Source organism: Robertmurraya sp. FSL W8-0741 (assembly GCF_038004005.1).
GTDB lineage: Bacteria > Bacillota > Bacilli > Bacillales > Cytobacillaceae > Robertmurraya > Robertmurraya siralis.
The window spans coordinates 4166091-4396776 of record NZ_JBBOQG010000001.1; the positions used below are offsets into that span (position 1 = coordinate 4166091).

Genomic DNA, 230686 nt, shown 5'->3' on the forward strand with positions numbered 1-230686 from the left:
GTTCAACCTCAAGTGAAAGATCTCATTCGCCAAAGTTTCGTCCAATTCCGTTGTCAACTTGTACAAGAAGAACTAATCGATCAAGAAGCGATTTTCATTGATGGGACCAAAATCGAAGCGAATGCGAATAAATTTACATTCGTGTGGAAAAAGTCGATTGAAAAATATCACAAAAGCTTAATTGAAAAATCAAATCAACTGTACAATGAGTTACTTGAAAAAGAGATCTTACCTGAAATTGAACGAGAAAGTGATGAGCAATTATCACTTGAAGAACTCGATCAAATGATTGAAAAAGTAGATGAAGTCATTACGGAATATGACCAAAAAATAGAAGCATCATCGAGCGTAGAAGAAAGAAAAGCATTAAGAAGTGAACGAAAATATCCAAAGCAAGTGCGTAAGCAGTTAACTGATTATCTTGTACGGAAACAGAACTATCAACGGGACTTTGAAATCTTGGGTACACGTAATAGTTATTCGAAAACAGACCTTGATGCAACATTCATGCGAATGAAAGATGATTATATGAAGAATGGTCAATTGAAAGCAGGTTATAATGTACAAATCGCAACGGAAGGTCAATACACACTTGCGTATAGTATATTTTCAAATCCGACAGATACACGTACGTTAATTCCATTTCTAGATGAAATCGAGAAAGGTTATTTCGAATTACCGAAGCATATTGTGGCAGATGCAGGTTATGGCAGCGAACAAAACTTTAATGATATCCTTTCAAACAGAAACCGAGAAGCACTAATAACGTATAACATGTATGTGAAGGAACAAAAGAAAAAACATAAACAAAACAAGTTTAATCCAGACAACTGGCAGTATGATGAAGAAAGCGATACATACACATGCCCAAATCACAAACGCCTTTTATTTAAATATCGCTCTGAACGTACGGATAAAACAGGCTTTAAACGGGAATTTAAAGTCTATGAATGTGAAGAATGTTCGGGCTGTCCATTCCGTTCATCATGTACCAAGGCAAAAGAAGGCAACCATCGAAAACTAATGGTGAACGAAAAATGGGAACAGCAAAAAGAATATGTGAGAGCGAAGCTTTCAGAAGAGAAAACAGGTGCCATCTATCGAAAACGCAAAATCGATGTGGAACCAGTTTTTGGATTCTTGAAGGCTAATTTGCGTTTCACTCGATTTTCTGTACGAGGAAAATCGAAGGTAGAAAACGAAATGGGTCTCGCGTTAATGGCCGTGAATTTAAGAAAATTCACGGCCATTAACTAAGGTAATAGAAAAATGAACACACAAAAATAGAGAAAGGTGAATTTGAGTACCCTCAAATTCACCTTTCTCATTATTTGAAGCTAGTTATGTCCCAGCTCCTTTCGTGCATATTTTTACAGCGATCTTTCTCGCATCTATATCTAATGCTCTAATTGTTGAATTTGAAAAAGCTTATAGTAATGACCTTGTGCTTCCATTAATTCTTCATGACGACCGATTTCGACGATTTCTCCATTTTCGATTAAGACGATGCGGTCTGCATGGGTAATCGTTGACAGTCGATGGGCAACGATAAAAGTAGTACGCTCCTTAGCCAACTTCTCTAACGCCTCCTGAATTAAATGCTCGCTTTCTAAATCTAAGGCAGAGGTGGCTTCGTCTAAGACTAATATGGGCGGATTCTTAATAAAGACTCTCGCTATCGCAACCCTTTGTTTTTGTCCACCTGACAGCTTCACTCCACGTTCGCCTACCTTTGTTTCATATCCTTCAGGCAGATTCATAATAAAGTCGTGGGCATTGGCTGCTTTCGCTGCTTCAATCACCTCTTCGTCTGTGGCATCAGGCTTGCCAATTAGTATATTTGATTTCACCGATTCGCTAAAGAGAATATTATCCTGTAACACCATCCCAATTTTATCGCGCAGCGAGCGCACCTCGAACTCACGAATATCGATGCCATCAAGAAGGATACGCCCTTCTGTCACATCGTAAAATCTCGGCAGTAAACTAACCAATGAGGACTTTCCCCCGCCGCTCATACCAACGAGGGCAATCGTCTCTCCTTCTTTCACATCAAGGGAGATATTCTTCAGCACTTTCTCTTCATCTTCGTCATAAGCAAAACTTACATTTTCGAGTTGAATATGGCCTGAGACCTTATTACAGGGAATCGCATTTGGTTTGTCAGCAATATCATATTTTTCATCAATAAATTCAAAGACCCGATCCATGGAAGCGATCGACTGGGTTAATGTCGTTGATGAGTTTACCAGCCTCCGTAATGGGTTGTAAAGACGATCAATATAAGCAATAAAAGCAGCCATTTCTCCAATCGATAAATGACCTTGAATCACTTGATAACCTGAGTAACCGATCACTAATAGCGGGGCAATATCCGTAATCGTATTAACTACTGCGAATGCCTTCGCATTCCATTTTGTATGATCAATCGCTTTACTTAAAAAATTGCTATTTTGTGAATCGAAGCGCTTTTGCTCTTCATCCTCAATAGCAAAGCTTTTAATAACAGGCATTCCCTGTACCCGTTCATGTAAATAGCTTTGAACCTCAGCAAGCGCCTGAGAACGTCTCCTCGTCAGCTTTCGTAGATTCCCGAAAAAATATTTGATTGAAAATGCATAAAAAGGGAATAAAATAAGCGAAACAATTGTTAATGACACATCCATCGTCAGCATGATAACAACTGCGATCACAATCGTAGCAAGGTCCAGCCATAAATTCATCAAGCCGGTGACGACAAATGTTTTCGTTTGCTCGACGTCATTAATAACACGGGAAATGACTTCCCCCGCCTTTGTATTCGAATAATACTTAAAACTCAATTTTTGTATATGGGTGAAAAGCTTATCTCGTATATCGTAAAGGATTTTACTCGCTGTCCACTGGGCAAAGTATTGACGATAATATTCAATAGGCGGTCGCACAACAAGAAAAATAACAATCATAATTCCCATGATTAATAAGAGCTTGCTTACCTTTTCATCTCCGCTGAGTCCATCGTTACCGACGATATCATCAAGAACATACTTAATCAGCAAAGGAATCAGCAATGGTATGGCAAATTTAATAATCCCAATCACAATCGTGCCCATGATTTGGAATCGATATGGCTTTACGAAACGCATGTACCTCCGTATACTATCCAACCTGTTCCCCCCCAGTTGAAAACAGCTATTAGAAAAATATTCAGATCAATTTCAGCTAGATCTGACTTTTCAAACAGACCTTTCCAATCTTCCTTCTCACAACACAAACTTCAATCGTTGGCGTCGCTTCTAACTAAACAATATTATTCACATATAAAAACCTGTTGAATCCATGTCAACAGGCGATCTCATCTTACGTTTCCTTGTTAGCGTCTGTAGGTTAAATATCGCTCATACCAAATGTCAATAAAGTCCGCAGCAAAAGGGCCTTTTCTTTGACGAATCCAGCGCATAAGCTTATCCACATGGGTTTTCAAAATTTGATCAATCACTTCAGGATATTTCATTTCCTTTCGGTGACGCTCATACTCGTCCTCATCAAGCAAATTAAAGGTCATATCGGGAAAAACTTTAATATCTAAATCATAATCTATGTACTTCAAAGCTTCTCCGTCAAAAATAAACGGTGAGCTTAAATTACAATAATAGTAAATCCCATCTTCGCGAATCATGCCAATCACGTTAAACCAAAGCTGTGCATGAAAATAGCAAATTGCTGGCTCCCGTGTTACCCATGTTCTGCCATCCGATTCAGTTACTATAGTCCGATCATTTCCACCAATAACTAAATTTCGCGAGCCTTTTAAAACGGTTGTTTCATCCCACACCCGATGAATATGTCCATTATGCTTATAGCTATGAATTTGTATCGGTTCACCTTCCATAGGTACTTCCATTTTAGTCTCCCTACTTTCATTTTCCGAACACCTTCAGTATATTCGACAATGACTTCCAAGTTAGCTGCCATTGTAACAATTGTTGAATTCGTTAACCTTATTCAAAAATAACAAAGCCTGTCCAGTTTCTCTTTTTATTATTATAACGGTAAAAGGGAGAATTTAAAACAAAGAGTCATTGAAATATTTCAATGACTCCATCCTATACAAAGAATTGATTATTTTTTAAAGCCATTAAACTAAAGCGCGAGCATCCTGATAGGACCGAATTAATTCCTCTGTTTGCTCCTCAAAGATTTTATGAATTTCTTGCAATTCGGCTTTCTTTATCGCTATATCCCTGCGAACACTTTCTAACTTTGCCTGCTCTTGAAGTTCTTTTAGTACTCTTTCGATATCCTGACAACGCTCAATTTCGGACTGAAGAAATAACAGCTTTTCCATCGTTTCCATCTGCTCACTTACTAAACGGTTAAATTTATTCATGTTTAAACACCGTCCCATAGCTGATTTAATTCCACGTTTTAATATATTCGTTCCACCTCGAGGTATTCCTTTGACTAGTTATGTAAGCTAACAGGAAGTTTTGTCGAAAAAACATTGGAGCTTGTAAAACACAACTAGCTATTTTTACTGGGCTTTTTTAGTTTTGTCAAAAGCTCCTTACGCTATTAACTGCACAAAAGAACACCCCTTCTGCGCATGAGAAGGAGTGTTCTTTTTAAGTATATAACTGTTATGATTGACCAAATTGGCCAGAGTTTTGAGATTTTTTAGATTCTGCTTGTTGGTTTTGTTTTCTAACCTCTTGTGCGTTCGTTTCGCTACCAAATTCTGTACCGAATTGCCCTTGAGAACCAGCAGATTGAGCATTTTGCTGGCGCACTTGTTGAATGTTAGTTCCAGCTTGAGATTTGTTTGGCTTTGCCACTGATATCACCTCCACGCCATTAATTTATCCAGACGCGAGGATAAATATCCATTTATTTTCTGGAAATAAATAACTATTCTATACCAATAATGATATGCCGCCGTCCACAATAATCGTTTGTCCCCTTATCATGCTGGCTTGATCACTGACGAGAAACATTACAGTGTTCACAATATCATAAATCTCAACCATTTTCCCTGCAGGAGTTTTCGCTTTCGCTTCAGCAAGAAGCTCCTCGCGATTCGGAAAAGATTTCAACGCTTCCGTATCTACCGCTCCACCTGAAACAGCATTTACCACGATATTCTTCGCCGAAAATTCAACAGCCAAATAACGAGTAAGTGCTTCGACTGCCGCTTTGGACACTCCCACTGTCGTGTAATTTTCTAAATAGCGAATGGCCCCTAAAGAACTGATGCTGACAATTTTGCCTCCACCATTCTTTTCCATTCGTTTCGCCGCTTCTTGGGCACAAAACAAAAGTGCTTTGCTATTAATGTTCATCGTCCAATTCCAATGGGATTCTTCCAATTCCATAATTGGTCTTTGTACACCCGATGCGGCATTGCTGATGAATACATCCAAACGATCAAATACTTGATCGATTTCTTCAAACATCGCTTTTATTTTTTCCACGTCCCCAACATTTGCTTTAACGACTAATACTTTTCTTCCTAATGCTTCAATTTCAGCAGCCGTTTCCAATGCGGCTTTTTTGCTTCTAGCGTAATTGAGCACAATATCGTAGCCTTCCTGCGCTAAACGCAATGCTGTCGCTTTGCCAATTCCTCGACTACTTCCAGTTACTAATGCAACCTTTGCCATAAAAATCGAAATCCTTTCTTATCCCCGTTCTTCCGAGTTTCTTCTTCAATTTTAGTCATTCTTTGTATAGATAGCAATTGAGAATAAAAAACTATTCATATACACAACATGAAGGAGTGTTTCAAATGTACGACGGAAGAGATATGACAGAACTGTCCATGCTGCCTATTTCAAACTGGAATGATAAGGAGCTTGCCTATTTTCACCACTCTTTGCAACAAATGACATCATACTTGAACGCCGAAGGTCAGACCATTCACCAAGAAATCATTGCAGAAATTGAAAATCGCGGTGGACTTCAAAAAATATTTTAATATTACAACCCTTTCCAGCATTTCGAAGCGAATATACCTATTGAGATGCATTCGGACAGAAAATGGAGATCTTAGACTTCACTGCTCCGATTAGAAAACCTATTTGGTCCCAAAGGGCTGCGCACCGACATTCTAAGTCCTAATCATCTAAATTATCTTTGGGGCGTAAACATAGCACCAACAAAAAAGGGCTCAATTGCCCAAGCCACTGGATTCATCCTTCATATGATGTGAAAAAAAACGCCGTTTTTCTCGGCGCTTTTTCATGAATATTTATAGTATTGTTTGATGATTTTTTGGTGCGAGACTGGAAACGGATACGCATCAATACTTTCAAGAGTTGCATATTTTAAATCATCGGCTTCCCTTATCGGAGTAAGGAGCTCACCTTCAAATACTTGAATATCCCACTTTAGATGCGAGAATACATGCTCTATTTGCCCGACATTTTTTCCAAGCTTTACTTCGATTCCAAGCTGCTCCAACAATAAACCTTGAATTTGACTCTTTTCTCGTAAAAATGGCAAAGATATTTCAACATTAGGAAATTCCCACATATTTGCCAATAGACCACTGCTTGGACGTTTATGAATTACGGTATTTCCGTCGCTATCTTTTATTACGACTGCTGCGAGACGAATAAGCCTTTGCTTTTTTGCCTTTGTCTTAATGGGGAGCTCTTTCTCTACTCCCTCATGAAAGGCATGGCAATGGTCACGCATCGGGCATAGTAGACACGAAGGAGTCGTTGGTGTGCAGATGAGAGCGCCGAGTTCCATTAATGCTTGATTAAAGTAAGATGGATTGTCATGAGAAATCAGTTCTTCAATCGCCTTCTCAAAAATCTTCCTCGTAGAAGGTTTGGCAATGTCATCCCAAATCGATAAAATGCGGGATATGACTCTCATCACATTTCCATCAACTGCAGGCTCTGGAATTCCGTAAGCAATCGATAAAATGGCTCCTGCCGTATAAGGACCGACCCCTTTCAGCGTGGAAATTTCATCCTTCGTATTAGGGACGGTCCCGCCATACTTTTCTTTCACTTCTTTCACAGCCGACTGGAGATTTCTGACCCTTGAATAGTATCCCAATCCTTCCCATGCCTTCAATACCTTTTCTTCATCAGCATCTGCTAAGTCCTCCAATGTGGGGAACTGTTCAATAAAACGATTGAAGTAAGGAATGACCGTGTCCACTCTTGTTTGTTGAAGCATGATTTCGGAAACCCAAACCTTATATGGGTCCTGATCCTTCCGCCAAGGTAAAATCCGTTGTTCTTTCGCAAACCACTCGATTAAATCATCCTGGAAGGCAGCTTTTTCAATTAATTTAAGGTTTTTTAAAGAATCTGTCATGAATGTGCCTCCTGGTGTCAAACATATTAATAATAAATATTTGTGAAGTTTATTTGAAACAATTTATAAAAATACCGGAAAAAACTATATTTACAGCGCACATGTTGTTAAAATTATTATATATTAATTAGCCTTTAAGGCAGAGCATTTTGCCTATACTGGATCATTTCACTCTATCCTACAAGGAGGTTCATCCTTTTGGACACTGGTACACACCTAGTTATGGGGCTTGCCCTTGGAGGGCTTGCTACACTTGATCCGGTTGTTGCAGGAAGTGCTGCTACTGCAACGAGCGTTATGGTAGGAACCATCGTCGGATCACAGGCTCCTGATGTTGATACTGTTCTTAAACTTAAAAATAATGCTGTTTACATTCGGAATCACCGTGGAATCACGCACTCTATTCCGGCTGTGTTATTATGGCCAATTGCGATCACGGCGGTTATTTATCCTTTTTTTCCAGAAGCGAACCTTCTGCATTTATGGCTTTGGACATTTCTTGCGGTTTTCCTACACGTTTTTGTCGACATTTTTAATGCTTACGGTACTCAAGCATTGCGACCCTTCTCATCGAAATGGATCGCACTCGGAGTGATCAATACATTCGATCCCTACATTTTTGGATTGCATGTGCTTGGAATCATCATTTGGATGTTAGGTGGCCATCCTGGCTACATCTTCTTAACTTTATATATGATTCTTGTCTTTTATTATTTTGTTCGCTTTTTTACGCAGCGTAAAGTAATGAAGGAGGTTCGGGCTCTCATTCCCGATGCTACCGACATCATCATTTCACCAACAATGAAATTTCATCAATGGCGCATTGCAGTCATGAATAACAATCAATTTTTTGTCGGCCGTGCCCACAACAATGATGTCACCATTATCGATCAATTTAATCGAGTAAAAGTACCATCGTCTCCAGTCATTGCCGCCGCGAAAAAAGATGAAAATTTATCTGCTTTTCTTTCTTTTTCTCCCGTCTACCGTTGGGAAGTTGACGAATATGACAATTACTATGAAGTGAAATTTATCGATTTACGCTATCGCAGCAAGGATCATTATCCCTTTGTCGCCGTTGTTCAGCTTGATCAAGAGCTAAATATTGTTACTTCCTATACAGGCTGGATATTTAGCGAAGAAAAATTAAGAAAAAAACTGGAAATCATTCCGAATTAAACCTGTTAGAGGCAAAAAGAAGAGTATCAAAAAGTGGTACTCTTTTTTTGCTCTACCTCATTTAGAGTGAGACCGCAATTAAATCAAAAGCTGCGGAAAATTGCGTTCAAAATTTGCGCATTTAATCAATAGGCTCTCTGTGAGAAAGCACTCAATTCTCCCGAAAACTTGCACAATTGTAAAAAATCGACATCTGCTCTAAAAAAGCATTTTAGTGCTCTTTCTGATCCTCAAATAAGTGACTATATTTTGGGTTCGTTGCGAAAAACTCGTGAAGCTTCTCACCATAATTTTCAATCCATTGCCGGACAATTTTTTCAGTCATCTCGCTGCCCTTATATTCCCGCCCTGCTTTCGCTCGCGTTGTTTCAAAGTCATCCCATAAAAGCTCCACCCACGTTTGCGCTTGATGAACGGATAATTTTGTATTTTTTTCAAGTAAAAGCTCCACTAATTTTTGCTGGTATTCCTGCATTTCTTTCACCTCGCTGGCAACTTTTTGTTTGTTGAAATCATGATACTTACTCGGCAATGCGCTCATACTATGAATACGTGGTTAGCATTTAGTGCTTTTCACGTATTTTAAGACTCTTTAAGGGGGTAACTGTTTTGCGCAATAAGGCTAAAGGTTTCCCGTATGAAAATCAAAACAAGTTCGAGGGCGAGCCTCGAGCAAAATCAGAATACGCCTCGAAAAGGGCCAACGGCACCACAAATACTCATCCGCAAGAACGGATGAGGGCATCGAATAATCGAGAATCTGACACATCTGAGCTTTTCGAATAGACGCAGTTCCTTGGACCCGTGCATTTCTCTGAAATCATTTTTCTGGGAGGCTTGCTTAAAATGGGAAATTCGAAAAAGTTTTTTGATCAAAATCCATATTCTAGCCCATTTACTTCGCCACATTATCGTTCGAAGCATGCACATTCTCAAGTTAATGGAGAAACTAAGGAAACGCAAGATATTATTATCCTCCACCGTCAAATTCGAAAAAACTCTTAATTTAATTACACACCTTCGTCAATCGAATAACCAGAGCTTTGCCTCTGGTTATTTTAGCTCTCTTAGCATCGATATTGGCAATGCTTCCTTTTCCTTACTCTCTCCAAGGCGGTATCCCCATGCAAATACTCCATTCAAATAGGAGACTTGAAAATATTTCCCTGGATCCCCTTCTATTTCATAAATCTCTTCTTTTTTAAAGTCATTTGGATTCATTAAATATGCCTTAGCCATAATCGCTTTGCGCTCAAGAACCGCAAACTCATTGACCATTCCCATTTGTTCAGCTTTGCGCGCTTGTTCCTTTAGTCTGGCAATTTCTTGTTGAAGTTCATATTCGCTTAGTTCACTATATCTTTTATCTTCCATGTTGTTGCCACTCCCCATTATCGGTTCTTCATTTCTTCTAAAAACTGGGCAATCATGTCGAGCGAAAAGCCTTTGCGATATAAAGCTTGTTTCATTTTTTGCTCATATTCATAGCCATCATACTGGACATACTTCCTGTGAGCTTTTTCTCCTTGGAATCTTAACGCCTTCATTTCCTCATCAACATCTTTCAACTCATCATGCGCCTCTGCTGCTACTGTAATCACCTCAAAAGGATAGCCTTTACGAATTAAATGTTGTTCCGCTTTCTGCTTTGCCATTCTTTCGGACTCACGTGAACCTTTCTTAAGCACCTTTGCCCAAAGCTCTGTTGCCTTTTCCACTTGCCGTTCAAACGGGTACTCCTTTAAGGCTTGTTCCATTAAAGCGGGAGCAACTCCCTTCTCCTTCAGTTCACGGTGAATTGCCTCAATTCCCTTGTCAGTTGTATTCATTTGCGTTCGGACGAAAGCTAAAGCATACTCTTCATCGTTTAAAAACTGATACTCATCCAATTTATGAATGACTTCTTGTATAACAGGCGCTTCAACCTCTTTCTCAGCTAAATATTTTCGAACCTCCTGCTCCGTTCTCATTTTTCTTGATAAAAAATGAATAGCCAAATTGTACGCCTTCCTAATATCATCATGGTAGTGAATTTCCATGAGCGCAAAGTCATCAAGCTCGAGACCTTTTTTTAAATTACATTTTATCAACACATCTTCATCGACGCTAAAAGCATATTCTTCACCTTTTCCATGGTCCAAGAAGATATTATATCGCTCGGTGTTCTTTTTTTGGACGGTGATTTTTGTAATGATAGCCATTCATCTCACCTCCCTATAAATGTACCACATGCCATCCAATTATGTCTTTATGAAAACTATTGCTTTACTTTTAGGCTTTATATGTCATGTTGATTTTTGGCCCATTTTCTCTTAGACCTTTCTTTATAACTGAAAGACGAGTGAAACTTTGGTTTCACACATAATGATTATTTCAGTAATTCTGGTTAACAAAGCCTGCTCTTAAAACAAAAAAAGCAGCGAACCAGTAGCAGGATTTTTAAAACAGCTTCAAAAATAAAGGACTTTTATGAGATAGAAGCTAATTTATTAATAACGAACTAAAAGGAGGACAATTCACATGAGAATTGCCATAGCAGGCGGAAGCGGCTTTGTTGGAAATGCCTTGACGAAACGTCTCATTGAGCAAGGTCATGAAGTATTCATTCTTACCCGCAGTCCAGCAAAGAACGGAGATATCAAGTACATACAATGGTTAACAGAAGGAAGCGATCCCGCTGGACAGTTAAAAGAAATCGATGTGATGATGAATTTAGCCGGTGAATCAATCGGAGCTGGACGCTGGACGTCAACACGTAAACAGCTTATCGTCCAGAGCCGTCTCCAAACAGTGGCAGAAGTACTGCAAATAATGAAACAGCTTCCCACAAAACCAAAAGTATTCCTAAACGCAAGTGCAATTGGCTTTTATGGGACTTCATTACATGATCGTTATACTGAAGCAGACGCGTCAGCGGGTAGCGATTTTCTTGCTTCCACCGTTAAACAATGGGAAGAAAAAGCATTGGAGGCGACCCATCTCAATGTTCGCACGGTTTTATGTCGATTCGGTATAATTTTAGACAAAAAAGAAGGTGCTTTGCCAAGAATGGCTCTTCCGTATAAATTATTCGCAGGTGGAAACCTAGGTACTGGGCAGCAATGGATGTCTTGGATCCATCTTGATGATGTCGTAAATGGAATCATTTTTGCAATCGAGAATGAAAATCTTTCAGGCTCTGTTAATTTCACTGCACCTGTTCCAGTAAAAATGGAGCAATTGGGAAAGTCATTAGCACAAGCGACGAATAGACCTCATTGGTTCCCAACACCAGCGTTTATGTTAAAAGCGCTCCTCGGTGAGATGAGCCTATTAGTTTTAGAAGGACAGCATGTTCTTCCGACTAAATTACAACAAGCAGGCTACCAATTTCAATATAAAGAAATTGCTTCTGCCTTAGCGGACATTTATGAAAATTAACGTATCATCCCCTCCTAATAAGGGAAAAATAGGAAGTGTATTGAATAAGGAGGGATGATTACGTTGTCTGATAAGAAAAGGAAAGATAAGTCAAAAAGCACATTATCCAGTATGCAGGAAGTCATCTATTCCCATGAATTTAAGCTCGCTGACCAAGCAGGCGGTTTTAGCAAAAAGAAGGCAAGACATTAACATATTTTTTAGCTTGAAAGTGAAAATTAAGTATGGAAACATTCGTGTTTTCCGTACTTTTTTCTTGGAAAGGGGTTTTCCTAGTGGGGCGAGCACAAGGACATAAAACAAGAGATAAAAACAAGGCGAAATTGCCGCAAGTACCAAAAAACATGAAATCTGACGGGCTTGATGTTGAATTTGACCGTGATTTAGCCGATCATGATGATTTAGAGGCGATGGCACGCTCAAATGCCGCTGATAAGAGAGCCAAAAAGAATAAATAGCACCATTTTCAGGGGGAGATGCTCCCCACTGAGCTAAATTTGCAAAAGATCGCGAATATCTTCGTCTGTTAATGCCCATGCATTATGATCTGATGACTTAATGAGTTCATCGATAAGATGACGTTTTTTATCCTGAAGTTCATCGATCTTCTCTTCAATCGTCCCTTTGGAAATCAATTTAATGACTTTTACCGTGTTCATCTGCCCAATCCGATGAGCCCGATCTGCTGCCTGCTCCTCCACTGCTGGATTCCACCAAAGATCGTATAAAATAACCGTATCTGCTCCAGTTAAATTTAGTCCTGTCCCACCGGCTTTCAGGGAAATAAGAAAGAAGTTATGCTCTCCTTGATTAAATCGATTGCAAATCTCTATTCGTTCCTCTGCCGGGGTATTCCCATCAAGGTAAAAAAAGGATTCACCCTGTTCAGCTAGTTCTCTGCCTATTAAATCAAGCATTTTCGTAAATTGGGAAAAAATCAAAACTCTCCTGCCAGATAGCTTAGCTTCCGCAACAATATTCATTAATTTGGCAAACTTTGCCGAGTTCCCTTTATAGCCATCAACAAACAGAGCAGGATGACAACAAATTTGCCTTAATCTCGTCAAACCAGCCAAAATTCTAATCCGGTTTTTTCGGATTGTATTCTTGTCCAAATGCTTAAGCGTATCATTTTTAAGCTTTGCCAAATAGGCAGCATACAGTTTCTTTTGTTCGCTAAAAAGCTCAACCGATTCTTGAAGCGCAATTTTCTCTGGTAATTCACCAAGGACATCTTCCTTCATACGGCGGAGGAGAAACGGACGCGTTCTTCTTGCAATTTGCTTTGAAGTTAAATTGGCATATTGCTTCAATCCTCTAAAAAGCTCTGGAAAAACAACGTGGAAAATGGACCAAAGCTCCTCACTAGAATTCTCGACTGGCGTCCCTGTTAATGCAAAACGATGATCGGCATGAAGCTTCTTGACAGCTTTTGCCGTTTGCGTCATTGGGTTTTTAAATGCCTGCGCTTCATCAAAGAAAATGGTATGAAATTTTTCCCGTTCGAGCAAACTAACATCCTTCCGAAGCAATGTATAAGAAATGATCCAGACATCCTTCTCCTGCAAATGTTGATAGAATCTCGCCCTATCTTTTCTATCCCCATCAATGACAGCTACGTCAGTTCCTGGTGTGAATTTCCCTAATTCATTTAGCCAATTATATGTGACAGAAGATGGGCAGACAATTAGGACTGGTAGTGTATGTTTGCGAATATCTTCCATCACCGACTCGATATAGGCGATGCTTTGAACTGTTTTCCCCAACCCCATATCATCTGCCAAAACTCCGCCAAATCCATAGCTAGCGAGGGTTTTCATCCATTGATAGCCGCGCTTTTGATAGTCGCGCAGCACATGTGCCAAATTGGCAGGAACGTTGGTACGACTAGCTTCCGGTTCAGTCATTTCTTTTAAAAATTCACGAAAAGACTCTTCGGGGCTAAAGAGGTCATTTTCCATAATGGCATCAAGAAATGCGATGCCTTTAACCAGTGGCAGCTCAAATGAATCATCTATTTCTTCTTGAATGGGAACCGCCTTTAAAAAACGCTTAATCTCTTCAAACTCTCTCGTCTCTAACGAAAGTAATGAACCGTTGCGCAAACGGTAATATTTCCGTTTTTCTTCTAATGCTTGCAAAAGCTCACGAATGTGCGCCTCCGGAATCCCATCCATTTCAAATTTAAATTCAAGCCAATTTGTTCGTTCCTTTTTGAACTTCACCTTTATTTTTGGTGGGGCATGCCCTTTAATAATTCGATTTCGAACGGCTGTTGTCGCATACACTTCAGTCAGTTTTTGCAGCTTAGGAACTGTATATGTTAAAAACTCATATTCAAGCTCCTCATGATGGAGAAAATAGCCTTCATCCGTTTTTGTCAATTCACTTTCTTCGATTAATGATAAAATCGCTTCTTCCTTTCTTGTATCCCTGACGATCATCACACTCATATTCGAGTTTTCTACCGGATTAATGACCAATTTTCCGTAATGAAATTCAAGCCCTACAAGCAAACGATTTTTCACACGATCTAAAAACAGCTTGGCAATAAGCGGTGTCCGAATCAACCTGTTCTCTAATTCCTTGGCAATCGTTACCGTCCCAAGCTTTTTTAAACCTGGCAATATTTTTTCTAAAAAGAAATGAACCTGTTCTTTTGGAATTGGAATGTGATTCGTGTTGGAAGAAAAGAGCATCTCTTGTAAATTAGCTAATCTTACACAATCATCATAATCCAAGTGAAAAACTAGACCGTCACAAAATATGCACTCATAGGTCGGCAAAAGGATGTGGCGATCTAATCCGGTTACGACTAATTGGTATGCAGCACCCACTGCTGCTTGAAATTCAAAATGTAAATCTAAAGATTTGTTTGAAAGTTGTAGTCGTTGAAATACCGTACTGCCGTATTTAAGCTTTGCTTGCGGAATTTTTGTAAGCAGCGGCAGAACTCTTTTCCACGAAGTGGGTGGCACAATCAAAAGGTTCTTCTTTTCAGAAGCAACATGTTCAAACAAAAGTTCTTCATCGCGATTCACTTGGATTAATTCATGAATCACTTGATCGGCTTCTCTTTGAAAACAGTGCACGCTCGGATCATAGGTAAATGCTAGAGACAGTATGCTTCTTTCTCCACTCGCAACACATTCTAAAAACTCACGAATGTGTAATATCGGGTTGCTTTCCACTTGTAGTTCTATGGCAACCATCATTTGCCCATTTTCCCCAGCGATCGGCATGCAAGTAAAACTCGTTTCCAGAACCTGTCTATCCTCAAAATGAAGCTGCTGACCACTTGAACGCTTCGGGCTATTTTGAAAAATAGACAGCAATCCTTCAGCTAACTCAGAATGCTGTGGAGCAGTCTGCTTATGATAGAGGGCAATTAAGACTGCGGCAGTATGCTGGCACTCTTTTTCAAACGAAGCAAGGGTTGGACAGCTACAACTCGTTTGCATCTTCCCTCGACTATTCACCTTTATCGTTACTCGAAAACCTTCACCTGTGTTGACAATGGCATCACAGGAATCAGTTGTATTTTTTTGCAAAACGACCTTATTTCCAGAATAAAAAGCTTCGCCTCTTTTGAAGGAGATATCTCCACACATTTCTTTGATTTGTTTAAGTGTAAGGTTTGTATTCAAAATGCATGCCCCCTTCCCGTCTCATTCAATACTACTATATTATAGAGGAATCAGTGATAAAACAAGAAAATGAAGCACGCAGGAGCGTTCACCTGTGTTTAAAGACGCAAACGTAAATTATTTCTGGCGAAGCGCCATATAAGCAAGGAAAAAGGAAGTGTGGCCAAATCGAGTGGGCATTCGAACAAGCTAGTGAGGGAACCTGAGCGCGGTGTACGCTTAGAGCATATATTCGGACAAACGGGCGAGGAAACCGAGTCGCTTTGGCCGAATATAGGGCGCATTCGCACTTTCAAGATCAGGGATCCACACGCTTTGGCCGAATAGAGGTCGCATTCGCACTTTCAAGTTCGGGAATCCGGGCTCAATGGACGAATAGAGGACTCATTCGCACTTTCAAGTTCGGGAATCCGCGTGCTTTGGCCGAATAGAGAGTGCATTCGGACTTTCAAGATCGGAAATCCGGGCTCAATGGCCGAATAGAGAACGTATTCGGACTTTCAAGATCGGGTATCCGCGCGCTTTGGCCGAATAGAGGACGCATCCGAACAATCTAGCAAGAAACCGAGAAGCTAAGGCATAATACAACAACTATTCGGCCGAAAATAGAATAAATGACTGTTTCAGCAAACAATCGTTTTTTGATATTTGTTAGATTTTCGCATCTTGTGCTAGCTTCAGAAGTTATTCAAGACATTCTTTTTAATCGATAGTTTCTAATGGTATAAGAGAGCATGCACTTAGGCTGCGAACCAATTGTGCATAAATATTATCCACAGGTTGTTAATAATGTGGATAGAGTTGAATATTACAGATTTCAATTTAAATAAAAAATGTTAGTAAAATGGGCTAATATTGAGCCAAAATCTGTGGATAATGTTAATAACTTTGTGGACGACTGTTATATTAGCATTTCCTCTGTGGATATTTTATAGCGATGTTGCTATGCAGTCCATCTCCTGTAAAATCAAGCACTCACATAAAATGGACCAAATATTGTTTAACAAAGTCGATTTAAAAAAGACAAAAAAACAGTGCTTCATTTTAGAAACACTGTCAGCCTGAAGGGCAACTGCTATCTATCATTTTTGACTCTTCTCACTCTAACTGTTATGTAGATGGTTACATTTCTATGATCGATTGGATATTGATCATATAGGGCTTGAGGCGATACTCAACTGACTTTTTAGCAACCAAATCTGCAATAGCTTTTTCTTGTGAATCCGCAGTGACTAAGCTTCGGCCTTCCAACACAGAACCCTCTTCAACAACGGCAAACCATGTGATTCGATATGACTTCATTCCCACACCCCATATTTAGTATACTTCCTGATGTAAAACTATCATACTACTTATTTCTATTTAAAGAAATCGATTTAAAAAAATTGAATAATTTTTACAATTGATCTGTACAACTTGGAAAATATTTGATTCAATATACAGAGAACCCTTCAAGTTTTAAACATAATATGACTAAGTTTTTTAAAAGGGAATATTATGCATGGAAAAAAATTATGAAACGAAGCATATTTTTTTAGCAATTGCTCTTGTTATTGCTATATTTGCACCGATTTTTTATTTTTTCCTTCCACAGACCATTGCAGACATTGTCCATAATAAGGACGATGTTTTTTTCGTAGCGGTACCAGATGAAAATTTCACCATTTTTGCTATTGGCTATGGATTTATTTGTTTAGCTTCTTCAATACTCTTTTTATTTAATATTCGTAAACTATCCATCGCCATCAGTATTTTGTGTTTAATCCTAGCTTTTTGCATCTTTTATATCGGCTCTCAATACTATCAGACTCTTGCAGCTAGCACCATTTCGTATAGCCCTCTATTCACTTTAAAAAAAGAAACGTATTCTTGGGATGAAGTCACGCAAATCATACACTATCGAAGCGAAAATGGGGATATTTCTGAATATGAATTTGTATTTGCTGATGGCAATCAGATGAAGATAAACGACAATCATTATTTTCAACATGTTTCCTACAAATTTTCAAAAAAGCTGCATGAGAAAGGTTTAACAGTGGAGCTTATTCTCATTAAATAAAAATAAGCCCCTATTGGTTTTCACCACAGGGGCAGCGTTTTTCTATGCTTTCGTCCAGATGTTGCGTATTGGTACACCTGCATCCTTGATTGTTCTAAATAAAGGGCAGCGTAAGTCCACCATTTCTTGCAATTCATTGATCCTCGCTTGCGTTTCACTCGTCTGTAAGATTGCTTTAACCGTTACTTCCTGAAACTTTGGATCGACTTCTAAATCTCCCATCAATCCACTAATATCAATACTTCCTTCTACATCAAATGAAATCTTTTGCAAATCAAAACTCATTTCTTTGGCGATGATTTGTGCCATCACATTTTCGCAAGCAAGTAAAGCTGCTAAAAAAGTTGATAATGGATCAGCAGCAGAGTCATTGCCACCCATTGAAGCCGGTTCATCGACAGCAATTTCATGCTTTCCGGCAGTTGCATCTAATCGCATGCCTGAACCAAATCCATCGACTTTTACTTGTAACATCTGCGTCATTCTTTCTCCTCCTAGACCATTTCTCGCAAAACTCTTGCAGCTTCTGCCATCGTTTTTAATTTTTCGAAGGCAACCTCATCACTATTCATCGGACGTTGGGCAAAAGTCCCGAAGCCACAATCAGGGTTCAAAAAGATTAATTCATCACCTATGATTTCGCGAACTTCCTGAACACGGCGCACCACTTTTTCCACCGTCTCAATTTCATCCGTTCTTGGATTGATCACTCCGAAGCCCAATTCTTTTCCAGCAAATTCCTTTATAATATCTATTTCTCCAGCGCGTGGAGTAGAGTATTCCAGAACAAGCTGATTGACCTTGACATTTGCTAAATAAGGAACTAACGGATCATAGGGTCCTCTAAGAAGGACATCTTCTTCTGTACTCCAATTTCCGCGGCAAACATGAACCCCTATCTTTGTTCCTCGCTCCGTCATCCCTTCAACCACTTGATTCATTAAATCCAATGCAAAGGCGATCTCTTCTTTTGCATCAGCTTTGGCTGTTAGCGCGCCGCACATAAAAGTACGGTTTGCATTTTTCTTCGTAAAAACAACCTCTGTTAAAACCGGTTCATCAAATTGAACAAAATCAGCTCCTGCTTGAATTAAGTCTTCTAGTTCTTCCCGTAGCACTTTAATGATATCTACCGCCAAATCTTCCTTTGTAGGATAGGAATCCTTCGATAATCCTTCGACCCACATTGAGCGTGTTAAAAGATACGGTCCTGGCAAGGTCACCTTTATGGATTTGTCTGTGTGCTTCTTAAGAAATACATAATCATTTAAAGCTAACGGTTTCCTGCGCTTTATTTTTCCTGTAGCAGCTGGATTTGTCATTGAATAGGCAGGCACATCCAATGTTCCGAGAATTTCTTCAAAGCTAGCCTTATCTTCCACATAATCCAAAAGCTCAGCAACTGAAAGCATGCGGACATTATGCAAATGCTCAGCCACAAAGGAAATGTAATTATCTCTCCTTTGTTCACCATCTGATACATAATCAAGTCCCGCTTCTTCCTGCCATTTCACAATTTGCAAAATCGCCTTGTCAGCAATTTCCTGAAATTGCTCCTCTGTTATTCGGCCTACTTTTTTATCACGCATTGCTCTTTGAACTTCTTTCGTTCTTGGCCAGCTCCCAATCATACTTGTTAAAAATTTGCGATTACTCATTTCGAACTCATCCTTCATTGAAGTTACTTATTGATCATTTGCCTAGAAAACGACGGAAAGCTTAATGTCAATTTGAACTGTTTCTATTAACGTTTGGTAAATCGGTGACCTTTTTAATGTATCACGCCAAATTTCTTCGACTTGCTCTTCTTCATGTGGAGATGAAACATAAAAAGTTCCCAAAATTTTGCTGATTTTCGGACTGCCCTCATTCTCGATTTCCATATGATATAAAATATTGTCCAAGCTTCCTTTTAATGTTAGCTCAGCATCGTCAATTTCCACGTTTCTCTTTGAAGCGAGCGCCTTAAAACCAACAACCAAACAGCTTGCTAGCGATGCAAGTAAGTAATCGATTGCGCTAGGAGCGTCCACCTTTGCACTAAAGTCAGCAGGCTGCCCTGCCACAAAGGTGTGATTTCGAGAATGCACCTTTGCCGTTAAATCTCTCCCGCTTTGCGTACGTACACTCCATTGATAACCCTTTGCTGCAGCTAAATCTTGTTTTAAATCGGACTGTGACTGACCTTTACGGATAAAATAACGGGTCGTGCCCTCGCCTGGCTCTGAGCCAAGGAAATCGTGTTCTACCATCCGACACCAGGCAGGCAAATCTTCAGCAACTGTTCTTTCCCTGCTTCTGACCTCCAATATCTCGCCTGAGGTTATTGGGTCGATCGCCTTTTTTATAATGAGGAGAAGGCCTGAACCGCAATCCAAATCCCCTCCATCACAAACTGCATGAGGATCATACACTTACCTCACCCTCTATCTCTTCTTTAGTTGACTATACGATTAATAAGTGATAGATGCTGCTCCCTGACTGAGGAACTCTACTAATTTCGCCCCTCCGACAATGGTTGCCCCTTCAATCAAATCCTCTTCCTCTAATCCGCGTTTTTTATAGCAAGGGCTGCATACCCAAAGCGTTCCACCTGCTTCAACAAATTGATTCATTAACTCTTTTAACGGTGCAAATCCTTCCTCATTAATATCCTCAGCGTATCCCCTGGCAGCCAAATATGCGCCCTCAACATTTAAAAACACAACTGTTTCCTGCCCTGATGCCACAGCAGCATTAGCTACGACAAACCCAACTGTAGCTTTATCACCATCATTATTTGCGTGTGTAATACTTACTAGAAATTTTCCTGACATGTCCATACCTCCATTTTTATCTATGACTCATTTTTTTTGAATGTAATATTGGCTTACTTTTCCTTCATCTTCCCGTTTCAATAGAAGATGATTCTGCAGCCTGCACCAAGCTGGAATATCCTCTCTAGCACCTGGATCATATGAAATAACTTTAATGACTTGCCCATTTCTCATTTTTTTCATCGTTAAAAATAGATTCATAATCAGTTCGCCGCAGCCTGTTGGACCTGCGTCATACGTATGATCCGGCTCTATTCTGGCTGTCACTTAGCTACCTCCTAACATGAAAGCGCATACTAATAATAAAAAAGAGCACACACTTGTCATAATCTCTTAATATTTACAGCCCTCTTTCATTATAAAAAAGTGATAAACTTATATAAATTCAAGTTATCGATAATTCCCATATAAATGAATCGTTTTGATAAATATGTTTGATTGGAGGGTTTTAAAATGGAATTACATCAACTATTCGTCTTCACAAAGGTCGTGGAGCATAAAAGCTTTTCAAAAGCTGCTGAAGCAGTATACTTAAGCCAATCCACCGTCAGCTCTCATATACAATCATTGGAAAAAATGTTAAATGTCAGGCTCTTCGATCGGGTCGGCAGAGATACGATTGTCACTCCATACGGGGAACGTTTGTATCAATGGGCATTAAGATTGCTTGAACTAAAGGATCAGGCTCTTTACGATATTAAGGAAAGTGTCACTGATTTAAGAGGAAAAATCCACATTGGTGTTAGCTCGGTCCCAGGACAATTTTTAGTGCCAAAAATGATTAAAAAATTTCGGAAAGAATATCCGAATGTAACATTTTTAATAAGCGAATTCCCTTCGAAAATCGTTGCGGAAAATGTGACGAGCGGAAAAGTAGATGTGGGGTTTCTCGGTGAAAAATACGAGGATGAACGCCTTCATTATCTTCCTCTCCAAAAGGAAAAGCTGGTCGTCATTTCATCTGATGAATATCATTTGGATGCCCGCTTATCGATTGAAAATATTGTCCAGTATCCATTTATAATGAGAAAGTCTGATTCAGGAACGAAGGCTATTTTAGAAAAATTTTTAAAGAAGAAAAACATTAAAGAAGAGCAGTTGAACATTGTTGCCCATACAGACAGCAGCCAAACATTAATTGAATTCGTGAAGCAAGGAATTGGAATTGCGATTATTTCCGAAATTGCTGCTAAAGAGTACGCTTTAGCGAATAACCTTCATATTCACGAACTAATCGGGTTTGAAGATGAGCGCTATTTCTACCTTGTCTACAATGAGGCGAAAACATTATCTTTCGTTTCCAGACTGTTGATTGAGATGGTCAGTAAAAAGGTTCCCTGCTAAACAGGAGTGATCAAGAAAGACTATCCTCCTGTTCAGTTGCGGACGCTTCTTGAGCGTTAAGGCTATGTAAACCATATTCTCGCTATTTGCAATGGATTAACAACAGACTTTAACCTGCCATCTTCATGATATAGTTTAATAGCTTCCATTTTAGCAAAATCATACGCTGCGTCTTCCAAGTTTTTCATCAATGTAAGCGTCTCTTTTTCGTCCAGTTTAAAAGTCAGAGATTGACCAGCCATTAAAATATCCGCCTTTATCCCTTTTGAGTTGCTCCTTCTCCCTATCATGATCTTCTTCCTTCCATTTAATATTAGAAAAAACTCCCAACTCTATTATAACAGAACAGTTTAAGAGATAAGCTGGGCGACCAATTCCCCATTTTCTGCTTAATAGTACTTAATACCATGTTTTCTTTGCACGCGTAAATGGCTTCTTTTGCTCATCCTATTGCAAAACTAACCTAAAATTATGGAGGTTTCGGCTTATCGACAAAAGGGAGCAAAGTCATGATGTCTTTTATTTCATGAGATAACATTCGTAATTTCCGTTCAAAGGAATTGCTTTGTGTTCACCAAGCCTCCATGTCGGTCTTGTAAAGCGCAATTGGTCCGAAGCTTGAGTTCTCTACTCCAATTGAAGATGTATCGGACGCGAAAAAATCCTTTGGTTCCTGTCAAGTAGAAGCTGTATTGACAGAAAGAAACACCACGTCCTCGAATTTTCCGCTCGAATCAAAAACGCGAAGCAAAGCCAGCATGGTATAACGAAAAAGAGCTTAAAAAAACTGTAAACAAACTAATGGTTTGTCTACAGCTTTAATCTCAAATTTATTTACAACTTAAAATCCCCACTTGCCCTTTTATATATTTTGAACATATTGCTCGCTTGGAACTTTATTTAACATGACATATAAACTCGTATTTTCACCTGTGTCATTGACAAAGGCAAACTCCTCTTCGCCATCAGCGACGATTACATCATTGGCCTTTGCCTTTACATCCTTCCCATCAATTGTAAAGGTGCCTCCGCCGCTAAGAACGAGCAAATAAACATTCGTTCCTGGGTGTTTATGTTTTGGTAAAGATTGATTCGCTGTAAAGTTAAGGACAAATACGGTACTTTCTCCTTCTTTAAACACAATCCGCTTCGTAAAGTTATCTGGGCTATACTCAATATATTCTTGTAGATTAGCTTGTTTCACTGACATGCACACCTTTCTATTCCTTATGAGCTTTGACATCTTCATCATAACTGCTTTTATATTTTTACGGTGTGATCGATATCATCCGTTCGTCAATTCGAGCAACAATAGATAAGATGTAGTTTTGAACAAAATTTTTTCTTTTTTCGGCAGCACGCTGGAAAAGTTTCAACTATAACAAAAAGTAGTATAATGAAAACAGACTTCACACTTTTATCACAATATTTTATAAATTGCACCAATCTGCAAAATAACGATTAGGGGTTGAAAAAATGAAACAAAAGTTAATGGAGAGGCTCATTCGATATGCAAAGGTGGATACTCAATCAAATGAAGATTCAACTACATGCCCTTCAACATCAGGACAGCTTGAGCTTGCCAATATGCTTGTCGAAGAGCTAAAGGCTATTGGCATGAGTGAGGTCACAATGGATCAAAACGGATATGTGATGGCGACACTACCAGCAAACACCGAAAAGAATGTGGCGACAATAGGCTTCTTAGCTCATGTAGATACAGCCACTGATTTTACTGGGGCAGGCGTAAATCCACAAATTGTCGAGAACTATGATGGCAATGAAATTATCCTGAATGAAGAATTGAACGTCATCCTATCACCTCAAGATTACCCAAATCTAAAAAAATACATAGGTCACACTTTAATTACAACAGATGGAACGACCCTTTTAGGAGCGGATAATAAAGCTGGCATCGCCGAAATAATGACAGCACTTGAATACCTATTAGCACATCCTGAGATTGAACATGGAAAAGTGCGGGTTGCCTTTACTCCTGACGAAGAGATTGGCAGAGGACCTCATAAATTTGATGTCAAGGCATTTAACGCAAAATATGCCTATACGATGGATGGCGGACCACTCGGACAGCTTCAATACGAAAGCTTCAGTGCTGCTTATGCGAAGATCACCTTTAAAGGCAACAACATTCATCCAGGAACTGCAAAAGGTAAGATGATCAACTCCGGAAAAATGGCGATGGAATTTAACGGCAAGCTTCCTGCAAATGAAGCTCCGGAGTATACAGAAGGCTACGAAGGCTTCTACCACCTGCTCTCTGTCAATGGTGATGTTGAACAAACAACTCTTTATTACATCATTCGTGATTTCGATCGGGACAATTTTAACCAGCGGAAAGAAACGATCGTAAACATTGTTGAGGAATTGCGGGGAAAATACGGTCAAGATAAAGTCATTCTTGATATGAACGACCAATATTACAATATGCGGGAAAAAATTGAACCGGTCATGGAGATTGTCGATATTGCCCACGAGGCGATGACCAATCTCGGTATTGAACCAGTCATTGAACCTGTTCGCGGCGGAACAGACGGGTCGCAACTTTCTTATATGGGCTTGCCAACTCCTAATATTTTTACAGGTGGAGAAAATTATCACGGGAAGTTTGAGTATATTTCCGTTGATAACATGGAAAAGGCAACAAAAGTCATGATTGAAATTCTCCGATTATTTGAAGAAAAAGCATGATCACCGATTAATAGCGAAGCTTGAAAGCTTCGCTATTAATCCGTTATTGCCCAGCAATGTCATGCTTTTTTAATAATCAGAATTATTAAAAAATGTCTATAACTTTATTACAGGAGTGCTTTTACATGGAAAAGGCTCACGCACTATCATCTAAAGTTCATGCTGCAAAAAATCCCCTTCTCATCGCAGGAATTATTTTTGTTGCCTTTAACTTAAGGCCTACTATATGAGCAATAAAGAATATCTTTCTTGGCTGCAGCTCACTCTAATTCAATAAAGGAAGTGTATTTTCTTCCAGAGGTTGAAACCTTTCAAACGTATTTTCACTTTTCGACGAAACAACTGCCCATCGACATCAACGATGACGGAAAGCGAAATGTATGTTATGTATATAGTTAGAATCGAGGTGCTAATGATGAAGAAAAAAGAGATAGAATATAAAATTCAAGAATTGAAGTATGAATATATTCGCCTGCAAAACGATCTGGAAAAATTGGAGTTTGTGCAAGGAAAGCTTTCCCCACTAGAAAAGCAAATTAGTGAAATTGAAGAAGAATTGAAGGCCCTTCATAAACAGCTAGCAACTCTTTAAAATAGCCATTGGTTTTTTTGATATCCGGTTTGACATGAAACGCGTTTCATCATTTACGCTCTTATTATAAAGGATAAGGAGGCGTAAATGTGATGCTAGGATTAATCATTCTTTGTTTAATTATTTTATCTTCTTCTTATTATTGTTTAAAGGCCTCTGGCCAATCGCTGGATGTTCATCCATTTGAGAATTTTGATGATTATTTTAATCATAAGAAATGATTACTCAAAAACGACAACTTTAAAGGTGAAGTTTATGACAAATATTAAAGACTTAGCTAAAATGGCCAATGTTTCTGTTTCAACTGTCTCTCGGGTATTGAATAACCATCCATACGTAAAAGAAGAAAAAAGACTGGCCGTCTTAGAAGCAATTAAAAAATGCAATTATCAACAAAATATCAATGCAGTTCACTTAAGCAAAGGGAAAACACAGCTCGTCGGCGTCGTTCTTCCTTTTACCGATCTTCCCTATTTTGGACAGTTGTTAAAAGGCATTGCCAATCAGGCCCTTGAACATAACTATAAGCTCATCATATTCCAAACCAATTATATCGAAAGCCGGGAGCTAGAAGCGCTGCAAATGCTTAAACAAAAACAAATTGACTCATTAATTATCTGCTCCAGAACTTGCAACTTAGCGCTTATTCAAGAGTATCTCTCCTATGGTCCGATTGTTCTTTGCGAAAAGGTCGAGGATACTCATCTTGCAGCCACTTTCGTTAACCACTATCAAACATTTATGAAAGCATTGGATTATTTATATGAGAAAGGACATCGACGGATAGGCTATACACTTGGGAGAAAAACAGGAACAAATAGCCACGAACGACAATCTGCATACGCCGATTTCATAAAAAAATATCAGCTCCCTAATAATCCGGACTATATTATTACTGGCTGCTACCACTTAGAAGACGGCTCACAAGTGGTGCAAAGCATCCAAGCAATGTCAGAACCTCCTAGTGCATTGCTTGTAACCTCAGATCAAGTCGCCGCCGGAATCGTTGCATATTGTCAAAACCAGCAAATTGCAATCCCTGACGAACTGGCACTTATTGGCTTTGATAATCAACCAATTGCCAAAATGTTAGGAATTACAACGATTGAAATCCCAATTGAAGAGATAGGAAAAAACCTTTTTCTGCAAGCAATCAATGAAGAGATATCCTCAATTGAAATGGAAGCAAAGCTGATAGAAAGAGGAACAGTGTAGCAAACGTTCCTCTTTCATTTTTAATCGAAAAGCTTTGTTATATGTCGGTGTTGATTTTTGGCTCATTTTCTCTCTGATTCCATGAAGCGACAGAGAAAACTTGTTTTCTCACATCGCTTCATGGAATCAGAAGTTCACACAAAATGAGCCAAAAATCGTTTAATCAACCATATTGTTTAACAAAGCTAATCGAAAAGATAAACATCATCACCTACGGCAATATTTCCTGTTTTTATGACAGAAGCATACACACCAAAATAGTTATTTCTTTCTTTATAAACTGTCTTTAATAAGGATGAATCCAAATTACCGTCATTTGGATCAATATTGATAATCTGACACCGCTCGCAATGTCGTTTCACAATGATTTCAACCTCACCGATTTTTACCCTCTTGCCAAACCATGTCTCTTCAATAAAAGCTTCATTCCCGTCTAAGGAAAACACTAAATTAGGGCGAAACCTTCGATAGTCGACGTGCTTGCCCCATACTTCAGATATCCTTGTCAAAGAGGCTTCTGTTGTAATGAGCAAATGCTCTTCTTCAATTGCTCCAATCGGCACAGATAAAGGAGAATATTGAACCGGAGTTATTTCCCGGTTGGACAGACTCTCTAATTCGTCTTTTAATCCTTCCTCTCCCCATTTGTAAACATGGCCAGTCGGAGACTTTATTGTGAGTGATGGAAAACGCTCGAAACTTTCTTCTCCGGTAAATGAAGCATGATAGTTTGCAAGCTGCGGGATTTGAGTAAGAGTTAAGTATTTTCCCGGCCTCGAATGATCTAAAAAAGCGTGGCTTCGATCTCCATATACTCCATAAGATAGAATCTTTGTTTTTGAAACATTTTCACCACGAAAGGATTTTACAGGATGTCGTACAATTTCCTTTATTTTGCCTACTTTCACTTTCTCTCCTCCTTATGACCCTTTCTTCTATTTTACATATATCGATTGGATTTTGATACCTCCGCCTAGCAAAGGGAAAAACTATTACTACTATTACCACTATTACTTCGTAATTATTATTTCGAAATATAAAAATAATCCCGTTTATTTACAATTATACTAATATAACCCTTAAAGAATAGGAATTTACTCCTAATCCAACAAATTATTTTGACAATACAGAACTATTAAAAGTATTATAGAATAATGTTAAGGAGGATTCAGAATGAGTAATGAAATGAAACAGAAAATTGTGGAGAGCGTTCCTCAAAAGGGGTTTTTTGGTCACCCTAAAGGTTTGTTTACCCTCTTCTTTACAGAATTTTGGGAGAGATTTTCTTACTACGGAATGAGAGCAATCCTTGTTTTTTATATGTATTATGAGGTTTCCAAAGGCGGCCTTGGACTCGATCAGACAACAGCACTGTCAATTATGTCTATCTATGGGTCACTCGTTTATATGTCTGGCATCATCGGCGGTTGGCTAGCAGACCGCATACTGGGGACATCTAAAGCGGTTTTTTACGGCGGAATTTTGATTATGCTCGGTCATATTGCTCTCGCCGTGCCTGGCAACCTAATTTTATTCTTTATTTCTATGGTATTAATTGTACTCGGTACAGGATTATTGAAACCAAATGTCTCTAGCGTTGTCGGTGACATTTACAGCGAACAAGACAATCGTCGGGATTCTGGTTTTAGTATTTTCTATATGGGAATTAACCTTGGTGGATTCCTTTCACCTCTTATCGTCGGTGAAATCGGAATGAAGCATGACTTCCATTTAGGTTTTGCCATCGCAGCGATCGGAATGTTTATTGGACTTCTTCTGTTTGTTTTTACAAAGAAAAAGAATCTTGGGCTTGCTGGTACAATCGTTCCTAATCCAATGACAGCTACGGAAAAGAGAAAGACATTTACGATTGTCGGATTATCGGCAATCATTCTTGCCATCGCTATTGCTGTAGCGATTCCAATGGGGCTGCTTACGTTCGATAGCTTTGTTGCACTGATTGGGATATTAGGGATTGGCTTACCAATTCTATATTTCACAGTGATGTACCGCAGCAAAAAAACATCATCAGTAGAGCGTTCTAGATTATTGGCTTATATTCCGTTATTTATTGCCTCTGTAATGTTTTGGGCCATTCAAGAACAAGGCTCTACCATTTTAGCTAATTATGCGGACAAGCGTACACAACTTGAAATAGCTGGATTTTCGATTTCTCCAGCATGGTTTCAATCTTTAAACCCATTGTTTATCATTACTATAGCTCCTATTTTTGCTTGGATGTGGGTCAAGCTTGGGAAGCGACAGCCAACCATTCCTCAAAAATTTTCATTTGGGTTATTATTTGCGGGTCTATCATTCATCGTCATTCTTATACCTGGTTATTTCGCCGGTACGGATGCACTCGTTAATCCATTATGGCTAGTGCTTAGTTATTTCATTGTTGTTTTAGGAGAATTATGCCTATCACCAGTAGGACTTTCAGCAACGACAAAGCTTGCACCTGCCGCTTTCTCGGCGCAAACGATGAGCCTGTGGTTTTTATCCAACGCAGCAGCACAGGCAATCAACGCACAAGTTGTAAAATTCTATACACCGGAAACGGAAATGGTCTACTTTGGTATAATTGGTGGAGTCTCCATCTTATTAGCCGTCATCCTCTTCTTATTTGCTCCAAAAATCCAAGGATTTATGAAGGGGATAAAATAGGGCACTGTGCTCTTTAGAAACTGGCGAATAATAAATTACTATAGTCTAGCGATTATTCAAAAGAAATTTGAAAGAGCTCATCGTCTTACAAACAAGATGAGCTCCGACTAACATTTAGGAATAGAAATGTGCTATCAATTTTTGATTAACTTAATATAAACTTAAAAATCTTAAATTTGATCGTGTTATGGCCGGATTTAGAGGCTCTCCCTAGATAAGAATCATTCACCATCGTCAATTTTTAATTTTCTTTGCTTAATTATTTTTAGAGTGTCAACAATTCAGATTTGTACAAGGCTAGTAAAGCTTGGCCCTATAAAAAAGAGGACTCCCATTTAAATCCTTTAAATGTAAGTCGTCTTTTTCTAATTTTACTTGCGATTTTATCCCATGTTTTATTTCCCACTCAAATACCTGTACTCTCTCCTTTAAAAAGAGCGATGTCTTTTTTTGTAAATAATAAAAGATGCTAAAACGATGACAAAAAAGGCACCGAGCTGCCATTGTTTAAAATCCCCATCTATTACTATGGCAATAAAACTAATAACACATAAAATTACGGCTATTTTTATATTCATACTCCTACCTCCATCACTAGTTTTAAAAAAGTTGATAGTAATATACGATTTATTCCATTTCTTGGTCCTCATCAAAAATTAGAATATCTACAAGCATGTAAGATTATAATTTTTTGTTTTTGCCCCTCAGATAGATTATTTCCTTTCCTCTAAATTACTACGGAATTATTGGATATTTCAACCAACGAGTTACATAATTCACAAATTATACAATTTTACCATTTGTTTACATTTTAAAGAATATTGATAACTTAGTAATAAGATAATTATTTTCTCTTTTATAACTGGATAAATACTAAAGGTGCATGTTTTAAAAAAACATGTTCTTTGGGAGCAGGCATACGATTACGGGAAGATGTAAAGGAAACAAATGCGCTCATACTCCGTCCTCTGCTTTGGTTATCAACGGTTACAGTGAAAAAACGTACAAAAAAAGACAAGCCCATTGCTTTAGGCTTGTCTTTTTCATGCAGAACATATGATTGAAATCTATTATTTCTTCTCATCTTTTTTTCGATGATTCAGATCGATAACCAGCTCTCCAATCCCCATTGCAATCAATCCATTAAGCAATGCGAATAATGGTATTGCTGTTTCTCCACCATGTTTTGAGAAAATCGACATCACGACTAAAAGGCTGCTAAATAATACAAACACCAACCCTAATATATACAACGCACGCCCGACGAACATTCTCTTCACCTGCTTTACAATTTATACGGAGCATTTGCCTCAACAATATTGTTCAAGCCGAGTTACTTGTGAGCTATACGAAAGCCCTGCATTCTTATTTCGATGCCTTGACTGTCTTAATTTTCGTAATAAAATAATAGTATTTATAAATGACTACTAAAATGAGAATCACTCTTACAGACCATTTGTCGACGGTAAAGAAAGCAATCGCAATCATACTGTCGGCAAATAAATTTAACGTTATTTTTTGCTTAAGAGTCATCGTTTTATTGGTCACAAACTCCTCTAAATGCTTCTTGTATATCGTCGTTCCTTTAAACCACACCGCAAATTTTTCCGATCCTTTTACAAAACAATAGGATGCTAATAGCAGCAAAGGTGTCGTCGGGATAACTGGTAAAATGATCCCTAACAGACCAATTCCTAAACTTACAAACCCTGCACAAATTAATAAAAAATTAGTTACTTTTTTGATACAATCACCTTCAAGACAAGTTTACTGATCTTTATTATAAACGAAAAATCGATCAGGCGTCCCCAATCGATTGTTTCGGTCATTATTTTTGCCCAGTATAAATATGAACGGCATCTCTTAGAAACGCTGCCATACCAGGCTGTTCCTTATCATAGTATGCTGTGAATCTTTCATCTTCAACGTACATTTGAGCAAGCCCTGCATGTGCCTCCTTACTGTACTCTGTCCAGTAATAGGTGAGCCAGCGCTTATGCAGTTCCGCTGCCTTTTGAGCCAGTTCACCAGCAGGATCTCCTGTTGCAAAAGCTTCCGCCAGAGCTTCCCTTACTTCCGCTTCAAGCTTTGTCACAGCCTCATAATCCTCTTGACTCATATTCATCAATTTTGCATTTGATTGATTCACCGTGTCTTCCCCATATTTTTCACGAATTTCTTTCCCGTATTTACGCTCATTCTCATCAATCATTTTCTTCTTAAAGCCTTCAAATTTTTCCTGGTCGCTCATATTCATTCTCCCTTCTGCTGAAGCAATTGTTTTCTCTACATTTGTGATGAGTAAATCCAACTGCTTTCTTTTTTTAAGAAGCTGTTCTCGATGCTCGTTTAATGCTTTTTCAGCATCGAAAGAAGGTGCAGTCATGATTTCCTTAATCGTCTCTAACGCTATGCCCAATTCACGATAAAACAGGATTTGCTGTAATCGATCGACTTCCTTTTGACCGTAGATGCGATATCCTGATGAATTAACTCTTGCCGGTGTCAATATCCCGATTTGATCGTAATAACGCAGTGTTCGAGAACTGACTCCCGCCAATTGAGCCAATTTCTGCACCGTATATTCCACAATCGTTCACCTCCTTCTGTTTACACGATAAACCTTGACGTAACGTAAAGGTCAATAGGTTTTCTTAAAAATTTTTCTTCATCTATAAAAACAGGAATTTCAATCAGGTTTACCGAATAATTAATGAGATAAAAGGAGCTGAGATCATTTGTATATTCCCTCTTATTTTAAAATTGACGACAAAGCGACTATGCTTTCCCTTATAAAAGATTATAGCTTTGCAACACTCTTTTCAATCCATGATGGCATCCCAGTAGCTACTCATTTACCACTCATATTGAACAGGGATAACACCTATTTATATGGACATTTTGCCCGACCTAATCCACAATGGAAGGACATAAAAGCTCAAACAGTATTAGTAATTTTCCATGGTCCCCATTGCTATATTTCACCGTCCTGGTACGAAACGAACCAAGCTGTTCCAACATGGAATTACGTAACGGTTCATATATATGGTGAGGTTGAATGGGTCGAAAATGAACAGGAGTTAAATGAATCTCTTCATGAAATCGTGTCAAAATACGAACCTCCTAATAGCCCGTATAACTTAGAAGAAATAGATGATGCTTTTCTTTCTGGCATGAACAAAGGAATCCAAGGATTTAAAATAAAAATCAATAAAATGGAAGGAAAAGCAAAATTAAGTCAGAATCATCCGGAAGAGAGGCAACGTCTTGTCGCAACTAAACTGGAACAAAGTTTACGGACGGATGAACAAGAGATTGCAAAATTAATGAAAGAAAACTTAAAGAAAGAGTTATATTAAAAGCCGTGACTGCTTTGCCACGGCTTTGATTTATTTGATCCTGATTTTTTCTTCTCCATAAATCCATTCCGGAAAGAAGGAGAGTTCTAACGTTAGCGGATTAGGTTGGCTTTTCAAATGGGGAATTTGTACCCCTATTGCTGCATATCCTTCATCACGATATCCAGACCAAAAGCTTGAGTCAATATCGATTTTCTTTCCTTCTCCATTAACTACTTCATTAAAAAGTCCGTACGGAAATTCTTTCTCCGTATATAAGTTAACCCTGATCTCATTCGTGGATACAGTGAGATCTCTCAATTTATTTCCCTTAGGCTGTTCGATGATTTCTTCCTTTTCCGTATCAATCACAAGCGAACTATCTTCTTTATCAAGTGCTTGAATTTTATTGAAAGCAAGATAAAGTTCTTCCGGCTCCTTAAAATAATTGCTTTGCAAATAGATGAGCCATTCATCTCCCGAAAGTACATTTTTAGTAATTCCATTTTTGATTTTTGACCATGTCTCTCCATTCCCATCGACAAGGCGGAGATCTTCAAACTCCAATAGCTTCTTCGTGTTGTTCGGATCCAGTTTGACATGGACACCAACCCTTAACGGATAAACAGTCGCCTCTACCAAATGAATTTTCTGTCCTTCGATTGTTACTGTTTGATTAATCGCATACGTCTTTTTCGCTTTAATCTCTCCTTTTAAAGTAAAAGGAAGGTTGTACGTATCACCTTTCAATTCTATCTCGAGCTGCAACTCTCTTTCAGCAAATGGATTTTCAAAGAAATATTCAATCGTGCCGTTAAAGGTTTTTTCCCCTTTTTCGGAATAATGAGGTGTACCGAAGGAGTGTGAGCCATACTTCACTTCCTCCCCTTTCATATTTTTCAACACGACATTTTCCATCATGATTTCCGTTTGCTTCTTTTCTGAATTTATCGTATAAAAAAGGACCAATCCATGCTCATCCACAATAGCCCCATCAATGACTACCTCCATCCCATTCTTTTTCTCCGAAACTTCAATCGGCTCGTAATAGTCATGTTCAATCGCCGTCATTATTCCTTTATCATGGCGGATCAACTCGACGATTTTCTCCATTCCAGGAATCTCAGCAATATAGTTCGCAAATGCAGGTGACACACGAATGGATGTGAAAAAAATGAAAAACAAGGCTGCAACCACCGCAGCATTCAACCACCATTTTTTTCGCTTTTTCTTATCAAATTGAGCTTTGCGGAAACCAGCTTCAATGGCTTCATTGAGCTTATCCTCATTCAAGGCTAATTGTTCCAGGTTTTGATTATATTTCATGAGCTTTTCCTCTTCATTCGAAAACATTTAGTTCTCTCCCTCCTCGGAAAATTTCGATCTCATCTCTTGCAGTGCTTTGTGAAGCCATGTCTTAATCGTCCCTTCTGGACAATCCATGGCATAGGCAATCTCCTTTATTTTCAATCCATGTAAATACTTAAGAGTAAGCAGCTCTCGAGACCGTGAATCTAAGCTTTGCAACACATCCTCTATTTCCAATGCTGAATGAGACTCTGACACCCCTTGCGCTTGTATATAATCCTCATTCAAGACTTCTCGCTTTTTTTTCTTCAGTTGATCTTGGCAATAATTGATCATAATTCGCATCAGCCATGTCTTAAAGTAGGCTGGTTCTTTAATTTTTCTAATGCTCTTGTAGGCCCGATACGTTACTTCCTGAATAGCTTCAAGCGCTTCTTCTTCATTTTTTAAAAAAGAAAGGCCGGTTTTATATAAATCTATTTTGTACATTTTCATAAGCTCTATAAAAGCAGCTTCATTTCCAGCAATTGCTTTTATAACAAGCTGTTCATTCGTCGTCAACTCATTCCCCCCTACTCTGTATATATTAGACCGCCAAACCAAAAAAAGGTTTTAACATTTTTTTCGAAAAATATGGCATATAGTTGCATTTCATGTATAATTATTCCGAATCGGATTTAATTCTCATTAATAGATTCAAAGTCAATCGTATCATAGTCTTTACAAATATTTGCAAGAGGGAGGTTGCCATGTTTTGAAAAACGAAACGATTATTCAATTTCAGCATGTAACAAAACAATATGATGACGATCCACCAGTCCTTAATGATGTAAGTTTTGAGATCGAACGCGGGAAGTTTTACACACTGCTTGGTCCGTCAGGTTGTGGAAAAACAACGATTTTGCGTTTAATCGCAGGATTTACAGAAGCTTCAAAGGGCGAGATTTACTTTAATGGAAAAAAGATCAATGATGTCCCTGCCAACAAAAGACAGGTGAATACGGTTTTTCAAGACTATGCTCTTTTCCCTCATCTAAATGTGTACGAAAATGTTGCATTTGGATTACGGATAAAAAAGATGAACCAAATTGACATAGATCAAAAGGTAAAGGAAGCTCTTAGCTTTGTGAACCTCAAGGGCTATGAGAATCGAGAAATTAAGGAAATGTCAGGCGGTCAAAGACAGCGTGTCGCCATTGCTAGAGCGATTGTGAATGAACCAGAGGTCATTCTCTTGGATGAACCACTCTCAGCACTTGATTTAAAGCTCCGCTATGAAATGCAGTATGAACTGCGCGAGCTGCAGCAGCGACTTGGAATCACATTTATTTTTGTCACCCATGATCAAGAAGAAGCACTCGCCATGTCGGATGAAATATTTGTCATTAACGAAGGAAAAATTCAACAAAGTGGCACACCAAAAGATATTTACGATGAGCCGATTAACCGCTTTGTTGCCGACTTCATCGGAGAGTCTAATATTTTGAAAGGACGAATGCTTGACGATTATCTTGTCGAATTTGTCGGCAAACGGTTCGAGTGTGTAGACCAAGGATTGGACAAAAATGAAACAGTGGAAATCGTCATCCGTCCTGAAGATTTAGAAATTACCAGCTTCGATAAAGGAAAGCTGCAAGTGCGTGTTGATTCACAGTTATTCCGTGGCGTTCATTATGAAATTAGCTGCTATGACAAGGACGGCAATGAATGGCTTGTCCATTCTACAAAGGCAGCAAATGTTGGGGATGAAATCGGCCTTTACTTTGACCCTGAGGCCATTCACGTTATGCGCTTGGGAGAAACAGAAGAAGAATTTGATAAACGATTAGAAGCTTATGGCGATGGAGATGATAGCCATGGAGAATAAGCTCACCCGCAATCTATATATGGTCCCTTACGCATTGTGGATTGCCTTGTTTGTTATTGCGCCGATTATTCTTGTCCTTTATTATTCCTTTTTTGATATTGAAGGTAATTTTTCGCTTATAAACTACCAGAATTTTTTCACACCTGTGTATTTGAAGATGACATTAAGTTCCTTTTGGTATGCCTTTTTAATCACCCTATTTTCGTTATTGGTCGCATACCCAACGGCTTACTTACTAACGAAAACAAAGCATAAGCAATTATGGCTTTTATTAATTATTGTACCTTCTTGGATCAATTTACTCTTAAAGGCATACGCGTTTCTTGGAATTTTCGGTACTTACGGTGTGACAAATAACTTTTTAGAAGCAATTGGAATCGGAACACAGCAAATATTATTTACGGACTTTAGCTTTATTTTTGTATCGGTTTATATCTTTATTCCGTTTATGATCTTACCGATCTTTAATGCTTTAAATGAATTAAATCCAACATTAATTGACGCGGCGAACGATTTGGGGGCGTCAAGATGGACAACATTTCGCCGTGTCATTTTCCCTTTAACACTTGATGGCGTAAAAGCAGGCTGTCAGGTTGTCTTCATTCCTGCGTTATCTCTATTTATGCTTACTCGTTTAATCGCTGGAAACCGAGTGATTACATTAGGTACAGCAATTGAGCAGCATTTTCTTGTCACACAGGATTGGGGCATGGGGTCGACGATTGCGGTTTTCTTAATTATTATTATGTTTCTGTTTATGACAATAACAGGTACTAGAAAGCGGGGTATATAAGTTGGAGAGAAACATATCCCCTTTATCGAAAATCTTTTTATTCATCATCTTTTTCATTCTCTATGCACCGATTTTTTTCTTAGTGTTCTACTCTTTTAACAGCGGTGGAACGATGTATAACTTTGAAGGCTTTACATTGGATTGGTATAGGGAGTTATTTCAGGATACAAGGCTTTTAATTATTGTCTTAAACACGCTTGTAATCGCGCTTTTATCCGCATTAATTTCGACGATCATCGGTGTTTTAGGAGCGCTAAGCATTTATCAAGTAAAGAAACGTCGGGCGAAAAATACGATTCTTTCATTAAATAATGTCTTGATTGTCAGCCCGGATGTTATTATCGGAGCCTCCTTCCTTATCCTATTTACAATGGCTGGAATTAAGCTCGGTTTTTATTCCGTTCTGCTTTCCCATATTGCCTTTAGCATTCCCATTGTCGTGTTAATGGTTCTGCCAAAACTAATGGAGATGAGCCCTACATTAATTGACGCCGCGCGGGATCTTGGTGCAAGTAGGTGGAACGTGCTGACTAAGGTCATTTTGCCTTTTATAACGCCAGGGATATTTGCTGGTTTTTTCATGGCATTAACGTATTCACTCGATGATTTCGCCGTCACTTTTTTCGTAACGGGAAATGGATTCTCCACTCTTTCCGTCGAAATTTATTCTTTAGCACGCAGAGGTATTTCATTAAATATTAACGCTCTCTCCACATTATTGTTCTTGTTTACCATTCTCCTTGTCGTGATTTATTACTTTATTACGCAGCGTAACAAGGCTCAGGTTGGAGGGATTCGCAAATGAACAAACTAATCCGCGTTTTTGCAGCTGTCGTGATTGCATCCCTGCTGTTGCTGTTTGCAATCAATCGCTTAAATTCAGCAGTAGGCTTCTCAAGCGACAATACATTAACCATTTATAATTGGGGAGACTATATTGACGATGACTTAATTGACCGTTTCGAAGAAGAAACAGGCATGAAAGTCATTTATGAAACCTTTGATTCAAATGAAGCGATGTTAACAAAGATTCAACAAGGTGGAACAACATATGACATCGCTGTTCCATCAGAATATATGATCGCAAAAATGCTGGAGGAAGACTTGTTACTGCCATTGGATCATTCAAAGCTGCCTAATCTTAAAAATATTGACGAGCGCTTCATCGATCTTCCATTTGATCCAGGCAATAAATTTTCTGTTCCTTATTTTTGGGGAACTGTCGGTATTGTCTTTAATCGGGAAATGCTTGGTGACATGGAGATAACAAGTTGGAATGACTTATGGGACCCTGCATTTGAAAATGAGATTTTATTAATTGATGGCGCCCGAGAAATTATCGGCATGGGCTTAAATAGCTTAGGCTATTCCTTAAATGATACAAATGTCGACCATTTAGAAAAAGCAAAAGCAAAGCTTGATACGCTTACCCCAAATATTAAGGCCATTGTTGGTGACGAAATCAAAATGCTCATCGCTAATGAAGAGGCAGCAATTGGCCTTGTCTGGTCTGGCGATGCTGCAGATATGATGTGGGAAAATGAAAACCTCGATTATGTCGTTCCATCTGAAGGCTCAAATCTTTGGTTTGATAATATGGTTATTCCTAAAACAGCGAAAAACATTGAAGGTGCCCATCAGTTCATTAATTTTATGCTTGATGCAGAGGTTGCTGCCCAAAACACTGAATGGGTAAGCTACTCCACCCCTAATAAAGAGGCTCTTCAATATATGCCAGAGGATATGGTTGAGGATGAACGCTTTTATCCGTCACCAGAGCTAACTGAAAAACTTGAGGTCTATGAAAATCTTGGCAAGAAAAACTTAGCCTTATACAACGATTTATTTCTTCAATTTAAAATGCATAGAAAATAGAGAAAACACATCCTGTTTAAAAATAAATGGGTTCCTAGTAGACTGAGTCAATTTTATTCATTCCACATTATAAAAAATAGGTCTTAAGTGATATAAATCACACTTAAGACCTATTTTCGACAAAATCGTATTAATTTCAAAAAAAATTTCAAAAAATCCCCAAAAAATAGTCAATATATGTCGAAATATATAAAATTATGGGTTATAATAGTTCAATAAATGATTCTATTTCAGCAGGAATATAGGTCGTTGACTTTTTCAAAAATAATCATATAGACCTATATAGACCAAAATGAAATTGATTCGACAATTAAATAAGGTTAATTTGGCAAAGCCATTGAAAAATGGGGACGCAAAGCTATAGGGGCTAAAGTATTCACATACCATGCCAGCCAGTTGCATGAAGAAAGACATAGTTGTTTTTATGATCCCTCATGCGTTGAGGGATTTTTTATGTTGAACATCATTTGCTTCCTTGATTACGGTCCGCTTTGCAAATAACTTAATAATTTCGTTAAAGGGGAATGTATCTTGAAAGTATTGACTCAATCGACACGATACGATTTACTGCGTGCTCAATTTAACTTGGATTCACAATCCGCTATGAATGATGAAATGAGAAACTCACTTAATCGAATTTTTTCGTATGTGTTTAACCACACAAAAATCATGTATCTTGAATTTATCGACGAGAAGGTTTGCTGCAACTACATTAAATTTCATCATGCTAACCAGTTCGAAGAAGTCAGTTACATGGAAACATTAAAAGATATTAAAAACTTTAACAATTTTATTCAAAACATAAAGTCAATAAAAAATGCACCAAATATAAAACCTTCTATTATCAATTATTCCTTCTGGATGAGGTTAGATAAATAATTTCTAAAAAAGCGGCCTAAACGGTCGCTTTTTTAATAAGGAAAGACAAACGGCTAATTACGTTGTAAAAAATGTAATCAGCTGCTTGTCTTCAAAACAAAAAGGATACGTAATTTTGAATTTTCTTACATCAATTTGTCCGTCCTGCCGCTTATCCCGAGGTTGTTTTTCCTCTGAATCCCAGCAAGAATAAACTTCAATTGTTTCTCCCACTTGCAAGTGCTCCTTTAAATAAGCAAATAATTCTCTAAAACATTTTTCATTGCATTGATACTGAATACGGTTTTGAAAATAATCCTCCCCAGTCAACTGAAAAGAACCGTCTAATTCATACATATAACGCTTATTGATGGGTAAATCCTTTGCTAAAGCTGAATCCCGCAGCTCACTAACTGTAATAAAGGCAAAATCGATTTCCGTTTCGTATACCTTAACCCACTCGTTTTCAAGATCGGATAAATCCAAAACATTTCTCAAATCATGTTTATTTTTTGGCTTTGGAATGTCTCTCATCTTTTTTAGAGTATAATTTTCCCCAAAACTCCCTAAAAGGAGCGGTTTATCCGCCCCTAAATAATGGTATAGTGTCATATAATCAGCTCCAACAAATTAGTTCATCACCCATTTATCCTTTAAGAAAAGAATTCGACCAATAATGAAAAAGACAATAATACATGCTACATTACTTCCCACTACTAAAAGGATATGTCCTAAATCAATTACACCAAACATTAGCTCCTTTATTAAACTATATAAGTTTAAAATTGGAATAACAAAATGCTGCATCGTCAATTCATTAACTCCTGTACTAGTTAAAAGCATCATTGGTAAAATACTTAACATCATGATGGGTGAAGCATAGCTTCCCGCCTCTTTAATTGTTTTTCCTACAATACTCGTAATCATTAAGATTGAAGCATTAAACATCGCATATAAAATCGTAATCAAAAAGGCAACTAATATAATTAAATAAATATTTTCATCAAAAGTAAGTGCCTGTTTCAAATTTTCGGTTAAAAAAGTAATTTCTAAGACGACAACTAAAAGGGTAATAAGTCCGGTGACAGCTCCTATCGTTGTAATTGTCAACCATTTGGAGACAAGCAATGTTGAACGACGTACTGGTGTCATCAGCAATGCTTCCATCGTCTTTCTTTCCTTTTCTCCGGCAAAGAGGTCTGCAGCTGCTGGAGAAGCGCCAACTCCGATAGCAACTACTAAAATCATCGGCAATAATAACCCTAAAATTTGAATCATTGAATTTTCTTCAGAAAGTTCCCTTTGTTCCACAGTAAACGGGTGAACAAGGTTCGAATCGACCCCGGATTCCTGTAGCCTTGTATCAATAACAGCTTTCTCGTAAATATTTAAGGCATCTGTTACCAAACTGATAAGATTAGCCGAGTTTTGGCTAAATGAATCACCAACGATCGTTGCCGTCGCAGCTTCTCCAGCTTGTACCTTCGATGCAAAACCTTCCGTTAACAATAATGCGGCTTGTGCTTCACCAGCTTGGACGACAGCTTCCGGATCCGCAGTTTTCATCAGTTCAATATTTTCATAGACAGCAAAAATATTTTCTTCTTCGGCTAAAATTGTTGAACTCACGGCTAGTGTTAATGAATCATCTGCGCCATCCGAGCTCAGTTTTTCATAAAATAGCGTTAAACCGCTCATCATGATAATTGGTAAAAATACAGTTAACAGTAATGTACGACGGTCACGGAAACAGTCCTTTATTTCCTTTAAATAGATATTAAGAAGCATAATGCTCATTCCCCCTTACAAGTTTGCTCATGAAAATATAATTCAAATCAGTGCTTCCTTCTTCCTTATAAAGCTCCTGCAAACCACCATGATAGACAAGCTCGCCTTTATGCATCATCGCAACAGAGTCACAAAGCAATGACACTTCCTCCATAATATGGCTGGAAAAGACGATTGTTTTCCCTTCCTGTTTAAGCTGATGGACTAGCTGGCGAAAAACATTTGAAGATGTAATATCCAAACCTGTCGTCGGCTCATCAAAAAGAATAATCTCAGGATTATGAATCAACGCTCTTGCAATCGCCACCTTTTGCCGCATTCCCTTTGAAAATCCTCCAACCTTACGATTTAAGTAATCTCGCATTCCAAACATTCGCGAAAGTTCATCAATGCGCACCTTCGTTTCATGCTTGCTTAAGCCGTATAATGTCGCAAAATACTCTAAATTTTCTCGAGCTGTCAAGCGATCATATAATCCTGTTTCTCCTCCGAAAAGGACACCAATCCGCTTTTTGATTGCTTCCGGATTTTTGGTCGTGTCATATCCTGCCACTTTGACTGAACCATCAGTTGGTGTAAGCAATGTGGCAATCGTTCTTAGCAGCGTTGTTTTCCCTGCGCCATTCTCTCCGAGAAGCCCAAGTACTTCCCCTTCTTCCACCTTAAACGAAACATGTTTTAGTGCTGTAAAAAAAACTTTTTTATCTTGAAACTGCTTTGTTACTTTTTGAATTTCTATCATCTTTCTTCCACCTCATTTGTGTCATTTCTTGTGTTTATCATACAAACAAAATGAAATGAAATCTTCACTTATGTCGTGAATATTCCATTTCATGTCGTAAATAGGTCATTTTTTCATCTTTTGATGGTAAAATGGAAAGAAAAGTATTCGAAAATTGTCATTTCAAGAAAATTGCAGCGAGGCGAAATAAATGAGAATTGGTCTTGTAGATGATCGTCCAATTGATTTGGATAAATTAAAGGGTATTATAGATGGAATATCAGGAATAGAAATTGTTTTTGCCACTCTTTCTGCTGAAGAGGCCTATGAACAAATTAAAAAAGAAACGATTGACTTATTGATTGCTGATATTGAAATGCCCAGTCTTTCAGGCTATGAGCTAGCAGATATTATCCATTCACACGCGCTTAATATAGCCGTTATTTTTGTAACGGGAAACAGCGGTTATGCTGTTCATGCATTTGAATTAAATGTCCATGACTATATTATGAAGCCTTATTCGAAAGAACGGCTCATCCACTCAGTTGAACGTTTATTAGAAAAGACAAAATCAACAGATATTGCTGGAAGGCTTTATATAAAGAGGAAAAATGACATCCATATCATTCAAAAGAAAGATATCGTTTTTATCGAACGTTCTGGACGTTCAACAACAATTTTTACAAATTCGGGTCCAATTAAAACGTATCAAACTTTAAATGAATTAGAAGGGGAATTACGGGAAAGAGACTTTATCCGTTCACATCGCTCTTTCATCATCAATATTCATTACGTTAAAAACTTTTCCTTATATGCAAAAAACTCCTATATTGTAACTTTCGAAGGAATAGAGGAACAAGCTATGATCACAAAGGAAAAGGTTGACTTTTTACAAGAGAATTATTTTTAGAGGTGAAACAGTTGAAAATCAAGCTTTATTGGGGGATGCTCTTCTTGTTTGGAGTACTTCATCTCTTCATTGTATCGGGAGCACTCATCCCTGCATTCATCATCGCAGCCCTATTTACCTTCATATTACAGAAGAAAATGATCATCCGTATCTTCTCTCTCGACAACACGGTGAATGGCCTTTTACTAATCATCCAAATCGTGCTTCTTTTATTGCAATTTCATGAAGCCTCCAATTGGGTATATATCATCATACTACTTAGCTTTATAATCATCGAATATATTCGTCTTAAGCTGTCGCATATATTCTTTTTCATGAAAAAAGAAATTGCTGGATTTGAAGAATATCGGCACCAATTAAACGAGACCTTTCGCATCGTTAGAAGCGAACGTCATGACTTTCTAAAACATATTTCTGCCCTCCATTATTTGCTGGAGAAAGAGCAAAATAACGAGGCGAGAGTTTATTTAACAAACTTAGTAGATGGATATGAAGAAACAAATCTTTCTATTAAAGGCGAACAGGGCAGCGTCGCAGGGATTCTTCATCAAATGTATCAAAGAGCAAAATCTGCCAATATTGAGGTTGTTTATGACCTTGAAGTTCCGCTATCTTCCCTTCCCCTTGCCGACAAGGAGATTGTCACATTAGTGGGAAATCTTTTAGCAAATAGCATTGAGGCCAGTGAAGAATGGCAAACAGCACGCGGAAAGCAAGCCAATATAACACTGCAGTTTTACAAAAAAAGCGGTCTATTCCTTTTAATTTGCAAAAATAATAGCTTGCCAATTCCTGTCTCCATCCTCGATCAGCTCTATGATTCTTATGGGCATACGACAAAAGGAGATGGCCATGAGGGACTCGGCACAAAGCTCATCCAAAACATTGTTCAAGACCATCAAGGCTTTCTCGATTTTACCCATAAGAATGAAGAATTTCACGTAAAAATTAAAATCCCCGCGATTCGATAAAAAAACAGTGGCTCTCATGTATTTGGCATGGGAGCCACTGTTCTTATTTCAGAAGGCTGTATTTGTCATCTCGGATTGCTCCACTTGGAGTGGTCTATGAGGACATGCTTGGCTTTGTTTTCGCTATGCTTTGTCCTCATGAGCCCTTTATGAGGACACACTTTGCCTTTTTTGGCTGTTCTTTGTCCTCATGAACCCTTTATGGGGACACCATTTGCTTTGGTTGGCTGTTCTTTGTCCTCATGAACCCTTTATGGGGACACCATTTGCTCTTTTTGGGCTTTCTCTGTCCTCATGAGCCCTTTATGTGGACATCATTTGCTTTGTTTAGCTGTTCTCTGTCCCCATGAACTCCTTATGTGGACACCATTTGCCTTTTTTGGCTGTTCTTTGTCCCCATGAACCCTTTATGTGGACACCATTTGCCTTTTTTGGCTGTTCTTTGTCCTCATGAACCCTTTATGGGGACACCATTTGCTTTGGTTGGCTGTTCTTTGTCCTCATGAACCCTTTATGGGGACACCATTTGCCTTTTTTGGCTGTTCTTTGTCCCCATGAGCGCTTTATGTGGACACCATTTGCTCTTTTTGGGCTTTCTTTGTCCTCATGACCCCTTTATGTGGACATCATTTGCTTTGTTTAGCTGTTCTCTGTCCCCATGAACTCCTTATGTGGACACCATTTGCCTTTTTTGGCTGTTCTTTGTCCTCATGAACCCCTTATGAGGACACACTTTCCTTCGTTTTAACTGTTCTTTGTCCTCATGAGCCTTCTATAAGGACACCATTTGCCTTTTTTGACTGTTCTCTGTCCCCATGAACCCCTTATGAGGACACACTTTCCTTCGTTTTGACGATCTCTGTCCAAATGAACCCTTTATTGGGACAAACTTACTCTGTACTGAGCTTTCTTTGTGCCTATGACCCCTCTAAAAAAACATACTGCGCGAGTTTTGTCTCCACCAAGCCATGATAGTAGTGATGCGCTAATAAAAAGAGGAGTTGCACCGCTCTATTGCTTTTTCATGTATTCAATTGTCCGCCTTAGTCCTTCTTGGTAGGACGTGCGCGGAACTTCATCAAACATTTGTTCATATTTAGAGCCGTCAAGCACAACTGGTTCTTCATTTAAGTAAAACATTTCCACTACTTCTCGCATGAATCGATTAAAGAGGCCAAGGAATTTAATCATATTTTTTGAAACTGTGGAAACACCTTTTTCATAGCCAGTTAATTCCCGCAAAATCGCAATGATTTTCTTTCCAGATATCGTTCCGTAGGCTGGAATATTCCAATTTTGACCATAGCTTCTCTCATCGAAAGCTAAATTCACAATTGCTTTGGCGCCGTCAGGGGTAAAAATAAATTCCCTTCTAATATTTTGATCACCGACATAGAGGGCTCTTTTTCCTTTTACAACACTATCAAGTGTATAATGCAACAGCGTATTTTGTGCGTTAGGGCCATAAAAATCGGGAAAGTGAGCAATTAGGGCATCCACTTCTGATTGTTTAATTAAATTTTCCACATTTAAGCGCACTCGTCCTTTTTGCGTATGGGGATTTTTCGGGAAATTTTCATTTACCTTTTCTCCAGCACTGCGCCCATATGCATATATATTATCTACGCAAGCAAGCTTTGCCCCACAATCTTTAGCAGCCAGAATAATATTTTTCATAAATAGCTCCAGCTTTTCTTCCCATTCAGGATATGGAATATTAGCCGATTGGAAAATGACATCCACATCCTTCGCTGCCCTCTTGATATCTTCTACCTCAAAAATGTCGCCTGCAAAAAAATGCAAATTTGGAACGTCACCAAAAAGGGATTCAAGTTTACTTTTTGTTCTCGCAAATGCAGTGACCTCTACTCCCCGTGCTATTAATTCGTTAACAATCGAAAATCCCATTCCACCTGATGCTCCTAAAACAAGTGCCTTTTTCATTCTTCTTCCTCCTTTTATTGACCACTGGTTAAATACAATTAAAAAAAATTAGTGAATGGCTCTTAACAGAAAATTTGCATGAGCCTCGGCCAAGCCCTTCACCTCTTCAAATCCGACAACATGACGGCAATAGTGCGTCACAAAGCCGTGTAATGAAAGAAAAATGAACCATACATCTTGGATTGAAACATTCTTTCCACATAAAGAATAAACACTTTTCGCAAATTTTTCATACGTATGGTTCGGTTCCTCATTAATAAAGTTTCTTACCTCTTCATCTTTGATTAGAAACATTATTTCATAATGGCTTTGATAAGTTAGCCCAAATTTGATAAAGCCAATAAAAATCTCCTTTAATTTCTCACCAGGTTCCATCTCTTTTTTCATGATCTGATCTAATACTGTATTTAACATGGAAAAATGATTTTCTACTAGCGCATAAAAAAGCTCTGCCTTATTTTTAAAATGATAATAAAGCGCTCCATGACTGTACCCTAATTCCTTCGCAATTTGTCGCATTGATACATGCTGGTAGCCTTTTTCAGAAAAGAGATCTCTTGCTGCATCCATTATCATTTCTTTTGTCAATTCTTGTTGTACAGTCCTTCTCGGTGTCATATTGCCCTCCTAACTAATCTTTTAATAATTACAGTTTAAAATATATTTAACCACCGGTCAATTAAAACAAAGAAAAAAGCAGAAATTTTTCAATTTATTCCTGCTTTTCTCCTTTCAATACGATAACCTTGCTTGCACCGCTCGTTAACATCCTCGACTACAAAAAGATGGTTTTCTGGCTTTCTCCACGGTCCGGAATATAACAGAGCTGTCCATCACTTAAAGAATCTAGCTCCATTTCAGTACCTGCAAAAAATGCATTTAAACTAATAAGTATAGCAAGAATAAAGAATTCAACACCTTAGAAAGTCATCTACCAAATTGATTAGCCTATATGAATCAAAGCAGAATGAGCTTTTTCACCTTCTACTTAAATAGCCTCTTCATTAAGCTGATCGAAGGCTTGCGTTCAATCTTTAAACTCCGGCACTCTCTTATTACTGTACCCTGACCTTCAAGGGGTTGTTATGTTACATTGCTTAAAAGATATTTACACTCTAGTTGTTTGCTTCTCGACATCTTCATGATCTTTAGATAAAAACCATCCTGCTGCCGCAATTCCAATTAAAACAGTATAGAAGATCAGCTTCCATAATGTCGAGTGAGCGAACTCATATGGGATGACTGCAATATCTGGATGCGCTAATGTTAATACAACCAGTTTTACCCCAACCCAGCCGACAATGGCAAATGCAGCCAACTCAAGACCTGGTCTTGCATGAAGGAGCTTCACAAATAAATTTGCTGCGTATCTCATAATGATGACTCCGATTAAACCTCCGGCAAAAATAACTAAAAATTTTCCTCCATCCATTCCGCCAATGTGAGGAAGGTTTGTGTTTGGCAGCGTCATTGCCAAAGCAACTGCTGCCAAAATAGAATCAATCGCAAAAGCAATATCCGCAAGCTCTACTTTGAAAACTGTCATCCAAAATCCAGACTGCTTTTTGGGCTCTTTTTCCTCTTTCTCTTCTTCATAATTTTTCTTCACAAACTTTCGTACGATGTGATTGATCGAGATGAATAATAGGTAGAGGGCACCGATAGCCTGAACTTGCCAAACATCAACAAGAAAGGAAATGACAAACAAAGAAACAAAACGAAAAACAAACGCACCCGCCAACCCATAAAATAAAGCCTTTCTTCTTTCATCTTCTGGGAGATGCTTTACCATTATCGCCAGCACAAGTGCATTATCTGCAGCTAACAGGCCTTCTAAAGCAATAAGCAAAAGCAACACCCAACCATATTCTAATAAAATTGAAATATCCATGTTAATTCTCCTCCTAGTTCGTATCATTATCTTTTTATCTTTTCCAAAAATCGCTTAAATCACATTGCCTTCACCTTCCTTATTCTCACTAAATAGAAAAGGCCTTTACCGATATCGGTAAAGGCCTAAAAACAAACAAAAAGACCTTTACCAGTGGTAAAGGTCTTGCTAACTGTCGGTTTTAACGATTATGACAAACCAGTCGCCAACAAAGCCGAGAGACAAATATCTCCGAAATGACGACTTTGTTGTTAAAGCTACTCCCCTTTAGGAGAACGATATTTGATTATATATTTACTATAATCGATCACTAAAACATTCGTCAATCATTATTTCGTTGTTTTAAACAAAATAATACAATTGTCCTCCATAAATAGTGTGATGGTGATGCTATTTTCTATAGGAGGAATTACGATGGAAAACAACCGTGATCGACGAGCGGTCGAAAAGCAATCAAATTGCTGATTTTGTTGGCAGTGTAACCCTTCGAAGGCTTGCTCTATCTATTTGGAAGAACAAAGATATCTTATTCATTCAGCGCATTATTTAGAGCTTCTGTGAAAACGTTAATAATATCAGCCGGATGCTCGATGCCAACGGATATTCTCACTAACTCCATTGTAATTCCTAGAGCTTCGCTTCGTTCAGGTGGCAAAGCTCGATGAGACGTCTTTAATGGATGAGAGACCGTCGTTTCAACTCCCGCTAGAGTTGGGGCAATTTTTATCCATGCTAACGATTTGAAAAAAGTATCCACATCTACCTTTTCCCCCAACTTTATTGTGACAATAGCACCAAAGCCATCGTTGGTTTGTTCAAACGGGTAATAGACCTTTTCAATATTTTGATTATCGAGCAACGCCTTGGCCAATTGTTTTGCATTTTCTGATTGGCATTTCATCCTCAGCGCCAATGTTTTGAGGCCGCGGCTTGTCAACCATGCTTCAAAAGGACTGACATTAGCGCCGAGATTCACAACCTTGGCTCTTGCCTTGGCAATTAAATCCTCTCTTCCTACTAACACTCCTGCAGTCACATCACTATGACCGCCGATGTATTTGGTTGCACTATGAACAACTAAATCGATCCCGATAGTATAAGGATTGCTGTGAAAAGGGGTCGCAAAAGTATTATCTACAAGTGTTTGTAAGTTATGTTTTTTTGCAAGCGTCACCACTTGATGCAAATCTTCTACTCTCAACAATGGATTGGTAATAGACTCTGTATATAAAAGCTTTGTATTTGGTTGAATGGCTCTCTCAACTTCTTGATACTCTGAAAAGGAAACAAATGTTGTTTCGATCCCAAGGTTTTGAAGCTCTTCTTTTAACAAAAAGAAGCTTCCTCCATATAAATCATCTGCAGCAACAATATGTTCCCCACTTTTCACAACAGCAAGAACCCCTGCTAAAATCGCTGATAACCCGGATGATGTGGCAATGCCAGCTGGAGCACCTTCAATTGCAGCCACCGCTGCTCCTAGTTCATCTGGATTTGGATTACCTGTACGTGAATACAAGTAATTTCCTTTCCCTTGATAATAATCTTCAAGCTCCTCCAAATCAGTAAACACAAAGGCAGAAGTTTGATAAATAGGGGTTACTTTACTCTTTATCGGTTTCTTATCCTCTCGATTTGGATGCAATAGGATCGTTTCAAACTTCTTTTCCAAAATATTCACCTTCTCCTTTAAATTCCATAGATTGATCATTAGATCAAACCTTTTGGAATTGCAAGCAAATATTTTTAGATAAGCTCGTGAACATCTTTATTTTGAATCGTCATTTTAAAAATTCGGTCGTATAAAATGGCAGAATAACGGTAGCTCTTAAGGCAATCCAAATCCTATAACTTTCAAGTAAATGAATCACTTGAGCATGATCAAATTCAAACTGGTATCCGATCCCTCCTAATATGAAAGCAGCTGGGAGAATAACTGAGCGGTAATTTTTTACTGTTTATATCACAATCGCATTAAATTTTTTAGTCCAGTGAGCCTTTGGTTTATGATAAACAGCAAACCAATGCCTATCGTGCGCCATTTTTAAAAGAAGAAGCATAGTCGTGCTTGTGACTATGGCACTTTCTCGTCCCTCGAAATGTTTGTCGGTGCGCAACAAAAATAAGGCTGCAGACAAACCTGATCTTCCCGTTTATCTACAGCCGTATCTCTTGATATAAATTAAGTTTGCTTAGTTGCCAACAAGTTTCGATTTTACTTGCGGTTTTGCTGTTTCTTGTTGGGGATCTTCCGATTCTGTTGAACGTTTAATAAAAAATGCTAGGATAAATGCCAATATCGTAATGATCGAAGCTATGAAAAAGGCATCATTAATCCCTTCTAACATCGCTTGCGCTTCAATTTGTAATTTCATTGCCTCTGTCGGCTGTGTCGTTAATGATTTCGCAATTTCTGTTGCATGTGTTTCAGTGCGGGTTGACATAACAGTGACTAACAGAGCCGTACCAATCGCACCTGACACTTGGTTAAGAGTATTGTTCATTGCCGTACCGTGCGGATAGAATCGTTTTGGCAATTGATTTAATCCGTTAGTGGAAACAGGCATCATGACCATCGACATGCCTAACATGCGAATCGCATGTAAAATCATGAGATGAGTATAACCTGTTTCAAACGTAAGTTTACTAAATAAAAAGGTTGTTACGATCATAATGCTCAACCCAATTATTGCTAAAATCTTTCCGCCAAATTTATCAAATAGTCTTCCTGTAACTGGTGACATCAATGCCATTGCTAACGCCCCCGGCAACATTAATAAGCCAGCATCCATTGGCGATATCCCACGCAATGTTTGGACATAAATGGGAAGCAAGAGCATTCCTGAAAACATTGCCATGTTGACAACCATCGTAATTGATGAAGAAAGGGCAAACATCGGGTATTTAAAGACATGGAAGTTCAACATTGGTCGCTCTAATTTTGCTTGGCGAAGAATAAACCACACTAATGTAACGACCCCTACTGTAATCGCGCCATATACGTGGATACTATCCCAGCCTTTATTTCCTGCTGAACTAAATCCATATAAAACTCCACCAAAGCCTAAGCTTGATAAAATTAATGAAAATAGGTCAAGGTGAAGATTTGATTTTTCCTTTTTATCCTTCAATAAGAAAAAGCCAAGAATGAAAATTGCTGCAGCTATTGGCGTAATGAAATGGAAAAGCATTCTCCAATCATAGTGCTCAATAATCCACCCTGATAATGTTGGACCAATTGCAGGTGCAGCCATAAGGATCAATCCAAACATCCCCATTGCTGTTCCCCTTTTTTCAACGGGGAAGCTTACTAGCATCACATTCATCAAGAGCGGCATCATCACCGCTGAACCTGAAGCTTGCAGCATCCGTCCCGCCAGCAAAAGCGGAAATGCATGAGCCATTCCTGCTACTACTGTGCCAATAGTAAATAAACCCATCGCCACTAAAAACAAACGGCGAACACTATATTTTTCAATTAAAAAAGCGGAAGTTGGAATTAATACTCCGTTAACGAGCATAAACCCTGTCGTCAACCATTGTACGGTTGACGGACCCACTTTCAATTCTCCCATAATGGATGGCAATGCGATATTTAATAACGTATTATTTAAAAACGCAATAAATGCACCAACCATTAAGATCGCAATGATGCCATATGGTGGACGACTAGACTTTCCAATCGTGTTATCCATTGTGTTTCCCCCTTAGACGTATAGTACATTATATTATACTCGGATTTCACATAAGACTTATCATATACCAGCCGTTCAAAAAAAGCAATTGAAAAAAACCAGATTTTTTACCACATTGAGGAATTAATCAAAATCATGTACTATCGAATTAGACATTTGGTACAATCTCTCTATTAAAGGTGATGAATATGAAAGACAGAAAACAGCATGTGATTAAAATGGCGCATCAACTATTTATCGATAAAGGCTTTCAAGCAACCTCTATTCAAGACATCCTCGATTATAGCGGCATTGCTAAAGGAACCTTTTATAACTATTTTTCATCTAAAAACGAATTATTAATCGCTCTTTTCACAACCCTTTATAAACAGATGGAAAAAGAACGAAACGATTTGCTAATCGGACAAGATCCTTCAGATATAGAAATTTTTATAAAACAAATGGAGCTGCAGCTCGAAATGAATCGTTCCAATAATTTAACAGCCCTTTTTGAAGAAGTTTACGTTTCTAATGATGAGGAGCTTAAACAATTTATTAAAATTGGCTCCTTTAAAAGCTTACGTTGGTTATTTGAACGATTTGTAGCGATTTTTGGCGAGGATAAAAAGCCATATTTATTAGATTGTGCCAGCATGTTTATGGGCATTTTAAGCCATATGCTGAAAAATTATTCGATTGCTGTAAAATCTCCACGTGCGATCCATCTTGTAGTCCGCTACAGCGTCAACAGGATTGCTAAAATTATTGAAGAGGTCTCCCACTCTGGCGAACAGCTCCTTAAACCAGAACTTCTAGACGCGTGGAGCCCGAACGGAAAAAAGAATAATCAAGCCTTTCAACAAGCTTTGCATCGCATCATCCTTAGCTTAAAAAAGCCATTTACTCAAAATATTGGTTCAAAGAAACAGCTCGAGTTACTTGATTTCATTTATGAAGAATTAATCAATAGACAAGAGCCCCGTCTTTCTCTAATTGAAAGTGTCCTTGATACGCTAAAAAAGGATCCGCAATTAAAAAACACAACGGGTATGCAAAAGCTTGAAAAGTTCATTAATGAATATGTAAAAAATGAGAAATAAAGATTTTTTCATTGATTTCTTGGCAAGACATTGTTATATTTTAAAAATAATTTCATATTGAATCATTTTTAAAATTGATTCACTTTAGCGATGAATGTTATGGGTAACACTATAACAGGAGCAGCTTCTGGAGAGACCCTTGCGGCGCCGAAGGATTCACAATCTCAGGCAAAAGGACAGAAGAGTAACATTTGTTATTCTACGTCTAATGGAGATTGGGAAACCAGTCTCTTTTTTTAATACTATTTTTTGAGGTGATTTAGTTGGAACAAAAAAGAGCCATCGTCAGTGTAATTGGAAAGGATCAGGTAGGAATAATTGCAAAAGTTACGACGATCTTAGCTGAAGAAACAATTAATATTCTCGATATTAGTCAAACTATCTTACAAGATTTTTTTACAATGATGATGATCATTGATGTGACAAAATATGAGGATTTGGAAGCTTTACAACAAAAGCTTGCCGATTTAGGGGAAGCTCTCGGATTAACGATCAATGTCCAGCTCGAAGACATTTTTCAGGCCATGCACCGAGTGTAAGAGAGGAGAACGAACATGAATTTTGCCGTTAATGAAATGATGGAAACAATCAGAATGGTGCAGATGGAAAATCTTGATATCCGCACAGTGACGATGGGTATTAGCTTGCGAGATTGCGCAGATTCTAATTTTGAGCAAATGAATAAAAAGGTTTATGAGAAGATTACCTACTATGCAAAGGATTTAAAAATCACTGCTGAGAAGGTAGAGCGAGAATTCGGAATTCCGATTATCAATAAACGGATTTCGATTACGCCGATTGCGGAAATTCTTGGTCATGCTTCCGTTGAACAAGCTGTCGAACTCGCAAAAACGTTAGATAAAGCAGCGATCGTTCTTGGCGTTGACTTTATTGGTGGCTATTCAGCTCTCATTCATAAGGGCATTTCCGTCGGTGAACAAACGCTGCTGGATGCTCTGCCCGACGCCTTAAGTGGTACTGAAAGAGTATGCGCCTCCGTTTCAGTAGGAACGACACGCGCTGGCATCAATATGAACGCTGTTCGCAAGATGGGAGAAATTATTAAAGAGGCAGCGGAAAAAAGCAAGGAGCAAAATGGTCTTGCCTGTGCAAAACTCGTTGTGTTTTGTAATCCTGTTGAGGATAATCCTTTTATGGCTGGCGCCTTTCACGGTGCAGGTGAAGGAGATGTTGTCTTGAACGTGGGAGTGAGTGGTCCAGGTGTTGTATTAAGTGCATTGAAACGATACCCTCATGCAGACCTTGGTGAAGTAAGTGACATCATTAAGAAAACTGCATTCAAAATAACTCGTGCAGGTGAACTTATTGGTCGTGTCGTTGCCGAAAGGCTTGGCGTTCCATTTGGAATCATGGATCTCTCCCTCGCCCCAACCAATGCGATGAATGATAGTGTCGCGGAAATTCTGGAGGAAATTGGCTTGGAACGAGTTGGCACGCACGGAACCATCGCAGCTCTTGCATTAATGAATGATGCCGTTAAAAAAGGTGGCGCGATGGCCAGTTCCTATGTTGGTGGCTTAAGTGGCGCATTTATCCCTGTTAGTGAGGATAACGGAATGATTCGTGGGATTCTGGATGATGCCCTATCGTTATCAAAGCTCGAAGCGATGACTTGCGTCTGCTCCGTTGGCCTCGATATGATTGCATTAACAGGGGATGCTACTCCGGCTACATTAGCAGGGATTATTGCCGATGAAGCTGCAATTGGAATGATAAATAAAAAGACAACGGCTGTTCGAATCATCCCCGTTCCCGGCATGAAAGAAGGGGATATGGTCGAATTTGGCGGATTATTAGGACGAGCCCCTGTCATGGGAGTAAACCCTTATAGTTCTGAAAAGATGATCAATCGTGGCGGACGCATTCCTGCTCCGTTACAGTCGTTAATTAATTAGTCAATGAGGCGGATTTTATCCGCCTCATTTTTAACGAGTTTATGCGTTTCACCAATATCGACTTTTTGCTCATCTTATTTTGCATAAAAACTAATGTACATCTCTATCAACATATTTTCCATAGTCCGGAAGAGCAATTTGCTCAAATTCTTGCACCAATTTCGTTAGACTTTTAGTTAAAAGTTCTCCGGACATCGGTAGTCCATGCCCTGTCACCGCAACAGTTGGATTTAATCCATGCAACCGTGTCACTGATTCCTTTGCTGCTTTCCAGTCATTCGTAAAATATCGTGGTGGTCCGCTAATTTCTTGTTCTTGCGTCATGACTTTATATAAATATTCCTGTTTCACCGTCACAAAGGCGTCTCCAACAATTAATGCCCGATCCGAGTCTCGAAAAAGTGAGACGTGACCAGGCGTATGTCCAGGTGTGTGTATCCATTTAAATCCTGGCATAAATGGTACTGTACCATCATTTGGTAGCTTTTGGACATGCTTCCCTAAATTTACTGGTTCATTTGGAAAGAATTTCGACATCTTCGCTACCATTCCACCTTCCACTGTTGGATCCGGTTCAGGGTAACTCTTTTCTCCCGATAAAAATGGCAGTTCTAGTTCATGTCCATAGACGGGAACATTCCAATGTTCAATTAGTTCAATAATACTTCCAACATGATCAAAATGCCCATGAGTTAATAGTATTGCTTTTGGGCGACTCCCAATTCCGAAGCGCTTCTCAATTACTGCAATGATCTCCTCCGACGCTCCGGGCATTCCTGCATCTACTAAAACAAATGCGTCAGCAGTGCCGACTAGAATGATGTTTACAATTTGAATCGTATGTGAATACAAATCGGGTAATACTTCTATTCCAATTCCGCTTCCTATCGAAGTGGCGGGAATAAATGTGTAGTCACTACCGTAATTCATTTCTTTGTCCACTAAAATACCTCCTAGTATGTCTCAGCTAGCATTATTTTCCCCCTTCAATAAAAAAATGATGCCCAGAGAATTCTGAGCATCATTTTTTTATTCTTATAAATCTTCAATTGAATCTGCTTCAACATAAGTAGGTACGACAAGACCAATTGCTGCACCTTCAAGGTTTGGACCTAAGTCTACCAGCTTATCTCCGTACTCTTCCATGTACGATGCATGTGTTCCTGGTAACCATGCTGCTACCATTCCATCTGCATCTCCTTCAGCAACTGCCGCAAACATTGGACCTGCATCTAGTTGTAGAAGATCGACATCATAGCCGATGCTTTCTAATACTTTCCCCACAACATTTGTACTTGCAATTTCAGAATCCCAAGCGACATAAGCAAGCTTGATTTTTTCGCCGTCAACTTCTTCTGCACCATTTGTCCATTCAGCCACTTTATCTGAATTTTCTTCTACCCATGCAGCAGCCGCTTCAGCGGGATCAGCACCTTCTTGAATTTCAACCATGACATTTGCCATATCATCTGGAGTCCAGAAAAATTGGTCTAAAACAGTGTAAGCACTTGGCTGTTCTTCTTGCAATCCTTCACGTACTAACGTTTGAATTACTTCAGCTTCACCATACACACCTTTCGGATCCTCTAAATATTTCAAATCAAACTTCGCGAATTTCCAGTGCGGCGTCCATCCAGTGACAATAATTGGTTCTTTCTTGTCATAAGCTTTTTGAAGCTCTGAAGCCATAGCAGCTGAAGAAGATTCAACAAGAGACCAGTCCGCTAAATTTTCATATTCTTCTAGCGCAGTCTCTGTCGCTTGCATGATTCCTGCACCAGGCTCAATTCCAATAATTTTATAATCTACTTGCTCGCCGATTCCTTCATTACCGCCGTCAGCCGATTCTCCATCTCCACTTTTGCTACCTTCATCATTTCCACCACAAGCCGCAAGCAGCATTGTGAACAAAAGCGCCAATGCTAATAAAAACTTCTTTTTAAACATCAATATGTCTCCCCCTATTTTTGTTTTTTCATTCCTATATTTTGAGAAATCCGGTCTAATACAATCGCTAAAATGACGATCGCCAGACCAGCTTCAAAACCAATTCCTACCTTGATTTGAGTAACAGCTCGATACACATCGGCACCTAAACCTGGTGCTCCAACTAGGGACGCAATGACAACCATTGAAAGTGACAGCATCACACTTTGGTTGACTCCTGCCATAATGGTTGGTGTCGCTAAAGGAAGCTGTACTTTAAATAATTTTTGTTTCGTAGTTGAACCAAATGCATTTGCTGCCTCAATTAAATCCTCTGGCACTTGACGAATCCCTAAGTTCGTTAAGCGGATCGTCGGAGGCATCGCAAAAATAACCGACGCAATAATTCCTGGAACCATCCCAATGCCAAAGAAAAGAATGGCTGGAATTAAATATACAAACGCAGGCATCGTCTGCATGAAATCTAGTATTGGTGTAATAATATTTCGGGCTGTATCATTTTGGGAAATCCAAATGCCGATTGGAACCCCAATTATAATGGAAATAACGACTGAGGTTAGCACAAGCGCTAAAGTGTCGATGGTCCCATCCCAGTATCCCAAGTTATAGATTAATAAAAGTCCAACTGCTGTAAATACAGCATTTGTCCACTTGCTGACCCATAACATAAGTGCTGTAAATAGGATAATAAGAATAGCAGCAGGAACAGATGATAATATCCAAACAATAAATTCAACAAAGCCGCCGATTCCATCTCTTATTAAATCAAATAGGGGCTCTAATTGTACTTGTAAAAAATCAACAAATGTATCGACCCAATCGCCGAGTGGTATTTTTGGTAAGGTCACTTATTTCACCTCATTTCCGTTTAATTGAATATCGTCTCCTGCAAGTGCAGCCAAAATAGCACCGCGAACGATGATTCCTTTTAAACGCTCTTCTTCATCAATTACCGCAACGGGCAATGAGGCGGTAGCCACCTGTTCAAACATATCGGAAATCAATGTATCAGGTGTGACTGTTTGTAAATCGCGAATCATAATATCTTCGATTTTTTGATTTTTTTTCAATGCATCGGCTGCATCTTGAGCTGTAATCGCTCCGACAAGCTTTTGCTTTTTATCAACAATATAGAGACTAGAGATTCCCGCATCCTTCATAATTTGTAAAGCGACTCTTAATCCTCGATCGGCAAGGATTTTTTCTGGACGTTTCATGACGTGCGCTGCTGTTAATACTTTGGATAAGTCAACATCCTCAACAAATCGCTCTACATAATCGTTTGCTGGATTCATAAGGATTTCTTCGGGCGTTCCCACTTGAACAATGGAGCCATCTTTCATTAATGCGATTCTATCTCCGATGCGCAATGCTTCGTCTAAATCATGGGTAATAAAAATAATGGTCTTTTCCATTTTTTCTTGCAGTTCAAGCAACTCATTTTGCATATCTTTTCGAATTAACGGATCGAGAGCACTAAATGCCTCATCCATAAGCAAAACATCAGGATCATTCGCAAGAGCACGGGCCAAACCTACCCGCTGCTGCATTCCTCCACTAAGCTCACTAGGGTAACTGTTTTCATAGCCTTCGAGACCTACGAGCTTTAATGCTTCCAACGCCTTTTCCCTTTGCTGTTTTCGATCTGATCCTTTAACTTCCAAACCGTACTCTGTATTACTTAAAACCGTACGATGTGGAAATAGGGCAAACCTCTGAAAGACCATACTTATTTTTGAACGTCGTACTTCTCTTAATTCATTCGGCTTCATCTTGACAATATCTTGTCCATCTATAAGCACTTGACCATCGGTAGGATCAATTAATCGATTGAACATTCGGACTAATGTTGATTTCCCACTTCCCGACAGGCCCATTATCACAAATATCTCTCCGCTCCTCACTTCGAAGCTCGCCTTATTGACCCCCACAGTCATTCCGGTTTTTTCAAGTATTTGCTTTTTACTAAGACCTTCATTTAGCATTTTTACTCCTTGCTGAGGAGATTTACCGAAGACCTTCGTCACATTCCGGACTTCTATTTTTGCATCACTCATTATTTCACCTCTATTAACTTTCTAAGGCAACAGCACGACATTTTTTGAAATTTTATCCATGGTTATTAATTATACTCTTCTATAACTTTATGAACAAACTCGAAAAACAGCTTTATTCTGTTAAAAACGTATGTTCAGAAATAACTGTACAAAATTAAGTGGAGTATCCTTATAAATCATCCATATTCCTCCCAGATACTCCCGGATGCTAGAAGTTCATAGAGAAAAAGCCCGCCACATCAAGCATTTGGATGCATGGGCTTTTAATATTAGGCTTTGTTAAACAATCTTGTTGATAAAACGATTTTAACTCATTTCGTGTGCCCCCTTTCACCTATGCTGAAAGGTCCTCTAATGCCATGAAAAAAATCAACATACCAAAGCCTTATATTAAAATACTTCAAGCTGCTGTTCTTTATTAAATAGGCTAGGATAGATTAAAAAACCTAAAATGATCGCTGTTAAAGTCGCTGCCGACATAATTAAGAAGACAATTAATAATTGAAATTTGACTGCCTGTATGGGGTCAGCGCCGGCAATAATTTGACCGGTCATCATTCCTGGGAGCTGGACAAGACCGATCGTTTTTTGTCCTTCAATTGTCGGGATTAAGCTTGCACGAATCGATTGCTTCAAAATTGGGAAAATCGATTGCTTAACGCTGCCTCCCAACGATAGAACTAAATCGATTTCCTCTCTTCTCATTTCTATTTCTGCTTTTAGCCGATTTAGAAAAAGATTCGCTATAATCATTGAATTGCCAATGATCATGCCACTGATGGAAATAATATATTGCGGTTCTGCAGGAACAATTTTTAATCCTAATAAAAAGCCTTGCGTGATAATCTCCACAACCGCGATCGTCAAGAAGATCTTCCAAAATGCATATGGGATTTCCCTCCCACGTTTAGCCGCATTTTTGGCGGCGACTAGAATCATGATTAAAAGCATTAGAATGATGACAAAAGGATGATCAAAACCGAAGACAAATTTTAAAATATAGCCGACGATAAATAATTGAATGGTTGCACGAACGCAAGTAATGATAATATCTTTTCCTAGGCCTAGTTTAAAAGCATTAGATAAAAAAAGAGCGAGAATAACAAAGACAAAACTAAAAATAATTGCTGTTAAATTCATAAGCTACTCCTCAATAAATTTAAAAAGTCCTTTGTACGCTCATCCTGTGGCTCAGAAAAAAATTGTTTTGTTGGTGCACCTTCAACAAGTTGACCATCTTTAATCAACCATGTTTCATCTCCGACTCTTTCTGCCTGAGACAAATCATGCGTGACCCAAAGAATCGTAACAGAACGCTCTTTGTTTATCCGTTGAATCAGCTCCTCTATACCTTGAGAAGCTTTAGTATCAAGAGCGGAAGTTACTTCATCTAATAGTAGAACAGAGGAGTTGTTCACCAATGTTCGGGCAAGCGATAAACGTTGCCTCTGCCCTCCTGAAAGCTCCTTTGCCTCTCTCGATAGCAGTTCCGCTGATAAACCAACATACTCCAAATAGGTTTCCGGATTTTCTAACGTCTCTCCACGAAGCTTCAATGGCAAGGATAAGTTTTCAAGAACGGTTCCTTTTGTCATAGGCGCCGACTGAAAAGCAATCCCCACATAACGCCGAAGTTCCTGAACATTCCATTTTCTAACTTCCTGCTTATTCACATAAATCTCGCCATCATCCGGAGTTTGTAATAAATTACATAGGGACAGTATCGTACTTTTCCCTGATCCTGATGGCCCAACTATCGTAAGCAGAGTGCCTTTTTCAATCTTGGCACTGATCCCATTTAATACCGGAACCTTTTTGGAGCCATCAGCAAATGCTTTTCTTATATTATGTAGCTCGATTTCCGTGTTTTTCATACCCACTTCTCTCTCTTTACTATTGTTGGCTTTGAATAAAACGATTTTGGGCTCCTTTCGTGTGAAACCTTGGTTTCACATGTCTTTCAGTTATGCTGAAAGGTTAAGAAAATGAGTCATTGTCACAAAGCCATTTTTTTAGGTGGCTCTAACATTCATTTTACCATTTCACCTCCAAAACATAGCATATTTCTTCTATAAATATATCAGGAGATTGAATGACATTCCCATTTCCGTTTTAAGTTCAATTGCCTAAAACATGCTCAAGCGATAATTTTCTGATAAAAGCTCAAGCAGCTTGATTCCAGCAATACTATTTCCAGTTTCATCAAGAGCCGGTCCGAATATGCCAATCCCGTATTTTCCAGGCACAGCCCCCATAATGCCACCAGCCACACCGCTTTTTGCTGGTATTCCGATCTTTATGGCAAATTCCCCTGAAGCATTATACATTCCACAAGTAACCATAAACGTTTTACAAATTCGCGCAACTGCAGAGGGCATTAACTGTTTTCCAGTGTCTGGATCTTTCCCATCCATCGCAAAAACAAGACCAATCCTCGCCAAGTCAAGGCAATTCATTTCAATTGCGCATTGTTTCGTATACAAATCAATTAATGGTTCAACCTCTTCTTGAATAACTCCATGCTCTTTCAAAAAATAACATAAAGCACGATTTAAATGGGCGGTTTCATATTCAGACTTTGCTACTTCCTTGCAATAATTCACTTCTGAATCGGCGGATAAAGTTTGAATAAATGATATTAGACGATTCAATCTCTCATCGACAGAATTTCCTTCAATCATGTGGGTTACAACCAATGCTCCTGCATTAATCATCGGATTAAGCGGCTTAGCAACAGCCATCGTTTCCAGCTTTGCAATCGAATTAAAGGGATCTCCCGTCGGCTCCATCCCCACCCTTTCAAAAACATCTTCTTTTCCCTGTTCCATTAATACTAGGGCAAGACTAATAACCTTTGAAATGCTTTGTAGCGTAAACTTCTTCTCTATATCTCCTGCTGAAACACATTCTCCATTAGGAGAATGGATCGCAATTGATAAATCATGTGGATTTGCAAAACCGAGGGCAGGTATATAATCCGCCACTTTTCCAGCCTTTGTCCATTTCCGTGCTTCTTCTACCATCAGTTGCAATTGTTCATCAGACCTACATATCATTGACATCACCAATTTTAGTATGAGCCCATTAGCATAGCTGTATGTGGGATAATTTGACTAAAATTGTGTTTTTATGAGAAAATCAACTAAACTGAATTTTCTAAAATTAAACCATTTTCAAATACTTTATAATGTCTTTCTCATTTTCATATGTAGAAGACAATCATACTTTAAAAAGGAGGTTCTCATGGCTTGGGATTTCATTAAGAGCTTACTCGTTTTTCTAATCATTATATTTGCGTTTGTGCTTCTCTTATTGCTGCCAAGAGAGATGGATATCACGCATCATGGAGGACTCGTATTCACTGCAGATTTTCCATTCACATTCGATTTGTATAAGGAGAAGATTGCTGCTTTCGTTGAGCATTTTCGTATGGAAAAAGGCTTCGGAAATAACAGTATGGGCGTACCGATTTTGGAAGAAGTTCAAAAACTATTACTGCGCGATTTTACAATTATCGTACCCGCATTGCTTTTAAGTATGGGGGCTGGTACTTTACTAGGAATCGTACAATTTTATTTTCGCGATAAAATTATCGGGAAAGTCCAGGCTTTTTTTTCATGGATCTTTTCTTCCATTCCTGATTTTTTTCTTTTTATTGCCCTCCAATATTTATTGATTAAGTTATTTTACATAGGTGTTCCAAAATTCAGTTTGTATGGCAATGATCATTGGTATAACTTTCTTATTCCGATGATTGCCATTACCGTATTTCCAATGGTCCATATGGTGAAATTCACATCTGCTGCACTGGAAAATGAAATGGGCCAAGACTATTTGCGAACAGCTCGTTCCAAGGGCTTAACAACATTAAACATCCTCAAACATATGATTTGGAATTGCCTTTATTCGATTTTAAATCAAACTCAATTTGTCATGCTTTACCTGTTAACTAGTTTGCCAATCATGCAAAAGTTGGCCAGCTTCCAAGGAGCGGGCTACCATCTCTTGACTAGTATTCAAGAATTTGATGAACCTCGAGCCCTAGCCTTTATGCTGCCATACCTTTTGATGATGTTTGCAACAATTGTCCTATCCAAGCTATTGAAATATAAACTTTTACCACAAAAAGCGGGAGCGTTACAATGACTGTTCTGAATTTTTGCAAAAAAAATCTGGTATTAACCATCGGAAGCATTATGCTATGTTTTCTCCTTTTTATGACCTTTTTCGGAGAATATTTACCATTTATTGATGGTGAACTGCAGGAAATTGATTATCTTTGGGACGAAAACAAAATTCCGGTCGCACCCCCTTATGAACCTTCAGTACAATTTCCATTGGGGACAGACCGTGACGGACGAGACATGCTGAGCTTAATTGTCATGGGCGCGAAAGAAACGCTGTTAATTATTCTCTCAATCACTTTGATTCGTTATCTATTAGCCATTCCCCTTGCCTATTTTGCTCATAGACAATGGCTTGGTGCGAATGCTTTGCTGAACGGGCTCAACGGCTTTCTCTCATATGTTCCGACCATTATTGTTGTCATTTTGCTCGTTACCATACCGCCACTTATTATGTCAGCATTTCGGCCATATTTCGTTGTGCTTATTATTGCAGCCATGGAGATTGGCAGGGTCGCAGACATGATCAAGTTGGAATTTCATCAAATTTCTAAAAAGGAATTCGTAACAAGTGGAAATTCTCTAGGTGTATCCCCTTTTAGGCTTTTTAAAAAATATTATCTGCCTTTTATTTATAGTAAATTATTGATTAGCATAGTGGGAGATTTAGGAAAAGTTATGTTCTTGCTTGGTCAATTAGGCTTCTTAGGGGTTTTTGTCGCACAAGTGTTTGTACAAGTAGATGCCGGGGTGTTTACTTTTGAGAATACATCGAATTCTTGGCCTACGTTCTTATCCAATGCATTTAAAGACATACGCGGCCCTGTGTGGATCGTTTTTTACCCTGCTCTAGCTATGACCTATGTTATTTTCACCTTTAATATGTTGGGACATGGTCTGCAAAAAATCTTACGTTAATATCATGTCTCCTTTTTTCACAGCTGTGCTAAAACATCTCATTTAACACTGCCCCGATGAAACGTAGGGAAAACAAGCTTTCTCCTAGCATTTCATCGGGGCTGTTCCACCTTACTACACAGCTTTAAAGACATGAATTTCACGAAATGCGAAAAAATCATAGAACATGGCCTTTTCAAAGATCTTTTGATAGTGTAAACAAAAATGACTGAATACACTTGACAAGGCGCAGCGAGTTGAAGTTACTATTTTGCTAGAATTTCTATACGGATGTAGTATTCTTTGCTAAGATGGAGAGACTATTATAGAGAGAATTAAGCGAAAAGAGGCAGGAAGTATGAAATATACTGGAGAAAGAGTCATCCCAGAATTAATGAAGCAAATGAATGGTCTTTTGTTGGAGCATTTAGCAAGATACCATTTTTCGATTCATTATGCCAAGGGGCGCATTTTAGATTTCGCTTGTGGAAGCGGGTTTGGCAGCAACATCATGGCTGTGGCAGCAAAAAAGGCCATTGCAGAAGTAATCGCCGTCGATATTGACCCAGAAGCTATTGCCTATGCAAAGGGAAAATATTATCACCCGCTGATTTCCTTTCAAGTGGAAAATTGCGTAGATCCCTCTCTCCCAGAAAGATTTGGACAATTCGATTTGATCGTAAGCTTTGAAACTCTTGAACATGTGGATAACGAAGAAATATTCATGCGTAATATCTATCAAATGCTGAAACCTGGTGGGACAGCAGTTATTTCGACCCCTTTTGGCCAAGGACGGGGAATGCCGACAAGCGAACCCTTCCATGTCCATCAATTAACAGAAGGGGAATTTCAAAACCTCTTTACTTTATACGAAGAAGTGCAATTTTATTATCAAAAAGGCGTGCTAATTGAACCAGCACCTGGCCGGGAAGGCCGCCACTATCCAATCGGAATTGCCGTATGTAAAAAAGGCACAAAAGCATAGGACAGCTTGTTCATCGCCGTACAAGCTTAAAAGGTCTTTAAGAAAGGAAACTTGAATGACAATAGCAATTTCTTGGTTGACCTATTGTAAGGAGGACTGGCTGCTTGCGCTCGACAAAGATAATAGACACATTAAACGCAAATGAAATCCTACTTTTGCAACCCAATAAAAAAACTAGTCAATAAATCTCTGACTAGTTTCCATACAATTCTTTATAAGCAATAACCTTTAAGGCTAAAATCTCTTCTTCTGATAATTTGCTCTCCACTTCTTGAAAAATCTCTTCCTTGGAAGCAGATCCGTCCTGCACTTTAACACGAATCTCATTGAGGCTCGATAAACCGACCTTATTAACAAGAACTCTCGTTGCCTCCTCCTTCGTTGTGAAAGGCAGTTCCTTGGCATCAGCAGTACTTGCTTCTTCAATAAAAGATTTCAGCTCCGGATCGCCCTCAATCACTTCTTTTATGTTGTCTATCTCTCCACTGTTCTCCAGCTCTGTAGTCACAACATCCATTAATTTTTCCGAAGCCATATTTGTACCTACATAGTAGACAGCGAAACCGGCTATTCCAAGTAACACGAGCGGGATCAACAAATACTTTATTAATTTCACTTACCAACACCCTTTCATAACCCCATCATACAACGAAATGACTCTATTTGTAAAAACTTATGATCAGTTGTTAAAACAAATTCCGAACTTTCGTACTATTTTATACTATAGAAATAGTTTTAATTTACTAGTAAAATAGTATAAGATAAAGTTACTATCTTTCAAATTTGGCAAACAATGTTAATATTCAGCTCATTTCATTTATTCTTTTAGCTGTTTACAAGAGAACATTGGAAACAACAGCATTTACATACCTTTAAAACTGAAAAAACATAGGGGGCACTTGAATGAAAAAGCAAATAATGAAAAAAGCAAAACTAAAAATGCCAAAGGTAAAGAAACCAAAGCTAAAACTGCCAGAAATGAAACAACTCAATTTGAAACTATCCGTTTCCAAGAAGATGTATATCGGATTTGCATCCGTCCTATTAATTATGGGAATTTTAGGCTTCGTCGCGATCAATTCAACGAATAACATCAGCAAAAGAAGCTCTGAAATTACCAATGTGTGGCTGCCGAGTGTTGAAGCTATCAATACCATTAACTACTTAACGGAACACCTTGCTTCCCTCGAATATAAATATGTTATTGAACCCGATGAAAAGAAGCTTACATTACTAATAGAAAAAATGGATGAAACCTTTGCAGAAATTGATCATGTTTTTGCAAATTACGAAGCTACCATTAACTCTGAAGAAGAGCGCCAACTTTTCGAGACTTTACTAGATAAATGGGCAAGATATCACGCCGTTCATGTAAAATTTATTGAACTAGGTACCGAAATGAATATTGTTCAAGGAACCGGTAACGTAAATGGCATTCGACTTCTATCAACGATCGGTGAAGCGGATAACATGTTCTCAAGCATCCAGTTTACCCTTGAAGAACTTGTTGCCTATAACCATGATAACGCTCTGGCTGCTAGCGATGTAGCAAATCAAGAAACGAGTCGCAGTATGTTTATAATTATTGCTTTCTTAATCGGTGGAGTAATCGTCGGCTTGTCTATTGCTTATCTTACTTCGCGAATGATTTCAAAACCATTGAAGTTTGTTACAGACAATGTGAAAGAGGTCGCAAAAGGAAACTTAACAATGGACCCGATAAAAATTAAAAACAAAGATGAAATTGGCGATCTTGCAGAGGCATTTAATGAAATGGGTACTAGTCTGGCAAATCTAATTCGTCAAGTAACCGTAACATCAGAAACTGTTGCTGCGTCCTCTGAGCAGCTATTGGCAAGCTCTGAACAAACCTCAAAAGCAACCGAACTAATCACGATTTCGATTCAGGAAGTTGCTGCTGGCTCTGAACATCAAGTTCAAAGTGCTGTCAATGGAAATCAATCGATGCAAGAAATTTCTAAAGGCATGGAGCAAGTTGCAGGGGCGATCCAAATTGTCTCCGATTTAAGCCTTTCAACCAATGAAAAAGCTGAAGCTGGAAATGTAGTCGTTTCTGAAACAGTCACACAAATGAATACTGTTCAAGAACAAGTCACAAAAATCGCAGACAATATTCAGGTTCTTGGCACTCGCTCCAAAGAAATTGGTCAAATTGTCGATTTAATCTCACAAGTATCCGAGCAAACCAATCTCCTTGCGTTAAATGCTGCTATTGAAGCAGCAAGAGCAGGAGAGCACGGAAAGGGATTTGCTGTTGTTGCAGATGAAGTCCGCAAATTAGCTGTGGAATCCAATAAAGCGACGGACAATATTCGCGCTCTTATTGGTCAAATTCAAAAAGAAATCAAAGAAGTCACCGTCTCCATGGATGAAGGCAAAAAATCGGTAAAATCAGGGATCGAAAAAGTCAATGAAACGGGCGTATCTTTCCACGAAATTACTGATATGATCTCAAGCATTAGCACTCAAGCTCAAGAGGTATCTGCCATTGTCGAGGAAGTCAATGCAAGTACTGAAGAAATGGTGCAAAAAATGTCAGAAATTACAACTGTTTCTCAGCAGGCTGCTGAAAACTCTCAACAAGTTGCAGCCTCTGCCGAAGAGCAAAACGCTTCTATGGAAGAAATTTCAGCATCTGCCCATACATTAAGCAGCATGGCACAAGAACTTCAGGAAAACGTCTCAAAATTTAAAGTATAGCAAACAATTATTTTAAAACCGATGACTCCCGAAAATTTTATTCAAAAAGCAAGTGGCGCAAGATTGAACTGCGCCACTTGCTTTTTTGATTTCGATTGGAAATTGGTTGGTTTATGCGGACACTCCTTTGCTTCGTTCTGAAGACCTTTATCCGCATGAACCCTTTATGAGATGAACATGATTCTCCGGTTTTTTATCGATTTTGTTCTCATAGACCCCACATGCGGACACTCTTCCCTGTTTTTTACTCTTTCTTGTCCTCATGAGGGCACACTTTGCTCAACTTCTGTTCAAAGTTGCACTCATTTGCTAAAAGTCTAAATGCTGTTTAAAAAAATAAATCCTTCAAAGAATCAAAAAATCGAGTCTTTAAAGGAGCGGGGTTTTCCTTTTGCAGCAACCAAAAAAAGCATAAAGATTATTCTTTATACTTTTTTATAACAATGCATCTGCATCGGTTATTTCTAACGATACATGTTCTTTTGCTGATAGATCAATTTCGTAAGGTTGAACCGTTTGATTTTCCTGATCTTTAATAATGCGAACAACCGGTCTACCTACTGCCTTAAAATTGTATTTTGCAACAATCCCTGTTCTGCCATCATTTAATAATACAGTTAAGCCTGGTGGGTAAATGGCGATGCTTTCTTTAAATAAATCGACCTGCCTTGGTTCAAATTGTGTTCCCTTTCCGTTATAAAGAATTTCCATTGCTTTATGAGGGAGCATTGCTGGATGATATGTTCGATGACTTGTGACAGCGTCAAAAACATCGGCAACGCTTATTATTTTGGCATACTTATGAATTTCGTTGTTTTTCAATCCCTGTGGATAGCCTTTTCCATCAATTCTTTCATGATGCTGGAGGGCGCAATGGGCAACTGGCAATGGAATTTCATGAATTTTCCTCAATTGGTTAAAGCCCAGTTCGCAATGAGATTGGATTAACTCAAATTCCATTTCTGTAAGTTTGCCTGGTTTATTAAGAATCTCTTTCGGGATAAATAGTTTGCCAAGATCATGTAACATGGCGCCGAGACCGATGTCTTCAATTTTTTTGATTGGTAAGCCATTCTCTATCGCCAACTGACAAGCATAAATCGAAACATTCAAAGAATGATTATAGACATGATCTTCATGAACCTTTGCAGTAGCTAATAAATTCAGTGCAGCCTTATTTTCATTTAAACATGATAAAATATCCTTAAACACTTTCTGTATACTGCGTACCACTCGTCCTGTCTTCATAATTCCATGAATATTCGGACGCTTATGTATATTAACCAATTCATCTAGTCCTTCTGTTATTGCGCTTGCCGCCTCTGCCCGAATCTCATTAGGAATCGTTTCAGTAATCTCAATTCCTTCAGATGCCTCGTCCTCGATATATACAGTAAAAACATTTAATTCCTTCAACCTTCTTATTAAATTATTGGTTAAATAAGTTCCTCGCGCCAAAAGAATCGTCCCATTTTCACGAAATATTGATTTAGCTAACAGCGCTCCGGTTTCACAATGATCCAACTTCACTAAACGCATTCTACTTTCTCTCCGCTTCTTATTACTAAGTTCTAATACCTGTATATAGTTAAATGATACTATAAAATGTTATTTTTCTGTAAAATAAATACAAAATATATAATAGGTATTAAGACTCATATTGAAGGTAAAGTACATGCAGGTGCGCTGAAACTGCTTCAAATTAATTAAGATAATATAAAAACCAGCACCGATTTATTTCCGTGAAAGTTCCAATCGATAAAAATGTCCCTTACTTGTTTGTGGAAAATTTCTTCAAAATCACCGTGACGATGGAAATAGCTTTTTTCCAATTGCTCCTTTGTATATCTCAACTCCTGTTCAAATCCTCTTTCAATCAATGCTTTTTCAATCTGAATGAGGATACCGGCCCTTTCTACGCAGTAGATAGAAGGAGTAATCGGGCATGTGTAAATTTCATCGGGAACTTTTTGAACTAACTCGCTAATTCGTGCAATCTCCTTTTCCAACTTTGGAATATCGACATCGTTTACAATATGGCCTTCCTCTTCTTTTTCTAATGTAAAAATAAAAATTCCAGTATTATTGGGAAAATTCCAGTCATGATAATACTCGATCACTTCTACATCAAGAGATACTGCAGAACTCCTTTAATTTCTTCTATCAGAGAATTCATGATTAACCTTCTAGCCCTGTCTACATCTTTGGCATGTCCCTGTTTTAAAAGCACTTCTTCCATCGGTGCCACAAATCCCCGTACGTAGGCAGTCACATATTTTTTACAAACACTTGTCTGACATGACTGCGGCCCTCTTCCAAAATTCTTTCTTAACAGCTTGCTAATGTAACTGCTAATATAATCCAGCTTTTTTTGCTCAACCACTCATAATCAATCCTTTTTACGAGATAAAATAGCGATATTAGCTTCCCCATCATTTCCCATTTAATGCAAAAAACATGCTGATTATGAGGAGAGCCCATAACCAACATGCTTTTATCAAATTGCCTTTTTTGAAAAAATTAGAAACAGTACGTATCGATTTCTTTCATAATCGCACATCACAAATACATCATCAACAGAATAGTTTAGTATGCTTTCCAACTGCTTTTTATGTTTAAGATATCCTTGCTTAATATGCGTCAAGTGTTGCTGCAAAAAATGTGAGTTTCCATTTTTAAACAACAGTGTTTCAAGGTGAGTCTGAATGCCACTAATTTCGATTCCGCACATATTATGCGTATTCATAAACATCCGAATTTCTTCAGGCTTTTTATGTAATTGTAGCCCAATCTCTTCCACTACTTTTAGAAATCTATTAGATTGAGAATCTAAAATTACTTTCTCTTCATCCACATGTAGATGTTCTAAAAATACAAGTCCAGTATTTGAGCTATAGTTCCAATCATGAAAGAAATATTTAAAATCAATTTCTAAAACTTTGGATGCTTTCGCAATAAACTCTTGAATGACAGAATCAAATACCGCAGAACGAAAATGGTTAGCCAGCTCCCATTCTTCATTTTCTATCAGCACTTCCTCTGCGGGTGTAATGAAATTTCGAACAAAAATATAGAGTCTCCCTTTATTTAATACAGTTAAGCAGGATTCTGGACCTTTCCCAAATCTCTTTTTTAGCATCTTACTGAAGTTGCTACTCAATTTCAGTAAGTCTGGTTGTGTTGAATTTAACATTTCATAACCCCTTCAAGACAAAATAATCAAAACCACCAGTGTGAACTGGTGGTTTGCTCTGCGGCTGAAAGCCTCTCTTACCGGCCTTGGCCTTAAAGGCCAACTGAAAGGGTTTCCCTTCTGCACCACATTCACTCACTAATTCTAAAGAATTTCTTTATTTCTTCCGATTTTTCTCTCCTGTGAATGGATCAAATTCTTCGAACAACGTTAATTGATCAGCCACGTAATCCTCTTTTAGCTGATTTCTTATATATTCTTGTATTTGCTTCTTATTTCTTCCCACTGTATCAACATAGAAACCTCGACACCAGAATTTTCGATTTCCATAGCGATATTTCAGATTCGCATGTCGATCAAATATCATCAGGCTACTTTTTCCTTTTAAATACCCCATAAACTGAGATACACTTAATTTCGGTGGAATACTCACCAACATATGAATATGATCTGGACAAGCATTTGCTTCATGTATGATGACGCCTTTCCTTTCACATAAGTCTCTTATGATCTGTCCAATACTCTTTCTGTATTTTCCATAGATCATTTGCCTTCTGTATTTTGGTGCAAATACTATGTGATACTTACAATTCCATGTTGTGTGTGCTAAACTATTCATGTCCTTCATCAGGGCATACCTCCTTCATGAGTGAGATAAAGTGGTCGGGAAACCAACTTTATCCTACCATGAAGTGAGGTTTTTTTGTTACCACGCTTTAAGCTCTCTGGAACCCCCGGCATAGCCAGGGGTTTTCTAAACCATTAAAAAAAGGCCTAACTTCTCCAAAAAGAAGTTAGGCCATGGTTAAGACAACAAATTGTTTCTTCCATTTACCGAACAATACGTTATTATTTTATAAATTTAACAATAAATTATAAACATTCTAATGACAGCTAGACATTAGACACTAATATTCTACCATCTTTTATGCAACTGAGCAAATAGTTGTACTATTTAATGATAGCAGGGAAAAGTCACTTCGATTCGCGTGCCTTCGCTGCTGCTAAAAATATGGAGATTGCCCTTATGCTCTTTAATAATTTGCCTGCTGACAATCATTCCTAGACCTGTTCCATTTTCCTTCGTGGTAAAAAACGGTTCTCCAATTCGAGCATGTACTTCTGGAGGAATTCCTCCCCCCTCATCTACAATTCTAATACATACCTTTTCGCCACATTGAATGCCTTCAATTAATAATTTTCCGCCGTGTGGCATTGCTTCGATTGCATTTTTTATATAATTAACAAATACTTGCTTTAATTGATTTTCATCACCTGAAATATGGATATTTGAAAATAGAAGATTCTGTTCAACCTCTATGCTGTTCAACAATGCTTGCGATTCCATCAACGTTAAAACCTTTTTTATGACCGAATCAATACATAAACGTTCATATTTTAAATCCGAAGGTTTTGCCAGAACCATCAATTCCCTTAAAATTACTTCAATTCTCTCGATTTCTGATTCGATAATTGAAAAATAGGAACTTGGCTTCTCTTGTTCAACTCTGATTAATTTTAAAAATCCCTTTATTGCTGTAATTGGATTTCTAATTTCATGGGCAATTCCTGCTGCTAGCTGTCCGGCAACAGCTTGTTTCTCCGAAATTTTCGTTAATTTTTTATATTCACTTATATCTTTAATAATTAAGTGAAATGCCCGTTCTCCGTTAAAAATTGTGGGCAGAACTTTTATTTCCACATCTAATAATTGTCTATCCATTGTCAGCATTCTCTGCTCAAATAGATCCGGTATACCCCCATCTTCTATTAGAACAAGTTTTTTATAGAAATTTTCTATTGAATCTGGATCTAAAAGCAAGTGGAAGCTCTCACCGACTAATTGTTTCTTATATCTTGCACCTATCATTGAAAGAGCAACATTGCTTACATCAACTATCGTTCTTCCTTTTACAATAACAATAGATTCCGGAGAATGCTCCATAATCGTACTATAATTCTTATTTTGTTGGACGACTAAATCTTGCGCCTCTCTAAAAACAACATATGTACCAATGACAGTTTTATTTTGCAAAATAGGAAAACAGGTAACATCAATATCAATAAACTCTTTGTTCCGTTTCATTATTTGCACATAAAAACTGGTTAACTTTTCTCGATCATCTCTGAGAAAATACGTCTGCGTTAAATTTAACTCCGTATAGGAGCAGACATCTTTCAGTTCCAATTGCAGCATTTCTTGTTTTGAATATCCTAAAAAGGTTTGACAAGCATTATTCGTATAAACAATTTCACCTGACATATTAATGATAAAGTATGGATCCGAATCCTCTGAGAAAATGGAGAAATCACTGTCGGTATTCATACTGATAAATTGAGCCAATGAATCTTTATACATTTGTGAAATTCCATTCCTCATTAAATCCATCCTTTCAATTATCCAACTCTAAAAATATCTCGACGATCGTATAGCAGAATAAATAAAAAAAACCAAAATAAAGGTAGCAGGTAACTACCTCTTATTTTGGCTTAATTCCTTGCATTCATATTCTAAGGAAACATTACCTCTATCATCAAAATCGCACATTGCCACATAAATAGATTAGAGCATTAACCCTATATCCAATACTATCATATACTTTATTTTTTGAATTTACAATCATCTCTTGAAATTATTAAGGCAGTTCTATTAGAAAATAGCAGTTCAATACCGTCTTTTATCAAAACACCACTTTCCTTGGATGAAAGGTTATCATTTGCGAAATCTTATAAAAGACACTTTAATCAAAATTTAAGGAAGTGACGAAGGATGCGGATCATTGTATTAATTCCATTCTTAATTTTTTATGCATTAACTGGAATTACTCAAGCGACACCGGGGGAACAGCAGAAAAAAGAATTGGCCATTGTGATTGATGATTTTGGCAATAATATGGAAGGCTCAAAAGAAATGCTTGAACTCCCCGTCCCATTGACAGTTGCAATTATGCCCTTTTTATCAACAACAGAAAAAGATGCAAAGCTCGCACATGAAAAAGGGCATGAAGTGATCATTCACTTGCCAATGGAACCGAAGAAAGGAAAGAAAAGCTGGCTTGGTCCTGGTGCCATTACAACAGATTTGAGTGATGAAGAAATCAGGAAAAGAGTCGAAGAAGCAATTAAGGATGTTCCTTTTGCAGTTGGTATGAACCACCATATGGGATCAAAAGCAACTGAAGATGAAAGAGTCATGCGGATCATTCTTGAGGTATGCAAAGAAAACAATCTTTACTACCTTGATAGCAAAACAGCAGAAAAAAGCGTTATCCCGAAAATCGCCGAAGAATTATCTGTGCCTTATCTTGAAAACGATATGTTCTTTGATCATATCTATTCAGAAAGACATATATATCGTCAAGCTTCAAAATTAGTCGAGAGGCTTGATCATCGTGCACAATTAATTGCAATCGGACATGTTGGCGTTACCGGAGAACGGGTCGTAAGCGCGCTTAAAACGTATTTACCAGAATACGAAAGACAAGCGGAAATCGTCCCTTTATCAGCATTGCTTCCGCCCACTATTCCTTCACTATGAGCGACAAAAAAATTTTTTGGGGGCACAATCTTCGAATTGTTCTATTCGTGCTCATTGCAGTACATTCTTTCAAGCCAAGAGCAACAGCTCTGTTACCTTATGTTTGTTAAAACTAGACGACTTATTGAAAGCGTTAAAAAGAGTATTAAAATTTAATACTCTTTTTAACATTGGGCACATATTAAAAATTCACGAAAAAGGACGTTTATAATAATCCAACCATTTTGAGACCGTGGAGAATTCCGTCTTCCTCCACTGATTTTGTAACATACTTAGCAACCGCCTTGACTTCTTCTTCACCATTCCCCATCGCCACACCATGATGGATCATCGAAAGCATTTCGATATCGTTTAAGCCATCGCCAAAGGCATATTGTCGCTCCTTCGGAATGCCGAGCTTCTCCACGATTTTCTCGATCCCTCTCCATTTGGAACCACCTTTTGGAACAACATCGCAAGAAACGGGGTGCCAGCGAATAAAATCAAAATCTTGAAATACCTCTTCATATTGTTTTTCTTCGCCTTCTGGACAGAATAAAAGGGTTTGGAAAATATCCCGCTCCTCGTAATAGTGAGGATCATGGGCAGGGAAATGGTCAATCTTTAACGATTTTATGCTTTCCTTAATATAAGAATGTTCTGGTACATTGGCCCTCATATCTTCATGATCCATATAGACAACCGGATGGTCATTTACAAGTGCTGTTTCTGTTAATTTTAACAGTGCAGGTATAGAAAGTGGGTTCGTATCCAATACTTCCCCATTCAACACCACATATTGTCCGTTATAGCTTACATACGTATTGATGTCCAATTCCTTTCGCAATTCTTCGTACATGAACGGCGCTCGTCCTGTCGCAATTGCCACTTCGTGTCCTTGCTCCTTCAGGGTAAACACCGCCTCTTTTGTCGATGCCGGCAGTTTCTTATCGTGGTTTAAAAGTGTTCCATCAATATCAAAAAAAATAACGCTTCTTTCCATCATTTTCAATACCAACTTTCTTTGCTGTACTTTCTGTTTATACCCCATTTCCATTATGTTATCCCATTACGTTACAGCTTTGCAATGATAAAAGGTTCGCTCTAGGCGAAAAAGACAAGCAAAACAGTTAAATTTCAATAATGATCGGCAGTACCATCGGTCTTCTTTTTGTTCTGGCGTATAGGAAATCGCTTATTGTTTTTTTAATCGTTTGCTTCACAGTACTCCATTGATTTTTTCCCGATTTCTTTAAATCCTTTAACGTTTTTTCTATCAGTCGCTTCATTTCATTTAATAATTCCTCAGAATCCCTTACATAGACGAAGCCCCTCGTAATCGTATCTGGTCCAGAAAGAAGCTTCTTATCCCCTTTGCTCATCGTTAAAACAATAACGAGCATGCCATCTTCGGATAATTGCTTCCGATCTCTTAAAACAATATCTCCTACATCTCCAACCCCCACTCCGTCTACGTATGTATCTCCAGCATGTATTCTTCTTGTTTGACGAGCGAGTGAATGCTCGATATCGACTACTTCTCCATTTTTTAAAATAAAGGTAGCGCCTTGAGCAACGCCAACTGATTCCGCTAATAATCGGTGTTGATGAAGCATACGATATTCTCCATGAATTGGAATAAAATATTTCGGTTTCATTAACGTAAGCATTAGTTTCAAATCCTCTTGATATCCATGGCCGGATACGTGCATTCCCTTGCCAGAGCCATAAATAACATGTGCCCCTAAAGCAAACAAATTATCCACGATTTTTGATACAGCTTTCTCGTTCCCGGGGATCGGCCCTGCTGCTAAAATAACCGTATCTCCAGCTAATACCTCGACTCCTCTGAAGTTTCCCGTTGATAAGCGCGACAACGCTGCTAATGGCTCCCCTTGGCTGCCTGTGCATAATATAGCTACCTGTTCTGGCGGAAATTCATTTATTTCATTTGGCTCGATGAGCATTCCTTCCGGCACATGCAAGTACCCTCTTTCAATCGCTACCTCAACAACATTGATCATACTCCTCCCAAGTAAAACAAGCTTTCGATTCGTTCGCCTTGCAGCATCAACCACTTGCTGAACACGATTAATATTAGAGGCAAAAGTTGAAAGAATCACCTTTTGCTCCGCCTTAATAAACGCCTCCATCACCTGCTCCCCGACCATTTTCTCTGACGGCGTACCGCCTGATCGTTCAGCATTTGTACTCTCTGAAAGCAACAGCAAGACTCCTTCCGCACCGATCCTTGCCATCTTGTGAATATCTGAATATTGCTCATTAACCGGAGTTAAATCAAATTTAAAATCACCGGTATGAACAATATTACCTTGAGAGGTACGGAATAGAACACCTAAGCAATCGGGAATACTGTGGTTTACTTTAAAAAATTCAACAATGAACTCACCAATGGTTAACTTTGCATCAGAGTCGATCTCGATTAGCTTTGTTTCCCTTAAAAGTTTGTGTTCCTCCAATTTTAATTCAATTAATCCAAGTGTAAAACGGGTTGCGAATACAGGAATATTAATCTTTTTTAAAAGATAGGGAATTCCGCCAATATGATCCTCATGACCGTGCGTCACAATCAGCGCCTTGACGTTATCTTTATTTTCCTCTAAAAAAGCAACATCTGGAATAATCAAATCAATGCCCAATAAACTTTCATCAGGAAATTTATTTCCACAGTCGATCACAATAATGTCATCTGAATATTGTATACAGTACATATTTTTCCCTACTTCATTTAATCCGCCTAAGGCAAAAATTGATAATGTTTCATCCCTGCTGCTCATAAAAAATCCCACCTTTTTAAACGTATAGGGATAGTATTTGAGAATTGTATAGCTTTATATTCTCTGAATTGATCCATTCAGTCATTTTAAAAGATCGATTTTTCCTAAAAAGTGTGGGGAAACAACCGGAAAGAAAATTGTTCTTGCGATGAACATTCTAGAAAGCCTGTCTTTAAACTCATCGCCGTACAAACGTTAAAGAGCCTGTACTTTCGATAAAGACAACCTCTAAATTGAAAAAATCCAACTCCCAATGTTAGTTAAGCTTGCGCAAGGCTAGATTCACTTATGAAATCCAAAACAAAAAGGAACCTGCTTTTAGTGAGGTTCCTCCACTACATTCATTTAGCGATCTATTTCATCCTTCTTCTTATACGCCTACCTTTAAAAGCTTATTGTCCAAAAATTCTTTTGCGCGTGGAATGTCATCCTCATCTAAATGCTCAATAATAATAGGAATATTTGGATGCTTTTTTGCCAACAATTTCAAGTATAAATCGTAGTTTAAAACGCCTAGCCCCACAGCCGGAAGCTCAACATCCCCTGCTCCACGGAAAGTATGGGATTCAACCGCATCGATGGCCGCATGCTTCTCGCTCTTGTCTTCGGCCAATTTAATATCCTTGGCATGTGCGATTTTAATTTTGTCTTCTAACGCATTAAAGATCCGATATAATTCATGATCCACATCATTTATATTTTCTCCGTTAAAGAAATTGGTTGGATCCATTAATAGTCCTAATCCTGGATGATCGACATCTCTGAACAGCCTGAGTACTTGATCGACGCTGCCGATTATATTATTAACGTAGTTTTCAACTAAAAACACCGCGTTATGTTCATGAGCAAACTCTGCTAGATCTCTTATAACGGCAGTGATCTCACGCACGGCCTCTTCCGTACTATTTTTCTCATGATAGACCCAGTCGCTTTCCGTATTGTAAGTGCCTGTTTCACTTATAACGTAAGGTGTACCCAAATCACGGGCAAATTTTAATAACGTTTTAACATAAGCAATATTTTTTTCTCTCTTTTCTAAATCCGGACTGACGAGATTCGTGTAAGCGGAAATAGCAACTATTTGGATATTCGCCTTGCGAAATGCGTCACGAATTTTATGTGCTTTTTCAACTGTAAGCTTTTCAGGTAATGTATAAGGGTCTTCTAAGTCCATATCTTTAAAACTCAAATCCAATTGCACAGAAGTAAAGCCTGCTTCCTTAATCCTCTTTATACTTTCCTCCAATGTATAAGGATAGTATCCATTAAAAATTCCGACTGAAATCATTTTCGTAGACCTCCTTTAAAGTTTCAGAAAATAACACGGTCCTCTCCTCTTCGATGGAAAGATAACAAGCTTCGATCGCTGCCATCGTATGCAAGTTGTCACGGCCGCTTATTTCAGGTTCAGTATCATTCTCCACCGCCCGCAGCAGCTGCGTCATCGTTCCTAAAAAAGCATCCGGAAACCATACTTCATCCCATGTAGGTTCAATCCATTGGTTAGGATGTTTACGAGTCGTAAATTTAATCGTGCTCGGCTCTCTTGCCGGTGAAGCCGGCCATCCAATCGTCCCCCAAGCCATTCCATCCATTCCTTCGACGCGCCATTTTATATACATGTCTTTTTCCGTACCTTCTCCTTGCCAAGCCCAGACATCATCCAAGCTGGTTGCCATCATTTCATTAGCATATTGGAAGGTATACTGGCTTATTCCATCAATATGGGCAAATGTTGTTCTCGGATCGCGTCTTGTGACAGCGGTTACTTTTTCAGGGTCTCCAAAAAGATAGCGAAACACATCAACATGGTGGATTCCCATATTCAAAATCTCAATTCGGTCATACTTTTTCAAAAATTCCTGCCAATGTGGAATCGCTCTCATTTCTATTGTTGCTAATACAATATCACCAAAGTATTGATGATCGAGTAATGTTTTCAACGCTCTCATCGATTGGTCGTAACGCATATTGCTGTTAACACCCAATTTAACCCCTGCCTCTTCACAAAGTCTCACAATTTCAACTGCTTCTTGTAAATTCATAGCAAGCGGTTTTTGACAGAGAATCCCTTTAATATGCTTTTGCTTTACAGCTTCACGAATAATTTCTAACTGAACGTCTGGAGGAACCGCAATATCTAAAATCTCAATATTGTCGTCTGCGATTAACTCTCTCCAAGAATCAAAGACGTGGGGAATGTCGAAATCTTTTGCAGCCATTCTTGCTCCAACCCCATTAAGGGAAGTGATCCCATATGGTTTAAAACCGGCATTTTTGTAAGCAACTAAATGACAATCTCTGACTATCGCTCCTGCTCCAATTGAACCAATGCGGAAATCCTTTCTTTTCGGCAAAACGGCGTGTATATTCAAATCTAAATCAAAGGTTGACATCATAAATCTCCCTTCTTATAAATTCGGAACCTCATTTTCCTTTATTCTCCGTCTTCTCTCCACATATGCTGGCAAAATCTTAATATCTTCCTCTGTAAACCATGCAAAAGGATCTGTGCTTGCAACCAACGCAAAATTTGCCCACGCATTTAATGAGCCTGAACGTATCACCACCTTTGCTTTAGGAGCGATATTTTCGACCAACTCCTCATGCGTTGTTCCCTTAAAAATTGCTCCTGAGCCCGTATAAATATCTTGAATGCTCTTATAAAGCTGCGGATGATGCGTTTTTACCTCACCCGCAAATGCCACCTCATCGACGAAAATTTCCTTTCTAAGCATTTTTAGAATATCTAAAACATCCACTTGCCCAGCGTAATAGCCAAGATCAATACGGTTCGCATCTTTCGGAATCGGAAAGCCTGCATCTGTCACCAAGATGATATCTGTATGCCCACATTCTGCAAGCGCTTTCGAAAGTTTTGGATGTAGAATACGGCTAGGTCTCATCATGAATCCTCCTTTTGCTAATAAACTCTTCAACTTCTGGTCTAGTGTGATAGGATGGTACTGTTTCCCATTTTGTACAACACAAGGCAGCGACAGCATTGGCAAACTGAACAGCATCTCTTAATTCCTGTCCTTCCCCAAGTGCCACTGCAAGAGAAGCGTTAAAACTATCACCTGCCCCATTGCTATCGACAACTTCAATTGGGCAAGCATTTATGGCGGTGCATTTTGTTGACGTATGAATTTCAACACCCGCTCCACCAAGGGTCATAATGACTGTTCCACAGCCTGTTTGTAACAGTTGGAGTGCGACTTCCCGGTGTGACAGTTCCACTTCTGGCAGCTCTCCAATTGTGACCCGGGCCTCAGTTTCATTTGGTGTAATGAAGTCAACAAAACTTAAGTCATAGGATAGTAAATTAATAGCTGGTGCCGGATTAAGGATCGTTGTTTTCCCTAGCTCTTTTGCCTTTTTCAATGCATAAAGAGCCGTTTCAGTCGGAATTTCTAATTGAGCGAGGACAACATCAGCCTCTTCAATCAACTTTAAATGTCGCTCAATATCCCTTTTAGAGAATAATTGATTGGCTCCCATATCCACGACGATGACATTTCTAGCGTTCGTATCTTTAATGATAAATCCTACACCGGTCGGCTTCTCAGTCGTTTTCCTTATCCCCTCAAGCGTTACACCCTCTGATTCCATTAGATCCAGAAACTCAAGACCAAACGAGTCGTTGCCTACCACTCCGATATAAGACACTTCAGCACCTAATCTTGCAGCTTGTACAGCCATATCAGAGCCTTTCCCGCCAAAGGTTTCTCGATAATGATCACCTAGAAGAGTTTCACCGACGAGAGGGATGCGATCCGTCGTCATAACAAGGGCTTTTGCATAGCTTCCAATAATACATATCTTCATTCTATCACCTTCTTTCCGTTAAAGCTGAGTTTGCCATGTTAAGAGACTAGTAACTTAATAGGCATTCAGATCGCCTGCCAGCCCCTCACAAATCTCAGGTCCAGAGCTTGTTCCCACGAGTTCTGCTCCAGCGTCAAACATTGCTTTCATTTTCTCAAGTGTGTTTACTTTTCCAGAAACTTTAACTCGGCATGGTTCCTGAATATTTTCCTTTAAAATTTTGACATCCTCTACTGTTGCTGCGCATCCGCCAATTCCCCAGCCGCTTGATTGTTTAACCCAGTCAATCCCAGCTTCATAAGCAAGCTTTGTAGCTTTTATTTTCTGTTCCTCATTTAAAAAACCAAATTCGAGCATGGCTTTAACTACAACGCCTGAAGCATGAGACACTTCAACAATTTGCCGCATTTCTTCAAAATACTCCTGTTCTAGTCCACCGATTAATAATCCCGGATTTGGAGGAAAATCAAATTCATCTGGTCCAATTTTAATAAGCTCTCGTAATGCTGCAAGCTTCATTTCTAATGTATCGTTCGCCTGTGGAAAATTTAATGTCGTTGCCACCTTGATTCCTGTCCCTTGCAGAAAATCCTTTGCTAAGGATACATAGCAAGGAGCAACCATCGCTGCATTAAAACCATACTGTACACATGTCTCTAAATGCTTAATCATTCCTTCTCGCGTTAAGTTCGGATTTACATTCGTGTATTGTATTGCTTTTGCAACCTGCCTTTTGTCACTAAAGTCAATCATGCAATCCCTCCTATGTATAATGTTACATGAAACGTTTCATATAATCATCTTATCATGATGATTTTCCTATTTCAATCCTATTTATAAAAAATAACTGCAGTCAAATATATTATTTGACTACAGCTATTGCGATTACTTATTCTCTTCCATTAAACGATTAATGGTTTGTTCAATGTTTATTAACGCTTGCTCCTCTGATATTTGCCCACGAACTGAAGCGTTAATTTCTTTAGAGATGACATGACTGTATATATAGTTTCGACCCTTATTGTTTATTTTTACATTTGGCAGTATCCTTTTTCTGCTTTTCCGATAACTATCCAAAACCTTATTCTTCCACGGATAAGAATCCTCTAAATCATTGCTCTCATAATAGCTTTTTCTCAAGGTCGATCCACCTAAAAGTGCCAGTGGAATAACAGCGTGATCACTGCTCACCCATGTAAGAAACTTAATGACCTCTTCTATATTGGTACTGTTTTTATTGATTCCCAAGCTCCAGCCTCCCAATACTGGAGTCCCTCCCGGAATATAGCCAACTCCAAGGTTGCCGGCCACCTTCGATTTCGTGTAATCATTTAGTTCATTAGCATAAGAATCATATAAAATCGTCATGGCACTATGACCCTTCTTAAAGTCTTCCACTGCCTCATCCCATGAATACAATTGTTGCGGTGAAGAATATTTGCTGCTATTGACGAAATTCATCAATGCTGTAAGTGATGTACGATTATTGATGAGCACTTTACCATTATCGTCGAATACATCACTTCCGTATGACCATAGTCGATTAAGATAAGAGATGGTCGTATATATATTTTCACCGGATACGCTTGTAATACCATATGTCGTTGGTGATTTGCTATTGTATGCCCTTGTGAAGAACTCTGCAATAATATTGAATTGTGACCATGTCTGTGGAACGGTTAACTCATTTCCATATGTTCTAGCAAACTGCCTTTTTAATGACTCATTTTCAAACAAGTCCTTTTGATAAAATAAAAGCTGTGTTCCAGACATGATCGGAACTGCGTGATATTTCCCATCAACCACACCACACTGCTGTTCAAGTCCAGGAATAAAACCTTGGAAATCAATATTAGACTGATCGAGTGGAGCCAACACATTATGACGCACAAGCTCATCGATCCATGTAATATCCAGCATCACCCCGTCATATAAACTGCTGGAGCTGTCAGAGATACTATGTACACAATGCTCCAACTCGTCGTACTTATATAAATCAAATTCTATATTCGTTCCTGTTTGCTGTGCATATACTTCTGCAAGCATTGTTAAACTAATAGAAGTGGGACTTTCGTATAAAGCAAACTTAAGGTTTGCCGTTGAGCAATTCCGTTCCACACCGTGCAAGACCGTTCGCGTTTCTTTATATTCAGCATGAATTCTTTCTACAACAGCTTCATGTGTTTTAGGATTTTCAATCGCATCGAGCGTTTTTTCAATCACACGTTCAGCAATTTTTTTTTGAGAGAAAGAGATTTGGACCGGAAATGCCGCCTCATCCTCTATCCAGTTGCCTTCCTTCAATACCGCAACCTCAATATCTTCTATTTTCAAAAGCTTAATCGCTTTTTCTACTCCTTCAGCAATGAGATAATTACCTGAAATGACTGCATCAATTTCAGGATGTAGGAAGAAAAGCTCATAGGCAGCTTTAAATCCGCGTTCTTTACTGTAATCCGAGATTTTTAGCAGCCCTTTTACACCGTAGCGCTTATTGTATATTTCGATCACTTCTTCATTTTGATAAAAAGATTCATCAATGATCAGTGCGACATTTGTCCTCCCCTTCCGCTCATAATAATCTAAAATCTGTTCAAAAGCGCGGGAATAGTCCAAAATAATCGCATCACCCGTTATGGTACTTGCTTCGCTGTATGACACCATCACGATGGGTGTACCTTCTTTTTCCGTTATTACTTCCTTCTTCCTTTTTAATGAAGAAAATAAAATGATACCATCGACCCTTTTTTCAAGGCATTTTTCAATTGCCTTTTTCTCAAGCAGCTTGTTATTTTGTGAAAAAAACAAAAGAATGCTATATCCTTTTTCACTTAACTTAGATTGGATATGAGAGAGCAGTGAGGCATTTTCTGGATTCGTAGAATTCGGCAATACGAAGCCAATCAAACCACTCTTTTCACTTTTAAGACTCCTAGCATTTGCATCAGGACGATAACCCAATTCTTTCATGGCATGTTCAACTCGATCTATAAGCTCAATATTATTTGTTTTACCGTTCAAAACATTCGAAACGGTCCCAATTGAAACTCCTGCCATTTTTGCCACTTCTTTAATTGTAGTCAACGTAATTCCACCTCGTTAAACGTTTCATCTATGATAAATAGTAGCATATCATAAAAATGCAAATTCTGTAATTAACAGTCTTATTTGGAAAACTTCTCTCCCTTTCCCTGTTAAAGCTTCTGCAAAAATACAACCTTCAAATAATCGCCTTCTTTAAATTCTTTTATTGTCTTAAAATCGGCAGGTAGTCTGAACTCTTCAAGAACTTGATACTTGGAATCAGCTTGCTTGAATGCCTTTTCGATGAAACCTTTAAATTTGTCCATGCCAAATGTACTGCAATTAGTAGAAGCTACTATCACGCCTCCCTGTTCAGTGACATCAATTGCTTTTGCTAATAGATCTGGATAATCTTTTCCTGCACTGAATGTATTTTTTTTCGAACGAGCATAGCTTGGCGGATCGAGGATTACTAAATCAAATGAAAGGTTTTTTCGACCAGCATATTTGAAATAATTGAACACATCCTCGACAATGATATCCTCTGCTTCAAAGTCGATGCCGTTCACACTAAATTGCTCAATCGTTTTGCTTTTGCTGCGATTCGCAACATCAACGCTCGTTGTTTTCATGGCGCCGCCTAATGAAGCCGCAACTGAAAAGGCACCCGTATACGAAAACGTATTTAATACCGTCTTCCCTTTCGCATAATTATCGCGTATCGTTTTCCTTACCTCGCGCTGATCTAAGAAGATTCCTACCATTGCACTCTCATTTAAATAAATGGCAAAGTTGATGCCATTTTCTTTTACAAGAAGCGGTACGGGCGCACTTTCTCCGATAAGAAAATCATCATCTTCCATATAAGTCCCTTGCAGATCGAATCGTTTCTTTTCATATATTCCTTTATAATCAACAATGCTGTTCAGGGCCTCAATGAACAAATCCTTAAAATGATAAATCCCTTCGCTGTACCACTGAATAAGAAGATAACCATCGAAGTATTCAATCGCAACACCTCCAATTCCATCCCCTTCACCGTTAAACAAACGGAATGCCGTTGTTCCAGGATCACTAAAGAAAGACTGTCGCAGTTCAAATGCTCTTTTTAATTTCTTCTCAAAAAAGCGCACATCAATTTGTTCTTCCTGCCTCCGACTTAAAATCCAACCGATGCCCTTATTTTGCTTCCCATAATAACCTTTTGCTAGAAATAGATCGCTATCATCGGTTAGTTCAAGAATCGTCCCTTCCGCACCTAATTGTTGTAAATTTTCAACAGCTTCCTTTTTGAGAAGCGGAAACCCTGCTTTTATACTTTTCACATACGCTGATTTTACTTTTACTTTTACTGTTTGCTTCATAAAAACCGCCCTGTTCATTTGATTTTGCCTCTATAAGCAATGGTTTTTTTAAACAATTTTTGGCCCATCTCTTGTGAAACCAAGGTTTCACAAGCCTTTCAGTATGCTGAAAGAGAGAAAATGAGAATCAACACCGACATATAATAAAGCCTAATCAAAACCACCAGTGTGAACTGGTGGTTTGCTCTTCGGCTGAAAGCCTCTCTTACCGGCCTTGGCCTTAAAGGCCAACTGAAAGGGTTTCCCTTCTGCACCACATTCACTCACTAATTCTAAAGAATTTCTTTATTTCTTCCGATTTTTCTCTCCTGTGAATGGATCAAATTCTTCGAACAACGTTAATTGATCAGCCACGTAATCCTCTTTTAGCTGATTTCTTATATATTCTTGTATTTGCTTCTTATTTCTTCCCACTGTATCAACATAGAAACCTCGACACCAGAATTTTCGATTTCCATAGCGATATTTCAGATTCGCATGTCGATCAAATATCATCAGGCTACTTTTTCCTTTTAAATACCCCATAAACTGAGATACACTTAATTTCGGTGGAATACTCACCAACATATGAATATGATCTGGACAAGCATTTGCTTCATGTATGATGACGCCTTTCCTTTCACATAAGTCTCTTATGATCTGTCCAATACTCTTTCTGTATTTTCCATAGATCATTTGCCTTCTGTATTTTGGTGCAAATACTATGTGATACTTACAATTCCATGTTGTGTGTGCTAAACTATTCATGTCCTTCATCAGGGCATACCTCCTTCATGAGTGAGATAAAGTGGTCGGGAAACCAACTTTATCCTACCATGAAGTGAGGTTTTTTTGTTACCACGCTTTAAGCTCTCTGGAACCCCCGGCATAGCCAGGGGTTTTCTAAACCATTAAAAAAAGAAGCCTCATCCATTTATAGAATGGGCTTCTTCCAGCTTTTCTAATACCTCTTATTATACCTTTGTTTTCAAGCTCATACCATTTTTCATTGACCAATTGTCGATTTGAGCTTTTCGTTGCTGAAGAAACTTTTTTTATCGTTATACTTCGGTCACCCATAGCTCTAACCTCAGCTTATGCCAAAGGCTTTGTTTTCAGTTCAGGTTTTAATATCCCTGCATTCATGGTTATACTGTAGCATAAAATTTTGTCACACGCATTCTTCTCGTAATTATATTTCAAGTAGCCAATGCAAAAGTAATTTCTATTCTGAAATAAAATTTCAGTATTATATATTAAGTATTGAAATTTTATTTCTAAGGAGTTATACTGAATCTGGATAACCTATCATACAACAAGTCATAAGCATGGAGGCATAGTATGCAGCACAATTTGAAAACGCTAACAACAGAATCTCGCAATGAACGTTCAATGGCGATTGACACTGCACAACCACTTGATATTCTCAAACTTATGAATGAGGAAGATCAAAAAATTGCCGAGGCAGTTGCACAAGAGCTTCCTCATATTGAAATGGCAGTGAAATACACATTGGAATCATTCAAACAAGGAGGGAGACTCATTTATATCGGTGCTGGAACAAGCGGGAGATTAGGGGTTCTTGATGCGGTGGAGTGTCCTCCGACTTTCAGCACCGATCCCAATATGGTTCAAGGGATTATTGCAGGCGGTGAACAAGCATTTATTAAAGCTGTTGAAGGCGCCGAGGACAAACCGGAAGCGGGTGAAGCCGACTTAAAGAAAATCAATCTTTCACCTCAGGATACGGTTATTGGGATTGCTGCAAGCGGACGTACCCCTTACGTTATTGGTGCTCTTCAATATGCGAAGAGTATTCAAGCAAAAACAGTCGCTCTCTCTTGCAACCGCAATGCTCTCATTAGCAAAGAGGCCGACCAAGCGATCGAAGTCGTAGTTGGACCTGAAGTATTAACCGGTTCGACAAGATTAAAGGCAGCAACTGCACATAAAATGGTTCTGAATATGATTTCGACAAGCTCGATGATATTGCTTGGGAAAGCCTATGAAAATTTAATGGTTGATGTTCATGTAAGCAATGAAAAATTAAAGGAACGCGCCCTGAACATTATCATCAAAATTACTGGTGTTACCTATGAAAAGGCAGTGAAAGCACTCGAGGCAGCAGATCTTCAAGTGAAAACAGCGATTGTCATGATACAGAACGATGTCACAAAGGACAAAGCGCTCCAAATGTTGGATGAAGCCGATGGATATGTTCGCAAAGCGATCAAAAAGGAATAAATGAATTTTAAAAGGTGGTAATCAACGGTGATTTCAGGTGGATTAAAAATTATAGAAAATATGCTTATGCAGCTTCCAGAATCGGAAAGAAAAATTGCCCAGTATATCTTGGATGCTCCACATGAAGTTGTAAACTGCACAGTGAGTGAGTTAGCAGCCGTTACATCGTCGAGCGGCGCCGCTGTTATTCGCCTTTGCAAGTCATTAGGTTTCAAAGGTTTTCAGGATTTAAAGGTTCGAGTCATTAGCGATTTAGGAAAGCCGGTTGAACAGGGATATACAGATATAAAAAAGGATGAGACGAAAGAGAATATCGTTCAAAAAACATTAAGTAACAGCATTCAAAGCTTACGTGATTCTGCTGAGGTTATCCAGTATGAGGAACTTGAAATGGCAGTTCAAACTCTATTAGCAGCCAAAAATATTCATTTATTCGGAATTGGTGCTTCACAAATAATCGCAACGGATGTTCAGCAAAAGCTCTTGCGCATTAATAAGCATGCCACCGCCTTCTCAGATACACATCTGGTTGCTACTTTAATTGCAAATGCTGAAAAGGATGATGTCTTATTTGGAATCTCTTTCTCTGGAGAAACACCTGAAGTCATTAATGTGATGGCGTTAGCAAAGGAAAAAGGCATGAAAACGATCAGTTTAACAAAATATGGACATTCTTCTGTAGCAGAATTAGCCGATATGAAGCTGTTTACTTCCCATTCTACAGAAGCTCCATTTCGAAGTGCTGCCACTTCCTCCCGATTGGCACAACTATTTATGATCGATGTCTTGTTTTTATGCATGGCAACAGAAACATATGAGGAAACCGTTGATTATATTGAAAAAACAAGAAGCGCCATCAAATTTTTAAAAGAGCAATCAACTGGAAAGTGAGCACCAAGTTATTTTTAGAGAAAAAGCTCGTCAAGTGATTTCACTATTACCACTTGAGAAAAGAGCTTTATTACAATGATAGGGGGAGCAAAAATGGCTGAAAATAAAATTTTAGCTGAAAAAATATTAAAGCAATTAGGCGGCGCCAAGAATATTGAGTCTTATACACACTGCATGACTCGGCTTCGGGTGACCCCAGTAGACGAATCTCTCGTCAATAAAGAAGAGATCAAGAAAATTGATGGTGTCATCGGATTTGTCGAAGAAGAAACGTTGCAAATCATTCTTGGACCGGGAAAAGTCAATAAAGTAACGGAGGAGTTTGGTAAATTAATAGAGCAATCAGGAGAAATCAATTTAAAAGAACGGGCAGCTTCAGTGAAATCAGAATTAAAAACGAAAAACGCTACTCCTTTTAAATTATTTTTAAGAAAAATTGCCAGCATCTTTATTCCATTAATTCCTGCTTTAGTAGCCTCAGGGTTAATTACAGGGATTTCAAAAGCGGTTATTCAAGCTGGATGGCTCTCAGCGGAATCACAGCTTGCCATGATTTTAACTGTTATTGGCGGCGGGCTATTTACGTATCTCGGTATTTTAGTGGGGATTAACGCAGCGAAGGAATTTGGAGGTTCACCAGCTCTCGGTGGTCTGGCAGGGATCCTTATTATCAATCCTGCCTCCGCTTCGATCGTTCTATTTGGAGAAGAGCTCGTTCCAGGACGGGGTGGACTTATCGGTGTCTTACTTGCTGCCATCTTTATCGCCATTGTAGAAAAAAGAGTTCGCAAATTTGTCCCACAGTCACTGGATATTATAGTTACACCTACTATCGCATTATTGGTTACTGGAATTGTCACATATTTAGTTTTTATGCCAGTAGGTGGCTTCATATCAGACGTGATTACAAAAGGATTATTAGCTGTGTTAGATATGGGTGGAATTATAGCCGGGTTTGTTCTTGGGTCGACCTTCCTTCCGCTCGTTGTAACAGGACTGCATCAAGGCTTAACGCCAGTGCACTTAGAATTAATTAATACGATTGGCGACGATCCATTGCTACCAATTTTGGCAATGGGCGGTGCAGGTCAAGTTGGGGCGGCTTTTGCCATTTACTTTAAAACAAAGAAACCACGCTTAAAAAGAGCGATTGGCGGGGGACTTCCATCTGGTATTTTAGGAATTGGTGAACCACTTATCTTTGGGGTAACGTTACCTCTTGGAAGACCATTTATCACTGCTTGTTTAGGTGCTGGTATTGGTGGAGCGTTCCAGGCATACTTTAATATCGCTACAATTGCAGTCGGAGTGTCTGGTTTACCGCTCTCATTCCTTGTTCACACCCATCAAATTGTTCTTTATTTAGTAGGTGTACTCATCGCTTATGCTGCTGGTTTCATCTTTACTTACCTATTTGGGTTTAAGGATGAAATGGCAGGTGAATACGATTGATTGGAATCTCCTTTTATTTAAATGATCGAGCTGCCGAAGAACGAATTATATTAGCTGGAAAGACAGGTGTGAAGCGGGCATTTACCTCGCTTCACCTCCCCGAGGAGAAGGGTGAATTAGCTGAGCGCGCCAAAAAGCTGTTACATTTAGCGAGTGAGAACGGAATTGAGGTTTTTGCTGATGTATCCTATAACACCCCGTCTCATCTGGGCATTAATGACCTTTTTCAGCTTAAGGATTTAGGTGTAACAGGACTTCGCTTAGATGATTTTTTTGACAATGAGCTGATTTTAGCCCTTTCTGCTGAATTTAAAATTGCCATTAATGCGAGTATTTTATTTGAAGATGATATTCTCACTCTCACCTCTAAAGGGTTAAAAACAGATAGTCTTATTGGCTGGCACAATTTTTATCCTCGGAAAGAGACCGGGTTAAGCATGGAGTTCTTTCGCCAGCAAAATGCATTGTTTAAACGTTACAATATACCAATAAGTGCCTATATCCCAGGATCTGGCGAGAAAAGAGGGCCGTTGTTCGATGGCTTGCCAACTTTAGAAGAGCATCGCACGCAAGAGCCTCTCCTATCTGCACTCCAGCTTTTTCACGAAGGAGTGGAAGATGTCTATATCGGTGACCCCGACCCAGGTGAACAATTGCTAGCAAAATTACTGTTATTTTCTGAGGAAAAAACAATCATCGTTCGTACAGAAGCCGATTTTCTGCATCAAGGCACCTATAAATTACGCCCTGATCTTTCCAGAGATGTGCTGCGCTTTATGGACACACGCTCAAAAACAGCAATCGCCCCTGCCAGGACGGAGATTCGCCCCGTAGGAACGATTACAATGGACAATCATCTCTACGGCCGCTATCAAGGTGAAATTCAAATTGCATTACGCGATTTGCCTGCTGATCAAAGGGTGAATGTCCTCGGTAAGGTGTTGAACGATGATCTTCCATTGCTAGCCTACCTTCCTCCGGGAGCATCTGTCCAACTTGTTTAATCTAGTTGGGGACGCTTTGCTTTTGGGCTGAAGACCGATATCCTTTCATCATCAATATTTTTACACACAAATATTTGAGGGTATCACCTTATTATGCGGTGATACCCTCTTTAAAATTATTCTCCAGTATATACCAACAATGCAACACATTCTACATGAACCGTGTGCGGGAATAAATCGACTGGCTGTACTTTCTCCAATCTATATCCGAACGGCTCGAGCTCTTTAATATCTGTAGCAAATGTATCAGGGTTACAGGATACATAAACAATGCGCTCGGGTTTAGAACGTCCGATTCTTCTCATCACTTTTCCACCGGCTCCTGAACGGGGCGGGTCTAATAATAATAATTCAGGCTTACCGAAATTCGCTAATACCTCGTCAATGCCTTTACGAGCATCTTTTGCTAGAAAATACGTGTTCGTTAATCCATTATCCAAGGCATTTCGTTGCGCCGATTCAATCGAGCTTTCAACAATCTCAATACCGGCAAGCTTTTCCACTCTACTTGCAAACGGAAGTGAAAATGTTCCAACCCCACAGAATAAATCAATCATTTTTTCGGTTTGCTTCGGTTCACCCATCGCAACTGCCAGTTCAACCAACTTTTGTGCTTGTGTCGGGTTCGTTTGGAAAAATGTATCGAACCATAGACGGAAGCGGTATCCGTCCATTTCATCATAAATAAAGTCTCTCCCTGCAAGGATATGGCTTTTTTCAGATTGGGTACGGTCCGCCCAATCGGTATTCTCAAGCCACATTAAACTTTTCACTTGGGGAAACTTTGCTGTAATTCGTTTAACCAAATCGCTCGTTGCTCCATCAAGTTGTCCAGTTGGAGCCTCAGTTGCAAATAAAGCAAGCATCATTTCACCTGTTACGAATGACTGTCTCACCATAAGATGGCGTAATAAGCCTTCGTGCAGGTCTTTATTATATCCTCTTAACTTCTGATCTTTTGCCCATTTGGCAACCTCCATCGCAGCCTCAACCATTTCTTTCCCTGCGATAAGACATGTTTCCAAAGAAATAATTTTTCGGAAATTTCCTTGTTCATGCAACCCTAACTCACCTTCAGGCGAAAACGTAAACTCCATTTTATTGCGATAATGCCAAGGCTCATCCATTCCAATCGTATCTGCGACAAGCTCTGGATTAAAACCTTGCGCTTCGATCGCCTCTTTCACATGGGAAGTCTTTTGCTGCAATTGTCCACGATATTGCCAATGCTGCCAAACACATCCTCCACATCGTTCAAAATGAGGACAAGGTGGAGCAATGCGCTCTGAGTGCGTCTCTAAAATTTCTTCAGCAATCGCCCTTCTTCTTCGACGTTCTGGCTTGTCAACAATAACACGAACTTTTTCTCCAGGGAGTACTTGCGGAATCGTTAGCCTTAACTTTTTCTGATTTCCGTGCTCATTCTCACGCCAAACACTAGCTCGTCCCGCGCCTTTATCGTCCAAACTTTTTATCTCAACAATCATTTCTTCATTCGTAACGGTCATAATTAATTCCTCTCCATTAAATCTTTTACTCCAATTAGTATAAAGGACTAATGGACTTTTGGGAATGATACATCCTTAGTAGATATTACAAGCCTTGACATAAAACACCTAATCTTTCGTTTCCGCTAAGAAAAATTGTTTAAAGTTCGTTTTCATCTCGGGATTTTTGCCTCAGTATCTGTATCCTATATCTTAAACAAAAAATTAACTTTGTTATACCGATTTGTTGATAAAAAAGATTTTCGGCACATTTCGTGTAAAAGTTTGGTTTTGCACAATATAACTGATTACTTATGAACAGTTCATTTCTCAGACTCCCACTCATTTTATTGAGTATTTTGCGAACGCAAAACTGCACCTCCAGATGTTGGTGCTCCCTAACATTTAAAGGTGCAGTATTTTATCCATTATTAATTCAACGCATTTGAAACGAACTCAAACATAAAGCTGCTCATCTTTGGACCGCCATTTCTCACCGGATTACCATTTCGATCAGAAAAACCGCTGCTATGTACACCAATGACTTGATTGCTTGTATTTAACATAGCAGAGCCCGACTGTCCTGGTGCTGTATCAATTGTATAATAAGCAACTTGACTATCCTCACTTGCAACATTTCCACGCATCCCATATTGATTTATGGCTCCATCTCTTCTGATCAAATCACCTGGATAACCATAGATCCCGATGTTCTGATTGAGGATATTGGTTACCTGTCTAATTCCTGCAAATCCAGCACGCTCTCCTGCATGGCGGCCATTAGATGGACTCAGTACAAGAACTGCATAATCTTGAGATATTGCTCCAGTATTAATCCAATGGGAAGTAACATAATAATCGATCGCATTATATGCTCCAAATAAAGCTGTGCTACCACTTACACCCGGATAAACTGTAGCACTCACTATTCCTCTTTGCGTAGTAGGATTCACAACACAATGCCCATTTGTTAAAACTCTATCGATACCAATTAATGTCCCTGTACAAGATCCGCGGCTACCATCTGCCCACTCCAAGGAAATATAAGTAATGGCACTATATGGGAATACTGTTGTATTTTCTACTCTAGTTCTTCCATCTGGACCGATGACAACAAATGGTGCGACTTCATTTGTGGTCACATCTTTTACTAAAGATTGTGTAGTCTCTAAAAAGCCTTTATTTAGCAAATCACCAACAAAAATAGGATTAAGCTCTCCTGTGCCTTGAAAACTTTTTGTTTCATTGATAAACGTTAAGTTCTTATTGCTGTAATCCTCATATTTTGTTACCTCTCCCTTTGAATTAACTCTATCCAAGGGATGTGAAGATTCCTTTGCATCAAAATGAAAGTCTCCTAGTGTATTGTCCGCCAAAGCATTGATTGGAACGAATAAAAAAGTAAACAAAAAAATTGTTAGAAAAATACTCTTTTTCAAAATATTACCTCCTCTCAAAATATGATTATATTATAACGAATTTTCAGAAAACAAACAATTACAAAATTAGTAAAGAAGTGCAAATTTATTTGTTTTTATCAATTTTCCTTATTTGCATTAATTTAATTTGTGCCGGGTACGATTCAAGGACTTCTTCATACCAAATAGCGACCTGATCACCACTTTTAATTCCTGTCCCTAAAAGTTTCATGCCATCATCTAGTAATATCGCTATTTCCTCAAACTTTTTTGAAAACATCGTAACATCTTCATCAGAAAAATTTTCCAAGTCAGAAGCTGTAATATTTTCTCCTTTAACGAAATATTTCGTACCATTGTGAAAAACAACATAGCCTACATCAGTTGGCTCTTGCCCTTTTATGGAAAAACGACTGCTAATTTCGCTAAAAACCCATATGCCAAAAAGCAAGAACAACAAGCCCCCAAATACAACCTTCTTTGATGTCAAAATTTTTTTCACAATCCACACCACCTGGAAAGTCATATTTTATTATATTACTATCTTCGCTACAATCATTGTGATCTCCTGTGTTATTTTATAGTTCCTTTGGTGTGAAGTTTATGTAGGGTTCGACAGTCATTTCCATTTCGTCTTTAGGTAGACCGTCACGATTTCAATCCATATCTCTATGATTAGTACCCAACTGTACAGTATTTCAATCCACGCACCTATATAAGGTGCGACATAAAGACTTTGGACAACACTTAACGCCGGTTGCATTTCAATCCACGCACCTATATAAGGTGCGACGCCGCTAGACCTCCAAGCGCTGCGAACTGTAACAATTTCAATCCACGCACCTATATAAGGTGCGACATTTCAGATATTGCTGACCATTTCGTTGTTACTATTTCAATCCACGCACCTATATAAGGTGCGACCCCGTTCGATACAGGATAGACTTCGGATTTATGGCATTTCAATCCACGCACCTATATAAGGTGCGACTTTGATGATAACTGGTGCAGGTTGTCGATTTTTTATTTCAATCCACGCACCTATATAAGGTGCGACCTATCTTGTTCATGAGTCCAGCTATCTTAATGACATTTCAATCCACGCACCTATATAAGGTGCGACGAAGCAAAAATTAGATGAAGGGTGGGTTTATGGATTTCAATCCACGCACCTATATAAGGTGCGACGATGCCTGTTGTTTAGTGAGTTCAGTTACATCAATTTCAATCCACGCACCTATATAAGGTGCGACTAAATGGAACTTCATCAAAAATGGACTGATGGAATTTCAATCCACGCACCTATATAAGGTGCGACGGTTGTCTTGCGTAAAGTCAAAGATACATTAAAAATTTCAATCCACGCACCTATATAAGGTGCGACAGCAGAAAACACGCTTTATTGCTCGAGCAGTTTATTTCAATCCACGCACCTATATAAGGTGCGACTGTTTCCCAGCTGACTTTTTCGTCATAGCTATAATATTTCAATCCACGCACCTATATAAGGTGCGACCGAGATTCATTGATGGATCAACGTTATCAAAATATTTCAATCCACGCACCTATATAAGGTGCGACTCCACGTAGAAAAACTCCAATTAAAGTTGGGGTATTTCAATCCACGCACCTATATAAGGTGCGACAGCGATTTTTAAACGAAAAAAGTAAAATTACACTTTTTTCCGTTGTAAAAATGCTATTTTTCTTGATTTTCAAGAAACATTTGTAAAAATAATACAAAACAAGAGGATTACACCCTTATTTTAAGGTGCGAATCCCCTAGGGAAATCATGTGCGCTTCACATTCGCACTAAAGAATTAGTGGACCTTCCAAATCTACTGATTCTTTAATTCCAATGTGTTCCACTTTGTTCTTATAATTGTTGCCTAGTTGGTAGAATCTTAAGCTGTCCTCATTTTCATTAATGATACCAGATAACTCCAGCTTTAGTGAAGTATATTGTGCAGCATCTACGACACATTCAAAGACTGAATTTTGGACTCTTTGACCATAGTTTTGACATACTTTCGATACTTTTCTCAACCTTCTTTGACCAGCACTCGTTAAAGTACTAACATCATAAGTAATTAAAATAAGCAACAGTCACACCTACTTCCATAAAAATGGCGGATATTCATCAAGATCTCCTCGTAAGTATCTTGCTAACAGCAACGCCTGTGCATGCGGAACGAGTCCCCATTGGATTTTCTCACCTAAATATGGATGGGTTATTTTTTCTTGTTTTTTATTTTGCCAAGCGGATAAAAAAGTCTTTCTAGCCTCATCTGTCATAAGGACCGAGCCATTTTCTTTCTTTATAAAAGCTTCTTTATTAACTACCTTTTTATTAATTAATGACAATACAAATCTGTCAGCATAGATCCCTCTTAACTCCTCCATCAGATCGAGTGCTAGTGAAACTCTTCCAGGACGATCACGGTGTAAAAAGCCAACATAGGCATCAAGCCCAACACCCTCTAAAGCAGATGCCGTATCATGGGCCAACAAAGTATATGCAAAAGAAAGCATGGCATTGACATTATCTAATGGGGGTCTTCGCGAACGCGAATGAAAATAGAAATCTTCTTTCTGTTGTAAAATCATTTGATCGAAAATGCGATTATAACTAATGGCTGCTTGTCCTTCTAAACCCCGTAGCCTTTCTAAATCATCACAAGTCCTGACATCCTGTATGACAACAGATAATTGTTTTGAGATATCTTTGAATGCCGCAACATCAATTCTTAAGGGATAATCTCTTGTCATTCTTTCGATCATCCACTTGTGATTAAAAATCTTGCCAATTATAAAATTGCGAGCGATCCTAGCTGATATCTCTTCGTCTTCTGAGAAACGATACTGCTTCTTTCTTAAAATCACATTGCCTCTGCTTTGACCGATAACTCTTGCCAAGAAACGCCCACTTTGTGTCAAAAAGAGAAGAGAAATATTTCGTTCCGCGCAATATCCCATTAAGGCAGGACTAGCTCCTGTATATCCAAATGTAACGATAGATTCTAAATTATGCGACGGGAATCTTTTTAGTGCTTGTTGGTCTTTTAAAATAACGACATTATCTCCATCTAATGATAAATACACATCCGGTTGTGTAATAAATAAAGTGTTTAGTAATTTCTTCATTCAGCTATCTTCCCTTCAATATAGCTTTTAACCGATCTCTTACTCATCATATTTGGTAAACATAGATGCTGAAGGGAACAGCTTTTGCAGAAAGTTCCAGTTTTCACCTTAGGAGTATAGCTCCTCCGAAAATAGTCGTACATTTCGGAAACGATACTTTCAACTTTTACCCTATTTTCCTTCGTTATTGGAACTTCCACTCGATGCTTCATCTCATTGTAAAACAGATACCCTGTTCCAACCTCACAAAGTAGCATTTCCTCTAAACAAAGAGCTTGGGCGGTAAGTTGTAAAATATCGGAATCGTCATTTTTGGGTTTTCCCCTTTTATATTCAACAGGAAAGGGAAGAAACTTCCCTTCTGTTCCGGCAAGTTCGACACCATCGGAAGAGCGTATAAACTCGACGACATCACAAACACCTGTAATCCTTAATTGTCTCGATTTTACTGGCATAGCACGTACAATAAGCTTGTCTCCACGTTTTTCTCGAATAAATGGTTGATCAGCCTTTTTATGAAGATGTTGACCTTCAATTGTTCTAACATTTTCTTCCCATTGTTGCTCTATATGAATTAGGGCCCATTGACGTCTGCAAAAAAGAAAATGCTGAATGCCTGATAACATTAAATAGTCATCTTCATCATTAAAGCCCATTGATTACCTCTACTTTGAGCCCTTCTAATTCATTTACGGTAATGTTAAAATCATCAGTTGATTTCGGATCATCTACTTCAGGTTTAATTTCCAACAAGCGATGCACTTTTGCAGATGAATACTGACCGAGCTTTGAATTATGCTCCCACCAACACACCTTGACTACTTCCATACTTCCCTCTGGTCGCGCTGATGAAGAATCATTTTCAAATAAGGTAACAAGCGCCTGCTTCAGCTTTTCTGCATCTTCATTGGTAAAGCCCGTTTTTTCTGCTAATTGTGTATTGATGCTGCCATAAAATCGATACAAACCAAAATCAACTCGATGTTTCATTCCCATAGTATCAGACCCCTTATCTTTACCAGGTTCAGAATTAACACTTTTCGTAATCTGCATGCTTGTAATGTCAATTGGATTCACACTTGTTGCTGTATGAATCGAAACCGGTCCTCTTACGCCAACTGACACTCCCTTGCCAGAGCCACCCTTAAATGCGAACACTTGTCCAAAACTTCTAACGTCAAACCATGCTTTACATGCAGCATCCGCATACAATTCATTAGAATTTTCCTTTGATTTTAAAGCTTTTTCTAGCTCTGGATTTGCATCTGCCCTTTCTCTTAAGCTGTTAAACTGATCAGCTTTTTTATCATTAGATTGAACAAAAATGGATTCTCCCATGTCCATGAGGCGATTGCGAATTTTCCTCTTCAATGCCACATCTGAAATTTCCCCGTAACCATCATAGTTTTGGCGTGGTCGATTCCCATTTAATGGATCTCCATTCGGATTTGCTTTCGTAACAGATAAAACAACAGCAAAATCAATTTTATGATCTAAAGTAGTCATTCTTTATTCCCCTCTCCAGTCGTTTTCTCCTTTTTCTGATACAAGTCATGGCGTTGACTATAAAAGCCAAGTAAATATTTTCCTGACAACGGTTTATTATTGAAGTCTTTCGGCTTTATTTGTGATCCTACTTCATCAATTAATTTGTTATAGTACCAAACCTTTTCGCCTAAACGGGCTTGATACGGCTGTAAAGCTCCTTGAATCGTTCTCCAAGTTCTCTCTGGGTGCTGGGCAAACGAATTCATATATCTTCTTGCATTTGTTGCACGCTGGTCGCTCGAGTCCAAAGCATTTCTTTCAAGTACATCGGCAATAGCCAACAACCGTCCAAATAAATAATCCCGATCCTGATTTTCTTTATCTAAAGACACGCCATATCCCTCCTCTTTATTGATTAGAGCACATGCAATGCTAAGCGTTTTCTCCCACTCCCACCGCTCCATTGAAACCGGATTTGAGGCGCGATGCAATGCACTGTTCACAATATCTTTCGGAATTCTTTTTTCATCAATAATGCATGGAAGCATTCTCTCCATCAACCCTTTGACAACTTTCTCATTCACCCTCGGCCCGTAGGCTGCAAAGGCGATATCTTTTGTTGCTGGAGCGCCATAAAATTTTACAAATTCCTGACTTTCATTTTTACGATACCGATGCTCCCATGTGCAGGTTGTATGCCAATTTTTGAGTCTATTAAAATATAACTCCTTATCCAAACTGCGATAATATAAGACAGCAAGTCTCCCTGTTGTTGCCGAATCTAGAACTAATATATTGATATTTGCCCCTGTGGATAGATTATTTTTATAGCCATCCATAGCTTTTGCAAACTCACTTGCAAATACTTCATGTGTATAGGACTTCATTTCCTTACTGATTGTAGCAGTCTCATCCATTGCAAAAATAGAATAAGTATCATCAACAACATCTGGAACTGTTAGCATCGAATCATTTCCCCATACTAAAAAGACACGTTGATCGATAATTTTTGCTTGCTTATTAATTAACCATTTCAGTGCATTATGTGCTTTTTGCGATACCTCATAACTAATATTAGCTACTTCATTTGCTTTGCTGAATCTTCCTCTAAAAGTAAAACCACTCGTATCGTTGGCTGATATTAATTTAGCTTTATCCCCGGCATTTCTTATTTTATTGGCATGCCGCTCAGTACTTGGTAACAATTGCCCTGTAACATAACAAAAATCATCATTTCCTAATAATCCTTCATAAAACTTTATGAAAGACTCGTACATCTTTGGATCTTTCCAAACCTTTGGTAAAATTCTCTTTGAAGAGTGGACAGTAAATCTTATAAATGCGCTTTCTTGACCTCCAGCAACAGTTGAAAAGATTGGTGGCCTCTCACCTAAAAATGCTTCAGCTTTTTTGTCCCACTTATCAATTAATTTGCCGTCAGCACCTACATGTATTATTTTCGCATTAACGAGATCGGCAACTAACCTGCGCTTAGTTAAATAGCTATATATAGTTTTTAGACTAGGAAGAGCATATGGTGACTCTGCCCACTCTCGTAGTTGAGCTATATAATAAGAAAAAGGTTCTTCATTTTTTATTTTTCCACCGTACGTTACAAAATCTCCCGCTACATAACTAAGTTTGTCGTGAAGTGGGTAGGGGGCTATTTTCGAACCGGCACGGCTAGAAGACTCTTCTGTACATGGAATTAACGTACTTCCTTCGCTTTTATCTATTATAGAAGCGCTATGAAATTCGCCATCTTCAGTAATCGAAACTTCTATATGTGCAGTTTGAGTTGTATGGGAGATCGGCAAAAGTGTATATTCCTGACCGTTATTTTTCTTAGAAATCTTCCCAACTTCATCAAGATTGGAATTATATGTTTCATATAAATTCAGGAGCCAGCTCAATTCATTCACCTCCCATCTTCGAGCTTTTTTAATAATTCATCTGCCGATTCAACATTTGAATGACTAAAAGCTTTTGCTTCCATCTCTGACAATGTACGAATGTTCGTGCACTCGTCAGGTCGAATAAACTTAATAACACCATTCTTCATAATGGGTTCCCATAAACGGACTTCCATCGTGTTTCTCCCCGTTTCATCAGGGTAGTTGATTCCATGTACCATCGTTCCAAAATGAATTTCACCATAGTCATCATAAAAACCTTCGCCTGAGCCAAATTCGACTGGTTCTACATATCCTTGGCATTCGCGTGCACCTAAAAAGATATCTCTGCGCCCACCTGCCCGCAAGGAACGCTTAAGGATGTTATGATGCTTATGTTCGTTTCGATCAAAGGCCATGTCAGGTCGATGAAGATTGAAAATGAAATGGGCTCTTACTTGATAACGTACATCCTTCAAATATGTATAATTCGCTAATGTATTACCTCCCCCATAATCAATTGGACGAATTCCTTTAGACTCCATTTTAATTGGATTCATTACACGGATTTCATCGACAATCATCATAAGAGTGGGCTTCCAATAAATACTTTCAACAATTCCTTTCAGCGCTTGATAAGTAGGTACATTGTACGTCATCTTTTCACCACCCATTTTGGTTAATGGGTCAGTAAACAGGGCATATGGACCATATAATTCAAATTCAATTGAATTACGCATTTATTCACCTCCTAATTTTTGTAATTCACCAATACTATAAGACTACCCTTTTTCAAATGAATGATCAATAAAATCACTGAATTTTCATATAAAATACATAAATCCATTACACTTTATATTTATAAAATCTCTAAAATAAGAAATTCAAAGGGAATTTGCTTACTATAAACTCCCTTCAACAAATAAATTTCTTTTCGATGTAGGATGATTATTCAACGCGGATTGAAATGTGTAACATTGTATAGGCTATCCACAAAGCAGTAAAAACCCAAAAATGCCGTAATGCAACATTTTTGGGTTTTTGCTTTTAATTCTTATTCCCGAAAACGGACTTTTTTAATTGCTCCTTCAAAAGATCGCATCAGTTAAACTACTCTCATTGCTTGTATCCAAGCCAAACTCTGTACTATATGCGCCTTCCTTTAAAGCGAGAATTTTTCCATCCATATAGGAAACAAGACCACTATTCTTTATTAATAACTCTTTCTCATAGTTAAATAGATTGACTGTGTATTGTTGCACCTTTTTTAACATGGTTCTTAGGTCTTCTAAGGAATAGTTTCCATTAAGTTCAGCTATAATTTCCTTGCCTTTTCCATATGGCACAATTACCGACGTAGTCATACTATCAATAACTTGAAAATGCTCAGCTGCTGTACCATACGAATTCAAGATAAATAGCGGGATATCCTTTTTCTGACCATTTTTATGAATATAGGCTTGTCGGTAACTATTCATATGCCTTGGCTCCATAAGGAGTGTCGTCATTTCCTTACCAACCTGTGGTACAAAATAATTCAGATCGTCCGCTAGCTCTGTATAATACTCTTGAAAATAACGGTCCATTGCCTTCTTAGAGAGGATATGACCTCCGTGGCTGCTATCATCACGCTTTAAATCGATAAAGATTTGTTTAGCAACTTGTTTTCCTTTTGCAATTTCCTTTAGTCTACTTAAGTTCTCTTCTTCATGATCAATAATATAAACAGAGCGAATCCCCATTTCTCCATGCCTGTTACAGCGCCCAGCTGCTTGAGCAATGGAATCAAGTCCTGCCAATGAACGAATAACACATTCGAAACTAACATCAACCCCGGCTTCAATTAACTGTGTACTCACGCATATAACTTTATTTCCTACTTCAAGCTGTTCCCTTACTTCTCCCAAAATACTGTTCCGATGGGCTGCACACATCGATGTACTAAGGTGATAAACCGTAATATCTATGCTTTCTTTCAATTTTTCATATAAATCTTTAACAACAGACTTTGTATTTAGAATAACTAAAAGACTTTGCACTTCATCTATTTTTTCAATAATAAAATCAGTTAGACGCTCATTTGAAAATGTCTGTTCCGTAGCCATATCCACAATGTCAACCCGTTTGAAAGCATCTATAACATGATCGATTCTGTCAATCATTTCTGCATCTGTGTTCACTTCAAGCTTATGCTCCACAAAATCTAAAGCAGGTTGTGTTGCTGTGCATAAGACAATACTGGATTGACCATATTCCTTTAAAAAGTTAAGAGCATCATTAAAGAGAGAAACACAAGGTATTGGAACTTTTTGAACCTCATCAAAAATAATCACGGATTCAGTTAAATTATGAAGTCTACGAATATTTCTACTTCCTTTTGCGTAAAAAACGTTCAGAAATTGGACCATCGTTGTAAAAATAATCGGCGAATCCCAATTATCCTTGGCAAGCTTAAGTTTCTGTTTGCTATTCATAAAACCGTCTTGGTTTTCATCATTATCATGATCATCATCAATGACATTAGAATGGTGCTCGAGGATATTTTCATCCTCCTGCAAAATTTTTCTAACTTCTTCAGCGTTTTGCTCAATAATAGTTGTGTAGGGAACGACATAGATGATGTGCTTTTTATGATACTTTTGAGCGTGTTTCAAAGCGTAGCGTAAACTGGCAAGCGTTTTTCCTCCACCAGTCGGAATGGATAATGTATAAATACCGGATGGTTTCTCAGCAAAACGATCACATTGTTCCGACATTTCGCTTCTTAAGAGGTTGATGGGAGAATTGGCATTTTCATGCTGTTGGAAGGACTCAATTTTTGACATTAACCTATCGTAATATGTTTGAAAAAGAAGATCGTGGTTCTCTTGCGGGTCAAAAGGTTTGTTCTCTTCAAACAATCTCGTGTTAGTTCGATCTGCATCAATAAGGGCGCTAAAAATCATTTTTGTCAAAAACATATATTTGTATTCACTTGACTTTGAAGGTTCTTTTTTCATAAAAGCTTTTAGTTCCTCTGCAGCCTGTTCAACATAATCAATAAAATCAGGTTCACTCATCACATAGGTAAAAAAGCTTTCCTTTGAAGTTTCAAACTCTGCCAATTTCTTTTCACTTACTCTTAATAAATAGTCAGATTCAAGACTAGGATTTAAGAAGTCTTTTAAATAAGAATGATGTGAAATAATTGCATTCCCAACAATCTCGGCAAGCTTTCCAGTAAACTCTTTTATATTTTTTTCATGGAACATTACATATAATAGTTTGCCACCGGCTGTTGAATGATCTACACTCCCCCGTTTTGGCGGTGCTTCAGGATTATTTACTGCTTCTAGAATATAAGTCCGAAACTCATTTGTGAACTTTCCAAAATCATGGAGCATTCCTGCCAAACCAGCGATATGCTTGACGCCTATTTTTTCTCCATAGGATTCTGCCAATTCCTTTACTTCTAACAAGTGTTTTTCCACAGTTTGAATTTCTCTATCACTTACACGAATATGAGCAATATACTGCATGGTACACCTCCATATTTTTACAACCATCACCTCTTCATTATAGCGAAATTTTCACACTATTCTCTAATAATTCCAAGAAAATTATGACTTTTATAATGTAATGTTGGATGGTTTTTAATTTCTTTGATGAGATTTTAATTTGTCACATAACACTTATTTCTCCGATACATCTTTATGTGAAAACTTTGCTCCACATACTCCAAATAGGGTAGTGACAGAGTGAGAGCCGTTCCCCTTCGCAATCGCTCCGAACATCAAACGGGAATTTCAATCCTCGCACTCATGTAGAGTGCGACTTAAAATGATTTACCTACGTCTTGCTACATAACGATTTCAATCCACGCACCTATATAAGGTGCGACCAGGAGCCAACATAGGTTTCCCTGCGGACTTTTATTTCAATCCACACACTCATGTAGAGTGCGACAGGAAACCGGCGAAGTTATTCGCGTGGGGCTAATTTCAATCCACACACTCATGTAGAGTGCGACGCTACTGCAAGCGCACGGCATGCTTACGGATAAAGTTATTTCAATCCACACACTCATGTAGAGTGCGACCGTCCACTGGATCGATGTGTTCTTTTACGGCTTATTTCAATCCACACACTCATGTAGAGTGCGACTTTTTATATCTTTTTTTATTAATTGATAAAAAATTTCAATCCACACACTCATGTAGAGTGCGACCCTACCATTTTCGTTATCTTGAGACATTACGAAAATTTCAATCCACACACTCATGTAGAGTGCGACAGGCATACAGAGGAAATAACGAGAGCGCAAATTGAATTTCAATCCACACACTCATGTAGAGTGCGACCTGGTACCTCTTCACCTTCCCATTCTTTCGCTAATTTCAATCCACACACTCATGTAGAGTGCGACACCTTGCGGTATTAAAAGGGAATCATGATCAATGGATTTCAATCCACACACTCATGTAGAGTGCGACTTCTGGTGTTTGTGTAGTCGTAAACCATCTAATAATTTCAATCCACACACTCATGTAGAGTGCGACATACGCCGTATTGCCTTCCGTCACTACTAACCTTCATTTCAATCCACACACTCATGTAGAGTGCGACATCGAAGGTATTGCGCGCAGACATTATCCGTGGCATTTCAATCCACACACTCATGTAGAGTGCGACCTTCGTCGGTTGCTTTGACGAGTTGCTCTTTTGATTTCAATCCACACACTCATGTAGAGTGCGACGAGAAAATAAAAACAGATGAAATGTGGATTGAGATTTCAATCCACACACTCATGTAGAGTGCGACATATTCTCAAGACAATAAGCTAGGAATAAACCTAAATTTCAATCCACACACTCATGTAGAGTGCGACAGTAGCTGCAGAAGTTACGCTACCAACATTGGAAACAAATTTCAATCCACACACTCATGTAGAGTGCGACAGCGATTTTTAAACGAAAAAAGTAAAATTACACTTTTTCCCGTCTTAAAAGTGCTATTTTTGTTATTTTCTAATAAATATTTGTAAAAAAATACAAGAAGGAGAAGATTTCAACCTTATTTTAAGGTGCGAATCCCCTAGGAAAATCATGTGTGCTTCACATTCGCACTAATTATTTATTGCAATTATAAAATTGCTTTGCACATGAGATTCTCTTTTGGACACTTATTGATATTGTATTTGCTTAACACACTCATCCAAATCTCTATTCACTAATTATAGCAAATCTTTCACATTTTTTAGGAAACAAAAATATAAAGTACGATGATAGCGCTTCTTAGATATCTTCTTAAAGCTGTTCCGAACTATGCACTCATGTAGAGCGTTACAAACAATGGAAAATGTAATCGCCGACCATAGCGAATTTCAATCCATGCACCTATGTAAGTGCGACATGAATTCGAAATTCAAAATCCATTTGACCGAGGTATTTCAATCCACGCACCTATACAAGGTGCGACATATGGAATGGAGAAAGATGGCGATGCTATTCCAATTTCAATCCACGCACCTATACAAGGTGCGACTGGAATGTGGCCATAATTAGTTCCTCCTTTTATATTTCAATCCACGCACCTATACAAGGTGCGACATTATGCTAGATATCAAAAAGCAGAAAAACCAGGATTTCAATCCACGCACCTATACAAGGTGCGACTCAATGTCTGATGCAGGAAAAGGCTTTTGAAGTTATTTCAATCCACGCACCTATACAAGGTGCGACATTGAACATTATCAAGCTCGAGTAGTTTGGTCTATTTCAATCCACGCACCTATACAAGGTGCGACAAATATGCCGATTTAGAACATTCTATTAAACTATCATTTCAATCCACGCACCTATACAAGGTGCGACAGCCATTATCTTTTTGCTCCCTTCTCTGTAAGTATTTCAATCCACGCACCTATACAAGGTGCGACCAAAAGGAGATGGGATTTATGATAAGAGATCGTGGATTTCAATCCACGCACCTATACAAGGTGCGACCTATAGATTTTCATTCAATTTTGAAACACACGAAATTTCAATCCACGCACCTATACAAGGTGCGACTCTCATTACGAGGCGGTTTTTGCTTTGTCTAGTAATTATTTCAATCCACGCACCTATACAAGGTGCGACACCACAGGCACCTATGATGTAGGAGGGGCGATATATTTCAATCCACGCACCTATACAAGGTGCGACACACAGGGTTATCTCATTACCCAGTGGCATGGATATTTCAATCCACGCACCTATACAAGGTGCGACAGCGATTTTTAAACAAAAAAAGTAAAATTACACTTTTTTATGTTGTGAAAATGCTATTTTTGTTGTTTTCCAACAAATATTTGTAAAAAAATACAAGAAGGAGAAGATTTCAGCCCTATTTTAAGGTGCGAATCCCCTAGGGAAATCATGTGCGCTTCACATTCGCACTAAAAATTTTAACATAAATTTCAAGAGTTTAAATCTAAAACACTTCTCTTATTTCAGCAAAAATGCCTACATTATTTTTTAATAAGAGCAAACATATATGTACTGTTTTTACTTTCGAGCCTTCCTCTGATCTTAGTCTTAATTTCAACCCAAAAACTCATATAGAGTGTGTCTCAACTACATAGCATCGCTTCAATAGTGATCCAGAGCTTTATATTTACTTCATTTAAGAAAGAACGCCTCCCACATGCCTACATAGCAACAGTTAAAAAGAATAAAAGCCTAAATTTATTTATAGTCCACTATAATATCCTTGCTATCTATCAAGATAAATCTTTACGACGTAAACAGAGAGAACCGTTCAGTGACTTTTTGTTTACTTGGGTTAGCACCATTATTCTTATTTCATTATCCAAATACTACATCAATTTGACCACAACCAAAGGTAACATTTCTCCCTATATGAAGGTTTTGCGCAGCATATAGCCATGGAGAAAAATGATACATTTCCCCTTCAAAAGTCATCGCTCCAAGCATCCCACTTAAATCCATTTTCATATTTCTCCTATTTGAATATCGACTCACCTCACTCCAATATAAGCCCGAGGAAATTGTATGTACCTCACTTGATAACTCACACACAGAAGCTGCTGCATCAGCATGTAAATGTCCACCATACCTTTCTGTTAGCGCAGCAAGCCTTCTTGTAATGTTGCGGATTATCGTTGGAAAGTCAAGTTCTCTTAGTTGTTCTCCAGCTCGGCGAATGCGAAGTGGTGTAAGCAAATGAACAGAGCATTTTGAAATCTCTTTTTGTTCCCGTGTAGAAGATAATTTTGAAACAGTAAGCTTCGTGTTAATTTTGCCAGATTGATAGATCGGTTCCAATTTGTCAGCCTGAAAAATATCTACAAGTTTAAACTTCTTTCTTCCAGCTCCAATTTCAAAGTATGGGCTACTTACCAACGTGTCAATAACACTTTTCGTATAGTTGCATGCATTGCCCAACAAAATGAATTTAAAACAGAGTAAATCGCCTTCCTCATAGATCTCTTGATATCTAGGAGGTTCTAAAATATATGGATTAACAATATCCAGTTTTCCGCATCCATATTTGCGATTTTCAAAAATATATTGATAAACATCTTTATTCATTGATAATATCCATCCAATGACACCGTGAAGTGTTGAACCGAGATAACGCGGCAATCTAGCAGATTCACAGCATTTCAAGCGAATGAGCAACGGCATATAGGATAGTGAAAACAAATCTGAGCTAGACATCAATTTTCTCCAATGTTATTTGAACTAGGCCATGTGGTAAACTCTTTGTCATATCAATGAAAATTGCACCATTATAGTCATCACTGTCTGATATTACAGAGAGTGCTAGCCCTTTAAAGCCCCCAAGTAGTAATATGAATTTGTTATTGTCAGTTTGTGTTTTATTTAGAATATCCTGTATATTGTCCTTCAATTTACATAAAATATGTTGATCCTTTTCTTTTCTTACCTGCTCAGCAACCTGGCAAATTTTTCGAACTAGCTGGTGAAGTTTGGTTTTTGTAGCTTGTTCTGCTTTTCTAAAGTAATTATCTACTTCTAACTCATCACAAAATAATTCTCCAAGGTATTTCGAATCTGCTCTAAGCATCTCAATAGCGACATTAGGAAAAAACTCATCAATATAGGATTTATTTTTTTTTGAATCATACTGTAATTTCTGCAATGGAAATAGTTGAATATCTTTACTATTAATTTTAATATCGTCTACCATTATTCTTTGCTTATTTGATTCCAGGGATAGAGCTCCCTTAATAGATGAGCCTGGAATATAATATTGTGCCTCTGTAGGTGCATAACACGAATAGGTTCCATATTGGTAGAAGGGATATATGATCCTGACGCCTTCTTTTTTTAAATTCTCAGAAGCTTGTTGTTCTATATCTTCCATTGTAAAATCGCGTCCCGTTTGAGTAAAAGCGTGTTGTTCTCTTGGTGACAGTGCAAGTGTTGATAATGTCTCTATCCAATATTTATATTTACGAAGTGGATACACCGGCATGCTGTTTCCTCCTATCGAATTCTAATGGCAATAGAAAAGAGTTTCCAAACACAATATCTCGATCATTAAATGGCGATTGAAGCGAGCGCCCCGCTTTTTTTCTACCTTCCGGCAAAAATACAATACTACCTGCATCAATGAAACTGATAAATTTCCTTAGTTTTTCCTTCTCACATCCTCCTACAAAATCATAAGGACGGCGCTCAGAAGTAAACAATTTCAATGAAGAACATTTGAAATCAATCACTTGAGGTAAAAGCATTCCAAGGTTTAAGTATGCACTGGCCTGCTCCTGCAAATCTATTAATTCAGGTTTTATATGTTCCACTACGAATGTATTAAAACCTTGTGATGCTCTAGTACCTAAAAAGAAACGTCTTTTCCTTTCTTTTGCTCGGCGTAGAGCTTCCAGTAATTCTACACTCTCAGGGCACTTATCAGCACAAATATAAAATGAAAATTTAGTAATGTTCGCGATTTTTCCTTTAGACGTTTCTTCAACTACATTAACTTCAGGGACAGAATAGACATTGGGATCAAGACCTGGCATGTCGTATCTAATACTGTCAATAGCCGCATGGATCTGTTGAGAAGACTGTATTGTTACAAAAGGATAAAGATTTGATGCAATCATAGGATTGGAAATTATTTTGTTAATCTCCCCCCACTTCATAAAAGATCGCTTTTTTATCGCTTGATACCTCATTTTGTTTTTTCCTCTATCAGTCTGATTAAGGTGTTGTTTACCCAGTTGATCGATCAAATAAGTTTGCGGCGTTGGATAATAATCAAGAGGAAGCATATTAGATAAAGAGAAAAACAATTTTCCGTCTCTTATCTTTGAAACTAACGAAGCGGCTCTCTCAGATGAATACTGCTCCACATATAGATAAATTAAAGCGCCAAATATCTTCTGAGAATCGGGAAGCTGAGTAAGTCTTCCTGTTAATGACATCTCTACTTTATACATTACAGTTTCACTCAAATCCATTTCCCTCCTGACTCACTTCTACCTGTACTCTTCCGTAACCACGACTTCCTGAATTGCCTAAACGATATACTCCTGTATTAAACTGGTCGATAGTTTTCTTTATAAATTTTGCAACAATATCCGTCGGAAGTTGTAATTGATTGACCATGTAAAAATGAATCTCTCCTGAAAACTCCACACCTGGACGTACCGTTTTATAGATTCGAGGATTAGCAACTAAATTATCTTTCTTTTTAGCAACGACTTCTATCGAATTTTTTGAGTCGATAGAGAAGGGATCAACGTTTGTTTCTAATAATCGAAAATCATTAAATATTAATTTCGGTGTGTGATTAAAGCCTTCAATTCCAAATAAATATTCTGCTGATGACTTATGAATCGCTTCTTCATAACGCTTCTCCACTCTATCAAATTCATCCTTCTCCTTCATTTCTTTAATCAATGGCAAATTCTCTTGCTTCTTTGCAAGCAAATACGCTTTATAAGCTTGAGTTATTAATTCTGCTTCTTCAAAGCTTTGATACATCTCTCGCACAATTCTTCTCAAACTTCCTTTGAAAGATGATGCAGGAATATAGGGATTACCTTCATGATCCGTAACAGTAAACAAATCAATGCCACCAATCTCGAACGTTTTCGGGGAACCACCTATAAACAAATTAGAAAATGTTGTCACTTTTAAATAGAGCGTATTCACTGTCATCTTCTTGCCCCTTTCGATCTATTTTGTTTTTTATTTGAGCTATTATTCTTGCTGTTTTTGTATGGATTCTTATATTTATTTTTTATTGGATGAAGTTATAACTTTGTATCTAATGGATAATTCTTTCAAGCGATAAAAGATAATCAGGGTGTCTATATAGTCATCTGTCCATAAATTAGTGTGGTGAGCGTCATAGAGAAATTTTTCTATATCAAAGAATAAAACCGGTGGCGCCTTTTTTTCTACCTTCTTTTGATTCTCCAAAGTTTTTATTTCACCCTTGGACCGAGCATTAAGGGAATGAATCATATTCGCAGCTATCTCAATTTTATTTTCATAAGTATTTTTGAAGCGGTAAAACATCGATCTTGAGATTTGCAATGTTCTATAAATTTGAACTGAAGATCTTTTGGGTGCTTCATAACAAGTAAACACAGCAAAATTTTTACGAAATTCTCCAATATCTTCTTTTAACGATTTATCCTTCAAGGATAAAAACATGCTTTCATTATAGATGTATCTCATTGTTTTATTAAACAATGTACTTCTAATCTTCTTTTTATCAATTCGAGGACTTGAAATATCATCATTCGTAATTCGAGAAAATAGAAGTAGTAACCGCACATATCTTATCAATTCTTTGCGTTGTTTAAGTTCAAAAGATAATTTTTTTTCAGGTCCTTTATTCTTATTTTTTTTGAACTCTGCGTTTTTTCCGTTACTGCATGACTCCTTTTCAACTAATAGTTTCTTTAATAGAGTATAAATCATTAATAATTCGTAATCTCTCAGTTTTTCATTATTACCTTCTAAGTGCTCTGGCAATAAATGATAGAGGACCGTATTGCTGAATTTTATATCATTACTGTCAATTATTAATTCAATTTTTCTTAACAGTCCGTATAGAAAATGGTGAGTGGCGAAGCCTGCTTTCATTGCTCCTTTCAAAATTGCTACATCATCTCTAAAATAATCCCATTGCGATTTACATTTATCATAATCCCTAAAGACATTATCATTAATACTTATCTTCACATAATTTGCAATATCTTTCTTGATGTTGCTAGAATAATTCTTAGCCTTTTCCACTTGACTCTGTACCCGTTCATAATAATACCTAATCGGCTCACGGTTGAATGTAAAATCAATCCCAATACTCATGGAAAGTTGTTGTATATTAGTGCTATATAATTTATTAAGTTTGTTTATCTCGCTATTTAATTTCCGCAAAATCTCTTTACATAATTTCACACCAGTCATTAAATGTGCTGCACTTATCGCAAAGAAAATATCATCTCCAGCCATGTATAACGGATAAAGTTTAAATCCTTGTTCCACTTCTTTATAAGCCTGTATTTTTTTATGTAAATAATCAAGGCTAATGTAATTGTTCAACAAATGACTGATCTCTTTGTATATCCTGTATTCATCAATTTGCTCAAATAAAGATCCCATTCCATCCAAATCAGCCTTAATAACGGCTATGCGAAAGTGATTTTCGTTACTCGATTCTTCTTGAGAAAACAGGGAATTAATATCAAAAGCAAAATCAGAGTACTTTTTAATTGAGACATTTGATGATGCAAGTTTATTTTTCTTTGAAACATCACAAAACTGGAACAGTAAGTCTTGATTACGCTCTATAATATAATTCAGGCATTCTTTCTGTCTAAGACGCTCCTTACTTTCTTTAATTGCCTTGAGCTTATCCGAGTTTGTTGAGAGCTCTTTCTCAAAAGTATCGAATTTGACTAAGAGCTGGCCATTGTAATTCTCATAATATTTTATAAACAATCGGTCCAACTTCTCGGTAATCAACTCTTTTTCTAACGAAGTAGTGAAGATACACATACCTGAGCATACCAACAATTGGTTATTAATATGACCACTAAATTCTCCACCATCCCCCTTAATTCCAATGTCTTGAAAAAACTGTTCAGATATTAAATGTGAAGAATTAACAATTTCCCGAAGGGTTCCACTGTTGGCCTGATTTTCCTGAATATACGCTTGCAGCACATAATATAAAAATGTCTGTACTTTATCAATCGATACAGCAACAACATTTTGTCCCATCATGTATCCTTCCTCTCAGAATTAAATAGTTCGGCATACGCACGGTGTGGGAAAAGCAATGGATTGTTAATCAGCATTAACAATTGGTTTAATTGGAAATTGAATGTGAGGAGCGATACTAGCGCTCCATCTTCATCTTTCACCTCGTAATCTTTCAGCTTGATCTTCTTCAACAGCTTTTCGTTTCTGATTTCTGAGTAAGGCTTGGTATTATGAAAATTAAGCTTTCTAAACCAGGACTGCAGATTTCCTCCTGTATTATCTTCAATCTCAATATGTCCAGTTTTTCCATCTACAGCTACTAAAACAAAATCAAATTTTTTCTTAATCTCTTTATCTAACTCTGGCTTTAACGCACATAAAATGCGAATAGGACATGTCGATTTCTGTGTTGGAACGGAGCCAACTGCAATTCGGTCAGCTATTCTTACGATTGAATTCTCTGCGGTTTTTAGTTTTATTAATTTATTATACCAATTGGTTATCCCCTTTTTGTCCAAGCTTTTGCTCTTACACTCTACCACCACTGCGACCGCCTCGATCGGGATAAACTTCAATTGCCCATAACGGAAAATATAAGGAGTGTAGGTCTCATCAAGTATTGCTAAATCAACCTCATTGGAAACATTTCCTTCCGAATCAATAATAAAAACAGAATGTTCAATGACAAATTTCTTCGGAATAATCATGTCAAACAATTGCTTCCATGAATCCTCACGGGCGGAACCAATGCTAGTTCCATGCAGGTCTTGCTTCATATAAAGCTGATTTACAATGGATTGCTCCACCTGCCTGTAATTCGTTGTAATGTTTTCCACTAATTTCTGTTTACGCATTTCTTCCTTCATTCTTTATCCCCTCCAACAAAAGAACTATAAAAACCTAGGTATTTTGATATACTTCTGCATCGAGATGTCCAACTCCTTCCAAATTAGTTTATATTTTTCTATATTTCCAAAATACCGTTAAAAGCAAAAAACTCCATAGCAAAAGCTTTTGGAGTTACTTGTTCAATTGTTTTTCTAATTATAGGTCCCTTAAGAGAGTTATAACTCTCTTAAATAAGTCGCGTTATTTACTCACTGGTCCAATAGCCAAGAATTAGTTAAACCATCTAGTATAAGAAAAATTCCTATTTATATACTCCTCTAAGTGTGGCAGTATATTTTGACTCGTAAGCGTAAAAGACAGAAGATTTTAATTCATGCACCAAGACAGAGCGAAATTTGTTTCAAGCTTGAATTCAGAACACGCAAACCTCAATTTCAATCCACAAACTCATATAGAGTGCGACATCATAAAGGGGATAAAAGTTGGATAGGCTACACTTAGTTGGACATAATTTTTAAGGTCAATTAGACTACAGATAATATATTTGAGGAGAATCTATATGGTCAAAAGAGAGCGTCGAACATTTACTGAAGAGTTCAAACAACAGATCGTACAACTGTACCAAAATGGAAAACCGAGAAAAGATATTATTCGTGAATATGACCTTACTCCCTCTTCTTTAGATAAGTGGGTGAATCAGAGTCAATCATTGGGCTCTTTCAAGGAAAAAGACAATTTAACAGATGAACAAAAGGAACTGATCGAACTCCGAAAGCGAAATAAGCAGCTAGAAATGGGAAATGACATTTTAAAGCAAGCCGCGCTGATACTAGGACGAAAGTAAATGTGTTTAAGAATAATCAACATAAATACTCGATATCAGCCATGTGTAAAGTACTACAAATCCCTAGAAGTACCTATTATTATGAAGCAAAAGAAAGGGCAAGTGAGGATGATATTACATCCGACGTGATTGATGTATTTAAGGCAAGTCGCCAAAATTACGGGACACGTAAAATCAAGGTAGAACTGAAAAAACATGGCCTCACGCATTATGAAAGAGCAAGGCTTGGTTTCGACTTACACCCTAGCTCAATTTAAGCCACATACAAAATCATGTAATGAATCAGAACAGCAGAATAAACTAAACCGTGCGTTCGACCAGGAGGAAGAAATGACGGTGGTTGTAAGTGATTTAACGTACGTGAGAGTCAATAAAAAATGGCAGTACGTATGTGTATTTGTTGATCTCTTTAATTGTGAAATCGTAGGCTTCAGTACACGCCCAAACAAAGATGCCTTACTGGTTTATCGTGCATTCGCCTCCATTAAGGTTGATCTACATAAAATAAAGCTTTTCCATACGGATCGTGAAAATGAGTTTAAAAACAAGCTGATTGACGATGCTTTAGAGACGTTTCATATTCAACGATCTTTAAGCATGAAGGGCTGCCCCGTATGACAATGCGGTGGCTGAAACAACGTTTAAAATCATCAAAACAGAGTTTGTGAAAGATAAACATTTTGATAGTTTAGAAGAATTAACAAGGGAATTACATGACTATGTTCACTGGTTCAATCACATACGAATTCATGGGACACTTGGTTATGTAAGTCCGATTGATTACAAACTTGAACATCTTAAAAAAGTTGTCTAGTTTAGTGTTGACATACCAACTTTATGAGTTTCCAATGTCATTAGCTGATCTTAACTATTTCAATCCACGCACTCATATAGAGTGCGACCACCCGAAGCTAAAGACAATACTTTAGATCCTGATATATTTCAATCCACGCACTCACATAGAGTGCGACAGAAAGGGCACAATAGAGCATCGAGGACGTTTTATTTCAATCCACGCACTCACATAGAGTGCGACGGTATGACAATGTATTGCGGTAGGCAAGGTGCCGATTTCAATCCACGCACTCACATAGAGTGCGACTCAACTAAATCACCACGTCCAGCAGAAGGCTCAAATTTCAATCCACGCACTCACATAGAGTGCGACATCGGCCGCTGTCGCCAAGCGACGCTTAATTTTCATTTCAATCCACGCACTCACATAGAGTGCGACTGCAATGTTTCAGTTTATGGGTTCCCTTATTTTAGATTTCAATCCACGCACTCACATAGAGTGCGACTACTTCTACTAAATACATTAACTAATTCACCAGTAATTTCAATCCACGCACTCACATAGAGTGCGACGGGCGCGAGTGTTGCCGAGGGTGTTGGCGGAGGTATTTCAATCCACGCACTCACATAGAGTGCGACGAGGATTTCGTCGAGTATCGGCAGCGTCGAAAACATTTCAATCCACGCACTCACATAGAGTGCGACTTATTGAGGAAGTCGACGAACTCCTACTAGCAAATTTCAATCCACGCACTCACATAGAGTGCGACATGACTTCTTTTCCATCCAACGCATCGATATGGATTTCAATCCACGCACTCACATAGAGTGCGACTTAATAACAAGGATGATGCCATTGCCGCCCGTAAATTTCAATCCACGCACTCACATAGAGTGCGACAATTGCGGACGAATCAATCGGAGGCATTCAACGCATTTCAATCCACGCACTCACATAGAGTGCGACAAACACTACGGCATGACCACCGAATGAACCAAACGATTTCAATCCACGCACTCACATAGAGTGCGACGCTCAAGAAGCTGAATTGCTTCGAGTTTCCTTTATTTCAATCCACGCACTCACATAGAGTGCGACGTGGTTTCAGATTCGGTATGGAAATGGCCGGTCATATTTCAATCCACGCACTCACATAGAGTGCGACTTCTTTGTGTGTTCCAGGAGATGGGCAACCATTTCAATTTCAATCCACGCACTCACATAGAGTGCGACGACACGTACTCCGAAAAGCAGATCAGGAAGCAGCATTTCAATCCACGCACTCACATAGAGTGCGACGGGAGATACCCTTATTATTTTTGTCTATTGTATCATTTCAATCCACGCACTCACATAGAGTGCGACACCACCGAGTGCCGTACACTCTTATTCGGTGGATATTTCAATCCACGCACTCACATAGAGTGCGACGATGAGGATCTTCAACAATACATCAGTCCAGCTTGATTTCAATCCACGCACTCACATAGAGTGCGACTAGAACGAGTACCAGTTGAGTACATTCCACAAAAAATTTCAATCCACGCACTCACATAGAGTGCGACAGCGATTTTTAAACGAAAAAAGTAAATTTACACTTTCTTAGCTAAGAAAAATGCTATTTTTCTTGTTTTCCAAAGAAATTTTTATAAAAAATAATTCAAAACAAGAAGGATTACACCCTTATTCGAGGTGCGAATCCCCCAGGGAAATCATGTGCGCTTCACATTCGCACTAAAAAAATAATGTGGTGAGAGAGCTTCCCAACTTTATTTTGTGAAATTATCAATATTATATTTTCAGAGAATTTCTTTATTAACAAATGTGAGAACAAAAACTGCACAGCATTGAATTTTACACTTTTCCATGCTGTACTGACTGCTCCTCTGAATTGCAGCAATGAGATTATGCAACCCTTCTCTTATTATAGCAAAAATCTTACATTTCAACTTAAATATTCCAAACTCAAGAATACGATTAGCAAACTTGCACCAATACCTTTTTGTCGCACAGATTCTCTCTTTTACTAGATTTTCCTTAACTTTTCAAGTATGTCTTGTGCTTTGTATCCCACTTCGAAATCATATAGCTCTGCCTTTTGTCCATCAACAGCCTTAATGATTTCATCGATTAACTGATTGGGTGCTGCATCTTCTATTAAAATAGTTTCCAGCTCTTCTCCTAGTTTACCAGCCTTAAGCTGGCCCCAGTTTTCGAGTGATAGTGTTCCTTCTGAACCGAATGCTGTAAAACCAATATATTCCTTTCCGGCAATTTCACTTATGCCTTCAATTAAAACTGGAGTTCCATCTTCAAGCTTTGCAGTTGCGATAATCCCCGTTTCACATTTGAGTGGATCAATGGGTAATTCTAATTGGGTATGGATATTTTTCAAATCACCAAAAACCTTCAATGTTTGCTGGATGAAATGAACTCCAACCTCAAGTACGAAGCCGCCCTGTTCACGATTTCCAACCCAGTTATTTTTTTGCCACGGACGCGGCCATTCCGGGAAATGCATGGCAAGCTGTAATCGTCTCAGCTTGCCAATGTAATTTTCACGAATTAACTCGGCAAATTTTGTTGCGGCCGCTCCATAATTAAGCGGGAAATTCATTGCATGAATAATATTTGCTTCTGTTGCCACTTTCAACATTTCCCCGGCCTCTTCCACTGAGTTTGCTAAAGGCTTCTCACATAAAATATGTTTTTGGGCCCGCAATGCTTCCATTACGATTGGAAAATGAAATTTCGGTGGGACTGCGACATAAACAAGTTCAACCTTCGGATCCGCGATTAATTGCTGATACATTGTATAAGCCTGTGCTCCCCTAATAGATCCAGCTGTCTCTCTTGCTAACGGTTCGAGCTGATCACAGACCGCCACAACTTCTATATGAGGATGCTGCAAAAATTGTTTCATTAAACGCTGCCCAATTGCTCCTAGACCAATAATACCAATATGTAACAAATAAAAAATCCCCTTTCCCTGTGTTATATCTATCGTACATGAGGAAAAGACAACTGTCATTTAATTTATAACATGATATACTACAGCATGATTTGGCCGTTTTAACATCCTTTTTACATCAATAACATACTTTATCAATGACCAACGCTACTAATCGTGTTTTCATGATAAAATAGTTTTATATCATTGTTCGTATTAAATGCAGCAATTCAGTTGTGTTAAATCTATAGGGGGTGAATTTATGAGTTTATACTATCAAGAGCATGGTGATAAGAATGCACCATTAATCGTGTTTTTGCACGGTGGCGGTGTTAGTAGTTGGATGTGGGACAAGCAAGTTCAATATTTCAAACACAAACACTGTGTTACTATCGACTTGCCTGAACAGGGGAAGAGCAGGCAATCTGAACTTTTCTCGATTAAATCTAGTGCACTAAAAATAATTGAACTGATCGAAAATATTGGAAAAGGGAAGGAAATTACCGTAATTGGCTTCTCTTTAGGGGCACAGGTCGCCCTGCAAATTTTGAGCTTAAAACCGCAGTTAGTTGATTATGCAATGATTAATAGCGCCTTAGTCATTCCTAGTCCACTTTTAAAAAAATGGATTAAACCTACCATTAAATTAACATCGCCATTAATCAAAAATCAATCCTTTTCCAAACTGCAAGCTAAAACACTTTATATTGATCAAGAATACTTTGACACATACTATAAAGAAAGCTCAGCCATGCCCACAGAAACATTAATTAGAATACTGGAAGAAAATATGTCCTTTGATCTCCCGAAAAATTTCCATGAAGCAAAGGCAAATATATTAGTAACAGTTGGTTGCAGAGAAAAAGCCGTCATGATAAAATCTGCTAAAAAAATCGTCACCCATAACCCAAATTGTAAAGGCGTAATCCTCCCGAATATAGGTCATGGAGTATCGTTTGTAAAACCAGATTACTTTAATCAACTCATTGAATCGTGGCTCACAAAGGACTCTTTACCACAAGACGTGCAAACTCTTTAAGCGACTACATATCAAACTTCCAATCAAGCGATTTATTAATAGAAGAAAATATTGGAAATTCTTAGGGACAGGGGGGCATGAACTCGCTTCCTTGTCTATCCTGTTTACTTTCCCACATTGATTTCTCCTACTTTATTCTCCTTTTTCCCTACATGCTCGTAACGAAACAAGGCTAATACGAATTTCCAGCTTCTTATCTCTCCATTTTTATCAGTCACGGATAGGATATATTCACAGCTAACTAATAGGTACAAACCATTCACCCTTGTCTACTCTCAATGCTCATTTCCTTTTGCCCTCAGGAAAGCTTCTCTTCTTTTCATCTGATATACTAGACTTGAAAGGAATGATTTAACAAATGAAATACATACTGACAAGCCTCTTCTTTATTGCATTATTAATATTAGCTGGCTGCACTGATAAAGAAGAAAACAGAGGAGAGCCTGTAGTATCAACAGAAGAAGAAGTAACAGAAAGTCTAGCAGAAGCGCCAGAAGCTGAGGATGAAGAGGAAAGCCTTTATTCAGAGGAAGAGCACGGTGAGCCGTTAAAAAATAGCAATCTCAACGACAAAGAAACATTATTGCCATACTCTAGTGAACAAATTGAATACGCTCGAGTATGGCGGCAATTCGGACCAAATCAAGAGATCGATGAATTAATTGTTCACTTGATCCCAGCCGGTACGCCGCTTGATCCAAATGATGACGCCAGTGTTAAATACCCTGAAGACGTCATCCAATTAACAGGTACACGCTTAGTGGACGGGAGTGTTACTTACAGCGGCAATGGAAATGGAACGATAAATATTTACAACGTTCCATTGCGTTGGTATGGTGGCATGGCTCCTTCCGACGAGCTGGAAAAGGAAAAAGTTTACGATGAAATGAAAAATATCATTACAAACCCTAAACTGGAATCAATTGAAGTAGATAGCGGAGAAGAAATTATTAAACTAATTGAGCTCCAAAAAGGTCATTAATTGATTAAAATTGACGTTACCTACACTTTTTAAAGTGCAGGCAACGTCAAAAGTAACATAGTAGGAATTGGGTTTTGTTTCACTAAGGGTCGACAGCGTTTGGCAGGAAGAGGGAAAAGTGCAGGCAGTTCCACCTGTACTTTTTTATCCTCCCAAATACGTTGTATCAAGGACCGATTCCACAACTGGTTCATGGTCGGACAAGCGGTAAGCCTTCGCATTTCGTCTTGAACTTACAATAGCTTCTAGCTTGTGATCAATGAAATGAAGGGCGACCCCATCGTCAGCAGCTATTCCAGCTTGGATTTGTTTCGAGGCTACAAGTTTCTGATATGCAGGTCTCCGATCGGCTTCTCCGTCATAATGTGGACAGTTGCTTCCTTCTAAAAATCGTAAACACTTAATTGGCTCGAGCCCATCTCCGTAAGAATCGGTAACTCCTTCTTCAAACCAGCAGATTGAACCGGCACTGACACCCGCCAGTATAACTCCTTCTTCCCAAGCTTTTTTAAAAATGCGATCAAGTCCCCACTCCTTCCACAAAGCTAAAAGATTTTTCGTATTCCCTCCACCTACATAAATAATGTCTTTATCAAGCACATAACTTTCCAGATCTCGTGTAGGCGGTCTAAATAAAGATAGATGGGAAGGCTGGCAAGATTGCTTTTTAAAGAAATCATAATATCTCTCAATATAGTTTTCAGAATCACCGCTCGCAGTAGGAACAAAACAAATTTTTGGATTCGTTTTTCCCGATTGTTTTAAAATATATAAATCTAGCAAAGGATTATCAGGCTCCATCGAAAAGCCTCCGCCACCAAGAGCAATAATTTGTCCCATCAAAGCTTCTCCTTTCTTTAATCAAAGAATTCCATATGTAACTTTTCTTGCTTATAATAATCAAGACGATCGTGGAGTGTTCCTGTATGAAACTCGAATTTATGGCCATCTGGATCGGTAAAGTAAATCGATTTTTTATCCTTTACATCTCTCGGTCTTCCTGGCAATATATGAACCTTTAATGCTTGCAGCTTCTCGCAAATCTGTTCAAATTCTTCCTCTTCAATGGAAAAAGCAATATGTGTATAAGAATGATGAATTTCATTTCGAGGAATATCCTTTTCCATATTTAACGCCAGCCAGATGCCATTTAAATCAAAATATGCCGTATTTCTTCCCTTTACTAACAATTTTGCCTCAAATACTTGTTGATAGAATTCAATTGATTTTTCCAAATCTGAGACGGAAAATAATAAATGGTTTAAACCTTTGATCATCTCTTTCACCACCATTTTTTTCACTATTCGTGCTTCGTTCCGTAATCCTTGAGTCTATTTAAGCTCGCCTGGCCCCATACTCGCCCAATTTGTTCAGCCGTTCTCGTTAAATTCTCCCGTGCAACTTCTCGTTCGAGAGCCTTTTCTAAAGTAACAGGACCACCGACAATCGTAAAATATGCCGTAATTCCAGAATCATATAGGGAACGCTGCCCATCTGTTATATCTCCTGCAAGAGCAATTACAGGAATACCCCGTTCTTTGGCAAGAGTGGCGATTCCGGCTGGCGCTTTCCCCATCGAGGTTTGTCCATCGAGTTTCCCCTCTCCTGTAATCACCAAATCTACATTCGTCAACTTGCGCTCTAACTTGTTTATATCAAGAATTAGTTGAACCCCCGATTGTAAGCGACTATTTAAAAACCCCGCGAAAGCTGCACCTAATCCTCCTGCCGCTCCTGCCCCTGCAATATTTTGAAGATCCACTCCCATTTGTTCAAAGACAACATTGGCAAAATGGCGTAGCCCACTATCAAGTTCCTGAATCATTTCAGGAGTGGCACCTTTTTGCGGTCCATAAATATAGGCGGCCCCATTTGCACCATATAAAGGGTTATTCACATCACATGCCACACGAAAAACCGCCTTCTTCACTTGATCAGAAACAAGCCTTGAATTGATCTTGGCAATCTCCTCCAACTGACCTCCGCCAAAACCAACCTCCTCTCCTTCCCGATTTAAAAATTGATACCCCAAAGCCTGAAGCATACCTATTCCCGCATCATTGGTCGAACTCCCGCCCAGGCCGATAATAAAATGGTGACAGCCTTTATCCAACGCATCTAAAATTAACTCGCCAACACCATAGGTCGTCGTTATATGCGGATTCAGTTGTTCCTTTAGAAGTAAAGGCAGCCCGCAGGCCTCTGCCACCTCAATGACCGCTGTTTCTTGTTCACCTAAAATCCCATACTTAGCTGCTATCCGATCTCCTAACGGTCCTGTCACAATGGTTTCGACAATGCGTCCATTAGTTGCATAGACAAGCGCTTCTACCGTTCCTTCTCCACCATCAGCTACAGGTACTGACTGAATCTTAAATTTTGGATCTGCTTGCGACAACCCTGTTTTGACCGCTTCGTTTGCCTCTAGTGAAGAAAGACTTCCCTTTAAAGAATCCATCGCAATTAATATGTTCATTTAACTCCCTCCAGTCATCTCAATGTCCTCATCCTGAATGTCATCACTATCGGAACGCACCTCTTTTACAGCAAAAACATTAGTCAAGCTGCCCTTTTATCCGCTCTACCACTTCTTGATAAAACGAAGCCTGATGTGGGACGAATTGTTCTTTACCGACTCGTTGTTCAATCATGACTCGATTTCCTTCATGGTCGAATTTAAACCCTGTTATGGTAGTTGAACTAGTTTTATCGAACCATAATTCGCTAAATTCAGTAAATTCCACCAGCACTACTCCAGCTACTTCTTCCTCTTGAAGATGAAAATCATCGAAACCATGATTGCTTTTATATAAAAACACATGGGCAAATTCTTGATCGGTTAAATCAGCAGTGGTAACAGAATACTCCATTATTCCTAATGAAATTAACTTTTCAAATTGAACTTCAATTCCTATTTCCTCTTTGATTTCCCTTACCCCATCTTGAACATTCTCATTCGCCAATAAATGCCCTGCAGCCGTTATATCCAAAAGATCGGGATAGTCTTTTTTGCGCTCGCTGCGAAACTGTAAATATAAATAATTCTTCCCTTCGATCTTTTTCACAAACCAACAATGGAAAGTTTCATGCCAATAGCCATATTTATGTACGTCATCACGAGAAGCGACACCGATTTCATTTCGATTCTTATCAAAAATTTTAAAGTATTCCTGGTCCATCTTTATGCCTCCGATTTCATTAGGGCTGCTTTCATACTGTTAAAAATAGCTTTTTACAGCATACATAACATTATAATTGCTTTTTCTAAAAAAATAGTTCAGAATTTTCTATTATAATTTGTTAGGAGGAATGAAATGACTCATTTAACTGCATATACAAGTGAATACTTAGCCTGCCTCAATCTGCAGCTTGAAAAGCCCAGCTATGATTATTTATCACGAATTTGTCATGCCCATCTAAACACTTTTCCATTCGAAAACATTAGTAAACTACTCTATTATCATAATAAAAACATTGAAATCCCTTCACTCGATTCATTTGTTCAAAATTATAGAACGAACCATTTTGGCGGAACTTGCTACACCTTAAATGCCAATTTAAGAAAGTTACTGAGTAATCTTGGCTTTGACTGTTATCCTATCATGCTGGGAAAGGAGCATATGGGAATTATCGTCATGATTGATCACGAACGTTTTTATGTGGACTGCGGTGCAGCTGCACCTTTTTTTAAGCCCGTTCCCTTTGAAAGAGATTTCAAAAATATTTCTTCCTTTGGCGATGATGAAGTTCATTTGCGCCCAGTTGATATTGAAAAGCACGAATATACATATACACGCTTCACTAATGGCACGCAAAGCGGAAAGGTTTGGCATTTCCATTCAAGAATTAAGGCAGAGTTAAATGATTTTACACCAGCATTACAAAAATCCTTTGAAGAAAATGCACCTTTTATGACCATTTTACGATGTCAGCGATATCAAACTGACAAACAAAGAAGCGTCTCTTTAGTAAATAATAAATTTGGAATTCGTAATGCTGATGGAAATACGACTACTACAACGTTAGCATCCGTGGAAGAAATTCAAGATGTGATTGCAAATGAATTTCTCCTTCATAACATGCCTGTAGGAGAAGCCATTGATGTTTTAAACACTTTAAATGTCAATATTTTTGCTAAGGAGTAAGTAAAAAAGGGATCAAGCCATGCATGATTGATCCCTCTTTATTCTTCTGAAAGAATGAATTCTCTTAATTTATTCGTCATTTTGGGAGTTGTTTCGTAAACTTCTGTTTCATCAGTTATATATTTCATGAAGCTAGATTCATTTCTCTCTCCCAGCCACAAATGAATGGCATGGGTAGGATATCCATCTTCGTATTCAACCATAAGATCATAATCCGGTAATGAACTTCCAGCTCCTTCTGATTTTTTGATTGCGGTTGTGATCGCTGTTTCAAATAAGTCTACTGTCTTTTTGTCTTGAAAAGACAAGATGATCTCTTGATTCATATCGCCAAAGCCTTCTGAATGTGCAATATGAACCGCCGAAATTTTTTCATCTAAAAGAACCATCGTTTCTTCCAATTCAGACTGACAAGCAACAAGACTCAGCATGGCACACAAAACGACCCCTGTTAACACTAGTTTTTTCATGCTACCTCCCTTTCTTAGATGCGAAACCTTGCTTATGTATTATTTTCTGCCCGCTACCCAGTTCAATCCCCAAGCATAAGCGATGTCCATTTGCTGATGACTTTTAAAATATTCAACTAAACGTTCCACTTTAAAAGTTGTATCATTGACATTCTCAATCATCGCAATTGCACACATAATCTTCCCGTTACGGTGCTCATCAAGCTTTACTTCAATATCGGGACCAGCAGGATATTTTAATGTGATAACTCCATCAGCTTGAGACCAATTCGCTACACCTTCGTAAATAAACGAATACACTAAAATCCGCTTAATTTCAGCGACTTTATCGCCATTGATTCGAAGGTTTTCGCCACCTGTTACGGCTCCTGTTCGATCGTCACCATCCAGTTGTATATACGGCATTTGATTGAGATTGCCAAAAGCATTGCCAAGCGCCTGAATACAGCCCTTTTCCCCATTTGACAACTCATATAAACAGCCTAGATCAAGATCAATCTTTTTCGATGCTGCAAAGAGATTTTGAAAAAAACCCGTTGATTTACGTTGGCCTTGATGGCCCCAATTTAAATTTACTAATATTTCTCCCAGCTGCCGATTCGATTTTGTTAAATTAATAGCTTCTCCCTTTTTCTTTAACTCAATCTTGTTTAAATTTACCATATGCCCTCTTCTTTCCTCTTATTGTTAATTAGTATCTTATCATATTCAGTTTTTTTCTGAAATTTATTTCTCACAAATAACAGCACTGTTGTTATAAAAGCTTCCATCCACTCATCAGTATTTCAGTAAATGGCATTGCCGTGTGCCGGTGTTGATCTTTTGCTCATTTTCTCTCTGACCTTTGGAGATAACTTTGGTTTTACACGAAATGTGCCAAAATCATTTTACCAACCATTCTGTTTATCAAAACCTAAAAAAATACTTTATGAAACACAGTTTTTTATCTATTACTGTGTCTCATAAAGTATATATACACTGCTCTTCCATTTAATTTTTAGTTTTTATATCCGATGTTAGTATTTGCAGGAAAATTCTATTTTGCTATACCCTCTGATGTTAATACTTGTTCCAAAGACGCTAAGGCATCCGATGCGTCCGATCCTTTTGCACTAATTTTGATGACAGCATCCCTTGGAATCCCTAAAGACATCACGCCCATTATTGATTTTAAGTTAACCGTTTTGCCATTGTACTCCAGATTAATATCAGCTTGAAAATTGCTTACCGTCTGGACAATCATAGTCGCAGGACGAGCATGAATTCCTACCGATTCTATCACAGTGAACGTTTTTTCCATATCACAATCTCCTAAGTTTTTTAATAGAAAGTTCCGCAGGTGAAAGCATAGCTTCTAATATCAACCTAAATCTTCACCATTGCTTGCAACCACTCTTTGATACCAATAAAAACTGTCCTTCTTCTTTCTTTCGAGCGTTCCATTTCCATAGTCATCTTTATCAACATAGATGAAACCATAACGCTTAGACATTTCAGATGAGGAGCAGCTGACAATATCGATCGGTCCCCATGGATAATAACCAATTACTTCTACACCATCTTTAATCGCTTCTTTCATTTGTTCGATATGACGTCTAAGAAAGTCAATTCGATACGGATCATGAATTTCGCCATTTTCATCGATTTTATCATAGGCACCAATACCGTTTTCTGTAATCATAATCGGTTTCTGGTACCGATCATAATATAGATTTAATGCTGTTCTTAACCCGATTGGGTCAATCGACCAGCCCCAATCGCTTGCTTGTAATTCCGGGTTTAAGTATGCGGAGTTAAGTTTTTTGGCACTTTCAGCATCTGAGATCCTTGTGTAATAATAGGAGAAACTAAAGAAATCTGCCGTATTTTTAAAATCTTCTTCGTCATTTTCTCCAAATTGAATATTAATATTGTTCTCTTCAAAGAAGCGGAATGCATAGTTTGGATATTTTCCACGCATAAGAATATCAGAGAAATAATACTCCATTTGGTTGCGTTTCACCGTTGCCAGTACATCTTCCGGCTTACATGTTGCCGGGTGAGAAATAGCATCAAAAAGCATCATTCCAATTTGCATGTCAGAGTTAATCTCTTTGGCAATTTTTGTTGCTCTTGCACAAGCGACAAGCTCATTGTGTGCACCTTGGTACTTTGCTTCTAGCAAATTTTCTACACGATCTGCTGGGATACCAAGATGATTAAAAGATTCAAATGTAATTAAATTAATTTGATTGACTAAAATCCAATACTTCACTTTATCTTTATAACGGTTAAATAGAACTTCACAGTAGCGGACAAAAAAATCAATTGTTTTCCGGTTGTACCATCCGTTGTATTCGGTTGCTAAATGTAACGGCATTTCGTAGTGGGAAACGGTAATGAGCGGCTCCATTCCATTTTTTCTAATCTCATCAATGAGATCATCATAGAATTTCAATCCTTCCTCATTCGGCTCTAATTCATCTCCTTTCGGAAAGATGCGGGCCCAATTAATTGATGTACGGAACGTGTTCATTCCCGTTTCTGCCAGCAGTTTCAAATCCTCTTTATAACGGTGATAGAAATCAATCGATGTCCGTTTTGGATAATGCCCTTCTTTATCATGGATCGCAAAATGAATGTCTTCCATTGTTAATTCTGTATTTGCTTTTTTCTTAATGTCTACTCTATCATTAAATTTATTTATATCTGCTACACAAAGTCCTTTTCCGCCTTCCAAATAGGCACCTTCTGCTTGATTGGCTGCAATCGCTCCTCCCCACAAAAAATCATCTGGGAATTTATCAGGATTTTTTCTCAATTTCAATTCCTCCTTAGTTTGTATGGACGTTGCTACAATAAATTCGTGATCATTTCCTGCCAAAAATGATCACGAATTATCCGTACATAACTTGGAAGTAATCAAAGAATTTCTCCATTTGATTCAATCACTTTTTTATACCAATAAAAGCTGTCTTTTTTTATGCGTTGTCTTGAGCCATTCCCGTCATTGTCGATATCTACGTAGATAAAACCATAACGTTTTTCCATTTCTGCAGAAGAACAACTAACGATATCAATTGGTCCCCACGCACAATAAGCAAATATTTCGACACCGTCTTTTATGGCTTCTTTCATTTGTTCAATATGTGCTGATAAATATGAAATACGGTAATCATCATGAACAGTTCCATCCTCCAGCTTGTCATACATGCCAAAGCCATTTTCCGCAATCATGATCGGAACTTGATATCGATCATAGTATTGACATAAAGCATTGTATAAACCTTTCGGATCGACAGCCCATCCCCATGGATTTGCTTGAAGATGAGGATTCTTGCTAAGATCCAACGGATTCATTCCATTTCTTTTTGCGGAAACCATAGAAGAATAATAATAAGAGATAGCGAGAAAATCCATTGTATTCTCTTTTAAAATACGAGCATCATCGTCCTGCTCTCCTAAATTAATATGATTCTCGTTAAAGAATCGTCTCATATATCTAGGATATTCACCTCTAAATTGTACATCAGTAAAGTAATACTGGAGACGATTTCTCTTCATGGCCAAAACAACATCATCTGGGTGGCAACTTTCCGGGTATGCCGTACAGTCGGCTAGCATGGTCCCCATATGGAACTCTGAACTCAATTTTCGTGCCTTTTCAACGATAAGGGCCGAAGCTACCATTTGATTATGGATGGCTTGATATCTTGCTTCCTCAAGATTTTCTACCTGATCTTGACATATTGCAACGGAATTAAAAGATTCATGGTAAACCAAGTTTATTTGATTAATCACAATCCAATACTTTACTTTGCCTTTGAAGCGATTAAGCAATACTTCACCATAGCGAACAAAGAAATCAATAACTTTTCGGTTATGCCATCCTCCATACTCCAGTGTAATATTTAAAGGTGTTTCATAATGAAGCATTGTAATAATTGGTTCCATACCCAAACTTCTAATCTCGTCAATTAATCTATCATAGAACGCAAGTCCTTCCTCATTTGGCTCGAGATCATCTCCATTAGGAAAAATACGGGACCAATCAATAGATGTGCGAAATGTTTTAAAACCCATCTCAGCAAGAAGCTTTAAATCCTCTTTATAGGTGTGGTAAAAATCAATCCCATGTCTTTTCGGATAATAACCAATCTTATCTTCTATTGCTTCTTTTACTTGAGCAAGAGTCATATCAGAATCATGGCTTACTTTTGTAATATCCTGATTAGAACGATATAAATGAACATCTGCAAGACTTAACCCTTTACCGCCAACACGGAAAGCTCCCTCGCATTGATTAGCCGCAACTGCCCCTCCCCAAAGAAAATCTTTTGGGAAGGTATTTATATTCTGTTTCATAACTTTGCCTTCTTTCCATCAATTTTTTCATCTAATCTCCTAAAAATCCGCACTAACCGTTTTGCCAATTCATATTCGCTCTTTACTGTCATCAATGTATCCTGTGCATGAGCAAACAATAACGAAAAAATAGGTTCTTCTCCTTGTGCTTCTTTTTGCACCGTTTCTGTTTGCAATTTGTGAGATTGAACAATATTTTTATTCGCATTTTCTAACAGCTTCTCTGCATGGTCGTATTCATCTTCTTCACAACATGCCAATGCTTTCATAACATCATTTCGGGCATCACCTGCATGTAAAATCATTTGCATTGAAATCAAATTTAGTTCCTCTAATTCTGTTTCCTTGTCTTTCATAAAAAAGCTCCTTTTATTCACAAATATAGTTTTATTCTGCAGATGCATTCAATTCCTTTTTCTTCTCTTGATTGTCATATGCTTTAAAAAATGGGAAATATATTATAAACGCCACAACAAAAATCAATAAAGCCAATATGACAGCTCTCCAATCTTGAGTAGCTAAGTAGGACGCAATTGGATATGGTATATACCAAAGCATAAATGTTTTAGTGGGAATAGCGACCAAACCTATTTTCATTACAAAATATACTATAGAAGGAATTACAATTGATGCTATCCACATTGGAATCATCAAAAATGGGTTGAAAACAACGGGTCCACCAAACATAAGCGGCTCATTAATATTGAAAATTGATGGTACTATCGTTGCTTTACCTATGGCTTTTAATCTGTAGGATTTACTTGCAAAGAGCATCATTACAGCTAGGGCAAGTGTGGTTCCAACACCACCCATACTTGTAAAAGCATAGGCCGTTTCTTGCAAAGCAATATTGGTCGGTTCAAGACCGGCTGCAACTCGTTCAGCATTTTCTGCAAGGCCCGACAGATAAACAGGATAAATGACTGGCATCATTACCCAACCACTTATTCCAAATGTATAAAGGAATACAGGGATAAACACGGATAAAACATAACCTGGATAACTTTGAACAATTTGTGCCAGAGGACTAAATATCTTTAATACAACCTCAAAGAAATCTAAGTTTAGCGGAACTGCAATCGTCCAACCTGCTAGCATCAATAAAGTAATAGGAATTAACGAATCAAACCAGACAATAACAAATTCAGGAATTACACTATCTTCAGAAAAAAAGGATTTCTTTGAAGCTAAGTTCATAACGGCCGCAACTGATAGGCCTATAACAAGTGATAGGAACATTCCTGTAGCCCCAAATCGGCTAAAAATAAACGTAATATTGCCATCTTCTGTTACAATTGGGGACAAAAGCATTAGGTATAATGCAAGTCCAGTTGCTCCAGCTATAATTTTTTTATTGTTATGTCCCTTCTTCTCCATCACGAAGTAAGGAATTAAAAAAGAGACCAATAGACCAAGCAAACCAAATGAAAAGCTATTTATCAATGAAAAGTCCGGCATATTTGGAATGATATTATTCAATAAAGAAACAACCGTTACCAATGAACCCACTAAAATTAGTGGTAAAATGATCATTACTGAGTCCTGAATCGATGAAACCCATGGATTTTTGGTAATCTTATTGACAACTGGTGTAAAAGAGTTGGTCATGAAATCCATTATTTTTTTCATTTTCCATCACCCTATTCTAATAAACTAGCAATAAGGTCGCATGCTTTATTGCCGTCTAACGTACCATAGATATTTTGTGGAATGACAGATATCTTAATAGAGTAGTCACTCGTTTTTTCTTTTAACTCATCTTCCATATATTTCAGATGAGGGCCAATTAATAAAACGTCTATTTCATTTAGATACTCTGATAATTGCGACTCACTTCTGGCCTGTACAGACATTTCCATCCCTCTTTTCTTTCCTGCTTTACGAATGGCGTTTGCCATAAATCCACTAGAAGCTCCTGCCCCACAGATTAGTAATACTCTAGTCATTTTAATTCCCCCTGTTATATGTTTTCGCTTTCATCCTTAGTATGTCATGTGTCTTTTTTTAAAACCAACAATAAAAAGTCCTATAGATAGGAACTTTAATTAAGATGTTTTCGCGCTATTCTGATAAAAGGACATTCATTTATTTGCTGTTTCTCATTAAAGTAAAGACTTTTAATGAGAACTCAATAATAGGACCTGTTAAAAGAATACAAAGAATCGTTCCTAATCCTACTAACCCACCCAAGGCAATCCCTGTAGCGACCAAAATCCCATCTATCACCATTCTTGTGAACTTTATCGTGACGTTATATCTCTTAGAAAAAAAGAACATAAGCCCTTCCAACGGACCCACTCCTGTTTTAGTAAACAAAAAAAGACCCGTTCCCATTCCAAACATTACGATTCCTATGATAGCCATACAAAAGTCGGGCATATTATGAAGGAATAGGACCGCCTTTAAATCTGCAGAGAGGAACAGATTAATAAAGAAGCCACAACCAATACTAAAAATCAAACTTCCAAAGCCAAAAAAATCACGGCTAATGAAATAATTAATCACTAAAAATGTTAAACTAAAGATCTGACTGCCTGTTCCAAATTGAATCGGGATAAAATTTAACACTCCCAATAAAAATGTACTAATTGGATCTGCCCCCATTTCAGCTAGCAAAACCATAGTAATTCCAAATGCTGTTACGGCCGTACTTATGACTACAAGTGTGTAGTCGATCAGAAAATGTTTCATTTAATAACTCTCCCGTCTAAATCTAACTATAAGAAGTATTCCATCTATTGAATAATGGAGCAAACTAAAAAAAGTTCCTACAAATAGGAACTTTTTTTACTCGAATATGCTTTATCCTTTTTCTATAATGATAATGAGAATTTCTATTATTTTATATAAGGAGCCCTATTATGAAAAATGATCGTAGAGAGGCTTTCATTCAATATTTAGCATCCAAAAATGATTGGTGTACTGCTACAAGTTTGGCCAATTATTTTAAAGTATCTACAAGAACCATTAGAAAATATGTCAATGAAATTAACCAGGATCAGCTTGTGATCACCTCCTCCCCACAAGGTTATCAATTAGTCACTAAAGGCGAGGTTAGTAACAACAATGATTACATTTCTCCTGTAAACCGTGTCAAAGTAATATTAAAGGAATTAATTCTACATTCGGAAGGATTAAACATTTTTGACTTAAGTGATAAACTCTTTCTCAGTGTTTCATCAATTGAAAATGACATTGTTCAGGCTAATAAAATGATCAAATCATACCATTTAAAAATTCGCCGCAAGAAAGATACACTTATTTTAGTAGGTGGAGAAAGAGAAAAGCGAAGATTAATGAGTTTCATTATTTTACAAGAAACATCCAAAGAATTTTTAAGTTTAAAGGCTGTTCATGATTCTTTTCCACATTATGATGTTTTTACATTAAAAGATGAAATCGTTTCCATTCTTGAAAAATTTAACCTGTACGTAAACGACTATATTATGAATAATATCCTTCTTCACCTCGTCATTACGGTCGATCGAATTAAAAATAACAACTCCGTCCTTCAATCGACTGATATCAATAAATTGAAAAGCAATCTTGAAACGGAAGCTGCGAATAAAATTGCAGATATGTTAGAAGTGAAATACGACATTCAGTTTAATGAATCGGAGCGGTACAATTTTATCTTGCTTCTATCTAGTAAAACAACATTACTGAATTACCAATCCCTAACTTCTGACTCCTTAATTCACTATGTTGATGAACAGTATGTGAACTTATCAAAAAAACTACTTCAACAAGTGCATGAACGTTATTTTATTGAAATTAATGATGATGAATTCTTTGTAAAATTCACACTTCATATCCGCAACTTACTATTTCGAGCCAAGTATGAACAAATGGTTAAAAATCCATTAACATATGAACTAAAAGATTCATATCCACTCATTTATGAATTAGCAGTCTTTATATCAAATCAAATTCAATTTATGGAGAATATTCATATAAAAGAAGACGAGATTTCTTATATTGCTTTCCATATTGGCTCGTATTTTGAGAGAAGAAAAAAACTGGAGAAGAAAATTTTATGCGCAGTAATCAGTCCAAATTATTATGATATGCGCCTTCAACTCGTTCAAAAGCTTGAAAAAAGATTTCATGATTCTATAGAGATTATAAAAGTTTTATCTGATGCAAGTGAAATATCTTCACTTAAAGATATAGATTTAATTATCAGCACATTGCCATTAAAGGGCGAACAAACTCCATCTGTGTTTGTTCATCCCTACTTGATTGAGAAGGACTATGAATACATTCAACTCCAGGTTAATAAATTAAATGAGCAAAAAAAGAATCAAAAGGTTAAACAATATCTTGATTTATACTTTGATGAAGATTTGTTTATGAAAAATGTTTATCTTGAAAGCGATGAAGCTTATATTTCATTTATGTCAAAGCTTCTATATGAGAAAGGCTACGTAACAAAAGATTATGGACAATCTGTTCTGGAAAGAGAGCGCATGTCATCAACGGCGTTTAACAATAATGTTGCGGTCCCCCATTCCATGCATATGGATGCAATAAAAACTGGGATTTGCATGATTATTCTGGATCGACCGGTAAATTGGGGAAAAGAAAAAGTGCAAATCATCGTCATGATTTCGATTAATAAACAACAACGAGAATTATTCAGCCCTTTTTTCGAGGGAGTAATCAACATTTTGTCCGAATGGAAAAACGTCCACGAATTGATTAAAGCAAAAGATTATGATGATTTTATGGAAAGTATGATGAGACTTTTAAATTAATGTTTATGGCTTTGTTAAACAAAATGGTTGATTAAATAATTTTGGGCATATTCCGTGTGAAGCCAAAGTTTCACCACGAAATGTACTAAAATCAACACCGACATTTAACAGAGCCCAGCTTTTAAAAAAACATTTGACTTTCAAAGAAATATACGATAGATTAATAACCAAGTTAAAAAACCGAATAGAAACACTTCTTATCAAGAGAGGTTGAGGGACTGGCCCGATGACACCTCGGCAGCGGAATCTTATTGATTCTATGCCAAATCCAGCAAGCACCAGTGCTTGAAAGATGAGAAGAGGACGGACTTGTTTCGTAAACCTACCTCTTCTGTACTTTCAGAAGAGGTTTTTTCTTTGTATCTCATTTATTTTTCATTAAACAAAGCAACCTAAAAACGAGCATAATTATACACACTTACCATAGCATTCGTTTTTTAATTGCCTCATTATGAAAAACTAAATATCAAATTTCTTATCAAGAGAGGTTGAGGGACTGGCCCGATGACGCCTCGGCAGCGGAATCTTATCGATTCTATGCTAAATCCAGCAAGCAATGCTTGAAAGATAAGAAGAGCATCCAAGTTAATTTCCACATGGATATGTCCTCTTCTTTCTTCAAGAAGAGGGCTTTTTATTTTTACAAAAAGCGTGTGAATCCAAAGTTGCACATGCAATGAGCCAAAATCGATTTTTTAACAAAGTCATACGAAAAGGAGAGGGACATCATGATAGAATTTCAGAATTTGAGAAAAGTTTATAAAAGTAGTGGTCAACAGGTCACAGCATTAGACGGAATTAATTTAACCATCAGTAAAGGAGAGATATTTGGCGTCATCGGATTCAGTGGCGCAGGTAAAAGTTCGTTAATTCGCTGTGTGAACTTATTGGAACGCCCGACTTCAGGCAAGGTTATAATCGATGGACATGAACTCACCTCGCTGCCGGTAAAAAAAATTCGCGAGGTTAAGAAAAATATCGGAATGGTATTCCAGCACTTTAATCTCCTTAATTCAAAAACAGTCTTTGCCAATGTGGCGATGCCATTAACGCTTGCAAAAGTTGACAAAGCTCAAATCAAAAAACGAGTTCATGAATTACTTGAGTTTGTCGGATTGGCGGATAAAGCGGATTATCATCCAGATCAACTTTCAGGGGGACAAAAACAGCGGGTCGGAATTGCCCGTGCTCTAGCAACACAGCCCTCCATTCTTTTATGTGATGAGGCCACTTCTGCATTAGATCCGCAGACGACAAGCTCAATCCTACAACTTTTGAAAAAGATTAATCAAGAGTACAAGATTACCATTTTAATCATTACACACGAAATGTCAGTGATTCGTGAGATTTGTGACAAAGTCGCCGTTATCGAAGGTGGAAAAATTATTGAAGAAGGAAGTGTATTCGATGTCTTTTCTGCACCTAAAACGGCAACAGCACGTAATTTTGTCAGCACGGTGATGAATGACCAGCTTCCAGAGTCCATCAACAACTTAATTCAAAAACAAGCTGGTTCACAAAGGATTTTCCGCATTAACTTTGTCGGAACATCGGCCGGACAGCCTCTTCTTTCTGAAATTGCCAAGAAGTTCGATGTTCATCTCAACGTCCTTTTTGGAAATATTACCGAACTGCAAGGAGTCCCGTTCGGGAACCTCATAGTTGAATTCCAGGGAGAGGATAAAGAGGTTTTACGAGCATTGACATATATCAACGAGAAGAAAATCAGCATTAAGGAAGTGAGTGCATATGCTAGTTAATTCAGAACAGATTATCGAAGCATTAATTGAAACGATTCAAATGGTCGCCTTCTCCCTCTTGTTTTCAGTACTCCTCGGACTACCGCTTGGAATATTATTGGTTGTTACAAGAAAGGGGCACTTAATTGAAAATCTCGCCGTTTTTAATGTATTAAACGGAGTAATTAATATTTTCCGCTCTGTTCCCTTCATTATTTTATTAGTAGCGATGATTCCTGTAACGAGGTTCATCGTCGGGACATCGATTGGAACAACAGCAGCTATCGTCCCCCTCGTATTTTATGCAGGGCCTTATATTGCCAGATTAGTAGAAAATTCATTATTGGAAGTTGAACCGGGTGTAATTGAAGCAGCTGAAGCAATGGGTGCAACACCTTGGCAGATCATTACCAAATTTCTTTTACCGGAAGCATTAAGCTCCCTTGTTCTTGCTCTTACAATTGCCACAATCGGGCTCGTTGGTGCATCAGCGATGGCAGGTGCCGTCGGAGGTGGAGGGATCGGAGATTTAGCCATTACATATGGTTATCAACGTTTTGACACTATTACCATGTTCATTACAGTTGCAATATTAGTTGTCATCGTTCAAGGTCTACAATCATTCGGCAATTTTGCCGCAAAAAAAATTAGAAGAAGATAACTCAGGAGGAAAACAACATGAAAAAATTTTTATTATCGATCATATTGCTTACATTGGCAGTATTTGCAGTGGGATGTTCATCTGACAGCACGCAGGGAAAAGAAACTACTAAAGTAAAATTAGGAATTAGCGGGACAGATACGAGAATTTGGGACTTCATTTCTAAAAAAGCGGAGAAAGAAGGAATTGAAATCGAGCTTGTAAAATTCTCTGATTATGTCGCCCCAAATACCGCTCTTGCTGAAGGGGAATTAGATGTTAACGCGTTTCAAACCGTTGCCTATTTTGACGTTTTCATTGAAGAGCATGATCTTGACTTAGTCCCGATTGCAACAACTGTTTTAGCTCCAATGGGTATTTATTCTGAAAAGTACAAAGATGTTAACGACATTCCAGATGGTGCAAAAATCGCCATTCCCAATGATGCTTCCAACCAAGGACGCGCCTTACTTTTACTACAAGAAGCCGGGTTAATTGGGTTACCTGAAGATTTTGATCCAAACGGAAATCTCAATCAAGTGACAGACAATCCAAAAAATCTTGAACTCATTGAAGTCGTTCCAGCTCAGACTCCGAGAGCATTGCCTGATGTTGCAGCTTCATTAATCAACAACGGCATTGCGAAAGATGCAGGATTAGCTCCGCTTAAGGATGCCATATATTATGAAAGTGAAACGGCCACTCCTTATATTAATATCATTGCGGTAAAAGCTGAGGATAAGGATGATAAGACACTCAACCGAATTGCCGAGCTTTACCAAGAGGAGGACACAGCAAAATTTATTGAAAAAGAATATGATGGTAATTTAATTCCAACTTTTGTTCCATTAAGTAATATCGGCTGGTAAACATTTAATTTAGGGAGGAAATGTAAAATGACTACATTTATTGAAACGATTGATATTTTAAAAAAGGGAATTACTGAAAACATTGAGAACAATCGTGATTTATATATTGAGACTAGTCATAAAATTCATGAGAAACCGGAAATCGGGAATGAGGAGTTTTACGCCTCATCCCTTTTAACAGAAATTCTCGAGAAAGAAGGTTTTGAAATTGAGAAGGCAGTTGCCGGTCACGAAACTTCTTTTGTTGCTCGAAAAAAGTCGCTAAAGCCTGGTCCAGCTATCGCCTTCCTTGCAGAGTATGACGCCCTTCCTGGTATCGGTCATGCTTGCGGACATAATATTATTGGAACAACAAGTGTTGCAGCCGCCATCGCTTTAAGCAAAGTACTGGATGCAACTGGTGGTGAAGCAGTTGTTTTCGGAACTCCGGCAGAAGAGGGCGGTCCAAATGGCAGTGCGAAAGGTAGTTTCGTTAAGCACGGATTAGTTGAAGGAATTGATGCCGCCCTAATGGTACACCCAAACAGCGAGACGCGGTTAACCAGTTCGTCGTTAGCAGTCGATCCCCTTGATTTTGAGTTTATCGGTAAGCCCGCCCATGCCGCTGCTACACCACATGAAGGAATCAATGCACTTGATGCTGTCATCCAGCTCTTTAATGGTATCAACGCCTTAAGGCAACAATTGACTGATGATGTACGGATCCATGGTATTATCACTCATGGAGGAGATGCACCAAACATTATTCCTGAATATGCAAAGGCAAGATTTTTCATTCGCGCCGCAACGAGAGCCGGATTAAATGAAGTGACCCGGAAAGTAAAAGCAATTGCAGATGGAGCCGCCCTTGCTACAGGAGCAAAACTAAATATTATCGCCTTTCAAAATGAAGTTGATAATCTCCTTCTCAATCGAAAATACGATGCCGTTTTTAAAGAAATTGTAGAAGATCTGGGAGAAACAGTATTCGAAGAGAGAGAAGGAATCGGCTCAACCGATGCTGGAAATATTAGCCAGGTCATCCCAACGATCCATCCTTATATCAAAATCGGCGCTAGCGATCTCATCCCTCACACTGTTCCATTTAAGGAAGCAGCCGCTTCCCCAAGGGGCGACGAAGCATTGATTATTGGTGCGAAAGCATTAGCTTTAACGGCATTAAAGCTGATAACAGAACCAGAAACACTGGCTGAAATAAAGAAAGAATTTGAGGAGAGAAAAGCTAGCGAAGCACAAGCATAATTAGTCTTTTTCGAAGCTGTCCGAAATGGTCATAGGAATTCGGACAGCCTCGTGTTAAGTTCTGTTGGTTTTGTCCGAATCGACAGGGGATTCGGACTTCTTTGTGCTCGTTTCTCATGTTCCTGTCCGAATAGACACGGTAATCGGACTTCCCGCTTTCATTACTCGGGATTTTTGTCCGATTCGTTTCCTTTTTCGGACGCCCTTGTATTAATTTCCCATGGCTTTGTCCGAATTCAGAGACAAGTTTAATAACAGCTTGAATGATTATTGTTGTATGCGGACAGTCCATGCCATTAAACTTGCCCCAGCGTCCATAAATGTGCAAAAAATAGTTACAGCTTCAATTGAAAAGAATCCGCTCTAGATGTTCATGAAATAAAATGGTTTGCTTCTTCAGACGTTCCATATTGTTCAACTAATTTATATAACTACTGAAGAATCTGTTCATTTATATATCGCCTTTCTCATATCCCATACATCACTTTCTTTTAATTCTACTTGTAGTTAATTCTTTTAATTCATGATAATATTCAAAGTTACCATCAAGTAGAAGTTCCTTCCCTAAAGCTTGTTGTATTTCTTTTAATTGCAGGGACTTATATGCTTCATATCTGTATGTCTCCCACTTTGTTACTACCTGGATATTGAAAATCTTTTTCTTCGCCTTTTTTGCTAAGTTTATTTCTGCGTAATATCTTTCTTCTTAAAGGCACTTAACAGTGATAACCTCTATCTATTATGGTTATGTCTTCACTCGTTTCGAAATTTTTACTATTATTTACTATTTATAGAGGGTTGAGGCCAGATAGTACAAAACTTCTTAGTAACCCCCTGAATTTCCCCATCTCTAATTAGATAAAAGGATAGTTTTGTCAGAATATCTAACAATAATTTTCAGAATTTTTTAAATTTAGTATTGAATCACATAAGGAAATAGGTATAATAATTACATAATATGTTATACAACATAACAATTACTAGTTTCAAAAACATCATATGTTACTTTATATAACATAAGAAAATTTAAAACCAAAAATAAAGGGGGAAGAACATGAAAAAAAAGTCATCATTATTACTTTTTAGCTTTTTATTGGTGCTTGTATTAGCCTTGGTTGGCTGTACGAAAGATGAGGAAGCCGGAACTGGGACAGAAGAAGAAGGTGGTACCACAACTAATTCAACAGGTGGTTCAGCAAGCACTTCCAGTTCAATCTTAGAAACGGTTGCAAGCAGAGGGAAAATCATTGCGGGCATTAACGATGCATTACCCGGATTTGGCTATGTAGATTCTGACGGAAAAAACACTGGATTTGATATTGAATTTGCGAAGGCCATTGCGGCAGGTGTTCTTGGTGATGCCGAAGCAGTTGAATATCGCCCTTTGTCTGCACAAGAGCGTTTTACTGCTGTACAAACAGGGGAAGTCGATGTTCTTATACGAAACACTACATGGACAACAAACCGTGATTCAGAAGTAGGTTTGAATTTTGCACCAGTTACTTTCTATGATGGTCAAGGAATTATGGTACCTGCCGATAGCGGTATTGATAGCTTAGAAGATTTAGAAGGAGCTCGGATTGGGGTTGAAACCGGTACGACAACTGAATTGAATTTAGCTGACCAAATGCGTGCAAAAGGGATCAACTTCGAAGCAGTTGTATTTGATAGTGCCGATGCTGTAGTTGCTGCCTATGAATCGGGAAGCATTGATGCATGGACAACGGATAAATCAGGATTAGTTTCTCGCCAATCAATTATGCAAGATCCTTCGGCACACAAAATTCTTACAGAAACTATTTCCAAAGAACCTTTAGCACCTGCTGTCAAAGGTGGCGATGATAAATGGTTTGATGCAGTTACGTGGATCGTCTTCGCTACTATACAAGCAGAGGAGTTCGGGATTACATCGGCAAATGTTGATGATTTCCTAGATGATGAAAATCCGGACATCAAGCGTTTGCTTGGAGCGGAGGGAAATCTTGGTGAACAATTAGGGTTACCAGCCGATTTTGGCTATCAAGTGATTAAGCAAGTTGGAAACTATGGGGAAATTTATGACCGTCATCTTGGTCCAGATACAGTATTCAAGCTGGAGCGCGGTTTAAATGACCTTTATACAAATGGCGGATTATTGTACTCCGCTCCATTCCGTTAAGATCAGAAAAGTTTGAAAAGGTCTGCTTTTGGGAGACTTCTCTAAGGGCAGACCCTTTTTTATAAGTAAAGATATCTCTAGAAATTTTTAATAAAAGAGGTGACTGTCCATGAAGAAAACTATTACAACACCTTTTTGGCGCGATAAAAGAATTGTCCCTATCCTCTTGCAAGTGCTGTTTGCCGCACTTGTACTGGCCGGTGGATATTACTTTATTGCAAATGCCATTAATGGTTTGCAACAAATAGGAATAAACTTAGGCTTTAATTTCTTAAAAAACACATCAGGATTCACCATTTCTGAATCGATGATTGATTTTCAACCGACGGATACATACGGCAGAGCGATTATTGTGGGGATTTTAAATACATTACGAATTGCCTTTATTGGAATCATTCTTACGAGCATTATTGGGTTATTTGTTGGGATTGCTAAACTCTCTAATAATTGGCTTGTCAGTAAGCTAGCAACTGTATATATTGAGATTTTTCGAAACACTCCTCTCCTCGTGCAGATTTTCATTTGGTTTTTTGCAGTCCTTCTCCCACTTCCCAGAATTGAAGAAGCATTAAAGCTCGGACCTGTTTTTTTCTCCAATCGAGGCATTGCTATACCTTGGTTTGAAGCCCATTCAAACACCATTCTTTGGGGAATTGGTATGATCGTAGGTCTCATGGTTGCTGTTATCTTCTTCAAAGCGTTAATGAAAAAGCAATTAGAAAGCGGCAAAAGAAAATACCCGTTTATTTCAGCAATCGTTTCCTTTATCGTGATTATTTTGATCACATTGATTTTCACAAAGACTGGCCCTGTTACAATTCATACTCCATCTGTATCTGGAAGAGGCTTTGTTGGGGGACAGACGCTATCACCCGGTTATTCGGCGATTTTAATCAGTCTTGTCATTTACACATCCACCTTTATTGCCGAAGTGATCCGTGCAGGAATTCAAGGGGTTCCTAAAGGTCAGATAGAAGCGGCAAAGGCATTGGGATTGAAAAGCTCTACTACTATGCGCTTAGTTATCTTCCCACAGGCCATTCGTATCATTATTCCGCCTTTAACGAGCCAATATTTGAATTTAGTAAAGAACTCAAGTTTGGCGGTGGCAGTAGGATTTCAGGATATCGTTAGCGTCGGTGGGACGGTTATGAACCAAACTGGTAGAGCAGTAGAAGTGATTTCGATCATGATTGCCGTGTATTTAACCTTTAGTTTAATCACCTCAATTCTGATGAATATCTTTAACCAAAAAGTTCAATTGGTGGAAAGGTAGGTGAAGAAATGTGGAAGAAATGAAGCTAGAAGCAAATAAAGAACTGAATATATTAAAGCGTTCGAGCAGCCAAATAGGATCTTTGCAATGGCTCAAAAAAAATCTATTTAGCAGTTGGTCTAACGTACTGTTAACGATTATCTCAGCAGTCGTTACCGGATATATCCTCTTCAATACTTTTCAGTTTATCTTCACTGCAGACTGGTCCGTTATTGCTGTTAATTTCCGCCTACTTATGATTGGGCAATTTCCTGTTGCTGAAATATGGAGAGTTTGGACGATACTAGGAGTTCTAACCGTATTGCTCGGCTTATCATGGGGGTTGTGGAAGGGTTCAATGGCCCATGTTGCTGTTTCGATCGGTGCGATCATGCTTATTATGGTAGCAATGCCCTTTATCCAAATGAGTACAAGGTTAATACTAGGAGGAAATATAGTTCTCCTACTTCTCACCTTCTTTATCGGCACAAAGCTTCCTAAGCTGAAAATACCAGTCATTGCCGTTTGGCTCCTTTATATTCCACTAACCATTTTCATTTTAAATGGATTTGGAGTATTAGCCCCTGTCTCCTCAAATATTTGGGGCGGGTTTCTATTAACCCTTTTAATCGCAAGCGTGGCCATTGTCATCTCCTTTCCGATCGGTCTCTTGTTGGCCCTTGGAAGAAGAAGCTCATTGCCAGTTATCAAGTATTTTTGTGTGATTTACATCGAATTTATCCGTGGAATTCCACTTATTACTGTTTTATTTATTGGACAGTTGATGATCCCGTTGTTTTTAGGAAGTGGCGTAGAAATAAGCAATGTATTACGGGCAATGATCGGGATGACTCTCTTCAGTGCAGCTTATTTAGCTGAAAATATTCGCGGGGGGCTTCAGTCTCTTCCACGAGGACAATACGAAGCAGCACAGGCTCTAGGATTAAATAAAACATATATGATGACCTTTGTCATTTTGCCTCAAGCAATAAGAGCCGTTATTCCAGCTTGTGTCGGTCAATTCATTTCCATCTTTAAGGATACTTCCTTAGTAGCGATTGTGAGTTTAACCGATTTATTAGGAATGGGCCAAAAGCTTGTTGCCAATCCTGAATTTCTCGGCAAGCAAATGGAAGTTTTCGTCTTTGTAGGATTTGTATATTTTATTTTTTGTTATTTGATGTCACATGTGAGCCGCCGTTTAGAAGTATCTCTAGGGGCAGGACACCGATAAAGGGAGTGAAAAAATGGAGAGTGTTTTTGCAGTTGAAAAGTTAACCACTCCTCTTGAGGAGCGGGAAGATATCGTTACCGTAAAAGGCCTGAATAAATGGTTTGGAGATTTACATGTTTTGAAAAATGTTAATCTTTCTGTGAAACAAGGTGAAGTTGTTGTTGTATTAGGACCTTCAGGTTCAGGAAAATCGACCTTTATAAGAACTCTTAATGCACTTGAAGAATTCCAAGATGGCAAAATCATTGTTGATGGTATCAACTTAACGAATGATTTACGAAATATCGAAGAGATTCGTAAGGAAACCGGGATGGTCTTTCAATCATTTAATCTATTTCCACATATGACCATTTTGAAAAACATCTCATTAGCCCCTATTTGGGTACGCAAATGGAAAAAGCAAAAAGCGGAGCAAATTGCTTTAGAATTATTAGAGCGGGTTGGTATTCCGGAACAAGCCAATAAATATCCTGGGCAATTATCCGGAGGTCAGCAACAACGGGTAGCAATCGCCAGAGCTTTAGCCATGCGACCAAAAATTATGTTATTTGACGAACCGACTTCCGCTCTCGATCCTGAAATGGTCAAAGAGGTGCTCGATGTTATGAAAAGACTGGCTGAATCAGGAATGACAATGCTAGTCGTAACACATGAAATGGGATTTGCTCGCCAAGTTGCCGATCGGATTGTCCTATTTGATCATGGCGAAATTATCGAATCTGGATCACCTGAACAAATCTTCGATAATCCTCAGCACGAACGAACAAAATTATTTTTGGCGCAGATTTTATAACTTAGATTATTAGTTGCAAAACACCTTCATCATTGCGGTAAAATAAGACATATGCAAATAATGAGGTGTTAAATGATATGAATATTTTCATCATCAGCCGTTTTCGCAGCGACAGCAGCATGGATAAATACTCAAACGATAATAAGGAATTTAACTGAAATAAAAGCAAAGTTAGGAATCAAAAAAATATTCATTTTTTCTCAAGGTTGAAAACGATTTTCCCTTATACCAGTCAATGAATGGACAAGAAACAAATGCTAATTTATCGTACCTTCATCATTCGAAAGGCTTGAAGATTTCTTAAAGGTGTGTATAATAAAAGACAATTGAACATTAAACACCAAACAAAAAGCAGATAAGCATTTTAAAAAAAGAGCTGCTCATTTTATGCGTATTGGTTTGAACGGAATAACCAGCACTAAGGTCATTCGAACAAAACAATCCGTATTACAACACCATATTTAAAATGTTTTCTAGGGTTCCGCAAGTTTATTTGGTCTGGTCCGAGAGAAAACTCACAGCAATAGCTGTGTCACGGAGGGATAAAAGCCCGGGAGATACTGTATTTGACAGCATTCTCTCAGGGCTTTTTTTGTTTGGCGTCACTTTTAAGAGGAGGTATTCAAATTGAATCGAAACTGGATTTCACTAATTATCGCTGCCATTTTAGAGGTATTCTGGGTGATTGGTTTAGCGCATGCTTATAGTTTTTGGACTTGGACCGGAACGATTGTTGCACTTATTATTAGTAATTACCTCATGATTTCAGCAGGTCGAACGCTGCCTGTTGGAACCGTCTATTCGGTATTTGTCGGGCTTGGAGCAGCAGGGACCGTTATATCCGAAATCTTATTTTTCAATGAACCCTTTAGATGGGCCAAAGTCGCCCTAATCGTACTATTATTAATCGGAGTGATTGGCTTAAAAGTAGTTACGGAAGAAAAAACGGAGAAAGGAGCTGAAGATTAATGGCATGGCTCTCATTAATTATTGCCGGATTTTTAGAAGCATTTGGCGTGGCTATGATTAATCAATGGCACACAAAAAGAAAGTGGACATCGTTAATACTTTTAGCGCTTGGTTTCGGTTCCAGCCTTCTTCTATTAAGTTACTCCATGCGTACGATCCCAATGGGGACGGCTTATGCGATTTGGACAGGGATGGGTGTTGTCGGCGGTACGATCATTGGGATGATTTTTTACGGAGAATCCAAAGACTGGAAACGAATCTTTTTTATCGGAGTCGTGATTAGTGCTGCAATTGGTTTAAAACTGGTTTCATAGTATAGAATAGCAAATATTGTCGTAACGCTCATGCCGCCCGCAAACGCTCCCTTTCTCGTTACTTTGCGGTACTCATGGTTACTCCACTCCTCAAACGACACACGTTTGCAATCAAAATTCATCTACATTTTAAGCGTCTCGAAGATATCCGAGACGCTAATTCCTAGACTAAAAAATCTGGCCAATTCTCCAGAAAATCAACTAACCAGATTATTCCCATGAATATAAGCCATACGAAGAGCGGAAATACTAAACTTTGCAGGGCATTGATCCATCTGTAGCTATCTCTCTTTTTCATTAAAAATCTGTCAACCACAAAATACACGATAGAAGCTGACAAGCTGATCCACAGCAATATGACACCAAAGAGCAAATGAAATAAAACAGATATATAATTTTCCATTCTTTTTAATTTGCCCCTAGTAATTAAATTCGCTAGCAGATCACTAATAATAGATGTAATTGTTCCGTAGATAAAAATAACGGGAAAACTGTACATTAAGTATATTGGAGTAACCATTACAAATGCCCACAAGTAAGCTTTTATCGAATTGATCTCATCTCCAAATGGAGATGGTGTAACGAGCCCAAACAATATGGCAAATAAAGAACCTGCTATAGATGCCGTTATTATTTTTCTTGGTAATACATTCGTTGTGATTTCTTTTATGCTCAAGGTTCTCCCACCCATCCTTTTTCTCTCAATAAAATCCTCTTCCCTCATTTCCTTTAGGACAAAAATGATGGGCACTTCGCACACTCTCTTTTTAGCACCATACTCTGCTCATGTTCATTCCTTGCAGGTTGAGATTACTAACCATTTTATTGAAGCTTCTTTACGATTTCAAAATCTTAATCTTGATACACGCTTTTTCATTAGCTGCAATTGGACATTGCTTCATTTTAACAAACATCGCAACTTCTTTAATGATTTACTTCGCTAAAAATGGTTGCACTCACTTTTATGCGATACTTCCCCCATGCATAGAAAAGAGATAAAAATCAGCATCATCTGATAAAGTCCAACCATCGAAAAAAGAGCTGGCATGAAAAACATCCAAAAAGCAGTCACCGCATTGCACAATTAGTAATGGGCACTGCTCCAATAATTGAACATCTTCTATCGTTTTACCTGCCAATAATTCCTTCATAGACTTCCACTCTCTTTGATTAGCGTTCACATCAGTTTCTCCTAAAAGGATTGCATCAGCGTTACGAATACGCCATGGACATTCAATCGTCAATGCTCCTTTTTCAAATAAGATGGTAAAATGAACGCCTGTTTCAACATCAGTAATTTTTTGCCCAATAAATTGTTGAAAAGTGACGCTACTTATCTTTGTATGCCATAATTTTCGTGCACAATGAATGATCATTTCGTAAAGCCGTTCTACCGACATACCTTGCACATTGCCTCCATACTCAAAATCCGCAATCGCATCACTTACTTCCTGCCAATTCCTCTGTTCTTCAAATAAGTCGTTTGCCACAGCACAATCATATAACTCTTTTACGATAAGAATCGCATTTTGATTCGGTAGCAATAATTTAGAATGAAGGGATTTCATATAATAGCTTATACATTCTTCCTTCGTTGGTACGCCCCATTGAATCGCTCTCATCGCAGCATCAAACAGCTGCTCAATTTCAAATGGATTTAATGCTTGCTCTATACTCATACTGGCTAACTTTTTAATCTCGCGTACATCTAGGCATAGAGAATCCACAGCCCATTCAATATAATCAGTGGGTTTTACTGTATTCATATATTTCTTGTAATATAGTTCTAAATACTCTATTTAAAACCCTCCTTTGCACTGTGATTATACCATTTTTCTGATTGAAATTCCTCTGGGATATTGTCATCATACGGATTATCAAAACCCAATTTTTCAAGTTTATCAAACCATAAATCTCGTTTTGATAGCGGGAGCCTTTCTCCACACCATGGACAAAATGAAATGAGCATACTAGAGGAACCTCCATCGTGAATAATCAATCCATATTCATCAAATTTTGCGTTATAGTCGATTAATCGATCTGGACAGTCAAACGGATCTTCATGTTGCTCACATACTAATATTTATTTGTACCATCATCGTTTTACAGCAAAGCTTTTTTGTCATCCTACTCTCCTATTCTCGAAAAATAAGGACCAAGATAACCGCTATCATGAGTTCTGACATACGTCCAAGTAAAGTCCTTATCCACTATATATACATCTTCTTCCTCATTAAAATCAGCTGCGGTTACTTTTGTAGCATTTTCAAGAATATAGGCATCATCGTAATGCTGAAAAAACAGATAGCAAAATTTCTTGTTTTCACTTTCAAAAGCCTTATCTGCTTCATCAAATTGTAAATATTTTCTTTTATCATAACTAAATACATGCCATAAAAAACCACTAGCCCAATGGCTCGAATATAAGTAAATATCTTCCTTCTCCTGCACAGTCAAATGATGAACAAATTCGTCTTCCCATTTCTTGCGGAGATAGGTTCCCCATTTCGGAATTTCCGTTACCTTCACTCTTTTCTTTTTAAAAGCTTGAATCAGCCCTACTCTATTCTCCAACTAAGCACATCCTTTTAAAAAAAAATCATTTATAAGGTGAGATACATTCCTCAACATTTAGACCTGATTGCTGCGTTTTTGCGATCGCCTTCTGACAATCTCTATCCGTCCCGATATACATATAATAGTCATAACCAAAATGTACAAAAAATCGATTCTTTATTTCTACTTTGCACCAACATACATTACGCAGAGTATGTTGAGCTAATTGCAGCAATTCATCGATCTTGATTGCTTTTCCTATCCAAATATTAGAGAGATACTTGCGGGCATTTTGACTTTCTACTCCGTCCGACCACTGCTCCAAAGCTGTTATATATATCTGATTTACTCCTGTTTCATCCCAAAATGTCTTGATGGCCTCTAAATACTTTTCCTCCGTAATGATATATTCTTCATACTCTAGCTTTGTCCCTACTTCTGAAAAACAAGTCCACTCATCCGAATCTTTTGTTATTCTCCAGCAATTCAATCTTCAATCTCCCCTACAGATCATCTAAAAAAGTAACATTGCCGCTTCCTGCATGAACTCCATAATGGCAATCCAATTTTCCGCATAATCGATATTTCTTCCGTTCAAAATCATAGACATAGATTGGCGTTAATTCAAAATGGTCTTTAAGCTTTGCAAAAGCTTCTTCCTTCGTTATTGCTACTGTTTCCGCAACCTCAAATTCATGAAAAACATCCAACATCATGTTATTGTCAATTAAATTTATCGCCTTTTCTTTTTCAGCATCAATGATAACCATTAATTTTCTCTGAAATACACGGTTTGTTTGTTCATTAGCTCGAATGATCGCATGAATAAAACTTTTCTCCCGATGTAATGTTTTCAAGTTCCACTTCCCGGACTGCTCAGGATATTCTTGAGCTAATACCTCTTTTACGATCCTTAAACATTTTTCTTGTTCATCCTTCGTAATCGGAAACGAATCTGGAGCCGGCTCAGAAGAAAAAGCTTGCTCTGCTGTGATATCTTCACTCCAATCAAACACTTCCCTTTCAAATGGCTGAAGAGATATAGGCTCTTCCCAACTGATCATTTCATCTATTTTGAGATATCCTCTTGAATCAACAAAAACTTCAAAAGGGATCGTTTCTGCACCATCATTTGTCACAAATATTTCTTCAAGCGCATAAACAGGAAAGATTTTTTTCTGTTCAAAAGAAGGGAATTCGATTAGTTTTACCTGGTCTTTTTTCAATGCCTCGATAGAATCAAGAGTAAGGGAAAATATATCCTCCTCCACCATTTCCTTAGCAGGAAATTGACCATGAACGGAAAAAGAAATCAATCTTCCTTCCTCATCAACCCGAGCATCAATGAAGCCGGAAGGTGACACCGCCACTCCCTTATAACACTCCTTGAAGCGATACTCTCCATCCTCTTGTCGATGAAGCTGAAATTGCTCCCCGTAGACGAGCCCCGTTTCCTCTTCAATCCACGTTATCATTTCCTCAAGTTTACGAGTTTTAAACTCAACTCCATTTTTGGCATACGTTTTTCCCATGACAAAAATGATACTTTCAATTTTTTCTGTATGTACATTGATTTCAATGGCCGCCGTTCCAGGCGGGTTTGAATCTTCATCTTCTCGTTCTGTTTCATCACTTGGAAACCACTCCATCGAAAAGGTATATTCTGTTTCATTGAAAATATTGACCCGTCTTGAAAACCGGGAATCTGCTAGTTTATAATCCTCGAGGCCAAATTTTTTCTTTGCTAAGTCAATCCATTGCTTGATCTTTGATTTCATTGATCATATCTCCTTGTATTGTTCTTCTTGACGATGTCCCTCCACCCATTCAGTATATTTTTCATATAAAGGGCGAATTGTTTCAAAGTCTTTGGCAATAACTTCACAGCCTCGATCATCGTAAATAAAGAAAATAATATCTTTACTGGCATTAATAAAAAATACATTTGGTGAATACACGCTATCTCGATGTCTTAGATTTGGTTTTAAAGGAGGAAAATCTTGATTACAGATCGCTTCAAGCAGCAATGGATAACGAATATCCCGCTTACGGCATAGCAGCGAAAATTGGGAAGTGCGATAATCCTTTGCCTCTTCTTCCTCAAAGACATACGGACAAATTTTTTGCTGCAATCGAAATTTAATATCCTTGTTTTTTATGTAATGCGCGTAAACCTTCAGCTTATGTCTGCTTATCCTCTGTTTTTTATGGTGATAGTAATTGGTAACTAAAAAAATTTCATCATCATCTGAGAAAAGCTCATTGAAATAGAGAATGGCCTTCTCGTAAGTCTCCTTAAAATACTGAGGATTTAACTTATCTATTCCATCTTTAAATGGAGAGAGCTCCATGGCAAGATTGAAATGAATGCTGGACTTCCATTGCCAGTAGAGGCTTGGTTTTATAACTAGTCCTGGAAAAGCTTCGTTTATATATTGATTTAACTCCATGATCATTTTCTCCGTTCCTCAAGTTTTCAAGGCCGCTTCTTTATCAAGAAGTTTCCGAATATAGTCGGGCGCTTGTCGAAGGAACAAACGTAATACCATAAATATGCCCTATCTCTCTTCTCACTTTTTCCGTTAACGCTTCTCCTGCTCTATTAAATTGTTTTTCTAATTGAATACCATCTTCTTTTAATTTATCTGTATTCCAATCAATCCACTCTCCATAGGTCATGTTCCATGAAGACAATGCCGCTACTAAATTATTGGAAAGCGGTAAATCTGCAATATCAATATTGTAACCGCAATTCGCACACCAAAGTGGATCTGCGCCCACATCCCCTTCTATTTTTAGACTTGCAGGAATACTATGTTCACAACCGCACAACACTTCGGTTCCCCCTCCACATATTTTGGTCTTAATGCTCATTATACAATATTTCCCTGAATTTTGGGCAGGATGAACAGAGAGGGCGTCCCAAAATTGATTGGGACACCCTTTTTCTGGAAAAAATCGTTTTTTTCCGGAATTACCTTCAGTTTTTCCGGAATTAATCCTATTTTCTCCGGAAATCACCTCAATTTTTCCGGAATTAAACAATTCTCTGTTCTATTGCACTCCTGCAGTTTCTTCATTACACTGCTTTTCGTTGGAAATAAATATACCCTCCAAGGAAAAATAGCACAAAGCTTCCTCCAACAACCGTTATTAATTGCTCCCATGGAATAAAAAATAGATCGTCCGTGTTGCCGCCAGCGTACATCATCGAGAATGGCTGCGCCCATGGATAAAAAGGACCAAAGCGCTCAGAATTTATCGCTAAAATAGCTGGTAGTGTAAAAATTACGTTCACGGTCAACGGTGCAGCAAAGCTCTTAAAAAGAATAGACATCCACAATTGAAGTGCAACAAGTGGAAACGTCGCAACCCAGCCACCTATAATGCTTCTCCAAATAATCTCAATGGGAAAAGGATCTGTATAGCCTTTTATCATTCCCACCCCATAGATAGAAACGAGGTAAAGCAATTGAATGACAAACACAAGCAGCATCAGCAATACATACTTTGCCAAAAATATTTTTCCTCTCGCAACTGGCATTGCTAATAACTGCTTCCAGCCCCCTGCTTGGTGCTCATATCTACAAATTGTACTTGCTAAAACACCTGTTATTAAAGGTAAAAATAGGAGGGCATAGGTTAAATTCATCGAAAGCACCAAAATATACCATTGATTGATTTCCCCCTCAAAAGTTAAATTTATGAGCAACCCAATCAGAAGTCCCACAAAGGGACCAACAAAAAGAATGAAGGTGATTTTTGATTTTCTTAGTTTATACCACTCTGACTGAAGAACTGAGAGCATCTACTTAACATCCCTTCTAATAAAATCAAACATGCCAATGATATACAACAAACACCCTACTCCGATCCCTAAAAAGACATTAATCACAGGTTCATTCCAATCATTCATCAACGATGGCCATTTCCATATCATCCAATCAGGAAGAATATGGGCTGAATAAGTGAAAATCACACCAAGTACTCCAGCAGTAATCGGAATACTTTGATTATGACTGACCGTTGCAATCCATAGCTGTAAAGCCAGTACAGGCAATGCAGCTAGATAGGGATAAAAGCTGTATTTGATAATCTCTAAATAGGGAATATCATGGCCTAAGTTTAAAACCGTTCCGTATAGGATCGTAAAGATGGTTAAAAGCACTGTAGAAAGCAATAACAAACCGGCTAGCACTGTAAATTTTGACAAATAGACGCTCCACTTGGAGACTGGAAGAGCTACAAGCTGCTTCCAAGCATTTGTCTCATTTTCAATACTTGTCATAAATGACGTTAAAATCACGATTCCTAAAACTAGTGCAAGTGGTGTAAACGAGGATACATTCAATAGAAAATACCCCCAGTCATCATCACTTTGCCTGAGCAAATATTCTTTTCTTACTCCATAATTGACCATCTGTAAGGCAATAACACCGAACGGACCTAAAAATGTTAAAAACCAAAATCCTTTTCTTTTAATTTTTAAAAATTCGGCTTCAACTAATTTTCCGATCATATGGCCTGCTCCTCTGCTGTCATTTGCAGGAAGATATCTTCGAGAGAACGCTTCTCTTCTTCAACTCGATAAATAGAGAAGCCATCTTCAACAAGTATTCGTACAACATCCGCCACCTTCTCATTCGAATGCTCTAATAAGAGAAGCTGACGATCTTGATAATCTGATTTAATTCCTTTTGCCAAAAGAGAGCGCCAAGCCTTCTCCCCATCGTTAACCTTTAAGATAATATTTTTCTGCGCGAATTGGCGCATGATTTCGATGGAATCTTGAAAAATCAACTTCCCTTTCGAAACGATGCCAACTGTAGTGGCAATTTGATCGATTTCCGATAATAGATGACTCGAAATCAAAATGGTAATGCCAAATTCAGTTGAGAGACGTTTAATCAAATGACGAATTTCAATGATTCCAGATGGATCTAACCCATTTGTTGGTTCATCCAAAATCAGCAATTCAGGTTCACCCAATAAAGCAGTAGCGATCCCTAAGCGCTGCTTCATGCCTAATGAAAATCCTTTTACCTTTTTATTGGCGACATCTGTGAGACGAACAATTTTTAAGACTTCATAAATTCTTGATTTTGAAACTCCTAAAATTTTTCTCACAGCCTCTAAATTTTCGTAAGCTGTTAAATGTGGATAATAGGAGGGATTCTCTACTAAGGAACCAACCCTTTTTAAAATGCTAATTCGTTCCGCCCTTAAATCCTTTTGAAAAATTTCAATCGTTCCCGATGTCGGTTTCATTAAACCGAGCAACATTCGAATCGTCGTTGTCTTCCCTGCACCATTAGGACCTAAAAATCCATATATATCCCCTTTTTTAATTTTTAAATCTAAACAATCCACTGCTTTTTCTTGACGAAAGCTTTTTGTTAAGCCTTTCGTAATCACTACATGATCCATTTTTTCTCACCTCAAAAACAATCATAATGTTTGAAGGTTAAAATAAAGGATAATGAAAGTTTAAAATCTGTTTAAAAATCACTTGTTTTTATCAGCATAACCATAAAAAACGTGTGCAAAAGAGAAACATTCCCCTTTACACACGTTTTTTATATTTCATGATCTTAATCGATGTACCTGTCTCAGTTGAGCTAATTTCCCAATCCAAATCCATTCCTTTCACCATCATATCCACAATTGATAAACCAATCCCAGCTCCTTTTTCATTGGAAACATGCTGCATTCCTTTTCCTCGATCGGTAAATAAGAATGCATCATATCGTTCAGTGGATTCTGTTTTCACTTGAATATATCGGCCGCTCCGTGCATGCCGCAGGACATTTTGCAGTAAATTATCGATAATACGACCGAGCCAAGAAGGGTCGACAAACCATTGATTGTTTTCAAATGGTTGCAGTTCAACCTCTATTTCAAATTCTTCTTTTTCAAACACAGAATACCATGTTGCTAAACATTCCCGAACTAACCGAATCACATCAACCTCTTTTTTCTCCAGCTTATACCTGCTTGCGATTAATAAAGTATACGACATCAAGTTTTCAATTAGCCGATCAATGTCAACAATGGAAGCTTCAAGCATGTCAATGGAAGCTTGTTTCTCTCCTAAACCATTTTCTTTACTTAAAGAGTAGATTTGTGCTCGCATTTTTGTTAGCGGTGTCCTCAAGTCATGAGAGAGATTAGCGATCAACTCTCTTCTCAACTGCTCTTCTTCTTTTTCCCTCTCGTTCGCTTCTTTCAGTTCCTGAATCATCTCATTAAAAGTTTGCTCAAGCCGGCCAATCTCATCATACTTTTTCACAGCCGTTTGTACAGGCAATCCATCCACGTCCCGAGTTGTCATCGATGCCTGCAAATTTAACAGCCGTTTTCGAATATTATGAAAGAACATAAAGGACACGAACAGAAATAACAAAATAATGACAGCCATGCCCATGAAAACGAATAGTGCGTAGTCATTGGATGCCTGCTGAAGAGGGGGTTGAAACTCCTTGCGCGGAAGCTCTAAGACGATAAAACCGTTGGTTTCATCCTTTCCTAAAAAAGCAATCACAGTAAATGGTTCACCGCCATAGCGTGCCTTAATAAATTTTGCCATAAAGGCAGCGGTCCATTGCTGTGGCAACTCTTCTTTCAGATCAACCGTTTCGACTAAGTCCCCTCTCTCATCCACCCAAAACATGGATGCATCAGGATATTGTTTTTTCCATTGCGCAAAATGCTGTGAAATTTCTGCTTTACTAAAAGACTGCAAATTGTTTGCCTCTTTATGCCATTTTTCTTCTATTTCTGTTGCGGTGGGTACGTCTTCAGAAACAAATTTTGACTCAATTCCTATGAAAAAAGTTCCGATAATTATAAAAGCAAATTGAACAAGAAAAATTGCCATCAAAATGATGAGCATATATTTAGCTAATAAGGATCTGAAAAACTTTTTCATAACTTCACCCTATAGCCAATTCCCCGAATCGTTTCAATGATTTTTGGTTTCGCCGGATTCTCCTCCAACTTTTCACGCAAATAGCGAATATGCACCATCAGTGTTTTGTCACCCTCAATATAAGCTTCTCCCCAAACCCCTTCATAGAGCTGCTCTTTCGTTAAAATTTGATTTAAATGACGAATAAAATATTGAAATAAATAATATTGCTTGCCGGTCAATTGAATTTCTTCTTCTGTTTTTTTATTAATAATCCTTAAATCTTCTGGATAAACAGCAAGATGGCCAATTTCAATCAGTTCATCGTTTTTTTGAAACCTTCTTAAAAGCACTTCCACCCTGGCAGCAAGCTCATCGGGATGAAAAGGTTTTGTTAAGTAATCATCAGCAAAGCCAAGCCCCTCAATTTTATCCTCAATCGCAGTGCGAGCGGATAACATTAAAATAGGAACATTTCCATTATCATTTTTTATGCGTTTGCCAATAGAAAAACCATCCAAGCCAGGCAGCATAACATCCAATATTACGAGGTCAGCAGTTGAAATATACTGCTCAACCCCTTCACCCGATGTTAGCCATGTAACCTCATAGCCTCTTTTCTTTAAATCTTTTTTTACCCAACTGCCAATCTCGTTCTCATCTTCAATATAGAGTACATGGACCATCATTCTTTCCCTCTTCTCCAACACATAATCTGCCTACTGTCTTCTCACGATATGCGTACCTATGACAAGGAGCATAAATAAAAGTAACAAATAAATGCTAACTGCCCCTAATTCTATTGTTTTTATGCCTGAGATAAATAAAATACAGACAAGAAGCATGCTCCCAAAAAGGACAAAATAGAGAGAAATCGCATAAAAATTCTTCATATTGCTCCATGTCCTTTCATCTACATCCGGGACATTATTCTTTTTTTGTTTTTGCCTTATTTTCCCTATTGTTATAACAAGGGCTACCCCAACTATCGAGCCGCCAATTCCTGCAGCAACTAATGCAGACGGTAGGTCAGGAATGAACAGTTTTCCTAAAGAAAATCCCAAACTCATCCCACCAATGACTGTTATCGCAATAATTAACGTCTTATACTTTTCCACCCTTAATCCTCCTCCAATTGAAATAATTCATCAACCGTCACATCTAAATACTTAAGCAATTTCAACGCCAACTCTAAACTGGGGTTGTATTTATGCTTTTCAATCGCATTTATCGTTTGCCTTGTAATTTGTAAATCCTCTGCCATTTTGATTTGGCTAATCCCTTTTTGCAGACGAATTTCCTTGATTCGATTTTTAACTTTCAAAAACATCTTCTCCTTTTTGAGAAACATGTAAAGATATCTTTACAAATAGTATACATCGACATTTTCACAATGTAAAGATATCTTTACCTTCTTGAAAATAAAAAACCCTAACTTCGCAAAAATCATACGACAATTAGGGTCATAGCTAAAAAACCATCCGCACAGCAACAAAGCCATTAATATATGCTATCTTACGAATGTGCGCTTTAATTTTCTATTATTCATATACAAACTAGCAAGCTTTATCGGAATATATCCTAACATTCCTCCAATCGTGTTCAGGATTAAATCGTCTACATCAAAGCTTCCAAATTTAAAAATGAGCTGAAGTGTTTCAAAGGTTAAGCTTAAACAAAATGTTGCGATCGCGACATTTTTAAAGCCGTGGAATTTGGCGAATAACAATGGAAACATAAAGCCAAAGGGTGCAAATCCGATAATATTTCCAGTTAAATTTTCAACTCGTATACTAAAATTAATATCATTTGCAAAAAATAAATAATAGCCAATTGTTTTAAATGGAATAAAATTGTGCTTATTCCACATTCCCTCATAAGTAAAGGTAAAATGACTGATAATTTCTTGAATACTTAGGTATTTAATCAGGATAAGCTTTGTAAGTACAAGCAAGTAAAAACTAAATACAACCGCTAATCCTACTTTGACAACGAATTTCATTTTTGTCTCTCCTACTACACTACTTTTTTAAAACTAGGTTTCTTTGAAAGCTCCCCAATGCTTTTAAAACTTTTAAAAAGAAGAAAACCTACCAAACTCCCACTTACATTCAAAATAATATCATCGATATCAAATTGCCCTAGCATAAAAATAAGCTGCGAGCATTCAATGAAAATACTAATGATGACAGAAATAAGAAGAACTTTGGTAAATGGACGACACTTTTTAAATAGTAAAGGCAAAAATACTCCTAAAGGCAAAAAAATCAAGATATTTCCTAATGTATTATGAATGATAACATCCAAATTAAATTTATCTAATCCCGTTATATAAGTTAACGTGTTTTTAAATGGAATAATATTTGCGTTTAGTTGTAATACCTCTAAATGAAAATAACTTTCGGAATCCGGAGGGAGAAATACATACCTACTAATAGGAAACCCATTCAAATGATCAGCGATAATATTAATGATTCTCTCAATTAGTAGCTTATATAGAACAACTGCAGCATAAAAACTAAACATGACCCAAGTTCCGATTTTAAACCATTTGTAATATGGAAAGAGCGATTCCTGCAGTCCATTTGAAATTTGCTTTTGATCGCCAAATTGTTTCAAAGCCTTCACAGTTGCTTCCGCTTCCGAAAGACCTTGAGCAACAAAGTCATATTTCAATAAAGAGAGATGATCACGAATTTCATCGATCATTTCTACCCGTTCTTCTTTTCTACAATTAATTCGACTTACAATTTGCTCAATGTAGGCTTCAATTTCTTTATCCAAGTCGCTCCCTCCGAACATACTTTAATTAGCTGATTGATTTGATTCCACTCTGTTAATTTCTTCTCTAATTCTCTTTTCCCATCTTCTGTGATTTGGTAATATTTTCTTCTGCCACCGTTATCAGCATTTACCCAATAAGATAAAAGCCAACCTTTCGTCTCTAATCGTTTTAATGCAGGATAGAGCGTTCCTTCACTCATGTTGTAAAGTTCATTACTATTCTGTTTTAATGTTTTAACGATCTCATAGCCGTACATATCCTGCTGATTCAAGAGAGAAAGAAGCAAAATATCAATGCTGCCTTTCATAATTTCTTTATCCATCCTCACACCACCTTCTATATAATCCCAAGTACATCGTATCACATTAGTACATCGTATAACAAGGTTGATTGGTAACTTATCTTCTCCATAAAATATAAAAGAGGATTGAATCATTTCTGAACCAATCCTCTAAATTCCAAAGAACCCTATTTTTCTATTTAAGAAACCTTCAATATTGAACCCATAAGTATTGACCAATTCTTCATCTAAATCTTGTAAAAAAGATTCAATCTCTGTCGTTATCATTTCGATCGATAATGAATCTTCGGATTCAAATAGCTGCCAGATGGAAAATAACCTCCAGCCCTTTTCACCTTTATTATTAAATGTTAATAGGGGGCCTTCTCGTTCATCATGCTCGATTGTATAGTAAGTAAAATCTCTGACACGATCCCATTTTGTTAAAGCTACTCCTAATTCCAGGAGAGCAAGAGAAGGCTCTTTAAAAAAACACTTATTATGGATATACATTTCGAAATCGCCTTGAATATCGACTAACAATTTGCCGTTTCTTTGCTTGATCAATTTCCGATCCACTGAAATATACTTATGTAATTTGAATTCCAACCTTAAAGGATTCATCTTTTCACACTCACTTGTCTTTTATTTAAAGGCTCTGTTATATGTCGGTGTTGATTTTTGGCTCATTTTCTCTCTGATTCCATGCAATGTGCCCAAAATCATTTTAACAAAGCCTAATTAAAAATAAAGTAAATAAATAACAAAGACAAGTATAATCCGATAAATCGCAAATGGAATCAACTTTATTTTATTGATTAGCTTTAGGAAAAAGCGAATCGATATTAATGCGAAAACAAATGCACTAATAAACCCTACAACGAAAAATGGAAGGGCATCTAACGTAAAATACTGCCAATTTTTCAATAGTGATAAGAAGCTTGCACCCGCCATAATTGGTACGGCCATAATAAAGGTAAAATCCGCAGCAGTTCGATGATTCATCCCAAGCATTACTCCGCCAGAGATCGTTGCCCCTGAACGTGAAAAACCTGGCCAGAGTGATAAGCATTGAATGAACCCCACAGCTAACGCCTGTTTATAGCTAATTTGGTCTACTGTAACAACTTTAGGAGTTTTGGATCCAAATATATCTGCGATAATCATAAAAACCGCTCCAATTAATAACCCAATTAGAACTGTCTCGGTTGAAAATAGATTCTCATCAATAAAATCTTCAAACAACACACCTAAAACCCCAGCTGGAAGTAAGCCAACAATGATATGAGTTAGTTTAAGATGGCTAGTTTCTTCTTTATTTTCCTCTTTCTTTTTAAGAATCCGATTTAGACCCAATAGATCAATAAACCGCTCTCTGAATACTATGACGACCGCTAAAATCGATCCAAGCTGAATCACAATTTTAAATGTATTCGCAGCATACTTTCCTAAAAACTCGTTTGATTTTAACCACATATCATCAACAATAATCATATGACCAGTTGAAGACACCGGTGCAAATTCTGTTAATCCTTCAACGAGCCCTAGTATGACGGCTTTTAACAATTCTATGAAATCCATTCCTTTGACTCCTACTCTTAATCTATTTAGAAGTATGGAAGAATACTTCCATAGTATTTTAAACCTATTTTAAGTCAAAGTATAGTTACATTCATATTTCAAAAAAATATTAAGTGACTCATATATGAAATATTGCCATTTTCCATAAGGGATACAGCTCCCCCAAAGAAGTTAAAAAGGGAAGAATTTTGTTAGTGACGAAAAAATAGCTGAACAAACATCAGCATAACAGACCATTTAAAAATACAGCCTGCAAGTCTACTTAGTCTATTCCGAACCTTTTCCCACTATATTTGAAGTGGCCATCCATGTACTTTTCGTTTCTTAAATGTATGAATATATCTAAATCCAGCGGCTTTAGCCATCTTTAGGGCTTCATCAAGGTTAGAACCAACCGTTTCTACTCGGTGAGAATCAGAACCGATTGTCAAGATTTCACCACCAAGAGATTTATATAGTTTTAAAATGCTCTGTGTCGGAAACGGCTCATTAACCTTCATATTAGAAATACCCGAGGTATTGATTTCAATACCAATTCCTCGTTCGACAGCCTTTCTGAGTATCGCTTCCAAAATTTCGTTAAAATCGTCAAACTGGTAATTGCCCTTCGACTCCATCGCATAGCGTTTCATTAAATCCAGATGAGCTATCACATCAATATCTGCCTCGGAAACAAGCTTATAAACTTCTGTAAAATAATCATGATACACCTCGAACGGCTTTTTATCTCCCATGTATTTTCTCAGCTTTATTTCATCAATATTATGAACGGAGCCAAGAATAAAGTCTAATTCCAATTCTTGTAGTGCTTGTTTGTATTCATCCTTCATTAAATGAGGTTCACAAAGTTCGATGCCAGCTTTAATTACAAGTCTTCCTCTATATTTATCCCGCACATGATGAATTTGAGAAAAATATTGTTCAAAGTTTAGATGACCATACGTTGGAAGATTCGGATTGACTGAAAAGTGCTCTGTAAAACAAATTTCGTCGATTCCTCTTTTTACAGCTTCAGCACAGACATCTTCCATTCTAGCTTTGGAGTCAAACGAATTATCTGTATGATGATGATATTCAGTAAGATACATGCCTAATTTCACCTCATTTTATTGGAATCACCACTACTCCCTGCCGTTTTTATTCAGTTAAGCAAAAAGGTAACCACATTGGCTACCTTTTTGTTACAATCCATTACAATAATGCTTTAAAATTATTTACTATGTTTTCTACAGTAAAACCATATTTTTCAATGACTTGGTCTCCAGGAGCCGATGCACCGAATGTATCAATGCTCATTACTGCCCCCTCACTTCCTACATACTCTCTCCATCCAAGCTTAGAACCCATTTCCACTGCTAAACGTTTTTGTAAATTGCCAGGCAATACACTTTCTTGATATTGTTGTGACTGTTTATCAAAAAGATCCCATGATGGCATACTTACAACATTCACGTAGATGCCTTCTTCAGCTAAACGGGCTTGAGCTTTAATTGATAAAGCAACCTCAGAACCAGCAGCAATGATAATTCCAACAGCTTTATTTGAAGCTTTGGATACAATATAAGCTCCTTTGCGGACGCCCTCGGTTGCCAGCGTTTCTGTCGTTTGCAATGTGGGTAATCCTTGTCTACCTAACACTAATATGGTCGGATGCCCCGTTTCTTCCACAGCTATTTTCCATGCTTCTCTTGTTTCATTTGCGTCTGCAGGCCGGATGACAGAAATTCCCGGCATTGCTCTAAATGCAGCAAGCTGTTCAACTGGTTGATGAGTTGGTCCATCTTGTCCTACTGCAACTGTATCATGCGTAAACACATATATCACTGGAAGTTCCATCAAGGAAGCTAGTCTGATTGCTGGACGCAAGTAATCTGAGAAAACAAAAAACGTACTTACGAATGGGCGTAAATGATGTAGTGCAAGTCCATTAGCAATAGCTCCCATCGCAAATTCTCTTACACCAAATCGAACGTTCCTTCCAGAATAATCTTGACTGTTAAGGTCTACATAATTTTTTAATCTTGTTTTTGTTGATGAATCTAAATCAGCAGACCCACCAACCAATTCAGGTAATTTATCAGCAAGTAGATTTAATGTTTCACTGGATGCAACTCGTGTTGCAAGTGTTTCACCTTCTTTATATTCAGGAAGTCCACTCTTCCAATCAACCGGCAGCTCACCGGCGATGATTCGCTTTAGCTCTCCAGCAAGTTCTGGATATTCATTTTGATATGCGGCAAAGAGGTCATTCCATGCTTTTTCTTTTGCAATTCCATTCTCTTTAATACTGCTAAAGTCTTCATATACTTCTTCAGGCACATGAAATTCATCGTGTTCCCAGTTATAGAACTTTTTCGTAAGTTCGATTTCTTCTTTTCCTAAAGGGTCACTGTGCGCTTCATTTGTTCCTTGTAAAGATGGTGAACCATAGCCAATAACTGTTTTTACTTCAATAATAGTCGGTCTGTTTTCATCTGCTTTCGCTTCTAACAATGCCTTATGAACAGCTTCAATATCATTTCCATCTTCAACATATAAATATTGCCAGTTACACGATTCAAAACGTTTTTTAATATCTTCAGAAAAAGCCAAGTTTAGCTCGCCATCTAAACTAATATTATTGGAATCATATAACACAATTAAACGTCCTAGTCCCAAGTGTCCTGCAAGCGATGCCGCTTCATAGGATACACCTTCCATCAAATCCCCATCACCACAAATTGTATATGTGTAATGGTCTACAATAGGAAAACCATCTTTATTATATGTTTCCGCCAAATGTCTCTCAGCCAAAGCCATCCCAACACTTACAGGAATACCTTGTCCAAGTGGTCCTGTAGTTGCTTCAACTCCAGGAGTTATTCCATACTCCGGATGACCCGGTGTTTTACTTCCCCACTGTCTTGTGTTCTTCAGATCTTCTATCGTTACATCATACCCTGAAAGGTGCAGCAAATTGTACAGTAAATTGGACCCATGTCCAGCTGATAATACAAATCTATCACGATTGAACCAGTTCGGGTTTTCAGGGTTAATATTCATAATATTTTTCCAAAGGCTATAAGCCATAGGGGCTGCTCCCATTGGCATTCCTGGATGTCCGTGTTGTGCTTTTTCTACACTATCTATTGTTAACGTACGAATTGTGTTAATCGATAATTCAGAAATCCTTGAATTCTTTGTAGTCATATTAAGAACCTCCAGTGTTTTTTAATTCTTAGATGCTGAGGTTTTATAGCGATAATCCTCAGCATCACATTAAACTAACTTATTTTGTTTCTGCTTTTTGTTTCTTCACAGGTATTGCCATCAATGCAAGGATGACAATTAAACTTATTGTAATGGCAATTGGTCCAGCATAATTAGCCAATGAACCAAAGAATATTCCAGATACACCAAAATCAGCATCAGAGAAGGTTGTATTAGCGAATCCTAAATCACCAAGTACAGGCATTAAGAATACTGGAAGGAATGAAATAACTACCCCATTGACAAAGGAGCCAATAACAGAACCTTTAAAGCCTCCCGTAGCATTACCAAAGACACCGGCAGCTGCTCCTGTAAAGAAGTGGGGTACAACACCCGGCAAAATAATGACACCACCAGTGAAAATCATGATTACCATACTGAAAATTCCGCCTAAGAAACTTGCAAAGAATCCAATTAATACCGCATTTGGTGCATATGGATAAATAATTGGAACATCAAGTGCTGGTTTAGCATTCGGCACAAGCTTAGTAGATATCCCTTTGAATGCAGGTACAATTTCTGACAATACTAAACGAACTCCAGATAAGATAATAAATACACCGGCAGCAAACCTACCTGCTTGAATAAGAGAAAATACGAGGAAATTTGTACCTCCACTTAGCTCATTTTCAATATAAGTAGCTCCTGCAAAAAGTGCCACAATTACATACATGATAATCATTGTTAAGGCAATACTTACAGTACTGTCTCGTAAAAAACCTAAACCTTTTGGAAAGTTAATATTCTCAGTAGAATTTTCTTTGCTGCTTTTAAATAATTTACCAACTAAAGCACTTGCTGCATAACCGACAGCACTGAAATGACCTAATGCCACGTTATCATTTCCAGTTAACTGACGCATAAACGGCTGAAGAATAGCTGGTGATAAAGTCATTACAATCCCAAGTGCAACAGAACCTGCAGCGATCAAGCCAACTGTATTGAATCCTGCCACAGCCATAATTACGGCTAACATCGCAGCAAGGTAAAGGGTATGATGACCAGTTAAAAAAATATATTTAAATCGGGTAAATCTTGCTATAAGAATGTTGACAATCATACCGAAAAACATAATTAATGCCGTATTTGTACCATATTCTGATAATGCCAGAGCAACAATGGCTTCATTATTTGGAACAACTCCAGTAACATTAAATGCTTGTTCAAACATCGCCCCAAACGGTACCAACGCAGTTTCAAGAATTCCGGCACCTGCTGAAATGACAAGGAAGCCTACGAATGTTTTAGTAGTTCCCTTTACGGTATCCGACATATTTCTTTTTTGCGCCATTAAACCAATTAAAGCAATGAGTGCTACTAGAATGGCTGGTTGACTTAAAATATCAATTAACGTTTGCATTTCTTTACCCCCTTTTTTTGATTTACATCAGATTAATCCTTTTTTCTCCAAAACTTGTTTTACTTTAGTTCTTAATTCGTCCATATCAATGATGCTATCCATCACAACAACCTCACCTAAATGGGCTCCACCTTCTGCAATGTCTTTAGCAAGAAAGAAAACATCCGCATCGTCTGGTGTTGCTGAGCTTAAATCAGAATGTGATACTTCCACTCCTGTCACACCAAGCTCTTCTAAAATTTGATTGATATTCATTTCTACCATAAAACTAGTTCCTAAACCTGAACCACAAACAGCTAAAATTTTCATTATTTATTCTCCCCCATTTTTATAATTTCGATTACTTGCTCTGCAGTTTCAGCAGCTTTAATAGCTTCAAGAAGTTCATTATCACCTAAAATTTTGGTTAACTGTGCAAGTGCCTTAAGATGTGCTTCACTATCAATAGCAGCTAAACAAATAAAAATATCAATTTTATGATCAGCCTGATCCAGAAGCAACACAGGAGTCTTTGTTCTTAAAAAAGACATCCCTAGCTGGTTCACACCATTTTCTGGCCTAGCATGCGGAATCGCTATACCTTTGCCGATATGAATATATGCTCCAACTTCTTCTACATTTCTTATCATGGAATCCACATATTTCCTTTGTACTTTATTGGACTCTACCAATGGTTGAGATGCTTCAATAATTGCATCCTTCCAATCCAGCTTTTCATCAGTAAAATGGATTGTGTCTTTCGTCAAGAGCTCTGATAACATTGGTTTGTTCATCCCCTTGCTTTTGTTTTGTATATATAATAAATTAACAAGCTCAGAATATAGTTGGTTTTCATCTTTTACTTCTGTATGCCTTTTAATCACTTCCATCAATTGCTCAACGGTGAATATTTGCCTATCTAATCTTGGAAATTTCTGCAATACATCACGAATTAGATAGTATTTGTCTACCTGTGACAATAAGGTTTTCACAATGAATACTGGCTTTACGGATTCTACCTTAATGGTTGAAAATACCACATCATAGTTTGCTGCTGGGATATCTTCAAATCTGTCACGATTGTGTATTCTAGAAAATCGAATTGTAGGAAACAACTCTTTTAATTGGGCTTCAAGCATGATGGATGAGCTTAATCCATTGGAACAGATGATTAATCCTGTTAATTTCTCTGAATGCAAATTATTTCCGCTATCCAGGTAACCACCAAAATGCATAGTAAAAAAACCAATTTCGGTTTCACTAATTTCTTTCCCTGTCCAAAGTGCCAGTGGGGACAATGAACGCTTTACAAACTGAAATAGATCAGGATACTCTCTCTTTATTCTTTCACTTAATTGATTAAAGAGTGGAATTTCAAAAATAATTCTAAAAAATGCTGGAACAAGGTGATTGTATAAACTTCTTTTCAAAAATGCTTTATCTTCAATCGGAAGCAATGTGTTTTTTTCAAATTCTTCGATAATTTGTTCCGCTAACTTCTCCAATTCAGGACTAGCTTGGCTTGTAACTATTTCAAGTGTTACGAGTAACTGAATCGTTACAAAATAACTCTCATCTTCACCTCCTTCAGGAAATAACTTCCTCGATAATTCCTTCCCATGTTTAAATATGCTCTGTCTTTCAAGCATTTGTTTTTCTAAATTCGTAAAGGATAATTTTTCCTTTCCAGCACGAACCCTCAAGAGAGCAAGGTGGATAATCATCTCTGTTTTTCTACTCTTAACTAAACTGATCTCATTTATTTCTAGATATTGATTCATAATTTGTTGTGTTTCAACAAGGATTTCCGCCTTTCCCCATGACTTAAGTGCCAAAATAATGATTTCTTCCCCGAGTGGTTGAGAAAGTAAATGATTTACACTAAAGATTGCTAATCTCCTCTTATCCATTTCAGTTCCTGTTATATGATACCCATCCAAGCGTGTGTATAAAAATTTTACCTTCCACTTATCACAAATTTCTTTTAACCTTTTTACATCCGTTAGTGCTGTATTTTTACTTACTCCCAGCAATAATTGAAAATGATAATTGGAAACCGGCTCTTTACGAATAAAGGTGTACAAATAAATTAAATAGGCTCTGTCTTGTTCCGATATAATGAACTGATTAGCATTCATATCTAGATAGTTTGTTTTGACCAAGCTTCTTAATGCCTTGTCAATAAAAAGCAATTGATTGGAAATTTTAATTTCCGGCAAATCATTATTGGTTAGGGCAAAGTTGACTTTTTCCAAATCATACTGAAGTTGACGTTCAGATAAGTTTAGCTGCATCATTATTTCTTGCTTCGTTATTTTTTCATGCTTTGTCAATTCTTCCAATAGTTTATAGGACCGTTGATCAAACAATAGTATCCCTCCACCTCTCAATTTAATTATAAAACGTTTCCAACGTTGATATAATAACCATTTGGCACAATAATTGCGAGGTGTTCCAACATCAATTGGGCTGTTCATTTAGGTTGGTTTATTTCCATATTTTTTATACTTTAAGGCGCTGTAACAATATAAGAGAGCAAAAAGATTAGCCACAAAAAAATGATAAAGACTAGTTTATGAATGGCTATGCAGCGGTTGCACTGATTTGGAGGATAGTTTGTGGTATTGAAAAGTGAGTGATAGAAGTATACTCTACCGAAAGAAAATTTGCTGGCAATTCGAGACGGAGAAAATACTAAAGAAGATGATTCTTTCTTATCCCGTATCTCCCCATCAAGATACAGCCACAGCTATTCAGGCGACTGATAAAGTTTTGGTGAAGACACGGTTGCTTTGGTTCAGCTTTCTTTGTCCTCATGAACCCTTTATGAGGACACACTTTGCTTTGGTTCAGCTTTCTTTGTCCTCATGAACCCTCTATGAGGACACACTTTGCTTTTTTTGGCGTTCTCTGTCCTCATGAACCCTCTATGAGGACACACTTTGCTTTTTTTTGGCGTTCTTTGTCCCCATGAACCCTCTATGAGGACACGCTTTGCTTTTTTTTGGCGTTCTCTGTCCTCATGAACCCTTTATGAGGACAAGGTTCGCCTTATTTTAGCTTTCTCTGTCCCCATGAGCTCTTTATGAGGACACACTTTGCTTTGGTTCAGCTTTCTTTGTCCCCATGAACCCTCTATGAGGACAAGGGCCAAATCAAAAACAATTAGATGAAAACATAACAAAAAAGAAAAAGCTGATATCAAAAAATAAAATTTTTTGACACAGCTTCATTCCAACTTAAGGATGAGAAACAACTAACTCTGCTTGACCGGAAATACGAAATGCTTCAACATGATGAGGAATGACAAAGTGAGTGCCCTTCTCTATCTCAAATGCTTGATCATTCACTGTAAGCTTTGCTAGACCCGCAATTACACTTACTTGTAAAAAATCTTTGTTCATTTCGAGTGAAGCCTTTCCTTTTAAATCCCAGTGGTACACTGAGAAGTATTTCTCTTTTACTAGTTTCTTAACTCGCAAATCATCTACCTGTTTTTCCGTTTGTTCTACCTTTGCGTCCTGATGCGGAACAGTTGTTACTTGCTTTGCACGTTCCAAGTGAAGTTCACGTTTATTTCCCGCTGCATCCGTACGGTCATAATCATATACTCGGTATGTGATGTCAGAACTTTGTTGTATTTCCAAGATTACAATTCCTTTTCCAATTGCATGAATCGTACCGCTGGGCACATATACAAAATCTCCAGCTTCTACACTGACACGACGTAACAACTGTTCCCATTTTCCACGATCAATCATATTTTCAAGTTCTTCTCGTGACGCAGCATGGTGTCCTAACACTAGCTCTGCACCCTCTTCCGCACTTAAAACATACCAGCATTCTGTTTTTCCGTATGGTACGCCTTCTGTTTCTTGAGCAAATTGATCATTCGGGTGCACTTGCACAGACAGGTCATCAGCTGCATCCAAAATTTTTACCAGTAAAGGATACGCGTCATCGTTATCTTTACTCTTATTAAACAATTCACCATGCTCCAGCCAAGCATCAGCTAACGTCTTTCCTTTTAATGGACCATTCTTTATAACGCTTGGGCCATTTGGGTGAGCAGAGACCACCCAAGCCTCGCCAGTATGTTCATAAGGAATGTCATAATTAAAATGTGTATTTAGTTTTTGCCCACCCCAGATTCTTTCTTGAAATACCGGTTGCAGAAAAATAGGTTCGCTATACATAGAATCCTCCATTAATCTTAATTTCTATTATGTACAGAGACATTCTAACATAAAATGATTAATGAATGCCGAAGAACAATTGATGGAATACAAATGTCAACCGTACTGGCCATAATGTACAGCTCCCTTCTGCAATCATCGCAGAACCAAATAAAAAGCCACTTTGTCGAAAGTTCTCCACCATTTCCCGAAAAAACCACCAGTTTAATAAGGATTGCCTTAATGAATCAGACCCTCTTCTACTAAAAACAACTCTGCAACCTTGCGCGGACTTTCACCTTCCACATTCACTTGGTAATTCATTTCTCGCATTTCATCGTCAGAAATCATGCCCGCCAGTTGATTCAAGGCATCCACCATTTCAGGAAATTGGCGTGCCGTCTCTTCCCTCAATAATGGTGCACCTTGATATGGTGGAAATAACAGCAAATCGTCTTCCAAAACCGTCAACTTGTATTGCTGTAGTTCACTATCAGTGGAATAGGCATCGATTAAATTAATTTCTCCTGATTCGATCGCAACGTAGCGTAATTTCGGTTCCATCGTTACGAGACTCGGAAACTGAATACCGTATAGCGACTGAATTCCGACATAGCCATCCTCACGATCAGAAAATTCTAAGGTGAAGCCGGCATTAATATGTTCTTCTATTCCCCTTAAATCGGAGATCGCTTCTAAGCCAAATTGATCAGCAAATTTCTCTGTAACGGCTAAAGCATACGTGTTATTATACTGCATTGGCTCTAGCATCAGCATTTGATATTTTTCTAACATCCCGTTCTTCGCCTGTTGATAAACTTCCTCACTCTCGTTGCTTACAGCCGTTTCTTTTAGAAATTCCGAAATGGCTGTACCTGTAAATTCAGGATAAATATCAATATCTCCGGACTTAAGGGCATTAAAAAGAAAAGATGTTTTCCCTAAACCTGGCTTAAGCTCCACTTGTAGATCGGTTTCTTCTTCAATTAAAAGTTTATACATATTAATTAAAATTTCTGGTTCTGAGCCTAATTTTCCAGCAATGACTATTTTTTGCTCTTCTTTTCCAATAAGCGGAGCTGCAAACATAAAGATAGCCAATAATCCGAGGGTCCCTACAGAAATAAGAGCTTTTTTATAGGAAAGATGTTCAAATTTCTTCAGCAAAAAATCGAAGAGAATTGCTAGCAAAGCTGCCGGTATCGCACCTAATAACAGCAGATTCGCATTATTTCGATCAATTCCTAAGAGAATAATGTCGCCAAGTCCACCTGCTCCAATCAACGCTGCCAGAGTTGCTGTTCCTACAATTAACACCATTGCCGTACGGATGCCGGCCATCATAACCGGCATTGCCAAAGGCAACTCTACCCTGATCAACCTTTTCCTTGAATTCATCCCCATTGCTCGGGCAGCTTCAATTAATGCAGGTTCTACTTCTTTAATCCCAGTATACGTATTTCTCAATATTGGAAGTAATGCATAAGCTACTAAAGCAATGAGCGCAGGCACTCTGCCAATACCAAACAAAGGAATGAGAATCCCCAGTAAGGCAAGTGATGGAATTGTTTGAATAACAGAGGCAAACCCGATAATTCCTTCCGCTACTTTTTGACGTCTTGTAAGAAAAATCCCTAATGGGATCGCAATGGCTACAGCAAAAAATAAAGCTATAAAGGAAAGCTCCATATGTTCGAATAACGCACTTAATAAATTACTTTTTCTATCATGAAAGACCCTTATCAACTCTTGCACAAGTTTAGACTCCTTTCTGCAATAGATTCGCAGATAAATACCTCATAACTGTTCTGCGATCGATGGAGCCCATTTCTTGGCCTTTTTTCTCAACGATCACCTGTTCATGGTCAGCTAAAATATCAATAAGCTCTTTAAAGGAATTTAATTCCGATGCTGAAACTGTAATGGCATCCATTCCTTCTTTATTCACTAATGGTTCTAGTAAATCTTCTAGCTTGAAGTCATTTATTCCATTGCCATACTTGTCACCCACAAATTCTCTCACGAAATCATTGGCCGGATTTGCTACAATTTCATGAGGAGTTCCGATTTGAACAATTTTCCCTTCTCTCATAATACAGATACGATCAGCCAGTTTCAGCGCCTCTTGCATATCGTGGGTCACAAATACGGTCGTTTTTTTGAGATTGTCCTTTAAATCGAGCATATCATCCTGAAGTTTTTCACGACTAATGGGATCCAATGCACTAAAGGGCTCATCCATTAAAATAATTTCTGGATCGGCAGCAAGAGCCCGGATGACACCAATTCTTTGCTGTTGTCCGCCTGAAAGCTCGCTTGGTTTTCGACTAGCATATACGGCAGGGTCAAGGCCGACCATTTCCAAAAGCTCATGAACTCTTTTTTGAATTTTATCTTTCCCCCACTTTTTTAACTCTGGAACAATCGCGATATTTTCCTCAATTGTCATATGTGGAAAAAGAGCAATCTGCTGCAGAACATAACCAATATTCCAGCGTAATTCATGAATATCATACTCGCTTATCTTTTTCCCGTTAATGTACAGCGTCCCATCCGAAAGAGGAATTAACCGATTAATCATCTTTAGCGTTGTCGTCTTTCCACAACCGCTTGGACCAATCATGACAAAAAATTCTCCTTGCCGGATCTCAAAATCGACTGAATCAACCGCAACTGTATCATCCGTAAATTTCTTTGATACATTTTCAAATCTAATCATAAAAGGGTTCTCCTTGTTTAGATTTCCATTTCATATTTTCCATTTTCCCATAATCCATATTGAGGATAAAACAATTTGTCTTATATAGTATTTCATTCAAGCTCCAATCGTATGAACACTGATGTTCTGTCGCCTCAAACGGAAAAACACCAGCGAAATAGCTGGCGTTTTTAAAATAACCTAGTACAGGCTCTCTATCGAAACATTTTCGGGAAGCTTAAATGGATTTTCTTTATTAATTCTGTCATAAAACATTATTCCATTTAAATGATCCATTTCATGCTGGATAATAATGGATCCGTACCCTTTAAATTTCAAAATCAGTTCTTGCCCGTTTATATCATAAGCTTTAATTTTAACTCGCTCATATCTCGGAACAAATCCTTTAACCTCTTTATCAACAGAAAGACAACCTTCACCTTCAGGCAGATAAATCATATTCACAGAATGACTAACCATTTTAGGATTAATCAGCATATATTCCTTGTCTTCAAAGAAAGCTGCAAACATGCGTTTATTAAGGCCAATTTGATTGGCAGACAACCCGACACCTGGACGCAAATGATATTTTGGGGCTATGATTGGATCCTGACTATTCTTCAAGTATTGAAGCATGCTCAATAATACTTCCTTATCTTCATTCTTTATCGGAACCTCGAGTTCTTCTGTCTTTTGACGTAAAATAGCGGAGCCATCTTTCACAATATCCTTCATTGTAATCATGTATTCAGAATGAAACTTACTCATAAAAAAGATTCACCACCTTTTTGTTTCATAAGACCATTTATTTTTTTAAGCCATAATGTAATTCTACAAATTGATTAAATATCCTCGTTCCTTTTAAAGAAAGCTCCAATTGAGAATCTCCTCCTTTAAATAACGGGATTCCCTTACCTATTATCGTTGGTGCAACTGTAATGATAAATTCATCAATTAATTTTTCTTCTATAAAACTATGCAGTAGCTCTCCTCCACCGACAATCCAAATATTCTTCCCTTCTTGAGCTTTTAACTCATTCACAAATTTAGTCACATCAGCGTTTATAAATGTGACCTCATTGGTATCACGAATCTGCGACCTTGAGAACACAAAGCATTTTTTATCTTTATAAGGAAACTCCTTTAAACCTTGTTCCATAACCCAATCATATGTCCGTTTCCCCATAATTACCGTGTCTATCGTTTCATAAAACTCGGAATAACCGTTATCTCCTTCTCCTTCAACCTTGAATAGCCATTCTAGAGAATCATCCTCTGTCGCAATATAACCGTCTAAACTCGTCGCAATAAATAAGATAAGATTTCTTTTCTCGCTCATAAGTTTCTCCTTTAACTTTTATTGTTTTAAAACACTTAATTAAAGAATCGATTCATTCCTTTAACCAATTTTAACAATTTACATTTATGAAGAGAATTGATTATTTCGTTTGATAAAGGGCCATTTTATAAAATCTAAAGGCAGCGAAACAAGAAAAATAAAAATATAGACCTATCCTTGATAATAAATAAAAATCAAATTTTTCTTTTAACTAATTTTAACGTAGCGACAATCAAAAAGCTCACGATCACTAACAGCAACCATGAACTGACCTTCCCAAGATGGACAAGACTCCATGCATCTGTTTGATTTGGATATTTCCATGCTCCAAAGAATGTAGCAATATTTTCCGCTATCCATATGAAGAAACCGATGAGTACAAAGGATAACGCTATAGGCATTCGATAACGAGTACGATTAACCTCGTAAGTGACCGCTGATTTCCAAAAGACCATTAGAACAAGAGCAGATAACCACCAGCGGACGTCGATCCAATAATGATGGGTGAAGAAATTCAAGTAAATTGCTGAAGCTAATGGAACGACGATGAAAAATGATGGCCACCTTTCCAATTCAACATTTAGTCTTCTCCATGCCTGGCAAAGATAGCTCGCAACACTTGCATACATGAACCCGCTATACAATGGAACTTCAAAGATTTTGAAAAAACCCTCTTCTGGATACGACCATGAGCCCATATGTACCTTGAAAATTTCAAGAGTGAGACCAATCATATGGAAAAGGGTGATTACTTTTAGTTCATCCTTTGTTTCTAGTCCAGAGCGCACCATCCACCATTGCATAGTAAGACAGATAAGAAGAAGCCAATCGTATCGTGCTAAAAATGGTAAAGGGAGAAGCTGTGTAATTGCCAAAGAGGCAAAAATAACGACAGGAAAAACACAGGATAATGCCTGTTCCCAACCAAAACGGACAAGTTGCGTAAATGCACTGGTGATTTGCGTCTTAAACGTTTTTTTCTGTCTCACCTTTTGTACGATGACATTCATGTACAGCTCCCCTTTATTTATTACTCTGCTACGTCATCATCACTTCGATATTCTAAAATGTCCCCCGGCTGACAATCTAAAGCCTGACAAATTCCTTCAAGAGTGGAGAATCGAATCGCTTTCGCCTTGCCATTTTTCAAAATCGAAAGATTCGCCATGGTAATTCCAACCTTCTCTGAAAGTTCAGTTACACTCATCTTCCTTTTTGCTAACATCACATCAAGATTAATGATAATTGCCATTGTATTCACCTCAGACTGTTAAATCATTTTCAGATTTGATATCAATTGCTTCCTGCAAAAGCCTTTGAAGGACAGCGGCAAAAATAGCTATCACCACGGAAGCAAATATAAGTACCAATCCGATCAAAATAATCCCTGGTGCATCATCCGCTTCCGCAACGAGATAGAAAAGTGGCATGCCCACAAATAGCAAACTACTGATCCAGATTGCAGATTTTTTTATACTCTTCAAAGCATTAACAGCCATTTGCGAAAACGCATGGTCCTGATCAATATACTGTAAAAGTTTAAACGCTTGATAAAGAGCATAATAAAACGGGAGCGCTGCAGCGTACAAATCAATGTACACTAAATACTTTAAATACGCATGGTCTGGATAAAGCTCTACGATGAAGTTCGCCACCGCTGGAACGACAAAAATACATAGAGCAAGAATGGGAATTCCAATCAGAATAACGGCTAATTTTAAAAACAGCGTTTTACCTTGTTTCATATTAGGACACCTCTTAAATTTGATTTACGGTAAACCCATTGTAGCATAATTTTATCGTTTTTCAATAAATTATTATTGATAATTAGTATTTTAATATCGTTTTTCATAAAAACCAAAGTTCTCATTCCAACAAAAAAACCTTAAGGGTAGGCATACCATAAGCGCTTGCCTCCCTTAAGGGAACGAATTTTCTCAATCCTCTTGCAATGAAACCTTGACCATCTCATCCAAATACTTCGTTACACTATAGCCATACAATTCAAGCCTCTTCGGTCTTAAATATTTTTCTTCTTCGGTATTGTACAAACGAACTTTTTGTGAGATTTGAATATGGCGCGGCTGCTCAATTTCTTGATATGGCACAGGCAGCTCCTCGTTCATATGATATTCAACCCCATTTTTATCAACTATTATTCCTTCTGACTCCATCTCCATAGAGACTGCGTCATTACCATCTTCACCAATAACATGTAATTGAAGCGAATCATATCCACCATTTTCCCAATCATTATTCCTAATAATGAGTTCTGTTGTTCCTCCCACTTCCACTTTATCGATAGAAAGTGTGCTACCAGCATATTCAACGGTTTGAGGATACACCACAGAAGGATCTAATTCGATATTTTTATTGTCAGCGTAGCTAAGCTGCACCAATCCCAATTGAGCGCTAAATTCCTTTGCTCTTTCTCCAAATAATGAGTCAAAATGAGCTTCAAAGGTGAGCCAATTTACATCCTCCTGTACTTCCGAGTAAAAGCTTCCGTATAAATCACCTTTTGCTTTTCTTTTGTTCATTTCAAGATATTCAAAGCTAACTAAATCTAATACTTCCTCCGCTTGACTTTGATTGACCGAATATTGCAAAACTGTCGTTGTCGGTGCGAGTGTTAATTTTTCAATTCGCAACGGAATTCCTTCCACTTCAATCTCCTCATCTAGCGCATATTCTATGATGGGATTTTTGTTTAAAGGAATCTCAAAATCCCATTCTCCTGATTTAGATTCCGTTTCCCAATAATTTGCAGCTTGCTGCAGTTTATGAATCTTCGTAATCTTAAGCTTCATCGTTCCTTTATCATCTTTTATGGGGAACAAACTAATTTTGCCATGATATACATTCTTACTTTCTTTATTCAAATCAGAATGAAGTTCAGGATTAAAATATCTAGGATTACTTCCATGATTCACACCTGCATTTTCGCTCCTCACCGAAATTCCTTCATAATAATCAAGAAGATATTGATTATCTTCATTCATATCTTCTATTTCATAGAACACTAGTGTTTGAAAATCATCGGCAATTGCACTTTTAATCGTGATTTTCACTCCTTCACTTTCTGCGACTAGATTCAACCTTTCACCTAGACCTTCCTGCAAAAAAGCTCGCAGCTCCAAATCATCTTCCGTCCATGAGTAATAAAATTTTGCAAACACACCTGTAAAAACTCCAAGCGAAATGAAGAGAGCAAAAACTGCAGCAACACTAACAGTAATTTTCAGACGCCTTCTATTTTTCTCTAAGCTTTGCTTTTCCTTTTCCGCAAGCCTCGCTTTCACATTTTCCATGAAATCGGACGGCACTTGGAATTCTTCAATCTTCTCAGCAATATTTGTCATCATCAGCATAAGTTCCTGAAAGGTAGCTAGATCCTCCTGACATTCTCGGCAGTGATAAACATGGACTTCTAAGTCGATCTTACTTGAGCGTTCAAGAGTTCTCTCTAAATAAGCGACATAATGTGGATAATATTCCTTACAGCCATTAAAGTTTGTACCGTAACCCAATTCTGTTCTTAGAGATTGAATGCCCGAGAACAAATATTCATTGAGCTTTTCTCCAGAAACTTGAAGGAGATTTGCCGCATTCTCTTTCGAAAGTCCTTTTACATATGTAAGTACGAGCGCCTCTTTCTCATATTTTTCCAACTGATTCAGCGCTTGAAAAATACTTTGACCGGATTTACTTTCTGCTGAAACTTGTTTATTTTCATCCTCTGAATGCTCCCAGCACATATGAATAAAAATCGTTGTAATCCAAGTCTCAAATGAATCATTGCTTTTAAAGCGTGGCAACTTTTTTTGCGCCTTGACAATAGATTGATAGAAGAGCTCTTCCATTTGCTGCTGATTAGTAAGATAGAGTCTGCCTAAGCTGTAAAAAGATTGTATGTGCTGTTCAAAATAATCACGAATCGATTCCTGTCCTGATTCACGAATCTCATTGATTGAAACAGCATTTATTTCTGCCGGGCTCATAAAACGTGCTCCCCCTATTGCTCAATATGATTTTCTCTATTTTTTACGCTTTGCTTAACAACCTTTAGCTCATATCGTGTGAAATCAAGGTTCGCACACCCCTTTAGTAATACTTCAATGGTTCTCTGATTCTAGTTACGATGAGAAAAATTTCATTTTCTCTTATCATTTCATAGAATCAGAGAGAAAATGAGCCAAAAATCAACACCAGCATATAATAAAGCCATTGTTTAAAAGGATGAGAACGTTCTATCTCTGCTTCAATCCTTTAAACCAATTATAGCTTTTCTTCTTAAATAATCAAAAAAATCCAGAAATATTAAATATAGGAATCGAAATAAATTTTTCCTAAGTAACTCCGATGGCAATCTGAGCACTTATGAATGATTAATTCCTGGAACTTGCTGAACTTTCACCACTAGAACTAAGAAACTAGAAAAAGATATGCTATGGAATATCGCCAGCAGTTATTCGCAGATTAAAAGAGAGGCATAAAGAGAGAGACAGTTTAGATGCCTTAACAGAAAAAGATTTTTACGCTTCCTTCATTTTCTGCAGTGGCTAAACAATTTACGATAAAATCTCGAATTTGTTTCAAATCCCAAACTGTATAATGATGTTTTGACGAGATGTCAATTTCAGTAAATGACTGGTTGAAGATGTTCAAAGCTTTTTCAAGTTGCGGCACCGTATAAGTGGCACTGTTTCCCGAACCGCTAACACCTGCATCGTATTGAGTTGCATCAAGTAACTGATACAATACAGTAACATTATGATTACTCATACTAAAGCGGGCATAGGCAATTTCATCCCCCGCTTTGTTATAGCCTAATATATCGTGGCCCAATTCGCGCTCCTCCTTCCCTATATATTTTCATATTTGACATCCCCCCTTTCAAGCAAATAATATGGGTTAAATCAATATAGAGAAAAAGCACAGAAAAGCGTTTTAAAAGAAGTAGCTTTAGTTCAAGTTGCTTTTTTAGAAGAATTAAAAAAGAGGAAATATATGGATGTGGCAATTCTATATTTACATGTTCTTTCCATCTTGTCAACTCGCAAAAATTCGACAAAGTTCGCCGGCGGCAGTTCCTAAAGCTGATAAGGAAAAAACCGAATGATTCAGCCTCATCACTTCTAAAATTCAATCATTCGGCAACAATTTGCTCAAAAAATATACCTCCTTTAAAAGCAGTGGTATTTTGCTAAGCAATCTAATCTTTAACCTTCTCTATCAGCTTTTTCTTTAAACCATTCCTTTTGGATCAATCGCATGACGTACATCATCTGTAAGCAATTCTTTTTCCTGTAGCAGATCTTTTAATTTTTTATTCTGTTCATCTGCTTGCATTCCGATTTCTGAAGCCATATCATAGCCTAGCTTTGAACTTAATCCAGTAACCAATGCAAGACTTTCCTCCATCCATTTCTGACATTGTTCTTCATTTGCCTGAATGCCATTGATACACTTTGCCTCAAGTGTCTGCAATGCATTGCTCATAATCTCAATCGAATGTAAAAAAGTATAGGCAATCATCGGCATCATTACATTTATTTCTAGCTGTCCTGCGGTACCAGCAGTTGACACTGCCGTTTCATAACCAATCACTTGACAACACACCATATGCGTCATTTCTAAAATCGCAGGATTTACTTTCCCTGGCATAATGGTCGAACCAGGTTGAACTGACGGTAGCGTAATTTCTGCCAATCCCGTTCTCGGACCAGAGCTCAGTAAACGTAAATCACTCGTCATTTTAATTACGTGAACGGCTAATTCTTTGAGCGTCATCATACAGCGAATGGGTGCACTCATATTTTGCATGAATGCAAAAATATTCACAGGTTGGCAAAAAGGCAAATTAGTCCGTTTACGTATTTCTTTCAAAATTTTTGCTGTATACTCAGCTTCCAAATTGATCGATGTTCCGATCGCATTTCCTCCTAATCCAAGTTGATACAATAACTCGAGATTATTTTGCAACTGTCTTCTCACTGCACGGACAGACTCGGCATAGCCGGAAAATTCTTGCCCCAATCGCATTGGAACTGCATCATGTAAATGGGTGCGACCAGATTTCAAAACTGGCATAAACTGTTCAGCTTTCTTTTGTAAAGATTGTTCAAGCTTTTCCAAGGCTGGCAGCAATTTAGCAATGATCATGTCAGCACCTGCCATATTCACAGATGAGGGAAACGTATCATTTGTTGATTGGGACATATTGACATGATCATTGGGATGAACTTTCTCAGAAGCTCCCATGATTTTAGTAGCTCGATTGGCAATGACCTCATTTGTATTCATGTTCTGCGAGGTGCCAGCTCCAGCTTGATAAACATCCACAACAAAGTGGCTGTCCCAAAGTCCTTCCATTACTTCCTCCGCCGCCTCGATAATCGCATTTCCCATCTCTGGAGATAGTTTTCCTAATTCGATATTCACAGCCGCGGCCGCAGCTTTAATAATTCCTTGAGCTTTAATAAATGGGCGTGGAAACCTCAGTCCACTAATTTGGAAATTTTCTACAGCCCGCTGCGTTTGCGAGCCATAATATGCGGACGAAGGTACCATAATATTTCCTAAAGGATCATTTTCCATTCGATATTGCTTTTCTGCATCCATTCCCATCTCTCCTCATAAATGATTATTTCTAGTTTTTCCATCAGAAAGAGGATTAAACAACCCACATGAAAGCATAACCTCTTATCCAAAACTCTATCTAATGATGGAAAAAAATCCAATTAGAGAGAAAATTTATTTTTATCTTTTCATTCCCATAAGAAAAGGGAAAATAGAACGCAGTACGTAGTACTATGAGAGCTCCTTCCATTAAAAAATGGCTTTGTAGAGCATAACCTCATTTCGTATGAAATCTTAATATCACATGTATGAGCCGGTATAATAAAACCTATTAAGCGAGAATAGAATATTTAGAGAAATATACAAAAGAAGCAAAAATAACTTGCAATTGCTTTAACTAAAAGCAGTAGAAAACATGTCCTAACATAGCTAACTAACCTTGCATCAAAATGAAGCGAGAAAAAAACGAAAAAGGAGAAAGATTATGATAGAATTGAAATACTTCCAACATTCCGACTTCAAACAGCTAATCAATTGGATCCATTCACCTGCGTTTCTACTTCAATGGAGCGGTTCATCGTTTAATTATCCCCTTAATGAGCAACAATTGGAAAAATACATCGAGAATGCCAACAATAAAAACAGTGAAATATTCGTTTATAAAGTCATTGATTCTGAATTAGCCGAAACCATTGGCCACATCTCATTGGGGAAAATTGATCGAAAAAACAAATCAGCAAGAATTGGAAGAGTATTAATCGGGGATAAAAGGGCAAGAGGCAAGGGTATAGGCCAGCAAATGATCAAGGAAATCCTTAAGATCGCCTTTAATGAACTACAACTACATCGAGTCAGCCTTGGTGTATTTGACTTTAATACTTCTGCCATTGCATGCTATGAAAGAGTCGGATTTACAAAGGAAGGATTGCTTCGAGATACGATTAAAAATGAGGATGAATACTGGAATTTATGGGAAATGAGTATTTTAGAAGACGAATGGCGAAACGAAAACAATCTTGTTTAATTTAAATCGCAAAAAAAAAAAAAACAATAATTGAGGTACTTTTTTATGAAAGTGAATAAGAAAAACGCGGAGCACTACATTTGGGGAGAGCGTTGCGATGGTTGGCACTTAGTGAAGAAATCTGATTTAAGTATTATCCATGAACGAATGCCTCCAAACACATTTGAAGTCAGACATTATCATGAGTACTCTCGTCAATTTTTTTTCGTGTTAAAGGGGGAGGCTACGCTTGAAGTTAACGGAGAAACGATTGTTTTAAACCCACAAGAAGGCTATGAGATCTCTCCTCTTGTCCCCCATCAAATGTTCAACCGTTCCGATCATGCTGATGTTGAATTCATTGTTATTTCTCAGCCAAATAACAGGGGAGATAGAGTGCTAACAGGTGACTAACAAAATGGTACGTTTAACCCGAAACTACTTAAATTGTTACTGGGCCCCTTCTATTGTGGATAAAGCACCATGTCGCCAAAGCGAGCACGCTTTAACCAATATTTAGTTTTGATTTCAGCTTCATAAGTTCACCAATTTCGCTGATTTTATTTCAACTGTTAAATTTTCGAGGTTATCATCCGGCAGTGATTTTATGGATGAGATTTACAAAAACATTAAGATATAGGAGTGTCTTCATTGAAAAAGTTTCGTGGAAAAAGACGATATTTCCGTGACTTAGCAAGAAAAATTGCACTAGAAACCTGTGAATTGAATTTTGATCAGGATGCATGGTTTGACTTATGGCACAATCATCTTGATTTATCTGGATTAGGAAATCATAGTCTTAAAATACGAAGAAAGCACATCGAGGCACATATAGCTTTTTATAAAAATATACTAGAAAGACTTGAATACTATGAAAAACCGTACCAATCTTGGGTTCATATTGATGATGAAGATGCTAGCACTGATGCTGTTTTTATTCATACATCAAATCCAAACGAAGAAAATTTTCCTCTAAAAGTAGAAAATTTACACTGGAATTGCACAATCCCGACTGTTTTCCAAGATTTAATTAATACAAAGGAATTTATAGTGGGACACTATAAAAATCGCTCTGAAGGTGGTTACATAATCCAATCCAAAACTAAGGGACAGAGGCTTTATTCTTATTAAACTTTTGAATGGGTAAGCAACAATGCAAAATAATCAGCTTGTCAATCTCTAAAAATTCTTTAAGCGAGATTCCATGAGCATACCCTGCTGAATACAAATTTTTTTATAACATTATTAGAAGGTGTATAAAATGCAGAATTTAATTATTGATACAGAATGGAATCAAGAGAACGTCCCCTACATTCGCCAAAAATTAAGGGAGTACAATATCAAATATTTAACAGATAAAGACGTGGATTTCGTTGATGAAGATTTTTGTTTTACTATTAAGGATGGAGAAGGCCACATCTTTGGCGGCATCTCAGGAAATACGAAGCTGCAAAGTCTTTTTATCCAGTTTCTTTGGGTTGATGAAAGCATTCAAGGGAAGGGTTTTGGTAGAAAACTTATCAAGGTCGCTGAAAATTTCGCTGTCGAGAGGAAATGTCGATTAATCAAGGTAGATACATTTAGCTTTCAAGCCCCAGATTTTTATAAAAGCTTAGGTTTTGAAGTCTATGGAACAATTGAAAACTTCCCTGAGGGGCATAACCATTATTTTCTGTATAAGCGGTGTTAATTAAGACCACACAGATGATATGTGTGGTCTTTTTAATAGCATCTTTAAAATGTATGAGCCAAGTCTTTTGCTCGGGCCATTGCATTTTCTTTAATTTCTTGCGCCTTCTCAGGCATTGCTGAATGCCCTTCTATAAATAAACCTTCAAATGAAGGAACTCCATAAAATTCCATAGCAGCACTTAAGTAGCGGTGCCCCATTTCCTTCTCTGCGGCTGGGCCTTCTGAATAAACTCCTCCTCTAGCCTGGATATGCAATGCCTTTTTATCCGTTAGAAGACCAACAGAACCATTTTCTGTATATTTGAAGGTTTTTCCTGCCACAGATACTGCATCAATATAGGCTTTAAGAACTGGAGGAAATGAAAAATTCCATAACGGTGTTACAAAAACATACTTATCAGCAGAAATAAATTGTTCACATAGTTCAGATAAACGGCCTACCTTTGCCTTTTCATCTGCTGTTAACTCTTCATCATTTTTTCCTGATTGAAGTTTTCCCCAACCGCTGAAAACATCAGCATCTATTTGTGGAATATTCTCATTAAAAAGATCGATATTGATAACTTCATCATTTGGATTTACTTCTTTATAAGTATCAATAAAAGTCTTACCTACTGCCATACTATATGACTTTGTTTCATTAAGTGGATGTGCTGTAATGTACAATACCTTTGCCATTTTGTGCTAAATTCCTTTCTTCTCTTCGTTGTCATTGTAGTTTTATAAATGAACTAAACATTCAGCTCCCAAAAGGAGCAATATATCTTTAATTCGAGCTAAAGTATATAAGGATTGTTTCGTTAAAGCAACTAATCTGCCTGAGGAAAAAAATTCATTTTTCCACGCTTCAATGATTATTCCACTGCAATAGTCTTTAAGTAAGTTGTATATTCTACCAATGACGGCGCTCGTGTTTGATCTTTAAAAATAATCGACAGCACTAAGAGTCGCTCAAATTATAAATTTTGTAGGAATATCCTGTCCTAGAAAGCAGTTTTTCGATATTTTTTATGTTAATAAAGTCGAGCAATGCACAATATAGCTTTGGTATTCTATAGACATCGAAAGGAGGAGAACAATGCTAAAAGAATTAAATCTTGTCATTGACTATATTGAAGATCACTTAACTGACGAAAATCTATCACTTGAAGTGATAGCTGAATATGTCGGAGTTTCTGACTACCATTTTAGAAAGATATTTTTTTATCTTTCAGGATTAACGCTTAGCGAATATATTAAGAACAGGAAGCTGTCAGAAGCAAGTATCGAATTATTAAATGGAGAAAAAGTGACAGATGTAGCTCTTAAATACGGTTATCAGTCAATGGACGGGTTTAGTCGAGCATTCAAAAAATGGTGTGGTTTTTTACCTTCGGAAGTCATAAAAAAAAGAGTTAGCAAATCTTTTCCAAAGCTTTCATTTGTTATAAATGTCAAAGGAGGAATCAATATGGAATTTAGAATTGAAGAAAAACCAGCGTTTAATTTGGTCGGTGTAAGTAAACGTGTCCCAATGCAATTTGAAGGTATCAATAATGAAATTGTAAAGCTTGCGGAAAGTATAACTGACAAACAAAAAGAAGAAATGCACTCTCTTCAAAACATTGAACCTAAAGAAATTGTCAATGCTTCATATGAAGCTGATGCTAATTTCCTCAAAGAAGAAGGGGATTTAACTCATCTGATAGGTGTTCTTACTACTAACAATCAAATTAGTGATTTATTAGAAAAGGTGCCAGTTGATGCACATACTTGGGCAATATTCCCGAATGAAGGACCGTTCCCTTCCACTTTACAAGAAACAATGGCAAAAGTATATTCAGAATGGCTTCCTTCTTCCAGTTATGAAGTCATAAATGCACCGTCTTTTTCGTTTACTAAAATGGATAAAAACAAAAAAAATTATGCTTATAGCGAAGTTTGGATTCCTGTTAGAATGAAGTAACACAATATTGAACAAAATCTATCTTGCCATCTCACCCCACCATATTCTAGGCAGTTGATACATTTTCATGAAAATTAATTTAACCCAAATCGTTGCGGTTAAAGGCAACCTCGCTTCGCTTGACGACTTTTTATATGATGATGGATGATCCGTCCATCATCATATAAAAAGGGGATTGACTAAACCCTTTTATCTCACATTCTCCACTATGCTCCCTTATTCTTTTAAACTTATGTGTTAGTAGTATTTTTGCTTAAAATCTCCCAAAACATCAATAACCAAAAGCCCTTCACTTTATTACTATTGTCAGTTTATTGATCCCTTCTAAAATCCATTAGAATAGGCACAGACAAAACAATTTATCCGTGTTCACTCCTCAATATGTTGTTTCATTTGCACTTACTTCTAAATTGAGATTGCAGATTCTGACGTCATTAATTTATTGAGGAGTGTCTAAATTGTCGATTTGAAGATAAAAACTTTTTTGTGATTTTGCAAAATTTTAAAATCCCCATTTCCAATTCATTATCCGGCAAATAAGTAAAATTCAACCTTAAATGATGTTTTTCCGGTTCTCCTGAAAAGCATGCAGAACCGGGTAGAAAGAAAATATTTTCTTTTTTGCATTCAATTAATAAATGATTCGTATTCCATTCTGATGGAACGGATAACCATATGTTTAACCCACCCGTTGGTACAATCCAATGAACGCCGTCCGGCATGTGGGAATTCAAAAGTTTTACAACTTTATCCTTCCTTAAGTTCAAAGCAAACCTCAGCTTTTCCATATGGTCTTCCATTCTTTTAGAATGAAACAGTGGGAGTATAGCCTTTTGTGTTAATAATGGGCTGCCAAGATCTGTGTTTACTTTAGATGCAACTAAACGATTAAACAGTGTGCCATTAGCTGCTAGAAGCCCTATCCGACAGCCAGGGACCAATGTTTTACTGAGCCCTTTTAAATAAATTACAAAACCGTTTGTATCAAGACCTTTTATGGGTGTTGGTGGTTTTTTGTCAAAAAACATCTCACTCCATGGGTCATCCTCTACGATGATGATTTGATTTTCTTGGGCAAGCATTAACAATTGTTCTCTTCTTTTTCTACTTAATACTATACCAGTTGGATTCTGAAAGTTCGGTATGGTATAAATCAACTTAGGTTTGTAGATTTCACAAACTCTTTGTAAATGGTCTATCCTTATCCCATCGTTGTCCATAGGTAAAGAAACAATCGTTGCCCCACGAGCTCGAAAGGTATCAATTGCCGCTGGATAAGTTGGTGCTTCCATAGCAACAACATCACCGGGTCCAATAAATGTTTTAGCCACCAAATCAATTCCTTGTTGCGTACCATTTGTAACTAAAATATCTTGGTGGTTAATATACAAATTGTGTTTCCGCAGATACTTGCACATCGTTTTTCTGAGTTCCTCATCGCCTTGCGCAGGTCCATAGCTTGAGAGAATATTAGGATTCTTCTTTAAAGTCGAATGAATTTCCCTCTCTAAGTAACGATTTGGAAGTAAAGATGGACAGATCGCTGCAACAGAAAACTGAATACAATTTTCAAACGAACCATAATGAGCACCAAATTGGGTTCGAGGGAGATAATCTAAAACGGACAATTGCCAATCGAAATTGTTCTTTACATTTCTTTCTGTAGCGTCAATCAGGAGCTTATTTTTAACAAATGTCCCTTTTCCTTGTACCCTCTCGATTAAATCCTTCTCTTCTAACAAATCATACACCCTTACAACTGTAAGTAAACTTATCCCTAATTGTTTTGCTAACGATCTTACCGAAGGCAAATGCTCACCTTCCGATAGCGCACCTGACCTAATTCTATCGGCAATATTCTCATAAATTTGTTGATTAATTGGGATATTGGCGTTTCTATTTATTTCAATCTTCATAAAAAGCCTCCATCAACTCGGTAAAATGAGTAAGTGTTATACAATCATGTTGACTGTTATACATCTAAGTCCATTACTATAGGGTTAATCTAGTATAACACCTTAACCATTCATGTTAAATATCATTAACTTTAGGAGGTACTTATGAAATACTATGTGGTTGATGCGTTTGCCGAAAAACTGTTTGAAGGAAATCCCGCTGGAATTTGTATTATGAAGGAATGGCTTCCTGACGATTTAATGCAAAAAATTGCGATTGAAAACAACCTTTCTGAAACAGCATTTGCAGTAAAGGGTCCGCAAAATTATACGCTTAGATGGTTTACACCTGGGGGAGAAATTAATCTCTGTGGTCACGCAACATTAGCAACGGCTTTTGTCATTATGAACTATTTTGAAAAGCAATTGGAGACCGTTCAATTCGAGACGATGAGTGGGACACTTACTGTAAATAGGTGTAATGACTTATATGAGCTTGATTTCCCAACTGTTTCCTCGACTGAGATAACCATTACTGAACAAATGATTGATGCATTAGGAACCACACCCATCGAAGCTTATCTAAATAGAGATTTACTATTTGTATTAGAATCAGAAGAAGCGGTAAGCAAAATAAGTCCTGACTATTCAAAACTAGAGCAGCTTCCAGAAGGTCTTGGAGTGATTGTTACCGCCAAAGGTAATGAATATGATTTTGTTTCAAGAGCATTTTTTCCAAAATTAAAGGTAAATGAGGACCCGGTATGTGGTTCTGCCCACTGCAGTTTAATACCATTTTGGGCAAAGAAACAAATGAAACACGAAATGGTAGCAAGACAGTTATCCAATAGAGGCGGAACCCTTTATTGTAAACTCGAAGACACAAGGGTAAAGATGGCTGGAAAAGCTGCACTCTACTTAATAGGGGAGATACATATCGGATAATCAATACCGGGGAGATGTTAAAACAGCCAAATCAGGCTTTTTAATCAAATCAATCATCATAAGCTTGGCTTTTTATGCCAGGCTATTATTTTGGCTTTGTTAAATAGAATTGTTGTTAAAATGAGCCAAAAATCAACACCGACATATAACAGAACGATTATTGTAAATGAATATCAATACAGTTAACTTCAATGATTTAGAGATTCGTCTACTCATAATAAAATCATATTGCTTTTTTTGCCAAAATATAGTAGACTTTTTAAAAACTTAATTAAATTAATTAACTAAGTAAAGAGCAAAGCAAATTCTTCCTCTGCATACCTAAGGAGGCGTTAGAAATGATTGAAACTCCCCATCTAATAAGCAAATTTCAGGCTATTTTTCAAACAAGGACTGTACCGAGAGTCTTTTTTGCCCCAGGGCGAATTAACTTAATCGGTGAGCATACCGATTATAACGGAGGTCACGTCTTCCCTATAGCGATCAACTACGGCACTTATGCATTGGGCAGCATACGGGAAGATCAAAAGCTTCGCTTTTATTCAATGAATTTTCCCGAAACGGGTATTATTGAATGCGATCTATCTGATTTAGCCTATCATGAGCAAGACAACTGGGCAAACTACCCTAAAGGAATGCTCTTATTCTTGAAAAATTCAGGCTGTAAAATCCTTCAAGGAGCAGATCTCTTTTTTTATGGAAATCTCATTCATAGCGCCGGCCTTTCTTCCTCCGCTTCCATCGAGCTTGCAACTGGTGTTTTGAGCAACGGATTATATAATCTAAATATGGCTCGAATGAAAATGATTCGAATCGGGCAAATGGTTGAAAATCAATATATGGGTGTGAACAGCGGAATTATGGACCAATTTGTGATTGGTATGGCAAAAACGGATCATGCCCTTCTCCTAAATTGTCAAACATTAGAGTATAAATATGCACCCATTCTTTTAAATGATTACTCGATTATCATCATTAATACGAATAAACAACGGACATTGGCAGGATCCAAATATAACGAGCGGCGAGCTCAGTGTGAACAGGCTCTTATGGACCTTCAACAGAATCTGTCCATAAATAGTTTAGGAGACTTAACCCCTCAAGAGTTTGAGGCTCATAAATACCTCATCCGTGATGAAATCAATCGCAAACGGGCAAAGCATGTCATTTATGAAAACGCTCGCACATTAGAGGCTTCGAGAAAATTACAGCAAGGAGATCTCCCCTACTTCGGAAAATTAATGAATGAATCGCATCACTCTCTAAGGGACGAATATGAAGTAACTGGATATGAGCTCGACTCGATAGTAGAGGCTGCTTGGAAACAGGATGGCGTTCTAGGTGCCCGAATGACAGGAGCAGGCTTTGGAGGCTGTGCAATTGCTATTGTTCAAAAGACCAAAGTGAATGATTTTAAGAGCAATGTCAACCGAATATATAAAGAAAAAGTTGGCTATGACGCTGATTTTTATCCTGCTTCAATCGGGGACAGAGCAAAAGAAATCAGGAGGAGATACTAAAATGAGTGTGTTGGTACTAGGAGGAGCAGGTTATATCGGATCTCACGCAGTCTATCAGCTTATTGACCAGAGCGAAGATGTAATTGTTGTCGATAACCTCGAAACAGGGCATAAAGAAGCAGTACATCCAAAGGCCAAATTTTACGAAGGAGATATTCGTCATATCGAGTTTCTCCGCACTGTATTTAAAAAGGAATCGATTGATGCCGTTCTCCATTTCGCAGCCAACTCCTTAGTTGGTGAATCAGTAGAAAAGCCACTTAAATACTTTGAAAACAATGTATATGGAACACAGATCCTTCTCCAAGTATTGACAGAATTTAAGGTGAAAAATATGATCTTCTCCTCCACTGCAGCAACATATGGAGAGCCTGTATCTGTGCCGATTACAGAAACCATGCCGACCAATCCAACAAGTCCCTATGGAGAAACAAAACGGATGATGGAAAAAATCATGAAATGGACTGAACAAGCGCATGGCATCCAGTATGTCTCCTTACGTTATTTCAATGTGGTAGGAGCAAGAGAGTCTGCTGAAATCGGAGAGGATCATCGACCAGAAACACATCTAGTCCCCATCCTTTTACAAACAGCACTAGGGAGGCGCCCTCATATAATAATGTTTGGTGAAGACTATGATACACCAGATGGTACATGTATTCGTGATTATATCCATGTCGAGGATTTAATTGATGCCCATCTGTTGGCTTTAAAATATTTAAGAGAAGGTGGAAAAAGTACGATCTTAAACTTGGGAAGTAATCGCGGATTTTCTGTCAAAGAAATGATTGAGGCTGCAAGAAGGATCACAGGAAGAGAGATTCCAGTAAAGAACGGACCACGCAGAGCAGGCGATCCGAGTATATTGATTGCAAGTTCTGAAAAAGCTAGACATGTGTTAGGTTGGAATCCTACTCGTACTTCCGTCTCAAAAATGATTCAGGATGCTTGGAATTGGCATTCTACACATCCAAAAGGCTATGAGAAGGACGTGTAGGGAATGATTGAAGAATATATAACGGGTCTCATTCATCAAGCGTTGAAAGTTGATCTAATTGAGCCAGAAGATCAAATTTTCACTAGAAACCAAGTTTTAGGATTGCTAGAAATCGAAACATTTCCAGAAAGAAAGGTTTCCGCCTATATGGATTCAATCCCGAATCTTCTGGAGAAAATCATTATGTATGCAGTTAAACACGGCACCATCCAAAATACGCTTTCTGCCAAAGAAATTCTAGCAGCAAATATTATGAATTGCTTTATGCCGAAGCCATCGGCTGTAAATTCTGTTTTCAATCAGAAATACAACGAAGAGCCTAAAAAAGCGACCGATTATTTTTACAATCTAAGTAAAAACAGCAATTATATACAGTTGAACCGCATCGCAAAGAATATTTCCTATAAAGTGAATACACAGTATGGCCAAATGGACATTACCATTAATTTATCCAAGCCTGAAAAGGAACCTGAGCAAATTAAACGGGAAGGTGAATTTAAAAACAGCAGTAACTATCCAAAATGTTTATTATGTATGGAAAATGAGGGATATATCGGAAGAGCTGATCATCCGGCTCGAGCTAATCATCGAATTATACGCATTCCTCTCAAAGAGAATAACTGGTATTTGCAATATTCTCCATATCTTTATTATAACGAGCACTGTATTTTATTTTCTGAAGACCATCGTCCGATGAAAATACATCGAAGAACATTTGAAAATATACTCCATTTCACGGCAAAATTCCCCCATTACTTTATTGGCTCAAACGCTGATTTACCTATTGTAGGGGGATCGATTTTGAGTCATGATCATTATCAGGGCGGAAACTATGAATTTGCCATGACAAGAGCAAAAGAGGACTTTTCCTTTAAACTAAAGAATTATCCAGAAATTCACGCTTCTGTCCTCCATTGGCCCATGTCTGTCATTCGATTGAGGGCGGAAAACATCGATGTTCTTGTTGAAGCTTGCGAAGATATTCTTCAAACATGGAAAGGCTATTCTGACGAACTCGCTCAAATTATGGCCTATACAGAAGATACTCCCCACAACACGATTACACCCATAGCGAGAAATCGAGATGGAATGTACGAAATCGACCTAGTACTTAGAAATAATCGAACAACTAAAGAACACCCACTGGGAATTTTCCATCCTCATGAAGATGTTCATCATATCAAGAAGGAAAATATCGGTTTAATTGAGGTGATGGGGTTGGCTGTTCTTCCACCACGATTAAAGGGAGAATTGGTCGAAATTCAAGCTTTTCTTTTAGGTAAAGTTCAACAAGTGGCAGCCAAGCATTCCGTTTGGGCAAAAAAATTAAAAGCGACCTATGAACATCTGACAAATGAAGAACAGGTCAATTATATATTATTTGAAGAACTGGGAAAAAAATTTGTCAAGTGCCTGAAAGATTCCGGGGTTTTTAAAGAAAAAGAGGCTTTTGAAAGATTCATAAATACATTGAATAAATAGGTGAAAATACAATGAATATTGAAATGAAGAAGATATTTGATAAGTGGCAGGAATACACACTAGCCAATGATCGGGGCATGTCCATTCATGTATTAGATTTTGGGGGAATCATTACAAAAATATTCGTACCTGATAAATTAGGAAATAGGGAAAATATCGTCCTCAGTTACCGGGACTATCATGATTATGAAATGAACCCTCACTATTTAGGTGCCATCATTGGTCGAGTTGCCGGAAGAATCCAAAATGCTTCCTTTGAATTAGAAAACAAAACGTATCAGTTGACGTCCAATAACGGAAAAAACCATTTGCACGGTGGTCCTGATGGATTTCACAGGGTCCTTTGGAAAACAACTCCGTTTCAAACAAAGGATACTGTTGGTGTAAAATTTACCCATAAAAGCTTAGATGGTGAAGGTGGTTATCCTGGAAACGTTGAAATAGTCGTCACCTATACTCTAACCAATGATAATGAGTTTATCCTAGACTATGAGGCAAGTAGTGACCAAACAACGCCCCTGACATTAACGAACCATTCCTATTTTAACTTAAGTGGTGATCTAAAACGTTCCATCGAGGAGCACCGTGTCATGATTTTCAGTAGTAAGTTTGTCGAATTAGACATGGATTTAATTTCCACTGGGAAGCTTATCGATGTGGAAGGTACCCCATTTGATTTTCGTAATGGCGGATTAACGTTGAAAACTGGGTTTCACAGCTCCTTCGAGCAAAATGTCAAGGTTGGAAATGGTTATGACCATTATTTCCTCTTTGACGAGCAAGAGGATGTGAAAGCACTCCTTGAGGATTCCATAAGCGGAAGAATCATGACTGTTAAAACCAATCAACCGGGAATGGTGATGTATACCTCCAATTCAATGGACAAAGGCTGGAATTTAAGAGAGTGTCTTTCACAGAAGTATTTAGGTGTTTGCTTTGAAACTCAAGGTTCACCCGCCTCCTTACATCAACAAGGCTTCCCTAGCATTATTTTAAAAGCAGGGGAAAGATACGCAAAACAAACCGTATTTTCGTTTCGTTTGAAGGATGATTAATTTCATCAAAAAGATAGGCTGATCCTCCCGTGGTTTCAGTCTATTTGGATCGGCGGATCAAATATTTCAATTAATAGCAAAGCAACAGCTCCTAAGATCGTCGCATCCTCACCCAGACGTGTAACCGTCACGACCGTTTCCTTTGCCTTATTGGTTAGTACCTTCTGTTTCACCGTTTCAAGGAGTGCCGGCATAATAAATCTTTCACTTTTCATTACCCCTCCCCCTAGAACAATCTTGCTTGGATTGAAGAGATGAATCAAATTGGCTAAGCCAATTCCAATCATTTTACCTGTCTCTACAAGAAGATCTGCATAAGCTTGGTTCCCATTTAAGGCAGATTCGTACACTTCTTTTGCTGTAAGATCGGCAGAAAACTGTTTACCTGCCCTTTTAGCAATGGCAGCCCCGCTTACAAACGTTTGAAGACAGCCCTGATTTCCACACTCGCAAATATCCCCATTAATATCAATAGTCATATGACCGAATTCTCCTGCTATCCCTTGCGCTCCGTGGTACAGCTTTCCATTGATAACAACTCCTGCCCCTACACCACGTCCAATATTCACAGCAACCATACTTTCAAAAGCTTCATGCCCGCCAAACCAAGATTCACCCAAAGCAAAGGCTCTTGCATCATTTTCTACCTTTACAGTTATGTTAAACTCTTCTTCGATTACAGATTTAATTGGGATATTTTTCAAATTTAAGATTGGAGCAACGAGGGAGGTTCCTGTATCTACATCAACCACCCCATGCATGGCGATCCCGATTCCAATGATTTTATCTTGTGCTTGAAACACCCTTTTTATCGTAGCTATTAAAACAGCAAGAAACTGATCATTTGTAATCGGTGTATCTAACTTACTAGCGGCCCGTTCATAAATGGTACCCATTAAATCGGTAAGGATACATTCTACCCGTTCTGGCCCTGCATCTACTCCAATAACGTAAAAACCATTCTTATGAATATGCAACATCGTTGGTCTGCGCCCACCGCTGGAGGAACCGAGCGTACTCTCTCTTACAATCCCTTGCGCTATTAGTTCTTTTACAATGCTGCTGACAGTCGGAGGGGTAAGGCTCGTCTCTTTGGCAATCTGTGCTCGTGAAATTGGTTCAGAAAGCCGAATTTTATTTAAAATGATTGATTTATTGACCGATTTCATTAATTGAAACGTACCACGCTGCATGAAACATCCCCCATAAAATAATTATTGTCATTATAACATAGTAAATTAATTTAATTAAGAAAAGAAGAATATTAATTAGATATGAGGAGCACGGTATGCCTTTTCCTTCTTGTGACAGAATATACTGTCTATTGTTTGCAGTGACATTATCCCTTTGCAAATAGCGTTTAACGGTGAAGCATTTATCGCACTGAATGTAATCGAGGAGCTCTCCGAGTCTTCTATGTCAATTGCAAAGAAGCAATCTAGAAGAATTCAATAGATTTATTGCATGCGTTAGCTTAACATAGGTGTAGTTCCAGATTCCCTAAAGGAAACATGGCACATTAGAAGGCAGCTCATCTATTAGATGAGCTGCCTTTATGGTTTATAACCCAGGTGTAACAGAAAAGAAATAAATTGCCTGTAAAAAGATTCCGTCCTTGACCAACTAAACATTCGCCAAATTAAAAAGACCAGCGTTTGTTTCGAGTGAGTTTTTCAAGGTTGCTGCCAAACCTTAATCCATCTAATCTCATCGTCAAAACTTTCTCTCGCTCTTTGTAAAATCTACTAGCCTATCAGGAAACTGAGTTGTTCTTTATTGAACATTCTTCTACTCTTTTATTAATACTTTAACTACCAGCTTCTTGACATTTTGAGGGGTGTTAACAGATATACAAGGCATATGTGCATCTTCTGGGGCAAAATAGGCAAACATCCCCTCCTTAACCGTAAAAAAATCACCCTGCCCTTCTAAGAAGAATATATCATTTTCTTCATTATAGTCCTCTTTCATTACCATTTCATTTACATTACAATACCCCATCTTTTCCTGTCCAACCATTATGCACTGTATATCACTATATTTCCGATGAGCTTCCCAGGCTCCCTGTTCTAACCCTTTCGTTTCATATTCTGATATGACCGCAAAAACATTCTCACCATCAATTGGGTATTTACCAGATTCTAATTGGGATAAATCTGTATTTTTAATAAAGTGAATAGCTTTTTGAAAATGGCTCCCCATATTGGCTAACTGCTCAATATTATTTAGTGTATCAATCATCATTTTTTCATATCTCCAATCTGAAAATCTTTCAATTTTTTATTCTGGAGTCAATCTCATGATGATTACCAGCACCGATTAGGTCAATCTTCAATCATTGCAAAAGTAGTCCCTTATTTGAAATAACCCAGTCGCTGTGATATTTTTTCCGCCGATTGAAGTAAGTTAGAAATATTGGATTCCTTGTTTATTTCCATTCGCTGCGTTGGACCAGCAATACTTACCGCAGCTATAACATTTCCTAAATGGTCAAAAATTGGCGCAGCAAAGCAAGTCAGTCCTTCTTCTATTTCTTCATTATCTTGAGCATACCCTTTCCTGCGAACTTCATTTAATAGTTCTTTTATCTCTTGGGGATCTGTCATTGTCTTAGATGTATATTTTTTTAAGTTTCCCTTGAGATTACGCTCCACTTCTTTTGATGGTAGATGGGCTAATATCACTCTGCCAAGTCCCGTACAGTACGCAGGGCGTCTACTTCCTAATTTAGCTGTCGTTCCAATGGCGTTAGTACCCTCCTGTTTGTATAAATAGATAATTTCAGTGTTGTTATAAACCGCTAAGAAGGTTGTTTCTCCAACCTCTTCTGATAATTCCTGTAGTAATGGAATACTGGCCTTTGCCACATCAGTAGCCATTAAGCCTTTTATTCCTATTTCCAATGTCTTAATCCCTATCGTGTACGATTCGTTTAATCCATTTACTTCAATAAATTCGTGATTCTTTAAGGTATTAACAATTCGGTGTACTGTAGTCTTTGGAATATTTGTCTGTCGAACAATCTCCGTCAGTGTAATCCCATTAGGATGAAGAGAAATTGTTTCTAAAACTACTAACAAGTTATCTAAAGTACTATTTTTTTCATTCATAGTGATTACCCACCTATCATATTCCAATGCTCATTGGTCATGGCTATTTTTTATATTATAAATAAATCGGTATGATAATCCCGATATTATTTTTAATATAATCCGGATCATTGATATATTTTGGTCTCTTCTTTATGAAATTTTAATTTTTCCATCCTTTACTTACTAGGTTTGCCAAAGGAAGACCAAACTCTCTTGCTCACTCTTTTCTGTTTTTTTCGAGATAGGAATCCCTTATCCAGTCAATCCTCATTTTATCCATTTTCACATTTAAAGCATTCCTTATCAGATTGCTCCCGGCCCTGGATCAATCATCATTCAGCTGCTCTTAGCAGTCAACCATTTGCCCTCCTTTAAACTGACATAACAGGAAGATTGATTCCTCAATTTATTCAATATTATAAGCCAAAAAATACTAATAAAACAAAATAAATCACGAGAATGACCAATCCTACTGGTACCCCAACCTTTGCCCACTCTTTACTTGATATATTTAATTTACCTGCTGATATTATATTTGGAATATTTCCTGGGATTAACATTCCACCACTAACAAGTAAGCCAAGTAGAATGGCTTCAACTGTTTTCTCCGTCATGACAGGGCTAATTTCAGCTGCTGCAAGAGTTGCATTATCTAATACAGCCGACAACATATTTATCCAATATAAGACCTTTGGACTTAAATCGAGCAAATAAGTATTTATTAAAGGTTCAAAACCCGCTCCAAGCATTGTTAACCCAAATACGAATAAATAGATTTTCAATGCACGAATAAAAATTTCCAAATATGACTCTGATTCCTGAACCTCTTTTGTGCCAATTTCTTCATTACGTTTAACAACAAAAGCCGTAAAGAACCCTATAACAAATACTCCAGGAATGACAAGTGGTCCAACAAGATCGAATAAATAGAAGAAGTCCTCTTCCATTTTACTCGTAACAATTGTAGAAAGTGGTTCACCGATCGGTGTTAATGTTGCTCCAAGACCGATAGAAAAACAAGCCAATACTGTTAATAGAATTTCATCTTTCCTAGCCAACGAAAGATTTCCTACAATTAATACAAGAACTAATGCTGCAATAATAGCTGTAATGACACTGGAGAGCAGTCCCAAAATAATGACCATTAAGGCAATAAAAAGCGGAAACGGGATTTTATGACTGATTGAGTCAATGATTGTTCCAAATTGTCTCTGGTACCATTTGAATAATAGTCCAGCAATTAAAACAGCTGCTGTAATCTTTAGCGGATCTTCCAACGCTTTTAGTACTAATTCCTTGTTCAATACGCCTCCTACTAGTGCAGCAAGGATTCCCATTATAAATAAGAAATACTCTAAATTGGATTCTATTTTTCGCACGGTAAAGGGCAGGAACAGTACAAGTAACAATATTATGAATAGACCTAGAATCATGGCTCTTCCTCAATTTCATAATTAAATATATAACCATTATTTCACTTTTCTCATGAGAATAAACGATTTATTATTTTACTAAACCGGCTAATTTGGGAATTAACATAGATATTTCTGGAATATAAGTCGTTGCTATTAATACAATTATGACAACTGCAAAGAACGGCATTAACGGTTTAATAACCGACTCCAGTTTTAATTTAGCGACCTTTGTACCGACGAATAAGACAGGGCCCACCGGAGGAGTAATCGTTCCAATGCTTAAGTTCAATACCATTATGATTCCGAAATGAACCGGATGTATTCCTAGCTGTGTAACGATAGGCAATAAAATTGGAGCAAATATCAATACTGCTGGTGTAGGGTCCATAAAACAACCTACAATCAGTAAAAGAACATTAATAATTAATAGAATAATAATTTTGCTATCTGTTACTGATGTCAATAGCTCTGCAATAAGAGCAGGAATATTAGTAAATGACATAACCCATGACATTATCGATGAAATACCAATTAGAAAGGATACAACACAGGTAATTTTTGTCGACTCCAATAAGATTTGTGGTAAATCCTTAATCTTTACAGTCCGATAAATAAAGGAAAGTAACAGTGAATAAACAACCGCCACTGCAGAACCTTCAGTCGCAGTAAAAAATCCTACGAGAATCCCACCTATTACAATTACAATTAATAAAAGACTAGGAATTGCCTCCCAAATATAACGAAATTTCACTTTCCAAGTTATTTTTCCTTCACTTTTATAGCCAAGCTTTTTAGCTATAAAGAAGGCAACGATCATACAACCTAAACCCCATATAACACCAGGAAGATAACCTCCTAGAAAAAGCGCAGCAATTGATGTTCCACCACTTGCAAGGGAATAAACAATCATCAAGTTACTAGGTGGGATAAGCATACCTGTAGGTGCTGATGCAATGTTGACAGCTGCACTGAATTCCCTTTTATAGCCAGCCTTTTCTTGTTGGTCTGTCATTGTACTTCCCATTGCCGCGGCAGCAGCTACCGCTGATCCGCTAATTGAACCGAAAAGCATATTGGCCACAATATTTGTATGTGCTAAAGAACCTGGCAATCTCCCCGATAACACCTTTGCACAATTTATCAACCTTTGGGCTATACCCCCGTTATTCATGATCACACCTGCTAAGACAAAGAATGGAATGGCCAGTAATGAAAAGGAATTCATCCCCGTAAACATTCTTTGGCCTGCTGTGAGTAGCCCCTGTTCTAAAGGTAGAATCATGAACATTCCGACGATTGATGAAAGTCCAACTCCTACAGCAATTGGGGCACCTAAAACCAGGAACACCGCTAATGTAATTAATAAAGCCAATCCAACAGATGCGGCTGTTGCCATTATGTTTCCTCCTAACCAATAATAGGATTAATTAAGTAACTCAATATTATTTCTTTTTTTGATTACATCATAAATATTGTATACACAATAAAACAGGATGAAGAAGCTGCTGATCGGCATGGCGATATACATATAACCAATAGGTATTTGTAGAGCTGCAGAGAGCTGATTCCATGCAATTTCTGTAGCAAGCATTCCACCAATAGTGAGGACCGTAATGGCGAAGAAAGCAGTGACTAATTCAATTAATATTTCCGCACCTATTCTTAGCTTTCTAGGTAATTTTTCTTTCACAATGACAACAGCCAAATGTCCTCTTTCTCCAAAAACAAGGGCACCGCCGAACAATACTAGCCAGACAAACGAGTATTTAGCCAAGTCTTCTGTAATAAGGCTCGGATTATGTAATATTAACCGTGTAATAACCTGCCACGAAACTAGAATCACTAGTAAAGTGAATAGAGCTACACAAATCCTCCCCAGGACAATATCAATCCACTTTTTTGCAGTTTCCACAAAAATCACCTCATCAAGTTCGTGAATGGAAAAGACTATCCTATGAAAATAAATATTCTGTTGCTGCAAGCTGCTCATCAACTTTGCATAAATGTACAATTCAAATATCTCCATGGATAGCCCAATCTGTTTTATTAATTATTGAGCATTTTCAACAATCTTTTCATATAACTTCTTTGTATTTTCATTAGCACTTGTTTTTTCATCAATTAAAGGTTGTACTGCTTGTTGGAATGCTTTCAGATCTACCTCATTGAATTTGGCGCCTGCAGCCTCAGCCTCAGCTTTTGCTCGTTCTACTTCTTTATTAAACATTTCTACCTCGGAATCAACCGCTTTAGAAAGTTCCTCTTTAAATACCTTTTGATCCTCTTCTGACATTCCAGCTAATAGCTCTGCATTAATGATCAAATAGTCCGGAATCATTAAATGCTGTGTATAGCTATAGTATGGAGCGATTTCCACGTGTTTTAAATCATTAAAAACTAACTCGTTATTTTCTCCGCCTTCTAACACACCAGATTGGATAGCTGTATAAACTTCACCTTGCCCCATTGGCGTTCCAGTACCACCCATTCGCTCCATCATTTGGACGTTGGTATCGCTTTCCATAATACGAATCTTCATCCCTTTTAAATCCTCTGGTGTTTGAATTGGTTTTTCGCTGTTATATACGTTACGAACTCCACCATGTAATGCAGCAGCAACTGTAATACGCTCTTTCTCAAGCGAGGCGTATAAATCGCTTACAATATCAGGATTATTAATAATGCTCATTTGGTGATCTAATGAGTTGAAAATATAAGGTAAGTTAAATACTGCGAAATCAGGGTTTAAATTTTCCATTAATGGACCTGCAACGATGGACATAGCAATTGTTCCTGATTGAACGAGTTCAACCGTTTCACGTTGAGCACCCAACAATTCATTTGGAAAAATCTCTACTTTATATTTACCATTCGTTTTTTCTTCAAAGGACTTGCCGAATTCTACCATTGCCTTATATTGCGGATGTTGTTCTGTTTGGTTAAAAGCAATTTTTAAGACCTGTGTTTCTCCCTTGCTATCACCTTCACTTGTGCCTGTCTTGTCACTACTACCACAAGCCGCAAGTGAAAAGACCATTAATAAAGTGGCGAAAACTGCTAATAGTTTTTGGATAGACTTTGTCATTTTTTTTGCTCCTTTTTCGATGGATTTATTCATGATTTAAAAAGTATTTTAATTTTAATGATTGAGATTTCAGCTAAACTAAAATTCTACTAAACCTGAAATCAGAATAGAGCACTTGTTATATCTATTTTTCTACCAATCTAGAAGCATAAACATGGCCTGTGATATCTTGTCTGTTATCTTAATTTGTCCATTGGCACATGATCCATATCATCATAAGTAATATTCTCACCGCACATCGCCCAGATGAAGGAATAATCCTTTGTTCCAACACCTGAATGTATGGACCAGCTTGGTGAAATACATGCTTGTTCATTAGCTACAACTAGATGTTTCGTTTCATCGGGAATCCCCATTAGATGAAAAACCCTCATATCCTCTTCCATATCAAAATACAGATAGGTTTCCATTCTTCTCTCATGGGTATGGCAGGGCATTGTATTCCAGGAGCTTCCTTGAGATAAAATGGTGTATCCCATTTGAAGCTGACAGCTCTCACAGATATTCGGATGGATATATTGGTAAATTCTCCGCTGATTCAATGTTTCCGGTTCCCCAGCTAATCTGGGTGTAATCTTATTAATACTGATTTTTACGTTAGGGTATTTATGATGTGCAGGGGTAGACACGATATAAAATTTAGCCGGATGATCTGGGTTATCAGACTTAAATGCTAATTCTTTAGTTTCTTTCCCAATGTAATATCCATCCTGCTTATTCATTTGTTCTTCAGTTCCTTCAATGATTATTGAACCAGGGCCACCAATATTAATGACTCCCAGTTCACGGCGTTCCAAAAAGTATGAAACACCCAATTCAGAAGAAAGTTCAATTGATAATGCTTCATTCTTTGGCATAACACCGCCGAATATCATACGATCATTATGAGTGTAAGTAAGTTTCACTTCACCTGGAACAAATATTGTTTCAACAAGAAACTCTCTGCGCAGCTGTTCGGTCGAATAATGGCGAATATCTTCTGGACTATGTGTATAACGTGTTTCCAATCCAACTCTTCCTTTCATTACGGAAAACTATATTTCCGCTATTATTGATTTTCTTTAGATGCTACCGAGAAATCAGTATGGTATTTCATTTGAAGAAAATTTAACGTCCCAGCCAGCCACCATCTACAACTAATGTGTGACCGTTAACATAGTCTGATGCTGATGATGCCAAGAACACAGCTGCTCCAGCTAAATCTTCTGGTGTTCCCCAACGGCCTGCTGGTATTCTTTCTGAAATTTGACGATTTCTTGACTCATCATCTATAATGGCCGTATTCATTGCTGTTTCCATATATCCCGGAGCAATACAGTTCACATTTACACCTTGAACCGCCCATTCATTAGCAAGCGCTTTGGTGAATCCCATCACTGCTGATTTACTAGCAGTATAGGCAGGAATGGTATAACCGCCTTGAAAGGACAGTAGTGAGGCCATGTTAATCACTTTCCCGCTTCCTTGTTGCAGCATCACTTTACCAACCGATTGACATAGGAAAAAAACTGCATTCATATTAATTCGAATAACAAAATCCCAATCTTCTTGCGGAAACTCAACTGCTGGGTGTCTCTTTTGGACACCAGCATTGTTAACTAAAATGTCAATATGGCCATATTTCCGATGGATATTTTTTACCAACTCATCATATTTTTCAATCATGCCAAGATCAAATTCAATTGCCTCACACTTAACCCCTAATTCTTGAATATCCTTAACCGTATCTTCATTTTTTTTTCGGTCAATAATAATAATATCTGCTCCAGCTGTTGCAAGCCCTGTGGCAATTCCTTTACCAAGGCCTTGACTTGCTCCAGTAACAATGGCCAATTTCCCTGTTAAATCAAATAGTTTCATTCCTTTTCCCTCTCCCAGTCTAAGATTTTATTTACCAATTGTTGCGCGTATTTTGTAACGTATGAAAAGTCATTTGTTTGCAATGCTTTTTTTGATAGGTCGTTGCCAATACCAACACCGATCGCCCCACCATCAAGCCAATCCTTGATGGTTTCGAGATTAACACCACCTGTTGGTATAATTTCAACATCAGGTAATGGACCTTTAAAGCTTCTGATTGCATTGACTCCTAATAAATTTGCAGGGAATAATTTAATGAGAGTGCACCCTAATTTTAAAGCTTGAACCATATCCTTTAGGACAATTGTTCCTGGGATGACAAACACTTGACATAAATGACAAAGTTTAATAATTTCCTCATCAAAATGAGGGGTTACAACAAATTCACTTCCTGCATCTATGACATTTTGAGCTGCTTCTGAGCTTAAAACTGTTCCTGCTCCTACACATACAGTATCTTTGTAGTGATTCTTTACTTCTTTAATTAAATCCATTGCACCTGGGATGGTCATGGTTATTTCAATAATGTTTATACCGCCTTCAACAGCAGCATCTATTATTTTTCGAGCGTCTTCTTTTGAATCAGTCCTTATAACTGCGATTAATTTTTCCCTTTTGATTTTTTGATAAAGGGCAATTCTCTTCTCCATTTTTTTCACCTATCGTGTGACAATTTTTATTTTACCTAGAAACTCCTCTACCTCATCCATTGTCGGCAATCCCTCATAATCACCTTTTCTACCTACTACGATTGCACCAACTGCATTGGCGAGTTCAGTTCTTTCAGATATGGATAATTGATTTAAGTAGCCAACTAAATAGCCTGCACAGAAGCCATCACCAGCCCCAACAGAATCGACCTCAATAACTGGAAAGCTTTCAGCTTCAAATTTTTCAGTTGAGGTGGCGGAAATTGCTCCCTTTGCCCCTAGCTTCAAAATAACTTCTGGGATGCCCCAGTCCAGAAAACATTGGATACATTCATCAGGTGTTAAATTTGAATTATTTAACAATAGATGAGCCTCATTTAATCCGGGAAAAAATAGGTCTGACTTTTTCGCTAAAGGAAGCAGCACTTCCCTCATTGTTTCAACGTCCCACAGCTTCATTCTAATATTCGGATCAAAACTGACTTTCACCCCATTTTCTTTGGCTATGTCAACTGCTGTTTCAATTGTTTCTTGACAATTTTTACTTAATGCGGGGGTAATACCGGTGATATGAAGAATACGTGATGTTTTAATTAATTCAATTGGCAAATCTTCTGGATTCATGTGCGTTGCTGCTGAATTTTCCCGATAATAAAATACTCTCGGGTCGCCTGTTAGTGACTTCTCCTTCAGCATTAATCCCGTTCTCCCATCCGTTTGACGGACAGCTGAGGTATCAACGCCTTCAGCCCTTAACCTGTATAAAATCTCGTCACCAAAAGGGTCTTTTCCTAATAAGCTGAACCAACCAGACTTTCTCCCCAAACGTGAAATTCCAATCGCCACATTCGTTTCCGATCCACCTATACTTTTTGTAACGATCGTTTGCGTTTTTAGCTTTTGCTCAAAATCACTTGGCATAAATAGGCCCATTGTTTCCCCAATCGTTAATACATCCAATATCATAAATAGACCTCCTTAATCATCAAAACTGAACATTACCTTAATTGCATCACCTCCAGAAAGTAGTATGTCAAAGCCTTTTTGAGCCTGTTCAATAGGAAATACATGAGTTATCAATTTATCAAAAGGAAAATCAGAATTGATTAGCGTCACTGCTTTTTTAAAGTCTTCCTTTTCATACACACGGGTTCCTACTATATCAAGTTCTTTAAATTCAATATCAAGGAGGTGGAATTCTGCTGGTCTTCTATATGACCCAACAATTTCAATCGTTCCTTTCACACGGACAACCTTAGTTAATAAGGCCGCGACAGATGGATGAGCTGCACAGTCGAAGACAAGATCTGCTCCCACCCCTTCAGTAAAATCTTTAACAACCTGAATGACATCATCATGATTGGAGTCAATAGCCACAAACCCAAGACTTTTTACGACCTGTAGTCGGTAGGGATTCGTTTCTGCTACCATGATTCTCTCTATGCCCGATAATTTTAGAACTGCAGCTAAATTTAAACCGATTGTTCCAGCTCCAAAAATGACAGCTGTATCTCCTCTTTTAGCATTAGCGCGTTTTACAGCATGTACAGTAACAGCTAACGGTTCAATAAATGCGGCCGTTTTAAAAGATACGTTTTCTGGAATTGGAATGACTACATCCGCAGGCACCTTTACATATTCAGCCATCCCTCCAGCTGCATCAATCCCATACAATCCTAAATGTTCACAAACATAACTATGGCTACTCTTACAAGTAAAACATTCTCCACATGAAATAAGGGGATAGACTGTAACATGTTGACCTTCTTGAAAATGGCCGTTTCCTTGAACGATCGTTCCAGAAAATTCATGCCCAAGGATTAACGGAGGTGTGGCCCTCGGGTGAGAACCTGTATAAATATTTAAATCAGAACCGCAAATTCCGGCATGACTTACTTTTATTAATACTTCATCTGAGTTTGGAACAGGGATTGGAACATTTTTCACACTGATTTGTTGAGGTCCTTGATAAACGATGCTTTTCATAGTTTGATATGACATATTTTCATCCCTTTACATTTTCTGAAAAAACCTTATTTACCGGATATTCTGGCTTTTTGTTTGTTAACACTCTTAGAACCTCTTCGGCTGCCTTCCGTTTTAATTCTTGACCAGCCTCTATTGAGTACCACGCAATATGAGGTGTAGCTATAAAATTATCAAACTTAAATAATTCTGAATTAATTGGTGGTTCCGTTTCAAATACATCAAGAGCAGCACCAGCTATTTGCCGTTGTTCTAAAGCTTCTAAAAGGGCTTTTTCATCAATAATTCCGCCACGTGCAGTGTTAACTATATAGGCGGTTTCCTTCATCAACTGAAACTCTTCCCTACCTATTAAATTTCTTGTTTCTATTGTTAACGGAATATGGATTGAAATGATATCTGCTGTTGCTAGCATTTCCTCTAAGGTTACTGACTTTACGAAAGAAGGGAAATATTTCCGACTTCTCGTATGATCGTAACCAATCACATTCATGCCAAGTCCATGCACCTTCTCTGCTAAGCAGTTGCCGATTCTCCCTAAACCAATAACACCAACAGTTTGCTCTTGAAGTCGATATAATGGAATAGCTTTTTTGTAATCCCATTCATTGTTCTTTACATTTCGACTCATTTGAGGAATCTTCCGTGCTAGGGCCATCATTAACGCAAATGCATGGTCGGAAACCTCATTAACTCCATAATCAGGAACATTACATACTTGAACACCGTACTCACTTGCCGCATCTAAATCAATAGTATCTACGCCTACTCCATAACGGGATATCACTTTTAAGTTTGGTAAATGCTCGAAAACTCTTCTTGTAAACGGAGCATATTGGACAATTACACCTTCTGCCTCTTTACATTGTTCAATAACCTCTTCTTCGGTGGAACAATTGAACCACATTACATCACTTGTAATCGGTTTCAAAACCTCTTTTTCAATCTCAATAGAATCATGATCGCAATCCGTTATATAAACATTCATCAGATCACCCTTTAAATTTATTTGGTTTCGATCGTAACTTTATTTTGGAACTTTGTTCCGGAACTTTGTTCCAATTAAAATATAATTCTTTTTCATTTCGATGTCAACGCTTTCAACAAGGATTTTTTCTAAACAAAAAAAGGAATCGGCACGAAATAATCAATCATCCCTAACTGCTTTCAGCTTGAGTTAACGGTAGAAGAGTATTTCTCTTTAGTTTCTGGATAAATGGAAACTGAGATAAAATCATTTACTGGCATACATTTAAATACCAAAATGTAATCTTTATTATTTGAGACAAAAAAAAATCCTTTATCATGGATAAGTCAGGTGGCAACCCCTAAAAACCCATTAATAAAGGATATTTCATATAGAAAAATTTTACAAAAAAATACATTTGGACAATAAAGCTTCGATCTTCCCTCCAAATTCTATTTCTCGATTTAATGCATACAAAATATTTGTCTATATCTATGAACTAGTCTTGCACAAAATAATAGTTATTTTCTCCATTTTTTAAGAAGCCTTATTCTTATTATATATATCAAATGCAACCGCTAATAACAGAACAAGCCCTTTAATTCCTTGCTGCCAATCAATACCGAGCCCCATGAGTGACATACCGTTATTCATAACTCCCATAACAAGACCACCGACAATCGCTCCGCCGACCGTTCCGATCCCACCGTATGCGCTTGCCCCACCGATAAAACATGCAGCAATTGCATCCAGTTCGAAAAGGTTACCGGCTTTAGGAGTTGCTGCATTTAGCCGCGCTGCAAAGATTATCCCCGAGAGGGCTGATAATACTCCCATATTGACAAACACCAGGAAGGTGACTTTCTTTGTTTTTACCCCTGTAAGACTCGCAGCTTTTTCATTTCCTCCTATCGCATAAACATGTCTGCCCATGACTGTCTTCTTCATTACAAAAGTGTATAAAAGAATTAATGTAAATAGGATGATTAAAATCGTTGGAATTCCTTCATATGTCGCTAATACGTACGTGAATATATTAATGAGAGCGACAATACCTACCAATTTTCCAATGTATAGGCCATTGGAGGAAACCTCAAAGTCATAACGAAGTTGGTTTTTTCTGTTTCTTTGTTCCATTAGAATATAAATAATAGAAAAAACAAGCCCGAGTAAAATTGTTAAAATATGTAGCCCACCGTTTCCTATAGGATCAGGAATAAATCCTGAGCTTATGCCCTGGAAGGATTTTGGATAAGGGGCAATCGATTGGCCATCTAAGACAAGCATCGTTGCTCCTCTAAACAAAAGCATGCCTGCTAAGGTAACAATGAAGGCCGGGATTTTCACATACGCTATCCAAAAGCCTTGCCATGCACCAATCACTGCACCAATGATTAAACAAATAAGTATCGCCAAAATGGTTGGGATGTTATGGTTAATAATCAAGATACCTGATATCGCTCCTACAAATGCAGCAATTGACCCTACCGATAAATCAATATGTCCTGTAATAATAACAAGTACCATTCCAATAGCTAACACTAAAATATAACTGTTCTGCAAAATAATATTCGTAATATTTAACGGTTTAAGCAGTATTCCTTCGGTTAATAGTTGGAATAAGAGGATAATTAAGACCAGGGCAAAAAACATCCCGTATTGGCGCATATTGCTTTTCAATACTTGAAGTATGGAAGTTGTCGATTTATTTTCCAGACTAACGTCATTTTGAATTTGCGGCTTCATGCTCATGGTATTGCCCCCTTTCATATGTCATATATTTCATGATATTTTCTTGAGTGGCATCATCTTTCAATAATTCTCCTGTGATTCTTCCCTCACTCATAACGTATATTCGGTCGCACATCCCTAATATTTCCGGGAGCTCAGATGAGATCAGCAGTACCCCTTTATCTTCATTGGCCAGTTGGTTGATGATGGTATAAATCTCGTATTTTGCCCCAACGTCAATTCCTCTTGTTGGTTCATCCAAAATGAGGATATCCGGGTCTGAGAAAATCCATTTACTTAAGACAACCTTTTGCTGGTTTCCTCCGCTTAAATTACCCGTTTTCTGAAAAACACTTGGCGTTTTAATATTCATTTTTTGGCGAAAGCTTTCAGCTTCGATCACTTCTTTATGTTGATTCACGACTTTTGTTTTCGAAATTTTTTCTAAGTTGGATAAAGTGATGTTCGTTTTAATATCATCAATAAGAATTAAGCCATATTGTTTGCGATCTTCAGTGACATAGGCTAAACCATTGTTAATCGCATCTGGAATATTCTTTATATCAAGCTCTTTCCCATGTTTAAATAGGCGTCCGCTTATTTTTTGTCCATAAGATTTACCAAAAATACTCATCGCCAGTTCTGTTCTTCCCGCACCCATCAAACCAGCAATCCCTACAACTTCTCCTTTTTTTATCGTTAAATTAACTTGATCAATAATTTTCCGTTCACTATGAAGGGGATGATACACATTCCAATTTTCCACTGCAAAAATAACTTCTCCAATATTCGATACCCTTTCTGGATAGCGATTTGTTAAATCACGTCCAACCATTCCTTTAATGATTCGATCCTCAGATATACCTCCATCCATTACATCAATGGTTTCAATCGTTTGACCATCACGTAGAATCGTAATGGCGTCCGCCACTTTAGAAATTTCATTAAGTTTATGAGAAATGATAATGGACGTAATCCCTTGCTTCTTTAAATGTAATAAAAGATTAAGCAGGTTTTCACTATCATCTTCATTTAACGCAGCAGTAGGCTCATCTAGTATTAGAAGCTTAACCTCTTTTGATAGAGCCTTCGCAATTTCCACTAACTGCTGTTTTCCAACTCCAATATTTGTTATTAACGTAGATGGCGATTCTGCTAACCCTACCGTTTTCAATAGCTTTTTTGTTTTGACTGTCGTTTCATTCCAGTTAATAATCCCTCTTCTCGATTGTTCATTTCCAAGAAAAATATTTTCTGCAATCGAAAGCTCAGGAATTAACGCGAGCTCTTGATGGATAATCACAATTCCTAATTTTTCACTTTGTTTAATATCCTTGAATTGACAAGTGTTTCCTTTAAAAAGAATATCCCCTGAGTAGGAACCATACGGATATACTCCGCTCAGCACCTTCATAAGCGTTGATTTACCAGCTCCATTCTCCCCGCATAAAGCATGGATTTCTCCCTCTTTCACTTGTAAATTGACATTATCAAGCGCTTTTACCCCTGGAAATTCCTTTGTAATTCCAATCATTTCTAAAATAAATTTCGACATACACTCACCTCGCCTTCAAAATGTATGAAATAATTTAGTGATTGTTTTAGGAACAACCACTAAATCATTTCATCGGCTTTAAAAATTACTGAAGCTGGTCCGCCGTATAGTAACCGCTGTCAACTAAGACTGATTCATAATTTGTAATGTCAACTGACACTGGTTCTAATAGATAAGAAGGGACAACTTTTACCTCATTATCATAAGTCTCAGTATCATTCACTTCCGCTTCTTCTCCTTTTAACACTGCTTCAGCCATTTCAACAGCCTTTTTTGCCAATTCACGCGTATCTTTAAATACGGTTTGTGTCTGCTCACCAGCAATGATTGATTTAATAGAAGCTAGTTCAGCGTCCTGTCCAGTAACAATTGGAATTGGTTTATCAGCTGAACCATAGCCAACACCTTTTAAAGACGAAAGAATACCTATGCTAATCCCATCATATGGTGATAAAACGGCATCTACATTTTCAGTTGTATAATTTGAGCTTAATAGATTATCCATTCGAGCTTGGGCTGTTGCTCCATCCCAACGTAAAGTAGCCACTTGCTCAAAATCAGTTTGACCACTTTGCACAACTAATTTACCAGAATCTATATATGGTTGTAGTATTGACATAGCACCATCAAAGAAGAAGTATGCATTATTATCATCAGGTGATCCTGCAAACAATTCGATGTTAAATGGACCTTTCCCATCTTTTAATCCCAATTTCTCTTCGATATAAGAGCCTTGCTGAACCCCAACTTTAAAATTATCAAAAGTTGCGTAATAGCTTACATGCTCTGATTTTTTAATTAAACGATCGTAGGCGATAACCTTAATATCTTGCGCTGCTGCTTTCTCCAGGACATCGGTTAATGCTTCGCCGTCAATGGAAGCGATAACAAGAATATTGACGCCTTTTGTAATCATGTTTTCAATTTGAGAAACTTGATTTTCCACGACATCCTCTGCATACTGTAAGTCCACTTTATAGCCTAATTTTTCAAACTCCTCTTTCATGTAGTTTCCATCATTTATCCATCTTTCAGATGATTTCGTTGGCATGGCAATTCCTACAAACCCTTTGTCTCCATCTCCACCACTTGACTCACTGCTACCAGAACAAGCAGCAAGTGTAAAGACAAGAGTGAAGAGCAACAAAAATCCTAGAACCTTTTTCATTGAAGTACCTCACTTTCATTTCTTTTTTTATACATACAACCCGATTAAAGGTGTACGTCCAAGAACAACCATTAGAATACGCTTTCATTTTAATATGAAAAATTAGATGTACGTACAATAACAACGTTATAACATCGGATTCCTTACATCCAAAACACAATTGTACGTACAAATATTATAGGATATTATTACCAATTTTTGCAATAGTTAAATTTTAAATATTTAAAATTTTCTTAATTTGATAGTTTGAAAGCTAAATCACGGATTTTCAAATCCTGCTTAAATGAAACCAGCTTTGTCTCTTTGTTAATAATGACATACTCTATTCCAGCCATTTCCGCCCAATCAACGAGTTGTTCCGTTGTAATTTGAGTCGAGAATACTGTATGATGGGCACCACCCGCGTATATCCATGCGGCTGCAGATTCACTTAAAGAAGGATATGGCTTCCATAGTACTCTTGCAACTGGTAATTTAGGCATCTCCTTCGGCGCCTTCACTGCTTCTACCTCATTAATAATCAGACGGAAGCGATTTCCTAAGTCAATTAAAGAAGCGTTAATTGCCGGACCTTCAACTCCATCAAACACAAGACGTGCAGGATCTTCTTTTCCGCCAATTGCTAGTGGATGAACCTCTATCCTTGGCTTATTAGCCGCAACAGATGGACATATTTCCAGCATGTGAGAACCTAAGACAAGCTCATTCCCTCGTTCAAAATGATAGGTGTAATCTTCCATAAAAGAGGTTTCTTTCCCTGCCGCCATAATTTTCAAGACTCTAGTCATTGCTGCTGTTTTCCAATCCCCTTCTCCGCCAAAACCGTAGCCTTTTGCCATTAAACGCTGGACGGCTAAGCCAGGTAGCTGCTTCAGTCCATGAAGATCCTCAAAGGAAGTAGTAAATGCTCCAAAATTTCCTTCTTCTAAAAAGGCAGTTAAACCGAGTTCAATTCTTGCCTGTTCACGAATAGCATCCCTAACCTGTCCTCCCCGTCTTCCTTCAGGTATGATATCGTATAATTCATCGTATTCATCTAGCAATTCTGAAACGGCGGATTCTGAAATATCATTAACCATGGAAACTAAGTCCCCTACACCGTACCCATTGGTCGACCATCCAAATTGAATTTGCGCCTCAACCTTATCACCTTCTGTGACAGCTACTTGCCGCATGTTATCTCCGAAGCGAGCAACCTTTAATTGTTTCCCTTCAACAAATGCTACGGCAGTATACATCCACTTCTCTAATTTGTCTCTTACAGATGAATGATTCCAATAACCTACCACCACTTTTCGTGGTACTCCCATTCGAGTTGTCATGAAGCCAAATTCACGATCCCCGTGCGCTGATTGATTTAAATTCATGAAATCCATATCAATTTGGCTCCACGGAATATCTTGGTTAAACTGAGTATGCAGGTGAAGCATTGGCTTTTGTAGCGATGCTAAACCGGCTATCCACATTTTTGCAGGGGAAAAAGTGTGCATCCAAGCAATAATCCCTGCACAATTTGGATTTGAGTTTGCTTCAAACATAAACTTGTGAATGCCCTCTGGTGTAGTTAAAACCGGTTTAAAGACGATTTTAAAGGACAGAGATGAATCATTTAATCCGGCAATCATTTGTTTTGCATGATCCTCAACCTCTAATAAAGATTCTGCTCCATATAAATGCTGACTTCCTGTAACAAACCAAAATTCATACTGTTCTAATCCACGCACAACGTTGCCTCCCCCAATTAATTTTTCACTTTCATTTTCTGGTAGACGACTTCCTCTCTAATCGCTTTTAAGCGTTTCATTACATCATTGTCTCCTCGGCCAAAGTAATCGTGCAACGCCGAATACTCTTTATAAAGTTTCTCGTAAATTTCCACATTTTCAGGAATTGGCTTAAAGGACTCTTCACGAACACGGCCCATCTTGTTTGCCGCATCAACGATGGAATCATAGCCGCCATTTTCCCTGCCTGCTGCAACTGCTGCAAACACTGCAGCACCTAAGGCAGGTGTTTGGCGAGAGGCGGCCACCTTTATTTCAAGATTTGTGACATCTGCATAAATTTGCATAAGAAGCCTATTTTTTTGTGGTAAACCTCCGCAGGCATAGAGCTCATATACAGGAACGCCATGCTGATTGAAAGCGTCAACAATTTTGCGTGTGCCGAATGCAGTTGCCTCAAGCAAAGACCGGTAGATCTCCTCCGGCTTGGTTAATAAGCTCATTCCCAAAAGTATGCCTGTTAAATCTGTATCAACAAGAACCGAACGGTTTCCATTCCACCAATCTAAAGCCAGTAATCCCGTTTCACCTGGCATATATGTTGCTGCCTGTTTCTCCAGCCATTCATGAATATTCATCCCTGCTCGTTCAGCCGCTTCCTTTGTATAAACGGGAACCCCTTGATCCACATACCAGGCAAAAATATCACCTACAGCGGATTGACCGGCTTCATATCCTAGATAACCAGGAATAATACCGTCTTCTACAACCCCGCACATTCCCTCTACTTCTTTTTCTTCTTCACCAAGGAGCATATGGCAAATCGACGTACCCATAACCATAACCATTTTTCCCGGAGTGACAACTCCGACAGCAGGTACTGCCGCATGGGCATCAACATTTCCAACAGCAACAGCTATTCCAGGGATTAATCCCATAGAAAATGCCATTTCCTCTGATAAAGTTCCCGCCCTTGATCCAAGCGGTACAATTTCACCTCGAAGTTTAGTTTCTGTTAAATACTCTAATCGAGGATCTAATTCCTTAAAAAAATCATTCGCTGGATAGCCCTCTCTTTTGTGCCAAATCGATTTATACCCAGCTGTACAGCTATTTCTCTTGATATTTCCGGTCATTTTATAAACTACCCAGTCCGTTGCCTCTAAGAACAAATCCGTCCGTTTATAGATATCCGGTGCTTCATTTAGAATTTGCCAGACCTTTGCGATCATCCACTCAGAGGAAATTTTCCCTCCGTATCGTTTAAGAAACTTTTCTCCCCGCTGCCCGGCAATCTCATTTAATCGGTTCGCTTCGCTTTGGGCAGCATGGTGTTTCCATAGCTTTACCCAGCTGTGCGGTTTTCCTGCAAACTCTTCCAAAAGACAAAGAGGGGTACCGTTTTCATCAACCGGCAGCATTGTACATGCCGTAAAGTCGATGCCTATCCCGACGATTTGTTGTGAACTTACTCCGGATAAATTCATAATTTCTGGGACAGATCGTATGAGAACGTCAATATAATCATTTGGATGTTGAAGAGCCCAATCATGTTCTAATTCCTCTCCAGTTCCCGGAAGATTTTTGTCGATAACCCCGTGGGCGTAAGGAGTCACATGCTCCGCTACCTCAGTACCATCTGATAAATCCACCAGCACAGCACGCCCCGACTCTGTACCGTAGTCAATGCCAATTACATATTTTCTTTCCATTAGCTTCACCCTTGCTATCTGTTATTTTTGACCATAATAAGCATTCACACCATGCTTTCTAAGAAAATGCCTATCTAGTAATCTTTGATCGATTGGTTTTAAATCTTTATTTAGAAGATAGGTATGCGTTGCTATTTTGGCTACTTCTTCAAGTACGACAGCGTTATGAACGGCATTGTCAGCATCTTTCCCCCAAACAAAAGGAGCATGGCCATGGACAAGAACCCCCGGAATAGATAACGGCTTTAACCCTCGATTTTTAAACGTTTCTACAATTACTTGACCCGTCTCAATCTCGTAATTCCCAATAATTTCCTTCTCAGACAATTCTCTTGTACACGGTACTTCCCCATAAAAATAGTCAGCATGAGTCGTTCCCAACACAGGGATTCCCTTGCCAGCCTGCGCCCAACTAGTCGCATTCGCGGAATGTGTGTGGACAATCCCACCTATCTCAGAGAAAGTCCGGTATAAAACTAAATGAGTCGGAGTATCTGATGATGGTCGTAAATCCCCTTCGACCACTTCCCCATCGTTTAAACGAACAACGACCATATCATTTACTTTTAACTTATTGTAAGGTACACCGCTCGGCTTAATGACCATCAGCTCTTGTTCCCGGTTCACTCCACTCACGTTCCCCCATGTAAACGCTACCAATTGATACCGTGGTAAATCTAAGTTTGCTGCAAGAACTTCTTCCTTTAATTGCTTGAGCATTGCACTCACTCCTTTTGGAAAAAGATAACTATAAACCCATTATATATATGTACGTACAAGTTGACAACTATTTTTCGAATATATCACTAAAATTTGTATTTTTTTTTCATAATGTACGTACATGTTAAAGCAAAAAAACTGACCTTTTCTTAAAAAAAAGTCAGTTTTTATTTATATCTTTTGTAGAATTCCGAATAACTAGCTCCGGTTCATAGACCACTTGATCATTCACCGATAATTCTTTCCCTTCTTCAAGGGCATCTACAATCATTTTTGCTGCAAGCAATCCCATTTCTGTTTGAGGATGGGTTAAGGTAGTGAATTTCACCTCTGAAGCTACCGCAAGTTGAGAATCATCAAACCCTACAATTGAAATATCTTCAGGTACCCTCAGTTGCATATCACGGAGAACATTTAAAATCATGAGGGCAATCTCATCATTATAACAGAAAAAAGCTGTGGGAGGATTCGCCTCTTTTAATAATTTTTGTACCTCTTGAATCGGTTTCGTATGCCTATCCTCAGTATGAAAAGTAATCATCGTACCTGGCAAAATCGAGATATTATGTTCCCGCAACGCTCTCATAAATCCTTTCATCCGATTGACACCCTGCTTGTCATCGATCTTGAAAATTCCCCCAATTCTCCGATGACCTAACCGAAGAAGATGCTCTCCTGCCTTGAATCCTCCAAGCTCATCATCAACAGTAATACTTGCTGGTTGAAGCTCCGAATAAAATGCATTAATCATCACATAGGGGATATGGTTTTTTTCAATACTTAAGTACGTATTCAGATTTGGATTATAAAGTGCACTTTTCGTCGGTTCTACAATGAGCCCATCAAGTTTTTTTCCGAGCATATTTTCGAGACATTTACGCTCTCTGCTAATATCATGATTTGTACTTGCCAATATCAAGTTATACCCTTTTTCACTTAAATAGGATTCTATTCCTCGAATGATGGATGGAAAAATATAATCGGAAATCGATGTCGTAATAATGCCAATGGTCCGATCAATTTGTTTAAGATTCCTCTTGCTTTGGTTCTTACAAAATGTCCCCCTTCCTTGTTGTCTGTACAACCACTCTTCATGAACAAGTTCACTCAGAGCCTGTCTAATTGTATGTCGGCTGACTCCGAAAGATTCAGCCAGTTCGTGTTCTGACTGGATCTTCTCATCAGGCTGAATGATTCCCTCTAGAATCCAAGATTTTATCTCTTCTTTTATCTGCTTGTACTTTATTGTCATGGTCTTCACTCACTTGTACGTTCATATTTTGTATTTCTCTTAATTATACAAGAAAAATAGAAAAAATCAGCGTTTTTATAAAAATTGTACGTACAGATAGTGATGTAACTTTATTTTTTCTCATCTTCTATTCATTTTCTCTAAACAAAGAGAGAATGAATAAAGGATTATTTCAACAAAAACAAACGAATGATTTTTAAGAACCTTTCTTATATTTATTGTTAGTGAACACAACTAGAAAATACTCACCGCACTCGAAGTAGCTGAACTAGTAAAATTGTCAAAATGTAAAATCTGTGCACTTGCTAAGACAATATAGTCAATTTCATTCAATAAAAGTAAAACATTAATAAGGTATGTGCACCCATCTAGCAAATTTAACGTATTATTTATGCCAAAATTTATTTTATATACTCAATCAACCAACAATCTCGATATTCTCCTTCATGAAGTTCATTTTTGGGCAAAAGTTTGACCCTTTCAAAACCACACTTTTCATAACATCGAATTGCTCTCTTATTCGATGTTTGAGGATCCATAACCACTCTATCTGCTTGTTTCTGTTCAACTAAAAACTCTACCATTGATTTAACAAGAAGGGTTCCAATACCCCTATTCCAATATTCGATTTCTCCTATAAATTGATCAATTCCATATATAATATCAGGAACATCTACATACCCATACAAATTTCTTGTCTCATTATCCAATTGATAATATTGGGTATATCCAATTTCAATATTTTCAAACTCTACAATACATCCGATTACACCGTTTTTACACTGATAAAATTTCTTATTTACCTTTCTAAATCAAAAGGATTGTCTCTTCCTTCATAATATTCAAGAACTAAAGGGTCAGAAAGCCATTTAGCCAATAAATAGTTATCCTTCAATTCTAATTTACGAACTAATAACTTACCATTTTGGAATAACATTTTTATCTCCTCTAGCAAAATCAATTTTAATATTAAATTCGTTATTTTAGATAGAAATTCCTTTAAATCCCCATTTTATAAAGCTAACTGAAAATACAAGTCTTCAGGCAGGTATCTTTTCTTTAGGTGTTTACAATGGTTTTATATTTATTTTCGCAACTTTTTTACCCATAAAACGATTACTTTTGAGAAAGGAGAGAGAAAGAAAAACAAATTCAGAAACAAAAAGAACTAAAGCGGAGCGCCTTACAAAAGTTTATTAGCGAGGAAAAATCTAAACAGGAGTATAATGACTTTGTAAATATGGTTCAAGAAAAGCTACAACAACTTGAGTTAGAAAAAGGAGATGGCAGAAAGTCACGAACCAAGTAATATCTCTCCCATCATAGAGCAACTTAAAGGGTTTTTACATTTCAATATAGTAACATCCGAGGCGTTATCACAGTTAATTGATAAAATCGAACCGAAAATACTATCAGTTTGCACGGATTGAGGGGTACACTTCCCCTCAATCATTTTTTAAAACTAACTGTGAAATGGACTCCACGTGCCTTGAATGGTCAATAAAGATGCCGCTTGAGCCTGGCGGGGCTTTGGCAGAATGTTTTTAATTTCAAACGTTTGCTGTAAAAAGTTAAACTGGGCTTATTATCCTGCCATCTAGATGCTCTGGAGGACTAAGCTTTAGCTGGTGAACATTATAAATAACTGTTGATAATTTATCTAAATAAAATTATTACATTCCTTTATCCTCGAAACTCAATTAATTCGCCATCTGGGCCTTGAAAAACAACTTTTTTCCAGCCTGTTTCCTGAGGTGTTCCTGCCGGGAAATATGAAGTATAATTCCTCCATATTATAATTTATAAACCTTTACCTGTTAAATTATCTCCTGACTTATTCAATAAACGCTAAGGGGGCAAAATTCCGTTGCTTATTAATGAGCGCCTTAGAAAGTCCTACTTTATAGCTTTTTAAACTCTATTTATTTTGAAAACAAATGACCAGTCCGGGAATATTTCAAATTATGCCATTATACATACCCAACCATTATTCTCCTTATTGATTCCCCTACTTTGATAGAAGCGACTAGCTAATCCCTTGCGCTTTCGATTCGTCTTAGTTTCTCAGTGTCCCGAGCTGGAGATAAACCGAAGAAGCGGGAGTACTCTCGATTAAACTGTGAGGGACTCCGATAGCCAACTTGATATGCAGCACTGGCTACAGCATAGCCCTCAAATGCAATGAGGTTTCTAGCCTCCAAAAGCCTTAATTGCTTTTGAAATTGAATAGGGCTTAAACCCGTTGCCCGTTTAAACTGACGGTGAAAGGTATTTATAGCCATACCAGATTTTGATGCCATCTCACCGATTTCTATTGGCCTCGTGTAATTATCGCGGAGCCATTTTACAGTCTGAGAAATCTTAGAGAAATTACTTTCTCGCAAGCCAAGTTGCCTCAGATACCATCCTTGCGGTCCCATCAGAACGCGGTAAAGGATTTCTCGTTCATAAGCTGGTGCAAGAGCTGGAATATCTCTTGGTGTTTTCGTTAATCTCAATAAGCGCAGCCATGCCTTCATAAATTCAATGTCTATTTCACAAGCTTCGAAATGTTCAGAAGCAGTTGGTATTAGATCTTCGGGAAGATCTCTTAATAAGCTCTGAAGAACATTCTGATTCAACCCAAGACCGAGGGCCATGTAAGGACGGCCATCACGGTCTGGATGTACACTCGCGGTTACAGGAACATGTACCGGTAACACGTGATATGAAGGACCTTTCAGGGTAGTGCTACGCTCCCCAATTGAAAGGATCTTTGTTCCTTGAACTGTAAAACCAATCATCGGACTGTAGAGCGCTGCGAGTTGATGCGCTGGAATATCTCCCTTAATCATGCTTAGCCCCGGTACACCGGTTTCAATTGGTCGAGTACCTGCTTTATTCATTAGCTCGATAATTTCATCCAAAACTTTATTCATACACATATTCTATCACATGACTTCCTATTACTCAACACAACCCTGTAACTATTAGGCATTTTTAGGCTATTTTTATGAAAAAAACAGGTGATAATACGGATGTTTCAAAGAGTGGTTGGTGATTTTAGGCAATTAAAAGGCATTATTGAATCTAGATTATTTCAGAGAAACGACTAAAATAAAATCTAGATTGAACACAAAAAGGAGGATTCTATGAAAATTGCAATCGTAACAGGTGGAAGTAATGGCATTGGAAAAGCGACTGCGCTTGAACTTGGCAAGCGCGGAATTAGCGTCATTCTCACCTACAATTCTTATCAGGATAGGGCAGAAGCAGTCGTTAAGGAAATTGAGAAAAATAAAGGAGTTCGGGCCGTAGCACTAAAGTTGGATCTGACTCAAATATCAACATTCGAAGGTTTCGTTCTGGAGGTGAAAAGGAACCTCAAAGAAATTTGGAACAGAACGACTTTTGATTACCTAGTCAATAATGGCGGTGTTGGTGGGTCAATGATGTTGGCCGAAATGAGCGAAGAGTACTTCGACAAGATTCTTAATACGAACTTTAAAGGACCCGTTTTTTTAACACAACACCTCGTCCGATTCATGGATGATGCTGGAGCCATCGTAAATACCACGAGTACAGCCAAGAACCAAGCATTTCCAGGGTACTCCGTCTACGGCTCGTTAAAAGCAGCATTCTCATCTTGGAATCGCTACATTGCCAAAGAACTTGCACCACGTAAAATTCGGGTCAACGCAGTTTCTCCCGGTCCTACGCACAGCAACTTTGGCGATGGAGCATTCGATAAACATCCTGAATTCATCCAGCCGCTGGCAGAGCAATCTGCATTTGGCAGAATCGGCCAACCCGAAGATCTTGCAAAGGTCATTGTGAACCTATTGTCCGATGATTTCGGCTGGGTTACAGCCCAGGACATTGAAGTGTCTGGCGGACATTTGCTTTAAGAATGCGAGGACGACATGGGAGTCTAATATTTCTGTCCAAAATGACTAAAGAAAAAGACGTGAAAGCTTCGTAGGCTCTCGCGTCTTTAATAATAGTCTTTTTAAATAAGGAGGAACGATATTTTCTACTTCCTCTCCCGGACAATGAAGAAGAACTGACTTTAATTTTCCTATTTCACTGTATATACAAATACTATGGTCTAAAGACATGTTCTCACCCGCCATATACTATTTTAAACATAATTCTTTGACCAAAATAATAAAAGGCAGATAAACATTGAAGAAAAAATATATTATAAAAATGCGTAAAATCAAGGGTTTCTAGGAATCGGTTCGACATAGCATTACGCAAGTTTCGACATGCGCCGTTTGCGGAAACATGTCGACAGGCTGCATATATTCAACCTTATACTTTGGTGCCAGTACAGCTATATCCTTTGCTAGCGTTGATGGGTTGCAGGAGACATATACTACTTTCTTCGGCTTTACTTGTAAAATCGTTTTTAAAAGTTGCTGGTCAAGCCCTGTTCGAGGTGGGTCGACGATGACCACATCTGGCTTCCATCCTTGCTTGACCCACTTTGGCATGATCTCTTCTGCCTTTCCAACTACATATTTGGCATGCTTAATGCCATGACGTTCTGCATTTTTCTTCGCATCTTCAATGGATTCACGAATAATGTCCATGCCGCGGATTTCTCCCGCCTGCTCTGCAATCCATAAGCCAATTGTGCCGACACCACAATAGGCATCTACTACTTTTTCCGTACCGGTTAGCCCCACTGCGTTTTTTACCTCATTGTAAAGTCTAATCGTTTGTTCAGGATTCAACTGAAAAAAAGTTCTTGCAGATAGCTCAAATTGGAGATCCCCTAATGTTTCCTGAATAAAGTCTGTACCTTCAAGTGTGATTGATTGATCACCAAAAATAAGCGATGTTTTTTGTCCATTAACATTTTGAACAATCGATCTGACCTCTGGTACTGCCTTTTTAATTCTCTCGACTAATAAATCTTGTTGCGGGAGGTTCTTTTGTGATGTAATTAAGACAATTTGCAGTTCACCTGTCTGGATCCCTACCCTTGCAACAATCGTTCGGACAATTCCTTTTCTTGACCTCTCGTTATATATTGGAATTTTCAAGTCTTGTAAAATTTGTTTCACCGCTTCAGTCGCCTTATTTGTCAAAGGATGCTGAACGACACATTGCTGGATATTCACAAGCTTATGGGAATTTATTCCATATAGACCTGCTAATATTTGCCCATCACGGCTTCCCACTTGAAATTGGCTTTTATTACGATAATTCCATGGATCGTCCATGCCAATCGTTTCTCGGATGTCGATTTGTGCTACCGGTAGCTTTGTATGTCGCTCAAGTGCTTGAATCACAATATCGCGCTTCTCCTTCAACTGCTGATCATAGCGTAAGTGCTGAAGCTGACAGCCACCGCATTCTTCGTAAACAGGACATGGGGGCTGCACGCGATAAGGAGATTTCTTTCGTATTTTTTTGATCCGACCTTCAGCAAACTTGGGCTGCACCTTTGTTGCTTCGACGACGACCTCTTCACCTGGCAACGCACCTGGAACAAAAACGACTTGCCGCTTAAAATAACCGACCCCTTCCCCATTAATACCAAGGCGCTTAATCGTTAAGGGAAAGGTTTGCTTAGGCTCGATTTTCACAGTTTGCTCTTTTTTCATCGTTGTTCATCTCCATTTATTCGTTCTACAAAATTACCCCACTTCTTCAATGCTTCTCCATAAGTACAAAGAAGCGAAGCTTAAATATGGCTCCCAATCCTTTTTATATACGTCAATCTCATCTAGCGTTGGTTTTCTATCAAGCTCATACAGCTTCTTCAACGCATTTTGCAGGCCAATATCAGCAGCAGGAAAAAGATTCGGTCTTCCTAATCCAAATATCAAGAGGTTTTGCACAGTCCAAGGCCCAACTCCACGGAGCTTAATTAGTTCGTTCATAACTTCCTCATCAGATTTATCATAAAGACTTTGTAAATCTAACTTTCCGTCCACAATCGCTTGAGCTATTCCAATCACGTACTCAGCTTTGCGCCCACTAAATTGCAGTTCTCTTAAATCTACGATGTTTAAATTCGCTACCGTTTCTGGCTGTGGATAAAAATAGACTCCGCCTACCTCAAAGCCAAAGGTTTTCACAAATCGTTCCGTAAGCGTATGGGCGAAAGATAAATTCAATTGCTGATGGATGATAGACTTCAAAAGACAATTATACGGATCAAAATCCAATACAAGCGGCGTTCCTCGATGCTCTTTAAAAAGCTGTTGAAGATCAGTCATTTGAAAATGGTCGTCAACTTCCGTAAGTGACTGCTTCCATTGGAAAATATGAGTCAATTTCTCGATTATTTCGTTATTTTCCTCATCGACCCTAAACTCGGGCTCATCTGTTGTACCTATTGCTGTCACTTCCGCCACTAGTGGCTGGTCTTTTATTATGAGTGGTACTTTAACACTCCTCTTATTCCTGTCTATCACATGAAGAGGATCAAGAGAAAGTCTGTCTAGCACTGAATCAAAATTATACGGACCTAAAATACGCATTGTTATCCCACCTACATAATTTGCTCGTATTATAGCATTTTTTGCAGGTAAATACGAAAAAGCTCCCTCGCAACAGGAGCTTTGACATGTTTTAAAACAGCATCGGCTCTTTAATCAATTTTCTTTTTCTGAGATCGTCTAAGCTTTTAAAGGTGTAACCCTTCTTTTTTAAATCCTGAATAGCTTGTTCCAAAGCATCAGCATTATCCTTTGACACTGTATGAAGGAGGATAATGGCCCCTGGATGAATTTGTCTCATAATATTGTCATAAGCATATTTGGCTCCTTTTTGTTGGTCAACCTTCCAGTCTACAAAGGCAACGGACCACATCACATGGGTATAGCCTTGTTCCTTCGCTAGTTTTAATGTTCTTTCACTCAAAATTCCTCGTGGGGGACGAAGGTAGACCATATTTTTCACCCCAGTAAGTTCTTCCGTTTTAGCGCGAACCATCTCGAGTTCTCTCTTTAAACGCTCGTTATCCACCTTTGTTAAGTCCGGATGATAATAGGAGTGGTTGCCGATAATATGACCTTCTTTCGCCATTCTTTTTACTAACTCAGGCTGGGTTTCTAAATAATGCCCAGTGACAAAAAAGGCTCCTGGCACCTTTTCACTTTTCAGCACATCCAAAAATTTCGCTGTATAGCCATTTTCATAGCCGTTATCAAAAGTTAAGTATATATCCTTCTCAGCTGAGTCCCCTTTATAAAAAGCATCATACTTATCTAATAGCGCATCCAATTCTTGCCCAGCTTCCGCAGGTTGCTCATTTTTCCCTTTTTTAAAGCCCCAATGAATGGGGGTATTGCTAGTACTAGCATAAGCAGATGTGGCAATAAAAAATAACAGTATAAGTAATCCTATATAACGACCTCTTTTTAACATCATTTTTTCCTTCTGCCTCCTAACACTTTTTCTTTATTTTTTGTTAGAAGAGCACGAAAAATGATTTACAGATATTAGCAAATTAAGAAAGCTGCAATACTTCATGAATTCTAAATGCGAGCAAGCAAAGTTAAGGTTGCAATTATAACAAACGAAAGTGGAATAGAGAATGCCTCTGCTATTCGAAGGTAATCTAAACAGAATCTCGTCTGCTCAAAAAACTCGGCAAATTCTGGTGTAGATTCAATTCCTTACTTAAATTAATAAAACCGCTACCTGAAAATCTTTAAATTATCTGATATAATGGAAAAAATATTATATATTTAGCTTTTGAGACAAGTTTAACATTTGGTATTCTCAATCCTAATTTCTTTATTAATAACAGTTACATAAAAATTTTTAATTAAAACACCTATAATAAACGGAAATTATTCAGTGCGAATGTGAAGCGCACATGATTTTCCTAGGAGATTCGCACCTTGAAAATAGCAGCTATTTCTTTTAACCGCATGGTTTTATTCCATTTTTTACCTATATAACCACAAAAATAGCATTTTCCATACGACGATAAGTGTAATTTTACTTTTTTTGTTTAAAAATCGCTGTCACACTCTATATGAGTGTGTGGATTGAAATTATTGTCGAACAGTTAGCAAAGGAAACAAATGGCAGTCACACTCTATATGAGTGTGTGGATTGAAATGCTGTCAAAGCTGGTGCACTTAAGACATTCTTGGTCACACTCTATATGAGTGTGTGGATTGAAATAACGTCATAGCTCCAATATCCCGTACTTACAGTGTGTCACACTCTATATGAGTGTGTGGATTGAAATAAATATTCCACCATTGCAGTGGTTTTCCCCGCTCGTCACACTCTATATGAGTGTGTGGATTGAAATGATAAAATCTAAAAGATTATCTAAAAAGTCTAATGTCACACTCTATATGAGTGTGTGGATTGAAATAATTATAAAAAGAAATGACTTGTGGAGTGATGATGTCACACTCTATATGAGTGTGTGGATTGAAATACCCCTAAACTCTATGACCGTTAATGACAGGGTTGTCACACTCTATATGAGTGTGTGGATTGAAATCTAAGTACTTCCGGATTAAAGTCCGTCATTTTCGCGTCACACTCTATATGAGTGTGTGGATTGAAATAATCTCCGATAGAGGGATGTCCACATACTCATAAAACGTCACACTCTATATGAGTGTGTGGATTGAAATAAGGAAATGATGGAAGAAGTCGTCACAAATAGTAGTCACACTCTATATGAGTGTGTGGATTGAAATGTGAGTGTGTCGCGTAGGGTCATCGTAACCACCCGTCACACTCTATATGAGTGTGTGGATTGAAATTTTGTTTGTTTATTTAGTTCTCCAGGATACTCAAGTCACACTCTATACGAGTGTGTGAATTAGAATTCTTCCTGCAAAAAAAGATAAACGGGTGTCCAATATTTTTTGGACACCCGCTTATCTTTTTAATTTAATTGCATGGTGGTTATACAAGTCCCATCATTCTCAAAAGTGGATAGCTCGGATTCGACTGTCTTGCCATCGTAAGAAATCGTAACAGTGTACGTTTTTTCCCGTGGAAGCCATAAATCAAAAAATCCATTTGGAAGGGACGTTATTTTTTCATCTACCATCACTTTTCCATCTTCGTCTTCAATATAGACATCAAATTCTTTTTCGACCAGCTCTCCTTGACAACCTGTCAAGCTATGATTTGTACAAGGATGCGTTTCATTGATGTATGGAGCGATTGATACAAAAAATTCCTCTTCCGGCAGCTCATACACTGTCTCTTCCTCATTTTCTTCATTCGTAACAATTAATTGTGTAGCAGTAATCGAGGCTGTTTCACCTTCAACACTTCCAGTACTGTACTCACTGACCAATTTTTTGATGTCTACCGAATCGTTATTGCTAGAAGGTACTGCATCAGCTCCATTATCTTCAGAACTGCAAGCTACTAACAACATGGTGGCAAACAACATAAGAGATAGAATTTTTAATTTCATACTGCTGTCACCTCTCACTTCAAATTCTCTTATTATCGTATTATACTATCTCTCCATCGTTTGAAAATTGTTTTCCATGACTTGACACAATATCTTCAACAAATTTAAGGCAAAAAAATGAAGACCCTTGATTTCTGTTAGGTCTTCATTTTCATATTAAAATACTCTCTCTTTAAACTGTGCCAGTTTTTCCAAAGAAGATTTATCAACATCCTGATGGAGACTATTTCCATGGGCATCCATTGTAACAACTGCTGTAAAGCCTTCAACAGTTAAATGCCACATCGCTTCTGGAATCCCAAATTGCATTAAATCAACACCGTCAACAGACTTAATACAATCTGCATAATACTGGGCAGCTCCACCAATCGCATTCAAGTAAACCCCACCATGTTCTTGAAGCGCCGCCAACGTCTTCGGTCCCATTCCACCCTTACCAATAACAGCACGGATGCCAAATTTCTTCATGATGTCCCCCTGATAAGGCTCTTCACGAATACTTGTCGTCGGACCAGCCGCCTTCACATGCCATTTCCCATCTTCATCCTTAAGCATTACTGGACCGCAATGATAAATAATTTGCCCATTTAAATCAACAGGTGCATCATTTTCGGATAAGTATTTATGGATAGCATCACGTCCCGTGAACATCCTGCCGTCAATACGAACAACATCACCAACTTTTAATTCACGAATTTGTTCTTCCGTTATCGGTGCCTGTAAAGTAACGACTTTTGTATCAGTTTCAGTTGCGGTAGCGGCTTCCTTTTCTGCCTCTTGTGCAAAATCAATCTTGTCCCCTTCTTGGTAGAGCCATTCGTTGATTTCACCAGTTTCCGCATTCACGGTTACTCCTAGGCGACGGAATGCCCAACAATTATAAGCGACAGAAACGAAAAAGCTGGCAGGAATACGGTTCATCACGCCGATTTTACATCCAAGCAACGTTGTTTCCCCACCGAAGCCCATCGTTCCAATGCCTAATTCGTTAGCATTTTCCATAATATACTCTTCTAATTTCCGCAAATCATCATGTGGATTTACATCATCATTGGAGCGGAATAACTGTTCCTTTGCAAGGTCATAGCCTGAAGAGCGATCTCCACCAATTCCAACGCCAATAAAGCCTGCACTGCAGCCTTGACCTTGTGCTTGATAGACTGAATGCAAAATACATTTTCGAATTCCGTCCAGATCGCGGCCAGCCCGACCTAGCCCTTCAAGCTCACACGGCAAGCTATATTGAATATTTTTATTTTCACAGCCCCCTCCTTTTAAAATAAGGCGGACATCAATATAATCCTTTTCCCATTGCTCGAATTTCACAACTGGAAGGCCAATTCCGAGATTATCGCCGCTATTTTCCCCCGTTAGAGAATCTACAGAGTTTGGACGAAGCTTCCCATCTTTTGTCGCTTTTGCAATTGCATTATGAATAGCTTTTTTCAACTCAATTTGATTGACCCCAACAGGTGTTTTAATTTTGAAAGTTGGAAGGCCTGTATCTTGGCAAATCGGTGATACATTATCATCAGCCATCTTAATATTATTGGTAATCGTGGCTAAACTCATCGCCGCTCGAGTTCCTGCACTCTCCATTTCCTTCGCGGCTTTAACTGCGCGGCGAACATCCTTAGGTAAATTCGTTGAAGTTTCAACAATTAGCTCATACATGCTTGCTTGAAACTTTTCAATATTCATCCGTGATCCCCCTCTTTCCCTTTTGAAAACCTCTTTGTTCAATGAAGCGTAACGTTTACTTTAACCCCTTAATTTAAGTAAACGTTTTAATAATATCATTTGAATATTACAATAATTCCCCGTTTTTATTATACTCCTAACAGCATTTGAATGAAAGACAAGTGATTTTAAGTTTACCCACTTAAATATAGAATAAATCAACTGCTGTGAACCGTTAGTTTCATTTTTCTCTTTTCGCGGCATATCCAGGAGTTTGCTAAACATTAAAAAAGAGGCAGTCAAAAAGCTTAGCTTTTTAAACGCCTCCTCTTAAAATTCATTCATCTCGATTTTTGAATTCACGACATTTTGATTCTAAGTCATCTATAATCGAAATGAGCCTATCGATGTCTTCTAAATCTGCACTTTCAGGCTCTATCGCATCTAAAAGATCCATAAACATCGTCAATTTCTGCTTTAAAAAAACGACTTGCTTGCCTTTTTCCTTTATAGGACTTCCCAAAAATAACTCGCTCCTTTCAGCATTGCTCGTCTCCAATCGTACACATAAATATGGTTATGATGCAATAACGATTTTTGCTTATAACTATTATTATATTTCTGTGCATATATTTAATCTGAAACATTTTCCGTAAAACCATTGACAGAAGTAATCTCTTAAACTGATAATAACGAAGTGCATTTATACATGGTCCTTTTGACCATTTTTGTTTAGAAAAAGGAGTTTTTACAATGAACGCAAATACAAAGGCCATTACCCCAAGCTTCGATCCATGGGAAGCTTACATGGACATAGAGCAATATCAGAAATTAACTTTGACCAACATTGAATTTACGACAACAACTCTTTGCAATATGCGTTGTGAACACTGTGCAGTTGGTTACACATTGCAACCGAAAGACCCTGAAGGCCTTCCTTTTGATTTATTAGTTAAACGGCTCGACGAAATCCCAACTCTCCGTTCTTTAAGTATTACTGGCGGGGAACCGATGCTCTCAAAAAAATCAGTTGAGAACTATGTACTTCCTTTACTTCAATATGCCTACGCACGGGGAGTTCGTACACAAATTAACTCGAATTTAACCCTTGACCTTGAACGCTATGAAAAAATAGCACCTTATTTAGATGTATTGCATATTTCTCACAACTGGGGAACTTTAGAAGATTTCGTTGAAGGCGGATTTGCGATGATGGAGCGCAAGCCTAGCCCTGCGCAGCGAGCAGTTCTTTTCCAACGAATGATTGAAAATAGCCGTGCTCTTTCTGAATCAGGTGTAATGGTCTCAGCCGAAACGATGTTGAGTAACCGAACCTTGCCTTATTTAGAGGATATTCATCGCCAAGTAGTGACAGAAATGAAATGTGGAAGACATGAGATCCATCCGATGTACCCATCAGACTGGGCTTCAAACTTAGAAGTTCTAACCCTTGAACAAATTCGTGATGCCATCCATCATCTCTTGGACATCCGTAATGAAGATACTTGGATGCTTTTTGGAACGCTGCCATTCTATCCATGTAATCATGATGAAAAAGATTTAGCGCTATTACAAAGATTATATAAAAGTAAAAATGTGACTGTCCGTAACGATCCTGATGGTCGCTCACGATTAAATGTAAATATTTTTTCCGGAGATATTATTGTTACTGATTTTGGAGATACTCCTTCCCTCGGTAATATTCAAACAGATTCACTTTCTGTAGCTTATGAGAGATGGATGCAAACTGATTTAGCTAAAAGCTTGAACTGTCATTGTCCAGCCGTTCGTTGCTTGGGTCCCAATGTGTTAGTGAAAAACAGCTATTACAATGGCGTTGACTTTCAACAAAGAACAGCAAATATCGCAAAATAAAGTACAGTGCTTCTTGGAAAAATATAAAAACGTCGAACCACGAGATTCGACGTTTCCTATTTATCTTGGTCGCTCCGTTGCGACAAACCCAAACGAAATATAATCCTGAACAGGAATCCACGCACCAATTCCTTGAGAAGTTACATTTTTGACGACGATCATTTTCTTATTTCCTTTTAGCATTAAGTAAACTTCTCCGTACGTCACTTTCCCTTTTTCACTAACTGCTGGAACAAATCCATATAAATATCCCAATCTTTTTGGAGGGATATTATAATATTGATCTTTTTTCGTTCCTGCTCCAACAACCGTTTCAAACGCAAGGGGGAGATTTGAATTCTTTGCAGCTTCAAGGAGCATCATTTTTTTTACATCCTCAGCTTGTGGTACCTTAGCCGTTAATCCACCTTTTACGACTTTTTGTGCTTCTTGAACATAATGGATTTGATAATTCGCTTTTCCACCGCGATTATCATAGTAATTTGTATTAATCTTTTGGTATTCCCAATTTGCTGAAGTCTCTGTCGATTCATAGCTAAGCGGCCACTGTCCTAAATAAATAACAGCTCGATAGCCAAAGGCAAAAGGTGTGCTGTTTACATTGGTTTCATTGAGCATTCGAATTAAATCCGGATTTTCAATTTTTACTTTTGAACTAGATATGAGTTCTTCTGTTAGCTCACTCGGCTGCAGCGTTGGCAAATCCTGTGTCGGATTCGGATAAGTGTTTTCCTTTGTAATATTTAATACCGAACTTGGGATCTTTATCTCTTCTTTCTTTGCAGCAGAGACAGATATAACAGTCATTTGGATCAATAGTAACCCAATAAAGATACTAGAAACCAATTTTTTCATGATGAGTCGAACTCCTTTCACTATGTCGATGAGTCAATGTCAACCCCAACACAAATTGAAATTAACTCATACATCTAGTTTTTTCAGAGTTCTTACATCTTATCCAAAATTTTGTTCGCATTATTTGATTTCGAATGTTTCTTCGATTTCAATACTTTCCATTACAGATTGAACCATTGAACAGTTTTTCGCAGTGAGAGCCATGACCTTTTCCATTTGAGCTTGCGAAATCTCAATGCCTGTAAGCGTAAAATGAAGATGGATCTTTTCTATTTTATCCGCCTTTTCTGGATTGCGAACAACATCGGCTTTAATATGGATATCCTCATACGGAATCCGTTTTTTCTCTAGAATTTTTCTCATTATCCCGCCGCTGCAAACCGCAACCGAGGAGACCAATAATTGAAAAGGTCGGAACCCGTGCTCTTCATCTCCAGCAATATTTAAGCGCCCATTTGCCGTTTCTGTATAAAAACCTATTTCTTTCATATGAAATTCCATTACCATCATCCTCCTAAGCTCTACTCCTATCATACAAATTGCAGAGCTTCTTGACAAAAAATCTACTTGCCAACAATCGTTTTTCTCATGTACCATCAGGTAGAATACATAAATAATGAGGTATGAAACATGAATCTACGGCTCTGGATCCTCGTAGGAATTGTTGCCATTTCTGGCTTTTCACAAGGGATGATCCTCCCGCTAATCGCCATTATTTTCGAACAAGATGGGGTTTCATCAAGCATTAATGGTCTGCATGCGACGAGTATATACATTGGAATTTTATTGATTTCACCTTTTTTAGAAAAACCGTTAAAAAGATTTGGCTACAAACCGATCATCGTTCTTGGCGGCTTGATCGTCCTCCTATCACTTTTTCTATTTCCATTTTGGAAATCACTATGGTTTTGGTTTATTTTGCGGTTATTGATCGGAATCGGCGACAATATGCTCCATTTTGGGACACAAACATGGATCACTTCTTTTTCTACTGTGAAAAATCGCGGCAGAAACATTGCCTTATATGGACTCTTTTTTAGCTTAGGTTTTGCAATCGGACCAATGATGACCCGCCTGCTGTCGATAAATGAGTCACTTCCTTTTATCATTTCAGCAGGGCTGAGTTTCACCGCTTGGGTGACTATTTTTCTCCTTAAAAATGAAATTCCTGACCATGATTCAACGGAAGCAACTTCTTTTTTTAGTACGTTTCAACGATTTAGTCAAGTTTGGAAGTATGCATGGGTGGCTTTCCTTCCCCCTTTTGGCTATGGTTTTCTTGAAGCAACCTTAAATGGGAATTTCCCTGTTTATGCGTTAAGAATCGGCGTTGATATAAATGCTGTTTCGATTATTTTACCGGCATTTGCAATTGGAACAATTGTCTTTCAAATGCCGCTTGGACTTATGAGCGATCGCTACGGGCGCAAGAAAATTTTACGATTCGTCATGATTTCAGGATTTCTCACCTTTCTTGCGGCTGCCATTCTTGAAGGCTCAGAGGCTGCTTTATTTTCCTGCTTTTTTATCGCAGGAATGCTTGTCGGTTCCACCTTTTCGCTTGGCATATCCTATATGGCAGACCTCCTGCCAAAGCATCTCCTGCCAGCGGGAAATATAATGTGCAGCATATTTTTTAGTTTTGGAAGCATTACGGGTCCGTTCATTGGCGGATTGATGATTGAATACATTGAAGGGATTAGTTTCTTTTATTTAATTGCTTTCATGTTACTTACCGTTTTTATTGCTTTATTTTTCTTTCAGCCGCAGCAACAACAATCAGCCTATAAATAAGCTTTGTTAGCTGTCCGTGTTCATTTTAGCTCATTTCGTGTGAAATCAATCATTACACGAAATGAGCTAAAAAAATTTTCAATACAATTGGTTAATAAAATCTATAAATAAAGCTTTACATATTGAAATCAAATGTTATAATTAGAATAAATACAAATAAGTAATTATTATGATTTTCTGCTGTTGCCTATTAGGTGACAGCTTTCGTGTTTTATTAGGGTATTGATGTTGATTATTTTTCTCAATTAGATCAAGATAATTGAAATAGGTTATCATTGGGGGATGCGGAGATGAACACAGACATTAAAGGAATAACGAATACTGGAGCCAACCAAGAAGGGCTCTTGGATAAAATTTGGCCACATGTTGAACTAATTGCCGCGATTACAAGCGGTCTCCTGATTGCTATCGGGTGGTTACTTGAAAAAAACGACTTAACAACCGCTTCAGTTGTTTCCTTCGTGTTAGCTTTTTTGATTGGAGGCTATGCGAAAGCAAAAGAAGGCATTGAAAGTACGATAGCTGAGAAAGAATTAAATGTTGAAATGCTGATGATCTTTGCGGCAATTGGATCCGCTGTTATTGGTTACTGGACTGAAGGGGCCATTCTCATCTTTATTTTCTCCTTAAGCGGAGCTCTGGAGACTTATACGATGAATAAAAGCCATAAGGAAATATCAGCACTAATGGAATTGCAGCCGCAGGAAGCATTAGTTGTTTCAAATGGGGTGGAAAAGATCACCCCTGTTGCTGAATTAAGGATTGGCGATCTCATTCTTATTAAGCCAGGGGAAAGAATTCCTTCCGATGGGAGGATTGTTAAAGGACAGAGTCACCTAGACGAAGCTGCCATTACTGGAGAATCTATTCCAGTTTCGAAAGGTGTCCATGAAGATGTCTATGCCGGGACAGTCAATCTGAACGGCTCGCTCACAGTTGAAATTACGAAAGAAAGTAGCGATACTCTTTTCCAAAAGATTATCCAACTTGTTCAATCTGCTCAAAGTGAAAAATCCCCTTCCCAGCTATTCATTGAGAAGTTTGAAGGAATGTATGTTAAAGTTGTTCTTGCTGTCGTTGCGCTCATGATGTTCCTGCCACATTTCTTGCTAGGATGGAGTTGGACTGAAACTTTTTACCGAGCCATGATTTTATTGGTTGTCGCTTCTCCATGCGCCCTTGTCGCTTCAATCATGCCTGCAACCTTAGCAGCGATTTCGACCGGTGCAAGGCGTGGAATTCTCTTTAAAGGTGGAGTCCATTTAGAGAATCTAAGTCATTTACGCGCCATTGCGTTCGATAAAACGGGTACGTTAACAAAAGGAAAGCCTGAAGTCACGGATATTTTAACTAATGAGGAAATCTCCAAAACGGAATTTCTACTAAAAACAGCAGCGATTGAAAGTCACTCTAATCATCCGTTGGCAAATGCAATTGTCAACTATGCAAAAGAAAATAGAGAGGAAGCTCTTATCCACCCTGAGAGTATTGAAGATATTTCAGGCTATGGAGTGAAAGCCACATACGAGCATGAATTGTGGAAAATAGGAAAAGCAGATTTCGTAGGAAGGGAAGCAGCAGAGTCATTCTTAGATGGAGCCGCATTGCGCTTAGCGCAGGAAGGGAAAACGATCGTTTTTGTGCAAAAAGATGGGGAGATCGTCGGCTTAATTGCTTTGAAGGACGTCGTTCGTGATGAAACGAAAAAAGCAATTGATCAATTAAAACAAAAAGGAATTTACACCGTTATGTTGACAGGTGATAGTAAAAATACAGCACATGCGATTGCCGCAGAAAGCCATGTAAATGATTACACCGCAGAATGTTTGCCGGAGGATAAAGTAGAAAAATTAAAAAGAATTAAAGAAGAGTATGGTCATGTCGCCATGGTTGGTGATGGTATCAATGATGCACCTGCACTTGCAACTGCCAATGTTGGAATTGCGATGGGTGACGGCTCTGGCGTCGCTTTGGAAACTGCTGATGTTGTTCTAATGAAAAATGATTTGCCGCGCATCGCCGAAGCTATTCAATTGTCAGAAAAGATGAATCGTATTATTAAGCAAAACGTTATTTTCTCCATTTCTGTTATTATGCTGCTAATCGTCTCCAACTTCCTGCAGTTTATCGACCTACCTTTTGGTGT

217 protein-coding genes, 3 pseudogenes, 4 CRISPR repeat arrays and 5 riboswitches (2 of these 229 only partly in view) are annotated in these 230686 nt (G+C 38.0%); of the genes and pseudogenes, 64 read left to right on the plus strand and 156 right to left on the minus strand.

Annotated elements, in window-relative coordinates:
• Positions 1 to 1257 carry the 3' portion of an IS1182 family transposase gene (locus tag NST02_RS20320; RefSeq protein WP_137744929.1) on the plus strand. It extends 312 nt beyond the left edge of the window, so only the last 1257 of its 1569 coding nucleotides appear in the window; its start codon lies beyond the left edge, outside the window; its stop codon occupies positions 1255 to 1257.
• Positions 1258 to 1397: 140 nt separating this feature from the next.
• Here NST02_RS20320 and NST02_RS20325 read toward each other — a convergent pair whose 3' ends face one another.
• The 5 genes from NST02_RS20325 to fabL all read right to left on the minus strand — a co-directional run bounded on the left by NST02_RS20325 (position 1398) and on the right by fabL (position 5639).
• On the minus strand, positions 1398 to 3146 hold the full coding sequence (locus tag NST02_RS20325; protein ID WP_340949677.1) for an ABC transporter ATP-binding protein: 1749 nt from the start codon (positions 3144 to 3146) through the stop codon (positions 1398 to 1400).
• 206 nt (positions 3147 to 3352) lie between these two features.
• Complete coding sequence (gene ntdP, locus NST02_RS20330; protein ID WP_095314085.1) at positions 3353 to 3883, minus strand: nucleoside tri-diphosphate phosphatase; 531 nt, start codon at positions 3881 to 3883, stop codon at positions 3353 to 3355.
• A gap of 234 nt (positions 3884 to 4117) precedes the next feature.
• Positions 4118 to 4369, minus strand: coding sequence for a YgaB family protein (locus NST02_RS20335; RefSeq protein WP_212934430.1), 252 nt, complete (start codon positions 4367 to 4369; stop codon positions 4118 to 4120).
• A 250-nt stretch (positions 4370 to 4619) separates the two neighbouring features.
• A complete protein-coding gene (locus NST02_RS20340) occupies positions 4620 to 4814 on the minus strand; it encodes a gamma-type small acid-soluble spore protein (RefSeq protein ID WP_095314090.1) in 195 nt (64 codons plus the stop codon).
• Between the two features lie 78 nt (positions 4815 to 4892).
• The gene (fabL, locus tag NST02_RS20345; RefSeq protein ID WP_340949679.1) at positions 4893 to 5639 is read right to left on the minus strand and encodes an enoyl-[acyl-carrier-protein] reductase FabL; all 747 of its coding nucleotides are present in this window, start codon (positions 5637 to 5639) and stop codon (positions 4893 to 4895) included.
• A gap of 125 nt (positions 5640 to 5764) precedes the next feature.
• Between fabL and NST02_RS20350 the strand changes: the two genes are divergently transcribed.
• On the plus strand, positions 5765 to 5953 hold the full coding sequence (locus tag NST02_RS20350; protein WP_340949680.1) for a hypothetical protein: 189 nt from the start codon (positions 5765 to 5767) through the stop codon (positions 5951 to 5953).
• 263 nt (positions 5954 to 6216) lie between these two features.
• On the opposite strand, the gene mutY is transcribed toward NST02_RS20350, so the two are convergent.
• Positions 6217 to 7311 carry an A/G-specific adenine glycosylase gene (mutY, locus tag NST02_RS20355; protein WP_340949682.1) on the minus strand — a complete coding sequence of 365 codons (1095 nt, stop codon included), beginning with the start codon at positions 7309 to 7311 and terminating at the stop codon, positions 6217 to 6219.
• A 198-nt stretch (positions 7312 to 7509) separates the two neighbouring features.
• Here mutY and NST02_RS20360 point away from each other — a divergent pair, with 198 nt between their 5' ends.
• A complete protein-coding gene (locus NST02_RS20360; protein ID WP_340949683.1) occupies positions 7510 to 8490 on the plus strand; it encodes a metal-dependent hydrolase in 981 nt (326 codons plus the stop codon).
• 211 nt (positions 8491 to 8701) lie between these two features.
• On the opposite strand, the gene NST02_RS20365 is transcribed toward NST02_RS20360, so the two are convergent.
• Positions 8702 to 8965: a YfhJ family protein gene (locus tag NST02_RS20365; RefSeq protein ID WP_137744778.1), complete on the minus strand. Its 264-nt coding sequence runs from the start codon at positions 8963 to 8965 to the stop codon at positions 8702 to 8704.
• A 134-nt stretch (positions 8966 to 9099) separates the two neighbouring features.
• Here NST02_RS20365 and NST02_RS20370 point away from each other — a divergent pair, with 134 nt between their 5' ends.
• Both NST02_RS20370 and NST02_RS20375 read left to right on the plus strand, forming a co-directional pair.
• Positions 9100 to 9276: a small, acid-soluble spore protein K gene (locus tag NST02_RS20370; RefSeq protein WP_137744777.1), complete on the plus strand. Its 177-nt coding sequence runs from the start codon at positions 9100 to 9102 to the stop codon at positions 9274 to 9276.
• 60 nt (positions 9277 to 9336) lie between these two features.
• Positions 9337 to 9495, plus strand: coding sequence for a YpzG family protein (locus NST02_RS20375; protein ID WP_137744776.1), 159 nt, complete (start codon positions 9337 to 9339; stop codon positions 9493 to 9495).
• Between the two features lie 48 nt (positions 9496 to 9543).
• Here the strand turns inward: NST02_RS20375 and NST02_RS20380 are convergent, their stop codons facing one another.
• Together NST02_RS20380 and recX are read right to left on the minus strand one after the other, a co-directional pair.
• On the minus strand, positions 9544 to 9864 hold the full coding sequence (locus NST02_RS20380; protein ID WP_340949684.1) for a YfhH family protein: 321 nt from the start codon (positions 9862 to 9864) through the stop codon (positions 9544 to 9546).
• Between the two features lie 17 nt (positions 9865 to 9881).
• Positions 9882 to 10691 (minus strand): recombination regulator RecX, encoded by an 810-nt coding sequence (gene recX, locus NST02_RS20385; RefSeq protein WP_137744775.1) that lies wholly within the window; start codon positions 10689 to 10691, stop codon positions 9882 to 9884.
• Positions 10692 to 11010: 319 nt separating this feature from the next.
• Between recX and NST02_RS20390 the strand changes: the two genes are divergently transcribed.
• The 3 genes from NST02_RS20390 (at position 11011) to NST02_RS20400 (ending at position 12368) form a co-directional block, all read left to right on the plus strand.
• Positions 11011 to 11910, plus strand: a complete 900-nt coding sequence (locus NST02_RS20390) for a TIGR01777 family oxidoreductase (protein ID WP_340949685.1) — start codon at positions 11011 to 11013, stop codon at positions 11908 to 11910.
• A gap of 63 nt (positions 11911 to 11973) precedes the next feature.
• Positions 11974 to 12102, plus strand: coding sequence for a YfhE family protein (locus tag NST02_RS20395; protein ID WP_095314111.1), 129 nt, complete (start codon positions 11974 to 11976; stop codon positions 12100 to 12102).
• An 83-nt stretch (positions 12103 to 12185) separates the two neighbouring features.
• Positions 12186 to 12368 carry a YfhD family protein gene (locus NST02_RS20400; RefSeq protein WP_095314113.1) on the plus strand — a complete coding sequence of 61 codons (183 nt, stop codon included), beginning with the start codon at positions 12186 to 12188 and terminating at the stop codon, positions 12366 to 12368.
• A 33-nt stretch (positions 12369 to 12401) separates the two neighbouring features.
• Here the strand turns inward: NST02_RS20400 and NST02_RS20405 are convergent, their stop codons facing one another.
• Entirely contained in the window at positions 12402 to 15557 is a 3156-nt protein-coding gene (locus NST02_RS20405; protein ID WP_340949686.1) for a DEAD/DEAH box helicase, read from the minus strand.
• 1122 nt (positions 15558 to 16679) lie between these two features.
• Positions 16680 to 16859 carry a hypothetical protein gene (locus NST02_RS20410; protein ID WP_095314117.1) on the minus strand — a complete coding sequence of 60 codons (180 nt, stop codon included), beginning with the start codon at positions 16857 to 16859 and terminating at the stop codon, positions 16680 to 16682.
• Between the two features lie 199 nt (positions 16860 to 17058).
• Here NST02_RS20410 and NST02_RS20415 point away from each other — a divergent pair, with 199 nt between their 5' ends.
• On the plus strand, positions 17059 to 17616 hold the full coding sequence (locus NST02_RS20415) for a hypothetical protein (protein WP_095314119.1): 558 nt from the start codon (positions 17059 to 17061) through the stop codon (positions 17614 to 17616).
• Positions 17617 to 17658: 42 nt separating this feature from the next.
• On the opposite strand, the gene NST02_RS20420 is transcribed toward NST02_RS20415, so the two are convergent.
• Genes NST02_RS20420 through NST02_RS20440 form a run of 5 tightly spaced genes read right to left on the minus strand, consistent with a single transcriptional unit; the run spans position 17659 to position 20699 of the window.
• Entirely contained in the window at positions 17659 to 18099 is a 441-nt protein-coding gene (locus tag NST02_RS20420) for an OsmC family protein (protein WP_095314121.1), read from the minus strand.
• Positions 18100 to 18110: 11 nt separating this feature from the next.
• Positions 18111 to 19274 (minus strand): cobalamin-independent methionine synthase II family protein, encoded by a 1164-nt coding sequence (locus tag NST02_RS20425; protein ID WP_095314123.1) that lies wholly within the window; start codon positions 19272 to 19274, stop codon positions 18111 to 18113.
• Between the two features lie 42 nt (positions 19275 to 19316).
• Positions 19317 to 20030, minus strand: a complete 714-nt coding sequence (locus NST02_RS20430) for a sulfurtransferase TusA family protein (protein WP_095314125.1) — start codon at positions 20028 to 20030, stop codon at positions 19317 to 19319.
• A gap of 39 nt (positions 20031 to 20069) precedes the next feature.
• Complete coding sequence (locus NST02_RS20435; RefSeq protein ID WP_095314127.1) at positions 20070 to 20432, minus strand: DsrE family protein; 363 nt, start codon at positions 20430 to 20432, stop codon at positions 20070 to 20072.
• A gap of 27 nt (positions 20433 to 20459) precedes the next feature.
• The gene (locus NST02_RS20440) at positions 20460 to 20699 is read right to left on the minus strand and encodes a sulfurtransferase TusA family protein (protein ID WP_095314130.1); all 240 of its coding nucleotides are present in this window, start codon (positions 20697 to 20699) and stop codon (positions 20460 to 20462) included.
• A gap of 186 nt (positions 20700 to 20885) precedes the next feature.
• Between NST02_RS20440 and NST02_RS20445 the strand changes: the two genes are divergently transcribed.
• On the plus strand, positions 20886 to 21776 hold the full coding sequence (locus NST02_RS20445) for a selenium metabolism-associated LysR family transcriptional regulator (protein WP_095314132.1): 891 nt from the start codon (positions 20886 to 20888) through the stop codon (positions 21774 to 21776).
• A 62-nt stretch (positions 21777 to 21838) separates the two neighbouring features.
• Here the strand turns inward: NST02_RS20445 and NST02_RS20450 are convergent, their stop codons facing one another.
• Together NST02_RS20450 and NST02_RS20455 are read right to left on the minus strand one after the other, a co-directional pair.
• A complete protein-coding gene (locus tag NST02_RS20450; RefSeq protein ID WP_095314134.1) occupies positions 21839 to 22066 on the minus strand; it encodes a hypothetical protein in 228 nt (75 codons plus the stop codon).
• Positions 22067 to 22638: 572 nt separating this feature from the next.
• The gene (locus NST02_RS20455) at positions 22639 to 22986 is read right to left on the minus strand and encodes a cupin domain-containing protein (protein ID WP_321177989.1); all 348 of its coding nucleotides are present in this window, start codon (positions 22984 to 22986) and stop codon (positions 22639 to 22641) included.
• Between the two features lie 266 nt (positions 22987 to 23252).
• On the opposite strand from NST02_RS20455, the gene pepT reads away from it, so the two are divergent.
• The 4 genes from pepT to NST02_RS20475 all read left to right on the plus strand — a co-directional run bounded on the left by pepT (position 23253) and on the right by NST02_RS20475 (position 26292).
• On the plus strand, positions 23253 to 24485 hold the full coding sequence (gene pepT, locus NST02_RS20460) for a peptidase T (protein ID WP_095314140.1): 1233 nt from the start codon (positions 23253 to 23255) through the stop codon (positions 24483 to 24485).
• 415 nt (positions 24486 to 24900) lie between these two features.
• A complete protein-coding gene (locus NST02_RS20465) occupies positions 24901 to 25077 on the plus strand; it encodes an SE1832 family protein (protein ID WP_170211385.1) in 177 nt (58 codons plus the stop codon).
• Positions 25078 to 25166: 89 nt separating this feature from the next.
• Complete coding sequence (locus NST02_RS20470) at positions 25167 to 25298, plus strand: hypothetical protein (RefSeq protein ID WP_268951627.1); 132 nt, start codon at positions 25167 to 25169, stop codon at positions 25296 to 25298.
• A 34-nt stretch (positions 25299 to 25332) separates the two neighbouring features.
• The gene (locus NST02_RS20475; RefSeq protein ID WP_095314183.1) at positions 25333 to 26292 is read left to right on the plus strand and encodes a LacI family DNA-binding transcriptional regulator; all 960 of its coding nucleotides are present in this window, start codon (positions 25333 to 25335) and stop codon (positions 26290 to 26292) included.
• Positions 26293 to 26477: 185 nt separating this feature from the next.
• On the opposite strand, the gene NST02_RS20480 is transcribed toward NST02_RS20475, so the two are convergent.
• Entirely contained in the window at positions 26478 to 27200 is a 723-nt protein-coding gene (locus NST02_RS20480; RefSeq protein WP_095314143.1) for an MOSC domain-containing protein, read from the minus strand.
• A gap of 265 nt (positions 27201 to 27465) precedes the next feature.
• On the opposite strand from NST02_RS20480, the gene NST02_RS20485 reads away from it, so the two are divergent.
• Positions 27466 to 28959, plus strand: coding sequence for a peptide MFS transporter (locus NST02_RS20485; protein ID WP_095314145.1), 1494 nt, complete (start codon positions 27466 to 27468; stop codon positions 28957 to 28959).
• A 428-nt stretch (positions 28960 to 29387) separates the two neighbouring features.
• Here NST02_RS20485 and NST02_RS20490 read toward each other — a convergent pair whose 3' ends face one another.
• The 4 genes from NST02_RS20490 to NST02_RS20505 form a co-directional block, all read right to left on the minus strand.
• On the minus strand, positions 29388 to 29537 hold the full coding sequence (locus NST02_RS20490) for a hypothetical protein (protein WP_170211384.1): 150 nt from the start codon (positions 29535 to 29537) through the stop codon (positions 29388 to 29390).
• 492 nt (positions 29538 to 30029) lie between these two features.
• Entirely contained in the window at positions 30030 to 30230 is a 201-nt protein-coding gene (locus tag NST02_RS20495; protein ID WP_095314149.1) for a hypothetical protein, read from the minus strand.
• A gap of 94 nt (positions 30231 to 30324) precedes the next feature.
• Positions 30325 to 30705 (minus strand): YbaN family protein, encoded by a 381-nt coding sequence (locus NST02_RS20500; protein WP_095314151.1) that lies wholly within the window; start codon positions 30703 to 30705, stop codon positions 30325 to 30327.
• 82 nt (positions 30706 to 30787) lie between these two features.
• Positions 30788 to 31549, minus strand: a complete 762-nt coding sequence (locus NST02_RS20505; protein WP_095314152.1) for a MerR family transcriptional regulator — start codon at positions 31547 to 31549, stop codon at positions 30788 to 30790.
• A 148-nt stretch (positions 31550 to 31697) separates the two neighbouring features.
• Between NST02_RS20505 and NST02_RS20510 the strand changes: the two genes are divergently transcribed.
• Entirely contained in the window at positions 31698 to 32318 is a 621-nt protein-coding gene (locus NST02_RS20510; RefSeq protein WP_095314154.1) for an FMN-binding negative transcriptional regulator, read from the plus strand.
• Between the two features lie 30 nt (positions 32319 to 32348).
• Here the strand turns inward: NST02_RS20510 and NST02_RS20515 are convergent, their stop codons facing one another.
• Positions 32349 to 33623: a DUF4179 domain-containing protein gene (locus NST02_RS20515; RefSeq protein WP_170943659.1), complete on the minus strand. Its 1275-nt coding sequence runs from the start codon at positions 33621 to 33623 to the stop codon at positions 32349 to 32351.
• A gap of 27 nt (positions 33624 to 33650) precedes the next feature.
• Entirely contained in the window at positions 33651 to 34166 is a 516-nt protein-coding gene (locus NST02_RS20520) for a sigma-70 family RNA polymerase sigma factor (RefSeq protein WP_321177990.1), read from the minus strand.
• 193 nt (positions 34167 to 34359) lie between these two features.
• Between NST02_RS20520 and NST02_RS20525 the strand changes: the two genes are divergently transcribed.
• From NST02_RS20525 to NST02_RS20545, 5 genes are all read left to right on the plus strand, one after another.
• Positions 34360 to 35472 (plus strand): ABC transporter ATP-binding protein, encoded by a 1113-nt coding sequence (locus tag NST02_RS20525; protein ID WP_095314159.1) that lies wholly within the window; start codon positions 34360 to 34362, stop codon positions 35470 to 35472.
• Entirely contained in the window at positions 35462 to 36265 is an 804-nt protein-coding gene (locus tag NST02_RS20530; protein ID WP_095314161.1) for an ABC transporter permease, read from the plus strand. Before NST02_RS20525 ends, NST02_RS20530 begins: the two co-directional genes overlap by 11 nt.
• 1 nt (position 36266) lies before the next feature.
• Positions 36267 to 37070 (plus strand): ABC transporter permease, encoded by an 804-nt coding sequence (locus tag NST02_RS20535; RefSeq protein ID WP_095314163.1) that lies wholly within the window; start codon positions 36267 to 36269, stop codon positions 37068 to 37070.
• Positions 37067 to 38140, plus strand: a complete 1074-nt coding sequence (locus NST02_RS20540; RefSeq protein ID WP_095314166.1) for an ABC transporter substrate-binding protein — start codon at positions 37067 to 37069, stop codon at positions 38138 to 38140. The genes NST02_RS20535 and NST02_RS20540 overlap by 4 nt, the downstream gene beginning before the upstream one ends.
• A 317-nt stretch (positions 38141 to 38457) precedes the next feature.
• A riboswitch (cyclic di-GMP riboswitch) is annotated at positions 38458 to 38544 on the plus strand.
• Between the two features lie 127 nt (positions 38545 to 38671).
• Positions 38672 to 39019, plus strand: coding sequence for a hypothetical protein (locus tag NST02_RS20545; protein WP_095314168.1), 348 nt, complete (start codon positions 38672 to 38674; stop codon positions 39017 to 39019).
• Positions 39020 to 39076: 57 nt separating this feature from the next.
• On the opposite strand, the gene NST02_RS20550 is transcribed toward NST02_RS20545, so the two are convergent.
• From NST02_RS20550 to NST02_RS20560, 3 genes are read right to left on the minus strand one after another with little or no spacing between them, the layout of a single operon-like run.
• Positions 39077 to 39610 (minus strand): hypothetical protein, encoded by a 534-nt coding sequence (locus tag NST02_RS20550; RefSeq protein ID WP_340949691.1) that lies wholly within the window; start codon positions 39608 to 39610, stop codon positions 39077 to 39079.
• A gap of 18 nt (positions 39611 to 39628) precedes the next feature.
• On the minus strand, positions 39629 to 40786 hold the full coding sequence (locus tag NST02_RS20555; RefSeq protein ID WP_137744747.1) for an ABC transporter permease: 1158 nt from the start codon (positions 40784 to 40786) through the stop codon (positions 39629 to 39631).
• Positions 40776 to 41528 (minus strand): ABC transporter ATP-binding protein, encoded by a 753-nt coding sequence (locus tag NST02_RS20560; RefSeq protein ID WP_095314173.1) that lies wholly within the window; start codon positions 41526 to 41528, stop codon positions 40776 to 40778. Before NST02_RS20560 ends, NST02_RS20555 begins: the two co-directional genes overlap by 11 nt.
• 190 nt (positions 41529 to 41718) lie before the next feature.
• Between NST02_RS20560 and NST02_RS20565 the strand changes: the two genes are divergently transcribed.
• Together NST02_RS20565 and NST02_RS20570 are read left to right on the plus strand one after the other, a co-directional pair.
• The gene (locus NST02_RS20565; RefSeq protein ID WP_137744746.1) at positions 41719 to 42417 is read left to right on the plus strand and encodes a LytR/AlgR family response regulator transcription factor; all 699 of its coding nucleotides are present in this window, start codon (positions 41719 to 41721) and stop codon (positions 42415 to 42417) included.
• Positions 42418 to 42428: 11 nt separating this feature from the next.
• Positions 42429 to 43388, plus strand: a complete 960-nt coding sequence (locus tag NST02_RS20570) for a sensor histidine kinase (protein WP_340949693.1) — start codon at positions 42429 to 42431, stop codon at positions 43386 to 43388.
• A 1011-nt stretch (positions 43389 to 44399) separates the two neighbouring features.
• Here the strand turns inward: NST02_RS20570 and NST02_RS20575 are convergent.
• The 5 genes from NST02_RS20575 to NST02_RS20595 form a co-directional block, all read right to left on the minus strand.
• Positions 44400 to 45332: an SDR family NAD(P)-dependent oxidoreductase gene (locus NST02_RS20575; RefSeq protein WP_095309493.1), complete on the minus strand. Its 933-nt coding sequence runs from the start codon at positions 45330 to 45332 to the stop codon at positions 44400 to 44402.
• Positions 45333 to 45380: 48 nt separating this feature from the next.
• Entirely contained in the window at positions 45381 to 45950 is a 570-nt protein-coding gene (locus NST02_RS20580; protein ID WP_095309495.1) for a TetR/AcrR family transcriptional regulator, read from the minus strand.
• 490 nt (positions 45951 to 46440) lie between these two features.
• On the minus strand, positions 46441 to 47223 hold the full coding sequence (locus NST02_RS20585; RefSeq protein WP_340949695.1) for a TerC family protein: 783 nt from the start codon (positions 47221 to 47223) through the stop codon (positions 46441 to 46443).
• A 526-nt stretch (positions 47224 to 47749) separates the two neighbouring features.
• On the minus strand, positions 47750 to 48895 hold the full coding sequence (locus tag NST02_RS20590; RefSeq protein WP_340949696.1) for a trans-sulfuration enzyme family protein: 1146 nt from the start codon (positions 48893 to 48895) through the stop codon (positions 47750 to 47752).
• Between the two features lie 520 nt (positions 48896 to 49415).
• Positions 49416 to 50918 carry a DHA2 family efflux MFS transporter permease subunit gene (locus NST02_RS20595; RefSeq protein WP_095309504.1) on the minus strand — a complete coding sequence of 501 codons (1503 nt, stop codon included), beginning with the start codon at positions 50916 to 50918 and terminating at the stop codon, positions 49416 to 49418.
• Between the two features lie 188 nt (positions 50919 to 51106).
• On the opposite strand from NST02_RS20595, the gene NST02_RS20600 reads away from it, so the two are divergent.
• The 3 genes from NST02_RS20600 (at position 51107) to NST02_RS20610 (ending at position 53913) form a co-directional block, all read left to right on the plus strand.
• Positions 51107 to 51997, plus strand: a complete 891-nt coding sequence (locus NST02_RS20600; protein ID WP_340949697.1) for a TetR/AcrR family transcriptional regulator — start codon at positions 51107 to 51109, stop codon at positions 51995 to 51997.
• Positions 51998 to 52114: 117 nt separating this feature from the next.
• Positions 52115 to 52187: riboswitch (glycine riboswitch) on the plus strand.
• A 73-nt stretch (positions 52188 to 52260) separates the two neighbouring features.
• A complete protein-coding gene (locus NST02_RS20605) occupies positions 52261 to 52536 on the plus strand; it encodes an ACT domain-containing protein (RefSeq protein WP_095309507.1) in 276 nt (91 codons plus the stop codon).
• Positions 52537 to 52551: 15 nt separating this feature from the next.
• Positions 52552 to 53913 carry a PFL family protein gene (locus NST02_RS20610; protein ID WP_137744744.1) on the plus strand — a complete coding sequence of 454 codons (1362 nt, stop codon included), beginning with the start codon at positions 52552 to 52554 and terminating at the stop codon, positions 53911 to 53913.
• 90 nt (positions 53914 to 54003) lie between these two features.
• On the opposite strand, the gene NST02_RS20615 is transcribed toward NST02_RS20610, so the two are convergent.
• From NST02_RS20615 to glsA, 7 genes are all read right to left on the minus strand, one after another.
• On the minus strand, positions 54004 to 54855 hold the full coding sequence (locus NST02_RS20615) for an MBL fold metallo-hydrolase (protein ID WP_137744743.1): 852 nt from the start codon (positions 54853 to 54855) through the stop codon (positions 54004 to 54006).
• Positions 54856 to 54948: 93 nt separating this feature from the next.
• Positions 54949 to 55860 (minus strand): glycine betaine ABC transporter substrate-binding protein, encoded by a 912-nt coding sequence (locus tag NST02_RS20620; RefSeq protein WP_095309513.1) that lies wholly within the window; start codon positions 55858 to 55860, stop codon positions 54949 to 54951.
• 14 nt (positions 55861 to 55874) lie between these two features.
• A complete protein-coding gene (locus NST02_RS20625; protein WP_095309515.1) occupies positions 55875 to 56708 on the minus strand; it encodes an ABC transporter permease in 834 nt (277 codons plus the stop codon).
• Positions 56709 to 57917, minus strand: coding sequence for a glycine betaine/L-proline ABC transporter ATP-binding protein ProV (proV, locus tag NST02_RS20630; RefSeq protein ID WP_095309516.1), 1209 nt, complete (start codon positions 57915 to 57917; stop codon positions 56709 to 56711). It abuts the gene before it with no gap.
• 390 nt (positions 57918 to 58307) lie between these two features.
• The gene (locus tag NST02_RS20635; RefSeq protein ID WP_137744742.1) at positions 58308 to 59057 is read right to left on the minus strand and encodes an ABC transporter permease; all 750 of its coding nucleotides are present in this window, start codon (positions 59055 to 59057) and stop codon (positions 58308 to 58310) included.
• Complete coding sequence (locus tag NST02_RS20640) at positions 59054 to 59791, minus strand: ABC transporter ATP-binding protein (RefSeq protein WP_137744741.1); 738 nt, start codon at positions 59789 to 59791, stop codon at positions 59054 to 59056. The genes NST02_RS20635 and NST02_RS20640 overlap by 4 nt, the downstream gene beginning before the upstream one ends.
• 252 nt (positions 59792 to 60043) lie before the next feature.
• On the minus strand, positions 60044 to 60973 hold the full coding sequence (gene glsA / locus NST02_RS20645; protein ID WP_340949698.1) for a glutaminase A: 930 nt from the start codon (positions 60971 to 60973) through the stop codon (positions 60044 to 60046).
• A gap of 187 nt (positions 60974 to 61160) precedes the next feature.
• Between glsA and NST02_RS20650 the strand changes: the two genes are divergently transcribed.
• From NST02_RS20650 to NST02_RS20660, 3 genes are all read left to right on the plus strand, one after another.
• On the plus strand, positions 61161 to 62063 hold the full coding sequence (locus NST02_RS20650; RefSeq protein WP_137744740.1) for an ABC transporter permease subunit: 903 nt from the start codon (positions 61161 to 61163) through the stop codon (positions 62061 to 62063).
• Complete coding sequence (locus tag NST02_RS20655) at positions 62060 to 62959, plus strand: ABC transporter permease subunit (RefSeq protein WP_340949699.1); 900 nt, start codon at positions 62060 to 62062, stop codon at positions 62957 to 62959. The genes NST02_RS20650 and NST02_RS20655 overlap by 4 nt, the downstream gene beginning before the upstream one ends.
• A 337-nt stretch (positions 62960 to 63296) precedes the next feature.
• Entirely contained in the window at positions 63297 to 63923 is a 627-nt protein-coding gene (locus NST02_RS20660; RefSeq protein WP_137744738.1) for a class I SAM-dependent methyltransferase, read from the plus strand.
• A 193-nt stretch (positions 63924 to 64116) separates the two neighbouring features.
• Here NST02_RS20660 and NST02_RS20665 read toward each other — a convergent pair whose 3' ends face one another.
• Positions 64117 to 64539 (minus strand): hypothetical protein, encoded by a 423-nt coding sequence (locus tag NST02_RS20665; RefSeq protein WP_340949701.1) that lies wholly within the window; start codon positions 64537 to 64539, stop codon positions 64117 to 64119.
• Between the two features lie 287 nt (positions 64540 to 64826).
• On the opposite strand from NST02_RS20665, the gene NST02_RS20670 reads away from it, so the two are divergent.
• Complete coding sequence (locus tag NST02_RS20670) at positions 64827 to 66644, plus strand: methyl-accepting chemotaxis protein (protein WP_137744737.1); 1818 nt, start codon at positions 64827 to 64829, stop codon at positions 66642 to 66644.
• 435 nt (positions 66645 to 67079) lie between these two features.
• Here the strand turns inward: NST02_RS20670 and NST02_RS20675 are convergent, their stop codons facing one another.
• The 6 genes from NST02_RS20675 to NST02_RS20700 form a co-directional block, all read right to left on the minus strand.
• Complete coding sequence (locus tag NST02_RS20675; protein ID WP_095309532.1) at positions 67080 to 68183, minus strand: HD-GYP domain-containing protein; 1104 nt, start codon at positions 68181 to 68183, stop codon at positions 67080 to 67082.
• A gap of 167 nt (positions 68184 to 68350) precedes the next feature.
• Positions 68351 to 68764 (minus strand): Na-translocating system protein MpsC family protein, encoded by a 414-nt coding sequence (locus NST02_RS20680; RefSeq protein WP_340949702.1) that lies wholly within the window; start codon positions 68762 to 68764, stop codon positions 68351 to 68353.
• A 2-nt stretch (positions 68765 to 68766) separates the two neighbouring features.
• Positions 68767 to 69027 carry a Na-translocating system protein MpsC family protein gene (locus NST02_RS20685; RefSeq protein ID WP_340949703.1) on the minus strand — a complete coding sequence of 87 codons (261 nt, stop codon included), beginning with the start codon at positions 69025 to 69027 and terminating at the stop codon, positions 68767 to 68769.
• Positions 69028 to 69141: 114 nt separating this feature from the next.
• Entirely contained in the window at positions 69142 to 69837 is a 696-nt protein-coding gene (locus tag NST02_RS20690) for a Na-translocating system protein MpsC family protein (RefSeq protein ID WP_095309535.1), read from the minus strand.
• A 157-nt stretch (positions 69838 to 69994) separates the two neighbouring features.
• Positions 69995 to 70465: an IS200/IS605 family transposase gene (tnpA, locus tag NST02_RS20695; RefSeq protein WP_340948879.1), complete on the minus strand. Its 471-nt coding sequence runs from the start codon at positions 70463 to 70465 to the stop codon at positions 69995 to 69997.
• A 327-nt stretch (positions 70466 to 70792) separates the two neighbouring features.
• Positions 70793 to 72217, minus strand: a complete 1425-nt coding sequence (locus tag NST02_RS20700; RefSeq protein ID WP_170211411.1) for an ATP-binding protein — start codon at positions 72215 to 72217, stop codon at positions 70793 to 70795.
• A 390-nt stretch (positions 72218 to 72607) separates the two neighbouring features.
• On the opposite strand from NST02_RS20700, the gene NST02_RS20705 reads away from it, so the two are divergent.
• Positions 72608 to 73375 carry a divergent polysaccharide deacetylase family protein gene (locus tag NST02_RS20705; protein WP_095309538.1) on the plus strand — a complete coding sequence of 256 codons (768 nt, stop codon included), beginning with the start codon at positions 72608 to 72610 and terminating at the stop codon, positions 73373 to 73375.
• 205 nt (positions 73376 to 73580) lie between these two features.
• Here NST02_RS20705 and NST02_RS20710 read toward each other — a convergent pair whose 3' ends face one another.
• From NST02_RS20710 to tnpA (NST02_RS20755), 10 genes are all read right to left on the minus strand, one after another.
• A complete protein-coding gene (locus NST02_RS20710) occupies positions 73581 to 74360 on the minus strand; it encodes a Cof-type HAD-IIB family hydrolase (RefSeq protein ID WP_095309572.1) in 780 nt (259 codons plus the stop codon).
• Positions 74361 to 74484: 124 nt separating this feature from the next.
• Positions 74485 to 76152, minus strand: coding sequence for a ribonuclease J (locus NST02_RS20715; RefSeq protein WP_095309540.1), 1668 nt, complete (start codon positions 76150 to 76152; stop codon positions 74485 to 74487).
• A 370-nt stretch (positions 76153 to 76522) separates the two neighbouring features.
• Positions 76523 to 77440: a sugar phosphate isomerase/epimerase family protein gene (locus NST02_RS20720; protein WP_095309542.1), complete on the minus strand. Its 918-nt coding sequence runs from the start codon at positions 77438 to 77440 to the stop codon at positions 76523 to 76525.
• Positions 77418 to 78551, minus strand: a complete 1134-nt coding sequence (locus tag NST02_RS20725) for a Gfo/Idh/MocA family protein (RefSeq protein ID WP_244988996.1) — start codon at positions 78549 to 78551, stop codon at positions 77418 to 77420. The genes NST02_RS20720 and NST02_RS20725 overlap by 23 nt, the downstream gene beginning before the upstream one ends.
• A gap of 12 nt (positions 78552 to 78563) precedes the next feature.
• Positions 78564 to 79061 carry an RbsD/FucU domain-containing protein gene (locus NST02_RS20730; RefSeq protein WP_212590645.1) on the minus strand — a complete coding sequence of 166 codons (498 nt, stop codon included), beginning with the start codon at positions 79059 to 79061 and terminating at the stop codon, positions 78564 to 78566.
• Positions 79048 to 79980 (minus strand): ribokinase, encoded by a 933-nt coding sequence (locus NST02_RS20735; protein ID WP_137742887.1) that lies wholly within the window; start codon positions 79978 to 79980, stop codon positions 79048 to 79050. Before NST02_RS20735 ends, NST02_RS20730 begins: the two co-directional genes overlap by 14 nt.
• 54 nt (positions 79981 to 80034) lie before the next feature.
• Positions 80035 to 80733, minus strand: a complete 699-nt coding sequence (deoC, locus tag NST02_RS20740) for a deoxyribose-phosphate aldolase (RefSeq protein WP_095309550.1) — start codon at positions 80731 to 80733, stop codon at positions 80035 to 80037.
• A gap of 132 nt (positions 80734 to 80865) precedes the next feature.
• Positions 80866 to 83064, minus strand: a complete 2199-nt coding sequence (locus tag NST02_RS20745) for an extracellular solute-binding protein (protein ID WP_137742888.1) — start codon at positions 83062 to 83064, stop codon at positions 80866 to 80868.
• A 110-nt stretch (positions 83065 to 83174) separates the two neighbouring features.
• The gene (locus NST02_RS20750) at positions 83175 to 84368 is read right to left on the minus strand and encodes a class I SAM-dependent rRNA methyltransferase (protein WP_137742889.1); all 1194 of its coding nucleotides are present in this window, start codon (positions 84366 to 84368) and stop codon (positions 83175 to 83177) included.
• Positions 84369 to 84653: 285 nt separating this feature from the next.
• Positions 84654 to 85124, minus strand: coding sequence for an IS200/IS605 family transposase (gene tnpA, locus NST02_RS20755; RefSeq protein ID WP_340948879.1), 471 nt, complete (start codon positions 85122 to 85124; stop codon positions 84654 to 84656).
• Between the two features lie 564 nt (positions 85125 to 85688).
• On the opposite strand from tnpA (NST02_RS20755), the gene murQ reads away from it, so the two are divergent.
• The 4 genes from murQ (at position 85689) to NST02_RS20775 (ending at position 89938) form a co-directional block, all read left to right on the plus strand.
• A complete protein-coding gene (gene murQ / locus NST02_RS20760) occupies positions 85689 to 86591 on the plus strand; it encodes an N-acetylmuramic acid 6-phosphate etherase (RefSeq protein WP_340949705.1) in 903 nt (300 codons plus the stop codon).
• Positions 86592 to 86618: 27 nt separating this feature from the next.
• Positions 86619 to 87482 carry a MurR/RpiR family transcriptional regulator gene (locus NST02_RS20765; protein WP_095309558.1) on the plus strand — a complete coding sequence of 288 codons (864 nt, stop codon included), beginning with the start codon at positions 86619 to 86621 and terminating at the stop codon, positions 87480 to 87482.
• 93 nt (positions 87483 to 87575) lie between these two features.
• On the plus strand, positions 87576 to 88934 hold the full coding sequence (locus NST02_RS20770; RefSeq protein WP_095309560.1) for a PTS transporter subunit EIIC: 1359 nt from the start codon (positions 87576 to 87578) through the stop codon (positions 88932 to 88934).
• Positions 88931 to 89938 (plus strand): MupG family TIM beta-alpha barrel fold protein, encoded by a 1008-nt coding sequence (locus tag NST02_RS20775; protein WP_137742890.1) that lies wholly within the window; start codon positions 88931 to 88933, stop codon positions 89936 to 89938. The genes NST02_RS20770 and NST02_RS20775 overlap by 4 nt, the downstream gene beginning before the upstream one ends.
• 116 nt (positions 89939 to 90054) lie before the next feature.
• On the opposite strand, the gene rlmD (NST02_RS20780) is transcribed toward NST02_RS20775, so the two are convergent.
• The 16 genes from rlmD (NST02_RS20780) to NST02_RS20855 all read right to left on the minus strand — a co-directional run bounded on the left by rlmD (NST02_RS20780) (position 90055) and on the right by NST02_RS20855 (position 112471).
• A complete protein-coding gene (gene rlmD / locus NST02_RS20780; protein ID WP_095309564.1) occupies positions 90055 to 91446 on the minus strand; it encodes a 23S rRNA (uracil(1939)-C(5))-methyltransferase RlmD in 1392 nt (463 codons plus the stop codon).
• A 410-nt stretch (positions 91447 to 91856) separates the two neighbouring features.
• Complete coding sequence (locus NST02_RS20785; RefSeq protein WP_170211195.1) at positions 91857 to 92864, minus strand: trypsin-like serine peptidase; 1008 nt, start codon at positions 92862 to 92864, stop codon at positions 91857 to 91859.
• An 85-nt stretch (positions 92865 to 92949) separates the two neighbouring features.
• On the minus strand, positions 92950 to 93345 hold the full coding sequence (locus NST02_RS20790) for a DUF3221 domain-containing protein (RefSeq protein WP_170211196.1): 396 nt from the start codon (positions 93343 to 93345) through the stop codon (positions 92950 to 92952).
• 193 nt (positions 93346 to 93538) lie between these two features.
• A CRISPR array of direct repeats spans positions 93539 to 94489; the repeat unit is 32 nt; unit sequence ATTTCAATCCACGCACCTATATAAGGTGCGAC.
• 167 nt (positions 94490 to 94656) lie between these two features.
• Positions 94657 to 94947 (minus strand): CRISPR-associated endonuclease Cas2, encoded by a 291-nt coding sequence (gene cas2, locus NST02_RS20795; RefSeq protein WP_095309577.1) that lies wholly within the window; start codon positions 94945 to 94947, stop codon positions 94657 to 94659.
• A gap of 9 nt (positions 94948 to 94956) precedes the next feature.
• Positions 94957 to 95988: a type I-C CRISPR-associated endonuclease Cas1c gene (gene cas1c, locus NST02_RS20800; RefSeq protein WP_340949707.1), complete on the minus strand. Its 1032-nt coding sequence runs from the start codon at positions 95986 to 95988 to the stop codon at positions 94957 to 94959.
• Entirely contained in the window at positions 95985 to 96644 is a 660-nt protein-coding gene (gene cas4, locus NST02_RS20805) for a CRISPR-associated protein Cas4 (RefSeq protein ID WP_095309581.1), read from the minus strand. The genes cas1c and cas4 overlap by 4 nt, the downstream gene beginning before the upstream one ends.
• Positions 96634 to 97494, minus strand: coding sequence for a type I-C CRISPR-associated protein Cas7/Csd2 (gene cas7c / locus NST02_RS20810; RefSeq protein WP_095309583.1), 861 nt, complete (start codon positions 97492 to 97494; stop codon positions 96634 to 96636). Before cas7c ends, cas4 begins: the two co-directional genes overlap by 11 nt.
• A complete protein-coding gene (gene cas8c, locus NST02_RS20815) occupies positions 97491 to 99389 on the minus strand; it encodes a type I-C CRISPR-associated protein Cas8c/Csd1 (RefSeq protein ID WP_340949710.1) in 1899 nt (632 codons plus the stop codon). The genes cas7c and cas8c overlap by 4 nt, the downstream gene beginning before the upstream one ends.
• A 5-nt stretch (positions 99390 to 99394) precedes the next feature.
• Positions 99395 to 100108, minus strand: a complete 714-nt coding sequence (gene cas5c / locus NST02_RS20820) for a type I-C CRISPR-associated protein Cas5c (protein ID WP_340949712.1) — start codon at positions 100106 to 100108, stop codon at positions 99395 to 99397.
• Positions 100109 to 100456: 348 nt separating this feature from the next.
• Positions 100457 to 102886, minus strand: coding sequence for a CRISPR-associated helicase Cas3' (gene cas3, locus NST02_RS20825; RefSeq protein ID WP_340949713.1), 2430 nt, complete (start codon positions 102884 to 102886; stop codon positions 100457 to 100459).
• A 1908-nt stretch (positions 102887 to 104794) separates the two neighbouring features.
• A CRISPR array of direct repeats spans positions 104795 to 105620; the repeat unit is 32 nt; unit sequence ATTTCAATCCACGCACCTATACAAGGTGCGAC.
• Between the two features lie 576 nt (positions 105621 to 106196).
• Positions 106197 to 107072 carry a CRISPR system precrRNA processing endoribonuclease RAMP protein Cas6 gene (cas6, locus tag NST02_RS20830; RefSeq protein WP_095309591.1) on the minus strand — a complete coding sequence of 292 codons (876 nt, stop codon included), beginning with the start codon at positions 107070 to 107072 and terminating at the stop codon, positions 106197 to 106199.
• Positions 107065 to 107853: a hypothetical protein gene (locus NST02_RS20835; protein WP_212934286.1), complete on the minus strand. Its 789-nt coding sequence runs from the start codon at positions 107851 to 107853 to the stop codon at positions 107065 to 107067. Before NST02_RS20835 ends, cas6 begins: the two co-directional genes overlap by 8 nt.
• Positions 107831 to 108838 carry a hypothetical protein gene (locus NST02_RS20840; protein ID WP_340949715.1) on the minus strand — a complete coding sequence of 336 codons (1008 nt, stop codon included), beginning with the start codon at positions 108836 to 108838 and terminating at the stop codon, positions 107831 to 107833. The genes NST02_RS20835 and NST02_RS20840 overlap by 23 nt, the downstream gene beginning before the upstream one ends.
• The gene (locus NST02_RS20845) at positions 108831 to 109547 is read right to left on the minus strand and encodes an RAMP superfamily CRISPR-associated protein (protein ID WP_212590646.1); all 717 of its coding nucleotides are present in this window, start codon (positions 109545 to 109547) and stop codon (positions 108831 to 108833) included. Before NST02_RS20845 ends, NST02_RS20840 begins: the two co-directional genes overlap by 8 nt.
• Positions 109548 to 109622: 75 nt before the next feature.
• The gene (locus NST02_RS20850) at positions 109623 to 111626 is read right to left on the minus strand and encodes a Cas10/Cmr2 second palm domain-containing protein (RefSeq protein WP_340949716.1); all 2004 of its coding nucleotides are present in this window, start codon (positions 111624 to 111626) and stop codon (positions 109623 to 109625) included.
• A complete protein-coding gene (locus tag NST02_RS20855) occupies positions 111623 to 112471 on the minus strand; it encodes a DUF6602 domain-containing protein (protein ID WP_095309599.1) in 849 nt (282 codons plus the stop codon). Before NST02_RS20855 ends, NST02_RS20850 begins: the two co-directional genes overlap by 4 nt.
• Before the next feature lie 542 nt (positions 112472 to 113013).
• Here NST02_RS20855 and NST02_RS20860 point away from each other — a divergent pair.
• Positions 113014 to 114112: pseudogene (locus tag NST02_RS20860) on the plus strand (IS3 family transposase).
• A gap of 56 nt (positions 114113 to 114168) precedes the next feature.
• A CRISPR array of direct repeats spans positions 114169 to 115659; the repeat unit is 32 nt; unit sequence ATTTCAATCCACGCACTCACATAGAGTGCGAC.
• A gap of 461 nt (positions 115660 to 116120) precedes the next feature.
• Here the strand turns inward: NST02_RS20860 and NST02_RS20865 are convergent.
• Positions 116121 to 117065: a Gfo/Idh/MocA family protein gene (locus NST02_RS20865; RefSeq protein ID WP_340949718.1), complete on the minus strand. Its 945-nt coding sequence runs from the start codon at positions 117063 to 117065 to the stop codon at positions 116121 to 116123.
• A 241-nt stretch (positions 117066 to 117306) separates the two neighbouring features.
• On the opposite strand from NST02_RS20865, the gene NST02_RS20870 reads away from it, so the two are divergent.
• Positions 117307 to 118083: an alpha/beta fold hydrolase gene (locus tag NST02_RS20870; protein WP_137742899.1), complete on the plus strand. Its 777-nt coding sequence runs from the start codon at positions 117307 to 117309 to the stop codon at positions 118081 to 118083.
• A gap of 358 nt (positions 118084 to 118441) precedes the next feature.
• The gene (locus NST02_RS20875) at positions 118442 to 119065 is read left to right on the plus strand and encodes a hypothetical protein (RefSeq protein WP_340949719.1); all 624 of its coding nucleotides are present in this window, start codon (positions 118442 to 118444) and stop codon (positions 119063 to 119065) included.
• A 144-nt stretch (positions 119066 to 119209) separates the two neighbouring features.
• Here NST02_RS20875 and NST02_RS20880 read toward each other — a convergent pair whose 3' ends face one another.
• The 4 genes from NST02_RS20880 to NST02_RS20895 all read right to left on the minus strand — a co-directional run bounded on the left by NST02_RS20880 (position 119210) and on the right by NST02_RS20895 (position 122244).
• Positions 119210 to 119905 (minus strand): Type 1 glutamine amidotransferase-like domain-containing protein, encoded by a 696-nt coding sequence (locus NST02_RS20880; RefSeq protein WP_095309605.1) that lies wholly within the window; start codon positions 119903 to 119905, stop codon positions 119210 to 119212.
• 17 nt (positions 119906 to 119922) lie between these two features.
• Positions 119923 to 120342 (minus strand): FosM family fosfomycin resistance protein, encoded by a 420-nt coding sequence (gene fosM, locus NST02_RS20885; RefSeq protein WP_137742901.1) that lies wholly within the window; start codon positions 120340 to 120342, stop codon positions 119923 to 119925.
• A 23-nt stretch (positions 120343 to 120365) separates the two neighbouring features.
• Positions 120366 to 121541, minus strand: a complete 1176-nt coding sequence (locus NST02_RS20890; RefSeq protein ID WP_340949720.1) for a glycerate kinase family protein — start codon at positions 121539 to 121541, stop codon at positions 120366 to 120368.
• A 79-nt stretch (positions 121542 to 121620) separates the two neighbouring features.
• The gene (locus tag NST02_RS20895; RefSeq protein WP_095309610.1) at positions 121621 to 122244 is read right to left on the minus strand and encodes an NUDIX hydrolase; all 624 of its coding nucleotides are present in this window, start codon (positions 122242 to 122244) and stop codon (positions 121621 to 121623) included.
• A gap of 135 nt (positions 122245 to 122379) precedes the next feature.
• On the opposite strand from NST02_RS20895, the gene NST02_RS20900 reads away from it, so the two are divergent.
• The gene (locus tag NST02_RS20900) at positions 122380 to 123210 is read left to right on the plus strand and encodes an arylamine N-acetyltransferase (protein ID WP_212934284.1); all 831 of its coding nucleotides are present in this window, start codon (positions 122380 to 122382) and stop codon (positions 123208 to 123210) included.
• A 38-nt stretch (positions 123211 to 123248) separates the two neighbouring features.
• On the opposite strand, the gene NST02_RS20905 is transcribed toward NST02_RS20900, so the two are convergent.
• The 9 genes and pseudogenes from NST02_RS20905 to NST02_RS20945 all read right to left on the minus strand — a co-directional run bounded on the left by NST02_RS20905 (position 123249) and on the right by NST02_RS20945 (position 130715).
• Entirely contained in the window at positions 123249 to 123680 is a 432-nt protein-coding gene (locus NST02_RS20905) for a hypothetical protein (protein WP_137742904.1), read from the minus strand.
• A gap of 39 nt (positions 123681 to 123719) precedes the next feature.
• Positions 123720 to 124340 (minus strand): annotated as a pseudogene (locus NST02_RS20910) (TerD family protein); the annotation flags it as partial.
• Between the two features lie 376 nt (positions 124341 to 124716).
• Positions 124717 to 124980 carry a phosphocarrier protein HPr gene (locus NST02_RS20915; RefSeq protein ID WP_137742906.1) on the minus strand — a complete coding sequence of 88 codons (264 nt, stop codon included), beginning with the start codon at positions 124978 to 124980 and terminating at the stop codon, positions 124717 to 124719.
• Between the two features lie 60 nt (positions 124981 to 125040).
• Positions 125041 to 126480 carry a glycoside hydrolase family 1 protein gene (locus NST02_RS20920; protein ID WP_137742907.1) on the minus strand — a complete coding sequence of 480 codons (1440 nt, stop codon included), beginning with the start codon at positions 126478 to 126480 and terminating at the stop codon, positions 125041 to 125043.
• Between the two features lie 101 nt (positions 126481 to 126581).
• Positions 126582 to 128024 (minus strand): glycoside hydrolase family 1 protein, encoded by a 1443-nt coding sequence (locus tag NST02_RS20925; RefSeq protein ID WP_170943565.1) that lies wholly within the window; start codon positions 128022 to 128024, stop codon positions 126582 to 126584.
• Positions 128021 to 128380 carry a PTS lactose/cellobiose transporter subunit IIA gene (locus tag NST02_RS20930; RefSeq protein WP_095309621.1) on the minus strand — a complete coding sequence of 120 codons (360 nt, stop codon included), beginning with the start codon at positions 128378 to 128380 and terminating at the stop codon, positions 128021 to 128023. Before NST02_RS20930 ends, NST02_RS20925 begins: the two co-directional genes overlap by 4 nt.
• Positions 128381 to 128411: 31 nt before the next feature.
• Complete coding sequence (locus tag NST02_RS20935; RefSeq protein ID WP_095309622.1) at positions 128412 to 129653, minus strand: PTS sugar transporter subunit IIC; 1242 nt, start codon at positions 129651 to 129653, stop codon at positions 128412 to 128414.
• An 11-nt stretch (positions 129654 to 129664) separates the two neighbouring features.
• Positions 129665 to 129970, minus strand: a complete 306-nt coding sequence (locus tag NST02_RS20940; RefSeq protein WP_095309624.1) for a PTS sugar transporter subunit IIB — start codon at positions 129968 to 129970, stop codon at positions 129665 to 129667.
• Between the two features lie 139 nt (positions 129971 to 130109).
• Complete coding sequence (locus NST02_RS20945; RefSeq protein WP_340949724.1) at positions 130110 to 130715, minus strand: YczE/YyaS/YitT family protein; 606 nt, start codon at positions 130713 to 130715, stop codon at positions 130110 to 130112.
• Between the two features lie 170 nt (positions 130716 to 130885).
• Here NST02_RS20945 and NST02_RS20950 point away from each other — a divergent pair, with 170 nt between their 5' ends.
• The 11 genes from NST02_RS20950 to NST02_RS21000 all read left to right on the plus strand — a co-directional run bounded on the left by NST02_RS20950 (position 130886) and on the right by NST02_RS21000 (position 143994).
• A complete protein-coding gene (locus NST02_RS20950) occupies positions 130886 to 132781 on the plus strand; it encodes a BglG family transcription antiterminator (protein ID WP_212934282.1) in 1896 nt (631 codons plus the stop codon).
• A gap of 194 nt (positions 132782 to 132975) precedes the next feature.
• Positions 132976 to 133080, plus strand: a riboswitch (SAM riboswitch).
• Positions 133081 to 133253: 173 nt separating this feature from the next.
• Positions 133254 to 133355, plus strand: a riboswitch (SAM riboswitch).
• A gap of 154 nt (positions 133356 to 133509) precedes the next feature.
• Positions 133510 to 134541 carry a methionine ABC transporter ATP-binding protein gene (locus NST02_RS20955; RefSeq protein ID WP_095309629.1) on the plus strand — a complete coding sequence of 344 codons (1032 nt, stop codon included), beginning with the start codon at positions 133510 to 133512 and terminating at the stop codon, positions 134539 to 134541.
• Positions 134531 to 135181 (plus strand): methionine ABC transporter permease, encoded by a 651-nt coding sequence (locus tag NST02_RS20960; RefSeq protein WP_095309631.1) that lies wholly within the window; start codon positions 134531 to 134533, stop codon positions 135179 to 135181. Before NST02_RS20955 ends, NST02_RS20960 begins: the two co-directional genes overlap by 11 nt.
• A gap of 17 nt (positions 135182 to 135198) precedes the next feature.
• Complete coding sequence (locus NST02_RS20965) at positions 135199 to 136029, plus strand: MetQ/NlpA family ABC transporter substrate-binding protein (protein WP_137742910.1); 831 nt, start codon at positions 135199 to 135201, stop codon at positions 136027 to 136029.
• 27 nt (positions 136030 to 136056) lie between these two features.
• A complete protein-coding gene (locus NST02_RS20970) occupies positions 136057 to 137271 on the plus strand; it encodes a M20 family metallopeptidase (RefSeq protein WP_340949726.1) in 1215 nt (404 codons plus the stop codon).
• A 1054-nt stretch (positions 137272 to 138325) separates the two neighbouring features.
• The gene (locus NST02_RS20975) at positions 138326 to 139429 is read left to right on the plus strand and encodes an amino acid ABC transporter substrate-binding protein (RefSeq protein WP_095309639.1); all 1104 of its coding nucleotides are present in this window, start codon (positions 138326 to 138328) and stop codon (positions 139427 to 139429) included.
• 109 nt (positions 139430 to 139538) lie between these two features.
• Positions 139539 to 140705 (plus strand): amino acid ABC transporter permease, encoded by a 1167-nt coding sequence (locus tag NST02_RS20980; protein ID WP_095309640.1) that lies wholly within the window; start codon positions 139539 to 139541, stop codon positions 140703 to 140705.
• A 19-nt stretch (positions 140706 to 140724) separates the two neighbouring features.
• The gene (locus NST02_RS20985; protein ID WP_235879416.1) at positions 140725 to 141918 is read left to right on the plus strand and encodes an amino acid ABC transporter permease; all 1194 of its coding nucleotides are present in this window, start codon (positions 140725 to 140727) and stop codon (positions 141916 to 141918) included.
• Between the two features lie 13 nt (positions 141919 to 141931).
• Positions 141932 to 142711 carry an amino acid ABC transporter ATP-binding protein gene (locus NST02_RS20990; RefSeq protein ID WP_137742914.1) on the plus strand — a complete coding sequence of 260 codons (780 nt, stop codon included), beginning with the start codon at positions 141932 to 141934 and terminating at the stop codon, positions 142709 to 142711.
• Positions 142712 to 143173: 462 nt separating this feature from the next.
• Positions 143174 to 143270, plus strand: a riboswitch (guanidine-I (ykkC/yxkD leader).
• A gap of 68 nt (positions 143271 to 143338) precedes the next feature.
• On the plus strand, positions 143339 to 143680 hold the full coding sequence (locus NST02_RS20995; protein ID WP_212934280.1) for a DMT family transporter: 342 nt from the start codon (positions 143339 to 143341) through the stop codon (positions 143678 to 143680).
• A complete protein-coding gene (locus tag NST02_RS21000; protein WP_095309648.1) occupies positions 143680 to 143994 on the plus strand; it encodes a DMT family transporter in 315 nt (104 codons plus the stop codon). The genes NST02_RS20995 and NST02_RS21000 overlap by 1 nt, the downstream gene beginning before the upstream one ends.
• Before the next feature lie 163 nt (positions 143995 to 144157).
• On the opposite strand, the gene NST02_RS21005 is transcribed toward NST02_RS21000, so the two are convergent.
• The 37 genes from NST02_RS21005 to NST02_RS21185 all read right to left on the minus strand — a co-directional run bounded on the left by NST02_RS21005 (position 144158) and on the right by NST02_RS21185 (position 177527).
• A complete protein-coding gene (locus tag NST02_RS21005) occupies positions 144158 to 144745 on the minus strand; it encodes a hypothetical protein (RefSeq protein WP_244988977.1) in 588 nt (195 codons plus the stop codon).
• A gap of 211 nt (positions 144746 to 144956) precedes the next feature.
• A complete protein-coding gene (locus NST02_RS21010) occupies positions 144957 to 145760 on the minus strand; it encodes a hypothetical protein (RefSeq protein WP_137742915.1) in 804 nt (267 codons plus the stop codon).
• Positions 145761 to 145789: 29 nt separating this feature from the next.
• Positions 145790 to 146077, minus strand: a complete 288-nt coding sequence (locus NST02_RS23815; RefSeq protein WP_095309652.1) for a DUF6980 family protein — start codon at positions 146075 to 146077, stop codon at positions 145790 to 145792.
• A 44-nt stretch (positions 146078 to 146121) separates the two neighbouring features.
• Positions 146122 to 146568: a DUF4275 family protein gene (locus NST02_RS21020; RefSeq protein WP_095309654.1), complete on the minus strand. Its 447-nt coding sequence runs from the start codon at positions 146566 to 146568 to the stop codon at positions 146122 to 146124.
• Between the two features lie 25 nt (positions 146569 to 146593).
• Positions 146594 to 147040, minus strand: coding sequence for a hypothetical protein (locus NST02_RS21025; protein WP_095309657.1), 447 nt, complete (start codon positions 147038 to 147040; stop codon positions 146594 to 146596).
• A 13-nt stretch (positions 147041 to 147053) separates the two neighbouring features.
• On the minus strand, positions 147054 to 148328 hold the full coding sequence (locus tag NST02_RS21030; protein WP_340949732.1) for a hypothetical protein: 1275 nt from the start codon (positions 148326 to 148328) through the stop codon (positions 147054 to 147056).
• A gap of 3 nt (positions 148329 to 148331) precedes the next feature.
• Positions 148332 to 149000, minus strand: a complete 669-nt coding sequence (locus NST02_RS21035; protein ID WP_244988975.1) for a DUF3885 domain-containing protein — start codon at positions 148998 to 149000, stop codon at positions 148332 to 148334.
• Between the two features lie 43 nt (positions 149001 to 149043).
• Positions 149044 to 149385 (minus strand): hypothetical protein, encoded by a 342-nt coding sequence (locus NST02_RS21040; protein WP_137742920.1) that lies wholly within the window; start codon positions 149383 to 149385, stop codon positions 149044 to 149046.
• A 244-nt stretch (positions 149386 to 149629) separates the two neighbouring features.
• Entirely contained in the window at positions 149630 to 150358 is a 729-nt protein-coding gene (locus NST02_RS21045) for an ABC transporter permease (protein ID WP_095309663.1), read from the minus strand.
• Positions 150359 to 151069: an ABC transporter permease gene (locus NST02_RS21050; protein ID WP_095309665.1), complete on the minus strand. Its 711-nt coding sequence runs from the start codon at positions 151067 to 151069 to the stop codon at positions 150359 to 150361.
• Positions 151066 to 151977, minus strand: coding sequence for an ABC transporter ATP-binding protein (locus tag NST02_RS21055; protein WP_137742922.1), 912 nt, complete (start codon positions 151975 to 151977; stop codon positions 151066 to 151068). The genes NST02_RS21050 and NST02_RS21055 overlap by 4 nt, the downstream gene beginning before the upstream one ends.
• 136 nt (positions 151978 to 152113) lie before the next feature.
• Complete coding sequence (locus NST02_RS21060) at positions 152114 to 153478, minus strand: sensor histidine kinase (RefSeq protein ID WP_095309669.1); 1365 nt, start codon at positions 153476 to 153478, stop codon at positions 152114 to 152116.
• A complete protein-coding gene (locus NST02_RS21065; RefSeq protein WP_137743066.1) occupies positions 153475 to 154143 on the minus strand; it encodes a response regulator transcription factor in 669 nt (222 codons plus the stop codon). Before NST02_RS21065 ends, NST02_RS21060 begins: the two co-directional genes overlap by 4 nt.
• Before the next feature lie 33 nt (positions 154144 to 154176).
• A complete protein-coding gene (locus NST02_RS21070; protein WP_095309671.1) occupies positions 154177 to 154575 on the minus strand; it encodes a hypothetical protein in 399 nt (132 codons plus the stop codon).
• Between the two features lie 2 nt (positions 154576 to 154577).
• Positions 154578 to 154781, minus strand: a complete 204-nt coding sequence (locus NST02_RS21075) for a helix-turn-helix transcriptional regulator (RefSeq protein WP_095309673.1) — start codon at positions 154779 to 154781, stop codon at positions 154578 to 154580.
• Positions 154782 to 154967: 186 nt separating this feature from the next.
• Positions 154968 to 155459: a VanZ family protein gene (locus NST02_RS21080; RefSeq protein WP_095309675.1), complete on the minus strand. Its 492-nt coding sequence runs from the start codon at positions 155457 to 155459 to the stop codon at positions 154968 to 154970.
• 14 nt (positions 155460 to 155473) lie between these two features.
• Complete coding sequence (locus tag NST02_RS21085) at positions 155474 to 156241, minus strand: VanZ family protein (RefSeq protein WP_340949736.1); 768 nt, start codon at positions 156239 to 156241, stop codon at positions 155474 to 155476.
• On the minus strand, positions 156202 to 156564 hold the full coding sequence (locus NST02_RS21090) for a PadR family transcriptional regulator (RefSeq protein WP_137742924.1): 363 nt from the start codon (positions 156562 to 156564) through the stop codon (positions 156202 to 156204). The genes NST02_RS21085 and NST02_RS21090 overlap by 40 nt, the downstream gene beginning before the upstream one ends.
• Before the next feature lie 129 nt (positions 156565 to 156693).
• Positions 156694 to 157146: a DUF7878 domain-containing protein gene (locus tag NST02_RS21095; RefSeq protein WP_445678161.1), complete on the minus strand. Its 453-nt coding sequence runs from the start codon at positions 157144 to 157146 to the stop codon at positions 156694 to 156696.
• Positions 157147 to 157263: 117 nt separating this feature from the next.
• Entirely contained in the window at positions 157264 to 158103 is an 840-nt protein-coding gene (locus tag NST02_RS21100) for an undecaprenyl-diphosphate phosphatase (RefSeq protein ID WP_137742926.1), read from the minus strand.
• Between the two features lie 287 nt (positions 158104 to 158390).
• Positions 158391 to 159191, minus strand: coding sequence for a histidinol-phosphatase HisJ family protein (locus tag NST02_RS21105; protein ID WP_340949738.1), 801 nt, complete (start codon positions 159189 to 159191; stop codon positions 158391 to 158393).
• A 103-nt stretch (positions 159192 to 159294) separates the two neighbouring features.
• Positions 159295 to 161292 carry a transketolase gene (gene tkt, locus NST02_RS21110; RefSeq protein WP_212934275.1) on the minus strand — a complete coding sequence of 666 codons (1998 nt, stop codon included), beginning with the start codon at positions 161290 to 161292 and terminating at the stop codon, positions 159295 to 159297.
• Between the two features lie 79 nt (positions 161293 to 161371).
• Positions 161372 to 162712 (minus strand): PTS ascorbate transporter subunit IIC, encoded by a 1341-nt coding sequence (locus tag NST02_RS21115; protein WP_095309688.1) that lies wholly within the window; start codon positions 162710 to 162712, stop codon positions 161372 to 161374.
• Positions 162713 to 162739: 27 nt separating this feature from the next.
• The gene (locus NST02_RS21120; RefSeq protein WP_095309690.1) at positions 162740 to 163021 is read right to left on the minus strand and encodes a PTS sugar transporter subunit IIB; all 282 of its coding nucleotides are present in this window, start codon (positions 163019 to 163021) and stop codon (positions 162740 to 162742) included.
• Positions 163021 to 165060, minus strand: a complete 2040-nt coding sequence (locus NST02_RS21125; protein WP_340949739.1) for a BglG family transcription antiterminator — start codon at positions 165058 to 165060, stop codon at positions 163021 to 163023. The genes NST02_RS21120 and NST02_RS21125 overlap by 1 nt, the downstream gene beginning before the upstream one ends.
• Positions 165061 to 165930: 870 nt before the next feature.
• Positions 165931 to 166887 carry a mannose-6-phosphate isomerase, class I gene (gene manA, locus NST02_RS21130; protein ID WP_340949741.1) on the minus strand — a complete coding sequence of 319 codons (957 nt, stop codon included), beginning with the start codon at positions 166885 to 166887 and terminating at the stop codon, positions 165931 to 165933.
• Between the two features lie 58 nt (positions 166888 to 166945).
• Positions 166946 to 167071, minus strand: coding sequence for a hypothetical protein (locus NST02_RS21135; RefSeq protein ID WP_340949742.1), 126 nt, complete (start codon positions 167069 to 167071; stop codon positions 166946 to 166948).
• Between the two features lie 35 nt (positions 167072 to 167106).
• Positions 167107 to 168621: an osmoprotectant update ABC transporter permease/substrate-binding subunit OpuFB gene (gene opuFB / locus NST02_RS21140; protein WP_212934273.1), complete on the minus strand. Its 1515-nt coding sequence runs from the start codon at positions 168619 to 168621 to the stop codon at positions 167107 to 167109.
• Between the two features lie 4 nt (positions 168622 to 168625).
• Positions 168626 to 169585: an ABC transporter ATP-binding protein gene (locus NST02_RS21145; protein WP_095309706.1), complete on the minus strand. Its 960-nt coding sequence runs from the start codon at positions 169583 to 169585 to the stop codon at positions 168626 to 168628.
• A 180-nt stretch (positions 169586 to 169765) separates the two neighbouring features.
• Positions 169766 to 170332, minus strand: a complete 567-nt coding sequence (gene def / locus NST02_RS21150) for a peptide deformylase (protein ID WP_095309708.1) — start codon at positions 170330 to 170332, stop codon at positions 169766 to 169768.
• Positions 170333 to 170369: 37 nt separating this feature from the next.
• Positions 170370 to 170903 (minus strand): dihydrofolate reductase family protein, encoded by a 534-nt coding sequence (locus NST02_RS21155; protein ID WP_212934272.1) that lies wholly within the window; start codon positions 170901 to 170903, stop codon positions 170370 to 170372.
• A 194-nt stretch (positions 170904 to 171097) separates the two neighbouring features.
• Entirely contained in the window at positions 171098 to 171913 is an 816-nt protein-coding gene (locus NST02_RS21160) for a DUF817 domain-containing protein (RefSeq protein ID WP_212934271.1), read from the minus strand.
• A gap of 20 nt (positions 171914 to 171933) precedes the next feature.
• Positions 171934 to 172155, minus strand: a complete 222-nt coding sequence (locus NST02_RS21165; RefSeq protein ID WP_095309714.1) for a helix-turn-helix domain-containing protein — start codon at positions 172153 to 172155, stop codon at positions 171934 to 171936.
• Between the two features lie 10 nt (positions 172156 to 172165).
• Complete coding sequence (locus tag NST02_RS21170) at positions 172166 to 172648, minus strand: DUF2975 domain-containing protein (RefSeq protein WP_340949745.1); 483 nt, start codon at positions 172646 to 172648, stop codon at positions 172166 to 172168.
• 192 nt (positions 172649 to 172840) lie between these two features.
• Positions 172841 to 174904, minus strand: a complete 2064-nt coding sequence (locus tag NST02_RS21175) for a DUF4179 domain-containing protein (protein ID WP_340949746.1) — start codon at positions 174902 to 174904, stop codon at positions 172841 to 172843.
• A gap of 517 nt (positions 174905 to 175421) precedes the next feature.
• Positions 175422 to 175751: a hypothetical protein gene (locus NST02_RS21180; RefSeq protein ID WP_095309721.1), complete on the minus strand. Its 330-nt coding sequence runs from the start codon at positions 175749 to 175751 to the stop codon at positions 175422 to 175424.
• Between the two features lie 399 nt (positions 175752 to 176150).
• A complete protein-coding gene (locus NST02_RS21185; protein WP_340949748.1) occupies positions 176151 to 177527 on the minus strand; it encodes a class II fumarate hydratase in 1377 nt (458 codons plus the stop codon).
• Positions 177528 to 177969: 442 nt separating this feature from the next.
• Between NST02_RS21185 and NST02_RS21190 the strand changes: the two genes are divergently transcribed.
• The 4 genes from NST02_RS21190 to NST02_RS21205 all read left to right on the plus strand — a co-directional run bounded on the left by NST02_RS21190 (position 177970) and on the right by NST02_RS21205 (position 180178).
• Positions 177970 to 178509, plus strand: a complete 540-nt coding sequence (locus tag NST02_RS21190; protein ID WP_095309725.1) for a GNAT family N-acetyltransferase — start codon at positions 177970 to 177972, stop codon at positions 178507 to 178509.
• Positions 178510 to 178554: 45 nt separating this feature from the next.
• Complete coding sequence (locus NST02_RS21195; RefSeq protein ID WP_340949750.1) at positions 178555 to 178902, plus strand: cupin domain-containing protein; 348 nt, start codon at positions 178555 to 178557, stop codon at positions 178900 to 178902.
• Positions 178903 to 179139: 237 nt separating this feature from the next.
• A complete protein-coding gene (locus tag NST02_RS21200) occupies positions 179140 to 179619 on the plus strand; it encodes a hypothetical protein (protein WP_137742935.1) in 480 nt (159 codons plus the stop codon).
• Positions 179620 to 179749: 130 nt separating this feature from the next.
• Positions 179750 to 180178 carry a GNAT family N-acetyltransferase gene (locus NST02_RS21205; RefSeq protein ID WP_095309731.1) on the plus strand — a complete coding sequence of 143 codons (429 nt, stop codon included), beginning with the start codon at positions 179750 to 179752 and terminating at the stop codon, positions 180176 to 180178.
• A gap of 44 nt (positions 180179 to 180222) precedes the next feature.
• Here NST02_RS21205 and NST02_RS21210 read toward each other — a convergent pair whose 3' ends face one another.
• Positions 180223 to 180858, minus strand: a complete 636-nt coding sequence (locus NST02_RS21210; protein WP_095309733.1) for an FMN-dependent NADH-azoreductase — start codon at positions 180856 to 180858, stop codon at positions 180223 to 180225.
• Between the two features lie 400 nt (positions 180859 to 181258).
• Here NST02_RS21210 and NST02_RS21215 point away from each other — a divergent pair, with 400 nt between their 5' ends.
• Positions 181259 to 182125: an AraC family transcriptional regulator gene (locus NST02_RS21215; protein ID WP_095309735.1), complete on the plus strand. Its 867-nt coding sequence runs from the start codon at positions 181259 to 181261 to the stop codon at positions 182123 to 182125.
• A 434-nt stretch (positions 182126 to 182559) separates the two neighbouring features.
• Here the strand turns inward: NST02_RS21215 and pdxR are convergent, their stop codons facing one another.
• Positions 182560 to 184041, minus strand: a complete 1482-nt coding sequence (pdxR, locus tag NST02_RS21220) for a MocR-like pyridoxine biosynthesis transcription factor PdxR (protein ID WP_340949751.1) — start codon at positions 184039 to 184041, stop codon at positions 182560 to 182562.
• A 144-nt stretch (positions 184042 to 184185) separates the two neighbouring features.
• On the opposite strand from pdxR, the gene NST02_RS21225 reads away from it, so the two are divergent.
• The 5 genes from NST02_RS21225 to NST02_RS21245 all read left to right on the plus strand — a co-directional run bounded on the left by NST02_RS21225 (position 184186) and on the right by NST02_RS21245 (position 190019).
• Complete coding sequence (locus NST02_RS21225) at positions 184186 to 184965, plus strand: PhzF family phenazine biosynthesis protein (RefSeq protein ID WP_137742937.1); 780 nt, start codon at positions 184186 to 184188, stop codon at positions 184963 to 184965.
• Positions 184966 to 185303: 338 nt separating this feature from the next.
• Positions 185304 to 186485 carry a galactokinase gene (locus tag NST02_RS21230; protein ID WP_340949753.1) on the plus strand — a complete coding sequence of 394 codons (1182 nt, stop codon included), beginning with the start codon at positions 185304 to 185306 and terminating at the stop codon, positions 186483 to 186485.
• A gap of 1 nt (position 186486) precedes the next feature.
• Positions 186487 to 187482 (plus strand): UDP-glucose 4-epimerase GalE, encoded by a 996-nt coding sequence (gene galE, locus NST02_RS21235; RefSeq protein ID WP_340949754.1) that lies wholly within the window; start codon positions 186487 to 186489, stop codon positions 187480 to 187482.
• 3 nt (positions 187483 to 187485) lie between these two features.
• Positions 187486 to 188964, plus strand: a complete 1479-nt coding sequence (gene galT / locus NST02_RS21240) for a UDP-glucose--hexose-1-phosphate uridylyltransferase (RefSeq protein ID WP_340949755.1) — start codon at positions 187486 to 187488, stop codon at positions 188962 to 188964.
• A gap of 11 nt (positions 188965 to 188975) precedes the next feature.
• Entirely contained in the window at positions 188976 to 190019 is a 1044-nt protein-coding gene (locus NST02_RS21245) for an aldose epimerase family protein (protein ID WP_095309747.1), read from the plus strand.
• Between the two features lie 35 nt (positions 190020 to 190054).
• Here NST02_RS21245 and NST02_RS21250 read toward each other — a convergent pair whose 3' ends face one another.
• From NST02_RS21250 to NST02_RS21360, 22 genes and pseudogenes are all read right to left on the minus strand, one after another.
• Positions 190055 to 191212 (minus strand): ROK family transcriptional regulator, encoded by a 1158-nt coding sequence (locus NST02_RS21250; protein ID WP_137742940.1) that lies wholly within the window; start codon positions 191210 to 191212, stop codon positions 190055 to 190057.
• A gap of 595 nt (positions 191213 to 191807) precedes the next feature.
• Positions 191808 to 192263, minus strand: a complete 456-nt coding sequence (locus NST02_RS21255) for a YhcH/YjgK/YiaL family protein (RefSeq protein ID WP_095309751.1) — start codon at positions 192261 to 192263, stop codon at positions 191808 to 191810.
• A 110-nt stretch (positions 192264 to 192373) separates the two neighbouring features.
• Positions 192374 to 193129, minus strand: coding sequence for an IclR family transcriptional regulator (locus NST02_RS21260; protein WP_340949757.1), 756 nt, complete (start codon positions 193127 to 193129; stop codon positions 192374 to 192376).
• A gap of 398 nt (positions 193130 to 193527) precedes the next feature.
• Entirely contained in the window at positions 193528 to 194544 is a 1017-nt protein-coding gene (locus NST02_RS21265) for a DUF1646 family protein (protein ID WP_095309755.1), read from the minus strand.
• Between the two features lie 70 nt (positions 194545 to 194614).
• On the minus strand, positions 194615 to 195922 hold the full coding sequence (locus NST02_RS21270) for a TRAP transporter large permease (RefSeq protein ID WP_137742941.1): 1308 nt from the start codon (positions 195920 to 195922) through the stop codon (positions 194615 to 194617).
• 27 nt (positions 195923 to 195949) lie between these two features.
• Positions 195950 to 196438, minus strand: coding sequence for a TRAP transporter small permease (locus tag NST02_RS21275; RefSeq protein WP_095309805.1), 489 nt, complete (start codon positions 196436 to 196438; stop codon positions 195950 to 195952).
• 138 nt (positions 196439 to 196576) lie between these two features.
• Positions 196577 to 197611 (minus strand): TRAP transporter substrate-binding protein, encoded by a 1035-nt coding sequence (locus tag NST02_RS21280; protein WP_235879404.1) that lies wholly within the window; start codon positions 197609 to 197611, stop codon positions 196577 to 196579.
• Positions 197612 to 197787: 176 nt separating this feature from the next.
• Entirely contained in the window at positions 197788 to 198618 is an 831-nt protein-coding gene (gene kduI / locus NST02_RS21285) for a 5-dehydro-4-deoxy-D-glucuronate isomerase (RefSeq protein ID WP_095309761.1), read from the minus strand.
• Between the two features lie 100 nt (positions 198619 to 198718).
• Positions 198719 to 199471 (minus strand): 2-dehydro-3-deoxy-D-gluconate 5-dehydrogenase KduD, encoded by a 753-nt coding sequence (gene kduD / locus NST02_RS21290; RefSeq protein ID WP_095309763.1) that lies wholly within the window; start codon positions 199469 to 199471, stop codon positions 198719 to 198721.
• Positions 199468 to 200121, minus strand: coding sequence for a bifunctional 2-keto-4-hydroxyglutarate aldolase/2-keto-3-deoxy-6-phosphogluconate aldolase (locus NST02_RS21295; RefSeq protein WP_095309807.1), 654 nt, complete (start codon positions 200119 to 200121; stop codon positions 199468 to 199470). Before NST02_RS21295 ends, kduD begins: the two co-directional genes overlap by 4 nt.
• A 9-nt stretch (positions 200122 to 200130) precedes the next feature.
• Complete coding sequence (locus tag NST02_RS21300) at positions 200131 to 201087, minus strand: sugar kinase (RefSeq protein WP_095309765.1); 957 nt, start codon at positions 201085 to 201087, stop codon at positions 200131 to 200133.
• Between the two features lie 12 nt (positions 201088 to 201099).
• Positions 201100 to 202122 carry a zinc-dependent alcohol dehydrogenase gene (locus NST02_RS21305; protein ID WP_095309767.1) on the minus strand — a complete coding sequence of 341 codons (1023 nt, stop codon included), beginning with the start codon at positions 202120 to 202122 and terminating at the stop codon, positions 201100 to 201102.
• 4 nt (positions 202123 to 202126) lie between these two features.
• Positions 202127 to 203095 carry a C-terminal binding protein gene (locus NST02_RS21310; RefSeq protein WP_095309768.1) on the minus strand — a complete coding sequence of 323 codons (969 nt, stop codon included), beginning with the start codon at positions 203093 to 203095 and terminating at the stop codon, positions 202127 to 202129.
• A 516-nt stretch (positions 203096 to 203611) separates the two neighbouring features.
• A complete protein-coding gene (mmsB, locus tag NST02_RS21315; RefSeq protein ID WP_095309809.1) occupies positions 203612 to 204820 on the minus strand; it encodes a multiple monosaccharide ABC transporter permease in 1209 nt (402 codons plus the stop codon).
• Entirely contained in the window at positions 204798 to 206360 is a 1563-nt protein-coding gene (mmsA, locus tag NST02_RS21320; RefSeq protein ID WP_095309770.1) for a multiple monosaccharide ABC transporter ATP-binding protein, read from the minus strand. The genes mmsB and mmsA overlap by 23 nt, the downstream gene beginning before the upstream one ends.
• Positions 206361 to 206445: 85 nt before the next feature.
• Positions 206446 to 207528 carry a multiple monosaccharide ABC transporter substrate-binding protein gene (gene chvE / locus NST02_RS21325; RefSeq protein ID WP_137742945.1) on the minus strand — a complete coding sequence of 361 codons (1083 nt, stop codon included), beginning with the start codon at positions 207526 to 207528 and terminating at the stop codon, positions 206446 to 206448.
• Between the two features lie 233 nt (positions 207529 to 207761).
• A complete protein-coding gene (gene araA / locus NST02_RS21330; RefSeq protein WP_095309773.1) occupies positions 207762 to 209252 on the minus strand; it encodes an L-arabinose isomerase in 1491 nt (496 codons plus the stop codon).
• A 17-nt stretch (positions 209253 to 209269) separates the two neighbouring features.
• On the minus strand, positions 209270 to 210964 hold the full coding sequence (locus NST02_RS21335) for a ribulokinase (protein WP_095309775.1): 1695 nt from the start codon (positions 210962 to 210964) through the stop codon (positions 209270 to 209272).
• Between the two features lie 21 nt (positions 210965 to 210985).
• The gene (gene araD, locus NST02_RS21340; RefSeq protein WP_137742946.1) at positions 210986 to 211684 is read right to left on the minus strand and encodes an L-ribulose-5-phosphate 4-epimerase; all 699 of its coding nucleotides are present in this window, start codon (positions 211682 to 211684) and stop codon (positions 210986 to 210988) included.
• A gap of 160 nt (positions 211685 to 211844) precedes the next feature.
• Complete coding sequence (locus tag NST02_RS21345) at positions 211845 to 212936, minus strand: GntR family transcriptional regulator (RefSeq protein WP_340949760.1); 1092 nt, start codon at positions 212934 to 212936, stop codon at positions 211845 to 211847.
• A 401-nt stretch (positions 212937 to 213337) separates the two neighbouring features.
• Positions 213338 to 213873 (minus strand): annotated as a pseudogene (locus tag NST02_RS21350) (GNAT family N-acetyltransferase).
• Positions 213874 to 214966: 1093 nt separating this feature from the next.
• Positions 214967 to 215860, minus strand: coding sequence for an AraC family transcriptional regulator (locus NST02_RS21360; RefSeq protein ID WP_340949761.1), 894 nt, complete (start codon positions 215858 to 215860; stop codon positions 214967 to 214969).
• Positions 215861 to 216067: 207 nt separating this feature from the next.
• On the opposite strand from NST02_RS21360, the gene NST02_RS21365 reads away from it, so the two are divergent.
• Positions 216068 to 216823, plus strand: coding sequence for an SDR family NAD(P)-dependent oxidoreductase (locus tag NST02_RS21365; RefSeq protein WP_340949762.1), 756 nt, complete (start codon positions 216068 to 216070; stop codon positions 216821 to 216823).
• Between the two features lie 321 nt (positions 216824 to 217144).
• On the opposite strand, the gene rlmD (NST02_RS21370) is transcribed toward NST02_RS21365, so the two are convergent.
• The 6 genes from rlmD (NST02_RS21370) to NST02_RS21395 all read right to left on the minus strand — a co-directional run bounded on the left by rlmD (NST02_RS21370) (position 217145) and on the right by NST02_RS21395 (position 224539).
• Positions 217145 to 218530 carry a 23S rRNA (uracil(1939)-C(5))-methyltransferase RlmD gene (rlmD, locus tag NST02_RS21370; protein ID WP_340949763.1) on the minus strand — a complete coding sequence of 462 codons (1386 nt, stop codon included), beginning with the start codon at positions 218528 to 218530 and terminating at the stop codon, positions 217145 to 217147.
• Positions 218531 to 218563: 33 nt separating this feature from the next.
• Positions 218564 to 219412 carry a DNA-3-methyladenine glycosylase family protein gene (locus NST02_RS21375; RefSeq protein WP_137742949.1) on the minus strand — a complete coding sequence of 283 codons (849 nt, stop codon included), beginning with the start codon at positions 219410 to 219412 and terminating at the stop codon, positions 218564 to 218566.
• A gap of 91 nt (positions 219413 to 219503) precedes the next feature.
• Positions 219504 to 220304 (minus strand): delta-lactam-biosynthetic de-N-acetylase, encoded by an 801-nt coding sequence (pdaA, locus tag NST02_RS21380; protein ID WP_445678162.1) that lies wholly within the window; start codon positions 220302 to 220304, stop codon positions 219504 to 219506.
• 601 nt (positions 220305 to 220905) lie between these two features.
• A CRISPR array of direct repeats spans positions 220906 to 221734; the repeat unit is 32 nt; unit sequence GTCACACTCTATATGAGTGTGTGGATTGAAAT.
• A 59-nt stretch (positions 221735 to 221793) separates the two neighbouring features.
• Positions 221794 to 222336, minus strand: coding sequence for a CueP family metal-binding protein (locus tag NST02_RS21385; RefSeq protein ID WP_137742951.1), 543 nt, complete (start codon positions 222334 to 222336; stop codon positions 221794 to 221796).
• Positions 222337 to 222492: 156 nt separating this feature from the next.
• Positions 222493 to 224037 (minus strand): fumarate hydratase, encoded by a 1545-nt coding sequence (locus tag NST02_RS21390; RefSeq protein ID WP_137742952.1) that lies wholly within the window; start codon positions 224035 to 224037, stop codon positions 222493 to 222495.
• Between the two features lie 316 nt (positions 224038 to 224353).
• A complete protein-coding gene (locus NST02_RS21395) occupies positions 224354 to 224539 on the minus strand; it encodes an SE1561 family protein (protein ID WP_340949766.1) in 186 nt (61 codons plus the stop codon).
• A gap of 230 nt (positions 224540 to 224769) precedes the next feature.
• Here NST02_RS21395 and yfkAB point away from each other — a divergent pair, with 230 nt between their 5' ends.
• Positions 224770 to 225891: a radical SAM/CxCxxxxC motif protein YfkAB gene (yfkAB, locus tag NST02_RS21400; RefSeq protein ID WP_137742954.1), complete on the plus strand. Its 1122-nt coding sequence runs from the start codon at positions 224770 to 224772 to the stop codon at positions 225889 to 225891.
• Positions 225892 to 225951: 60 nt separating this feature from the next.
• Here yfkAB and NST02_RS21405 read toward each other — a convergent pair whose 3' ends face one another.
• Complete coding sequence (locus NST02_RS21405) at positions 225952 to 226698, minus strand: YfkD famly protein (RefSeq protein ID WP_373315140.1); 747 nt, start codon at positions 226696 to 226698, stop codon at positions 225952 to 225954.
• Positions 226699 to 226866: 168 nt separating this feature from the next.
• The gene (locus NST02_RS21410; RefSeq protein ID WP_095314544.1) at positions 226867 to 227247 is read right to left on the minus strand and encodes an OsmC family protein; all 381 of its coding nucleotides are present in this window, start codon (positions 227245 to 227247) and stop codon (positions 226867 to 226869) included.
• Positions 227248 to 227376: 129 nt separating this feature from the next.
• Between NST02_RS21410 and NST02_RS21415 the strand changes: the two genes are divergently transcribed.
• Entirely contained in the window at positions 227377 to 228540 is a 1164-nt protein-coding gene (locus tag NST02_RS21415) for an MFS transporter (protein ID WP_212934261.1), read from the plus strand.
• A gap of 290 nt (positions 228541 to 228830) precedes the next feature.
• Positions 228831 to 230686 carry the 5' portion of a heavy metal translocating P-type ATPase gene (locus NST02_RS21420; protein ID WP_212934260.1) on the plus strand. The gene runs 64 nt beyond the window's last position, so only the first 1856 of its 1920 coding nucleotides appear in the window; it begins with the start codon at positions 228831 to 228833; the stop codon falls past the right edge of the window.

Coding starts and splice junctions, on each gene's coding strand:
- ntdP (WP_095314085.1), bottom strand. CDS start 3,883: ATGGAAGTACCTATGGAAGGTGAACCGATACAAATTCATAGCTATAAG.
- NST02_RS20335 (WP_212934430.1), bottom strand. CDS start 4,369: ATGAATAAATTTAACCGTTTAGTAAGTGAGCAGATGGAAACGATGGAA.
- fabL (WP_340949679.1), bottom strand. CDS start 5,639: ATGGCAAAGGTTGCATTAGTAACTGGAAGTAGTCGAGGAATTGGCAAA.
- NST02_RS20350 (WP_340949680.1), top strand. CDS start 5,765: ATGTACGACGGAAGAGATATGACAGAACTGTCCATGCTGCCTATTTCA.
- mutY (WP_340949682.1), bottom strand. CDS start 7,311: ATGACAGATTCTTTAAAAAACCTTAAATTAATTGAAAAAGCTGCCTTC.
- NST02_RS20365 (WP_137744778.1), bottom strand. CDS start 8,965: ATGCAGGAATACCAGCAAAAATTAGTGGAGCTTTTACTTGAAAAAAAT.
- NST02_RS20375 (WP_137744776.1), top strand. CDS start 9,337: ATGGGAAATTCGAAAAAGTTTTTTGATCAAAATCCATATTCTAGCCCA.
- NST02_RS20380 (WP_340949684.1), bottom strand. CDS start 9,864: ATGGAAGATAAAAGATATAGTGAACTAAGCGAATATGAACTTCAACAA.
- recX (WP_137744775.1), bottom strand. CDS start 10,691: ATGGCTATCATTACAAAAATCACCGTCCAAAAAAAGAACACCGAGCGA.
- NST02_RS20390 (WP_340949685.1), top strand. CDS start 11,011: ATGAGAATTGCCATAGCAGGCGGAAGCGGCTTTGTTGGAAATGCCTTG.
- NST02_RS20410 (WP_095314117.1), bottom strand. CDS start 16,859: ATGAAGTCATATCGAATCACATGGTTTGCCGTTGTTGAAGAGGGTTCT.
- NST02_RS20415 (WP_095314119.1), top strand. CDS start 17,059: ATGGAAAAAAATTATGAAACGAAGCATATTTTTTTAGCAATTGCTCTT.
- NST02_RS20420 (WP_095314121.1), bottom strand. CDS start 18,099: ATGACGCAGATGTTACAAGTAAAAGTCGATGGATTTGGTTCAGGCATG.
- NST02_RS20425 (WP_095314123.1), bottom strand. CDS start 19,274: ATGAGTAATCGCAAATTTTTAACAAGTATGATTGGGAGCTGGCCAAGA.
- NST02_RS20435 (WP_095314127.1), bottom strand. CDS start 20,432: ATGTCAGGAAAATTTCTAGTAAGTATTACACACGCAAATAATGATGGT.
- NST02_RS20445 (WP_095314132.1), top strand. CDS start 20,886: ATGGAATTACATCAACTATTCGTCTTCACAAAGGTCGTGGAGCATAAA.
- NST02_RS20450 (WP_095314134.1), bottom strand. CDS start 22,066: ATGATAGGGAGAAGGAGCAACTCAAAAGGGATAAAGGCGGATATTTTA.
- NST02_RS20455 (WP_321177989.1), bottom strand. CDS start 22,986: ATGTCAGTGAAACAAGCTAATCTACAAGAATATATTGAGTATAGCCCA.
- pepT (WP_095314140.1), top strand. CDS start 23,253: ATGAAACAAAAGTTAATGGAGAGGCTCATTCGATATGCAAAGGTGGAT.
- NST02_RS20465 (WP_170211385.1), top strand. CDS start 24,901: ATGAAGAAAAAAGAGATAGAATATAAAATTCAAGAATTGAAGTATGAA.
- NST02_RS20475 (WP_095314183.1), top strand. CDS start 25,333: ATGACAAATATTAAAGACTTAGCTAAAATGGCCAATGTTTCTGTTTCA.
- NST02_RS20485 (WP_095314145.1), top strand. CDS start 27,466: ATGAGTAATGAAATGAAACAGAAAATTGTGGAGAGCGTTCCTCAAAAG.
- NST02_RS20490 (WP_170211384.1), bottom strand. CDS start 29,537: ATGAATATAAAAATAGCCGTAATTTTATGTGTTATTAGTTTTATTGCC.
- NST02_RS20495 (WP_095314149.1), bottom strand. CDS start 30,230: ATGTTCGTCGGGCGTGCGTTGTATATATTAGGGTTGGTGTTTGTATTA.
- NST02_RS20515 (WP_170943659.1), bottom strand. CDS start 33,623: ATGAAATATAATCAAAACCTGGAACAATTAGCCTTGAATGAGGATAAG.
- NST02_RS20530 (WP_095314161.1), top strand. CDS start 35,462: ATGGAGAATAAGCTCACCCGCAATCTATATATGGTCCCTTACGCATTG.
- NST02_RS20540 (WP_095314166.1), top strand. CDS start 37,067: ATGAACAAACTAATCCGCGTTTTTGCAGCTGTCGTGATTGCATCCCTG.
- NST02_RS20550 (WP_340949691.1), bottom strand. CDS start 39,610: ATGACACTATACCATTATTTAGGGGCGGATAAACCGCTCCTTTTAGGG.
- NST02_RS20555 (WP_137744747.1), bottom strand. CDS start 40,786: ATGCTTCTTAATATCTATTTAAAGGAAATAAAGGACTGTTTCCGTGAC.
- NST02_RS20560 (WP_095314173.1), bottom strand. CDS start 41,528: ATGATAGAAATTCAAAAAGTAACAAAGCAGTTTCAAGATAAAAAAGTT.
- NST02_RS20565 (WP_137744746.1), top strand. CDS start 41,719: ATGAGAATTGGTCTTGTAGATGATCGTCCAATTGATTTGGATAAATTA.
- NST02_RS20575 (WP_095309493.1), bottom strand. CDS start 45,332: ATGAAAAAGGCACTTGTTTTAGGAGCATCAGGTGGAATGGGATTTTCG.
- NST02_RS20580 (WP_095309495.1), bottom strand. CDS start 45,950: ATGACACCGAGAAGGACTGTACAACAAGAATTGACAAAAGAAATGATA.
- NST02_RS20585 (WP_340949695.1), bottom strand. CDS start 47,223: ATGGATATTTCAATTTTATTAGAATATGGTTGGGTGTTGCTTTTGCTT.
- NST02_RS20595 (WP_095309504.1), bottom strand. CDS start 50,918: ATGGATAACACGATTGGAAAGTCTAGTCGTCCACCATATGGCATCATT.
- NST02_RS20600 (WP_340949697.1), top strand. CDS start 51,107: ATGAAAGACAGAAAACAGCATGTGATTAAAATGGCGCATCAACTATTT.
- NST02_RS20610 (WP_137744744.1), top strand. CDS start 52,552: ATGAATTTTGCCGTTAATGAAATGATGGAAACAATCAGAATGGTGCAG.
- NST02_RS20620 (WP_095309513.1), bottom strand. CDS start 55,860: ATGTTTAAAAAGAAGTTTTTATTAGCATTGGCGCTTTTGTTCACAATG.
- proV (WP_095309516.1), bottom strand. CDS start 57,917: ATGAGTGATGCAAAAATAGAAGTCCGGAATGTGACGAAGGTCTTCGGT.
- NST02_RS20635 (WP_137744742.1), bottom strand. CDS start 59,057: ATGAATTTAACAGCAATTATTTTTAGTTTTGTCTTTGTTATTCTCGCT.
- NST02_RS20640 (WP_137744741.1), bottom strand. CDS start 59,791: ATGAAAAACACGGAAATCGAGCTACATAATATAAGAAAAGCATTTGCT.
- glsA (WP_340949698.1), bottom strand. CDS start 60,973: ATGATATGTAGGTCTGATGAACAATTGCAACTGATGGTAGAAGAAGCA.
- NST02_RS20650 (WP_137744740.1), top strand. CDS start 61,161: ATGGCTTGGGATTTCATTAAGAGCTTACTCGTTTTTCTAATCATTATA.
- NST02_RS20655 (WP_340949699.1), top strand. CDS start 62,060: ATGACTGTTCTGAATTTTTGCAAAAAAAATCTGGTATTAACCATCGGA.
- NST02_RS20660 (WP_137744738.1), top strand. CDS start 63,297: ATGAAATATACTGGAGAAAGAGTCATCCCAGAATTAATGAAGCAAATG.
- NST02_RS20670 (WP_137744737.1), top strand. CDS start 64,827: ATGAAAAAGCAAATAATGAAAAAAGCAAAACTAAAAATGCCAAAGGTA.
- NST02_RS20675 (WP_095309532.1), bottom strand. CDS start 68,183: ATGCGTTTAGTGAAGTTGGATCATTGTGAAACCGGAGCGCTGTTAGCT.
- NST02_RS20690 (WP_095309535.1), bottom strand. CDS start 69,837: ATGTTAAATTCAACACAACCAGACTTACTGAAATTGAGTAGCAACTTC.
- tnpA (WP_340948879.1), bottom strand. CDS start 70,465: ATGAAGGACATGAATAGTTTAGCACACACAACATGGAATTGTAAGTAT.
- NST02_RS20700 (WP_170211411.1), bottom strand. CDS start 72,217: ATGAGGAATGGAATTTCACAAATGTATAAAGATTCATTGGCTCAATTT.
- NST02_RS20705 (WP_095309538.1), top strand. CDS start 72,608: ATGCGGATCATTGTATTAATTCCATTCTTAATTTTTTATGCATTAACT.
- NST02_RS20710 (WP_095309572.1), bottom strand. CDS start 74,360: ATGATGGAAAGAAGCGTTATTTTTTTTGATATTGATGGAACACTTTTA.
- NST02_RS20715 (WP_095309540.1), bottom strand. CDS start 76,152: ATGAGCAGCAGGGATGAAACATTATCAATTTTTGCCTTAGGCGGATTA.
- NST02_RS20720 (WP_095309542.1), bottom strand. CDS start 77,440: ATGATTTCAGTCGGAATTTTTAATGGATACTATCCTTATACATTGGAG.
- NST02_RS20725 (WP_244988996.1), bottom strand. CDS start 78,551: ATGATGTCAACCTTTGATTTAGATTTGAATATACACGCCGTTTTGCCG.
- NST02_RS20730 (WP_212590645.1), bottom strand. CDS start 79,061: ATGATGAGACCTAGCCGTATTCTACATCCAAAACTTTCGAAAGCGCTT.
- NST02_RS20735 (WP_137742887.1), bottom strand. CDS start 79,980: ATGAAGATATGTATTATTGGAAGCTATGCAAAAGCCCTTGTTATGACG.
- deoC (WP_095309550.1), bottom strand. CDS start 80,733: ATGATTGACTTTAGTGACAAAAGGCAGGTTGCAAAAGCAATACAATAC.
- NST02_RS20750 (WP_137742889.1), bottom strand. CDS start 84,368: ATGAAGCAAACAGTAAAAGTAAAAGTAAAATCAGCGTATGTGAAAAGT.
- tnpA (WP_340948879.1), bottom strand. CDS start 85,124: ATGAAGGACATGAATAGTTTAGCACACACAACATGGAATTGTAAGTAT.
- murQ (WP_340949705.1), top strand. CDS start 85,689: ATGCAGCACAATTTGAAAACGCTAACAACAGAATCTCGCAATGAACGT.
- NST02_RS20770 (WP_095309560.1), top strand. CDS start 87,576: ATGGCTGAAAATAAAATTTTAGCTGAAAAAATATTAAAGCAATTAGGC.
- rlmD (WP_095309564.1), bottom strand. CDS start 91,446: ATGACCGTTACGAATGAAGAAATGATTGTTGAGATAAAAAGTTTGGAC.
- cas1c (WP_340949707.1), bottom strand. CDS start 95,988: ATGAAGAAATTACTAAACACTTTATTTATTACACAACCGGATGTGTAT.
- cas4 (WP_095309581.1), bottom strand. CDS start 96,644: ATGGGCTTTAATGATGAAGATGACTATTTAATGTTATCAGGCATTCAG.
- cas7c (WP_095309583.1), bottom strand. CDS start 97,494: ATGACTACTTTAGATCATAAAATTGATTTTGCTGTTGTTTTATCTGTT.
- cas5c (WP_340949712.1), bottom strand. CDS start 100,108: ATGCGTAATTCAATTGAATTTGAATTATATGGTCCATATGCCCTGTTT.
- cas3 (WP_340949713.1), bottom strand. CDS start 102,886: ATGCAGTATATTGCTCATATTCGTGTAAGTGATAGAGAAATTCAAACT.
- cas6 (WP_095309591.1), bottom strand. CDS start 107,072: ATGTCTAGCTCAGATTTGTTTTCACTATCCTATATGCCGTTGCTCATT.
- NST02_RS20835 (WP_212934286.1), bottom strand. CDS start 107,853: ATGCCGGTGTATCCACTTCGTAAATATAAATATTGGATAGAGACATTA.
- NST02_RS20845 (WP_212590646.1), bottom strand. CDS start 109,547: ATGACAGTGAATACGCTCTATTTAAAAGTGACAACATTTTCTAATTTG.
- NST02_RS20850 (WP_340949716.1), bottom strand. CDS start 111,626: ATGATGGGACAAAATGTTGTTGCTGTATCGATTGATAAAGTACAGACA.
- NST02_RS20855 (WP_095309599.1), bottom strand. CDS start 112,471: ATGAAGGAAGAAATGCGTAAACAGAAATTAGTGGAAAACATTACAACG.
- NST02_RS20870 (WP_137742899.1), top strand. CDS start 117,307: ATGAGTTTATACTATCAAGAGCATGGTGATAAGAATGCACCATTAATC.
- NST02_RS20875 (WP_340949719.1), top strand. CDS start 118,442: ATGAAATACATACTGACAAGCCTCTTCTTTATTGCATTATTAATATTA.
- NST02_RS20880 (WP_095309605.1), bottom strand. CDS start 119,905: ATGGGACAAATTATTGCTCTTGGTGGCGGAGGCTTTTCGATGGAGCCT.
- fosM (WP_137742901.1), bottom strand. CDS start 120,342: ATGATCAAAGGTTTAAACCATTTATTATTTTCCGTCTCAGATTTGGAA.
- NST02_RS20890 (WP_340949720.1), bottom strand. CDS start 121,541: ATGAACATATTAATTGCGATGGATTCTTTAAAGGGAAGTCTTTCTTCA.
- NST02_RS20895 (WP_095309610.1), bottom strand. CDS start 122,244: ATGGACCAGGAATACTTTAAAATTTTTGATAAGAATCGAAATGAAATC.
- NST02_RS20900 (WP_212934284.1), top strand. CDS start 122,380: ATGACTCATTTAACTGCATATACAAGTGAATACTTAGCCTGCCTCAAT.
- NST02_RS20905 (WP_137742904.1), bottom strand. CDS start 123,680: ATGAAAAAACTAGTGTTAACAGGGGTCGTTTTGTGTGCCATGCTGAGT.
- NST02_RS20915 (WP_137742906.1), bottom strand. CDS start 124,980: ATGGAAAAAACGTTCACTGTGATAGAATCGGTAGGAATTCATGCTCGT.
- NST02_RS20925 (WP_170943565.1), bottom strand. CDS start 128,024: ATGAAACAGAATATAAATACCTTCCCAAAAGATTTTCTTTGGGGAGGG.
- NST02_RS20930 (WP_095309621.1), bottom strand. CDS start 128,380: ATGAAAGACAAGGAAACAGAATTAGAGGAACTAAATTTGATTTCAATG.
- NST02_RS20935 (WP_095309622.1), bottom strand. CDS start 129,653: ATGAAAAAAATAATGGATTTCATGACCAACTCTTTTACACCAGTTGTC.
- NST02_RS20940 (WP_095309624.1), bottom strand. CDS start 129,970: ATGACTAGAGTATTACTAATCTGTGGGGCAGGAGCTTCTAGTGGATTT.
- NST02_RS20945 (WP_340949724.1), bottom strand. CDS start 130,715: ATGAAACATTTTCTGATCGACTACACACTTGTAGTCATAAGTACGGCC.
- NST02_RS20950 (WP_212934282.1), top strand. CDS start 130,886: ATGAAAAATGATCGTAGAGAGGCTTTCATTCAATATTTAGCATCCAAA.
- NST02_RS20955 (WP_095309629.1), top strand. CDS start 133,510: ATGATAGAATTTCAGAATTTGAGAAAAGTTTATAAAAGTAGTGGTCAA.
- NST02_RS20960 (WP_095309631.1), top strand. CDS start 134,531: ATGCTAGTTAATTCAGAACAGATTATCGAAGCATTAATTGAAACGATT.
- NST02_RS20965 (WP_137742910.1), top strand. CDS start 135,199: ATGAAAAAATTTTTATTATCGATCATATTGCTTACATTGGCAGTATTT.
- NST02_RS20970 (WP_340949726.1), top strand. CDS start 136,057: ATGACTACATTTATTGAAACGATTGATATTTTAAAAAAGGGAATTACT.
- NST02_RS20975 (WP_095309639.1), top strand. CDS start 138,326: ATGAAAAAAAAGTCATCATTATTACTTTTTAGCTTTTTATTGGTGCTT.
- NST02_RS20980 (WP_095309640.1), top strand. CDS start 139,539: ATGAAGAAAACTATTACAACACCTTTTTGGCGCGATAAAAGAATTGTC.
- NST02_RS20985 (WP_235879416.1), top strand. CDS start 140,725: ATGAAGCTAGAAGCAAATAAAGAACTGAATATATTAAAGCGTTCGAGC.
- NST02_RS20990 (WP_137742914.1), top strand. CDS start 141,932: ATGGAGAGTGTTTTTGCAGTTGAAAAGTTAACCACTCCTCTTGAGGAG.
- NST02_RS21000 (WP_095309648.1), top strand. CDS start 143,680: ATGGCATGGCTCTCATTAATTATTGCCGGATTTTTAGAAGCATTTGGC.
- NST02_RS21010 (WP_137742915.1), bottom strand. CDS start 145,760: ATGAATACAGTAAAACCCACTGATTATATTGAATGGGCTGTGGATTCT.
- NST02_RS21030 (WP_340949732.1), bottom strand. CDS start 148,328: ATGAAATCAAAGATCAAGCAATGGATTGACTTAGCAAAGAAAAAATTT.
- NST02_RS21035 (WP_244988975.1), bottom strand. CDS start 149,000: ATGGAGTTAAATCAATATATAAACGAAGCTTTTCCAGGACTAGTTATA.
- NST02_RS21045 (WP_095309663.1), bottom strand. CDS start 150,358: ATGCTCTCAGTTCTTCAGTCAGAGTGGTATAAACTAAGAAAATCAAAA.
- NST02_RS21050 (WP_095309665.1), bottom strand. CDS start 151,069: ATGATCGGAAAATTAGTTGAAGCCGAATTTTTAAAAATTAAAAGAAAA.
- NST02_RS21055 (WP_137742922.1), bottom strand. CDS start 151,977: ATGGATCATGTAGTGATTACGAAAGGCTTAACAAAAAGCTTTCGTCAA.
- NST02_RS21060 (WP_095309669.1), bottom strand. CDS start 153,478: ATGAAAAAGTTTTTCAGATCCTTATTAGCTAAATATATGCTCATCATT.
- NST02_RS21065 (WP_137743066.1), bottom strand. CDS start 154,143: ATGGTCCATGTACTCTATATTGAAGATGAGAACGAGATTGGCAGTTGG.
- NST02_RS21080 (WP_095309675.1), bottom strand. CDS start 155,459: ATGAAATTCGTTGTCAAAGTAGGATTAGCGGTTGTATTTAGTTTTTAC.
- NST02_RS21090 (WP_137742924.1), bottom strand. CDS start 156,564: ATGGATAAAGAAATTATGAAAGGCAGCATTGATATTTTGCTTCTTTCT.
- NST02_RS21095 (WP_445678161.1), bottom strand. CDS start 157,146: ATGAATCCTTTAAGGTTGGAATTCAAATTACATAAGTATATTTCAGTG.
- NST02_RS21100 (WP_137742926.1), bottom strand. CDS start 158,103: ATGGATTTCATAGAATTGTTAAAAGCCGTCATACTAGGGCTCGTTGAA.
- NST02_RS21105 (WP_340949738.1), bottom strand. CDS start 159,191: ATGTATCTTACTGAATATCATCATCATACAGATAATTCGTTTGACTCC.
- tkt (WP_212934275.1), bottom strand. CDS start 161,292: ATGACTACAAAGAATTCAAGGATTTCTGAATTATCGATTAACACAATT.
- NST02_RS21115 (WP_095309688.1), bottom strand. CDS start 162,712: ATGCAAACGTTAATTGATATTTTAAGTCAACCAGCCATTCTAGTAGCA.
- NST02_RS21120 (WP_095309690.1), bottom strand. CDS start 163,021: ATGAAAATTTTAGCTGTTTGTGGTTCAGGTTTAGGAACTAGTTTTATG.
- manA (WP_340949741.1), bottom strand. CDS start 166,887: ATGTATAGCGAACCTATTTTTCTGCAACCGGTATTTCAAGAAAGAATC.
- NST02_RS21135 (WP_340949742.1), bottom strand. CDS start 167,071: ATGGTGGAGAACTTTCGACAAAGTGGCTTTTTATTTGGTTCTGCGATG.
- NST02_RS21145 (WP_095309706.1), bottom strand. CDS start 169,585: ATGATTAGATTTGAAAATGTATCAAAGAAATTTACGGATGATACAGTT.
- def (WP_095309708.1), bottom strand. CDS start 170,332: ATGAGTAAGTTTCATTCTGAATACATGATTACAATGAAGGATATTGTG.
- NST02_RS21155 (WP_212934272.1), bottom strand. CDS start 170,903: ATGAGCGAGAAAAGAAATCTTATCTTATTTATTGCGACGAGTTTAGAC.
- NST02_RS21160 (WP_212934271.1), bottom strand. CDS start 171,913: ATGAATGTCATCGTACAAAAGGTGAGACAGAAAAAAACGTTTAAGACG.
- NST02_RS21165 (WP_095309714.1), bottom strand. CDS start 172,155: ATGGCAATTATCATTAATCTTGATGTGATGTTAGCAAAAAGGAAGATG.
- NST02_RS21170 (WP_340949745.1), bottom strand. CDS start 172,648: ATGAAACAAGGTAAAACGCTGTTTTTAAAATTAGCCGTTATTCTGATT.
- NST02_RS21175 (WP_340949746.1), bottom strand. CDS start 174,904: ATGAGCCCGGCAGAAATAAATGCTGTTTCAATCAATGAGATTCGTGAA.
- NST02_RS21185 (WP_340949748.1), bottom strand. CDS start 177,527: ATGGATGCAGAAAAGCAATATCGAATGGAAAATGATCCTTTAGGAAAT.
- NST02_RS21190 (WP_095309725.1), top strand. CDS start 177,970: ATGATAGAATTGAAATACTTCCAACATTCCGACTTCAAACAGCTAATC.
- NST02_RS21195 (WP_340949750.1), top strand. CDS start 178,555: ATGAAAGTGAATAAGAAAAACGCGGAGCACTACATTTGGGGAGAGCGT.
- NST02_RS21205 (WP_095309731.1), top strand. CDS start 179,750: ATGCAGAATTTAATTATTGATACAGAATGGAATCAAGAGAACGTCCCC.
- NST02_RS21210 (WP_095309733.1), bottom strand. CDS start 180,858: ATGGCAAAGGTATTGTACATTACAGCACATCCACTTAATGAAACAAAG.
- NST02_RS21215 (WP_095309735.1), top strand. CDS start 181,259: ATGCTAAAAGAATTAAATCTTGTCATTGACTATATTGAAGATCACTTA.
- pdxR (WP_340949751.1), bottom strand. CDS start 184,041: ATGAAGATTGAAATAAATAGAAACGCCAATATCCCAATTAATCAACAA.
- NST02_RS21225 (WP_137742937.1), top strand. CDS start 184,186: ATGAAATACTATGTGGTTGATGCGTTTGCCGAAAAACTGTTTGAAGGA.
- NST02_RS21230 (WP_340949753.1), top strand. CDS start 185,304: ATGATTGAAACTCCCCATCTAATAAGCAAATTTCAGGCTATTTTTCAA.
- galE (WP_340949754.1), top strand. CDS start 186,487: ATGAGTGTGTTGGTACTAGGAGGAGCAGGTTATATCGGATCTCACGCA.
- galT (WP_340949755.1), top strand. CDS start 187,486: ATGATTGAAGAATATATAACGGGTCTCATTCATCAAGCGTTGAAAGTT.
- NST02_RS21245 (WP_095309747.1), top strand. CDS start 188,976: ATGAATATTGAAATGAAGAAGATATTTGATAAGTGGCAGGAATACACA.
- NST02_RS21250 (WP_137742940.1), bottom strand. CDS start 191,212: ATGCAGCGTGGTACGTTTCAATTAATGAAATCGGTCAATAAATCAATC.
- NST02_RS21255 (WP_095309751.1), bottom strand. CDS start 192,263: ATGATGATTGATACACTAAATAATATTGAGCAGTTAGCCAATATGGGG.
- NST02_RS21260 (WP_340949757.1), bottom strand. CDS start 193,129: ATGAATGAAAAAAATAGTACTTTAGATAACTTGTTAGTAGTTTTAGAA.
- NST02_RS21265 (WP_095309755.1), bottom strand. CDS start 194,544: ATGATTCTAGGTCTATTCATAATATTGTTACTTGTACTGTTCCTGCCC.
- NST02_RS21270 (WP_137742941.1), bottom strand. CDS start 195,922: ATGGCAACAGCCGCATCTGTTGGATTGGCTTTATTAATTACATTAGCG.
- NST02_RS21280 (WP_235879404.1), bottom strand. CDS start 197,611: ATGACAAAGTCTATCCAAAAACTATTAGCAGTTTTCGCCACTTTATTA.
- kduD (WP_095309763.1), bottom strand. CDS start 199,471: ATGAAACTATTTGATTTAACAGGGAAATTGGCCATTGTTACTGGAGCA.
- NST02_RS21295 (WP_095309807.1), bottom strand. CDS start 200,121: ATGGAGAAGAGAATTGCCCTTTATCAAAAAATCAAAAGGGAAAAATTA.
- NST02_RS21300 (WP_095309765.1), bottom strand. CDS start 201,087: ATGATATTGGATGTATTAACGATTGGGGAAACAATGGGCCTATTTATG.
- NST02_RS21305 (WP_095309767.1), bottom strand. CDS start 202,122: ATGTCATATCAAACTATGAAAAGCATCGTTTATCAAGGACCTCAACAA.
- NST02_RS21310 (WP_095309768.1), bottom strand. CDS start 203,095: ATGAATGTTTATATAACGGATTGCGATCATGATTCTATTGAGATTGAA.
- mmsB (WP_095309809.1), bottom strand. CDS start 204,820: ATGAAGCCGCAAATTCAAAATGACGTTAGTCTGGAAAATAAATCGACA.
- mmsA (WP_095309770.1), bottom strand. CDS start 206,360: ATGTCGAAATTTATTTTAGAAATGATTGGAATTACAAAGGAATTTCCA.
- chvE (WP_137742945.1), bottom strand. CDS start 207,528: ATGAAAAAGGTTCTAGGATTTTTGTTGCTCTTCACTCTTGTCTTTACA.
- NST02_RS21335 (WP_095309775.1), bottom strand. CDS start 210,964: ATGGAAAGAAAATATGTAATTGGCATTGACTACGGTACAGAGTCGGGG.
- araD (WP_137742946.1), bottom strand. CDS start 211,684: ATGCTCAAGCAATTAAAGGAAGAAGTTCTTGCAGCAAACTTAGATTTA.
- NST02_RS21345 (WP_340949760.1), bottom strand. CDS start 212,936: ATGACAATAAAGTACAAGCAGATAAAAGAAGAGATAAAATCTTGGATT.
- NST02_RS21360 (WP_340949761.1), bottom strand. CDS start 215,860: ATGTGTATGAATAAAGTTTTGGATGAAATTATCGAGCTAATGAATAAA.
- NST02_RS21365 (WP_340949762.1), top strand. CDS start 216,068: ATGAAAATTGCAATCGTAACAGGTGGAAGTAATGGCATTGGAAAAGCG.
- rlmD (WP_340949763.1), bottom strand. CDS start 218,530: ATGAAAAAAGAGCAAACTGTGAAAATCGAGCCTAAGCAAACCTTTCCC.
- NST02_RS21375 (WP_137742949.1), bottom strand. CDS start 219,412: ATGCGTATTTTAGGTCCGTATAATTTTGATTCAGTGCTAGACAGACTT.
- pdaA (WP_445678162.1), bottom strand. CDS start 220,304: ATGATGTTAAAAAGAGGTCGTTATATAGGATTACTTATACTGTTATTT.
- NST02_RS21385 (WP_137742951.1), bottom strand. CDS start 222,336: ATGAAATTAAAAATTCTATCTCTTATGTTGTTTGCCACCATGTTGTTA.
- NST02_RS21390 (WP_137742952.1), bottom strand. CDS start 224,037: ATGAATATTGAAAAGTTTCAAGCAAGCATGTATGAGCTAATTGTTGAA.
- yfkAB (WP_137742954.1), top strand. CDS start 224,770: ATGAACGCAAATACAAAGGCCATTACCCCAAGCTTCGATCCATGGGAA.
- NST02_RS21405 (WP_373315140.1), bottom strand. CDS start 226,698: ATGACTGTTATATCTGTCTCTGCTGCAAAGAAAGAAGAGATAAAGATC.
- NST02_RS21410 (WP_095314544.1), bottom strand. CDS start 227,247: ATGGAATTTCATATGAAAGAAATAGGTTTTTATACAGAAACGGCAAAT.
- NST02_RS21415 (WP_212934261.1), top strand. CDS start 227,377: ATGAATCTACGGCTCTGGATCCTCGTAGGAATTGTTGCCATTTCTGGC.